This is a genomic window from Micromonospora endolithica (assembly GCF_003626595.1).
In the GTDB taxonomy this organism is placed as follows: domain Bacteria; phylum Actinomycetota; class Actinomycetes; order Mycobacteriales; family Micromonosporaceae; genus Micromonospora; species Micromonospora endolithica.
Window position 1 is genome coordinate 916,346 of sequence record NZ_RBAK01000001.1, and the last position, 225,236, is coordinate 1,141,581.

The 225,236-nt window shown below is 72.9% G+C and carries 217 protein-coding genes, 3 tRNA genes, 1 other RNA gene, 3 pseudogenes and 1 riboswitch (2 of these 225 running past the window's edge); of the genes and pseudogenes, 92 read left to right on the top strand and 132 right to left on the bottom strand.

Annotation, left to right across the window (positions count from 1 at the left end; translation table 11 throughout):
- Positions 1-244: the 5' portion of a VOC family protein gene (locus tag D7223_RS04045; RefSeq protein ID WP_120724888.1), read on the bottom strand. The gene continues 137 nt to the left of window position 1, outside the view; the window shows 244 of its 381 coding nt (coding positions 1-244); its start codon is at positions 242-244; the stop codon falls past the left edge of the window.
- A 150-nt stretch (positions 245-394) separates the two neighbouring features.
- A complete protein-coding gene (locus D7223_RS04050; RefSeq protein WP_120724889.1) occupies positions 395-1,354 on the bottom strand; it encodes a quinone oxidoreductase family protein in 960 nt (319 codons plus the stop codon).
- A gap of 141 nt (positions 1,355-1,495) precedes the next feature.
- On the opposite strand from D7223_RS04050, the gene D7223_RS04055 reads away from it, so the two are divergent.
- Positions 1,496-1,918 (top strand): MarR family winged helix-turn-helix transcriptional regulator, encoded by a 423-nt coding sequence (locus tag D7223_RS04055; protein WP_120724891.1) that lies wholly within the window; start codon positions 1,496-1,498, stop codon positions 1,916-1,918.
- A gap of 84 nt (positions 1,919-2,002) precedes the next feature.
- On the opposite strand, the gene D7223_RS04060 is transcribed toward D7223_RS04055, so the two are convergent.
- From D7223_RS04060 to glnA, 3 genes are all read right to left on the bottom strand, one after another.
- Positions 2,003-2,698: a helix-turn-helix transcriptional regulator gene (locus tag D7223_RS04060; RefSeq protein ID WP_120724893.1), complete on the bottom strand. Its 696-nt coding sequence runs from the start codon at positions 2,696-2,698 to the stop codon at positions 2,003-2,005.
- A gap of 53 nt (positions 2,699-2,751) precedes the next feature.
- On the bottom strand, positions 2,752-3,177 hold the full coding sequence (locus D7223_RS04065) for a DUF350 domain-containing protein (RefSeq protein ID WP_120724895.1): 426 nt from the start codon (positions 3,175-3,177) through the stop codon (positions 2,752-2,754).
- A gap of 81 nt (positions 3,178-3,258) precedes the next feature.
- Entirely contained in the window at positions 3,259-4,608 is a 1,350-nt protein-coding gene (gene glnA / locus D7223_RS04070; protein WP_120724897.1) for a type I glutamate--ammonia ligase, read from the bottom strand.
- 230 nt (positions 4,609-4,838) lie between these two features.
- On the opposite strand from glnA, the gene D7223_RS04075 reads away from it, so the two are divergent.
- Together D7223_RS04075 and panB are read left to right on the top strand one after the other, a co-directional pair.
- Complete coding sequence (locus tag D7223_RS04075; protein ID WP_120724899.1) at positions 4,839-6,596, top strand: NAD+ synthase; 1,758 nt, start codon at positions 4,839-4,841, stop codon at positions 6,594-6,596.
- A 125-nt stretch (positions 6,597-6,721) separates the two neighbouring features.
- A complete protein-coding gene (panB, locus tag D7223_RS04080; protein ID WP_120724901.1) occupies positions 6,722-7,567 on the top strand; it encodes a 3-methyl-2-oxobutanoate hydroxymethyltransferase in 846 nt (281 codons plus the stop codon).
- A 126-nt stretch (positions 7,568-7,693) separates the two neighbouring features.
- Here the strand turns inward: panB and npdG are convergent, their stop codons facing one another.
- Together npdG and D7223_RS04090 are read right to left on the bottom strand one after the other, a co-directional pair.
- Entirely contained in the window at positions 7,694-8,392 is a 699-nt protein-coding gene (gene npdG, locus D7223_RS04085; protein ID WP_120724903.1) for an NADPH-dependent F420 reductase, read from the bottom strand.
- 63 nt (positions 8,393-8,455) lie between these two features.
- Positions 8,456-9,889: an RNB domain-containing ribonuclease gene (locus tag D7223_RS04090; protein WP_120725740.1), complete on the bottom strand. Its 1,434-nt coding sequence runs from the start codon at positions 9,887-9,889 to the stop codon at positions 8,456-8,458.
- An 18-nt stretch (positions 9,890-9,907) separates the two neighbouring features.
- Here D7223_RS04090 and D7223_RS32975 point away from each other — a divergent pair, with 18 nt between their 5' ends.
- The 3 genes from D7223_RS32975 (at position 9,908) to D7223_RS04110 (ending at position 12,337) form a co-directional block, all read left to right on the top strand.
- The gene (locus D7223_RS32975) at positions 9,908-11,035 is read left to right on the top strand and encodes a hypothetical protein (protein WP_186832177.1); all 1,128 of its coding nucleotides are present in this window, start codon (positions 9,908-9,910) and stop codon (positions 11,033-11,035) included.
- A 251-nt stretch (positions 11,036-11,286) separates the two neighbouring features.
- Entirely contained in the window at positions 11,287-11,565 is a 279-nt protein-coding gene (locus tag D7223_RS32980; protein ID WP_186832176.1) for an NUDIX hydrolase, read from the top strand.
- A gap of 1 nt (position 11,566) precedes the next feature.
- Positions 11,567-12,337: a nucleotidyltransferase domain-containing protein gene (locus D7223_RS04110; protein WP_120724907.1), complete on the top strand. Its 771-nt coding sequence runs from the start codon at positions 11,567-11,569 to the stop codon at positions 12,335-12,337.
- A gap of 16 nt (positions 12,338-12,353) precedes the next feature.
- On the opposite strand, the gene D7223_RS04115 is transcribed toward D7223_RS04110, so the two are convergent.
- From D7223_RS04115 to D7223_RS04140, 6 genes are all read right to left on the bottom strand, one after another.
- Positions 12,354-13,346, bottom strand: coding sequence for a hypothetical protein (locus D7223_RS04115; protein ID WP_186832175.1), 993 nt, complete (start codon positions 13,344-13,346; stop codon positions 12,354-12,356).
- Entirely contained in the window at positions 13,340-13,672 is a 333-nt protein-coding gene (locus D7223_RS04120; RefSeq protein ID WP_120724909.1) for a PadR family transcriptional regulator, read from the bottom strand. Before D7223_RS04120 ends, D7223_RS04115 begins: the two co-directional genes overlap by 7 nt.
- An 88-nt stretch (positions 13,673-13,760) precedes the next feature.
- On the bottom strand, positions 13,761-14,627 hold the full coding sequence (locus D7223_RS04125; protein ID WP_120724911.1) for an AraC family transcriptional regulator: 867 nt from the start codon (positions 14,625-14,627) through the stop codon (positions 13,761-13,763).
- A 109-nt stretch (positions 14,628-14,736) separates the two neighbouring features.
- Positions 14,737-15,117, bottom strand: coding sequence for a VOC family protein (locus D7223_RS04130; RefSeq protein ID WP_120724913.1), 381 nt, complete (start codon positions 15,115-15,117; stop codon positions 14,737-14,739).
- A gap of 57 nt (positions 15,118-15,174) precedes the next feature.
- Positions 15,175-15,672, bottom strand: coding sequence for an SLATT domain-containing protein (locus tag D7223_RS04135; RefSeq protein WP_202864575.1), 498 nt, complete (start codon positions 15,670-15,672; stop codon positions 15,175-15,177).
- A 106-nt stretch (positions 15,673-15,778) separates the two neighbouring features.
- Positions 15,779-16,312, bottom strand: a complete 534-nt coding sequence (locus D7223_RS04140) for a DUF1062 domain-containing protein (protein ID WP_238161652.1) — start codon at positions 16,310-16,312, stop codon at positions 15,779-15,781.
- Positions 16,313-16,576: 264 nt separating this feature from the next.
- Here D7223_RS04140 and D7223_RS04145 point away from each other — a divergent pair, with 264 nt between their 5' ends.
- The gene (locus D7223_RS04145) at positions 16,577-17,302 is read left to right on the top strand and encodes an MOSC domain-containing protein (protein WP_120724917.1); all 726 of its coding nucleotides are present in this window, start codon (positions 16,577-16,579) and stop codon (positions 17,300-17,302) included.
- Positions 17,303-17,496: 194 nt separating this feature from the next.
- Here D7223_RS04145 and D7223_RS04150 read toward each other — a convergent pair whose 3' ends face one another.
- The gene (locus D7223_RS04150; RefSeq protein WP_120724919.1) at positions 17,497-17,754 is read right to left on the bottom strand and encodes a hypothetical protein; all 258 of its coding nucleotides are present in this window, start codon (positions 17,752-17,754) and stop codon (positions 17,497-17,499) included.
- Positions 17,755-18,057: 303 nt separating this feature from the next.
- Here D7223_RS04150 and D7223_RS04155 point away from each other — a divergent pair, with 303 nt between their 5' ends.
- Positions 18,058-19,293, top strand: coding sequence for an MFS transporter (locus D7223_RS04155; RefSeq protein ID WP_120724922.1), 1,236 nt, complete (start codon positions 18,058-18,060; stop codon positions 19,291-19,293).
- A 72-nt stretch (positions 19,294-19,365) separates the two neighbouring features.
- On the opposite strand, the gene D7223_RS04160 is transcribed toward D7223_RS04155, so the two are convergent.
- Complete coding sequence (locus D7223_RS04160; protein WP_120724924.1) at positions 19,366-19,557, bottom strand: DUF397 domain-containing protein; 192 nt, start codon at positions 19,555-19,557, stop codon at positions 19,366-19,368.
- Positions 19,548-20,345 (bottom strand): helix-turn-helix domain-containing protein, encoded by a 798-nt coding sequence (locus tag D7223_RS04165; RefSeq protein ID WP_120724926.1) that lies wholly within the window; start codon positions 20,343-20,345, stop codon positions 19,548-19,550. The genes D7223_RS04160 and D7223_RS04165 overlap by 10 nt, the downstream gene beginning before the upstream one ends.
- Positions 20,346-20,687: 342 nt before the next feature.
- Between D7223_RS04165 and D7223_RS04170 the strand changes: the two genes are divergently transcribed.
- From D7223_RS04170 to D7223_RS04190, 4 genes are all read left to right on the top strand, one after another.
- A complete protein-coding gene (locus D7223_RS04170; protein ID WP_186832174.1) occupies positions 20,688-20,981 on the top strand; it encodes a hypothetical protein in 294 nt (97 codons plus the stop codon).
- Positions 20,978-22,039, top strand: a complete 1,062-nt coding sequence (locus D7223_RS04180; RefSeq protein ID WP_202864576.1) for a GntR family transcriptional regulator — start codon at positions 20,978-20,980, stop codon at positions 22,037-22,039. The genes D7223_RS04170 and D7223_RS04180 overlap by 4 nt, the downstream gene beginning before the upstream one ends.
- A gap of 108 nt (positions 22,040-22,147) precedes the next feature.
- Positions 22,148-22,456, top strand: a complete 309-nt coding sequence (locus D7223_RS04185; protein ID WP_120724928.1) for a hypothetical protein — start codon at positions 22,148-22,150, stop codon at positions 22,454-22,456.
- A gap of 41 nt (positions 22,457-22,497) precedes the next feature.
- Complete coding sequence (locus D7223_RS04190; RefSeq protein ID WP_147252432.1) at positions 22,498-23,088, top strand: hypothetical protein; 591 nt, start codon at positions 22,498-22,500, stop codon at positions 23,086-23,088.
- Between the two features lie 93 nt (positions 23,089-23,181).
- Here the strand turns inward: D7223_RS04190 and D7223_RS04195 are convergent, their stop codons facing one another.
- The 4 genes from D7223_RS04195 to D7223_RS04210 all read right to left on the bottom strand — a co-directional run bounded on the left by D7223_RS04195 (position 23,182) and on the right by D7223_RS04210 (position 25,163).
- The gene (locus tag D7223_RS04195; protein WP_238161541.1) at positions 23,182-23,481 is read right to left on the bottom strand and encodes a DUF6036 family nucleotidyltransferase; all 300 of its coding nucleotides are present in this window, start codon (positions 23,479-23,481) and stop codon (positions 23,182-23,184) included.
- Positions 23,482-23,731: 250 nt separating this feature from the next.
- The gene (locus D7223_RS04200) at positions 23,732-24,301 is read right to left on the bottom strand and encodes a helix-turn-helix domain-containing protein (RefSeq protein ID WP_238161542.1); all 570 of its coding nucleotides are present in this window, start codon (positions 24,299-24,301) and stop codon (positions 23,732-23,734) included.
- 86 nt (positions 24,302-24,387) lie between these two features.
- Positions 24,388-24,804, bottom strand: an RNA gene (gene rnpB, locus D7223_RS04205) — RNase P RNA component class A.
- Positions 24,805-24,821: 17 nt separating this feature from the next.
- Positions 24,822-25,163: a hypothetical protein gene (locus D7223_RS04210; RefSeq protein WP_147252431.1), complete on the bottom strand. Its 342-nt coding sequence runs from the start codon at positions 25,161-25,163 to the stop codon at positions 24,822-24,824.
- Between the two features lie 156 nt (positions 25,164-25,319).
- Here D7223_RS04210 and D7223_RS04215 point away from each other — a divergent pair, with 156 nt between their 5' ends.
- Both D7223_RS04215 and D7223_RS04220 read left to right on the top strand, forming a co-directional pair.
- Positions 25,320-25,940, top strand: coding sequence for a GNAT family N-acetyltransferase (locus D7223_RS04215; protein WP_238161543.1), 621 nt, complete (start codon positions 25,320-25,322; stop codon positions 25,938-25,940).
- A 22-nt stretch (positions 25,941-25,962) separates the two neighbouring features.
- On the top strand, positions 25,963-26,724 hold the full coding sequence (locus D7223_RS04220) for a sulfite exporter TauE/SafE family protein (protein ID WP_120724934.1): 762 nt from the start codon (positions 25,963-25,965) through the stop codon (positions 26,722-26,724).
- A 100-nt stretch (positions 26,725-26,824) separates the two neighbouring features.
- Here the strand turns inward: D7223_RS04220 and mctP are convergent, their stop codons facing one another.
- From mctP to D7223_RS04255, 7 genes are all read right to left on the bottom strand, one after another.
- Complete coding sequence (mctP, locus tag D7223_RS04225) at positions 26,825-28,474, bottom strand: monocarboxylate uptake permease MctP (protein ID WP_120724936.1); 1,650 nt, start codon at positions 28,472-28,474, stop codon at positions 26,825-26,827.
- Between the two features lie 6 nt (positions 28,475-28,480).
- Positions 28,481-28,732 carry a DUF3311 domain-containing protein gene (locus D7223_RS04230; protein ID WP_120724938.1) on the bottom strand — a complete coding sequence of 84 codons (252 nt, stop codon included), beginning with the start codon at positions 28,730-28,732 and terminating at the stop codon, positions 28,481-28,483.
- A gap of 201 nt (positions 28,733-28,933) precedes the next feature.
- The gene (locus tag D7223_RS04235; RefSeq protein WP_120724940.1) at positions 28,934-30,175 is read right to left on the bottom strand and encodes a bifunctional RNase H/acid phosphatase; all 1,242 of its coding nucleotides are present in this window, start codon (positions 30,173-30,175) and stop codon (positions 28,934-28,936) included.
- Positions 30,176-30,178: 3 nt separating this feature from the next.
- On the bottom strand, positions 30,179-30,916 hold the full coding sequence (locus D7223_RS04240; protein ID WP_120724942.1) for a zinc ribbon domain-containing protein: 738 nt from the start codon (positions 30,914-30,916) through the stop codon (positions 30,179-30,181).
- Positions 30,913-31,743 (bottom strand): Nif3-like dinuclear metal center hexameric protein, encoded by an 831-nt coding sequence (locus D7223_RS04245; RefSeq protein ID WP_186832364.1) that lies wholly within the window; start codon positions 31,741-31,743, stop codon positions 30,913-30,915. Before D7223_RS04245 ends, D7223_RS04240 begins: the two co-directional genes overlap by 4 nt.
- Before the next feature lie 112 nt (positions 31,744-31,855).
- Positions 31,856-32,431 (bottom strand): flavoprotein, encoded by a 576-nt coding sequence (locus D7223_RS04250; RefSeq protein ID WP_120724946.1) that lies wholly within the window; start codon positions 32,429-32,431, stop codon positions 31,856-31,858.
- A gap of 16 nt (positions 32,432-32,447) precedes the next feature.
- The gene (locus D7223_RS04255) at positions 32,448-33,677 is read right to left on the bottom strand and encodes a helix-turn-helix domain-containing protein (protein WP_120724948.1); all 1,230 of its coding nucleotides are present in this window, start codon (positions 33,675-33,677) and stop codon (positions 32,448-32,450) included.
- Between the two features lie 240 nt (positions 33,678-33,917).
- Between D7223_RS04255 and D7223_RS04260 the strand changes: the two genes are divergently transcribed.
- Positions 33,918-34,589, top strand: a complete 672-nt coding sequence (locus D7223_RS04260) for a bifunctional DNA primase/polymerase (protein ID WP_120724951.1) — start codon at positions 33,918-33,920, stop codon at positions 34,587-34,589.
- A 327-nt stretch (positions 34,590-34,916) separates the two neighbouring features.
- On the opposite strand, the gene D7223_RS04270 is transcribed toward D7223_RS04260, so the two are convergent.
- The 5 genes from D7223_RS04270 to D7223_RS04290 are packed head-to-tail and all read right to left on the bottom strand — an operon-like array spanning position 34,917 to position 41,212.
- Positions 34,917-35,639 (bottom strand): FAD:protein FMN transferase, encoded by a 723-nt coding sequence (locus tag D7223_RS04270; protein ID WP_120725759.1) that lies wholly within the window; start codon positions 35,637-35,639, stop codon positions 34,917-34,919.
- 46 nt (positions 35,640-35,685) lie between these two features.
- On the bottom strand, positions 35,686-36,297 hold the full coding sequence (locus D7223_RS04275) for an FMN-binding protein (protein ID WP_120724955.1): 612 nt from the start codon (positions 36,295-36,297) through the stop codon (positions 35,686-35,688).
- A gap of 15 nt (positions 36,298-36,312) precedes the next feature.
- On the bottom strand, positions 36,313-37,731 hold the full coding sequence (locus D7223_RS04280) for a ferredoxin reductase family protein (RefSeq protein ID WP_120724957.1): 1,419 nt from the start codon (positions 37,729-37,731) through the stop codon (positions 36,313-36,315).
- A complete protein-coding gene (locus D7223_RS04285) occupies positions 37,728-39,095 on the bottom strand; it encodes a DUF1501 domain-containing protein (protein WP_238161546.1) in 1,368 nt (455 codons plus the stop codon). The genes D7223_RS04280 and D7223_RS04285 overlap by 4 nt, the downstream gene beginning before the upstream one ends.
- A gap of 20 nt (positions 39,096-39,115) precedes the next feature.
- Entirely contained in the window at positions 39,116-41,212 is a 2,097-nt protein-coding gene (locus D7223_RS04290; RefSeq protein ID WP_120724961.1) for a DUF1800 domain-containing protein, read from the bottom strand.
- Between the two features lie 454 nt (positions 41,213-41,666).
- Between D7223_RS04290 and D7223_RS04295 the strand changes: the two genes are divergently transcribed.
- Positions 41,667-41,924 (top strand): DUF3040 domain-containing protein, encoded by a 258-nt coding sequence (locus D7223_RS04295; RefSeq protein WP_120724963.1) that lies wholly within the window; start codon positions 41,667-41,669, stop codon positions 41,922-41,924.
- Positions 41,925-41,944: 20 nt separating this feature from the next.
- Here D7223_RS04295 and D7223_RS04300 read toward each other — a convergent pair whose 3' ends face one another.
- From D7223_RS04300 to D7223_RS34225, 3 genes and pseudogenes are all read right to left on the bottom strand, one after another.
- Positions 41,945-42,859 (bottom strand): SWIM zinc finger family protein, encoded by a 915-nt coding sequence (locus D7223_RS04300; protein WP_120724965.1) that lies wholly within the window; start codon positions 42,857-42,859, stop codon positions 41,945-41,947.
- A pseudogene (locus D7223_RS04305) lies at positions 42,856-45,345 on the bottom strand (SNF2-related protein); the annotation flags it as partial. The gene D7223_RS04300 and the pseudogene D7223_RS04305, both read right to left, overlap by 4 nt.
- A 29-nt stretch (positions 45,346-45,374) precedes the next feature.
- Positions 45,375-46,065 (bottom strand): annotated as a pseudogene (locus D7223_RS34225) (ATP-dependent helicase); the annotation flags it as partial.
- A 63-nt stretch (positions 46,066-46,128) separates the two neighbouring features.
- Here D7223_RS34225 and D7223_RS04310 point away from each other — a divergent pair.
- A complete protein-coding gene (locus D7223_RS04310) occupies positions 46,129-47,001 on the top strand; it encodes a carbohydrate kinase family protein (RefSeq protein WP_120724970.1) in 873 nt (290 codons plus the stop codon).
- Between the two features lie 129 nt (positions 47,002-47,130).
- Here D7223_RS04310 and D7223_RS04315 read toward each other — a convergent pair whose 3' ends face one another.
- Positions 47,131-47,652 (bottom strand): DinB family protein, encoded by a 522-nt coding sequence (locus D7223_RS04315; RefSeq protein ID WP_120724972.1) that lies wholly within the window; start codon positions 47,650-47,652, stop codon positions 47,131-47,133.
- Positions 47,653-47,802: 150 nt separating this feature from the next.
- Between D7223_RS04315 and D7223_RS04320 the strand changes: the two genes are divergently transcribed.
- Positions 47,803-48,009 carry a hypothetical protein gene (locus D7223_RS04320; RefSeq protein ID WP_120724974.1) on the top strand — a complete coding sequence of 69 codons (207 nt, stop codon included), beginning with the start codon at positions 47,803-47,805 and terminating at the stop codon, positions 48,007-48,009.
- 82 nt (positions 48,010-48,091) lie between these two features.
- On the opposite strand, the gene D7223_RS04325 is transcribed toward D7223_RS04320, so the two are convergent.
- A complete protein-coding gene (locus tag D7223_RS04325) occupies positions 48,092-49,240 on the bottom strand; it encodes a polysaccharide pyruvyl transferase family protein (protein ID WP_120724976.1) in 1,149 nt (382 codons plus the stop codon).
- A 65-nt stretch (positions 49,241-49,305) separates the two neighbouring features.
- The gene (locus tag D7223_RS04330) at positions 49,306-49,887 is read right to left on the bottom strand and encodes a TetR/AcrR family transcriptional regulator (RefSeq protein WP_120724978.1); all 582 of its coding nucleotides are present in this window, start codon (positions 49,885-49,887) and stop codon (positions 49,306-49,308) included.
- 76 nt (positions 49,888-49,963) lie between these two features.
- On the opposite strand from D7223_RS04330, the gene D7223_RS04335 reads away from it, so the two are divergent.
- Positions 49,964-50,545, top strand: coding sequence for a dihydrofolate reductase family protein (locus D7223_RS04335; RefSeq protein WP_120724980.1), 582 nt, complete (start codon positions 49,964-49,966; stop codon positions 50,543-50,545).
- Positions 50,546-50,586: 41 nt separating this feature from the next.
- Positions 50,587-51,510 carry an aminoglycoside phosphotransferase family protein gene (locus tag D7223_RS04340; RefSeq protein WP_120724982.1) on the top strand — a complete coding sequence of 308 codons (924 nt, stop codon included), beginning with the start codon at positions 50,587-50,589 and terminating at the stop codon, positions 51,508-51,510.
- Positions 51,511-51,580: 70 nt separating this feature from the next.
- Here D7223_RS04340 and D7223_RS04345 read toward each other — a convergent pair whose 3' ends face one another.
- The 5 genes from D7223_RS04345 to D7223_RS04365 form a co-directional block, all read right to left on the bottom strand.
- Entirely contained in the window at positions 51,581-52,378 is a 798-nt protein-coding gene (locus D7223_RS04345; protein WP_120724984.1) for an alpha/beta fold hydrolase, read from the bottom strand.
- A 40-nt stretch (positions 52,379-52,418) separates the two neighbouring features.
- Complete coding sequence (locus D7223_RS04350) at positions 52,419-53,033, bottom strand: phosphoesterase PA-phosphatase (RefSeq protein WP_120724987.1); 615 nt, start codon at positions 53,031-53,033, stop codon at positions 52,419-52,421.
- Positions 53,030-53,683, bottom strand: coding sequence for an alpha/beta hydrolase fold domain-containing protein (locus D7223_RS04355; RefSeq protein WP_120724989.1), 654 nt, complete (start codon positions 53,681-53,683; stop codon positions 53,030-53,032). The genes D7223_RS04350 and D7223_RS04355 overlap by 4 nt, the downstream gene beginning before the upstream one ends.
- A gap of 61 nt (positions 53,684-53,744) precedes the next feature.
- On the bottom strand, positions 53,745-54,359 hold the full coding sequence (locus D7223_RS04360; RefSeq protein ID WP_120724991.1) for a dihydrofolate reductase family protein: 615 nt from the start codon (positions 54,357-54,359) through the stop codon (positions 53,745-53,747).
- Between the two features lie 103 nt (positions 54,360-54,462).
- Positions 54,463-55,737 carry an MFS transporter gene (locus D7223_RS04365; RefSeq protein WP_120724993.1) on the bottom strand — a complete coding sequence of 425 codons (1,275 nt, stop codon included), beginning with the start codon at positions 55,735-55,737 and terminating at the stop codon, positions 54,463-54,465.
- Between the two features lie 357 nt (positions 55,738-56,094).
- On the opposite strand from D7223_RS04365, the pseudogene D7223_RS33370 reads away from it, so the two are divergent.
- Positions 56,095-56,622: pseudogene (locus tag D7223_RS33370) on the top strand (ice-binding family protein); the annotation flags it as partial.
- Between the two features lie 55 nt (positions 56,623-56,677).
- On the opposite strand, the gene D7223_RS33375 reads toward D7223_RS33370, so the two are convergent.
- Positions 56,678-57,073: a hypothetical protein gene (locus D7223_RS33375; protein WP_238161667.1), complete on the bottom strand. Its 396-nt coding sequence runs from the start codon at positions 57,071-57,073 to the stop codon at positions 56,678-56,680.
- A 713-nt stretch (positions 57,074-57,786) separates the two neighbouring features.
- Here D7223_RS33375 and D7223_RS04375 point away from each other — a divergent pair.
- Positions 57,787-58,374, top strand: a complete 588-nt coding sequence (locus D7223_RS04375) for a DinB family protein (protein ID WP_120724995.1) — start codon at positions 57,787-57,789, stop codon at positions 58,372-58,374.
- A 294-nt stretch (positions 58,375-58,668) separates the two neighbouring features.
- Here the strand turns inward: D7223_RS04375 and D7223_RS04380 are convergent.
- The 5 genes from D7223_RS04380 to D7223_RS04400 form a co-directional block, all read right to left on the bottom strand.
- Positions 58,669-58,743, bottom strand: a tRNA-Val gene (locus D7223_RS04380).
- 67 nt (positions 58,744-58,810) lie between these two features.
- Positions 58,811-59,278: a peroxiredoxin gene (locus D7223_RS04385; protein ID WP_120724997.1), complete on the bottom strand. Its 468-nt coding sequence runs from the start codon at positions 59,276-59,278 to the stop codon at positions 58,811-58,813.
- 76 nt (positions 59,279-59,354) lie between these two features.
- Entirely contained in the window at positions 59,355-59,792 is a 438-nt protein-coding gene (locus D7223_RS04390; RefSeq protein WP_120724999.1) for a DUF3052 domain-containing protein, read from the bottom strand.
- A gap of 111 nt (positions 59,793-59,903) precedes the next feature.
- On the bottom strand, positions 59,904-62,414 hold the full coding sequence (locus tag D7223_RS04395; RefSeq protein WP_120725001.1) for a transketolase C-terminal domain-containing protein: 2,511 nt from the start codon (positions 62,412-62,414) through the stop codon (positions 59,904-59,906).
- 43 nt (positions 62,415-62,457) lie between these two features.
- Positions 62,458-62,937, bottom strand: a complete 480-nt coding sequence (locus D7223_RS04400; protein WP_120725004.1) for a MarR family winged helix-turn-helix transcriptional regulator — start codon at positions 62,935-62,937, stop codon at positions 62,458-62,460.
- A 93-nt stretch (positions 62,938-63,030) separates the two neighbouring features.
- Here D7223_RS04400 and D7223_RS04405 point away from each other — a divergent pair, with 93 nt between their 5' ends.
- The 5 genes from D7223_RS04405 to D7223_RS04425 all read left to right on the top strand — a co-directional run bounded on the left by D7223_RS04405 (position 63,031) and on the right by D7223_RS04425 (position 67,760).
- A complete protein-coding gene (locus tag D7223_RS04405) occupies positions 63,031-63,615 on the top strand; it encodes an NADPH-dependent FMN reductase (protein WP_120725006.1) in 585 nt (194 codons plus the stop codon).
- 197 nt (positions 63,616-63,812) lie between these two features.
- On the top strand, positions 63,813-64,292 hold the full coding sequence (locus D7223_RS04410) for a GbsR/MarR family transcriptional regulator (protein ID WP_120725007.1): 480 nt from the start codon (positions 63,813-63,815) through the stop codon (positions 64,290-64,292).
- Positions 64,285-65,196 carry an ABC transporter ATP-binding protein gene (locus D7223_RS04415; protein WP_120725009.1) on the top strand — a complete coding sequence of 304 codons (912 nt, stop codon included), beginning with the start codon at positions 64,285-64,287 and terminating at the stop codon, positions 65,194-65,196. The genes D7223_RS04410 and D7223_RS04415 overlap by 8 nt, the downstream gene beginning before the upstream one ends.
- Positions 65,183-65,980, top strand: a complete 798-nt coding sequence (locus D7223_RS04420; protein ID WP_238161548.1) for an ABC transporter permease subunit — start codon at positions 65,183-65,185, stop codon at positions 65,978-65,980. Before D7223_RS04415 ends, D7223_RS04420 begins: the two co-directional genes overlap by 14 nt.
- A 121-nt stretch (positions 65,981-66,101) precedes the next feature.
- Positions 66,102-67,760, top strand: a complete 1,659-nt coding sequence (locus tag D7223_RS04425) for an alkaline phosphatase D family protein (protein WP_120725011.1) — start codon at positions 66,102-66,104, stop codon at positions 67,758-67,760.
- A 68-nt stretch (positions 67,761-67,828) separates the two neighbouring features.
- On the opposite strand, the gene D7223_RS04430 is transcribed toward D7223_RS04425, so the two are convergent.
- Both D7223_RS04430 and D7223_RS32985 read right to left on the bottom strand, forming a co-directional pair.
- Positions 67,829-68,233 (bottom strand): YjbQ family protein, encoded by a 405-nt coding sequence (locus tag D7223_RS04430; protein ID WP_120725013.1) that lies wholly within the window; start codon positions 68,231-68,233, stop codon positions 67,829-67,831.
- A gap of 53 nt (positions 68,234-68,286) precedes the next feature.
- On the bottom strand, positions 68,287-68,679 hold the full coding sequence (locus D7223_RS32985) for a hypothetical protein (protein WP_186832173.1): 393 nt from the start codon (positions 68,677-68,679) through the stop codon (positions 68,287-68,289).
- Between the two features lie 192 nt (positions 68,680-68,871).
- Between D7223_RS32985 and aceE the strand changes: the two genes are divergently transcribed.
- The 3 genes from aceE to D7223_RS04450 all read left to right on the top strand — a co-directional run bounded on the left by aceE (position 68,872) and on the right by D7223_RS04450 (position 74,121).
- A complete protein-coding gene (aceE, locus tag D7223_RS04440; protein WP_120725015.1) occupies positions 68,872-71,616 on the top strand; it encodes a pyruvate dehydrogenase (acetyl-transferring), homodimeric type in 2,745 nt (914 codons plus the stop codon).
- Positions 71,617-71,884: 268 nt separating this feature from the next.
- Entirely contained in the window at positions 71,885-73,174 is a 1,290-nt protein-coding gene (locus tag D7223_RS04445) for a choice-of-anchor B family protein (protein WP_120725018.1), read from the top strand.
- A complete protein-coding gene (locus D7223_RS04450; protein ID WP_120725020.1) occupies positions 73,171-74,121 on the top strand; it encodes a hypothetical protein in 951 nt (316 codons plus the stop codon). Before D7223_RS04445 ends, D7223_RS04450 begins: the two co-directional genes overlap by 4 nt.
- 141 nt (positions 74,122-74,262) lie before the next feature.
- Here the strand turns inward: D7223_RS04450 and D7223_RS04455 are convergent, their stop codons facing one another.
- Positions 74,263-74,709: an SRPBCC family protein gene (locus D7223_RS04455; RefSeq protein ID WP_120725022.1), complete on the bottom strand. Its 447-nt coding sequence runs from the start codon at positions 74,707-74,709 to the stop codon at positions 74,263-74,265.
- A gap of 187 nt (positions 74,710-74,896) precedes the next feature.
- Between D7223_RS04455 and D7223_RS04460 the strand changes: the two genes are divergently transcribed.
- The 3 genes from D7223_RS04460 (at position 74,897) to gltX (ending at position 79,032) form a co-directional block, all read left to right on the top strand.
- A complete protein-coding gene (locus tag D7223_RS04460; RefSeq protein ID WP_120725024.1) occupies positions 74,897-76,228 on the top strand; it encodes a GH1 family beta-glucosidase in 1,332 nt (443 codons plus the stop codon).
- Positions 76,225-77,496 (top strand): MFS transporter, encoded by a 1,272-nt coding sequence (locus tag D7223_RS04465; RefSeq protein WP_120725026.1) that lies wholly within the window; start codon positions 76,225-76,227, stop codon positions 77,494-77,496. The genes D7223_RS04460 and D7223_RS04465 overlap by 4 nt, the downstream gene beginning before the upstream one ends.
- Before the next feature lie 126 nt (positions 77,497-77,622).
- Entirely contained in the window at positions 77,623-79,032 is a 1,410-nt protein-coding gene (gene gltX, locus D7223_RS04470) for a glutamate--tRNA ligase (RefSeq protein WP_120725028.1), read from the top strand.
- 39 nt (positions 79,033-79,071) lie between these two features.
- Here the strand turns inward: gltX and D7223_RS04475 are convergent, their stop codons facing one another.
- Positions 79,072-79,746: a copper resistance CopC family protein gene (locus D7223_RS04475; RefSeq protein ID WP_120725030.1), complete on the bottom strand. Its 675-nt coding sequence runs from the start codon at positions 79,744-79,746 to the stop codon at positions 79,072-79,074.
- A 226-nt stretch (positions 79,747-79,972) separates the two neighbouring features.
- On the opposite strand from D7223_RS04475, the gene D7223_RS04480 reads away from it, so the two are divergent.
- A complete protein-coding gene (locus D7223_RS04480; RefSeq protein WP_120725032.1) occupies positions 79,973-80,620 on the top strand; it encodes a hypothetical protein in 648 nt (215 codons plus the stop codon).
- A 12-nt stretch (positions 80,621-80,632) separates the two neighbouring features.
- Here the strand turns inward: D7223_RS04480 and D7223_RS04485 are convergent, their stop codons facing one another.
- The 3 genes from D7223_RS04485 to pyrE form a co-directional block, all read right to left on the bottom strand.
- Positions 80,633-81,559, bottom strand: coding sequence for an NADP-dependent oxidoreductase (locus tag D7223_RS04485; RefSeq protein ID WP_120725764.1), 927 nt, complete (start codon positions 81,557-81,559; stop codon positions 80,633-80,635).
- A gap of 36 nt (positions 81,560-81,595) precedes the next feature.
- Positions 81,596-81,931: a hypothetical protein gene (locus tag D7223_RS04490; protein ID WP_120725034.1), complete on the bottom strand. Its 336-nt coding sequence runs from the start codon at positions 81,929-81,931 to the stop codon at positions 81,596-81,598.
- Between the two features lie 122 nt (positions 81,932-82,053).
- Positions 82,054-82,590 carry an orotate phosphoribosyltransferase gene (pyrE, locus tag D7223_RS04495; RefSeq protein WP_120725036.1) on the bottom strand — a complete coding sequence of 179 codons (537 nt, stop codon included), beginning with the start codon at positions 82,588-82,590 and terminating at the stop codon, positions 82,054-82,056.
- A gap of 111 nt (positions 82,591-82,701) precedes the next feature.
- Between pyrE and D7223_RS04500 the strand changes: the two genes are divergently transcribed.
- The 10 genes from D7223_RS04500 (at position 82,702) to D7223_RS04545 (ending at position 92,539) form a co-directional block, all read left to right on the top strand.
- Positions 82,702-83,892 (top strand): sensor histidine kinase, encoded by a 1,191-nt coding sequence (locus D7223_RS04500; RefSeq protein ID WP_120725038.1) that lies wholly within the window; start codon positions 82,702-82,704, stop codon positions 83,890-83,892.
- Positions 83,889-84,557, top strand: a complete 669-nt coding sequence (locus D7223_RS04505) for a response regulator (protein WP_120725040.1) — start codon at positions 83,889-83,891, stop codon at positions 84,555-84,557. Before D7223_RS04500 ends, D7223_RS04505 begins: the two co-directional genes overlap by 4 nt.
- A gap of 145 nt (positions 84,558-84,702) precedes the next feature.
- A complete protein-coding gene (locus D7223_RS04510; RefSeq protein ID WP_120725042.1) occupies positions 84,703-85,959 on the top strand; it encodes a PucR family transcriptional regulator in 1,257 nt (418 codons plus the stop codon).
- A gap of 78 nt (positions 85,960-86,037) precedes the next feature.
- Complete coding sequence (locus D7223_RS04515) at positions 86,038-87,207, top strand: acyltransferase domain-containing protein (protein WP_120725766.1); 1,170 nt, start codon at positions 86,038-86,040, stop codon at positions 87,205-87,207.
- On the top strand, positions 87,204-88,148 hold the full coding sequence (locus tag D7223_RS04520; RefSeq protein ID WP_120725044.1) for a beta-ketoacyl-ACP synthase III: 945 nt from the start codon (positions 87,204-87,206) through the stop codon (positions 88,146-88,148). Before D7223_RS04515 ends, D7223_RS04520 begins: the two co-directional genes overlap by 4 nt.
- 69 nt (positions 88,149-88,217) lie before the next feature.
- Entirely contained in the window at positions 88,218-88,457 is a 240-nt protein-coding gene (locus D7223_RS04525) for an acyl carrier protein (protein ID WP_088972559.1), read from the top strand.
- Between the two features lie 2 nt (positions 88,458-88,459).
- Positions 88,460-89,686, top strand: a complete 1,227-nt coding sequence (fabF, locus tag D7223_RS04530) for a beta-ketoacyl-ACP synthase II (protein WP_120725047.1) — start codon at positions 88,460-88,462, stop codon at positions 89,684-89,686.
- A 22-nt stretch (positions 89,687-89,708) separates the two neighbouring features.
- Entirely contained in the window at positions 89,709-91,133 is a 1,425-nt protein-coding gene (locus D7223_RS04535; RefSeq protein ID WP_120725768.1) for an acyl-CoA carboxylase subunit beta, read from the top strand.
- 128 nt (positions 91,134-91,261) lie between these two features.
- On the top strand, positions 91,262-91,924 hold the full coding sequence (locus D7223_RS04540; protein WP_120725050.1) for a lipoprotein: 663 nt from the start codon (positions 91,262-91,264) through the stop codon (positions 91,922-91,924).
- Positions 91,925-91,981: 57 nt separating this feature from the next.
- Positions 91,982-92,539 (top strand): hypothetical protein, encoded by a 558-nt coding sequence (locus tag D7223_RS04545; protein ID WP_238161549.1) that lies wholly within the window; start codon positions 91,982-91,984, stop codon positions 92,537-92,539.
- Positions 92,540-92,543: 4 nt separating this feature from the next.
- Here D7223_RS04545 and D7223_RS04550 read toward each other — a convergent pair whose 3' ends face one another.
- Positions 92,544-94,292 carry a glycoside hydrolase family 3 protein gene (locus D7223_RS04550; protein WP_120725054.1) on the bottom strand — a complete coding sequence of 583 codons (1,749 nt, stop codon included), beginning with the start codon at positions 94,290-94,292 and terminating at the stop codon, positions 92,544-92,546.
- A gap of 99 nt (positions 94,293-94,391) precedes the next feature.
- On the bottom strand, positions 94,392-94,883 hold the full coding sequence (locus D7223_RS04555; RefSeq protein ID WP_120725056.1) for a DUF3145 domain-containing protein: 492 nt from the start codon (positions 94,881-94,883) through the stop codon (positions 94,392-94,394).
- A gap of 307 nt (positions 94,884-95,190) precedes the next feature.
- Here D7223_RS04555 and D7223_RS04560 point away from each other — a divergent pair, with 307 nt between their 5' ends.
- A complete protein-coding gene (locus D7223_RS04560) occupies positions 95,191-95,520 on the top strand; it encodes a hypothetical protein (protein WP_120725059.1) in 330 nt (109 codons plus the stop codon).
- A 130-nt stretch (positions 95,521-95,650) separates the two neighbouring features.
- Here the strand turns inward: D7223_RS04560 and D7223_RS04565 are convergent, their stop codons facing one another.
- Positions 95,651-96,235, bottom strand: coding sequence for a carbonic anhydrase (locus tag D7223_RS04565; RefSeq protein WP_120725061.1), 585 nt, complete (start codon positions 96,233-96,235; stop codon positions 95,651-95,653).
- A gap of 144 nt (positions 96,236-96,379) precedes the next feature.
- On the opposite strand from D7223_RS04565, the gene D7223_RS04570 reads away from it, so the two are divergent.
- The 4 genes from D7223_RS04570 (at position 96,380) to D7223_RS04585 (ending at position 101,952) form a co-directional block, all read left to right on the top strand.
- Entirely contained in the window at positions 96,380-97,345 is a 966-nt protein-coding gene (locus D7223_RS04570) for an alpha/beta fold hydrolase (protein ID WP_120725770.1), read from the top strand.
- A 126-nt stretch (positions 97,346-97,471) separates the two neighbouring features.
- The gene (locus D7223_RS04575) at positions 97,472-99,589 is read left to right on the top strand and encodes a HelD family protein (RefSeq protein WP_120725063.1); all 2,118 of its coding nucleotides are present in this window, start codon (positions 97,472-97,474) and stop codon (positions 99,587-99,589) included.
- 90 nt (positions 99,590-99,679) lie between these two features.
- Complete coding sequence (locus D7223_RS04580; RefSeq protein WP_120725065.1) at positions 99,680-100,603, top strand: cation diffusion facilitator family transporter; 924 nt, start codon at positions 99,680-99,682, stop codon at positions 100,601-100,603.
- Positions 100,604-100,752: 149 nt separating this feature from the next.
- A riboswitch (cyclic di-AMP (ydaO/yuaA leader) is annotated at positions 100,753-100,886 on the top strand.
- Between the two features lie 4 nt (positions 100,887-100,890).
- A complete protein-coding gene (locus tag D7223_RS04585) occupies positions 100,891-101,952 on the top strand; it encodes a coiled-coil domain-containing protein (RefSeq protein ID WP_120725067.1) in 1,062 nt (353 codons plus the stop codon).
- Positions 101,953-102,034: 82 nt separating this feature from the next.
- Here D7223_RS04585 and D7223_RS04590 read toward each other — a convergent pair whose 3' ends face one another.
- Positions 102,035-102,493, bottom strand: coding sequence for an SRPBCC family protein (locus tag D7223_RS04590; RefSeq protein WP_120725772.1), 459 nt, complete (start codon positions 102,491-102,493; stop codon positions 102,035-102,037).
- A gap of 181 nt (positions 102,494-102,674) precedes the next feature.
- Here D7223_RS04590 and D7223_RS04595 point away from each other — a divergent pair, with 181 nt between their 5' ends.
- Together D7223_RS04595 and surE are read left to right on the top strand one after the other, a co-directional pair.
- Entirely contained in the window at positions 102,675-103,652 is a 978-nt protein-coding gene (locus tag D7223_RS04595; protein ID WP_238161552.1) for a 1-phosphofructokinase family hexose kinase, read from the top strand.
- Positions 103,649-104,467 carry a 5'/3'-nucleotidase SurE gene (gene surE / locus D7223_RS04600; protein ID WP_120725069.1) on the top strand — a complete coding sequence of 273 codons (819 nt, stop codon included), beginning with the start codon at positions 103,649-103,651 and terminating at the stop codon, positions 104,465-104,467. Before D7223_RS04595 ends, surE begins: the two co-directional genes overlap by 4 nt.
- Before the next feature lie 54 nt (positions 104,468-104,521).
- Here surE and D7223_RS04605 read toward each other — a convergent pair whose 3' ends face one another.
- On the bottom strand, positions 104,522-104,884 hold the full coding sequence (locus D7223_RS04605) for an STAS domain-containing protein (protein WP_120725071.1): 363 nt from the start codon (positions 104,882-104,884) through the stop codon (positions 104,522-104,524).
- A 380-nt stretch (positions 104,885-105,264) separates the two neighbouring features.
- Here D7223_RS04605 and D7223_RS32680 point away from each other — a divergent pair, with 380 nt between their 5' ends.
- The 5 genes from D7223_RS32680 (at position 105,265) to D7223_RS04625 (ending at position 108,508) form a co-directional block, all read left to right on the top strand.
- The gene (locus D7223_RS32680; protein WP_158610816.1) at positions 105,265-105,414 is read left to right on the top strand and encodes a hypothetical protein; all 150 of its coding nucleotides are present in this window, start codon (positions 105,265-105,267) and stop codon (positions 105,412-105,414) included.
- A 123-nt stretch (positions 105,415-105,537) separates the two neighbouring features.
- On the top strand, positions 105,538-105,942 hold the full coding sequence (locus D7223_RS04610; RefSeq protein WP_120725073.1) for a hypothetical protein: 405 nt from the start codon (positions 105,538-105,540) through the stop codon (positions 105,940-105,942).
- A 761-nt stretch (positions 105,943-106,703) separates the two neighbouring features.
- Positions 106,704-107,429 (top strand): BON domain-containing protein, encoded by a 726-nt coding sequence (locus D7223_RS04615; protein ID WP_120725076.1) that lies wholly within the window; start codon positions 106,704-106,706, stop codon positions 107,427-107,429.
- A gap of 36 nt (positions 107,430-107,465) precedes the next feature.
- Positions 107,466-107,963 carry a redoxin domain-containing protein gene (locus D7223_RS04620; RefSeq protein WP_120725078.1) on the top strand — a complete coding sequence of 166 codons (498 nt, stop codon included), beginning with the start codon at positions 107,466-107,468 and terminating at the stop codon, positions 107,961-107,963.
- On the top strand, positions 107,960-108,508 hold the full coding sequence (locus D7223_RS04625; protein ID WP_120725080.1) for a DsbA family protein: 549 nt from the start codon (positions 107,960-107,962) through the stop codon (positions 108,506-108,508). The genes D7223_RS04620 and D7223_RS04625 overlap by 4 nt, the downstream gene beginning before the upstream one ends.
- A 16-nt stretch (positions 108,509-108,524) precedes the next feature.
- Here D7223_RS04625 and D7223_RS04630 read toward each other — a convergent pair whose 3' ends face one another.
- Positions 108,525-111,386, bottom strand: a complete 2,862-nt coding sequence (locus D7223_RS04630; protein ID WP_120725082.1) for a winged helix-turn-helix domain-containing protein — start codon at positions 111,384-111,386, stop codon at positions 108,525-108,527.
- A gap of 141 nt (positions 111,387-111,527) precedes the next feature.
- On the opposite strand from D7223_RS04630, the gene D7223_RS04635 reads away from it, so the two are divergent.
- The 5 genes from D7223_RS04635 (at position 111,528) to serS (ending at position 116,856) form a co-directional block, all read left to right on the top strand.
- Positions 111,528-111,953 carry a hypothetical protein gene (locus tag D7223_RS04635; protein ID WP_238161556.1) on the top strand — a complete coding sequence of 142 codons (426 nt, stop codon included), beginning with the start codon at positions 111,528-111,530 and terminating at the stop codon, positions 111,951-111,953.
- Positions 111,950-113,107: a zinc-dependent alcohol dehydrogenase gene (locus tag D7223_RS04640; protein WP_120725084.1), complete on the top strand. Its 1,158-nt coding sequence runs from the start codon at positions 111,950-111,952 to the stop codon at positions 113,105-113,107. Before D7223_RS04635 ends, D7223_RS04640 begins: the two co-directional genes overlap by 4 nt.
- A 64-nt stretch (positions 113,108-113,171) precedes the next feature.
- Positions 113,172-114,353 carry a saccharopine dehydrogenase family protein gene (locus D7223_RS04645; protein ID WP_120725086.1) on the top strand — a complete coding sequence of 394 codons (1,182 nt, stop codon included), beginning with the start codon at positions 113,172-113,174 and terminating at the stop codon, positions 114,351-114,353.
- A gap of 47 nt (positions 114,354-114,400) precedes the next feature.
- A complete protein-coding gene (locus tag D7223_RS04650) occupies positions 114,401-115,468 on the top strand; it encodes a DNA polymerase III subunit beta family protein (RefSeq protein ID WP_120725776.1) in 1,068 nt (355 codons plus the stop codon).
- A 104-nt stretch (positions 115,469-115,572) separates the two neighbouring features.
- Entirely contained in the window at positions 115,573-116,856 is a 1,284-nt protein-coding gene (gene serS, locus D7223_RS04655) for a serine--tRNA ligase (protein WP_120725088.1), read from the top strand.
- A gap of 87 nt (positions 116,857-116,943) precedes the next feature.
- Here the strand turns inward: serS and D7223_RS04660 are convergent, their stop codons facing one another.
- The 3 genes from D7223_RS04660 to D7223_RS04670 are packed head-to-tail and all read right to left on the bottom strand — an operon-like array spanning position 116,944 to position 120,785.
- The gene (locus tag D7223_RS04660) at positions 116,944-117,588 is read right to left on the bottom strand and encodes a TlpA family protein disulfide reductase (protein WP_120725090.1); all 645 of its coding nucleotides are present in this window, start codon (positions 117,586-117,588) and stop codon (positions 116,944-116,946) included.
- A gap of 48 nt (positions 117,589-117,636) precedes the next feature.
- Positions 117,637-119,103 (bottom strand): NADH-quinone oxidoreductase subunit NuoF family protein, encoded by a 1,467-nt coding sequence (locus tag D7223_RS04665; RefSeq protein ID WP_120725092.1) that lies wholly within the window; start codon positions 119,101-119,103, stop codon positions 117,637-117,639.
- On the bottom strand, positions 119,100-120,785 hold the full coding sequence (locus D7223_RS04670; RefSeq protein WP_238161557.1) for a ferric reductase-like transmembrane domain-containing protein: 1,686 nt from the start codon (positions 120,783-120,785) through the stop codon (positions 119,100-119,102). Before D7223_RS04670 ends, D7223_RS04665 begins: the two co-directional genes overlap by 4 nt.
- 318 nt (positions 120,786-121,103) lie before the next feature.
- On the opposite strand from D7223_RS04670, the gene D7223_RS04675 reads away from it, so the two are divergent.
- The 3 genes from D7223_RS04675 (at position 121,104) to D7223_RS04685 (ending at position 124,441) form a co-directional block, all read left to right on the top strand.
- Complete coding sequence (locus D7223_RS04675; protein ID WP_120725094.1) at positions 121,104-122,549, top strand: alpha-amylase; 1,446 nt, start codon at positions 121,104-121,106, stop codon at positions 122,547-122,549.
- Positions 122,550-122,628: 79 nt separating this feature from the next.
- Positions 122,629-123,537, top strand: coding sequence for a L,D-transpeptidase (locus tag D7223_RS04680; RefSeq protein WP_120725096.1), 909 nt, complete (start codon positions 122,629-122,631; stop codon positions 123,535-123,537).
- Between the two features lie 61 nt (positions 123,538-123,598).
- Entirely contained in the window at positions 123,599-124,441 is an 843-nt protein-coding gene (locus D7223_RS04685; RefSeq protein ID WP_120725098.1) for an alpha/beta hydrolase, read from the top strand.
- 24 nt (positions 124,442-124,465) lie between these two features.
- Here the strand turns inward: D7223_RS04685 and D7223_RS04690 are convergent, their stop codons facing one another.
- Entirely contained in the window at positions 124,466-124,876 is a 411-nt protein-coding gene (locus tag D7223_RS04690) for a PIN domain-containing protein (protein WP_120725100.1), read from the bottom strand.
- On the bottom strand, positions 124,873-125,151 hold the full coding sequence (locus D7223_RS04695) for a hypothetical protein (RefSeq protein WP_120725102.1): 279 nt from the start codon (positions 125,149-125,151) through the stop codon (positions 124,873-124,875). The genes D7223_RS04690 and D7223_RS04695 overlap by 4 nt, the downstream gene beginning before the upstream one ends.
- Positions 125,152-125,235: 84 nt before the next feature.
- Between D7223_RS04695 and D7223_RS04700 the strand changes: the two genes are divergently transcribed.
- Positions 125,236-126,375, top strand: coding sequence for a site-2 protease family protein (locus tag D7223_RS04700; RefSeq protein ID WP_120725104.1), 1,140 nt, complete (start codon positions 125,236-125,238; stop codon positions 126,373-126,375).
- Positions 126,376-126,407: 32 nt separating this feature from the next.
- On the opposite strand, the gene D7223_RS04705 is transcribed toward D7223_RS04700, so the two are convergent.
- The 3 genes from D7223_RS04705 to D7223_RS04715 form a co-directional block, all read right to left on the bottom strand.
- Positions 126,408-127,109 (bottom strand): NUDIX hydrolase, encoded by a 702-nt coding sequence (locus D7223_RS04705; protein ID WP_120725106.1) that lies wholly within the window; start codon positions 127,107-127,109, stop codon positions 126,408-126,410.
- Positions 127,106-128,599 carry a hypothetical protein gene (locus tag D7223_RS04710; RefSeq protein ID WP_120725108.1) on the bottom strand — a complete coding sequence of 498 codons (1,494 nt, stop codon included), beginning with the start codon at positions 128,597-128,599 and terminating at the stop codon, positions 127,106-127,108. Before D7223_RS04710 ends, D7223_RS04705 begins: the two co-directional genes overlap by 4 nt.
- Before the next feature lie 87 nt (positions 128,600-128,686).
- Positions 128,687-129,931 carry an FAD-binding protein gene (locus D7223_RS04715; RefSeq protein ID WP_120725110.1) on the bottom strand — a complete coding sequence of 415 codons (1,245 nt, stop codon included), beginning with the start codon at positions 129,929-129,931 and terminating at the stop codon, positions 128,687-128,689.
- A 137-nt stretch (positions 129,932-130,068) separates the two neighbouring features.
- Here D7223_RS04715 and D7223_RS04720 point away from each other — a divergent pair, with 137 nt between their 5' ends.
- The gene (locus D7223_RS04720; RefSeq protein ID WP_120725112.1) at positions 130,069-130,464 is read left to right on the top strand and encodes a hypothetical protein; all 396 of its coding nucleotides are present in this window, start codon (positions 130,069-130,071) and stop codon (positions 130,462-130,464) included.
- 45 nt (positions 130,465-130,509) lie between these two features.
- Here the strand turns inward: D7223_RS04720 and D7223_RS04725 are convergent, their stop codons facing one another.
- Positions 130,510-131,439: an LLM class F420-dependent oxidoreductase gene (locus tag D7223_RS04725; protein ID WP_120725114.1), complete on the bottom strand. Its 930-nt coding sequence runs from the start codon at positions 131,437-131,439 to the stop codon at positions 130,510-130,512.
- A gap of 102 nt (positions 131,440-131,541) precedes the next feature.
- On the opposite strand from D7223_RS04725, the gene D7223_RS04730 reads away from it, so the two are divergent.
- Together D7223_RS04730 and D7223_RS04735 are read left to right on the top strand one after the other, a co-directional pair.
- Positions 131,542-132,177, top strand: coding sequence for an ABC transporter ATP-binding protein (locus D7223_RS04730; protein WP_120725116.1), 636 nt, complete (start codon positions 131,542-131,544; stop codon positions 132,175-132,177).
- Positions 132,174-133,691 (top strand): DUF6297 family protein, encoded by a 1,518-nt coding sequence (locus tag D7223_RS04735; protein WP_120725118.1) that lies wholly within the window; start codon positions 132,174-132,176, stop codon positions 133,689-133,691. Before D7223_RS04730 ends, D7223_RS04735 begins: the two co-directional genes overlap by 4 nt.
- Before the next feature lie 12 nt (positions 133,692-133,703).
- On the opposite strand, the gene D7223_RS04740 is transcribed toward D7223_RS04735, so the two are convergent.
- Entirely contained in the window at positions 133,704-134,741 is a 1,038-nt protein-coding gene (locus D7223_RS04740; RefSeq protein WP_120725120.1) for a hypothetical protein, read from the bottom strand.
- Complete coding sequence (locus tag D7223_RS04745) at positions 134,741-135,010, bottom strand: hypothetical protein (RefSeq protein WP_120725122.1); 270 nt, start codon at positions 135,008-135,010, stop codon at positions 134,741-134,743. The genes D7223_RS04740 and D7223_RS04745 overlap by 1 nt, the downstream gene beginning before the upstream one ends.
- 229 nt (positions 135,011-135,239) lie before the next feature.
- Here D7223_RS04745 and D7223_RS04750 point away from each other — a divergent pair, with 229 nt between their 5' ends.
- The 4 genes from D7223_RS04750 to D7223_RS04765 all read left to right on the top strand — a co-directional run bounded on the left by D7223_RS04750 (position 135,240) and on the right by D7223_RS04765 (position 140,151).
- Complete coding sequence (locus D7223_RS04750; protein ID WP_120725780.1) at positions 135,240-135,608, top strand: YciI family protein; 369 nt, start codon at positions 135,240-135,242, stop codon at positions 135,606-135,608.
- A complete protein-coding gene (locus D7223_RS04755) occupies positions 135,575-136,837 on the top strand; it encodes an RNA polymerase sigma factor (RefSeq protein ID WP_238161559.1) in 1,263 nt (420 codons plus the stop codon). Before D7223_RS04750 ends, D7223_RS04755 begins: the two co-directional genes overlap by 34 nt.
- 101 nt (positions 136,838-136,938) lie before the next feature.
- Entirely contained in the window at positions 136,939-137,640 is a 702-nt protein-coding gene (locus tag D7223_RS04760) for a dihydrofolate reductase family protein (RefSeq protein WP_120725124.1), read from the top strand.
- A gap of 150 nt (positions 137,641-137,790) precedes the next feature.
- Positions 137,791-140,151: a DUF4153 domain-containing protein gene (locus D7223_RS04765; RefSeq protein WP_238161561.1), complete on the top strand. Its 2,361-nt coding sequence runs from the start codon at positions 137,791-137,793 to the stop codon at positions 140,149-140,151.
- Between the two features lie 63 nt (positions 140,152-140,214).
- Here D7223_RS04765 and D7223_RS04770 read toward each other — a convergent pair whose 3' ends face one another.
- The 6 genes from D7223_RS04770 to D7223_RS04795 all read right to left on the bottom strand — a co-directional run bounded on the left by D7223_RS04770 (position 140,215) and on the right by D7223_RS04795 (position 146,985).
- Positions 140,215-141,027: a hypothetical protein gene (locus D7223_RS04770; RefSeq protein WP_120725128.1), complete on the bottom strand. Its 813-nt coding sequence runs from the start codon at positions 141,025-141,027 to the stop codon at positions 140,215-140,217.
- A gap of 74 nt (positions 141,028-141,101) precedes the next feature.
- On the bottom strand, positions 141,102-144,332 hold the full coding sequence (locus D7223_RS04775) for an ATP-binding protein (protein WP_120725130.1): 3,231 nt from the start codon (positions 144,330-144,332) through the stop codon (positions 141,102-141,104).
- Positions 144,329-144,979 (bottom strand): hypothetical protein, encoded by a 651-nt coding sequence (locus tag D7223_RS04780; RefSeq protein ID WP_120725132.1) that lies wholly within the window; start codon positions 144,977-144,979, stop codon positions 144,329-144,331. Before D7223_RS04780 ends, D7223_RS04775 begins: the two co-directional genes overlap by 4 nt.
- The gene (locus D7223_RS04785; RefSeq protein ID WP_120725134.1) at positions 144,976-146,100 is read right to left on the bottom strand and encodes an endonuclease domain-containing protein; all 1,125 of its coding nucleotides are present in this window, start codon (positions 146,098-146,100) and stop codon (positions 144,976-144,978) included. Before D7223_RS04785 ends, D7223_RS04780 begins: the two co-directional genes overlap by 4 nt.
- Complete coding sequence (locus D7223_RS04790) at positions 146,097-146,336, bottom strand: class I SAM-dependent methyltransferase (protein WP_202864577.1); 240 nt, start codon at positions 146,334-146,336, stop codon at positions 146,097-146,099. The genes D7223_RS04785 and D7223_RS04790 overlap by 4 nt, the downstream gene beginning before the upstream one ends.
- 49 nt (positions 146,337-146,385) lie before the next feature.
- On the bottom strand, positions 146,386-146,985 hold the full coding sequence (locus D7223_RS04795) for a TetR/AcrR family transcriptional regulator (protein WP_120725136.1): 600 nt from the start codon (positions 146,983-146,985) through the stop codon (positions 146,386-146,388).
- Positions 146,986-147,091: 106 nt separating this feature from the next.
- Between D7223_RS04795 and D7223_RS04800 the strand changes: the two genes are divergently transcribed.
- Both D7223_RS04800 and D7223_RS04805 read left to right on the top strand, forming a co-directional pair.
- Positions 147,092-147,916 (top strand): SDR family NAD(P)-dependent oxidoreductase, encoded by an 825-nt coding sequence (locus D7223_RS04800; RefSeq protein ID WP_120725785.1) that lies wholly within the window; start codon positions 147,092-147,094, stop codon positions 147,914-147,916.
- Positions 147,917-148,017: 101 nt separating this feature from the next.
- Positions 148,018-148,377 (top strand): hypothetical protein, encoded by a 360-nt coding sequence (locus D7223_RS04805; RefSeq protein ID WP_147252430.1) that lies wholly within the window; start codon positions 148,018-148,020, stop codon positions 148,375-148,377.
- A 105-nt stretch (positions 148,378-148,482) separates the two neighbouring features.
- Here D7223_RS04805 and D7223_RS04810 read toward each other — a convergent pair whose 3' ends face one another.
- Both D7223_RS04810 and D7223_RS04815 read right to left on the bottom strand, forming a co-directional pair.
- Positions 148,483-148,680, bottom strand: a complete 198-nt coding sequence (locus D7223_RS04810; RefSeq protein ID WP_120725140.1) for a DUF397 domain-containing protein — start codon at positions 148,678-148,680, stop codon at positions 148,483-148,485.
- Positions 148,677-149,534, bottom strand: coding sequence for a helix-turn-helix domain-containing protein (locus D7223_RS04815; RefSeq protein WP_337589436.1), 858 nt, complete (start codon positions 149,532-149,534; stop codon positions 148,677-148,679). The genes D7223_RS04810 and D7223_RS04815 overlap by 4 nt, the downstream gene beginning before the upstream one ends.
- Before the next feature lie 274 nt (positions 149,535-149,808).
- On the opposite strand from D7223_RS04815, the gene D7223_RS04820 reads away from it, so the two are divergent.
- Together D7223_RS04820 and D7223_RS04825 are read left to right on the top strand one after the other, a co-directional pair.
- The gene (locus D7223_RS04820; protein WP_120725145.1) at positions 149,809-149,988 is read left to right on the top strand and encodes a hypothetical protein; all 180 of its coding nucleotides are present in this window, start codon (positions 149,809-149,811) and stop codon (positions 149,986-149,988) included.
- Complete coding sequence (locus D7223_RS04825) at positions 149,985-150,209, top strand: hypothetical protein (RefSeq protein WP_337589437.1); 225 nt, start codon at positions 149,985-149,987, stop codon at positions 150,207-150,209. The genes D7223_RS04820 and D7223_RS04825 overlap by 4 nt, the downstream gene beginning before the upstream one ends.
- Here the strand turns inward: D7223_RS04825 and D7223_RS04830 are convergent.
- The gene (locus tag D7223_RS04830; protein ID WP_120725147.1) at positions 150,198-150,647 is read right to left on the bottom strand and encodes a MarR family winged helix-turn-helix transcriptional regulator; all 450 of its coding nucleotides are present in this window, start codon (positions 150,645-150,647) and stop codon (positions 150,198-150,200) included. The two genes, D7223_RS04825 and D7223_RS04830, sit on opposite strands and share 12 nt — an antisense overlap.
- A gap of 55 nt (positions 150,648-150,702) precedes the next feature.
- On the opposite strand from D7223_RS04830, the gene D7223_RS04835 reads away from it, so the two are divergent.
- A complete protein-coding gene (locus tag D7223_RS04835; protein ID WP_120725149.1) occupies positions 150,703-151,779 on the top strand; it encodes a bifunctional NAD(P)H-dependent oxidoreductase/GNAT family N-acetyltransferase in 1,077 nt (358 codons plus the stop codon).
- A 62-nt stretch (positions 151,780-151,841) separates the two neighbouring features.
- Here the strand turns inward: D7223_RS04835 and D7223_RS04840 are convergent, their stop codons facing one another.
- Both D7223_RS04840 and D7223_RS04845 read right to left on the bottom strand, forming a co-directional pair.
- Positions 151,842-153,350, bottom strand: a complete 1,509-nt coding sequence (locus tag D7223_RS04840; RefSeq protein ID WP_238161563.1) for a S1 family peptidase — start codon at positions 153,348-153,350, stop codon at positions 151,842-151,844.
- Positions 153,351-153,478: 128 nt separating this feature from the next.
- Positions 153,479-154,033 carry a TetR/AcrR family transcriptional regulator gene (locus tag D7223_RS04845; RefSeq protein ID WP_120725151.1) on the bottom strand — a complete coding sequence of 185 codons (555 nt, stop codon included), beginning with the start codon at positions 154,031-154,033 and terminating at the stop codon, positions 153,479-153,481.
- Positions 154,034-154,093: 60 nt separating this feature from the next.
- On the opposite strand from D7223_RS04845, the gene D7223_RS04850 reads away from it, so the two are divergent.
- Genes D7223_RS04850 through D7223_RS04860 form a run of 3 tightly spaced genes read left to right on the top strand, consistent with a single transcriptional unit; the run spans position 154,094 to position 158,657 of the window.
- Complete coding sequence (locus tag D7223_RS04850; RefSeq protein ID WP_120725153.1) at positions 154,094-155,077, top strand: alpha/beta hydrolase; 984 nt, start codon at positions 154,094-154,096, stop codon at positions 155,075-155,077.
- A complete protein-coding gene (locus tag D7223_RS04855) occupies positions 155,074-156,870 on the top strand; it encodes an ABC transporter ATP-binding protein (RefSeq protein ID WP_202864578.1) in 1,797 nt (598 codons plus the stop codon). Before D7223_RS04850 ends, D7223_RS04855 begins: the two co-directional genes overlap by 4 nt.
- On the top strand, positions 156,867-158,657 hold the full coding sequence (locus D7223_RS04860) for an ABC transporter ATP-binding protein (protein ID WP_120725155.1): 1,791 nt from the start codon (positions 156,867-156,869) through the stop codon (positions 158,655-158,657). The genes D7223_RS04855 and D7223_RS04860 overlap by 4 nt, the downstream gene beginning before the upstream one ends.
- Here D7223_RS04860 and D7223_RS04865 read toward each other — a convergent pair.
- The 4 genes from D7223_RS04865 to D7223_RS04880 are packed head-to-tail and all read right to left on the bottom strand — an operon-like array spanning position 158,584 to position 161,545.
- On the bottom strand, positions 158,584-159,360 hold the full coding sequence (locus D7223_RS04865; RefSeq protein WP_120725157.1) for a MerR family transcriptional regulator: 777 nt from the start codon (positions 159,358-159,360) through the stop codon (positions 158,584-158,586). The genes D7223_RS04860 and D7223_RS04865 overlap by 74 nt on opposite strands.
- Positions 159,361-159,403: 43 nt before the next feature.
- On the bottom strand, positions 159,404-160,165 hold the full coding sequence (locus D7223_RS04870; protein ID WP_120725159.1) for an ABC transporter permease: 762 nt from the start codon (positions 160,163-160,165) through the stop codon (positions 159,404-159,406).
- On the bottom strand, positions 160,162-160,956 hold the full coding sequence (locus D7223_RS04875) for an ABC transporter ATP-binding protein (RefSeq protein ID WP_120725794.1): 795 nt from the start codon (positions 160,954-160,956) through the stop codon (positions 160,162-160,164). Before D7223_RS04875 ends, D7223_RS04870 begins: the two co-directional genes overlap by 4 nt.
- 58 nt (positions 160,957-161,014) lie before the next feature.
- Positions 161,015-161,545, bottom strand: a complete 531-nt coding sequence (locus tag D7223_RS04880) for a GNAT family N-acetyltransferase (protein ID WP_120725161.1) — start codon at positions 161,543-161,545, stop codon at positions 161,015-161,017.
- Positions 161,546-161,649: 104 nt separating this feature from the next.
- Here D7223_RS04880 and D7223_RS04885 point away from each other — a divergent pair, with 104 nt between their 5' ends.
- Complete coding sequence (locus D7223_RS04885; protein WP_147252429.1) at positions 161,650-162,141, top strand: hypothetical protein; 492 nt, start codon at positions 161,650-161,652, stop codon at positions 162,139-162,141.
- A 15-nt stretch (positions 162,142-162,156) separates the two neighbouring features.
- Positions 162,157-164,583, top strand: a complete 2,427-nt coding sequence (locus D7223_RS04890; RefSeq protein ID WP_158610817.1) for a M48 family metalloprotease — start codon at positions 162,157-162,159, stop codon at positions 164,581-164,583.
- Between the two features lie 86 nt (positions 164,584-164,669).
- Here the strand turns inward: D7223_RS04890 and D7223_RS04895 are convergent, their stop codons facing one another.
- The 5 genes from D7223_RS04895 to D7223_RS04915 all read right to left on the bottom strand — a co-directional run bounded on the left by D7223_RS04895 (position 164,670) and on the right by D7223_RS04915 (position 168,092).
- A complete protein-coding gene (locus tag D7223_RS04895) occupies positions 164,670-165,434 on the bottom strand; it encodes an ABC transporter permease (RefSeq protein ID WP_120725167.1) in 765 nt (254 codons plus the stop codon).
- On the bottom strand, positions 165,431-166,234 hold the full coding sequence (locus D7223_RS04900) for an ABC transporter ATP-binding protein (RefSeq protein WP_120725169.1): 804 nt from the start codon (positions 166,232-166,234) through the stop codon (positions 165,431-165,433). Before D7223_RS04900 ends, D7223_RS04895 begins: the two co-directional genes overlap by 4 nt.
- Complete coding sequence (locus D7223_RS04905) at positions 166,231-166,611, bottom strand: DUF1048 domain-containing protein (RefSeq protein ID WP_120725171.1); 381 nt, start codon at positions 166,609-166,611, stop codon at positions 166,231-166,233. Before D7223_RS04905 ends, D7223_RS04900 begins: the two co-directional genes overlap by 4 nt.
- A 2-nt stretch (positions 166,612-166,613) precedes the next feature.
- Positions 166,614-166,973 carry a PadR family transcriptional regulator gene (locus D7223_RS04910; RefSeq protein ID WP_120725173.1) on the bottom strand — a complete coding sequence of 120 codons (360 nt, stop codon included), beginning with the start codon at positions 166,971-166,973 and terminating at the stop codon, positions 166,614-166,616.
- Positions 166,974-167,285: 312 nt separating this feature from the next.
- The gene (locus D7223_RS04915; RefSeq protein WP_158610818.1) at positions 167,286-168,092 is read right to left on the bottom strand and encodes a helix-turn-helix domain-containing protein; all 807 of its coding nucleotides are present in this window, start codon (positions 168,090-168,092) and stop codon (positions 167,286-167,288) included.
- Between the two features lie 309 nt (positions 168,093-168,401).
- Here D7223_RS04915 and D7223_RS04920 point away from each other — a divergent pair, with 309 nt between their 5' ends.
- Entirely contained in the window at positions 168,402-169,427 is a 1,026-nt protein-coding gene (locus tag D7223_RS04920; protein WP_120725178.1) for a glycoside hydrolase family protein, read from the top strand.
- An 86-nt stretch (positions 169,428-169,513) separates the two neighbouring features.
- On the opposite strand, the gene D7223_RS04925 is transcribed toward D7223_RS04920, so the two are convergent.
- The gene (locus tag D7223_RS04925) at positions 169,514-170,395 is read right to left on the bottom strand and encodes an alpha/beta fold hydrolase (protein ID WP_238161568.1); all 882 of its coding nucleotides are present in this window, start codon (positions 170,393-170,395) and stop codon (positions 169,514-169,516) included.
- Between the two features lie 665 nt (positions 170,396-171,060).
- On the opposite strand from D7223_RS04925, the gene D7223_RS04935 reads away from it, so the two are divergent.
- The 3 genes from D7223_RS04935 to D7223_RS04950 all read left to right on the top strand — a co-directional run bounded on the left by D7223_RS04935 (position 171,061) and on the right by D7223_RS04950 (position 172,964).
- Positions 171,061-171,333 carry a hypothetical protein gene (locus tag D7223_RS04935; RefSeq protein WP_120725180.1) on the top strand — a complete coding sequence of 91 codons (273 nt, stop codon included), beginning with the start codon at positions 171,061-171,063 and terminating at the stop codon, positions 171,331-171,333.
- Between the two features lie 25 nt (positions 171,334-171,358).
- On the top strand, positions 171,359-171,700 hold the full coding sequence (locus D7223_RS04940; protein WP_120725183.1) for a cupin domain-containing protein: 342 nt from the start codon (positions 171,359-171,361) through the stop codon (positions 171,698-171,700).
- Between the two features lie 727 nt (positions 171,701-172,427).
- Positions 172,428-172,964 (top strand): hypothetical protein, encoded by a 537-nt coding sequence (locus tag D7223_RS04950; protein ID WP_120725185.1) that lies wholly within the window; start codon positions 172,428-172,430, stop codon positions 172,962-172,964.
- 75 nt (positions 172,965-173,039) lie between these two features.
- Here D7223_RS04950 and D7223_RS04955 read toward each other — a convergent pair whose 3' ends face one another.
- From D7223_RS04955 to D7223_RS04980, 6 genes are all read right to left on the bottom strand, one after another.
- Positions 173,040-173,570 carry a hypothetical protein gene (locus D7223_RS04955; protein WP_120725188.1) on the bottom strand — a complete coding sequence of 177 codons (531 nt, stop codon included), beginning with the start codon at positions 173,568-173,570 and terminating at the stop codon, positions 173,040-173,042.
- Between the two features lie 180 nt (positions 173,571-173,750).
- Positions 173,751-173,827, bottom strand: a tRNA-Ile gene (locus D7223_RS04960).
- 63 nt (positions 173,828-173,890) lie between these two features.
- Complete coding sequence (locus D7223_RS04965) at positions 173,891-175,606, bottom strand: M16 family metallopeptidase (protein WP_120725190.1); 1,716 nt, start codon at positions 175,604-175,606, stop codon at positions 173,891-173,893.
- On the bottom strand, positions 175,603-176,556 hold the full coding sequence (locus tag D7223_RS04970; protein ID WP_147252428.1) for a hypothetical protein: 954 nt from the start codon (positions 176,554-176,556) through the stop codon (positions 175,603-175,605). Before D7223_RS04970 ends, D7223_RS04965 begins: the two co-directional genes overlap by 4 nt.
- A 44-nt stretch (positions 176,557-176,600) precedes the next feature.
- Positions 176,601-177,839 carry an NAD(P)/FAD-dependent oxidoreductase gene (locus D7223_RS04975; protein WP_120725194.1) on the bottom strand — a complete coding sequence of 413 codons (1,239 nt, stop codon included), beginning with the start codon at positions 177,837-177,839 and terminating at the stop codon, positions 176,601-176,603.
- 232 nt (positions 177,840-178,071) lie between these two features.
- Positions 178,072-178,144: transfer RNA gene (locus D7223_RS04980), tRNA-Asn, on the bottom strand.
- Positions 178,145-178,413: 269 nt separating this feature from the next.
- On the opposite strand from D7223_RS04980, the gene D7223_RS04985 reads away from it, so the two are divergent.
- Both D7223_RS04985 and D7223_RS04990 read left to right on the top strand, forming a co-directional pair.
- Complete coding sequence (locus D7223_RS04985; RefSeq protein WP_120725196.1) at positions 178,414-178,809, top strand: hypothetical protein; 396 nt, start codon at positions 178,414-178,416, stop codon at positions 178,807-178,809.
- A gap of 139 nt (positions 178,810-178,948) precedes the next feature.
- The gene (locus D7223_RS04990) at positions 178,949-180,133 is read left to right on the top strand and encodes an ROK family transcriptional regulator (RefSeq protein ID WP_120725798.1); all 1,185 of its coding nucleotides are present in this window, start codon (positions 178,949-178,951) and stop codon (positions 180,131-180,133) included.
- Between the two features lie 47 nt (positions 180,134-180,180).
- On the opposite strand, the gene D7223_RS04995 is transcribed toward D7223_RS04990, so the two are convergent.
- The 28 genes from D7223_RS04995 to D7223_RS05130 all read right to left on the bottom strand — a co-directional run bounded on the left by D7223_RS04995 (position 180,181) and on the right by D7223_RS05130 (position 215,554).
- Positions 180,181-181,188 (bottom strand): sugar phosphate isomerase/epimerase family protein, encoded by a 1,008-nt coding sequence (locus D7223_RS04995; protein WP_120725198.1) that lies wholly within the window; start codon positions 181,186-181,188, stop codon positions 180,181-180,183.
- 292 nt (positions 181,189-181,480) lie between these two features.
- Complete coding sequence (locus D7223_RS05000) at positions 181,481-182,314, bottom strand: ABC transporter permease (protein ID WP_120725200.1); 834 nt, start codon at positions 182,312-182,314, stop codon at positions 181,481-181,483.
- Positions 182,311-183,240, bottom strand: coding sequence for an ABC transporter ATP-binding protein (locus tag D7223_RS05005; RefSeq protein WP_120725202.1), 930 nt, complete (start codon positions 183,238-183,240; stop codon positions 182,311-182,313). Before D7223_RS05005 ends, D7223_RS05000 begins: the two co-directional genes overlap by 4 nt.
- A 91-nt stretch (positions 183,241-183,331) precedes the next feature.
- Positions 183,332-183,997, bottom strand: coding sequence for a response regulator transcription factor (locus D7223_RS05010; protein ID WP_120725204.1), 666 nt, complete (start codon positions 183,995-183,997; stop codon positions 183,332-183,334).
- The gene (locus D7223_RS05015; RefSeq protein WP_120725206.1) at positions 183,994-185,184 is read right to left on the bottom strand and encodes a sensor histidine kinase; all 1,191 of its coding nucleotides are present in this window, start codon (positions 185,182-185,184) and stop codon (positions 183,994-183,996) included. The genes D7223_RS05010 and D7223_RS05015 overlap by 4 nt, the downstream gene beginning before the upstream one ends.
- A gap of 719 nt (positions 185,185-185,903) precedes the next feature.
- Positions 185,904-188,024 (bottom strand): ThuA domain-containing protein, encoded by a 2,121-nt coding sequence (locus D7223_RS05020; protein ID WP_120725208.1) that lies wholly within the window; start codon positions 188,022-188,024, stop codon positions 185,904-185,906.
- A complete protein-coding gene (locus D7223_RS05025) occupies positions 188,021-190,891 on the bottom strand; it encodes a PQQ-dependent sugar dehydrogenase (protein WP_120725210.1) in 2,871 nt (956 codons plus the stop codon). The genes D7223_RS05020 and D7223_RS05025 overlap by 4 nt, the downstream gene beginning before the upstream one ends.
- 223 nt (positions 190,892-191,114) lie before the next feature.
- On the bottom strand, positions 191,115-192,182 hold the full coding sequence (locus tag D7223_RS05030; RefSeq protein ID WP_120725212.1) for a polyprenyl synthetase family protein: 1,068 nt from the start codon (positions 192,180-192,182) through the stop codon (positions 191,115-191,117).
- Positions 192,179-193,648: an alkaline phosphatase family protein gene (locus D7223_RS05035; protein WP_238161569.1), complete on the bottom strand. Its 1,470-nt coding sequence runs from the start codon at positions 193,646-193,648 to the stop codon at positions 192,179-192,181. Before D7223_RS05035 ends, D7223_RS05030 begins: the two co-directional genes overlap by 4 nt.
- The gene (eboE, locus tag D7223_RS05040; protein ID WP_120725214.1) at positions 193,645-194,826 is read right to left on the bottom strand and encodes a metabolite traffic protein EboE; all 1,182 of its coding nucleotides are present in this window, start codon (positions 194,824-194,826) and stop codon (positions 193,645-193,647) included. The genes D7223_RS05035 and eboE overlap by 4 nt, the downstream gene beginning before the upstream one ends.
- Positions 194,826-195,680: a TatD family hydrolase gene (locus D7223_RS05045; RefSeq protein ID WP_120725216.1), complete on the bottom strand. Its 855-nt coding sequence runs from the start codon at positions 195,678-195,680 to the stop codon at positions 194,826-194,828. The genes eboE and D7223_RS05045 overlap by 1 nt, the downstream gene beginning before the upstream one ends.
- A gap of 1 nt (position 195,681) precedes the next feature.
- The gene (locus tag D7223_RS05050; RefSeq protein ID WP_120725218.1) at positions 195,682-196,302 is read right to left on the bottom strand and encodes an EboA domain-containing protein; all 621 of its coding nucleotides are present in this window, start codon (positions 196,300-196,302) and stop codon (positions 195,682-195,684) included.
- Positions 196,303-196,364: 62 nt separating this feature from the next.
- The gene (locus tag D7223_RS05055; RefSeq protein ID WP_120725220.1) at positions 196,365-197,387 is read right to left on the bottom strand and encodes a sugar phosphate isomerase/epimerase family protein; all 1,023 of its coding nucleotides are present in this window, start codon (positions 197,385-197,387) and stop codon (positions 196,365-196,367) included.
- Positions 197,384-198,304, bottom strand: coding sequence for an SCO3242 family prenyltransferase (locus tag D7223_RS05060; protein WP_120725222.1), 921 nt, complete (start codon positions 198,302-198,304; stop codon positions 197,384-197,386). The genes D7223_RS05055 and D7223_RS05060 overlap by 4 nt, the downstream gene beginning before the upstream one ends.
- The gene (locus D7223_RS05065) at positions 198,288-199,448 is read right to left on the bottom strand and encodes an inositol-3-phosphate synthase (RefSeq protein ID WP_120725224.1); all 1,161 of its coding nucleotides are present in this window, start codon (positions 199,446-199,448) and stop codon (positions 198,288-198,290) included. The genes D7223_RS05060 and D7223_RS05065 overlap by 17 nt, the downstream gene beginning before the upstream one ends.
- Positions 199,449-200,082: 634 nt before the next feature.
- Entirely contained in the window at positions 200,083-201,282 is a 1,200-nt protein-coding gene (locus D7223_RS05070; protein WP_420330293.1) for a Gfo/Idh/MocA family protein, read from the bottom strand.
- A 53-nt stretch (positions 201,283-201,335) separates the two neighbouring features.
- Entirely contained in the window at positions 201,336-202,388 is a 1,053-nt protein-coding gene (locus D7223_RS05075; protein ID WP_120725229.1) for a substrate-binding domain-containing protein, read from the bottom strand.
- Between the two features lie 116 nt (positions 202,389-202,504).
- On the bottom strand, positions 202,505-203,635 hold the full coding sequence (locus D7223_RS05080; protein WP_120725231.1) for an ABC transporter permease: 1,131 nt from the start codon (positions 203,633-203,635) through the stop codon (positions 202,505-202,507).
- Complete coding sequence (locus tag D7223_RS05085) at positions 203,632-205,194, bottom strand: sugar ABC transporter ATP-binding protein (RefSeq protein WP_120725233.1); 1,563 nt, start codon at positions 205,192-205,194, stop codon at positions 203,632-203,634. The genes D7223_RS05080 and D7223_RS05085 overlap by 4 nt, the downstream gene beginning before the upstream one ends.
- Positions 205,195-205,285: 91 nt before the next feature.
- Entirely contained in the window at positions 205,286-206,464 is a 1,179-nt protein-coding gene (locus D7223_RS05090; protein ID WP_120725235.1) for an ROK family protein, read from the bottom strand.
- Positions 206,465-206,764: 300 nt separating this feature from the next.
- Entirely contained in the window at positions 206,765-207,904 is a 1,140-nt protein-coding gene (locus D7223_RS05095) for a YihY/virulence factor BrkB family protein (protein WP_120725237.1), read from the bottom strand.
- A gap of 64 nt (positions 207,905-207,968) precedes the next feature.
- Positions 207,969-208,778: an ABC transporter permease gene (locus D7223_RS05100; RefSeq protein WP_120725239.1), complete on the bottom strand. Its 810-nt coding sequence runs from the start codon at positions 208,776-208,778 to the stop codon at positions 207,969-207,971.
- A 13-nt stretch (positions 208,779-208,791) separates the two neighbouring features.
- Positions 208,792-209,592 (bottom strand): ABC transporter permease, encoded by an 801-nt coding sequence (locus tag D7223_RS05105; RefSeq protein WP_120725241.1) that lies wholly within the window; start codon positions 209,590-209,592, stop codon positions 208,792-208,794.
- A 174-nt stretch (positions 209,593-209,766) separates the two neighbouring features.
- Positions 209,767-210,315, bottom strand: a complete 549-nt coding sequence (locus tag D7223_RS05110; RefSeq protein ID WP_147252427.1) for a hypothetical protein — start codon at positions 210,313-210,315, stop codon at positions 209,767-209,769.
- A gap of 89 nt (positions 210,316-210,404) precedes the next feature.
- Positions 210,405-211,337, bottom strand: coding sequence for an ABC transporter ATP-binding protein (locus D7223_RS05115; protein WP_120725800.1), 933 nt, complete (start codon positions 211,335-211,337; stop codon positions 210,405-210,407).
- Between the two features lie 72 nt (positions 211,338-211,409).
- Positions 211,410-211,952, bottom strand: coding sequence for a hypothetical protein (locus D7223_RS05120; protein ID WP_120725246.1), 543 nt, complete (start codon positions 211,950-211,952; stop codon positions 211,410-211,412).
- Position 211,953: 1 nt separating this feature from the next.
- A complete protein-coding gene (gene dnaG / locus D7223_RS05125; protein ID WP_120725248.1) occupies positions 211,954-213,849 on the bottom strand; it encodes a DNA primase in 1,896 nt (631 codons plus the stop codon).
- Between the two features lie 70 nt (positions 213,850-213,919).
- Entirely contained in the window at positions 213,920-215,554 is a 1,635-nt protein-coding gene (locus D7223_RS05130; protein WP_120725250.1) for a BCCT family transporter, read from the bottom strand.
- Between the two features lie 182 nt (positions 215,555-215,736).
- Between D7223_RS05130 and D7223_RS32685 the strand changes: the two genes are divergently transcribed.
- Positions 215,737-216,423, top strand: coding sequence for a hypothetical protein (locus D7223_RS32685; RefSeq protein ID WP_158610819.1), 687 nt, complete (start codon positions 215,737-215,739; stop codon positions 216,421-216,423).
- A gap of 21 nt (positions 216,424-216,444) precedes the next feature.
- On the opposite strand, the gene D7223_RS05140 is transcribed toward D7223_RS32685, so the two are convergent.
- The 3 genes from D7223_RS05140 to D7223_RS05150 are packed head-to-tail and all read right to left on the bottom strand — an operon-like array spanning position 216,445 to position 218,930.
- On the bottom strand, positions 216,445-217,281 hold the full coding sequence (locus tag D7223_RS05140) for a siderophore-interacting protein (RefSeq protein ID WP_120725252.1): 837 nt from the start codon (positions 217,279-217,281) through the stop codon (positions 216,445-216,447).
- Positions 217,282-217,290: 9 nt separating this feature from the next.
- On the bottom strand, positions 217,291-218,580 hold the full coding sequence (locus D7223_RS05145; RefSeq protein WP_120725254.1) for a deoxyguanosinetriphosphate triphosphohydrolase: 1,290 nt from the start codon (positions 218,578-218,580) through the stop codon (positions 217,291-217,293).
- Positions 218,577-218,930 carry a VOC family protein gene (locus D7223_RS05150; RefSeq protein WP_120725256.1) on the bottom strand — a complete coding sequence of 118 codons (354 nt, stop codon included), beginning with the start codon at positions 218,928-218,930 and terminating at the stop codon, positions 218,577-218,579. Before D7223_RS05150 ends, D7223_RS05145 begins: the two co-directional genes overlap by 4 nt.
- Before the next feature lie 225 nt (positions 218,931-219,155).
- Here D7223_RS05150 and D7223_RS33915 point away from each other — a divergent pair, with 225 nt between their 5' ends.
- Positions 219,156-219,629: a roadblock/LC7 domain-containing protein gene (locus tag D7223_RS33915; RefSeq protein ID WP_272948672.1), complete on the top strand. Its 474-nt coding sequence runs from the start codon at positions 219,156-219,158 to the stop codon at positions 219,627-219,629.
- 59 nt (positions 219,630-219,688) lie between these two features.
- On the opposite strand, the gene ppdK is transcribed toward D7223_RS33915, so the two are convergent.
- On the bottom strand, positions 219,689-222,397 hold the full coding sequence (gene ppdK / locus D7223_RS05160; protein WP_120725261.1) for a pyruvate, phosphate dikinase: 2,709 nt from the start codon (positions 222,395-222,397) through the stop codon (positions 219,689-219,691).
- Between the two features lie 315 nt (positions 222,398-222,712).
- On the opposite strand from ppdK, the gene D7223_RS05165 reads away from it, so the two are divergent.
- Together D7223_RS05165 and D7223_RS05170 are read left to right on the top strand one after the other, a co-directional pair.
- Positions 222,713-224,416 (top strand): beta-N-acetylhexosaminidase, encoded by a 1,704-nt coding sequence (locus tag D7223_RS05165; protein ID WP_120725263.1) that lies wholly within the window; start codon positions 222,713-222,715, stop codon positions 224,414-224,416.
- Between the two features lie 486 nt (positions 224,417-224,902).
- Positions 224,903-225,236, top strand: the 5' portion of a protein-coding gene (locus D7223_RS05170) for a C39 family peptidase (RefSeq protein WP_120725265.1). Its footprint extends 320 nt past the window's final position; the window shows 334 of its 654 coding nt (coding positions 1-334); it begins with the start codon at positions 224,903-224,905; its stop codon lies beyond the right edge, outside the window.

The following is a 225,236-nucleotide window of genomic DNA, read 5'->3' on the forward strand; positions in this document are numbered from 1 at the left end:
ACGCCTGCGCCACGTCGGGCACCTGCACGTAGAACACCGCGTAGTTCGGACCCACCCCACCGGTCGCCCGCACCGCACCCTGGATCGAGCCGTCCGGCCCCGGCGGCACCACCCGGTACGACGCCTCCGGCGTGCCCTCCTCGGCGAACGACCAGCCGAACACGTCGGCGTAGAAGCGCTCGGTCTCCACCGGCCGGTCCGTGCCGACCTCGAACCAGGTGACCGCGTTGCTGATCGTGGACATGTGTCGCCTCCCGTCGCGCGCCGGCCCGGTCGGCCGGCGTCGTTCAGGAGTCAGCCTCGACGGCGTCCGCGACACCGTCCTGTCGGTGTTTTCCGCACCTCCGCCGCGTCAGGTCGCGGCACGGCCCGGCGTCCACCTCGCGGGGAAACATCATGGCGCCTCCGGACCGACCCTGAGGGCCATCTTCCCGACATAGTGATCTTCGAGGGCACGGTGGGCGTCGACGGCTCGCGCCAACGGAAAGGTCCGGGCGACGTGGACCGCCAAGGAACCCGCCTCGATGATCGCGTTCAGCCGATCGGTGGCGGTCCGGCTTCGATCCCCGTCGTAGTGCGACACCGTCGCGCCCGGCGACGTCACAGGCACCGGCAGGACACCGTTCGGCCAGGCGATCCGCCCCGAGTTCCTGATCGCGCGAAGAGACCGTTCGGCGGTCTCGCCTCCCGCGGTGACCAGAGCCGCGTCGAGCCCGCCCGGTGCGAACTTGAACGCCGCCGCCAACACGTCCTCCCTGCGACCGTCGATCGCCTCGTCGGCGCCCAGCCGCCGGGCCAGGGCGACACCGTCGTCACCGGAGGCCACGGCCAACACTCGGATGCCGCGGTGCCGCGCCAACTGCACGGCCAGGTGACCGATACCTCCGCTGGCCCCGAAGACCATGAGGGTCTCGTCCGGCCGCAGGCCGAGCAGTTCGAGTCCGCTCAGTGCGGTCAGGGCGTCCCACGCCAGCAGGCCGGCCTGCTCGGTCGGCATCCGGTCGGGCACGCGCGCCACGAACTCCGCCTCGACGACGCCGTACTCGGCGTAGAAGCCGCCCCGCGACACCGGCATCGTCGCAGCGTAGACACGGTCCCCCACGTTGAACCGGGTGACGTTGCGCCCGACTGCGGCCACCGTGCCCGCCGCGTCCCAGCCGAGGACGTAAGGGAAGGTCGACGCGACGCCGAAAGCGCCGTCGAACTCCCCCCGCCGCTCCTCCGCGTCCCAGGACCCGACTCCCGCGAACTCCACCCGGATGAGGACGTCGTCGTCGCCGAACCCGGGGAGCGGTATCCGGCGCGACGAGAGTTGATCGACTCCGCCGAACCGGTCCAGGACGACGGCGGTCATCCGTGGCTCCGTGACCACGCCGCCCGTTGTGCGCTCGCCCCTGTTGGCCATCGGTCCTCCTCGTTTGCTTGATTGAGTCAAGGATCATTGGATCACAGGTACTTGATTGAATCAAGTAGTACAGCCTCTAGGCTGGGAACCATGGCGCTACCGAGCAAACCCGTGGCCACCTCGTCCGAGGCCGAAGCCGCCCTGTTCGACCTGGTCGACGTGTACGACCGCGCCTACGAGGCAGCTGCGGCCGAGCTGTCGCTCAGCCCGGCGCAGGCGTGCCTGCTCGGGCGACTCGACGAGCGACGCGGCATGGGCGCCCTGGCGGCGGAGCTCGGCTGCGACGCCTCGAACATCACCCAGATCGTCGTGCGGCTCGAAGTGCTCGGCCTGGTGACCCGCGAACCACATCCCCAGGATCGCCGCGCACGACTCGTCGCACGGACCCCCCGAGGAGACGAGATCAGCCGCCGGTTCGCCGCAGCCTTCACCTTCGCCCGCACGGCGGTCGGACGACTCTCACCCGAGGAGCAGGACCAACTCGCGGCGCTGCTGCGCAAAGCACTGGGCTGACGCGCACCCGCCCGGACGACCAGGGCGCGCCGCCGTCTCCACCCCGGGCAACGACCCGCCCGAACGTCCGGGGGACAAGACCGCTCAGACCAGGCTGAGCGGGCGGATGTTGCGCTCCCGCGGGATGTCCAGGTCCTCCATGCGCAGTTCCCGCCCCACCCGCTCGGCCAGCGGCACCACGCCGATGATCCGGTCGGTGCGGAAGCAGCGCAGCTCGTCGCGCAGCCGGCACCACGCCAACAGATACCAGTGTCGGGGGTTGCCGAGGTAGCCCAACGGCTCGACCTCCCGCTGCGACGGCGAGCCGTCGCGGTCGGCGTACGACAGGCGGAGCACCCGGCGCGCGGACACCGCGTCGGCGACGACGGCCGGGACGGGTGCCACCGGCCCGTCGTCGATCAGGTGCACCCGGCCGGCGAGGCGATGCGCCTCGGCGGCGTCCGCCGCCGGCATCACCGCGAGGAGCTTGCGCAACGCGGTGCCGGCCGCGGCGGCGAACGGGGTGCCCCGCATCCGGTGCAGTGCCGTCGCCATGGCGACGGCCTCGGCGGCGGTGAAGTTGACCGGCGGCAGGGTGCGGGCCCGGTCCACCGCGTAGCCGCCGGTGCGCCCCGGCTCGGCCCAGATCGGCACCCCGGACTGCTGGAGGGCCCCGATGTCACGCTCGATGGTGCGGGTGCTCACCTCGAAGTGCCCGGCCAGCCAGCGGGCGCTGCGCGGCCGTGGGGACACCGCGCGCAGCTCCTCCACCATGGCGTAGAGACGATCGGTGCGGTTCACCCCCGGACGCTAACCCGGGGGTAGGACAGGACCACCGCCCGTGCCGGCCGCGCTCAGGCGATGCAGGCGCAGACGATCAGCGCGGCCCCGAAGTGGGTGGCGGCGCTGACCCGGGCCGCCGGGTGCGGCTCCGTCGAGCAGATGACCTCGCCGAGCTTGCCGGGGGTCAGCATGTCCAGCACGAAGAAGGCCAGCGCCATGATGGCCAGGCCGACCAGTCCGAAGATCAGCGTGGAGGCGAGCCCCTTGCCGAAGTCGTCGTAGCTGGTCAGGATCGCGGTGAAGACGATCCCGGCGATGCCGAGCTGGTTGGCGGCCAGCAGCAACCCGGCGTTGCCGTTGCGCTGCACCCAGATCAGTTCCCGCAGCTTCCCGGGCGTGAGCAGGTCGACCAGCAGGAACCCGGCCGCCATCAGGCCCACCCCGACGACGCCGAACACGACGCTCTGCCATGCTCCGCTGAACAGGTCCTCCAGCACCGATCGCCTCCCGGGCTCCACCGCCCGGCGGGGGTCGCCGAGCGGGTGATCGAGACGATAGCGGTCCGGCGCGGCCCCCGACTAGAGCGACAGGTAGCGCTGCCGCTCGTACGGGGTGACCTCGCGCCGGTACTGCTCCCACTCGGCGCGCTTGTTGCGCAGGAAGAAGTCGAAGACGTGCTCCCCGAGCACCTCGGCGACCAGCTCCGAGCCGGCCATCACGTCGATCGCCTCGGCCAGGTTCTCCGGCAGCGGCTCGTACCCCATCGCCCGGCGCTCGGCGCTGGTCAGCGACCACACGTCGTCCTCGGCGCCCGGCGGCAGCTCGTAACCCTCCTCGATGCCCTTCAGGCCGGCGCCGAGCAGCACCGCGAAGGCCAGGTAGGGGTTGGCCGCCGAGTCCGGCGAGCGGACCTCGACCCGGGCCGAGTTCGGCTTGCCGTACGCGGGGACCCGCACCAGCGCCGACCGGTTCAGGTGACCCCAGCAGACGTACGCCGGGCTCTCGGTGACCCGGTCCGGCAGGGCCTGCGGGAACAGGCGCTTGTAGGAGTTGACCCACTGGTTGGTGACCGCGGTGTATTCCCGGGCGTGCACCAGCAGGCCGGCGATGAACGCCCGGGCCACCTTCGACAGCTTCATCGGGTCGCCCGCGTCGTGGAACGCGTTGCGCTCCCCCTCGAAGAGCGACAGGTGGGTGTGCATGCCGCTGCCCGGCTGGTCGGTGAAGGGCTTCGGCATGAAGCTGGCCTGCACGCCGGTGGAGAGCGACACCTCCTTGACCACGTGCCGGAAGGTCATGATGTTGTCGGCGGTGGTCAACGCGTCGGCGTAGCGCAGGTCGATCTCCTGCTGGCCGGGGGCGACCTCGTGGTGGCTGAACTCCACCGAGATGCCGATCCGTTCCAGCGCGAGCACGGCCTGGCGGCGGAAGTCGCGGGCCACCGCGTGGGTGGTGTGCTCGAAGTAGCCGCCGGTGTCCACCGGGGTCGGCACCGAGCCGTCCTGCGGGCCGTTCTCCAGCAGGAAGAACTCGATCTCCGGGTGGGTGTAGAAGGTGAAGCCCTTCTCGGCGGCCTTGGACAGCGCCCGGCGCAGCACGTGCCGGGGGTCGGCCCAGGACGGGCCGCCGTCGGGGAGCAGGATGTCGCAGAACATCCGGGCGCTCTCGCCGCTGACCCCACCCTCGAACGGGAAGACCTGGAAGGTGGTCGGGTCCGGCATGGCCACCATGTCCGACTCGAAGACCCGGGCGAAGCCCTCGATGGCCGAGCCGTCGAAGCCGATGCCCTCCTCGAAGGCCGCCTCCAACTCGGCGGGGGCCACCGAGACGCTCTTGAGCGTGCCCAGCACATCGGTGAACCAGAGCCGGACGAACCGGATGTCCCGCTCTTCCAGCGTACGGAGGACGAACTCCTGCTGACGGTCCACTTCCACTCCTCGCGACACCTTGCCGACCTTGGTCCGGTTCTCCCGGCCTGACCGACCAGTTTCCACCGGGCCGGTTACGCCGACGTTACGCGACCGCCCGGCGCGCGTCCTGTCGTGTCCCGGGCTACGGGCCACCGCCGCCCGGGTGGTCCGGGCGGCGGGTTGACCGGTGGCGACCGTCTCCCGCCGGCCGCCGTGTCGACGATCGAGGGCTGGGGCAAGATGAGGACATGCCCACCCTGCGTCTCGCCCTGTGCCAGGTGAATCCGACGGTCGGCGACCTGACCGGCAACGCCGGACTGGTCCGGTCCTGGACCCGCCGCGCCGCCGACGCCGGTGCCCAGCTCGTCGCGTTCCCGGAGATGATGCTGACCGGCTACCCGGTCGAGGACCTGGTCTTCCGACGCTCCTTCGTGGCGGCGTCGAAGGCCGCGCTGACCCGGCTCGCCGCCGACCTGGCCGCGGACGGGCTGGGCGCGGTGCCGGTCCTGGTGGGTTACCTGGACGCCGACGGCCCGCCGCAGGTCAGCGGCGACGCCGAGCCCGGCCGGGGGGCCCGGAACGCGGCGGCCCTGCTGCACGGCGGCACCGTCGTGGCCACCTACTTCAAGCACCACCTGCCCAACTACGGGGTGTTCGACGAGGACCGCTACTTCGTGCCCGGGGACATGCTCACCGTGGTCCGCCTCGGCGGGGTGGACGTGGCGCTGACCATCTGCGAGGACCTGTGGCAGGCCGGCGGCCCGTTCGCCGCCGCCCGGCAGGCGGGGGTCGGCCTGGTGCTCAACATCAACGGCTCGCCGTACGAGCTGAACAAGGACGACATCCGGCTCCCGCTGGTCCGCCGCCGGGCCGCCGAGGCCGGGGCCGCCATCGCCTACGTCAACATGACCGGCGGTCAGGACGAGCTGGTCTTCGAGGGCGACTCGATGATCGTCGGGGCGGACGGTGAGCTGCTCGCCCGGGCCCCGCAGTTCGTCGAGCACCTGCTGGTGCACGACGTGGACCTGCCCGCCGCGTCGGCCGCCGGCGACACCGTCGACCTGGCCGACGGGCTGCGGGTGGTCCGCTCGGCGGTGCCGGGCGACCTGCCCGTCCCGGTCGGCCCGCCGGCCACCGGCGACGTGATGGAGCCGGTCGCCGACGAGGCCGAGGTGTGGCACGCGCTGGTGCTCGGGCTGCGCGACTACGTGGACAAGAACCGCTTTCCCTCGGTCGTGCTCGGCCTCTCCGGCGGCATCGACTCGGCCGTGGTGGCCGCCCTCGCCGTGGACGCGCTCGGCCCGCAGCGGGTGGTCGGCGTCTCGCTGCCCAGCCAGCATTCCTCGGAGCACTCCCGGGAGGATGCGGCCGACCTGGCCAAGCGCACCGGCCTGGACTACCGGGTCGAGCCGATCCAGCCGATGGTGGACACCTTCCTGGCCAACATGTCGCTCTCCGGGGTGGCGGTGGAGAACCTCCAGGCCCGGGTCCGCGGCGTCATCCTGATGGCCCTGTCGAACCAGGAGGGTCACCTGGTGCTGACCACCGGCAACAAGAGCGAGCTGGCGGTCGGCTACTCCACCCTCTACGGCGACTCGGTCGGCGGCTTCAACCCGGTGAAGGACGTCTGGAAGACGTTGATCTGGCGGCTGGCGAAGTGGCGCAACACCGACGCCGCCCGGCGCGGCGAGCTGCCGCCGATCCCGGAGAACTCGATCGGCAAGCCCCCGTCGGCCGAGCTGAGCCCCGGCCAGCTGGACAGCGACAGCCTGCCCGACTACGACGTGCTGGACCCGATCCTGATCGGTTACGTCGACGGCGACCTGGGCCGCGACGGCCTCGTCGAGTCCGGCCACGACCCAGCGGTGGTCGACCGGGTGCTGCGGATGGTGGATACCGCCGAGTACAAGCGCCGGCAGTCCGCGCCGGGCACGAAGATCTCCATGAAGGCGTTCGGGCGGGACCGGCGACTACCGATCACCAACCGCTGGCGCGAGGACGGCTGACCGGCCGGCCCCGCGCCGCCGGGAGTGAAATCCTCCACTCCGCCCTGCCGTCACCGGGTCGACCGGTGCGACGATCGCGGCGGAACCCGGGGACCGCGTACGCGGCCTCGAGGAAGGAGAGAACCATGGTGGAGTCCACCCCGTCCGAGGTGACCGCCCTCTACGGCGGCCCGGCCACCCGACGGGTACGCACCCGCGACCTGATCGCCGCCAAGGAGCGCGGCGAGAGGTGGTCGATGCTCACCTCGTACGACCAGTACACGGCGACCATCTTCGACCAGGCCGGCATTCCGGTGCTGCTGGTCGGCGACTCGGCCGCGAACAACGTCTTCGGCTACGAGACGACCCTGCCGGTCACCGTGGACGAGCTGCTTCCCCTGGTCCGGGCCGTGGTACGGGCCACGAAGCACTCGCTGGTCGTCGGCGACATGCCGTTCGGCTCGTACGAGGAGGGCCGGACGCAGGCGCTGCGCACCGCGGTGCGGTTCATGAAGGAGGGTGGCTGCCACGCGGTGAAGCTGGAGGGCGGCCGGCGTTGCGCCGACCAGATCGCCGCGATCGTCGGCGCCGGCATCCCGGTGATGGCGCACATCGGCTTCACCCCGCAGAGCGAGCACACCCTGGGCGGCTACCGGGTGCAGGGGCGCGGCGACTCCGCCGAGGACGTGCTCGCCGACGCGCGGGCGGTGGCCGAGGCGGGCGCCTTCGCGGTGGTGCTGGAGATGGTGCCCGGCGAGGTCGCCAAGCGGATCACGCACGAGTTGGCGATCCCCACGGTGGGCATCGGCGCGGGACCGGACACCGACGCGCAGGTGCTGGTCTGGCAGGACATGGCCGGTCTACGCACCGGGAAGGCGCCGCGCTTCGTGAAGCGGTACGCCGACCTGGCCGGCGCGTTGACCGACGCGACCCGCCGCTTCGCCGACGAGGTCCGCGGCGGTGACTTCCCCACCGCCGACCACACCTTCTGAGGGGTAAGGAAGGGCCCCTTCCCAACGCCTGGCGTAGCGGAGGGGCCCCTTCTTCACACCGCGGCACCGCACGCGAGCGGCCCGCGGACACCGCACCGCGACGTGGCGCGGGGGTGGTGGGGCGGGTCAGAGGTCGGTGACGCGGATGCCGGCGTGGGCCTTGTAGCGCTTGTTGATGGCGATCAGGTTGGCGGTGAACGCCTCGATCTGGTGGGCGTTGCGCAGCCGCCCGGCGTAGATGCCACGCATGCCGGGGATGCGGGCGGCCAGCGCGCCGACCACGTCGACCAGTTCCCGGTCCTCGGTGCAGATCAGCACGTCCAGGTCGATCCGCTCGATCTCCGGGTCGGCCAGCAGCGGGGCACTGACGTGGTTGAACGCGGCGCACACCCGCGAGTCGGGCAGCAGCGCGGCGGCCTGCTGGACGGCGCTGCCCTCCTCGACGCGCAGCGCGTACGGGCCCTGCTTGTCGAAGCCGAGCGGGTTCACGCAGTCGACCACGATCTTGCCGGCCAGCGGCGCGGCGAGGGCGGCCACGGTCGCGGCGTGACCGTCCCACGGAACGGCGATGACGACCACGTCGCTGCGCCGGGCCACCTCGTCGTTGCCGGCACCGGTGACGCTGGCGCCGGTGGGTACCCCGGGCAGGGCGGCGATCTCCCGCGCCGACTCGGCGGCACGCTCGGCGGACCGGGATCCGATCAGCACCGTCTGGCCGGCCCGGGCGAACCGGTAGGCGAGACCCCGCCCCTGGTCACCGGTGCCACCGATGATGCCGACGGTGAGCCCGGAAACGTCGGGCAGCGTGCTCGCGTCGTATGCCATGGGCTCATCCTCGCAAATCCGCCGCGCGCGCAGCAGCGACGGGCGCTGTGAGAAACCCCGCCGTCAGGCGCGTTCGAAGGCGACCGCCCGGGTGGTCGGGTCGGCGGTGACCAGGCGGACCCGGATCCGTTCGCCGAGCGGCAGGTCGCCGGAGCAGCGGGCCCGCACCGGGGGCTCGTCCAGCGCCACGGTGCCGCCGGGCTGCCGGCCCGGCCGGGCGCGCGGGGACGGCGGCGCGTCCACGTCCAGCACCGCCGCGTCGAAGACCTCACCGACGCGCTGTGCCAGCAGGACCGCCTCGGCCAGCTCGATCGCGCCCCGGGTGGCCGCCGACGCGGTCCGGTCGGTCGCGGCCATCGCCTCCGGCAGTTTCGGCAGCGCCGTGCGGGCCCAGTCGGGAACCTCCCGGCCGTCGTGCAGGGCCAGGCAGACCTCGGTCGCGTACCGGTCGGCCAGACGCCGCAACGGCGCCGTGACATGGGCGTACGCGGCCGCGACCCCGCCGTGCTCCGGCTGCTCCGGCACGGTGCCGTCGAAGGCGGTGTACGCGGCGCCGCGCATCAGTTCCGCCGCCTGGTCGACGAAGGCCGCCGCCCGGGGCTGCGACGGGTCCAGCCCGGCGAGGACGACACCGGGGCCGGCCCCGTCCGGCCAGTGCACGCCCAACGGGGCGGCGGCGGCGCGCAGCCGCTGCACCGCCTCCGGCCTGGGCGCGGGCATCGTGCGCAGCAGCCCGACCCGGCCGGCGAGCATGAGGTCGGCGGCGGCCATCCCGGTGAGCAGGGAGATCTGCGCGTTGTGCTCCTCCATCGGCACCGGCCCGCGCAGGACCAGCCGCCAGCCGTCGCCGACCGGTTCGACGTCCTGTTCGGGTAGCGGCAGGTTGATCGCGCCGCGACGCAGCCCCCGGGCGGTGAGCAGCGCACCGACCTCCGGCAGCAGGGCGATCGGCTCGGGCAGCCGGCCGGCGTCGGCGTCGGACTGGACCCCGACGTAGTCGAGTTGGGCGCGGCTGCGGACCAGCGCGCGCTCGACGTGCACGGCCACGGTCCCGCCGTCGGCGTCCAGGTCGATCGTCCACACCACCGCGGCCCGGTCGACGTCGGGCAGCAGGCTGGCCGCGCCCTCGCTGAGGTTCTCCGGGTGCAGCGGGACGTTCCCGTCGGGCAGGTAGACGGTCTGGCCGCGCCGCCAGGTCTCCTCCTCCAGCGCGCCACCGGGGCGGACGTGCGCGGCGACGTCGGCGATCGCGTACGTCACCCGGAAACCGCCGCCGGGACGGCGCGCGAGGTGCATCGCCTGGTCGAGGTCCCGCGAGCCGGCGGGGTCGACCGTGACGAACGGGACGTCGGTGCGGTCGGCCGCCGGCCGGGGCGGGGCGGCCGCCGCCTCGTCGGCCTCGCGGCGCGCGGCGGGCGGGAACGTCTCGGGCAGGTCCAGCTCGCGGCGGACCGCGCCGAAGTCGATGCGGGGGGCGAGGACGCGTCGGATCACCACGCCGCCCATCCTGACAGCGTGTCGGGTGATCCGCTCCCCGGCGACGCGCCGAACGGTGTACGCCGGCGCGTCGCGCGGGAGCGGTCGGGTCAGCCGGTGGCTCTGCGGGCGGTGGCCCGTACGCCCCGGGGTGCGGTGGCCCGGGCGGCGGCGACCGGCCGGGCCGCGGTCGCGCGGGAGGTGATCTTCTTCGCCGGGGCCTTCGCGGCGCTGGTCTTCGCGGGTGCCTTCTTGGCGGTGGCCTTGCGGGCCGTGGCGGTGGCGGTGGCCTTCCTCGCCGTCGCCTTCCTCGCCGGCGCCTTCTTCGCGGCGGCCGTGCCGCTGGGGCCGGTCGAGGCGGCCTTGCGGGCCGACGCCTTCGCGGGCGCCTTCTTCGCGGTCGTCTTCTTCGCCGCCGTGGTCTTCTTCGCCGCCGTGGTCTTCTTCGCGGCGGCGGCCTTCTGCGCCTCGGCCGTCTTCTTCGCGGCGTTCATGGCCTTCTCGGCCGCGGCGGTGGCCTTCTTCGCCGCGCTGTTGGCCGTCTTGGCCGCGGTCGAGGCCTGCCGGGCCGCGATGGTGGCCGTCGCCGCCGCCTTCTTCGCGGGTTCCGTCGCCGCGGTGGTCCTCTTCGCCGCCGACGCCTTCCGGCCGGCCGGCGCCTTCCTGGCCGTCGTCGTCCTCTTCGCGGCGGTGGTCTTCTTCGCCCCGGTCGTCTTCTTCGCCGGGGCGGTCTTCTTCGCCGTGGTGGTCTTCTTCGCGGGGGCGCGGCCCGCGCCGCCGGCCGCCTTGGCGGCCGGCGCCCGCTTGGCGGCCGTGGTGGAGGCGGTCGTCCGGGTGGCGCCCGCGGTCCGCGCCGCCGCGGCGGTCTTCGTCGCGGCGTTGCGTCGGGCGGCCGGGCGGGTGGTGGCCCGCTGTGCTTCGGCCATGTCGTTCCCTCCTTGGGGACGTGCTCTCGCGTGCCTCCTCGCGGAGCACGGAGTACCTCGACGCGGGCCGTCCCGCGCCGCCTATCTGCCCTCCCCGGTCCAGCGGGCGTCCTCGGCGTCCCACGCCTCGTTCCGCTCCTGCACCTGCTGCAACGCGTTCTCCGCGTCCGCCGCCGAGGCGTACGGGCCGAGCACGTGCCGGGCTGGGCACACGTCGGCGTCGGTCTCGACCCGGTGGTGACGGGTGCACCAGTAGTAGTGGCCACCGCTTCCGCTGTCACTCATGCGCTCACTGTGCACCGGGACACGCCCGACCGCCACCGGAACACCGCAAGTCGCCGTCGCTCTCCACAGTAGATGTGCTGCCGGTCGCGGGGGCGGGAACGGTGAAAACAGGATGCATCCGCGGACAGGTGGACGCAGCGGAAACGGCAGCGGGTGACCGGATGGGAGTAGGCGGGCCGCTCCGGTGGCCCCGCATAGGATCGCCGGATGGCGACTCCGGAGTACGTCCAACGGATGCGCCGGCACATCGGCACCGACCTGCGCTGGCTGCCCAGGGTCAGCGCCGTCGTCGGCAACGACGCGGGCGAACCGCGGCTCGGGTTGCGGGCCGACGACGGGCGCTGGTCGGTGGTCAGCGGCATCGCGTCCGCCCTCGGGGTCACCCAGCGGACGCTGGAGACCGGCCGGCCGTTGCCGGCCACGGCGGCCGGACCGGCCTGGTTCCCGCCGGCCGGCGCCGCCTGGTCCGAGTCGCCGGGAAACTGACGTGGACCCGGCGGTACGCGACTACCTCTCCGCGCTGGTGGCCACGGCCCGCGCGGTGCTCGGCGACGACCTCGTCGGGGCGTACGCGGCGGGGTCGGTGGCGCTGGACGCGTACCGGCCGGGGCGCAGCGACGTCGACGCGGCCCTGGTCTGCGCGGCGGCCCTCGACGACGGGTCCAAGCGGGCGCTGGTGGCCGGGCTGCGGCACGAGGCGCTGCCGTGTCCCGCGCGGGGCCTGGAACTGGTGGTCTACCGCCGGGAGGTGGCCCGCTCGGGCACCCCGGAGCCCGGCTTCGAGGTCGAGCTGAACACCGGGGCGCGGATGGCGTTCCGGGTCACCTGGTCGCCCGGGGAGCGGCCCGCCGGGGACGGACGCTTCTGGTACGGGCTGGACCGCAGCATCCTGCACCAGGGCGGGTACCGGCTGCTCGGCCCACCGGCGGCGGAGGCGTTCGCCGACCTGTCCCCCGCCGACCTGCGGACCCTGCTGGTCGACGCGCTGCGCTGGTGGCTGGACCGGCCCACGCCCGCCGGCGACGCGCCGGCCCCCGGCGCGGAGGACGCGGTGCTCGGCGCGGCCCGCGCGCTGGTCCGCCTCCGGCACGGTGTCTGGCTGCCGAAGGACGCCGCCGGGCGCCGGCTGGTGGCCGACGGCTGGCCCGCCGACCTGGTCGACCGGTCGATCGCGGCCCGGGCGGGCGGACCGCCGCCGAGCGGTCCGGCCGCCCGCGCCTTCCAGCGGCGCGTGCTGGCCGAGGTCGCCGCCGGCTGACCGCGCCCCGACCGGTTCAGCGGACCGGCAGGGCGGGGACCCCGACGACGCCGGTCCGCCGGCACCGGGCCGCGCGGAGCACCCAGGCCAGCGTGTACGGCGTGACGGCCAGGAGGAACAGCGGCAGGACCAGCACCGAGTCGGTGAGCAGGAACAGCTCCCAGTCGGTGGGGCGGGGAAATCCGAGCGACGAGTTGGTCCAGACGGCGAACAGCCACAGCGGCGCCGAGACGGGGTCGACGGGGTCGCCGTGCGGCATGAGCGTGTGCCGGCCGGTCGACACGTCACCGAGCACGGCGAGCACCACGGTCAGGTCGGCCACCACCAGCGCGCCGAGGACACCCGCCGCCCAGGCGGCACGGATCCGCCCCCGCGCGGCGAGGGCCGCCGCGCCCCGCAGCACCACGGTCAGGGCAGCCAGCCAGAACACCAGCACCGGCATCCCGGTCTCGAACTCGCCGTCGAGGCGCAGCGCGTAGACGATCAGCAGGACGGTGGCCGCGAGCGGCGCCATGACCGCGACGACCGCGGCCCACCCACCCGGCGGGCCGAGGCGGGCGAGCCGGTCGGCGAGGATCGCCAGCCCGACCGCGACGGCGAGCACGAGCCCGCTGGCCAGCGGGAGCTGCACGTCGTACGCCCACTCGACCCGCCAGGGCATGGTCTGCACGATCCGGTCCGTCACCACGAACCCGGCCAGGACGACCGCGGCGCAGACGGTCGGGGCGAGCAGCAGTGGAAGGGCGGTGCGCAGCAGCCACCGGCCGAGCGGGGCGCGGTCGGCGGCGGGCACACCGGAGCGGCGGGCCGCCAGGCTGGCCGCGAACAGCAGCATCGCGACGCGCTGCCGGCGGTCGGCCAGCACGTGCAGCTCGGCGGTCCACTCCCGGTGCAGGTCGTCGCGCAGGTCGACGGGCCAGCGACGCCGGGCGAGCGCCAGCAACAGCGTCGCGACCCGCCGGGTCAGCACCTCGTCGCCCCGGTCGGCGTGGTTCCGCCGGCTCACCACGCCGGCGCTCCGGTCGGCTCGGCCCCGCCGAGGCCCGGACGCGGGTCCGGCGCGAGGGCCCGCAGTTCGGCCAGCGCCTGCCGGGCTGCGGCGACCCCCTCCGGCGTCAGCCGGTAGTAGCGGCGAGCCGGTCGACCCACCGTGGACGGGTCGACCGGCTCCCACTCGGCGGCCAGCCAGCCGGCCGCCCGCAGCCGGTGCAGCACCGGGTAGAGGGTGCCGCTGGGCAGGTCGGTCATCGCCATCAGGTCGAGCCCATAGCGCTCGGCATCCGGCTCGGCCAGCAACGCGGCGAGGACCCGCGCGACCGGGATCGTGATCCGCATGAGCCGGACTATATCGGAACTCTACATAGGGGGTGGCTCCGGTCCGACCACCGCGTCGTCCGCGCCGACCTCCGGGTGACCGCTGAGGTCAGGCCGGCACCCGCTCGACCGGGATCCACAGCTCAGCGTCCGCGTGCGCGCCGTCGGCCGAGATCCGGGTACGCGAGATCTCCGGGCCGGGGCGGCTGCGGTACGGATTCGACGGGAACCACTGGGTGAACACGTCCCGCCACAGGTGCTGCACCGCCTGCGGGAACGCCCCGGACGCCTCGAACACCGCCCAACTGCCCGCCGCCACCGGCAGGGCGTCCAGATCCTCCGGTACGTCCGCGCCGGTCACCACCCCGTACCAGTAGTCCAGTTCGGTGCCCTCCGACCGGTCGCCGGCCAGGCCGTCGCTGACGTTGACCACGCCCCGCGGCTCCTGGTCGGACAACGCCTCGATCCGGCCCTTCGTCTCCGCGTCGAGCCCCTTGACGAAGCTGACGATCGCCGGGTTCATCCCCTCGTGCACGAGCGGAACCCGCGCCTTGCGGCCTACCAGCCGGAACCCGTCCTTCTCCACGATCCGGTATCGCATACTGCTGCTCCCTTCCACGATGAGCCGGAAGGACATCCGGGGCTGGGAGCGCAACGCCGCCCCCGTACGCCTCGCCTCGCCGGGGCCGACGCCATGCACGGCGTGGAACGCCCGCGCGAACGCCTCGGCGGAGCCGTAGCCGTGCCGGACCGCGACGTCCAACAGCGTCCGCTCCCCCGCCAGCACCTCCGCACAAGCGATGGTGAGCCGCCGCCGCCGGATGTACTCGGACAGGCCGATGCCGGCCAGCGCGGAGAAGAGTCGCCGCAGGTGGTACTCCGACGTCGCGGCGATCCGCGCCAGCTCGGCCACCTCGACCGGCTCGTCGAGGTGCCGCTCGATGTGGTCCATGACCTGGTTGAGCCGCTCCAGCACCCGGGTCTCCTTCCCTGTCGACCACCACGCTAGGTCGACGGAAGGCCCCGGCACCCGACATGCCGTGCCCGTTCCGGTCGGGTGGACCGGCCTACCCTGGGTGTCGGGGTCAGGGCCAGGTGCGGGCCTGGGCGTCGAACACCTCGGCCGGGGTCTCCTGGGGCAGGACGCAGAGCAGGTGCCCGCCGGGGGCCCGCAGGATCCGGCACTCCTGCCACCGCGCCTCCTGGGTCGCGCCGAGGGCGATCAGCCGGGCCGTCTCCGCCTCGACGTCGTCGGTCTCGATGTCCAGGTGGAACCTCGGTGCGTCGTCGACCGCCTGGACCGCGGTCACCAGGCCCGGCATTGCGTCGTGCAGGCTGGTGAACTGCGGCTCCGGCGCGTACGTCTCCGGGCGGGCGCCGAGGGCGGCCGACCAGAAGGCGGTCGCCTGGTCGGCCTCGTCGGCGGGGGTGTCGATGATGAGGGCGAACACGCGGCTGCGATGCATGCCGGCGACATTATCGAGGGACGCGACCGCCCGCATGCCCGCCTCGGGCCGATGTGCTCACTGACCCACGGAAACCGAGCGCCGATACTCCTGCCAACGGGCGCCAAGGTCGTCCCAGATGCTTTGGTACTGGTCGAACATCACCCGGATGCGCGCCGTATCGAGTTCTTCCGGCCTATTCGATGCGATGTAGTAGGTGACGTCGTCCCGAAGCCGGTAGAACCTGTATTGGCATTCCTCCATCAAAACCCAGCGTGAGCGCCAGGCGAAGAACGGCTCGACCGTGTTGACAACCGTCGCCACCGCCACGAGCGCGAAGCCGAGCCCGGTCCAGAAGTCGAGGTCCTGCAAACCGAGGATGATCGTGGATGCGACCGATAATGCCAGCGCGGCGAGGCGCGCAACGGTCGCTCGCCGGGTGAAGACCCGCTTCCGCGCCCTGGCGTACTGATTCGCACGCTCAAGCCGGCCGACCAGGTCGAGCGCAAGCTCGAGTGGTGCAAGACCGGGCTGTGGAATCTCCGACTGTATGGGCTCCTGCGGCTCCCGCGTCACACGAACATCGTAGAAGCCGCCATCAATGCGTCGGCCCCGTCGCACCGCGCCTGTGGGCCCGCCCGGCAAGACCCGCCGGACAGGCCCACCGGCACCCCAGGCCGGCTCAGTGTTTGAGCGTGAAGGTGAAGTCGCCGGAGAGCCGGCTGCCCAGCCGGACCGCCGAGACGATTTTTCCGTCCAGGATCAGTCTCTCGACCTCGGCCCGGGACAGACCGCATCCTTCGGCGATCAGGCGGACCGGCCGGACCGGGATCCGCGCCGCGAAGCGGACCGAGATCTCGACCGCCTCGCCGTCCAACGGGTCCGATCCGTCAGTCACGAGGCGCCAGGCGTCGTCCCAGTCGAGGGCGATGCGGTTGCGGCGCTGCACGAACGGATCCTGGAGCAGCTCCGCTGCCAGGCCAGGGTCGTTGTCGTGCAGCCGGTCCAGCAGCTCGGGTCGGATGGAGCGGACGGTCACCCGTTCCAGGACCGTGAGCTTCGCCGTTTCCCCGCAGGCGGTGCAGAGCACGAGGAGCCAGACGTCGATGAGCTTGTGGTTGGCGTTGACGCGAAATTTGCCGCCTGCCCGGAACCGCTCGGAGCCGCACGCGTGGCAACGACGGCGGACGAGCGGAAGGCGGGTGGGCACGACCATCCAGTTTTTGAGCACAGAAGTACACCGGTTTCAGTGAGAAGTCCGCAGCAAGAAGGAGCGCGGCGCACAGGCGCGACGCGCGACAGATCAGCGCTCGGGAGGTCTCACAGGGTGTACAACGGCACGTCCTCGACCAGACGACTTGGTGCGCAGCACGGTAGGGCGCTTGGTGGCGCCGCACCACCGGTTTTCCGCCACTCGCCGCCTTCGCCGGTCGGGCTCGGCGCCCCGCCTCGCGGCCCGGACGGCCGGTAGGGTGCCGCGATGAAGCTGGTGGAGATCCGCAGGTACCCGATCAAGTCCCTGCTCGGCGAGCAGCTCACCACCGCCGACGTCGACCGGCGCGGACTTGTCGGTGACCGTTCGTGGGCCGTGCGGGACGCCGACGGGAAGCTGGGCAGCGGCAAGAACACCCGTCGCTTCCACCGGATGCCGGGCCTGTTCACCCTCCGCGGGCACGCAGGCGAACCGGTGCCGGTCGTCGAACTGCCCGACGGACGCCGCTTCGCCGCCGACGAACCAGCCGGGCACGACGCCGTCTCCGACCTGCTCGCCCGACGCGTCACGATCGAACGCGAGGCGGAGGTCATGCACCACGACGAGGGGCCGGTGAGCCTGATCAGCACCGCCGCCCTGAGCCGGCTTCACGACCTTCTGGGCGAGCCCGTCGAGCCCGTACGGTTCCGGGCCAACCTGCTCGTCGACGTGGCCGGTAGCGACTTCCCGGAGGAGCGCTGGCTCGGGCGCGCCGTTCGCATCGGTGCAGAGGTCGTCCTGCGACCGCGCCGCCGGCTCACCCGATGCGCGATGGTCGACCTCGCCCAGGAGGACGCACCGGAGCACGGGCATCTGCTGAAGACGCTCGCCGAGCACCACGACATGACCTTCGGGGTGTGGGCAACCGTCGAACGGCCCGGCCGCGTCGCGCTTCAGGATGTCGTCACACTCGCGCCCCGCGACGACGCGGCGGGCGGCGGACGTACGCCCTGAATCGCACCGGCCCCCACCGGCGCTCGACCCTGATCGCCGAAAGGCCCCGGCCGCCCCTGCGGCCTGCGAGGCCGGCCGTCCCTGCGCCTGGCTGCCCGGCCACTCCGCGGCTTGCGAGCCCCGCTGCCGCGGCCTTTCCCACTGGCCCCCGCAGCCTGCCTGGCCGGCCGACTCGCGGTCTGGCGGCCCCGGCCTCAGCGCCTGCCGCGGGTCCGCGGCCGGGCCAGCAGGGCGAGTACGCCGACGCCGAAGACGAGGCCGATGAGGGCGAAGACGACGGTCTGCACCAGCCAGTGCGCGCCGTCCAGGAGGGAGGTCGCCAGCCAGGCGCAGAGGAGGCCGACGAGCGGGGCGACGACGAGGGCCACCACATGGGCGGTGACCCGCTGCCCGCCGGAGGCCTCGGGATAGGTGTTGAGGCTACGGCTCCCGACTTTGTCCTGTTGCGACATGCCGATCTGACTATCCGGGGCCGCGAGCCGGCAAACCTGCCCGGGCACGCTCGGATGCCTTCACTGGTCGGCATCGGGCGGAACTGCGTTGCCGGCGGTCACGTCGACCCGTAGCGTCCGGCTCATGTTCACGCCCCGTGACGTCTAGCGGTCACGCTTCGACACGTGGGTGGAGTCTGTCCGCTTTCGGCGGCTTCTGCTGCTCCTCGCCCTTCACCGTGACGCCCTGCGTCGCGGTGCCCGCGTGTCCGTCAAGCCCGTGACGGCGCGCCGGAGAGGCGCATCCTTCGACCGGAGTTCGCCATGGCCGACCCCACCTCGACGCTGCCCGTACCCCTGTGGTGCCGGCCCGACTTCCGACTGCTGCTCGGCGGACGGCTGGTGTCCCAGCTCGGTGACTCGCTCCAGTTCCTCGCGCTGCCGCTGCTGGTCATCGCCCTGACCGGGTCCTCGACACAGGCCGGTCTCCTGCTCGGCCTGCAAACGGTGGTCCACCTCGTCTTCGGACTGCTCGCGGGCGCTCTGGTCGACCGGTGGGATCGCCGGACCACGATGATCTGGTGCGAGATCGGCCGTGGCTCGCTCACCGCCACCATCCCCGTCGCGGCGGCGTTCGGAGCGCTGGGGATGCCGCAGCTCTATGCCGTCGCGGTGCTCAACGGGGTGCTCGGCACCCTGTTCGGGGCGGCGAACAGTTCGGCGCTGCCGAACATCGTCCCCAGCAGCGACCTTCCCGCCGCGCTGGGGGCGGTCGGGGCGATGTCCAACGCACTCCGCCTCGTCGGGGCCGCGATGGCGGGCGTGGCCTACGCCGTGAGCCGGATGTTCCCGTTCGTGTTCAACGCCGTCTCGTTCCTGGTGTCGGCGGCATTCCTGCGGGCCATCCGTACCGACTTCCAGCAGGTACGGACCACCACGCCCGGTTCGCCACGGGTCCTGCTCACCGAGATCGGGCACGGTCTGGCCTGGCTGTGGCGAAAACCGGTGATCCGTACGCTGGCGCTGCTCGACGCGGCCGACAGCCTGCGGTACGGCGCGGGCTATCTGCTGATCATCATGCTCGCCCAGGACCTACACGCGAACCCCGCCCAGGTCGGCATGGTGTTCGCCGGCGCCGGCGTCGGCGCCCTGCTCGGCAGCCTCCTGGCGCCCGCGCTCACTCGCCGGTTCCCGCTCGGGGCACTCTCGATCACGATGTTGTGGGCGGAGGCGTTGGCCTTCCCGTTCTATGCCGTCGCGCCGACCTGGTGGCTGCTCCTGGTGGTGGCCTTCACCGAGTCGGTGCTCTCGCCGGTCTACAACGTCGCCCTCGACTCGTACCGGCTCGCCGTCACCCCCGATGCGCTGCGCGGCCGGGTCACCAGCGCGGTCGACACCCTGACCACCGGAGGCGCGGCGATCGGGACCATCGCCAGCGGCGCCTTGATCGCCCTGCTCGGGCCGACAACGCTGACCCTCGTCCTGGCCGGTTGGCTCACGCTCCTCGCCCTCGCCGCGACCCTGAGCCGGACCGTCCGCACGGCCCGGGTGACAGCCTGACGTGGTGATCCCCGTGGGTCGATCCGGCCGAGCGGCACTCCGCGCGAGTCATCGCGCCGGATTCAAGGCGGGTTACGTCCGTTGGGCGACCTGAGTGACGAAGGCGCACCAGGCTGCAGACCCGAAGGTCAGGGTTCCGCCGTCGCGGTCCTTGGTATCGCGGACCAGCACGACGCCGGGCAGGTTGTAGGCGACCTCCACGCAGTTACCGCCGTTAGTCCCGGACTTCGTCGACTTTCGCCAGCGCGGGTCGGTCACGTCCATGTCTTCGCCGCTTCCTTGATCAAGTCCAGAGAAGGCCTGCGGGGAAGCGCGTCCCGGAGGACTGCCTCCCACGTCTTCCGGAGGGTAGCAATCTCGCCCGAGGAGCTGATGGTCTGCGATCTCACCTGGTAGTCGGTGTGGCCGACGATCGTGTCATCCGGCAGCGTGGCGAGAATGAATCCGCCTTGCAGGCCAGGGTAAAGCCCGGCGTCATCCGGTACGACATGAATATGTACGTGTGACAGTTCGACGATCGACGCGAGGTGGTCGAGTTGTTCCCGCATCAGCGTGCGGTCATCGTTCACGGTCCGCCGCAACACCGCCGCGTCGAGCACGATCACCACGTCTGGCGGGTCATCGCGAGCAAGGATCGCTTGCCGCTCCATCCGCGACCTGACCCGTTGCGTGATCTGGTCAGCAGTAAGCAACCCGCCGGCCCGCAGTGTCGCGTATGCGTACGCCTCGGTCTGGAGAAGGCCCGGCACGAAGGCCGGCTCGTACCACCTCAGGGCGATTGCCTGCTTCTCGAAGGTGATCCACTCCCGCAGCCAAACCGGTGCCATGTCGAGCGCGACGAGCCGGTCGAGCAACCGAACGAAAATCCCGCCTGATTTCAGGGCCTTGTCGATGGCCGCCACGTAGTCACTGGTCGGCGGGCGGGTGCCGGTCTCTACAGCGCTGACGTGAGTGCCGGAATAGCTGATCAACCTCCCGAACTCGTCCTGGTTCAACCCTCGTGCCGTCCGCGCGTAACGCAACTCATCGAACAGGATCTCAGCCGCCGTCATCCTCACGTTCCCCAGCCCTCCCCCATATGCCGCCGCCGTTCCCTCACCACTCCTCAAGAACGGCCACGCGCTTCTCCGGCAACGCTCCACCATGGCCGAATACCTACCGAGGTTAGGCGGTCACCGAGAAGAGTTCCATCAACGCGATCGCCTGCGGAGAACTCAACGGGGCGGGCGCACCAGACCGACCGACAGGGGGAGATCGTGCCCGCCGAGAAACCAGAGCCGCCAATGCGCACGCCACTCGCGTCGAACCCCCGTTACGATCCGTCTCCGTCGGGTGCCACTATTCCGTCCTCTCGGCGTTCCGGTCTGAACCGCGTTCCTCAACACCGTTGGGGGGTGAGCGGGGTCACGCGGAAGGTGAAGGCGGGCGACGTCCTGCACCTGACCCGCGCCGCCAGCGTCCAGTTCATCCGGCCGATTGTCGTTCGCGTGATCCGGGTTCCCGGCTGGACGACCTACCACGGCTGGCTATGGATTGACGCGTACCAGCTCGGCCCGCAGGGCGATGCGGTTGAGCGTCGCTCATTGTTCGTCATGGTTGACGGCCTTATCTGGCAGGACTCCCCGGCACCGGCCGCCCAGCCGCCTGCCCGCCGGCCCGTCCGCCGTGGCCCGCTGCGGATCCGATGATCATCCGACGTCCGCACCGACCGATGCGGCCCGCGTGGCTGTGCCGCAACTGCGCCGCGCCCTGGCCGTGCGGCTCGGCTCAGCTCGACCTCCTGGCCGAGTTCCACGGCCATTCGATCGCCCTCGCGTTCTACCTCGCCGCGTCGATGCAGGAGGCGGTCCACGACGCGTACAGCCTGGGTGGCCGCCCGGAGCTGGACCAGCTGCACGCTCGCTTCGTGGGTTGGTTGTCGCGGTCCCGTCAACCGTGCCCGTCAGCGAACCGGCAGTACGGTGACGAAGTGCCTACCCCGCACTTAGAAGTGGCCCGATACCGGCAGGTTGCCGACGCGCTGCGTCGCCGAATCCTGGCGGGCGTGATCCCACCTGGCGCGTTGCTGCCCAGCGAATCGAGCTTGATGGCCGAGTTCTCCGTCGCTCGGGGGACGGTCCGTGAAGCTCTGGGGCTACTCCGTACCGAAGGGCTTGTGGTCTCCGAGAAAGGCAGAGGCACGTACGCCCGCCCGGTGATGCCTGTCCGCCGCCTCGGTTCCGAGCGGTACCAGGTTGAGCTTGAACAGGTCCGGAAAGGCGAGTTGGGGACGTCGTTCACGGCGGATCACCAGGTGGCCTGGTCGGCGTACACCCTGGACCGGGACTTCCGGGAGACGCCGGCAGCGGCGGCGGTAGCCGAGCTGTTCGATGTTTCCGCAGGGACGATGCTGCTGGAACGACGCTTCGTCTTCCGCACGCACGGAGTGCCGCAACAGATGTCGACCTCGTACCTCCTGCTGGAGATGGTCGCCGGTACGTCCGTGGCCGATCCCGCCAACGAGCCCTGGCCCGGCGGAAACACGTCGCAGCTCCACAGCCTGGGCCACGCCATCACGGGCATCAGGGAACAGGTCCGCGCACGGATGCCGGCGACCGACGAGGTCGAGACGCTTCGCATCCCCGGTGGCGTCCCGGTCATCGTCATCACCCGACAGACGTACGCCGCCGAGCGAGTTGTCGAGGTGGCCGACATCGTGATTCCCGCCGACCGGGTCAGCCTCGACTACTCGATCGACTTGACCTGAGCCGCCGGCAACGTCGGGCGTCGCCGGCATCCGGTGCGCTCGCATTGACAGTCCGATGGAACATCGGGATTCGGGCGCTCGTTGGAGTGACGCTGGAGGTCGGCGGTTGTGGGTACGGACGAGTTCTCGGTGCGCGGCGGCATCCGTGTCGTCCCCAAGCTCGGGGGCGGTGTTCGCGCCGAAGCGGGCTGGCCGATGGCGAGGCTGCGGGCCGACCGGCAGTCCATCAGGCTCCGGGAGTTGTGGGCCGGGACTCTGGTGATCAGCGCCGACAACCTGATCGCGATCCGGCTCAGGCGGAGCACCGGGTTGGAGTTCGAGGTCACCGACTACGACGAGTTGTGGATCTTCCGATCACTCAGTGTCGACCGTGTGATCGGCCGCCTCGCGGCGCTCGGGTGGTATGCGGAACTGTGAGCGGCTCGAAGGTGACAGCGCAAACCGGCAGGTCACTTGGAGTGCGCCTCGGGGTGCGCCGTCATCGTCCGGACGGTGATATCGATGAGCTTGCGGGTAGCCTGCTGCGCATGAGGTGGGTTCGGCGGCTTGCGCTGGCCGGGATCGTCTGGTGTGCCGGCTTACTGGCAACATTGACGCCGCTGGAAGGAATCCCGCTGCCCACGCCCATCGCATTGTCGGGAGTGCTGCTGGCGCTGCCGATCTTCGCCATCACGACCTTCGCGATCAGACGTACAGAGATCAGGGAGACCGGCAGGGCGCGCCGCTCGCTGTACTGGGTGTGGCGTCTGTTGCGCGACACGATGCCAGGGTGGTTGCTCATCGCGAGCTGGCTGCTGTTTGCCGGCTTCTTGGTGGTCGGAGGGGACCCCGGCCCGCCTGTGCAGGAGTTGGGCGCCGAAACGTACGCGGCGCAGATCGATGGCCGGTGGACGGCTATCAGCAAGTCTGAGTACCTGCCCATGAAGGCGCAGAACCAGCGGATACACCTCTCGGTACCGGGCGGCTTCTGCGTGTTCACTGCCGTCCTGTCCACCGCGCTGCTTCGCCGAGAAGCCCAGCAGCGCGAAGCGGTCCGTTCGGACTCGTAGGTTGGCCTGAGCGAGCGTCACGCATTCGGAAGAAGCTCAGCGCCGGCCATTGGCCAGGGACAGAGAGCTGGCGGGTGACGGACGCGAGCCGCCCTAGCCGACGTCAGGCTTCGGGTGATACACGGCGATCCAGTCCCTCAGGCGCTTCATCACGAGGGGATGCACATCGACCAGGAGTTCGATCCGCTCGGCGACCACGTCCGGTCTCACCAGACCCGCCCGAAGCAACGCGTCGGCGAACATCGTGTCCTTTTCCCTGCCGGCCACCAACTTGGACACCACGCAGTCGTGCGGGTCGAGCGCATAGCCGCGTCCCGGCTGGGTGTTGTCGGACTCCACCAGCACCAACCGATCGCGCCAGCCGCCGGGCAACACCGCAGTCGACACACTCACGCCCTGGGCGTAGTAGCCGTACGTCTCGTGGAACGGCGAGAATTCGCCGAGGAACGCGCCAATCTAATCGACCTTCTGATCGTCCGGATCGTCAAAGAAGGCCACATCCACCTCGATTGAGGCAGTGGCTTCCAATGGAAGATCACTTTGCGGGATCTTCCCCAGCACCGACTGGCTGCCGATGATGAGGGCGTTCCGGTCTTCGACAATCCGACCCGTCGACCTCAAGACATGCTCAGTTCGGCGCGCTTCATGCCGCCCGGTCCCAGCCGCTGCGCTTGAAGGACTCCAGAACCTTCCGACGCTGCGGCTGCGAGAGCACGCCAGCGAAGGGCGAATTCTGTCGTAGCTCGACCGCCTCCGGACCTTCCGAGGTCAGCGCCCGAAGGACGGACCCCACCCCTTCGTCGATCTTGTCCTGCCAGCGCCTCAGCCAGACCTCGGCCATGGTCCCCCGATGCTGCCGGAGCAGCCGATCAAGATTCTCCCGTGCCCTGGCCAGTACCTCGTCCGGATCGACGACCAGGCTGCCCGCCACGGCTTGGTGCAGCCACAGTGACTTGAGCTGATCACGGGTCAACGCCTGCTTGGGGCGCAACAACGCCTCGACGTGCTCTCGCCTCACCTTGCGGTGCGCACCCACCCGCACGAACGGCAGATCCCCACGCTCGCACAGGTTCACCACCTGCTGACGCGAAGAACCCAGCAGCTTGGCCGCCTGACCGGTGGTCAGGAGTTCCCCACTCACGGTCGCCATATTTGCCAGCATGTGCCGTAACCGCCAAAAACGCAACTCGACGGCGGCGTCTGTGCTGCTCAAGCCGCATCACCCGAGAGGAACAGACCATCAAGCGCGTTGCGGGAACGAGCACAGCGGCTGGATCCAGGCTCAGAGCTGGTGGGCGACGGACGAGTCGACCTGTACGCCGGATTCTGTGCGCGACGCGTACCCCGAGGGGGCCCGCGTCGGCGGCGGTCATCCATCTCGGCCTGCCGTTGCCGACAGGCTCTTGCGGCCTACCCGCAGACATCGGGCGGGCCACCCTCGAACGTCTGCGCCGGGTCGTCATCTTGCGGTGACGTCCCTTGCTTGGCCTTGCTCCGGGTGGGGTTTACCGAGCCACCCCGGTCACCCGGGGTGCTGGTGGGCTCTTACCCCACCGTTTCACCCTTACCGTCCCCGTTGGGGCCGGCGGTCTGTTTTCTGTGGCACTGTCCCGCGGGTCACCCCGGGTTGCCGTTAGCAACCACCCTGCCCTGTGGAGTCCGGACGTTCCTCGGCGGCGGGCCGGAGCCCGCCGACGCGACCGCCCGGTCGACTCGTCCGTCGCGCCCCCATCCTAACGACGCCGGTGCCGCCGATATTGCCGCCCCGGGCCGCCGTCAGGTGACCCGCGTCGGCACGACGCCAGAGCCCGCGCGGGCGGCGCCTCCGGAGCCGCACACGCCTCCATCGCGGTCCAGGTGTCCGCTGCCAACGCGGGATCGGACTCTGCCAGCTCGGGTGCGAGGTGCTGCTGGACGTACTCCTCGGCTCGGCGGGCCCGCTCACGGAGTTCGTCAACGGTCGGGGTCGCACCGGCGAGTTCCGCGACCAACTCCCGCATCATCAGCCCGCGCTCCCGAGCCAGCACCGCCAACCGACCGCGTACCAGGCCACCAGCCTTGATCGTCGTACCCATCCAGATACTCCCGAAGGCCCCATCCAGGGACGCCCGCCATCCTCACTTCCATCGATCATGGAGTTAGCAGACGAGATGATCTCCAATCCACCCGTCAATCCCATGATCACGGGGAGCGCGCACGGGGCGGGCGGGAGCGGGGGGCGGAAAAGGGCGGTGATCGTCCGCGGCCTCCGGGCGTACCCCGCGCTGGTGTTGACGCCGTCGCTTCCGCTGCGTACCGAACGGTTGGATCTTCGTCCTTTCACCGCCTCGGACCTGGCGGCGCTCCACGCCTACTTCTCCCTGCCGGAGCTGCACCGTTACGTCGAGATCGGTGGGCCGCCGGCCGACCTGGACGTCACCCGCGCCGTGCTGGAGCGGCGGCGCAGGCGTACCGCGCTGGCGGAGGTCGGGGACGTGGTCCAGCTCGCGGTCGTGCTGCGGGAGACCGGCCAGCTCGTCGGTGACGTGGTGCTTATCTGGCGGAGCGCCGAGCACCGGCAGGGTGAGGTCGGCTACGTGCTGCACCCCGACCACCAGGGGCACGGGTACGTCGGTGAGGCCGCCGCCGCGATGTTGGCCCTCGGATTCGACACGTTCGACCTGCACCGGATCGTCGGGCGGATCGACGCCCGCAACACCGCGTCGGCCCGGGTGCTGGAACGGCTGGGCATGCGGCGCGAGGCACACCTGCGGGAGAACGAGATGATCCGGGGCGAGTGGACCGACGAGGTGGTCTACGCGATGCTGGCCCGGGAGTGGCACGCGGCGACCGGGGCGACCCGGCCGGACTGAGGTCGTACTAGCCTCGCAGATCATGGACCTCTCCGACGCCGCGCTGCTGCTCGTCGCCGGGCTCTCCGCGGGCACGGTCAACGCGGTCGCCGGCGGGGGTTCGCTCATCACGTTCCCGGCGATGATCGCCGTGGGCCTGCCCCCGGTGCCGGCCAACGTGAGCAATTCGGTCGCGGTCTTCCCCGGGTACGTGGCCAGCGTCGCGGGCAGCCGCCAGGACCTGCCGCGCCGACGGGCGGTGGCCACGCTGCTGCCGGCCACCGTCATCGGTACGGTCGGCGGGGCGTTGCTGCTGCTGAACACCCCGGCGCGGGCGTTCGAGCTGGTCGTACCCTTCCTGGTGCTCGGCGCGACCGCGGTGCTGGCCTTCCAGGATCCGCTGCGCCGGCTGGTCGGGCATCCGCGCGACCTGGCGCCGCGCCGCCGTACCGTCACCGTGCAGGCCATGGTCGCGGTCGCCGCGGTGTACGGCGGCTATTTCGGCGCGGCCCTCGGGGTGATGCTGGTCGCCGGCCTGGCCCTGGTCCTCGACGCGACCCTGACCCGGGTGACCGCGATCAAGAACCTGCTCTCCGCGGTGGTGGGTCTCACCACGCTGGTGGTCTTCGCACTGGCCGGCCCGGTCAACTGGGCGGCGGTCGCGGTGGTCGCGCCGGCCACCCTGGTCGGCGGGTACGCGGGCGCCCGGCTGGTCCGCCGGCTCCCGCCGGTGATCCTGAAGACCCTGATCGTCGCGTTCGGCACGGTCATCGGCCTGTACCTGCTCTGGCGCGCCCTCCGCTGACCCGCTCGCCGCCGCTCCGCGTCGAGTGTGAGGAAGGGGCCCTTGTACAACGCCAGGCGTTAACAAGGGCCCCTTCCTCACACCCTTCCTCACACACCTCTCAGGCGACGGGTTCGGGGGCGGCGTCGGCGTCCCGGGTGCGGCCGGGGGTGACCCGCGGGTCGCCCTCGTCGGCGAAGTAGTCGTCCGGCGTGGTGCCGTCGCCGTCGTCGTGCACCTTCGCCGCCCGCAGCATCAGCGTGAGCAACACCGCGACGGCGAGGTTCACCAGCACCGCGATAATGCCCACGTAGATCGTCTTCGGGGTGTCGAAGCCGAACTTCTCCAGCGGGAACGCCGACCCGCCGAAGTGCTTCCGGGTCGGGCTGGACACCTGGTAGAGCATCCACATGCCCAGCCCCATGCCGGCCGCCCAGCCGGCGATCAGCGCGCCCTTGTGGAACCAGCGGGTGTAGAGGCCGAGTGCCACCGCCGGCAGCGTCTGGAGGATGATCACGCCGCCGATGAGCTGGAGGTCGATGGAGAACTGCGGGTCGAGGAAGACGATGCAGGCCACCGCGCCGAGCTTGACCACCAGCGAGGTGATCTTCGAGACGTTGGCCTCCTGGGCCGCCGTGGCGTCCCGCCGCAGGTACTCCTTGTAGATGTTGCGGGTGAACAGGTTCGCCGCCGCGATCGACATGATCGCCGCCGGCACCAGCGCGCCGATGCCGATCGCCGCGTACGCGACCCCGGCGAACCAGTCGGGGAACTGCTGGTCGAACAGGACCGGCACGACGGTGTTGCTGTCCACGCTGCCCGGCGAGTTGCCCGGCAGCGGCGTCACCCCCGCCGCGATGGCCATGAAGCCGAGCAGCGCGATCAACCCCAACAGCAGGCTGTACGCGGGCAGCGCCGACATGTTCCGCTTGATCACGTCACGGTTCCGGCTGGCCAGTACGCCGGTGATGCTGTGCGGGTAGAGGAACAGCGCCAACGCCGAGCCGAACGCCAGGGTGATGTACTGGAGCTGGTTGTTGGCGTTGAGGGTGATGCCGTCGTTCGGATTCGGCGACGCCTGGAACTTCGCGTCGGCGGCGTCGAAGATCGCGCCCCAACCGCCGAGCTTCTGCGGCAGCCACAGCACCGCCACCAGGATCACGATGTAGATCAGCGTGTCCTTGACGAAGGCGATGAGCGCCGGCGCCCGCAGCCCGGACTGGTAGGTGTACGCGGCCAGGATGGCGAACGCCACGATGATCGGCAGGTGCCGGGCCAGGGCGCTCTCCCCGGTCACTCCCATGGTCTTGAGCACCGCCTCGATGCCGACCAGTTGCAGCGCGATGTACGGCATCGTGGCCACGATGCCGGTGATGGCGATCAGCAGCGCCAGCACCGGCGAGTCGAACCGGTTGCGGACGAAGTCCGCCGGGGTGACGAAGCCGTGCCGGTGCGAGACCGACCAGAGCCGGCACAGCACCAGGAAGACCAGCGGGTAGATGACGATCGTGTAGGGCACCGCGAAGAACCCGGCCGCGCCGGCGCCGAACATCAGCGCCGGCACCGCGACGAAGGTGTACGCGGTGTAGAGGTCACCGCCGACCAGGAACCAGGTGATCCAGCCGCCGAAGTTCCGGCCGCCCAGCCCCCACTCGTCGAGGTGGGCCATGTCCTTCGGGGCGCGCCAGCGGGCCGCCACGAAGCCCATGCCGCTGACCAGGAGGAACAGCAGGGTGAAGACGATGATCTCGGTGAGGTGGTCCCGCCACATGAGCGATCAACCCCGCTTCTTGGTCATCTGGTACACCAGCGTGGTGGTCGCCACCCCGAGCAGGATGTAGGTCAGCTGGAGCCAGTAGAAGCGGGGGAAGCCGAACACCCGGGGCGAGTCGCCGTTGAAGAACAGCGGGATCAGCGGCACCACGATGGGGATGAGGAGCAGCCAGTTCCAGGGGCTCTTGTCCTTCGCCCGGGACGACGCCGTCAGGCGGGTCTCCGGATCGGGCGCGTCCGGTTCGGATAGGGCCATGCGACACACCTCCGCGTTGTCGGATCGACCTGTGCCGGCCCGGAGGTTACGACTCGGTGAGGCAGGTCACATCCGAACGACGGACGCCGATGCGCCGAACGGCCGCCCGGCTGCGCCGAACGGCCGCCCCGGACCGTTAGGAAGGGCCCCTTTTACTACACCAGGCGTTAACAGGGGGCCCTTCCTTACACGGGCCCTTCCTTACGGCAGGTGGGCGGTGTCGTTGACCGAGCGGACCGCGATGCCGCCGTCGGGCCACATGTCCAGCACCGAGATGCCGGCCGCGTCGAGGAAGAGCCGGTGCAGGAACGCGTCGTCGGCCGCGAGCGCGTCGCGCAGCACCAGCTTGATCGGCGAGACGTGCGAGACCACCACCACGGTCTCTCCCCGGTACGCGTCGAGCAGCCCGGCGACCGCCCGGCGGCACCGCTCGGCGACCTCGGTGAACGACTCGCCGTCCGGCGGGGCGACCCGGGTGGAGGCGAGCCAGGCGTCCATCTCCCCCGCCCAGCGCTCCCGTACCTCGGCGAACGTGCGCCCCTCCCAGGCGCCGAAGTCGCACTCGATCAGGTCGTCCTCGCGGCGTACCGGAATCCCACCGAGCGCCCCCGCGATCGCCTCCGCGGTGGTCGTACACCGGGACAACGGGGAACTGACCACGGCCGCGACGGACGGTGCGAGCGCGGCCACCCGCGCGGCGGTGGCCTGGATCTGGGCCCGGCCGCGCGCGGAGAGCGGGACGTCGCCGCGGCCGGAGTAGCGGCGCTGCTCGGTGTACTCGGTCTCGCCGTGCCGGACCAGGATCAGCCGGGTGGCGGTGAAGGTGGGGCGGGGCTCCCAGGAGGCCGGCGCGGTGGCCGGGTCGGTCCCGGTGGTACGGGCGATGGCCGCCCGGGTGGCCGACTCGGCCCCGGCGGCCGTCGCCCGGGCCGCCGCCTCGCGGGCCGCGGCGCGGGCCGGCGAGTCCGCCGCGGCCACCTGCCGCGCGGGCTCGGCGGCCGGGGTGGCCGCCGGTCGGACCGGAGCGCCCCCGGCGGCGGCGTCCATCGCCGCGTTGGCGAGCGCGTCGGCGTGCCGGTTGCGTTCCCGGGGGATCCAGCTGAACCGGACCGCGGCGAAGCGGGCGACCAGCCCGGCCGCCTGCGCGGCGAGCGGTCGCAGGCCGGGGTGCTTGATCTGCCAGCGGCCGCACATCTGCTCGACCACCAGCTTGGAGTCCATCCGGGCCTCCACCTCGACGGCGCCCAGCTCGGCGGCGGCCTCCAGGCCGGCGATCAGTCCCCGGTACTCGGCCACGTTGTTGGTGGCCCGGCCGATCGACTCGGAGCGCTCGGCCAGCACCTCGCCGGTGTCCGGGTCCTTGACGACCGCACCGAAGCCGGCCGGCCCCGGGTTGCCCCGGCTCCCGCCGTCGGCCTCGACGACGACCACGCGCGGCGCCATCGGTTACAGACCGGACTCGTTGGTGCGGACCATGATCCGCCGGCACTCCTCGCAGCGGACCACGTCGTCCGGGTCCGCCTTGCGGATCCGGGCCAGGTCCGCGCCGTAGAGTTCCAGCCGGCAACCGCCGCAGCGGCCACCGGTGAGCAGGGCCGCGCCGAGGCCGCTGTCGGTGCGGATCCGGTCGTAGAGGGTGACCAGGTCGTCCGGGAGGTCGGCGGCGAGCGGCCCCCGGGCGCCCCGCTTGAACTCCTCGTCCCGGGCGATCTCGGCCAGGCTGTCGTCGCGGCGCTGCTCGACCGCGGCGCGCTTCTCCCGGGCGGCGGCGATCCGCTGCTCCACCCCGTCGAGCACCGACTGGGCGGTCTCCCGCTGCTCCATCAGCTCCAGCTCGGCGTCCTCCAGGTCGCTCTGGCGGCGGTTGAGCGACACCAGTTCGTGCTGGAGCGCCTCCAGCTCGCGGGCCGGGCCGGTGCCGGCGGCCAACCGGGCCTCGTCCTTGTTCTTGCGGGCCCGGACCTGGTCGACGTCCTTCTCCAACCGGGCGATGTCCCGGTCCAGGTCGTCGACGGCGACCTGGGCGCGGACCCGCTCGTCCTCCAGCGCCGACAGCTCCCGGGCGAGGGCTTCCAGCTCGGCCCGCTCAGGCAGCGAGCGCCGGCGGTGGGCGAGCTGGGCGAGGGCGGTGTCGATCGCCGCCAGGTCGAGCAGGCGACGCTGGACCTTCGGGTCAGCCTTCACGGGCGGGGCTCCTTCTCGTCCGCCGCGGGTGGGGCGGCGTGTACGGTCCACGGGTCGGTGTCCAGGTCGGACACCACCGTCTCGACGCCCGGCGACTCCCGCAGAAGCGCGGCCAGGTCGTCCAACCACGGTCGTTCGGTCGCCCAGTGTGCGGCGTCGAGCAGGGCGGGGCCACCGGCGGCGAGGTGTTCGCCCGCCGGATGGTGGCGCAGGTCGGCGGTGAGGTACGCGTCCACCCCGGCGGCGGTCGCGTCGGCGAGGAAGCCGTCCCCCGAGCCGCCGCTGACAGCGAGGGTACGAACCATACGCCGGGGATCGCCGGCGGCGCGAACTCCCCAGGCGGTGACGGGCAGCACCGCGGCGGCGTGCCGGGTCAGGTCGGCCAGGGTCATCGGCTCGGGCAGTTCGCCGATCCGGCCGATGCCCCGCCCGGCGCCGTGGGCCGGCGAGCCGGCCGCCGGCCGGTGCAGCGGGCGCAGCCCGGTCAGCCGGAACCGCGCGGCGAGCGCGTCGGAGACCCCTGGATCGGCGACGTCGGCGTTGGTGTGGGCCACGTAGAGCGCCACGTCAGCCTTGATCAACCGGTGGACGATCCGCCCCTTGAACGTGGTGGGCGCGACCGAGGAGACCCCGCGCAACAGCAGCGGGTGGTGCGCGACGATCATGTCGACCCCGGCCTCGACCGCCTCGGCCACGGTCTCCGGCACCACGTCGACCACGCAGAGGACCCGGCGTACCGGGGCGCCGGGCTCGCCGAGCACCAGCCCCACCCGGTCCCACTCCTCGGCCCAGGACGGCGGATAGCGCCGCTCCAGCTCGGCCACCACGTCGGCGACGGTGGGCGGAACCGCGGGTGTGCTCACGGCGGGCCAGCTTACCGTCGCCGGGACCCGTCCGGGACCGCGACGCCCCCGGCGACCGCGGTCCCGCGCCGGGTGGTCAGACGACGGCCGGGCAGAGCCGTTGCCGTACGGCGGCCAGTGGTCGATCCCACGGGAACTCGTGCTGGCGCCGCTCCCCGGTACCCGGTGGGTGCAGCGCGAAGAACTCCTCGCCGAAGAGCACGGTCACCCCCCACTCCGCCAGCCGGGCCACCCCGGCCCGGAAGGCCGGATGGGTGGCCATCGCCGCGTTCGTGTAGGGCACCGCCACCAGCGGGGTGCCCAGGCCCTGCGCCTCGACCAGCAGGCCGAGCGCCAGGGTGTCGGTGATGCCCGCCGCCCACTTGTTCACCGTGTTGACCGTGGCCGGGCAGACGATCATCGCGTCGGCCGGTGGCAGCACGTCCGGGTCACCCGGGTTCTTGTAGTGGGTGCGTACCGGATGCCCGGTCTGCCGGGCCAGCGCGGCCCGGTCGACGAACTTGGCGCCGTCCGGCGTGGTGACCACGCAGACGTCCCAGCCCTCCTCCTGGGCCAGCTCCACGAGCCGCCCGACGTGGCGTGCCAGCGGCGACCCGCAGGCGATGACGTAGAGCACCTCGCGGTGCCCGCTGTGGCGACCCGGCCCGGTCATCAGGCCGACTCCGCGCTCATACCCCAACTCCCATGTGCTCAGCCAACTCCGCGATCGGAGAAGGCGGCGCACCACGTGTGCGACGCAGGATGTCGGACATGACCTCGTGGGCGATCGGGCGGCAACGGATCTCCGACGGTGCCAGCCGGTCACCGCGCAGCAGCATCTCGCCCGCGTTGGCCACGTCGCCGATCTGTGCGAAGCCCCGGGCGATGTCCAGCAGGTGGTGGGCGCGGCGCTCGGGCAGCAGCGCGTTGAACGCCGGCTCCGGGATCCGCTGCTGGTGGATCTCCACCGCCCGGCCGCCGTCGCCCAGTTCGACCGCCGCCGCGGCCCGGTGCAGTTCCACGTTGGTGGGGCCGAACGAGGTCCAGTAGTGGTTCTCGTCGGCGCCCAGCAGGGTCGCCGCCTCCCCGGCGCCGTTGAGCAGGTCGTCGACGGTGGCCGAGTCACCGATCCGGGAGGCGGCCATCGCGCCCTGCAACAGCAGCATGCCGTAGACGGACAGGCGCTGCGGGGACGCGTCGTTGCCGCCGCCGGGGGTGAGCCGGTTGGCGATGGTGACGTTCAGCTCCAGGGCGGGGCGGGCCCGGCCCATCGCCACCAGCGCGTTGCAGACCCGGGTGGTGGCGATGCCGGCCAGCAGCTGGTCGTCGGCGCGCTGGGCGACCGCCATCGAACGGTCGGCGGCGAGCCAGGCCAGGTCGCACTCCCCCAGCTTGCGCAGCACCGACGAGGCGATCTGGTAGACCTGCCCGAGCAGGTGCGCCGCCTCCCGCGAGTCGTCCCGGCCGGAGCCGGCGTCCGCCGCCTGGGCGTCCCGCAGCAGCTTCGGCAGCGCCCGGGTGAGCATCCCGTACCGGCCGTACTGGTAGGTGAGCCAGGCGTGCGTCACGGCCTTGCGCATGTCCGACAGCGGCGGCGGGTACGGCGCCGCGTCGAAGTAGGCGCTCATCGAGTCGTACCGCTCCAGGGCCGCCCGGATCTCCTGCACCTCGATCTGGTCGATGCAGTTCAACGCGTCGGTACGCCGCTCCGGGTCCTTGCCCAGCAGCAGCTGGACGTCCACCCGGAGGATGTCGGCGATCTCGTAGAGGACGGAGAACTTGTCCAGCCGGCGCACCCCGCGCTCGACCTTGTCCACCCAGCTCTTCGACTTGCCCAGCCGGTCGGCGAAGACCTGCTGGGACATCTTGCGCCGCCCCCGCCAGTAGGCGACCCGCCGCCCTATGGGTAGTTCGTCCATCTCCCCATCCCTCCCTGGCGTCCACCGGGCTGGCACGCCGGAGGATCCCGCCGCGGCGCTCTTTCAGGTTTTGCCTGGTCGCACAGCCTGTACGTCGGCCGTCCAGCCAGTACTCATAGCTTTCGTGCAAGTTGCACATCAGCCGTTTCGTCAACTCAACGATCGCGGGTTACGGCAGTGACGGCGCTCGACGTCCGACCTGTGGCGTCGGCCGGATCTGCCGAGGGGAGATGGACACACATGTGGGGGAACGTCGGACCGCGCGTGGCACACCTGTCGTCGTTGGAGCGGGTACGCCTGCGCCGGGTGGCCGTCCGCTACGCGATGCACGGGTGGGAGGTGACCCCCGGGGCGTGCCTGGCCCGCAGTCGCTTCGTCTGTGGCCGGCCCGGCTGCCCCACGGTCGGCTGCCACCCGGCACTGGAACAGTGGGAACGCGGGGCCAGCGCCGACCCGGCACGGGTGGCCACCTGGTGGCGGGACCGGCCGCACGGCGTACTCCTGCCCACCGGCCGTACCTTCGACGTGCTGGAGGTCCCCGCGCACCTGGGGCGGCACGTCCTGGACGCGGTCCGCAGCCACCCCGCCGGGGTGGGTGTCCGCGGCCCGGCGCTGGCCACCCCCACCGGGCGGTGGATGTTCCTGGTCCGGCCGGGTGACCCGCTCCGCCCCGAGCTGGACCACTGCTTCCACGTGGTCCGGCACGGTCCCGGCTCGTGGATTCCCGCGCCGCCGACCCGGCTGCCCGAGGGGCCGGTCCGCTGGGTGGTCGCGCCGGAGCAGGCCCGCTGGCAGCTACCCGACTCGTACCTGGTGCAGAACGCGCTGATCGAGGCGTTACGCGCCGCCGGGGTGACGCTCATGTCGGAACTGCTCCCCGGCCACCTGCCGCTGCCCCGGCGTGGCGCCTGAGACGGACCCAGAGTCGTCGGCGGGTCCCCGGTCGTTTAACCCACAACGGCGCGGACGCGCCAGGAGCGGGGGTTGCCATGTCCACCGACGACACCACGCGTCATCCGGGCGGCGCCGAGCCGCCGCGCCACCATCGTCCCCGGCACCGCTGGGCCGGTACCCGACCGGCGGGCTCCCGGCCCGGTCGTCCCCGGCCCGCCGGATCCCGCCCCGCCGGCACCCACCGCCCCGCCCGCTGATCCGCGCGCGGCGCGCCGCCCCGCCCCGCCCCAGCGGTGTTAAGAAGGGGCCCTTCCTCTACCGCAGGCGTTAAGAAGGGGCCCTTCCTTACTCCCCCAGCGGGAGGTGGGCGGAGTGCAGGCAGCGGCCGTCCTCGGTGATCACCGCGTGCCGGTAACCGGGAAGCCGGTCCAGCCAGCCGATTCCGGCCACGCCCATCGCGACCGCCGCGGTGGCGTACGCGTCGGCGACCCCGAGGTCCGGGCCGACCACGGTGACCGAGCGCAGCCCCCGGGCCGGCGCGCCCCGGCGCGGATCGCGCACGTGGTGCCCGCGCTCGTACACGCCGGAGGTGGCGACGGCCAGGTCGGTGCCGGTGACCACCAGGCAGGTGGCGTGCGGGTCCCACGGGTGCCGCACGCCGACCCGCCACGGCCGGCCGGACGAGGAAAGCCCGCGTACCCGCACGTCGCCGCCGGCGTTCAGACAGTGGTTGCCCGCCCCGGCGGCGAGCAGCCGGTCGGAGGCCACCTGCGCGGCCCAGCCCTTGACGTAGCCGGACGGGTCCAGGCCACCGGTGGCGTACGCGTCGAAGAACCCGTCGGTGCTCCCCCACAGGTCGGCGCACCGCTCCAGGACCAGCCGCAGGTCCGCCGACGCCTCGGAGAGCAGCAGTTCACCCCGGTCGAAACGGCGGACCTCGCTGTCCTCCCGGTAGGTGCTGAACCGCGCGTCCACCTCGCGCAGCCAGCCGAAGACGTCCTCGGCCAGCTCGTGCGACCGTTCGGCGGGCAGGTCGTCGGCGAGGTCGAGGCTGATCGGCGTACCCATGATCTGCTCGACCCGGCGCAGCCCGGGGCGGGTCATCGCCGGCACGTCAGTTCGCCCGGTCGATCGCCGCCTGCAGGGACTGCTTGTACGAGGTGCTGGTGGCGGTCGCCCCGGAGACGGTGTCCACGTCGGCGCTCTGCCGCTCGACCACCTGGCCACCGCTGCCGCTGTACCGGCCGTTGACCTGCTCGCTGCGCTGGTCGGACTGGGCGGTCTCCTGCGGCAGTTCCAACGCCCGCACGTCGACGATCCGGCTGCCGGACACCACGATCTGGACCTGGACGTTGCCGTACTCGTTCTCCACCACCGGGCCGGTCACCGTGCGGGTGGTCGGCTGGGCGGGCGGCTTGGTGGTGGTCCGCGGCGCGGACGGTTTGCGGGTCTGGCCGCCGCCGTCGGACCCGGAGCCGCTGCTGGGCCGGGCCGAGGGCGCCCGGCTGGGGCTGCGGCTCGGTCGGGGGCCGGTGGTGGCGGCCGCCGACGCCTCGGCGGCGACCTCGCCCTCGGCCGGTGCCGGATCGGCGGAGCCGGGTGCCACCGGCGTCGGCGTGCGGGGCAGGTCCTGGGCGACCTGGGTGGCGCCGGGCGAGCCCTTCAGCACCACCAGGACGGAGGTGCTGGCCGCCAGGCCGGTGATCGCGAGCAGGGCGCGGCGCATGGGGAGGTTGCCTTCCTACAGCTCGAACGTGGCGAGGTGGATCTGCCGGCGGGGCACGCCGGCCCGGCGCAGCACGGTCAGCGACTGCTCGACCAGGCCGGGTGGCCCGCAGAGGTAGACGTCCCGCCGGACCAGGTCCGGAACCAGCCGGCGCAGGCCGTCCGGGCTCAGCACCTCGCGGGGGCCGGGATCGTGCCGGGAGCCGACGACGTACCAGATGCGCACGTCCCGGGCCTGGGCGAGCCAGTCCAGTTCGCGGTGCAGCAGCACGTCGGCGGGGGTGCTCGCGCGGTAGATGAGCGCCGCGCCCGGCGGCAGCTCCTCCAGCATCGCGCGGATCGGGGTGATGCCGCTGCCGCCGGCGATCAGCAACGCCCGCTCGCGGACCCGGTGGGCGGCGGTGAACGTGCCGGACGGGCCCTCGGCCCACACCCGGGTGCCCGGGTCGAGGTCCCGCAGGTCCCGGGTGTGCGCGCCGACCACCTTGACGGTGAGGCGCACCCAGCGCCCGTTGGCGGCGGCGGAGACGGAGAACGGGTGGGACTGCCACCACATGCCGGGGGTCAGGAAGCGCCAGCGGAAGTACTGGCCGCCGAGCAGTTCCAGCCGGTCGAGCCGGTCGCCGGTCAGGTACACCGAGATGGTGTCCGGGCTCTCGGCGACCACGTCGGCCACCCGCAGCCGGTGGCGCAGGTTCAGTCGCAGCGGCGCGAGCACCCGACCCCAGAGCAGGGCGACCACCACGAGCACGTACATCGCGATCCACATGGTCCGCACCGGGCCGGGCCGGAACAGTTGGGCGCCGTTGCTGAACTGGTGGGCGAACCCGAGCAGCAGCACCAGATAGCTGGACAGGTGCAGGACGTGCCAGACCTCGTACGGCAGGGCGGTGCGGACGGCCCGCACGCTGGTGAAGCCGATCACCACCAGCAGGCCGGCCGCCGCGAACGCGGACACCATGTACTCGTAGTCGCGCAGCAGCACGCCGGCCTCGGTGAGGACCGAGTTGTTCTCCAGGTCGGCGTACCCGACGAGGATCAGCGACGCGTGCGCGAGGACCGCGACCAGCAGGGTGGCGCCGACGTCGCGGTGCCAGCGGGCGATGTTCTCCCCGCCGATCCAGCGCTCCAGGACCGGCAGGCGGCTCATCATCAACACCTGCACGAGCAGCAGGTATCCGGCGATCAGTCCGGTGATCCGGCCGGCCGCGGTGACCGTGGCGGCCGAGGTCTTCAACGAGCCGGCCGGGGTGTCCAGCCACCAGGGCAGGACGCTGGCGAGCAGGCCGACCACGAGCAGCGCGGCCAGCACCCGCCGGCCACCGGGTCCGCGCCGCGGCGGCACCTGGGGTCGTACGTCCACAGCCTGCCGGCCGCCGTGCCGGGACGAGGTCCCGGTACGGCGGCCGGAGGCGTGCGTGGGTGGGTAGGTCACGCGTACAGCTTCATCGGGGTGTACTTCATCCGGGGGAAGATCTTGTCCACCTCCGCGTTGGTGAGCCCGAAGCGGCCCTGCGCCACCGAACCGTAGACGTTGAACATGTTGTTGTACTCGGGCACGTCGCCCGAGTCCAGGTCGCTCAGCCCGTTCCAGGTGCCGAGCAGCGACCCGGCGAGCTTGCGGCCGGACAGCACGGTGATGACGCCGCCGTGGCCGTGGTCGGTGCCGCCGCCGTTGGAGGCGACCCGCCGGCCGAACTCGCTGGACACCATGATCGTCACGTTCTCGGCGGCGTCGCCGAGGTCGGTGAAGAACGCCGCCATCGCCGAGGCCAGCTCGTTGAGCCGCCGCCACAGCTGGCCACCCTCGCGGGTGCCCTGGTTCTCGTGGGTGTCGTAGCCGCCCATGCCGACGGTGGCGACCCGGACGTTCGCCCCGCCCTTGATGAGCTGGGCGAGCTGCTGGAACGCGTAGCCGACACCCTGGTACTCGACGCCCTCGGCCGGCTGGTACGGCTTCGCGGCGAGCCGCTGCGCGGTGGCCAGCGCGCCCAGGCCGTCCTGGACGGACTCCTCGACCGGGTGGTTGATGCCGGTGAAGAGGCCCTTGATGGCCTTCTCGGTGGCGGCCCGGTACTTGTCGTCGCCGTTGAGCCGCAGCGAGCCGACGCTGTTCAGCGACAGCGCGCCGTTGGTGCCGACCAGCGACCGGGGCAGGGTGCTGCCGATGCCGACGCTGCGGAAGGCGGTTCCCTTGCCCAGGGCGTCCACCAGGCTGTCCAGCCAGCCCCGGCCGCCGGTCTCGCCGGGCAGGCCACCCAGGTTGCAGGCGTCCGCGGCCTGGAAGTGGCTGCGGGACAGCCGCTCGTCGGAGACCGCCGGGACGAAGCCGAGCTGGTTGGACTTCAGCCACGGTTCGAGCGGCTTGAAGGCGCTGGTCAGCTTGAAGTTGCGGCCCAGCGCGAGGGAGTCCTCGGCCAGGGTCAGGTCCGGGCGGGCCTTGGCCAGCACCGGGTCGTTCGACGGGGCGATCAGGCTCAGCCCGTCCAGCCCGCCGTAGAGGAAGACGTGGATCAGGGTGCCGGTCTTGGTCGCCGCGAACGACGCCGAGGTGGTGACGAACTGGGCGGTGGCCAGCGCGGTGGCGGTGGCGGCGGCACCGGCGACGAACGTCCGCCGGGTCACCCCGCGACCGTCCTGCTGGGCCTCCTCCAGGTCCTCCAACCGGCGGTATCGGTCCCGCTCGGCGGCGTTCTCGGCGGCGACGATGTCGGCCTCGGCGCGCAGCAGCGCCTCGGCCGGGTTGTCCGCCAGCCGCCGCACGTCGGGGCATTCGGGGTGCAGGGGGAACGTGTGCACAGTCTTCTCCATCGGAGGCCTCACCGGAGGTGGTGCTGGGGGGAAGCGAGGATCGCCCGCGCGACAGCGGCGACGGCCCCGTTGAACGTCGCGTCGACCCGGGCGCCGGAGGCGACCCCGGCCACACCGAGGATCAGCGCCTTCTCCTTGGCGCTGAGCTTCTGCCCGACCAGGCGCAGGGAGAGCGCGTCGACGTACGCCCCGGCCGTGGCCGGCGGCTTGGCCACCAGCTTCTCCGCCTTGGTGTGCGTGAAGTGGGTCCGGTAACCGGCGATGATCTCACCGGCCTCGTTCCAACCGTTGACCATCGTGCCGGCCGAGGTCCACGCGACGTACACGTCGGGGTAGCCGTCCGGGGTGGGCTGGCCCATCGGGAACTGGCCCAGCTCCCGCATCTTGTCGTGGATCTGCCGCAGGCCACGGGCGTACGGCGTGCGCTTGTCGTCACGGTTGTCGTGGCCCGGCGCGGCGTCCGGGGAGACGCCCAGGGAGCGGTACGAGGCGACCAGGTACTCCATCGGCCGGCGCACCTTCTGCCCGACGGCGGCCCAGAACTCCGAGGAGCTGAACAGCGTCATCAGCAGCGGCTTCACCATGCCCTTGTTGACCGTGTAGGCCTTCGCCAACCGGTCCACCAGGGACTTCGGCGGGGTGTCCGACACGAAGCGGGTGGCCAGGCTCTGCGCCACGTACTTCGCCGTCGACGGGTGCAGCGCGATGTAGTTGATGTACGCGTCGATCGCCGCCTCGGCCTTCTTCGGGTCCGAGGAGTTGTTGGCGTGGGTGAAACCGAGGATCTTCACCTTGCCGACGTAGTGCCGCTCGGGGCGGAAGACGTACTTGCCGTCCTGCACGCCACGGCCGGTCTGCAGCATGGCGGCCTGCCGGACGTCCTTCTCGGTGTACCCGCCGTCGACGCCGACCGAGTAAAGCTCCAGGTTCTCCCGGGCGAGGTTCTCGTTGACCGCGTCGGCGCGGGAGTCGTTCTGGTTCAGGTAGAGCAGCAGCGCCGGGTGCTTGTTCGCGGCGAGCAGCATCTGCGGGTAGCTGCCCAGCGCGTTGGCCCGCACCACGTCCCGGTCGAACGAGTTGCGGTACACCTCACCGCCGTCGAAGTCGGCGGCCACGTGCAGGAAGTCGTTCCAGAAGTCGACCATCACCTCGAAGAGCTGACGCTCGGACCAGATCTGCCGGGCGATGGTGGCCTCGACCATCTCCCGCTCCGGCTGCGCGCCGCGCTCGTTGAGCTGGTCGCGCTGCGCGCGTACCTGCTCGGAGCTGAGCTTGAGGGTCGGCAGCTCGGCGAGCTTCAGCTCGCCCTTGGTCGGGGCGATCTTGTCGGGGTCGAGCTGCCAGCGCAGCCACCCGTCGATGCCCCGCTCCTTGATCTCGGCGACGACCTTCGGGGTGGCCCCGAAGGTGGCGCGCCGGGCCAGGTGCAGGATCGGGTCCTTGGCCAGCACCGTCTTGACGGTCACCTTGGTCTCGGCGGCGGCCGCGGCCGGGCCGGAGAAGGTACGACCACCGCTCGGGGTGTTCTTCTTCAGCGCCTCGCCGGCGCGGGAGCCCATGTAGCTCTCGTTCTGCTCGGTGTAGGTACGCACCGTGCTGGGCTGCTGGCCGCTGGGGCGGGCCGCGGTGCCGTCGGTGACGGTGGTGCCGGTGGCGTCACCGGCCACCGCGTCGTCGCCGAAGAGGCCACGGATCTGCGGGGTCATCGCCAGGGCCGCGCCACCGGCGACCACCGCGGCGGTGCCGCCGATCGCGGCCAGCGCCTTGCGCCGGCCGACCTTGCGGCCCGGGTCACCGTCGTCGTCCAGGTTGGGCAGTTCCGCGCGGGACGCGGGGGCCTGGGCGGGGTAACCGAAGCCCTGCGGTCCGACCCACTGCGGACCCGGCGGGCTCTGCGGGGTCGGCGGGGCGTACGGGTTGCCGTACCCGGGGTGGCCGTACTGCCCGTGCGGGTCGTTCGGGGCCGGGTAACCACCCTGCGGTGGGGTGTCGTAGCCGTACGGCGCGGACGCGTGACCGTCGTACGCCGGGGAGCTGGGGTGCTGGGGTCCGTCCCACCCGCGGTCGTCCCGCGGTCGACGTGGTGGCACATTCTGGTCGGCCATGTACCAATCCTGTTTTCTCTTGCGCCGCAACGACCGAGACCGGGGGAGCGTCCGGGTGCGGCGGCTGATGCCTGAGGAGGTTGCTACGGGAAGGTAGCCAAGCCCTCGGGTGCCTTCAAGCAGCGCCGAAACCCCCCACGGCGGGACTTAAGGCGGCCCTGCGCGCCCGGAGGAGGCCCGCGACCGCCGACCGCCTGGCGACAGACCTCCCGAGCAGGGCGTACGCGGCACACCGGTGAGCGGGCGTGACGTTCTCCGCACACGCGTCGCCCGGGACGCCGTTCACCGGCACAGACAAACTTAAGGAATCGCTAAGTCGGAGCTGAACAACCGCACGGGACACCGGGTCGTTGCCGGGAGGGCTGCCGTCGGCAAAGTAGCAGTAGGAGGGGAGCGTGAGCCACCTTCGCAGCGGGTATGCCGCCGAACCGCTGAACGCGTGAGGGGAAGGCACATGCTCAGCAAAGAGGATCAGCGCAGGTTCGAGCAGATCACCCGGCACCTTCGAGAGAGCGACCCGGCGTTCTTCGCCCGGGTGGACGATCGGGCACGGGCCCGGCGAGGCCGCTGTCTGATGTTGTTGACCATCGTGCTCTGGGCCGCGCTTCCGGCGCTGACGGTGGTGGCCGGACGCCTGGCCGGCGCCATCTGCGCGGTGGTGCTGCTGGCCAACGCCGGAATCATGTGGCGCTACCGCCGCCGCTGGTTGTGAGGCGTCCGGACCGGCCGTCGTCACCGCCCCAGCCGCTGGTACGCCCGGCGCAGCCGTTCCAGCAGGCCGGGCCCGCCGATCGCGGGTGCCGGCGCGCCGAGCTGACGCAGCAGCAGGTCCGGCCCGGTGGCCAGGGTGGGCGGCCGGTCGGGCAACGGGACCGGCGGAACCCAGAACCGGTCCACCGTCGCGGCCAGCGGCGCCGGGGCGAGACCGGCGAGCACCCGGGCGGCCCCGGCCGGCGCCGGCTCCACGGTGGACCCGGTGACCACAGCCGGCGCTCCGACCACCGTGGACGACGAGTCGGCGGTGTCGCCGCGCGGCTCGACGGTGCCGCCGCGCAGCTCCCGCAGGCGATCCAGCAGCTCGGCGCGGTCGCGACCCCGCCAGTGCAGCAGCGCGAACGGGTCGGCGTCGAACGCCTCGGCGAGCAGGTAGAAGGTGGCCGCCAGGTGTTTGCAGGGCACCGCGAAGTCGGGGCAGCTGCACCGCTGGCTCAGCTCGGCCACGCCGGTCGGGAACAGCGGCGCCCCGGCGGCGGCGAACAGTTCCTCCAGCTCCTCGGGCAGGTCCCCGGCGAGCAGCCGGGCGCTGAAGAACGCCTGCCCGGCCACCTGCCGCTCGACGGAGGACCAGAGGTCGGGCGGGAACGGCGGCAACCCGATCCGCACCCGGTACGGCTCCGCCCGTGAGCCCTGCACCAGGGCGGTGACCTCGCCGGGTGCCACGTCGAGGCGGAGCACCTGGCCGGCTCGCGCGTACGACCGCCCCCGGGTGAGCCGGGTGCCCAGCGCGAACGACTCCAGCACCTCCAGGAACCGCCGCGACCACCACGACCGGCCGATGGCGCCCCGGGTGCTGCGCGCCCGCAGACCCCCGTCGACCCGTCGCGGCCGGCCGTAGTCGGCGAACCGGCCACCCTCCCGTTCGGTCACGCCACCGCCCCGTCCTCCAGGACGAACAACTCCCGCAGCTGGGCGGTGGACAGCTCGGTGACCCACTGCTCGCCGGTGCCCACCACCCGGGAGGCCAGGTTCCGCTTGTCGGCGATCAGCGCGGCCACCTTCTCCTCGACGGTGCCGGCGCAGACGAACTTGCGGACCTGCACCCGCCGCCGCTGGCCGATCCGGAACGCCCGGTCGGTGGCCTGGTCCTCCACGGCCGGGTTCCACCACCGGTCCACGTGCACGACGTGGTTGGCGGCGGTCAGGGTCAGGCCGGTGCCGCCGGCCTTGAGCGACAGGACGAACAGCGCCGGTGAGTCCACTGACTGGAACCGGGTGACCATGGTGTCCCGGTCGGCCTTGCCCACCCCGCCGTGCAGGAACAGCACCTCCCGGCCGAAGCGGGCCGACAGGTGCCCGCGCAGCATGCCGCCGAACTCGGCGTACTGGGTGAACAGCAGCGCCTTCTCCCCCGCCGCGAGCACCTCGTCCAGGATCTCCTCCAGCCGGGCCAGCTTGCCGGAGCGGCCGTCCAGCGCCGAGCCGTCGCGCAGCAGTTGCGCCGGATGGTTGCAGACCTGCTTGAGCCGGGTCATCGTGGCCAGGACCAGGCCGCGCCGCTCGATGCCGTCGCTGGCCTCGATCTTCGCCAGCATGTCGTCGACGACCACCCGGTAGAGCGCCGCCTGCTCGGCGGTGAGGTTGCAGACCACCTCCATCTCCAGCTTCTCCGGCAGGTCGGAGATGATCGAGGAGTCGGTCTTGAGCCGGCGCAGCACGAACGGGCCGGTGATCCGGCGCAGCCGCTCCGCCGCGTCGGCGTCGCCGTGCCGCTCGATCGGCTCGGCGTACCGCTTCTTGAACGTCGCCGCCGGACCGAGCAGGCCGGGGTTGGCGAACTGCATGATCGACCACAGGTCGGCCAGCCGGTTCTCCACCGGCGTGCCGGTGACCGCGATCCGGTGTCGCGCGGGCAGCGCCCGCACCGCCTCGGCCTGCCGGGTCGAGGCGTTCTTGATCGCCTGGGCCTCGTCCACCACGACCCGGTGCCAGTCGACGCCGGCCAGGTCCACCGCGTCCCGCGCCGCCACCGAGTAGGTGGTGAGGACCAGGTCCGCGTCGTGCACGGCGGTGGTGAAAGCCGCCGCCCGCGCCCGTTCCGCGCCGTGGTGCACGTGTACGCGCAACGCCGGCGCGAACTTCGCCGCCTCCCGCTGCCAGTTGCCGACAAGTGACATCGGGCAGACCAGCAGGGTCGGGCCGGCGTCCGGCGGGTCCCCGGCGAGCAGGGCGAGCAACTGCACGGTCTTGCCCAGCCCCATGTCGTCGGCGAGCACTCCGCCGAGACCGAGCGACTGGAGGAAGGCCAGCCAGGCCAGCCCCCGCCGCTGGTACGGCCGCAGCGTCCCGACGAACGACGGCGGCGGGTCGAGCGGGGTGAGCCGCCGCTCCACCGCACCGGCCAGCAGGTCGCCCAGGGGGCCGTCCGCGGCGACCTCCAGCACCGGCAGGGCGTCCGGCTGCCCCCCGTCGCCCAGCCCGAGCCGGAGCAGTTCGCCGACGGTCAGCTCCCCGGACGACCGGAGCAGCCGCAGGCCGGCGGCGAGCCGTCGGGGATCCAGCTCGACCCACCGGCCCCGCATCCGTACCAGCGGGGTCTTCAACGCCGCCAGCGCGGCCAGCTCGTCGGCCGTCATCGGCTGGTCGCCGAGGGCGACCTCCCAGCGGTAGTCGACCAGGGCGTCCATGCCGACCCCCGCGCCGGTGGCGACCGTACCGGGCGCGGTACGGCTGCGCGCCTGCAACCGGGCGCCGATCCGGGCGGACGGCCGCTGCCACCAGGACGGCAGCAGCACCGCGAAGCCGGCCGCGTGCAGCACCGGCGCGCCCTCGCGCAGGAACCGGTGCGCGCCTTCGGCGTCCAGGTCCAACCCCTCCGGGGCGGCGGTACGCAGCGCGTCGTCCAGCTCCGGCCAGAGCCGGCTGGCCCGCCCCAGCTCGGCCAGGAGTGTCTCCTGTGGAGCATCCAGGTGGGTCACCGACCCGGGGGCCGCCCAGACCGTGCCGGCGTCGGTGTGCAGGCCCGGCTCGGCGGCGACCTGGAGGCCGAACTCCACCCGCCAACGACCGCCCGCCGCCTCGACCGGGGTGGCCGGGTCGGCCGGCACCACCACCAGCGGTGCGTCGATCTCGTCATCCGGCGGCTCGACCAGCCGGAAGCTCGCCCGTACCGCGCCACCGGCCGCGTCCCGCTGCCAGCCGTCCAGCTCGGCGCGGAGGGTCTCCAGGGCCGCCCGGTCGGCGGTGAAGTCGCGGCGCGTCCCGGTGAGCGCGGCCAGCCAGTCGGGCACCGCACCGAGCCGCCGGGCCCCCCGACCCAGCGCGGCGTCGGCGAGGCCGTCCCGCACGGCGGCGTCGGTGAGCGCGTCGAGAACCTCGGCGACCAGCGCACCGGGTTCCTGGTCGGCCCCACCACCCGGCGCGGGGTGCGGCAGGCGCAGGTCGGTGGCCGCGCGGGCGGCCGGGGGCAGCGCCAGCGCCAACGACCGGGCCCAGGCCGCGTCGGTGCCGGTGAGCAGCGGCCGCCACACCGCCCGTGCGGAGACCACGGTCGACGCGTCGACGGCGGCCCCGCCGCCGGGCTGGGACGCCACCGCCGCACCACCGCCGGGCCGGGGCGGTGCCGCATCGTCGGATCGGGAGGCCGTCGCGTCCTCGGAGGACGGCTCCGGATCGGTCACGCCGGGCAGTACCCGGCCCCGCGTGGTCAGGTCGTCGGCGAAGGCGGCCACCTCGGCGAGGTGGCGAAGGGTCGCGCCGGGTACCGCGGCCAGCTCGCCGAGGCGGCGGAGCAGGGCGAGGGCGGCGTCCGGGGCGTACACCAGGACCGGGACCCGCCACCCGGCCAGGGTGACCGGCCCGCGGACCGGTTCCGCGACGGCGGTCCGGACCAGCTCCGGTGAGTCCAGCGGCGAGCCGGCCCGGGTGGGGAGGGCGACCAGCGCGGTGCCGGGGTGCGTCGGCTCGACGGTCGCGGCGGTCGCCGCGACCAGGTCGGGGTGGTCGGCGGCGAACGGGTGCGGGCGCTCCCGGGGCGCACGGCCGGGACGTCGCGGCGCGTGCGGCGGCCGGGTGCTGTCCTCCGCCCAGAGCACCAGCCCGGCGCCGGGCCACCAGAGGCCGTGGATGACCAGCACGCACTCCCCCTCGTCGACGACCCGGCCCAGGATAGGCCGCGCCGCCCGACTACCGTCGACGCCATGTCCGACCTACTCGTGATCGGTGGTCTCGGCGTGGACATCCGGGTCCGCGTGCCCGCCCTGCCGCTGCCCGCCGCCGACTCCGCCACCGTCGACCCGATCGACCTGCGCATCGGCAACACCGGTTCCGGCGTCGCTCTCGCCGCACACGCGCTGGGGCTGCGGGTCACCGTGGTGGACGTGCTCGGCGCGGACCCGGCCGGCGACGTGGTCCGGACGGCGCTGGCCGGCACGTCGGTCCGTGCGGTGCTGGCGGACGCTCCCGGTGGCACCCGCCGCTCGGTGAACCTGGTGGACCCGACCGGCCGGCGCAGTTCGCTCTACGACCCGCGTCCGTGGCACGGGCCGGCCCCGTTCACCGCCACCGAGCTGGGCGAGCTGGTCGCGGAGGCCGCGCACGTGCACGTCTCGATCATGGACTGGACGGTCGGTCTGCTGCCCGCCGTCCGGGCTGCCGTCGGCGACGGCGTGCCGCTCTCCACCGACCTGCACGACTGGGACGGCGACAATCCGTACCACCGGCCGTTCGCCGACGCCGCCGACCTGGTCTTCGTCAGCGGCGTCCGGCTGGACGACCGGGCCGGCGCGCTCGCCATGGCGCTCGCGCCGCGCACGGTCGTGGTGACCAGGGGCGCCGACGGCGCCGACCTGTATCCGGCCGGGGGCGACCCGGTCCGGGTGCCCGCCGCCGAGCCGCCCGGCCCGGTGGTCGACACGAACGGCGCCGGGGACGCCTTCGTGGCGGGCGTGGTCGCCGCCCGACGGCACGGCGCGTCGCTCACGGAAGCCGCCCGGTACGCCGCCCGGGTGGCAGCGGCGGCCTGCACCCAGGACGGCATGCAGTACCCCCCGACGCTCCTCCCCCGCCCCTGAGTCACCCCCCGGCCGGGGTCGCGCGGGGTCGCGCGGGGTCGCGCGGGGTCGCGCGGGGTCAGCGCTGCGTCGCGCGTGCCTGAGGCCGCATCTTCCCCGAAGTTGCTCGGGAGTCGGGCGCGGGGGTGGTCACACGGCGCCGGTCTCGCCGTCGGTCAGCTCGCGGAGGATGTCGGCGTGGCCGACGTGCCGGGCGGTCTCCTCGATCATGTGCACGAGGATCCAGCGCAGCGAGACCTCCCCCAACTGGGGGTGCGGCACCACGTGGTCGAGGTCGAAGCGGGCGGCCAGCTCGCGGGACCGTTCGCAGGCGGCCTCGTACGCCCCGGCCAGCTCCTCGACGGTGTCCGCGCCGGTCAGCGCGAAGCTCTCCGCGGCGTCCTCCTCCGAGGTCGGGAAGACCTCGCCGGGGCCGGGGGCGAGCAGATAGGGGAACCAGTTCCGCTCGATGAGGGTCAGATGCCGGACCAGGCCGGCGAGGGTGGTCGCCGAGGGCACCAGTCGGCGGGTGGCGTCGGCGTCGGCGAGCCCGCGCGCCTTGCGCAGGACCATCGCCCGGTGGAAGTCGAGGAAGCTGTCCAGCACGTCCCGTTCGCCGCCGGTGCGCGCCCGTACCGGACCGAGGGTCGGGTCGATCGAGATCTCCGTCATCGTCGGACCCTAGTCACCCCCGACCCGCGCCCACCGCCCCTTATGCCACCGGCGAAACGCGCTTGCGTCGCCCCCGAACAGCGCCCTCACGCCGTATGCCGCCCGCGGCTATCCGCTGCGCGCCGGCGTCGGCCGGGGCAGGATGGGCGCATGGCATCAACGGTGGAGATCCCCTTGGTCGGCGGCGCGGCCGACGGACAGAGCGTCACGGTCGAGCTGGACCCGAACGGTCGGCCGCCGCTGACCCACCACCACATCGGCGCCGAAGGGCTGGCGGGGGCGGAGATCTACGAGCTGGAGTCGGTCGACGCCGGCACCGGCACGTGGCGTTACTGCTGGCGCGGTCCGGCGGTCTGACCCGGCGCAGGCACCCAGCCGGCCCGTGACCCGGCGCAGGCACCCAGCCGGCCCCAGGCCCGGCGCAGGCACCCCGGCCCGCTCAGGCGCCCAGTCGGCTCAGTGCCTGGTTGCGAATGCTGTCCAGCACCGAGCGGGTGACCTGGGAGGTGGCGCGGGCGTCGTCGCAGACCTCGGCCACCCGGCGCGCGGTGGCCTCGGCACGTTGCTCCCGCTCGTCCCAGAGCCGGTCGACCTCGGCCAGCAACGGGCCCTCGACCTCCCGTTCCACGCCCCGCAGGGCCGGTACGCCGAGGCGTTGGGCCAGGTCGAAGACCTTCCCCGCGTACGGCAGGGGGAGGAACGGGGTGCCCACCATCGCGGCGAAGATCAGGAAGTGCAGCCGCATGCCGACCGCCAGGTCGAAGTGACGCATCAGCCCGAGAATCTGTTGCGGCGAGTACGTGCCGTGCAGGATCCGGCCGTGGTCGGCGGCGGTCATGTGCGACAGCACGCCGTGCGAGTGCCGGATGTCGTCGCGCTCCATCGGGACGAACAGCACGTGCGCGTCGATCCGGTGCACCAGGAAGTCACCGATCTGGGCGAGCAGTCGGTGGTAGCCGTCGACGTCGAGCCGTTCGGCGGCCCGGCCCGGTTCCCGGACACTCATCCCGACCAGCCGCTTGCCGGCCGGCACCCCCTCCTCGCGGAGCAGGTGGGCGGGGAAGTCCTCGGGTTCGAGCAGGAACGCCGGGTCGGCGGTGACGGTGATCGGGTTGAGCAGGCCGGCCTCCTCCAGCACCATCCGGGACTCCTGGTCCCGCACGGTGACCTGGGTGGCGCCGGCCAGCGTCTCGCGCACCATCCCGGTGTCCACGCCGTCGCTGAGCGGACCCACGCCGACCGCGTACGTCAGCAGCGGCAGTCCGCGCTCCTGGGCGACCCGGACCACCCGCAGGTAGCGGCGCGCCTCACGGTCGTAGAGGATCCCGCCGCCGCCGAGGATCAGCAGGTCGAGCTGGGCCAGCACGAGCGCGGAGTCGGTGCGGCTCACGCCCTCCCAGGGCACCGCCTCGACCTGGGGGTGGGCGATGCGGGTGTGGGCGGGGTTGCGGGAGAAGACGATGATCCGCGCGTTCGGTTCCTGCTCCCGCAGGTCGGCCAGCAATCCGGTGAGAATCGCCTCGTCACCGAGGTTGCGACCGCCGTACGAGCCGAGAATCCCGATGGTCAGACCGGCGCCATGCGTCATCCGTCGCCCCTCCTCGGAGTGCGTCCGGGGAGGTCTTCCCGGTGCGCCGGGGAACAGTCCTCGGCTCAGCCCGCGCCGGTGGTCCCGACCAGGCGGGACACCAGCGCCGCCACCACCGCGTCCGGGTCGAAACCGGCGTCGATCGAGGTGGTGAGCAGGTCCAGCAGCAGCCCGTCGACCGCGTAGTGCAGCAGGGCCACCTCGAACCCTCCGCCGGGCAGCCCGGCGGCCAGGTGGAAGGCGACGTCCTCGCGGTAGCCCCGGCGCAGCGTGTCGCCGAGGATCCGGGCCAGGTCGGGGCGGCGGGCGGCCTCCAGCCGCAGCTCGATCAGGGCCCGGGTGAGGTCGGGCTGGCGGGTGGTGCGTTCGACGATGTAGCGGACGTAGTCGGTCAGCAGCGCCGGCGAGGGCTGCCGGGCGCCCAACTCGGCCAGCACGGCCTGGTCCGGGGCGAACCGCTCCATGATCCGTTCCCCGAGCGCGCCGAGCAGGGCGTCGCGGGACCGGAAGTAGTTGGAGGCGGTGCCGAGCGGCACCCCGGCCTCGGCGTCGACCGCCCGGTGGGTGAGCCCGCGCGCGCCGGTGGCGGCCAGGACCCGCAACCCCGCGTCGGCCAGGGCCGCCCGCCGCTCCGTGTTCCGTGCCACGAAAAGACCCTAGCAACAACCACGACACCTGTCGTACGCTGACAACCACAACATCCGTAGTGATCAGGGAGTCCGCTTGCGCAAGCTCGTCTACTACGTCGCCAGCACGCTCGACGGCTTCATCGCCGCTCCGGACGGGTCCCCCGACTTCTTCGGCCTGGCACCGGACCTGGCCGCGCACATCGCGGCGCACTGGCCGCAGACCCTGCCCACCTTCACCCACCCCGAATTCGGCATCGACGGTCCGCCGCGAGGTCGTTTCGACGCGGTGCTGATGGGCCGCGCCACGTACGACCCGGCCCTGAAGATCGGAATCACCAGCCCGTACGCCCACCTGCGGCAGTACGTCTTCTCCCGCTCGCTGCCCCCGGCCACCGACCCGGAGGTGGAAATCGTCGCCGGCGACCCGGTCGAGTTCGTCCGGGCGCTCAAGCGGGAGCCCGGCCGCGACATCTGGCTCTGCGGCGGTGGTGACCTCGCCGGGCAACTCCTGCCCGAGGTCGACGAGCTGGTGCTGAAGCTCAACCCGGTGGTGGTCGGCAGCGGCGTTCCGCTGGCCACGCGCGGATTCGACCCGCACCGGTTCAACCTGACCGACGCCCGCCCGCTGGAGTCCGGCGTGGCGGTGCTGCGCTACATCCGCCGGGAAGCGGCGTAACCGGATTGCCGGGCTCCGCCTCGCAGGGCCACAGTGGAGCGATGCGTACCCGGATGAGCTGGGCCGACCTGCCCGCCGACGTGCGGGCTGCCGTCGAGAGCCTGCTCGGCGACCGGGTGGTCGAGGCGGTGTCGCAGCCAGGGGGCTGGTCCCCCGGCACCGCCGACCGGGTCCGCACCGCCGGTGGCCGGCGCGCGTTCGTCAAGACAGCGTGCGCGGCGACGAACGCGCACAGCGTCCACCTGCACCGCGCGGAGGCCCGAATCACGGCGGCGCTCCCGGCGTACGCTCCGACGCCCCGCCTGCTCGGCGTCCACGACGACGGCGAGTGGGTGGCGCTGGTCCTGAGTGACGTGGACGGGCGGCACCCGGCGACGCCGTGGCGCGCCGACGAGCTCGACGCCGTGCTCGACGCGCTGGCGGCGATGGCGGCCGCCCTCACCCCCAACCCGGTCGCCCACGCGCCGACCGCGGCGGCGCAGCTCGCCCCGGACTTCGCCGGCTGGCACCGGATCGCCGCCGATCCGCCGGCCGACCTGGATCCGTGGGTCCGCGCCCACCTCGACGAGCTGCGCGACGCCGCCGACCACGGCCTCGCCGCACTGCGCGGCGACACCCTCTGCCACATCGACCTGCGCGCTGACAACCTGCTCGTCGACGCCGCCGGCCGGGTGACCGTGGTGGACTGGCCACACGCCGGCCGGGGTCCGGCCTGGCTGGACACCGCGATCATGCTGGTCAACGTGGAGCTGCACGGCGGGCACGACGTGGCCGCCCTGTTCCGTCGGTCCCCGCTCACCTCGGACGTCGCGCCGGAAACCCTGACCGGCGTGTACGCGGGACTGGCCGGCTTCTTCACCGACGGCGCCCGGCAGCCACCGCCGCCCGGTCTGCCCACCGTCCGCGCCTTCCAGCGGGACCAGGCGCGGGCCCTGCTCCGCTGGCTGGCCCGCCGCATCACGTGACGCCCGCCCCGCCGGCCCAGCCGGCCCCGCGACCGCCCCCGTCGGACCCCGCGAGCGGTCGCGGGTCGGCTCAGCCCGGGGCGATGGTCGGATGAGCGAGGAACGGCAGCACTGCCCGGGGCAGCGCGGGCGAGCCGACGACGTCGCGATGGGTCAACCCCGGCAGCACCGCCAGCCGGGCCGCCGGACGGGCGGTGCCGTCCCCGCCCGGATCCCGGTGGCCGCCGCCGAGCAGCCCGAAGAACTCCACCATGTGCGCGGTGGACACCGAGTCGGCGTCGGCGAAGACCAGCAGGGTGGGCAGCGTCAACGTGGACACCGCGGCGGACCAGTCGTAGTCGCGACGCAGCAGCTCGCCGGACTTCGCCCACAGCCGGGGCCAGTCCTGCGGCCGGGGCGCGACGCGGTCGTAGAGCCGGTGCGCCGGGGTGCCCCGCATCCGCTCGCCGGACGCCTCGTCCTGCCCCGCCATCGCGGCGAGCACCTCCGGGTACCACCCGCCGTGGCGGCAGGGCGCCGAGACGACGACCAGCCGGCGGACCAGCGCCCGGTGCTGGATCGCGGTACGCAGGGCCACTCCGCCGCCGAGCGAATAGCCCAGCACGTCCGCCCCGGTCAACCCGAGGTGGCCGATCAGCGCGGCGACGTCGTCGGCCATCGACTCGTACCGCAGCGGACGCCCGACATCGGCGGTGCGTCCGTGTCCCTGGAGGTCCACCGCGATCACCCGGTGGTGCGCGGCCAGCGCCGGGAGGATCGGCGCGAACGTCCCCGTCGCGCCGTACCCGCCGTGCAGCAGCACCAACGGTCGACCGCTGCCGTGCTCCTCGTACCACAGGCGCAGCCCGCCGACCTCCGCGTAGCTCATCCCCCCATCCAAGCCGGACCCGCGCCGCGGGGGGCCGGGATCAGGTCAGGCCGAGGAAGGCGGATACCGCGACGAGCGCCCCGGCCACCGCCCCGGCGACCACCTGGCCGGGCGTGTGGTCGGCCAGTCGCACCCGCGACCAGCCCACCAGCCCCACCAGCGCCACCGCCGGGACCAGCGCCGGCCCGAACAGCACGACCAGCACGGCCACCGAGCCGGCCGCGACGGCGGCGTGGACGCTCAACTTCCAGACCTGGTTGACCAGGGTGACCATGAGCCCGACGCCGAACATCACCACGACCATCGCGACCAGCGGCCGGGGCGCGCCCAGCAGGACCAGCACGGCCAGGCCGACGAGCACCGACAGGAGGCCCAGCACCAGCGGCGTCCGGCGCTGCTCGCGTACGCCGATGTGGTGGTCGGTGAGCCGGCCCCGCCGCACGCCCCACCAGATGACGAAGTACGGCACGACGGCGCAGAAGAGGACCGCGACCGCCGCCCAGCCGAGGCCGACGCCCACGGCGGGGGCGGTGTCGTGCACGGCGACGACCACCGGCATCACCGCGGCGAGGACGGCCGGCGCGAACACCTCGGTGACCGCCCGCGCCACCCGATCCGCCGCGGAGCCGGCAGGTGCGTCGATGGTCTCGCTCACCCGGGCGCCGCGACCGCACCGCGCCGGGCCAGGAAGTGCCGGATCGACGCCGCGACGTCCGGCCGGCGGAGATCCAACCCGCCGTGCGCGCCGTCGGCGACGGTGACGTGCACCGGGTGGCCGGCGGCGACCAGCGCGGCAGCGAGGGCGAGCGTCTGGGTCGGGGGTACGGCGACGTCGTCCAGGCCGTGTGCGAGCAGCACCGGCGTGCCGGAACCGGCGTGCGGTGCGACGGCGACGTCCAGGGTGGCGGCGTCGTCGGAGCTGGGCAGGTGCCCCAGCAGCCGGTGCCACGGATTCCCCTCGGCACGGGCGCGGGGCCAGTCGGCGGCCAGCGGGTCGGTGGGCGCGGCGAGAGCCAGCACCGCCGCGACGTCCCCGGGCCGGTCCACGCCACGCAACCCCAGGTGCAGAGCGAGATGCCCCCCGGCGGAGGTACCCGCGACGAGGAGCGGCCGGCCCGGTACGCGGGCGGCACGGGCCTCGGCACGCAGGTCGTCGAGCTGCGCCGGCCAGGTCGCCTCGCCGCTGAGCCGGTAGCGGGCGTGCACCACCCGCAACCCCAGATCCTCGAAGAGCGATACGTCGGTGGTTTCCCGCGTGTACCACCCACCGCCGTGCACCCACAGCAAGACAGGTCGGTCCCCCATGGCCGGCGATCCTACGAGGACCGGAGGGCGTCCGCTGTCCCCTCCGGTCCCCGTCCGGGGGTCACCCGTCGACGGAGCCGAATTCCGGCGCACCGGCGGCGTCGTAGGTGGCCATCAGCACACCGCTGCCGGAGGTCCGGCTGTCGGTGAGGCGCAGGCCCGTCGGGGGCACGCCGTCGGCGAAGAGTCGCCGGCCGCGTCCGAGGACGACCGGGAAGACCAGCAGCCGGTACGTGTCGACCAGCCCCTCCCGCATCAGGGACTGGACGAGGGTGGCGCTGCCGTGCACCTGGAGTTCGCGACCGGGCTGGTCCTTCAGCTCGGTCACCGCCTTGCCGAGATCCCCGTCCAGCGCCTGGGCGCCGTTCCAGGGGGCCAGGTCGTCGGGGTGGCCGGTGGCGACGTGCTTGGGCAGCCGGTTGAGTGCGAGCCCGACCTCGTCGCCGGGCTCCTCCGCGTTCGGCCAGTAGCCGGCGAAGATGTCGTACGTCCGCCGGCCGAGCAGGAACGCGTCCGCCTCCTTGAAGATCTCGGTCATGTACCCGCCGACCGCGTCGTCGAAGTGCGGCGGCAGCCAGCCGCCGAGGTCGAAGCCGCCGCTGCGGTCCTCGTCGGGTCCTCCGGGGGCCTGGTGGACGCCGTCCAGGGTCAGGAAGCTGGTGACCGTGAGTCGCATGATTGTCCTCCTGGTGTGTCGGTGTCGTGTCCGTCTCTCACCCTGTCGACGGTCGGGCCGCCGCCGGTTCGACACTCCATCGAGGCCGACAATGTGACCTGGGTCACAGGAACGCGTCGCGCTCGGCGGCGTCGATGGCGGCGTCGCTGATCCAGACCATGCCGACCAGCAGGGCCAGCGCCAGCCCGCCCATGATCGCGAAGACCGCGCGGAGACCGAACGCCTCGGCCAGCAGACCGCCGGCCGCCGCCCCGAGGGGCAGGCTGCCCCAGGAGACCAGCCGGTAGCCGCTGTTGACCCGACCGAGCAGCCGGTCCGGAACGATCCGCTGGCGCAGCGACACCGTGATCACGTTCCACGCGGCGAGCAGGATCCCGCCACCGAAGAAGACCGCGCCGATCACGAACGGGTCGGTGCTCAGCGCCGGCACGCCGACGATCGCGGCAGCGGCCCCCATCGACACGCCGAGCGCCAGGGCGCGGCCGAGCCGGCGTTCGAGCCACGGGGCGGCCAGCGACCCGAGCACGACGCCGGCGGCGATGGCGGTCATCAGGAGCCCGTATCCGGGCGCGGTGAGCCCGACCGCGGAGTCGGGACCCACCGCGTAGAGCACCAGCACGCCGAACACCGCGTTCGAGGTGAAGTTGCTGCCACCCACCATGACCGCCAAGGTGCGCAGCACCCGGTGCCGCCAGAGGAAGCGCAACCCTTCGGCGATGTCCGCGCGCAGGGTGGTGTCGCCCACCCGCTCCACCCGGAACCGGCCACCGGTCACCAGCAGCGCCGCGACCGCGACCGCCCACAGCCCGGCCGGCCCGGCCACCGCGACGGCCGCGCCGCCGACCACCAGGAAGCCGGCCAGCGGCGGACCGACGAACTGGTTCGCGGCCAGCTCGACGGCGTGCAGCCGGCCGTTGGCCCGGGGCAACAGGTGGCGCGGAACGAGCTGCGGCAGGATCGACTGACCGGCGGTGTCATGGAGGGTCTCGGCGGTGCCCGCGGCGAACGCCACCACATAGAGCAGCCAGATCGAGTCGGCGTCGAGGGCCACCGCCAGGGCCAGCCCGCCGGCCAGGGCAGCGCGCAGCGAATTGGCGACGATCATGACCCGACGCCGGTCGAGCCGGTCGACGACGGCTCCCGCCGGCAGCGCGAACAGCAGCCACGGCAGGCTGAACGCGACCGCCACCCCGGCCACCAACGCCGGCGAACCGGTGTAACCGACGGCGACCAGCGGCAGCCCGACCTTCACGATCCCGTCGGCGAGGTTGGAGACCGCCGACGCGGACCAGAACCGCCAGTACCGGCCACCCAGCCGCTCCGGCTGCGGGCGGGCCGCCACCGGCGTACGCGTCCCCGCCCGCTCCCCCGCCGTCACCCGGTCGATGGTGGCAGACAGCCACCCCGCCCCGCCGTCCCATCAGCAACCCGCCCACCACCGAAACCACGGGACACTCCGGTCAGCGGGGCAATTAGCCCAATTGAGCAGTCAAGACGCAAGAAAAGTGTTGTGGTGGTCAACGCACCATATGCACTGTATATACCGCTTCGGGCGAGTCGCGACCAGCGAGACGCTCCTGCGAGCAGTACCCACGGAGGGTGTTCTGTGAAGGTTAAAAGCATTCATCGTCTTCGGCGGGCAGGTCTGCCAGCGCTCGCCGTTTCCGCGGCCGTCGCGGTGGCCGCCTCCCTGCTGGCTCTCAGCGGGACCGCCGCCAACGCCCAGGACGCGCCGGTGGGCCTCGGGACGGCCGGCAACTTCTCCGTCCTCGCCGGGGCCGAGCCCACCAACACCGGGCCGAGCTTCCTGGCCCAGAACCTCGGACGGTTCCCGGGGAACACCGCGTCCGGCTTCGGGACGGCGACGATCGGCGGCGAGGTCCATCTCGGCGACGCGGTGGCTCTACAGGCCCAGAGCGACCTGACCACGGCCTTCAACGACGCCGCCGGTCGGACGCCGTTCACCAACCTCCCCGCCGAACTGGGCGGCAACACCCTCAACCCCGGGGTCTACCGGATCGGCGCGGCGCAGCTGACCGGCGCGTTGACGCTCAACGCCCAGGGCGACCCCCAGGCCGTGTTCATCTTCCAGGTCGACTCCGCGCTGACCACCGCGTCGGACAGCAGCGTCGTCCTCATCAACGGCGCTTCGCCCTGCAACGTCTTCTGGAAGATCGGCAGCTCGGCGACGATCGGCACGGGAACCACGTTCGTGGGCACCATCATGGCGCAGGCGTCGATCACGATGGCCACGGGCGCGACTCTCCAGGGCCGGGCACTCGCCCGGACGGCCGCCGTAACCCTCGACACCAACGTCATCACCGCTCCCCTGTGCGCGGGTCCCACCGGTCCGCCCGGCCCCACCGGCCCACCCGGCCCCACCGGCGCACCCGGCCCCACCGGCGCACCCGGTCCCAGCGGGCCGCCTGGTAGTCCTGGCGCCCCGGGCAGCCCTGGCGCTCCCGGCAGTCCCGGCGCTCCCGGCAGCCCCGGCGCCCCAGGTGCACCCGGCAGTCCCGGCGCTCCCGGCGCTCCCGGCAGTCCTGGCGCTCCTGGCGCCCCCGGCGCTCCCGGCAGTCCTGGCGCTCCTGGCGCTCCCGGTGCACCCGGCGCTCCCGGTGCACCCGGCGCTCCCGGTGCACCCGGCGCTCCCGGTGCTCCCGGCAGTCCTGGCGCCCCCGGCGCCCCCGGCGCACCCGGTCTACCCGGTGCACCCGGCGCTCCCGGTGGCCCCGGCGCTCCCGGTGGCCCCGGCGGCCCAGGTGCCCCCGGCGGCCCAGGTGCCCCCGGCGGCCCGCACGGCAAGCCCGACATGCTGCCGGTGACCAGCGGTGACCCGGTCCCGACCATGGCTGGCGTGGGAAGCGTCATGGTCGCCCTGGGCGGGCTCATGTTCTTCCTCTCCCGGCGTCATCGGACACGCCAGTCCTGATCAGCACCCCCGAGGGGGCGCGACAGGAGGTTGGGCGACGCAGGGCGAAAGGCGATCGGGGCGCTGGGCGCACCACGGGATCGGCAACCTGACGCCCTGCCTACCGTCCACCCGTGCGCCTGGAGAGTGGATCATCCCCGGCCCGCCACGTCGAACGGACCTTGACACAGGTTCGGACGTCGGCGGGTCGGGGCGGTCCGGGCGGCCTCCACGCCGGACGCTGGACTCCGGGCCTTCCGCTTCAGCCGCATAGCGTCAGGCGTTACGGCTTCAGGACGCCGACGGCAACGGTCGTCGCACGCTCAGCCGGCGGCGTGAGCAACCCGATCCGTCAGCGGTCGACGGTGGTCGTCGGATCGGTGGTGGGCGCGGCAGGTTTCGAACCTGCGACCCTGCGCCCGCTGGCGGCCACGGCCGTCGGATATCGAACGCGGGCTGCCGGCGGCGCGTCCGCGAGGGTCGCAGCCGGGTCCCCATTGTTTGTAGTGTGCCGAAATGACAAGAAGCCAGCGACTCGCGGACCAGTTGGACCGGCACTGGCACAAGAACCTGTGGCCGCGGCTGCACGGTCTTACCGACGAGGAGTACTTCTGGGAGCCGGTACGCGGCTGCTGGAGCATCCGCCCACGTGGCACGTCGGCCGCACCGATGTCGGCGGGTTCGGGGGAATGGACGATGGACTCCGCGTCCCCTGACCCGGCGCCGGCGCCGGCGCCGGCGCCGGTGACCACGATCGCCTGGCGGCTGGCGCACATCATCGTCTCCTGCCTGGGCTATCGGGTCGGCTGGCACTTCGGCGGCCAGGACGTCGACTCCCAGACATTCGCCTACGCGGGGACCGCTGACGAGGCGCTGAAACAGCTCGATGAAATGTATGGGAGATGGAACGCGGGGGTCCGCGAGCTCTCGGACGCTGACCTGGAAAATCCACCCACGGTGGGTCCCGAGCGGTTTCCCATGGAGGGCATCGTCCTGCACGTCAACAGGGAGCTGATCCATCACGGCGCCGAGATTTCCCTGCTGCGCGACCTCTACCGCTGGCAGGACGGAGCCGTACCGCGCCAGAATATGACTTTCCGGTAACCGACGATCGAGCTTGGAAACCTACGTCGTCGCCGCGACGCCCGGGCTCCGGCGTGGTGAACTACTGGCCTGCGCTGGTCGGACCTCGATCTCGACAACGGCATGGCGGCCATCGGTCAGACCGTTCAGCGGGCTGGCGGGAAGCTGCAGCACGATCTTCGGCACACGGTGGTGTCGCTGCTGATGGAGCTGGGCGTCCCGCCGCACGTCGCCCAGGCCATCGCCCGGCACGCCGACGTTGCTGTCACCGCCCCGGGAAGTGATCTTCTCGGGGCGGTTTCCGCTGATGACACCTGGTGGGCGCGGCAGGTTTCGAACCTGCGACCCCTCGCTTGTAAGGCGAGTGCTCTCCCACTGAGCTACGCGCCCGGAACGCCCGTACGGCGGCCGGTGGCTGGCAAGCTTACCCTGCCCACCACCGGCCCCGGGATCCGGATCAGCCGGCGACGGCCTCGGTCAGCGCCTTGCGCCAGCCCTGCTGGTCGCGTGCCTCGCCCGGCATGTTCATCTCGGCGAAGCGGACCACGCCGGCCTTGTCGATCACGAAGGTGCCCCGGTTGGCGATGCCGGCGACCTCGTTGAAGACCCCGTACGCCTGGGCGACCGCGCCGTGCGGCCAGAAGTCGGCCAGCAGCGGGAACTGGTAGCCCTCCCGGTCGGCCCAGATCTTGTGGGCGTAGACCGAGTCGACGCTGACGGTGAGGATCTGGACGTCGTCGTTGACGTAGTCGTTCAGGTTGTCCCGCACCTCGCACAGCTCGCCCTGGCAGATGCCGGTGAAGGCGAGCGGGTAGAAGACCAGCAGCACGGTACGCGTGCCCCGGAAGTCGGCGAGCCGGACCTCCTGGTTGTTTTGGTCCTTGAGCACGAAGTCGGGCGCCTCGGCGCCAACCTCGATGGGCATGCGAACTCCTCGGAAGTCGGGGTCTGCGCGGCACCAGCCTGTCACGGGCCCGAGCCGCGGTGCGGGAGGCGGTGGGCTACTTCTTGGCCTTGGCCCCGCGGCGGAGCACCAGGCGGGCGCCGCTCCAGTCCCGGCCGGCGTTGACCGTCGAGGTCTGCTGGAGGCCGGCGGTGGGCGCGGACTCGGCGATCTCGCTCGGCTCGACGTGCCCCTCGCGGCCCGCCTTGGGCGTGAGGAGCCACACGACTCCGTTGTCGGCCAGCGGGCCGAGGGCGTCGACGAGGAGTTCGAAGAGATCACCGTCGCCGTCGCGGTACCACACCAGCACCGCGTCGACCACCTCGTCGGTGTCCTCGTCGACCAGTTCTCCACAGCGGTCGGTAAGGGCGTCCCGGAGATCCTGGTCGACGTCGTCGTCGTACCCCATCTCCATGACGACCATCCCCGGTTCCATTCCGAACCGGTCCGCCAGGCTGCGTACCCCGTCGGCGGCCTGACCAGCGGTCGCGCTCACTGTCGCGTGCCTCCTCATCTCGTCCCTGCTCGCGACGTCGTGCGACGCCGTCAGGCAAAGTCCACACAGTTGTGGGCCCTCGCGCAAGTGGCGCACCGGGTGGAACGGAATTTACCGTGCCAGCAGCGTGCGGGCACCCTGGGTAATGGCATCCTCGGAAACCAGAACCTGACGCGCGGCCGGGCCTAATGGTACAAACGAGTCGACTCCGGCAACTCGCCGCGCCGCCCCGACGTACCCACCGTCGACCAGCGCGGCGATCACCCCCTCGCCGACCCCACCGGACCGGCGCGTCTCGTCGACCACCAGCACCCGGCCGGTCGCCGCCGCCTCCCGGACCAGATCCGCGACCGGCAGCGGGGCGAGCCACCGCAGGTCCACGACGCGGGTGCCGACCCCCTCCTCGGCCAGCGTGGCCGCCGCCCGCAGCGACATCCGCACCCCGTTACCGAACGTCACGATGGTCAGATCCTCGGCGGAGCCGACGCCGTAGACCCGGGCCCGGCCCACCGGCACGTGCCCGCCGGTCCACGCGCCCGGCTCCGGGTACTCCGCCAGCCACTGGTTGTCGCCCTCGGCGTACAGGTCGCGGGTGTGGTAGAGCGCGATCGGCTCCAGGAAGACGCAGACGCTGCCGTCGACCGCCGCGCTGGCCAGGCAGGTTCGCAGCATGGCCGCCGCGTCGTCCGGCCGCGCCGGCACCGCGATCAACAGGCCCGGCACATCCCGGAGTACGGCCACCGAGTTGTCGTTGTGGAAGTGCCCGCCGAAGCCCTCCTGGTACGCGAGCCCGGCCACCCGCACCACCATCGGGTTGCGGAACGCCCCGGAGGAGAAGAACTGCATGCTGGCCGCCTCGCCGCGCAGCTGGTCCTCGGCGTTGTGCAGGTACGCGAGGTACTGGATCTCCGGCACCGGCAGCATCCCGGCCAGCCCGGCGCCGAGGCCCAGGCCGAGGATGGAGGTCTCGTCGAGCAGGGTGTCGAAGACCCGGGCCGGGCCGAACCGGTCCCGCAGGCCCTTGGTGACCCCGTACACCCCGCCCTTGGCGGCGACGTCCTCGCCGAAGACGGCCATCCGTGGGTGGTCGAGCATCGCGTCGGCGAGCGCGGCGTTGATGCTCTGCGCGAGGGTGAGCGGCCCGGACAGCTCCGGTGGCTTGCCGCCGAACGCCTCGGTCCGGGCGGCGGCGCCGGGGCCGCTGGCCCGGGACGCCGCGTCGGCGACCGCCCGCGCCACCCGCGCCGGCCGGCGGGGGGCCAGCGGGGTGACCACCTCGGCCGGGGTGGTGAGTTTCGGCTCGTCGAGCACCTCCTCGGCGACGCGGCGCACCTCCCAGCCGATCCGGTCGTACCGGGCCAGCAGGTCCGCGCCGGAGGCGACACCGGCCCGGACCAGCGTCGCGGCGGTGGCGGCGACCGGATCCCGGTCCAGGTCGGCCTCGATCTCGGCGGTGCCGCGGTACGCGGTTTCGGCGTCCGCTCCGGCGTGTCCCATCAGCCGCACCGTCGACAGGTGCAGCACCGCCGGGCGCCGGTGCCGGCGCACCCAGGCCGCCGCCTCGGCCGCCACCGCGTACGTCCCGACGACGTCGCCGCCGTCGGCGGCGAAGTAGCGGATCCCCGGCCGGGAGCGCAGCATGGTCTGCACCCAGCCCTTCGGGGAGCGGACGCTGATGCCGAGCCCGTTGTCCTCGCAGACGAACAGCACCGGGATGCGCAGGCCGGTGTGGTCGTACCAGCCGGCGGTGTTGAACGCCGCGGTCGCGCTGGCGTGGTTGACCGAGGCGTCGCCGAACGAGCAGACCACGATCGCGTCCGCCGGCCAGGGCGCGGGCGACGCTCCTCCGCCGCCCGGGAGCTGGCCGTCACCGGTGCGGCGGCCCGACGTGTCCAGCCGGCGCAGCCGCTCCACGGCCAGGCCCATGCCGACCGCGCGGGGCAGGTGCGAGGCGATGGTGGAGGTGGTCGGCACGACGGCCAGGTCGGCCCGGCCGAACACCTTGTGCCGGCCACCGGCGATCGGCTCCCGGCTGGAGGCGACCATGCCGCGCAGCACGTCGCGGGCCGCGTCGGCGTACCCGGGGGCGAGCGCGGACGCAACGGGCCCGGCGGTGTCGTTGTCCTCGCCGGCCGGCGGGTCCGGGGGCGTCTCGGCGTCGCCGGTGGCGGCCGGGTCGCGCGGCTCGGGGGCGGCCTCGGCGACGGAGGCGGCGGCCGGATCGCGCGGCTCGGGAGCGGCCTCGGCGGCGGTGGCGGGGGAATCGGCGCCGGACGCGGTGGCCTGGGCGGCGCGGACGCAGTAGAAGGCGCCGGAGCGGTAGTGCAGCAGCGCCGGGTCGGTGGGGCGCAGCGCGGCGGCGACCGCCGCGTTGCCCTCGTGGCCGGCGGAACCGATCGTGTAGAAGCCCTCCCCGAAGCTGCGCAGCCAGCGGGCGGCCAGGTCCAGTTGGCGGCTGACGGCCTGGGCGTCGAAGAGGTCGAGCACCTGCGCGCCGGTCAGGGCCGCGTCGTCGGTCACCGGCTCGCCCGGGTCACGCCGCTCGTCGGCGGCGCCCAGCGCGGTCAGCCTGTCGCGGAACCGGTCGTCGAGATCTTGCGGGGAGGTCACGTCCGACAGCATTACCGACGAGCGCCATCGTCGCCCACTGGGACACGAACCGTGTCTAGCTGCCGCAGTCCTCCGGGCAGCCGCCGTCGGAGACCTTCCACACCAGCTCACGGAGGGTGGACAGCTCGGCGGTGCTCAGCGCGGCCAGCAGCCGGGAGTCGGACATCACCTGGTGCACCCGGGCCCGCGTCCGGCACCCGGCCTCGGTGACCACGAGGGTCTTCTGCCGCCGGTCGGCGGGGTCGACGCGGCGCTCCACCAGGCCCGCCTGCTCCAGCTTGTCGACCAGGGCGGTCACGTTGGACCGGTCGCAGCGCAGCTGCTCGGCGAGGTCGCGGGCCGGCAGCGGGCGGTCCGGGTCGAGTTCGTGCAGCGCCCGGGCGGCGGCCGGGGTGAGGCCCAGCTCGGCGATCTCGACGTCCTGGTAGTGCCGGATCGCCGAGGCGATGTGCATGATGCGGCGCACGGTGTCGCCGGCCAGGTCGGCCCGGTCGCCCACCTCGGGTCCGGCCGGGGAAACGGTGCTCTGCGCCATGCCTCACATCCTACTTGCCATTCAATAGTTGAGCACATCTACTATGTAGCAGCTCACGCATTTGCCGGTGGGCAACGACAAGAGGAGACTGCCATGTCCGACTTTTCGGTCCTCGCCATCTCGGGGAGCCTGCGCGACGCGTCGTTCAACACCGCGCTGATCCGGGCCGCGCAGCGGTTCGCCCCCGAGGGCATGACCATCGAGCGGTACCGGAACCTGGCCGCGATCCCGGCCTTCAACGAGGACATCGAGCCCGAGCCGCCCGCCCCCGTGGTGGACCTGCGCGAGCGGATCGCCGCCGCCGACGCGCTGCTGATCGCCACCCCGGAGTACAACTACGGTGTGCCGGGCGTGCTCAAGAACGCCCTGGACTGGGCCTCCCGACCGAGCTTCCCGGTCACCTCCTGGGTGTCGCCGTTGGCGCACAAGCCGGTGGCGATCATGGGTGCGGCACCGACCGGCATGGGCACCGTGCGGGCCCAGCTCCAGCTGCGGCAGCTCTTCCTGTGGACGGACTCCGCCGTGCTCAGCAAGCCGGAGATCATCGTCACCAACGCCCACGAGAAGCTGACCGTCGACGGGGACGTCAAGGACGAGACGACCGAGGCGCTGCTGCGCGGCCTGCTCGACGCCCTGGGCACCCGCATCGGCATCGCCCGGCTCGCCGCCACCGCCTGAGGTGTAAGGAAGGGCCCCCGCTTAACGCCCGCGGTAGAGGAAGGGCCCCCTGTTAACACAGCCCGTCCGGCCGAACGGACGTGGTGGTCCCGGACCACCACGTCCGTTTCCGCATGCAGCGGCCCCTTGCCTTGGCGGCCGGGCGCATCGCGCGTATCGTGTGTTCAGAACTTACTGAACATTCGAAATGGGGGATCATGCCGGAACTCTCCGACCAGCGCCGGTACGCCGAGGACGCCGCCGTCGTCCTGAGCGGGCTGGGCCTGCCGCCCGCGTACGGCAAGCTGCTCGGCTGGCTGCTGATCTGCGATCCGCCCGGCCAGACCAGCGCACAGTTGTCCGCCGCGCTCGGGCTCTCCAAGGGCTCGGTCAGCACCGGCATGCGAATGCTGGAGAGCAGCGGGCTGGCCCGCCGGGTGCCGGTGCCGGGTCACCGCGGCCACGCGTACGAGGTCCGGCCGGACGCGGTCATCCGGATCGCCGCCGACGCCAGCAAGTTCCGGGTGTTCCGGGAGCTGATGGAGCGCGGACTGAAGGTGGTCGGCGGCGACGACGCCCCGGGCACCGAGCGGCTGCGGATGATGCGCGACTTCTACGCCTTCATCGAGGACGAGATGCCGCGCCTGGTGGAACGTTTCGAGGCCGAGTACGGGGCGAAGGGAGACCACGATGGCTGAGCCCGCCATCCACACCGAGGGACTGGTCAAGACGTACGGCCGCAACCGCGGCCTGACCGGTCTGGACCTGCGGGTCGAGCCCGGGGAGGTGTACGGCTTCCTCGGCCCGAACGGCGCCGGCAAGTCCACCACCATCCGGCTGCTGCTGGACCTGATCCGGCCCACCGCCGGCCGGGTCCGGGTGCTCGGCGCCGACCCGCGACGCGACGGCGTGGCGCTGCGGCGGCGGATCGGCTACCTGGCCGGCGACTTCGTCGTCGACGGCCGGCAGACCGCCCGGGAGCTGCTCACCTACCTCGGCAACCTGCGGGGTGGGGTGCCGCGCGCCCGGGTCGACGCGCTGGCCGCCCGGCTGGACCTGGACCTGGGCCGGCCGATCAGGGGCCTCAGCAAGGGCAACCGGCAGAAGGTCGGCGTGGTGCAGGCGTTCATGCACTCCCCCGAACTGCTGATCCTCGACGAACCCACCAGCGGACTCGACCCGTTCCTGCAACACGAGTTCCTGGCCATGGTCCGCGAGGCGCGCGCCGAGGGCCGCACCGTCTTCATGTCGTCGCACGTGATGAGCGAGGTGCAGCAGACCGCCGACCGGGTCGGCATCGTCCGCGACGGGCGGATGGTCACCGTCGCCCGGGTCGAGGAGCTGCGCGAGCGGGCCGTACGCAAGGTCGAGGTGACCTTCGCCGAGCCGGTCGACGCGGCGGAGTTCGCCGCCCTGCCCGGCGTCAGTGAGGTCACCGTCGCCGGCACGGTCCTGCGCTGCCGGCTCGACGGTCGCGCCGACGCGCTGGTCAAGGCCGCCGCCGCGCACACCGCCGTCGGGCTGCTCTGCGAGGAGCCCGACCTGGAGGAACTCTTCTTCGGCTACTACTCCCGTGAGGAGGCCACCCGTGCTGTTGCGTGACCCGTTCACCAAGGCGCTGCACGACGCGCGCCGGTCGCTGGCCGGCTGGGCCGTCGCGATCGTCGCCGTGGGCAGCATGTACGCCGCGTTCTGGCCGACCATGCGGACCCCGGAGATGGCCGACGCCCTGGCGGCGTACCCCGAGGGGTTGCTGGAGGCGTTCAACTACAGCGACCTGACCAGCGCGGCCGGCTATCTGGGCAGCGCGGTCTACGGCCTGCTGGTCCCCCTCCTGGTCGCGGTCTTCGCGATCGCCGCCGGCACCCGGGCGGTGGCCGGTGACGAGGAGGCCGGCACCCTCGACCTGGTCCTCGCGCACCCGGTGGGTCGGGCCCGGCTGGCCCTGCTCCGCTTCGCGGCGGTCGCGGTCGGCGTGGTGCTGGTGACCGCGCTGCTCGGTCTCGCCCTGGTCGCCCTGCGCGGGCCGGCGCAGCTCGGCGACATCGACGTCGGCGGCTTCGCCGCGATGACCCTGCACCTGGCGCTGTTCGGGCTGGCGTTCGCCGCCGGAGCGTACGCCGCCGGCGCGGCGACCGGCCGCCGGGCCGTCGCCCTGGGCACCGGCGCCGGCGTCGCCGTGCTGGGATTCCTGGCGAACTCGGTCTTCCCCCAGGTGGAGGGGCTCGCCTGGGCGCAGCGGCTGTCGCCGTTCCACTGGTACCTGGGCGGCTCCCCGCTGGTCGACGGCGTACAGCCGGTCGGCGTGCTGCTGCTGCTCGGCAGCACCGTCCTGCTCGTCGCGGCGGGCACCGCCGCCTTCGCCCGCCGCGACGTCGCCGTCTGAGGTGTGCGGTAGGGCCCCTGTTCGGCGCGATGTGGCGACCAGGGGCCCTGGTGGTCACCTGGGTGTCACCCTCGGTCGCGACGCTCCCGGAGTCGAACCAAACGGACTCCCGGGAGGATTCATGACACTGTCCCGACGTACCATCCTGCTCTCCGGCGCGGCCGTCGGCGCCGCCGGCGCGGTCGCCGCCGCCCTGCCCGCCGCGGCCTCCGCCGGGCCGCTGCGCCAGGACCCGTTCACCCTCGGGGTGGCCTCCGGTGACCCCGACCACGACGGCTTCGTGCTGTGGACCCGGCTGGCCCCGCAGCCGCTCGCCGAGGACGGCCTCGGTGGGATGCCGTCCCGGGCGGTGCCGGTGCGCTGGGAGGTCGCGGCGGACGCGCGGTTCCGGCACGTCGTGCGGCGCGGGGTGAGAATCGCCCGCCCCGAGTCGGCACACAGCGTGCACGTCGAGCTGGACGGCCTGCTGCCGGGCCGGGAGTACTTCTACCGGTTCCGGGCCGAACGGTACGTCTCACCGGTCGGGCGCACCCGGACGGCGCCCGCGCCGTGGGCGATGCCGAGCGCGCTGGCGATGGCCTTCGCCTCCTGTTCGCAGTACGAGCACGGGTACTTCACCGCCTACCGGCGGCTCGCCGAGACCGAGCCGGAGCTGATCCTGCATCTCGGTGACTACCAGTACGAATACGCCGCGGACGTCTACACGATTCCGGGTGGCAACCCCCGGGACCACGCCGGGCCGGAGACGGTCACCCTGGCCAACTACCGACAGCGGCACGCCCAGTACAAGACCGATCCGGATCTCCAGGCGGCGCACGCCGTGGCACCCTGGCTCGTGGTGTGGGACGACCACGAGGTCGACAACAACTGGGCCGACGAGGCGTACGAGAAGCCCGAGATTCCGCAGCCGGACTTCCTGGCCCGGCGGGCGGCGGCGTTCCGGGCCTACTACGAGAACATGCCCCTGCGACGCACGTCGATCCCGCGCGGCATCGACATGCGCCTCTTCCGGCGGGTGCGCTGGGGACGGCTCGCGACCTTCCACCTGCTCGACACCCGGCAGTACCGCGACGACCAGGCGTGCGGCGACGGATACGACGCCTGCCCGGCCGCGTACGACCCGGCCCGGTCTATCACCGGCGCCGAGCAGGAGTCCTGGCTGCTCGACGGCTTCCGCCGGTCCGAGGCGCGCTGGGACATCCTGGGCCAGCAGGTGTTCTTCGCCCAGCGGGACAACAACGCCGGTCCGCTCACCGTCACCAGCATGGATGCCTGGGACGGGTACGTCGCCTCGCGGGACCGGATCACCCGCGGCTGGATGGCCGCCGGGGTGCGCAACCCGGTCGTGCTCACCGGTGACGTGCACGCCCACTGGGCCAGCGATCTGAAGGTCGACTACGCGGACCCGACCTCCCGCACGGTCGGCAGCGAGCTGGTCTGCTCGTCGATCACCTCGGGCGGTGACGGCGCCGACTCGGCCTCCGGCTCGCACCCCTGGCTGGCGATCAACCCCCACCTGCGCTTCCAGAACAACCTGCGCGGGTACGTCCGCACGACGATCACCCCGGACCACCTCGCAGCCGACTTCGCGGTGCTGCCCTACGTGACCCGGCCGGACGCGCCGGCGTACACCCGGGCCTCGTTCGTGATCGAGGACCGGGTACCCGGCCTGCACCAGACGTACGACCGGCCGCCCGCCGCCTCGGCTCGCGCCACGGAGACGGAGACCGGACCGGAGCTGGGCGAGTCGACCGTCGAACGGGAGACCGTCCGCCCCTGACCCGTACCGGGATCGGCGTCCCCCGGAAGCGAGCTGCCGGCCGTTCCCCACGGGGGACGGCCGGCGGCTCAGGCCGGCAGGAAGGACAGGCGGACCTGGCGGGTGGGGTTGTCGCCGTTCGGGTCGACCAGGCAGACCGACTGCCAGGTGCCGAGGGCGAGGTGCCCGTCGATCACCGGCAGGGTCGCGTACGGGGGGACGAACGCCGGGAGCACGTGGTCCCGGCCGTGGCCGGGTGACCCGTGCCGGTGCCGCCACCGGTCGTCGGTGGGCAGCAGCTCGTCCAGGGCGGTCAGCAGGTCGGCGTCCGACCCGGCGCCGGTCTCGATGATCGCCAGGCCGGCGGTGGCGTGCGGGACGAAGACGTGCAGCAGCCCGTCGCCCTGGCCGGCGACGAACCGCTCGGCCTCGGCCGTGATGTCCCGGACGGTCGGGCGGGAGCCGGTCTGGACGGTGAGCACCTCGGTACGCATACGGGGCATTCTGCCGGAGCTGGTCGGTTCCCCGCCCGGCTCACCGGCCTCCGTCATAAACCGCCGCCGCCTCCGCCGGAGTCCCCGCCCGAGAACCCACCGCCGGAGTCGCCGCCGGACCAGCCGCCACCGGAGTCGCCGCCGGACCACCAGGAACCGCCGCGGGCCCGGTCGGCGTCGAACGCGTCGCCGACGCCCACGTCCGACGCCGGCGGGTAGCCGTAGCCGTAGCCGCCCTGGTGCTGACGGCGGGACACCGGGCGGGACACCCGGGCCCGGGCTCCGGCCCGCGCCAGCAGCAGCCCGACCGCGACCAGCCCGCCGCCGAGAACAAGGACCGGCAGCGCCCCCAGGTCACCGGCGACCAGTGCCGACCCGCCGACGAGCAGCAGAAGCGACCCGCCTCCCGCCAGGAGTACGCCCACACCCACCTGTCGTCCATTCATGACCCGCACGGTAGGGGGACCCGACAAGGCGTCGCCGAACGTGACGAGCGGATGAGCCGGAGATCAGCGGAAAGTTACCGACGGGTACCTGTGTCGAGCGTCGCCTCTACCGGCGGTGGACGTGACGACGGGTACCGGCACGAGGCAGGATGGCGCTAGAGACCTATCCCACACACAACCGAGGGACCGCCTGTGGCTACGGAACGCAAGCGCCCGGTCATCACCGCCGGCCTGCCGAGCCAGCTTCCGGACATCGACCCCGAAGAAACCAGCGAATGGGTCGAGTCGCTCGACGGGGTCATCGACGACCGCGGGACCAAGCGCGCCCGCTACGTCATGCTGCGCCTGCTCGAGCGGGCCCGCGAGCGCCAGGTCGGGGTGCCGTCCCTGACCACCACGGACTACATCAACACCATCCCGCCCGAGCGTGAGCCGTGGTTCCCGGGCGACGAGCACGTCGAGCGACGGATCCGGGCGTACGTCCGGTGGAACGCGGCGATGCTGGTGCACCGCGCGCAGCGGCCGGAGATCGGCGTCGGCGGGCACATCTCCACCTTCGCCAGCTCGGCCTCGCTCTACGAGGTGGGCTTCAACCACTTCTTCCGGGGCAAGAACCACCCGGGTGGCGGGGACCAGATCTTCTACCAGGGCCACGCCTCCCCCGGCATGTACGCGCGGGCGTTCCTGGAGGGACGGCTCAGCTCCGACCAGCTCGACGGGTTCCGGCAGGAGCTGTCGCACCCCGGCGGCGGGCTGCCGTCGTACCCGCACCCGCGGCTGATGCCGGACTTCTGGGAGTTCCCCACCGTCTCCATGGGTCTCGGTGGCCTGAACGCCATCTACCAGGCGCGGTTCAACCGCTACCTGCACCACCGCGGCATCAAGGACACCTCCGACCAGCACGTCTGGGCCTACCTGGGCGACGGCGAGATGGACGAGCCGGAGACGCTGGGCGCGATCGGGGTGGCCGCCCGCGAGGAGCTGGACAACCTCACCTTCGTGATCAACTGCAACCTCCAGCGGCTGGACGGTCCGGTCCGCGGCAACGGCAAGGTCATGCAGGAACTGGAGGCGTTCTTCCGGGGCGCCGGCTGGAACGTCATCAAGGTCGTCTGGGGCCGGGAGTGGGACCCGCTGCTCGCCGCGGACACCGACGGCGCGCTGGTGAACCTGATGAACACCACGCCCGACGGCGACTACCAGACCTACAAGGCAGAGTCCGGGGCGTACGTCCGGGAGCACTTCTTCGGCCGCGACCAGCGGACCCGCAAGATGGTCGAGGACCTCAGCGACGACGAGATCTGGAACCTCAAGCGGGGTGGCCACGACTACCGCAAGCTGTACGCGGCCTACAAGGCGGCCACCGAGCACACCGGCCAGCCGACGGTCATCCTGGCCAAGACCATCAAGGGCTGGACGCTCGGCTCGCACTTCGAGGGTCGCAACGCCACCCACCAGATGAAGAAGCTCACGCTGGAGGACCTGAAGACCTTCCGCGACCGGCTCTACCTGGACATCCCGGACAAGGCGCTGGAGGAGAACCCCTACCTGCCGCCTTACTACAGCCCGGGTGAGTCCTCCGACGAGATCGCGTACCTGAAGGAGCGGCGCCAGCAACTCGGCGGCTACCTGCCGTCCCGGCGGACCAGCACCAAGCGGCTGGCCATCCCCGGTCCGGAGCGGTTCGCCGACGTCAAGCGCGGCTCGGGCAAGCAGAAGGTGGCCACCACGATGGCCTTCGTCCGCCTGCTCAAGGACATCATGAAGGACAAGGAGTTCGGCAAGCGCTGGGTGCCGATCATCCCGGACGAGGCCCGCACCTTCGGCCTCGACTCGATCTTCCCGACCGCGAAGATCTACTCGCCGCACGGCCAGCGCTACACCTCGGTCGACCGGGAGCTGTTCCTTTCTTACAAGGAGTCCACCACCGGGCAGATCCTGCACGAGGGGATCAACGAGGCCGGCTCGGTCGCCTCGTTCACCGCGGCCGGTTCGGCGTACGCCACACACGACGAGCCGATGATCCCGATGTACATCTTCTACTCGATGTTCGGGTTCCAGCGCACCGCCGACGGGCTCTGGGCGGCGGCCGACCAGATGGCCCGGGGCTTCCTGCTCGGCGCCACCGCCGGCCGGACCACGCTCAACGGTGAGGGCCTCCAGCACGAGGACGGCCACTCGCTGCTGCTCGCCGCCACCAACCCGGCGGTGGTCGCGTACGACCCGGCGTTCTCCTTCGAGATCGCGCACATCATGGAGAGCGGCCTGCACCGCATGTACGGCGACGCGCAGGAGAACGTCTTCTACTACCTGACCGTCTACAACGAGCCGATCCTCCAGCCGGCCGAGCCGGAGGGGGTGGACGTCGAGGGCATCGTCAAGGGCATCCACCGGTACTCCCCGGCGCCGCAGGTCGGCGGCGACGCCCCGCGGGCCAACGTGCTGGCCTCCGGCACCGGCATGCAGTGGGCGCTCAAGGCGCAGCAGCTGCTCGCGCAGGACTGGGGGGTGGCCGCCGACGTCTGGTCGGTGACCTCCTGGACCGAGCTGCGCCGCGACGCGGTGGAGTGCGAGGAGCACAACCTGCTCCACCCGGGCGGTGAGCAGCGGATCCCGTACGTCCAGCAGAAGCTGGCCGACGCCGACGGGCCCAAGGTCGCGGTCAGCGACTGGATGCGCGCGGTACCGGACCTGATCTCCCGCTGGGTGCCCGGCGACTGGACGTCGCTCGGCACGGACGGGTTCGGCATGTCCGACACCCGGCACGCGCTGCGCCGGCACTTCCACGTCGACGCCGAGTCGATCGTGGTGGCGACGCTGCGGCAGCTCGCCCTGCGCGGCACGGTGCCGGCCGACGTCCCGGCCGAGGCGGCCAAGAAGTACGCGATCGACGACGTCAACGCGGCCCCGGTCGGCGAGACCGGCGGCGACAGCTAGGGCGTACGCACGGCAGCAGGGCCCGGCGCGGTGACACCGCGCCGGGCCCTCGTCGTCGCACCGGGCGGAGATATGACACGTCCGGTATTGCGACCACGCCTTGTCGCCGGCCCGGACCGAGCCGCACACTGTTCGACAGGGATCGATGCGTTCAGGGTTCGGCGCGGTGCGCTGTAATCCGGACCGGACCGGTGGACCCTCTGTCGCGCCCGTCCACCGACCGATCGGGACGCCGACGCCGGGCCGGCGCGACGGTAAGGGAGCCGCTATGCGAGTTGTCCGGATCGTCACCGCCCTGGCAGCCGGCACACTGGCCGTCACCATGCTCGGGTCGGTCGCACCCTCGGTGGCGCACGCGCCCGACACACCCGCCGGGCGGGCCTCGGCGCAGGAGTTCATGGCCCAGCGCGAACCCACCCAGCGGTTGGCCGCCGCAGCCGCCGCCACCTGCACCAACGGTCAGGCCGCCGGATACCCGTGTCGCAACGTCGACCTGATGTCGTTCCTGCCGCTGGCCAACATGGGCGGCAGTCAGGCCAACGACATCTGGGGCTGGACCGACAGCACCACCGGCAAGGAGTACGCGCTGGTCGGTCGCCGCAACGGCACCTCCTTCGTCGACGTGTCCAACCCGACCGCACCGGTCTACCTGGGCAACCTGCCGGCCTACCAGAACCGCAGCGCCGTCTGGCGGGACATCAAGGTCTACCGGAACCACGCCTACGTGGTGGCCGACGTGTCCGGCCACGGCATGCAGGTGTTCGACCTGACCCGGCTGCGTGGCGTCACCTCGCCGCAGACGTGGACGGCGAACGTGCACTACAACCGGTTCGGCAACTCCCACAACATCGCCATCAACGAGCAGACCGGCTACGCGTACGCGGTGGGCACGAACACGTGCAGCGGCGGACTTCACATGATCGACATCCGCACCCCCAGGTCGCCGGTCTACGCCGGCTGCGTCAGCAACGACGGCTACACGCACGACACCCAGTGCGTGGTCTACCAGGGACCGGACACGGCGTACACCGGCCGGGAGATCTGCGTCAGCTCCAACGAGGACACGGTCACCGTCGTCGACGTGACCAGCAAGTCGTCGCCCCGACAGCTGTCGCGCATCGGTTACACCGGACGGGCGTACACCCACCAGGGGTGGTTCACCGAGAACCAGCGGTACTTCCTGCTCGACGACGAGCTGGACGAGTCCCGGCGCGGAGTGAACACCCAGACGTACATCTGGGACCTGACCGACCTGGACGCGCCCCGGCACATCGGCACCTACAGCGCGCCCTCCGGCGTGAAGGCCACCGACCACAACCAGTACGTCAAGGGCAACTACAGCTACCAGGCCAACTACCGGGCCGGTCTGCGCATCCTGGACGTGCGCAACGTGGCCGGCGGCCAGGCCACCGAGGCCGGCTACTTCGACGTGTACCCGTCGAGCAACAGCGCCTCGATGAACGGGGCCTGGAGCACGTACCCGTACTTCCCGAGCGGGATCGTGGTGGTCAGCGGCATCGAGCAGGGACTCTTCGTACTCCAGCCCCGGTTGTCGTGACCGCGACCAGCGACCACCGGGTGTCGACCGACAGCGTCGAGGGGGCGTCCCGCACGGGGCGTCCCCACCCCGACGACGTGGCCGGTGCCCCGCCGCCGGTCCCACCCACCGGCCGGGCCTACCGCTGGGCCGCCGCCGCCCTGGTCCTCGGCCTGGTCCTGGCGGTCGGCTTCGCGGCCGGCCGGGTCGGCGGCCGGTCGGCCGGTCCGGTCCGCGCGGCGGTACCGGGCAGCGCCGCGCACCTCGGCCACGGCCCGGGCGGGTTGGAGGTGTCCCGGGACGGCTGGACCCTCGCCCTGGACACCGCGAGCCTGGTCGTCGGACGGCCGGGCGAGTTGGTGTTCCGGATCGTCGACTCGACCGGTGCCGCGCTGACCACCTTCCAGGAGAACCACGAGCGGCTGATGCACCTGGTGCTCGTCGGCCGGGATCTGGCCGGCTACCAACACGTGCACCCGGAGATGGCAGCCGACGGCACCTGGCGGGTCCAGGTCACCCCGGCCGCGCCCGGGCCACTGCGGGTCATCGCCGACTTCTGGCCGCGGGGCGCCCCGGCGGGAGTCACCCTGGGCGTGGACGTGCCGGTCCCCGGCCGGTACGCCGCACGACCACTCGACCTGCCGGAGGAGACCGTCCTCGTCGACGGGTACACGGTCACGCTCGACGGTGGTCTGCGCGCGGGCGAGTCCAACCAGGTGCTCGTCTGGCTCGGCCGCGACGGCCAGCCGGTGCACGACCTGCAACCGCACCTGGGCGCGTACGGGCACCTGGTGGCGCTGCGCCAGGGCGACCTGGCGTACCTGCACGTCCACCCGGCGGCCGCGAGCCGACCCAGTTCGGTGGTGGCGTTCGGCGTGACAGTGCCCTCGGCGGGCACCTACCGGCTGTTCTTCGAGTTCCGGCACCTCGACCGGGTGCACGTGGCCGCCTTCACCGTGACCGTGTGAACGCCGACCGCTGGTCGGTGCGTACCGGCGGGTCCGCGCGTACCGGCGCGGGTCGGACGGCCGGGGGCGGCCCGGGGAGTCCCTGGCGGGGACCACCGGGCCACCACCCGTCGCGCGGGTGACGCCAGGACGGGACCCGGCTCAGCCGACGGCGGCCAGGTCGGTCAGCCGGGCGAGCGAGTCCTCCAGATCGGCGCCGACCCGACGCAGACCGAGGCGGAGCAGGGCGGCCTTGACCGGACCGGCCGGCCAGCGGACGACGATGAGCCGCACGATCGTCCCGCCCTCCTCCTCGTCGGAGGTGAGCTGGACGTAGATCTCGGTGCGCGCCTCCGCCCGGGCACCGGCGCCCTTGGCGCGCTCCCGCCAGCCGATCAGGGTCGGCTCCTGGAAGGCGATCACCTCGGCCTCGTGCGCGGAACCGCGCCCGGCCTGGACGAGTTGCCGCCGTCCGAAGCCCTCCCCCGAGAGCACCTCGGCCGCGCGGACGCCCGCCAGCCAGGCCGGCAGCTGCTCGGCCCGCTGCACGACGTCCCAGACCACTTCCACCGGCGCCATCACGTGCGCACTACGTTCCACGAGGATCATTTCCGTCTTTCCTCCGGTGAGGACATCCCACGATATCGGCACTCTATGCGTCAAATCGGACTTACTTGGACGGGTTCGGAAAAGACACGCCGAAACTGGTTGCATCGGCACCCCGGCAGTGCCTATGGCGTTTCGCCGGAGCGCGTCCTAGAGTCCGAGCACATCTCACGTATCGACGGGAGGGCTCATGCCGACCGGACCGCTGCCCCGCTTCCCGGACGGGTTCCGCTGGGGCGTGTCGACCTCCGCGTACCAGATCGAGGGGGCGGCCGACGCCGACGGGCGCGGACCGTCCATCTGGGACACCTTCGCCCACTCCCCCGGACGGATCGTCGACGGCAGCACCGGCGACGTGGCCTGCGACCACTACCACCGGCACGCCGAGGACGTGGCGCTGCTGGCCGGGCTGGGCGTCTCGGCGTACCGGTTCTCCATCGCCTGGCCCCGGGTCGTACCCACCGGCACGGGCGCGGTCAACCCGGCCGGGCTGGACTTCTACGACCGGCTGGTGGACGACCTGCTGGCGCACGGCGTCGACCCGGTGGCCACCCTCTTCCACTGGGACCTGCCGCAGCCCCTCGAAGACGCCGGCGGCTGGCTAGACCGGGACACCGCGCACCGCTTCGCGGAGTACGCCGACGCGACCGCAGCCCGGCTCGGCGACCGGGTGAAGCTCTGGATCACCCTCAACGAGCCGTTCATCCACATGAGCCTCGGGCACGGCATGGGCGTACACGCCCCGGGGAAGATGCTGCTGTTCGACGCCTTCCCGGTCGCCCACCACCAGCTGCTCGGGCACGGCCTCGCCGTCGCCGCGCTGCGTGCCCGCACCGCCAGCCCGGTGGCCATCGCCAACAACTACTCGCCGGTGCGGGTGCTCGGCGACACCGACGCCGACCGGGCCGCCGGGACCGCGTACGAGGCGCTGCACAACCGGCTCTTCACCGACCCGCTGCTCGGCCGGGGCTACCCGGACTCCGCCGCCGTCGACACCGGTGTCGTGCGCGCCGCAGACCTCGACGTCATCGCCGCGCCGCTGGACGTGCTGGGGGTCAACTACTACAACCCCACCGGCGTACGCGCACCCGAGGACGGCTCGCCGCTGCCGTTCGAGCTGGTGCCGCTGGAGGGCTACCCGCGGACCGCCTTCGACTGGCCGGTCGCCCCGGACGGGCTGCGCGAGCTGCTCGGCTGGCTGCACCGCACGTACGGCGCCGACCTGCCGCCGATCCAGGTCACCGAGAGCGGCTGCGCGTACGACGACGCGCCGGACGCCGAGGGGCGGGTGCACGACCCGGACCGGATCGCCTACCTCGACGGGCACCTGCGCGCGGTGCGGGCCGCGATCGACGACGGGGTGGACGTGACCGGGTACTTCGTCTGGTCGCTGCTGGACAACTGGGAGTGGGCCGAGGGGTTCACCAAGCGGTTCGGGCTGGTGCACGTCGACTTCGACACCCAGCTCCGTACGCCCAAGTCGTCGTACACCTGGCTCCGCGACCTGATCCGCGCGCGGTGACCACCGTCGACCCGACGCCGGCGTCGCTGCCGGCGGCCCTCGCCGAACCCACCGCCGCCGTCGGACGGCGCTGGATCGCGCTGCTGGTCACCGCCAACCTCGGCGTCTGGATGGCGTTCTTCACCCCGATCCAGGTGCTGCTGCCGCAGCAGCTGGAGGCGATCGCGCCGGACGACAAGGAGACCATGCTCGCCGTGGTCACCGGCCTCGGCGCGCTGGCCGCGGTGCTGGCCAACCCGCTGGCCGGCGCGCTGTCCGACCGGACCTGCCTGCGGATCGCCGGCCGCGAGTTCGGCCGCCGGCACGTGTGGACCGCCGGTGGCGCGGTCCTCGGCGCGCTCGCCCTGGTGCTGCTGTCCCAGCAGCGGACCGTGCTCGGGGTGGCGCTGGGCTGGGTCGCCGCGCAGGTCTGCTTCAACGCGATGCTGGCCAGCCTGACCGCCGCCGTGCCGGACCGGGTCCCGGTCGCCCAGCGCGGCGGGGTGTCCGGCTGGGTGGGCATCCCCCAGGCGGTCGGCCTGGTGCTCGGCGTGGTGCTGGTGACCGCGCTGGTCACCGGCACCGCCGCCGGGTACGTCGCGATGGCGGCGGTGGTCCTGCTGCTCGCGCTGCCGTTCACTCTGGCCACCACCGACGACCCGCTGCCCCGGACGCACCGCCCGCCGCTGCGCGCCGTGCTGAGCTCGATGTGGGTGTCGCCGCGCCGGTACCCCGACTTCGGCTGGGCCTGGATCACCCGCTTCCTGGTGCAGCTCGGCAACGCCCTGGGCACCCTCTACCTGCTCTACTTCCTCACCGACGAGGTGAAGGTGGCCGACCCGGAGGGCGGGCTGCTCGTCCTGATCCTGCTCTACACCGCCGGGCTGGCCGCGACCGCCGTGGTGGCCGGGCGGCTGTCCGACCGCTCCGGGCGGCGGAAGGTCTTCGTGATCACCGCCGGCGGGGTCATCGCGGTGGCCGCGCTGCTGCTCGCCGTCGCGCCGGTCTGGCCGGTCGCGATGGCCGCCGCGCTGCTGCTCGGCGCCGGGTACGGGGTCTACCTGTCGGTCGACGCGGCGCTGATCACGCAGGTGCTGCCCCGGGCCGCCGACCGGGCCAAGGACCTCGGCGTGATCAACATCGCGAACTCGGCGCCGCAGGTGCTCGGCCCGGCGATCTCCGCGCCGATCGTGGTCCACCTGGGCGGCTACCCCACCCTGTACGCGGTCACCGCCGCGGTCACCGTGCTCGGCAGCGTCCTGGTGCTCAACATCCGCTCCGTTCCGTGACGGCGTCCTCGGGGCGGCGCTCGCCGTCGCGCCGGTCCCGGCGTTAGGAAGGGACCCTTGTACAACGCCAGGCGATAACAAGGGGCCCTTCCTTATCGGCTCGCGTGCGGCCGTAGGCTGGGGGACGTGACGGTACGTGTGCGCTTCGCCCCCTCCCCGACCGGTATGTTCCACGTCGGCGGTGCCCGCTCGGCCCTGCAGAACTGGATCTACGCCAAGCAGCAGGGCGGGGTGTTCGTGCTCCGCATCGAGGACACCGACGCGGCCCGCAACAAGCCGGAGTGGACCGAGGGCATCCTGTCCGCGCTGGAGTGGATCGGCATCGCCCGGGACACCTACGAGGGCCCCTACTTCCAGTCGTCGTACGCGGGCGAGCACCGGGCCGCCGCGCGACGCCTGTACGAGGGTGGCCGGGCGTACTACTGCGACTGCACCCGGGAGGCGGTGCAGGCCCGCACCGGTCCGCAGCAGCGGGGCTACGACGGCTTCTGCCGGGACCGGGGCCTGGAGCCGGGCGAGGGACGGGCACTGCGCTTCCGTACGCCGGACCAGGGCGAGACCGTGGTAGTGGACCTGATCCGCGGCGAGCCCACGTTCGAGAACAAGCTGATCGAGGACTTCGTCATCGCCCGCGGCGACGGATCCCCGGTGTTCCTGCTGGCCAACGTCGTGGACGACATGACGATGGGGATCACCCACGTGATCCGGGCCGAGGAGCACCTGCCCAACACTCCCAAGCAGCAGCTGCTCTGGGACGCCCTCGGGGTGAAGCCGCCGGTCTGGGCGCACGTCCCGGTGGTGGTCAACGAGAAGCGGCAGAAGCTGTCCAAGCGCCGCGACAAGGTGGCCCTGGAGGCCTACCGGGACGAGGGCTACCTCGCCGACGCGATGCGCAACTACCTGATGCTGCTGGGCTGGGCGCCGTCCAACGACCGGGAGATCGTGCCCTGGTCGGTCATCGAGGAGGAGTTCCGGCTGGAGGAGGTCAACCCCTCCCCCGCGTTCTTCGACGAGCGGAAGCTGCGCGCGTTCAACGGCGAGTACATCCGGGCGCTGCCGGTGGCCGACTTCGTCGACGCCTGCCGACCGTGGCTGACCGGCACCGACACCATCGCGCCGCCGCCGTGGCAGCCGGAGGAGTTCGACGCGGACGCGTTCGCGGCGGTCGCCCCGCTGGCGCAGACCCGGATCGCGGTGCTCAGCGAGATCGTGCCGAACGTCGACTTCCTCTTCCTCGACAGCCCACTGATCGACGAGGCGGCCTGGGCGAAGGCGATGAAGGAGGGCGCGGGCGAGCTGCTCGACGCCGCGATCTCCGGATACGAGGCGCTGGAGTCATGGGACGCCGAGTCGCTGAAGTCGACGCTGGAGGCGGTCGGTGCCGAGCGTGGTCTCAAGCTGGGCAAGGCGCAGGCCCCGGTACGGGTCGCGGTGACCGGTCGCACGGTCGGCCTGCCGCTGTTCGAGTCCCTCGAAGTGCTGGGCCGCGACCGCACCCTCACCCGCCTCCGCGCCGCCCGCCTCCGCCTGTTCTGACCGTCACCCGCACGCCGCGTCGATGGGCGGTCGGCCCTGTCAGGGGCGGGGGTGGCGGCGGCGCAGGATGAGGGTGGCGGCCGTCGCGGCGGCCAGGGCCAGCACGGCGCCCAGCGCCCAGAGCCAGCCGCGTCCGTCGGAGTCCGCGCTCTCCCGCGCGGCGGGTACGACCGCCGTCGGGCTTCCGGCCGGCGCGCCGCCGGTGGCCGAGGTCCCGACCGGCGACGGTACGGCCGGCGCGGACCCACCCGGTGACGCCTCCGCCGAGGACGGCGCACCCGGGGCGGCGCTGGCCGCCCCGGTCGGCGGTGCGACCGACTCGGCCGGGGTGCCGGTGGTCAGGGTGAAGCGGATCTCCCCGTCGATCGGGTGGCCGTCGCTGGACGCCACCCGGTAGCCGACGATGTAGAGGCCCGCCGCTCCCGGCCGGAAGGGCACCGACACCCTGCTGCCGGAGAACGTGGGCGCGCCGCCCGCCGCCGCGACGTTATCCGGGCCGGTCACCGTGACCTTCGTCGTGGCCGCGTCGAGCTTGGCCAGGAAGCGGAGTTCGATCCGGGCCGGCGCCGCCGCCAACCGCGCACCGTTTCGCGGGTCGCTGCCGGTGAGCGAGTTGTGCGCGGCCGCCGGTGTCGCCGGCAGCAACGACACACCGAGCGCCACGCCGAACACGACTGGCCAGATCCGTACGAAACGTGGGACCCTGCCCCCCATGAACCCCTCCGTAAAGGTACGATCCGCCCGCTGATCAACGGCTGCTGCTCATTAGTCTGGCCCGGATCACAGATAGTTCCAATAACTGTTCCACGAGCTGCAACCGATCGACGTTCTGCGGAGTCTTGATGGTGGACACCCGACCTGCGGGTCCGGTCGCCGCTCCGCGACCGACCACACGTGACCTGCAGCGAAGCCATCCATCGAACGGGGCGAGGAGGCGGCGATGGTCGGACGGATGAGGCGGCTGGCAGGGGTGCTGGTGGGTGTTCTGGCGGCGGTTCTGCTCCCGCTGGGCCTGCCCGACCCGGCACGGGCGGCGCCCAAGCCGCCGCCCGGGGTGGAGATCACCGGGGTGGGGCTCACCGAGCCGCTACGGCTCACAGCGGACGCCCACGCGGCGCACGTGGCCGCGGTGATCGACCAGGTGAACTTCCTCGGGCGCACCGGCCGGGCCGCCGGCCCGAAGGCGGACGACCTCGGTCCGAAGTACACCATCGTGGTGTTCGCCGGCGACAAGGCGAAGCAGACCTACGACCTCTACCCGAGGGCGGCCGGCGGGCCACGGGTCTTCCGGCCGGCCAAGCAGCCGGACGCCCGCAAGACCACCGCCGGATGGTTCCTCGGGCGGCTGAGCATGTCCGAGACGCTGCGTAACGCCGGTGTGCCGCTGGAGAAGCAGCTCGACACGGTCAGCGGAGGCGTGGGCGGCGGCGAACGGGTCATCCCGGAGGACTCGCTGAACCCGGCGAAGGGCATCGACGAGGCCCTCGGCGAGCTGCAACGCCTGTTGCTGCTCAACGTCGCGGTGATGCTGTCGATCACTGTCGGGCTCGCCGGGATCGCGCTGCTGATCCGCCGCCGCACCCGCTGATCCCCGCGACGCTCAGACCTCCAGGACGACCTTGCCCCGGACGTGTCCCGCCTCGACCAGGCGGTGCGCGTCGGCGGCCTCGGCCAGCGGGAACGAACGTCGTACCTGGACGGCCAGCCGGCCGGCGTCGACCAACCCGGCGAGGACGCCGAGGTCCGCGGTCGACGGCTTGACGAACAGGTAGCTGCCGCCGACCCGGGCCACGTGCTCCGGGTCGGCCGTCGAGATCAGCCGGGCCGGGCGGGCGAGCAGTTCCGCCGACGCGTCGATGTCCTCGCCCCCGAACAGGTCCAGCGCCACGTCCACCCCGTCGGGCGAGAGCGCGCGGACCCGGTCGACCAGGCCCGCGCCGTACGCGACGGGCTCCGCGCCCAGCGACCGTACGTGGTCGTGGTTGGCCGGGCTCGCGGTGCCGATCACCCGGTCGGCACCGAGTGCCCGGGCGATCTGGACGGCGAGGTGACCGACACCGCCGGCCGCGCCGTGCACCAGCACCGTGTCGCCGGCACCGGTCCGGGCCAGTTGCAGTGCCTGGTACGCGGTGAGACCGGCCAGCGGCAGGGCGGCGGCCTCGGTCCAGGACGCCTGGACCGGCTTGTCGGCCAGCGCGCGCTCCGGCGCGGGGACGAGCTCGGCGTACGTGCCGTGCTGGATGTCGTCCCGCCGGCAGTAGCCGACGACCTCGTCGCCGACCGCGAACCCGGTCACCGCGGGGCCGGCGGCGGCCACCACGCCGGCCACGTCCCAGCCCGGCACCAGCGGGAAGTGGGTCGGGAAGGCGTCGGCGAGCAGCCCCTGGCGGACCTTGCAGTCGACCGGGTTCACGCCGGCGGCGCGGACCCGCACCAGGACCGTGTCCGGACCGACCGGCGGATCCGGCAGCTCCCGGAGCTTGAGCAGGTCGGGCGGGCCGTACTCGTCGATCGCGATCGCCTTCACACCGACCACGCTAGCGGCCGGCCGGGCCCGGCAGGGTCAGCACCAGCGGCGTGGCGGCCGTTCCCGGCGGGCGGCGCGGTGGCGGGGACGGACCGGTCCGTGCCGGTGCGCCCCGGCCCAGCCGGGCAACCCGCTCAGGCAGCTCGTGGGCAGGTCGGCGGCCGGTTCGGCGGGCACGGTCGGATCGCCGGCCCGGGGCCGGGGCACCGGGCAGTCGTCGTCCGTGCGCTCGGGGACCCGACCACCGGCCGGCTCGGCCGGACCGCCGCCGCTCAGCCGTCGCTGGTGCTTCGCGCCCGCCGGCTGGTCGTGATGGCCCGGCCGGCAGGGCTCGCCCTGGGCGCAGCCGTGCTCGGCCTCCCCGTGCGCCATCCCCGCTCTCCTCACGCTCGCCGTGCCCTCGGGAATCGCCCCGCAGTGCCCTGTCACCGTACTGGCCGGCACCGACGAGTCGTGCAGCGCGTACCCCGGGTCGGGGAGGCCCCCGGCAGCCGTCACCCGCGCTGGGCGTCGAGGTCGGCGCGGGTGAACAGAGCGGTCAGCCGGATGCCCTGGGCGGCGAGCGCCTCGGTGCCGCCCTCGGACCGGTCGATGACGCAGAGCGCCTGGTCGATCCGGGCGCCCAGCTCCCGCAACTGGCCGGTGGAGATCACCACCTGCCCGCCGGAGGTGACCACGTCCTCGACGACCAGCACCCGCCGGCCGGCCACGTCGGCACCCTCGGCGAGCCGCGCCGTCCCGTACGCCTTGGCGGTCTTGCGGACGAAGGCGCACGGCAGGCCGGTGTGCCGGCCCAGCGCGGTGACCACCGGGATGCCGCCCATCTCCAACCCGGCCAGCACCTCGGTGCCGGGCGGCACCAGGGCGGCCAGCCGCGCGGCCACCCGGTCCAGCAGGCGGGGATCGGCCTCGAAGCGGTACTTGTCGAAGTACTCGTCGGCCACTCTTCCGGACCGGAGGGTGAACGTGCCGGTCAGCCGGCACGTGGTGGCGATCTCCCCGGCGAGGGCGGTGCTGTCTGCGTCCGTCACGGCTGGTCATTCTGGCAGGGCGACGGCGTACGCCCTTCGGTGGACACCGGCCGGCGCAGATCGTTCCCGGGGCGGAGCCGGGCCGCCGGCGGCTGTGATGGGATCGGGACCATGCGACCACCGCCACGGTTCGGTTCCGGCACGCCGGGACGGGACCTCGTGCTGGCCGTCGGCTCGCTCGCCGGCGGCCTGGTCCTGTACGGCCTGGGCACCCAGCCGCAGCTGGACAACGCGGTCGACGTGCCGGAGACGGTGTTCCTGCCACCGCTGGTGGCGGCGTGCGTGGCGGTCGGCCTGCGCCGGGTGGCGAGCCGGGCCAGCCTCGCCCTGGGCACCGTCGCGGTGGTGGTGGACGTGCTGCTGGGCGGCTCGTTGGCGACGATCCTGGTCTACACCCAGGTGCTCTACGACGCCTGCGTGTACGGGTCGCCGCGCACCTGGCGCTGGCTGTTGCGGATCACCGTGGCGCTCAGTGTGCTGGGCGCGGTGCTCGGCGTCGTGCTGCTGGGCCGCTGGGAAGGTGTCGGGTTCGGTACGCCGATGGCGGTGGCCGGGGTGCTGCCGGTACTCACCGGGATCAGCGTGCGCCAGTACCGGGACCAGGCCGCCGCCGAGCGGGCCCGCGCCGACCAGACGGCCCGGTTGGTGGAGCTGGACCGGCGGCAGGCGGTGGCCGCCGAGCGGGCCCGGATGGCCCGCGAACTGCACGACGTGGTCGCCAACCATCTCAGCGCGGTGGCCATCCACGCCACCGCGGTGCTCTCCGTGCCCAGCCTGGACCGGGCCCAGGTCACCACGGCGCTCCAGGTCATCAGGGAGAACAGCGTGCAGGGGCTGACCGAGATGCGGCAGATGATCGGACTGCTCCGGGAGCCCGCCGAGGGCGCGGCCGGCGACACCTCCGACGAGCCGACCCTGGCCCGGCTCGCCGAGGTCGGCGGTCTCGTCGACCGGGCCACCGCCGCCGGGCTGGCGGTACGCACCCGGTACGCGGGCGAACCCCGGCCGGTGCCGGTCGGCGTCGACCTTGCCGCGTACCGGATCGTGCAGGAGTCCCTGACCAACGCGCTCAAGCACGGTGGCGGCGAGGCCGAGCTGGTGATCGCGTACGAACCGACGGGGTTGGTGGTGACCGTGGACAACGCGCTGCGCGCGGGCGACGCGGCGGTGAGCGGCGCGGGCGCCGGCCTGATCGGGATGCGCGAGCGTGCGGTGCTGCTCGGCGGGAGCTTCACGGCCGGGCCGCACGACCGGCGCTGGCGGGTCCGCGCGGAGCTGCCGACGTCGGACCCGACCCCGTGACCGCCCCGGTGCGGGTGCTGCTCGCCGACGACCAGCCGGCGGTCCGGGCCGGGCTGGCGCTGATCCTGACCGGCGCGCCCGACGTGGAGGTGGTGGCCGAGGCGGCCGACGGCGTCGAGGCGGTCCGGCTGTGCCGGTCGCTGCGCCCGGACGTGGCCGTGCTCGACGTCCGGATGCCCCGGCTGGACGGGATCTCCGCGACCCGGGAGATCGTCACCGCGGGTCTCGCCGACGTGCTGGTGCTGACCACGTTCGACCTGGACGAGTACGTCTTCGGCGCGCTGCGGGCCGGGGCGGCCGGCTTCCTGCTCAAGGACACCGACGCCGAGGGGCTGGTGGCCGCGGTGCGGACCGTCGCCCGGGGCGAGGGCTTCATCGCGCCGGCGGTGACCCGGCGGCTGATCACCGCGTTCGCGGCCACCGCTCCGGGCGCCGACGCCGCCACCCGTAACGCCGTCGACGCGCTCACCCCCCGCGAGCGGGACGTGCTCGCCTGCCTGGGACTGGGGCTGTCCAACCAGCAGATCGCCGACCGGTTGGCGATGGCCGAGAGCACCACCAAGACCCACGTCAGCCGGATCCTGCACAAGCTGGGCCTGCGCAGCCGGGTCCAGGCCGCCATCCTGGCCCAGGAACTGGCCCTCCCCACCCCACCCGCCCCCTGACCCACCCGCACCCGCCCCGCGCCCGCACCGCGATCTTGCACTTTGTGTCGGTGCGAACGACGCGTTTCGCCCGTAACGATGACCAAAAGTGCAAGATCGCGGGCACGGGCACGGGCGCGGGACGGGGCGTGTCAGGCTGGGGTCTGTGAGCGAGCCGGGCGGGACCGAACTGGCGGCCACGCTGCGCCGGATCGAGCGGGCCGCGGGGGCGCTGTCGACGGCCAGCGTGGCCCGGATGGACGAGACCCTGCCCTGGTTCCGGTCGCTCCCGGCCGACCAGCGTGCCTGGGTCATGCTGGTGGCCCAGGCCGGCGCCCGCTCGTTGGTGCAGTGGCTGCGCTCCGGCGGGGGTACGGCGGAGGGCACCCAGGAGGTGTCCGACGAGGTCTTCGCGACCGCGCCGGAGGCCCTCGCCCGGTCGATCAGCCTTCAGCAGACCGTCGCGCTGATCAAGGTGACCATCGACGTGGTCGAGGAGCAGGTGCCGCGGCTGGCCGCGCCCGGTGAGGAACTCGCGCTGCGCGAGGCGGTGCTCCGGTTCTCCCGGGAGATCGCGTTCGCCGCCGCCCGGGTGTACGCCCGCGCCGCCGAGTCGCGCAGTTCCTGGGACGCGCGGTTGCAGGCGCTGCTGGTGGACGCGCTGCTGCGCGGGGACTCGGCCGACGTGCTGGCCAGCCGGGCGGCGGCGCTCGGCTGGGCGGACGAGCCGCCGGTGGCGGTGGCGGTGGGGCGTTCCCCCGGCGGGGAGGTGTCCGCCGTGCTGCACACCGTCTACCGGCTGGCCCGGCGGATCGGCGCGGAGGTGATCGGCGGTGTGCACGGCGACCGGCTGGTGGTGGTGCTCGGTGGGGTCGCCGATCCGGTCGCGGCGACCGGGAAGTTGCTGGCCGCGTTCGGGGAGGGACCGGTGGTGGTCGGTCCGGCCGTGCCGAGCCTCGACGAGGCGACCGAGTCCGCGCGGGCGGCGCTGACCGGATACCGCGCCGCCCCGGCGTGGCCGACCGCGCCCCGGCCGGTGCCCGCCGCCGACCTGCTGCCGGAGCGCGCCCTGGCCGGGGACGCCGAGGCCCGCCGGCGGTTGCGCCACGACGTGTACGCCGCGCTGGTCCGCGCCGGCGGTGAGCTGCTGGAGACGCTGGACGCCTTCTTCGCCGCCGGTGGGACGCTGGAGAGCGCGGCCCGGGCGCTGTTCGTCCACCCCAACACGGTGCGCTACCGACTGCGGCGGATCGCCGAGGTGACCGGGTTCTCCCCACTCACGCCGCGTGAGGCGTACGCCCTCCAGGTGGCGTTGACCGTCGGCCGGCTCGACCCGGTGGTCCCGGTGGTCCCGACCCAGACATTGCCCCCACCGCCGAGGAAAACGTCACAGACGGGCGACGATCCCCACCGATCTTTGTAGGATTTCGACAAAGGTTCTAGTGCGGTTTGGTCGAAGGCGGTACAGCGCTACCCACGCGTATCCGGGAGAGTCATGAACGTGCTCGCCGTACTCTCCCCCGGCCAGGGTTCCCAGAAACCCGGCTTCCTGACTCCCTGGCTCGACCTGCCTGGCGCCGAGGCGCGCCTGCGGTGGTGGTCCGCGCTCGCCGGGGTCGACCTGGTGCACCTCGGCACGGTCGCCGACGCCGACGAGATCAAGGACACCGCTCGCACCCAGCCGCTGCTGGTCGCGGCGGCGCTGCTCGCCGCCGAACACCTCCCCGTGTACGACGTGCCGCTGGTCGCCGGCCACAGCGTCGGTGAACTGGGCGCGGCCGCACTCGCCGGGGTGCTGCCGGCCGAGGCGGCGATCACCCTGGCCGGCGTACGCGGCCGGGAGATGGCCGCCGCCTGCGCGCTGGAGCCGACCGGGATGGCCGCCGTGCTCGGCGGCGACCCGGACGAGGTGCTCGCCGCGATCGAAGCGCACGGACTGCACGCGGCCAACCGCAACGGCGCCGGCCAGATCGTCGCCGCCGGCGCCCTCGACGCCCTGGACAAGCTGGCCGCCGAGCCGCCGTCCCGGGCCCGGATCACCCGGCTGAAGGTGGCCGGCGCGTTCCACACCCCCTACATGGCCCCGGCCGAGGCGGCACTCGCCGGCGTCGCCGCCGGCATCACCCCGACCGACCCGCGGCGGGTGCTGCTGTCCAACCTGGACGGCGCGGCGGTCAACCACGGCCGGGAGATGGTGCAGCGGCTGGTCCGCCAGGTCACCGCCCCGGTCCGCTGGGACCTGTGCATGCGCACGCTGGCCGACCTCGGCGTCACCGCGGTGCTCGAACTGCCCCCGGCGGGCACGCTGGCCGGCCTGGTCAAGCGGGAGCTGAAGAGCACCGGGGTGCCGGAGATCGTCACCCTCAACACCCCGGACGACCTGCCCGCGGCCCGGGAGCTGATCGCCCGGCACAGCGGCCTGCGCGGCCACGAGCCGGTGATCCAGTTCCGGGTGGTGGTCGCCCCCGCCGCCGGCACCTTCGAGCCCGCCGCCGACCTCGCCGAGGGCGCCGACCTGCGTACCGGCCAGGTGATCGGGCACGTCGCCACCCGGCAGGGCCCGGTGGAGGTCACCGCGCACGACAGCGGGCTGCTCACCGAGTGGCTCGCCCACCACGACGACCCGGTCGCGCCGGGCCAGCCGCTCGCCCGCATCGGAGGTCAGGTATGACCGGCAGCCGGATCGTCTCCCTGGGGCACTACCAGCCCTCCCGGGTGGTCACCAACGACGACCTCGCCCAACTGGTGGACACCAACGACGAGTGGATCCGTGACCGGGTGGGCATCGTGACCCGGCGGATCGCCGACGGCGAGACGGTCGCCGACATGGCCACGGCCGCCGCCGGGAAGGCGCTGGCCAACTCCGGCCTGAACGCCGCCGACATCGACCTCGTCGTGGTGGCCACCTGCACCTCCGTGGACCGCAGCCCGAACGTCGCCTGCCGGGTCGCCGCGCGGCTGGGCATCCCCGCCCCGGCCGCGTACGACATCAACACCGCGTGCTCCGGTTTCGCGTACGCGCTGGGCACCGTCGACCACGCCATCTCCGCCGGCGCGGCGCGCAACGCGATCGTCATCGGCGCCGAGAAGCTCTCCGAGTTCACCGACTGGACCGACCGTTCGACCTGCATCATCTTCGCCGACGGCGCCGGCGCCGCGGTGGTCACCGCGACCGCCGACGGCGAGCCGTCCGGCGTCGGCCCGGTGGTGTGGGGCTCGGTGCCGGACAAGGGCGACGCGGTACGCATCGAGGGCTGGCGCCCCTACATCCAGCAGGAGGGCCAGTCGGTGTTCCGCTGGGCCACCACGGCGCTGGCCCCGCTGGCCCTGCGGGCCTGCGAGCGGGCCGGGGTGGCGCCGTCGGAGCTGGCCGCGTTCGTGCCGCACCAGGCCAACGCCCGGATCATCGACGGCATCGCCAAGCGGCTCGGCATCCCCGACGCGATCATCGCGAAGGACATCGTCGAGTCCGGCAACACCTCGGCGGCGAGCGTGCCGCTGGCCCTGTCCAAGCTGGTCGAGCGGCGGGAGGTGCCCTCGGGCGCACCGGTGCTGCTCTTCGGCTTCGGCGGCGGCCTGACCTACGCGGGTCAGGTCGTCCGCTGTCCCTGAACCCGGCACGGTCCGACCGTGCCGCCGCCATCCGGCGGAGAACAATCCCGATGAGAGGAACCAACCGCAATGACCCGTGACGAGATCACCGCCGGCCTCGCCGAGATCCTCGAAGAGGTTGCCGGGGTGAACCCGGACGACGTGGCCGAGGGGAAGTCCTTCACCGACGACCTGGACGTCGACTCGCTCTCCATGGTGGAGGTCGTGGTCGCCGCCGAGGAGAAGTTCGGCGTCAAGATCCCCGACAACGAGGTGCAGAACCTGAAGACCGTCGGGGACGCCGTCAGCTACATCGCGGCGCAGTCCTGACCATGGCTCGCACCGACGTCGTCGTCACCGGGATCGGCGCGACCACCCCGCTGGGCGGGGACGTCGCGTCGACCTGGGACGCCATGCTCAACGGCCGCTCCGGGGTGAGTGCGCTCACCCAGGAGTGGGCCGAACAGCTGCCGGTCCGGATCGCCGCCCCGCTCGCGGTCGATCCGGCCGGCCTGCTGGACCGGGTGAAGCTGCGCCGGCTGGACCGGTCCGAGGCGATCGCGATCATCGCCGCGCAGCAGGCCTGGGCGGACTCCGGTCTGGGCGACTCCGGGCTGGACCCGGAGCGGCTCGGGGTGAGTGTCGGCTCGGGCATCGGCGGGGCGCTGACCCTGCTGGCCCAGGACGACATCCTGGAGGCGTCCGGGCCGCGGCGGGTCTCCCCGCACACCATCCCGATGCTGATGCCGAACGGTCCCGCCGCCTGGGTGGGGCTGGAGCTGGGTGCCCAGGCGGGCGTCCACTCGGTGGCCAGCGCGTGCGCGACCGGCGCGGAGGCGATCGCGCTCGGCCTGGACATGATCCGTGCCGGCCGGGCCGACGTGGTCGTGGCCGGTGGCACCGAGGCGGTCATCCACGCGCTGCCGATCGCCGGTTTCTCGTCGATGCGGGCGATGTCGACCCGCAACGACGAACCGGAGCGGGCCTCCCGTCCCTGGGACAAGGGCCGGGACGGCTTCGTACTCGGCGAGGGCGCCGGCATCCTGGTGCTGGAGCGCGCCGAGCACGCCGCCGCGCGCGGTGCCCGGGTCTACGCCCGGCTGGCCGGGGCCGGCCTCACCTCCGACGGCTACGACATCGTGCAGCCGCACCCGGAGGGCGCCGGGGCGGTCCGGGCGATCGCCCGGGCCATCGCCGACGCGGACGTGGCGAAGTCCGACATCACGCACGTCAACGCGCACGCCACGTCGACCCCGGTCGGCGACATCGCGGAGATCAAGGCGCTGCACCGGGCGCTCGGCGACCACCCGGTGCTGACCGCCACCAAGTCGATGTCCGGGCACCTGCTCGGCGCGGCCGGCGCGCTGGAGTCGATCGCCACCATCCTGGCCATCCGCGACAGCGTGGTGCCGCCGACGATCAACCTGGACGAACCGGATGACGGCCTCGACCTGGAGGTGGCCGCCAACAAGGCGCGCCACATGGACATCCCCGCCGCGCTGAACAACTCGTTCGGCTTCGGCGGCCACAACGTGGCTCTCGTCTTCACGCGGGCCTGAGACCACTGCCTTGGAGGCGCTCGTGACCACCACCGCCGTCGGCGCGGACACATCCACCGTGGACTACCGAGATCCGGAGCTTCGGCTCCGGGCCCTGTTCGACGCGGGCTCGCTGCGCCTGCTCGCGCCCCGGGACACCTCCGGCGTGCTGTGGGCGCGCGGCGAGATCGAGGGCGCGCCGGCCATCGCGTACGCCACCGACGCGACCAGGATGGGCGGCGCGATGGGCACCGAGGGGTGCCGGCACATCGTGGACGCCATCGACACCGCGGTCCGGGAGCGGGTGCCGGTACTCGGGCTCTGGCACTCCGGCGGGGCCCGGCTGGCCGAGGGCGTGGTCGCCCTGGACGCGGTCGGCCAGGTCTTCGGCGCCATGGTCCGGGCCTCCGGCCGGGTGCCGCAGATCTCCGTGGTGCTCGGCCCGGCGGCCGGCGGCGCCGCGTACGGACCGGCGCTGACCGACATCGTGGTGATGAGCGGGGCCGGCCGGATCTTCGTCACCGGTCCCGAGGTGGTCCGCTCGGTCACCGGCGAGCAGGTCGACATGGAGCGCCTCGGCGGCCCCGAGCCGCACGGCCGGCGCTCTGGCGTGGTGCACGTGACCTGCGCCGACGACGCCACCGCGATGGCCGAGTCGCGCAAGCTCGCCGCGCTGCTCGGACGCCAGGGCCGGCTCTCACCGGCCGACGTGCCGGCCGAGGCGGTGCCGGGTCACGACCTGGCCGCGAAGATGCCGGCCGAGACCAACCGGGCGTACGACGTGAAGCCGGTGGTCAAGGCGCTGCTCGACGCCCCGGGGGTGGAACTGCACGCGAAGTGGGCCCCGAACGTCGTCACCACGCTCGGCCGGTTCGCCGGCCGCACGGTCGGCGTGATCGCCAACAACCCGCTGCGCCTCGGCGGCTGCCTGGACGCGTCCAGCGCCGAGAAGGCAGCCCGGTTCGTGCGGATGTGCGACTCGCTCGGCGTCCCGCTGATCGTGCTGGTCGACGTCCCCGGCTACCTGCCCGGTCTGGGCCAGGAGTGGGACGGCGTGGTGCGGCGCGGGGCGAAGCTGCTGCACGCCTTCGCCGAGGCGGTGGTGCCGCGGGTGACGCTGGTGACCCGCAAGGCGTACGGCGGCGCGTACATCGCGATGAACTCCCGGTCGCTGGGCGCGACCGCGGTGTTCGCCTGGCCGAACGCCGAGGTCGCGGTGATGGGTGCCAGCGCCGCGGTGAACATCCTGCACCGCAAGAAGCTCGCCGCCGCACCGGCGGAGGAGCGGGAGGCGCTGCGGGCGCGGCTCATCGAGGAGCAGACCCGGGTGGCCGGCGGCGTCAACCGGGCACTGGAGATCGGCGTGGTGGACGACGTGATCACGCCGGAGGAGACCCGGCGCCGGATCGCCGAGGCCCTCGCCGCCGCGCCGGCCGCCCGCGGCGCGCACGGCAACATCCCGCTGTAGCGGTGTAAGGAAGGGCCCCTTCTTAACGCCTCGTGCATAGGAAGGGGCCCTTCCTCACGCCACTTGACGATGACCTCCCCGACCGGTTGGCTGTACCGGCCTAGATCCACAACGGGGAGTGACACACCATGGCACGTCGTACCCGCGCCGCCCTCACGGCCGCGCTCGCCATCGCCCTGCTCGCCGGCTGCGGCGACGACGGTGGTGCGGCCCCCGGGAGGGCCGGCACGCCGACGCCGGCCGCCACCGGCGAGCCCTGGTTCGACGAGATCGCCGCCGCCGAGAGCGCCGTGCGGGTCGGCGGGGCCGGCACGCCCTGCCCGCTGCCGGTCACCTTCCCGGTGCCGAAGGGCTGGAAGCCCAAGGGGATCGACGCTCCGACGGACGAGACCGGGGCGGAGATCTTCGCGGCGCTCGCCCGGCGCGGCGGGACCACCGCGCGGTGCGAGGTGGACGGACGCCGCGCCGGGGGTGGCTTCCTGCGGGTGTGGACGGCCGACCAGCCGACGGCGCAGCCGCGGGCCGCGCTGGAGGCGTACGTCGCCGGCACCAGGGACGCGGTCGGCGACACCCGCTACCGCGAGGTGCGGGTGGGTGGCCTCGACGGCGTCGAGGCGACCTGGGTGGAGACCAGCGAACTCCTGGACGAGGACGAGCGGGCGTGGGCGGTGGCCGTCCGCGCCGGTGACCGTACGGTCCTGCTCACCGCCAAGGAGAGCCTGTTGGCGGAGCCGGCAGATCTGCTGCCCGCGTACCGGCTGGCGGTGTCGGGCCTGGGCGTCACCGCCTGAGCGCCACGGCGGAAAACCCGGTGTCGCGGCATCGGCTCGTGACCCATGCTTGACCACGTGGCTGACCCCGTCCCGGCCTGGCGGAGCACCTCCCTGGCCCGCACCGTCGGTGCCATCGAGGCAGAACTCGACCTGGCCTGGGCGCGCCAGCTCGGCGAGTGGGACGTGGTCGGGGGTTCCCCGGGCGAGACGGCGCTCGGCTGGCTCGTGGTCGACAGTCCCGAAGAGCATGACTGGCGCACCGTCGACGCCGCCCTCGACCGGCTGACGTGCACGGCGTGCGGATCCACGCTGACCAGGGGTCCGGCCACCTGCCGGCGGTGCGCCTACTACCACGAGGTGCGCTTCGCGGCCCGGGAGGTGGACCGCCCGGACGTGCCCGCCGGCAACGAGCACGCCCTCCGCGTCTCGTTCGCCGTCGCCCGCGCTCGCACCCGGTACGGCGCGCGGGCGCGGGCCGGCTACGAACTGGTCCTGCCCGCTCTCCTCGCCGGTGACCTGCCCACCACGGCACAGGCCCAGTCGGCCAGAGCGATGATCAACAAGCTGACGCCCGAGGAGTGCGACCAGGTCACGACCCTCGCGGAGGTCGAAGAGATCGCGCGTACCCGCTGACGGGTCAGGTGCCGCAGGTGGTGACGGGCAGGCCGGGCACCGGCACCGGTGAACGACCGGCCGGGCGTAGTTTGCCGGCCAGCACGCGGGCGAGGGCGGTCATCGACGGCCGGCTGGAGGAGTACGTGGCCAGCAGTGTCGGCGACGCCGCCCCGGCCAGCAGGTACGGGGTGTCCATGGCCACCGTGACGGCGGCGTCGGGGCGCAGGTCCTTGGCGCCGTCGCCGTACCCGACCAGGTGCACCACGGTCCCGCCGCTCGGCGTGGTCTTCACCCCGGCCGCGGTCAGCGCCTCGGTCAACGCCTTGCGGGTGTGGTCCCGGCCACCGGAGGAGGTCACCGTGACCGGCCCGCTGACCGGTCGGCCGCAGTCGCCGCGCAGCACGGTCACCGCCGCGGCGGCCAGCCGGTCGACGGCCTGGCGGTGCGCCGGGGCGTTGAGCGTGGACAGCGCGGGAGCGGGGGCGCCGGCGAGGCGGAACTTCATGGTCAACACCCGGGTGGCCGCGTCGACCAGTCGGGGCCGGGGCAGCGAGCCGTCGCGCAGGGCGGCGAGCAGACCGTCGTACGCCTGGCCGACGTGCGGCGGCATGAGGATCAGGTCGTTGCCGGCGTTGAGCGCGCGGACCGCCGCCTCGCCGGGCGACCAGCGCTTCGCCGGGGGCATGTTCATGCCGTCGGTGATCACCACGCCCTGGAAGCCGAGCTGCCCGCGGAGCACCCCGGTCAGCAACTTGTGCGAGAAGGTGGCCGCCGTGCCCGGGTCGACCGATCGGGCGTCCAGGTGGGCGGACATGACCGCCATGGCGCCGGCGTCGATGCCGGCGGTGAACGGGGGCCAGGCCCCGCGCTCCAGCACGGTTTGGGACTGGGCGAGCACCGGCAGTCCCTCGTGCGAATCTGCGGCGCTGTGCCCGTGCCCCGGGAAGTGCTTCACGGTGGCCGCGACACCGGCCGACTGGAGCCCCCGGACCGCGCCCGCGACCTGTGCCGCCGAGCGGTTCGGGTCGGCGCCGTACGACCGGGAGCCGATCACCGTGCTCCGGGTCGCCAGCACGTCGGCGACCGGGGCGAAGTCGAGGTTGATCCCCATCGCGGCCAGTTCCGCGCCAGCGGCCTTCCAGGCGGCCTCGGTCAGATCCGGGCGGCCGGCCGCGCCGGCGGCGAGGGCGCTGGGCAGCAGCGTCACCCCGTCGGTGATCCGGGTGACCACGCCGTGCTCCTGGTCGGTGCCGATCAGGAAGGGCGCGGCCCCGGCCGGCAGCCGACCGGCCGCCTCGCGCAGACCGCCGGTCAGGGCGTGTACCTGCTTCGGGTTGTCGACGTTGGTGGTCTCCTGGTTGCCCTTGGTGGGGTCGTCGGCGCTGAAGCCCACCAGGATCAGTCCACCCAGCCGGTACTTCGCGATCATCTCGGCCGGCGTGTCGACGCCGGCGAGCTTCTGGTTGCCGGCGGCGGAGCCGGGCGAGACCCGGGTGGCGGCGTCGCCGTACGCGTACGGCATCAGCACCTGGCCGACCAGGTCCTCGTCGGTGAGGGACGCGACCAGCGCGGCGGCGCGGGTGGCCGGCTCGCCGGGCGGGACGCTCGGCACGGAGGTTGGCGCGGGTGTCGGCGCGGCGGCGGACGGCGCGCCGGTGGACGGGGCGGGCCGGGGACGGTCCGCCGGACCGGAACAGCCGGCCGCCAGCAGTGCGCTCAGGGCGACCAGCGCGACGCCGGCCCGTCGCGGAGAAATCGACACGCGAGTCATCCCACCAGTTCGACGCTAATCGGGGCAACCCGACCCTACGCGCGCCGGCCGACCGCCGCCCCCTGCCCGCCAGGTGGGGCACCCGGTCGGGCGCGGGGCTCAACCCACTCGGGTGAGCAGTGTCACCGGAGCGCCGTCGCCGGCGTACCGGTAGGGCTCCAGCTCCGCGTCCCAGGCGGTGCCGAGCGCCTTGTCCAGGGCGTGCGCCAGCGCCTCCGGGGCGCGGGCGGCGGCCATCAGGCTGCGCAGCCGATCCTCGCCGAGCTGGATGTCGCCGGCCGCGCCGACGGTGGCCCGGAACAGGCCACGGCCGGGTACGTACATGAAACGCTCGCCGTCGGCCCCCGGACTGGGCTCCTCGGTCACCTCGAAACGGATCATGGGCCACTGCCGGAGGGCAGCAGCCAGTTCGGCGCCCGTTCCCGGACGGCCGGTCCACCCGCACTCGGCCCGGCGGGCGCCGGGCTCGACGGGTTGAGCCGTCCACTCGAGGTTGACCGGCGCGACGAGTACGCGCGCGATCGCCCACTCGACATGCGAGCACACGGCGAGCGGGGTCGAGTGGACGTATACGACGCCACGCGTTGGCACGGTGACCTCCCGGAGAGCGAGGTGCGTCTTCCCCTACGACCTCGTCCGTCCGAGCGGTTGCTGGAACACATGATGACTCCTGTGACGGATGGTGCGCCAGGGAATCGGAAAATTCGCCGCCGGAATAGCCGGACGGGTGACCGCGGTTGACCCCTCACGACGCGATGACCAGCCAGGCATCGGGCTCGTGTACAGTTCCATCGGCGGCCTGTGCCGCGCACATCTTCGCGGACCCATCCACCGGGTGGTGTCCGCACCCAGCCCCCGGACGTTCCGCGTCCTCCCGTACGTCTCAAGGAGTACCTCCGTGGCGAGCAACACCTCAAAGACCGCGCGCGCGTCAGTCCGGGCCGGCCAGGCAGGCCAGGGTGGCGCCCTCAGCGTGCTGGGCGAGTTCAAGTACGTGATCCCGCTCAACGGCGGCAAGCACGCCTACGTGCGGAACCTGACCAACGGCAAGACCGCGCACCTGCGCACCGACTCCGAGGCCTTCGTCGAGGAGATCCGGGTGCTGGCCGCGGCCGGTCACGCCGCCAAGATCCGGGCCGAGCTCAACGCCCTCAACACCACCCACCCGGGTGACGGCTGGGACGCCACCGAGAAGCGCCTGGTCGAGGCCGGCGTCTTCGAGGGCTGAGCCCTCCCCCACGCGACACCACGAACGCCCGTCGGGACCCCGTCCCGGCGGGTGTTTTCGTGTCCGCAGCCGCCGCCGTTGTTAACAGGGGGCCCTTCCTCTACCGCAGGCGTTAAGCGGGGGCCCTTCCTTACCCCAGGGTGACCTCGCCGGTGGCGAGGTCGTACAGGGCGCCGACGACGTCGACCCGGCCGGCCGCGACCGGCGCCGCCAGCAGGGGGTCGGCGCGCAGCGCGGCCACCGTGCGGGACACGTGCCGCCGGATCGCCACCGGCAGGACCCGCGGGTCGTCGGGGCCGGCCTCGACGACCGCCGGGGTGATCTCGTCGACCAGCCAGGCCAGGTCCGGGCCCGGACGGGGCCCGCCGCGCAGCGCGTCCACCGCCGCGGTGACCGCGCCGCACCGCTCGTGGCCCAGCACCATCACCAGGGGTACGCCGAGCTGCCCCACCACGTACTCGATGGAGCCCCGGACCACCCGGTCCAGGACATGTCCACCGGTACGGATCACACAGATCGAACCGAACGTCTGGTCGAAGATCGCCTCCAGCGGCACCCGGCTGTCGATGCAGCCCAGCAGTACGGCGTACGGCTGCTGGTCGCCGGAGGCGGACGCGGCGGCGGCGGTGACGTCGTGCCCGTGGATCGGCTGCCCGCTGACGAACCGCCGGTTCCCGGTCAGCAGGTCGGCCAGCGCGGCGCGGGGCGTACGCATGTGTCCCAGCCTGGCCGGTGCCGTCCGCCCGGCGGGCCGGGTTGCGAATCTTCTCACCGACACGGTTGGCGTGGTGTCATGTCGGGTAGCCGGTGTGTTACCGCCGGGTATCCCCGGTCGATGCCGGCCCTGGGGGAGGTGGCGATGCCGGAGATCCACGAGGTACGTCTTCCCGACGATGTCCGCCTGCACGTCGAGGTGTCCGGCCCGGCCGACGCCGAGGTCACCGCCGTCCTGCTGCACGGCTGGACGCTGGACGGTCGGGCGTGGCACCGGCAGCTCGCCGCGCTGCGGGAGCGCTTCGGCGACGCGGTGCGGGTGGTCACGTACGACGCGCGCGGGCACGGCCGGTCCAGCTGCATGGCGCTGCCCACGGCCACACTGGCCCAGCTGGGCGACGACCTGGCCGCGGTGCTCGACGCGGTGGCCGGGAGCGGGCCGGTGGTGCTGGTGGGGCACTCCATGGGCGGCATGACGATCATGGAGTACGCGCACCGGCACCCCGCGCACTTCGCCGACCGGACCGCCGGGCTGGTCTTCGTGTCCACCACCGCCGAGGGGCACACGCACACCGTCTACGGTCTCTCGCCGCGGATCGCCCGGTTGATCCGGCTCGCCGAGACCACCGGCGCCGGCGTCCTGGCCCGCTGCGGCGCGTGGCGCCCGCCCCGGCCGCTGCTGCGGGCGCTGCAACCGAGCATCCGGTGGATGCTCTTCGGCGACCGCTGCGATCCCACCGACATCCGGTTGGTCACCTCCGCGGTGGCCCGCGCGACGCTCCGCTCGATCGGCGGGTTCCGCGCGTCGATCGGCACCCAGCACCGCCTGGCGACCCTCGCCCGGCTGGCCCACCTGCCGGCGGCGGCTCTGGTGGGCGACCGGGACCGGCTGACCCCGCCGCCCTGCGCGGAGTCGATCGCCGCGGCGCTGCCGGCGACCGAGCTGACGGTCTGCCCCGGGGCGGGGCACATGCTGATGATGGAACGCCCCGACGAGGTTTCCGGCGCGGTGACCGGCGTACTGCGCCAGGTGCTGGACCGGCCGGTGCCGGCCCGCACGGCACGGGCGGCCCGGCCGGTCGACGCGGCCCGGCCGGTCGGCGCGGAGTAGCGACCCGGCACGTCGGCGCACCTCAGGCACGGCGCGTTGCCGTGGGGCCGTACCCTCGTGCGGTTGGCGTGGCGCGCGGCGGTGGTCGCACGGGCCGCCGTACGCCGGCGTCAGGAGGAGCGAGCGTTGACCGACCAGACCGCGCTGGAGCAGGAGATCGCCGCCGAGCAGCGGCACCTCGACCGGGTCTACGCCCGGCTGGCGGAGCTGCGTCGGTCCGCGGTCCGCGCCGAGCGGGAGGGGTACCGGCTGGCCCGGGTCGGCAACTTCGGCGCGCTGGTGGAGCGGGACGCGATGGTGTTCCACGCGGCGCAGCGGCGGCACGTGCTGGACGCCGAGTACGAGGGCCTGGTCTTCGGCCGCCTCGACCTGCACGACCGGCAGGTGCTGCACGTCGGGCGGCTGGGCATCCGGGACCAGGACGCGGCGACGCTGGTGGTCGACTGGCGGGCCCCGGCCGCCGCCGCCTTCTACCAGGCCACGCCGGCCGAGCCGCTGGGTGTGGTCCGGCGGCGCACCATCCAGTCGTCGCGCGAGCGGGTCACCCGGATCGAGGACGACCTGCTGGATCCGGTCGCCGCCCCGGACGACATGACGGTGGTCGGTGACGGGGCGCTGCTGGCCACCCTCTCCAAGGCGACCGGACGCGGAATGCGCGACATCGTGGCGACCATCCAGCGCGAGCAGGACGAGGCGATCCGCTCCCCCGGCTCCGGCGTCACGATCGTCTCGGGCGGTCCCGGAACCGGCAAGACGGCGGTCGCCCTGCACCGGGCCGCGTACCTGCTCTACTCCGACCGCCGCCGGTACGCCGGCGGCGGCATCCTGGTGGTCGGCCCGTCCACGGTGTTCGTGGAGTACATCGCCTCGGTGCTGCCCTCGCTGGGTGAGGACACCGCCACCCTGCACTCGCTGGGCACGTTGTTCCCCGGGATGCGGGCCACCCGCACCGACCCGCCGGAGGTGGCGGCGGTGAAGGGCTCGTTGCGGATGCGCCGGGTCCTGGAGCGGGCGGCCCGGGACGCGGTGCCGGGCGGCCCGACCGAGTTGCGGCTGCTGTACCGGGGGGAACTGCTCCGGCTGGACCGGCGGGAGCTGGACGCCATCCGGGAGCGGGCGCTGCACCGGGGTGCCCGCCGCAACGAGGTGCGTCGGGTCGGCTTCGACGGCGTCTTCGCGGCGCTGTGGGCGCAGGCCCGCCGGTTGGGCGTGCCCCGGCTGCCGGAGCAGCGCGCCTTCGAGGCTGAGATCGCCGAGCGGCCGGAGTTCCGCGAGTTCCTCAAGGCGTGGTGGCCGCGCCTGCACCCCCGGCACGTGCTCGGCTGGCTGGCCGAGGCGGACCGGTTGCGGCGGCACGCCGAGGGGATCCTCTCCGGCCGGGAGATCCGGTTGCTGGCCGAGGCGTACCGGTCGCTGGACACCGAGGGCCTGACGATCGCCGACATCGCGCTGCTGGACGAGCTGGACGAACTGCTCGGCAAGCCGATGAAGCCGGCCCGGGCCAGGCGGGACCCGTACCAGTTGGCCGGTGGGGTGCGCGAGCTGAGCACCCTCGGCGACCGGCAGCGTGCCGCCCGGGAGGCCGCCCGGCAGCGGCCGGAGGACTACCGGGAGTACGCGCACGTGGTGGTCGACGAGTCGCAGGACGTCTCGCCGATGCAGTGGCGCATGATCGGCCGCCGGGGTCGGCTGGCGTCCTGGACGGTGGTCGGTGACCCGGCGCAGACGGCCTGGACCGGGGATCCGCAGGAGCTGACCCGGGCCCGGGACCAGGCGCTGGGTCGTCGTCGCCGGCACCAGTTCACGTTGACCACCAACTACCGGAACTCGGCGGAGATCTTCGCGGTCGCGGCGGCCGAGATCCGCCGGCTCTATCCGGACCTCCCGCTGCCCACCGCGGTCCGGTCGACCGGCGTGCACCCGGTGGAGCTGGCGGTTCCGGCGACGGAGCTTCGGACCACGGTCGCCGAGGCGGCCGGCGCCCTGCTCGCCGAGGTGGAGGGCACGGTCGGCGTGATCACGCCGGTGCCGCGCCGGGACGAGGTCGCAGGCTGGTTGGGCGGCCTGGGTGGACCGCGCCTCCAGGTGGTGACCAGCCTGGAGGCCAAGGGCATGGAGTACGACGGTGTCGTGCTGGTCGCGCCGGGCGAGATCCGAGCCGATCCGGGGTCGGGGGTACGGACTCTCTACGTCGCCCTGTCCCGGGCCACCCAGCGGCTGACCACCGTCGAGCCGACGGGCTGATCGGGGCGCCGGCCCGACGACATTACTTGCACACATTGCGATGTGAGCATACATTTGACGCGGGTCCGGAGTGGGACGGAGGGTGTCCGCGTGGGCGCAGGTCATGACCACCACCACGGGTCGATCACGGACGCCGCGCACCGCCGGACCGGGCGACTCTGGGCGGCCTTCGCGCTGCTCGGCGCACTGATGGTGGTGGAGGCGGTGACCGCTCTGCGGACCGGCTCGCTGGCCCTGCTCAGCGACGCCGGCCACATGTTCACCGACGTGCTCGGCATCGGCATGGCCCTGGCCGCGATCACCGCCACCCGGCGGCGCAGCACCGATCCGCAGCGCACCTTCGGGCTCTACCGGCTGGAGGTGCTGGCCGCCCTGGCCAACGCCGTGCTGCTCTCCGGGGTCGCGGTCTACGTGCTGGTGGAGGCGTTACGCCGGTTCGGCGACCCCCCGGAGGTGTCCACCGGCCCGATGGTGGTGGTGGTGGCCACCCTCGGCCTGCTGGCGAACCTGGTCGCGTTCGGCCTGCTGCGCTCCGGGGCGAAGGAGAACATCAACCTCCAGGGGGCCTACCTGGAGGTCCTCGGTGACCTGCTCGGCTCACTCGGGGTGATCGGGGCCGCCCTGCTGATCTCGGTCACCGACTGGTGGTGGGTCGATCCGCTCGTCGCGGTGGCGATCGGGGTGTTCATCCTGCCCCGCACCTGGCGGCTGGGCCGGGCCGCGTTGCGGATCCTGGTGCAGGCCGCCCCGGAGCACCTCCAGGTCACCGCCGTGCGCGACCGGCTGGCCGCCGTCCCCGGCGTCGCCGAGGTGCACGACCTGCACGTGTGGACGCTCACCTCGGGCATGGAGGTGGCCTCGGCGCACCTCACCACGACCCCGGACGCCGAGGTGGGTGCGGTCCTGACGGCCGCCCGGACCGCGCTGCGGGACGACTTCGACATCGCGCACGCCACGTTGCAGATCGAACCCGGAGCGACCCCTGGGGCCTGTGGGCCGGTCGAGTGGTGTTGAGCACATCCTTAAATCAGAGTGTGTAAAGTGCCGTATGCCGGAATTGTCGGTAAGTACGCGAGCACCATGCGTCACCTTGGCTGCACGTGTCACACCGGCACCGGTAGGCTCTGATCCGGTCACCGCCAGGCGGCACCCAACGGTGCCGGTGGTGACCGCCGCCTAATCGCCCGTGTGGGCGAGCCGGGGAACCACGTTCCTGGGGTGCATCCGCGTACGCGCGGTAGGGATCTTCCGTCCCGAACCCGTCAGCTAACCCGGTCGGCGGCTGACGGAAGGACACGTGCATGCCAGAAGTACGACACCGCGCCACCCGGACAGCGGCCCTGCTCGTCGCGACGCTCGCCGTGGCGCTCGGCGGGGCGCCGGTCACCGCGACCGCCGCACCGGCGCCGGCCACCGCGCTCGCCGCCCCCGGGCAGGACGAGGAGGGCGGCACCCCGGCGCTGCGCGACGCGCTGGAGGCGGCCAGCAAGGGCTACCTCGACGCCAAGCGGGCGCTGGACACCTCCGTCCAGCGGCAGAAGCAACTCGCCGCCGAGGTGCAGGCGACCGACGCCCAACTCGCCGAACGGACCCAACAGGTCGGCGAGATCGCCGGCCTGGCGTACCGCACCGGACGACTCAGCGCCGCCTCCGCCCTGCTCAACAGCGGCTCCCCGGACGGCTTCATGGACCGCGCCGCCGCCCTGGACACGATCGCCGCCAACGAGGACCGGGCGCTGCGCGAGCTTCAGCAGGCCCGCGAGACGGCCAACCGGGCCAAGCTGGCCGTGGAGATCGAGATCCGCGAACAGACGAAGCAGAAGGCGGTGATGGCCAAGCGCAAGCAGCAGGCCGAACGCGCGCTGACCGTCGCCAACCAGCGGGCGGCCGCCGCCGACAGCGGCGACTCGGTCCGGGGCACCTCCAGCAAGACGGCCAGGCCCGCGCCGCGCAACTCCGACGGCTCCTACCCCTCCGAGTCGTGCAGCGTCAACGACCCGACCCCGGCCAACGGCTGCATCACACCCCGCACCCTGCACGCGCTCAACCAGGCCAAGGCCGCCGGCTTCACCCGGTACGTCTCCTGCTACCGCCCCGGCGGCTCGGGCGAGCACCCGAAGGGGCGCGCGTGCGACTTCGCCGCCCAGAAGGGCGGGTTCGGCGGCGACGCCACCGGCGGGGACCGGACGTACGGCAACAACCTCGCCGCGTACTTCGTGAACAACTCCGACCGACTGGCCGTGCTCTACGTGATCTGGTACCGGCAGATCTGGCTGCCCAGCAGCGGGTGGAAGTCGTACAGCGGGGCCAACGGCGACCCGTCCAGCGACCACACCAACCACGTGCACCTGTCGGTCTACTGACCTCCTCCGACGGTCCCCGGCACTCCCCCGCGCGGGGAGCACCGGGGGCCGTCGGCGTGTCCGGGTCGGTCGGCCCGGCCGGTCAGCTCTCCGGCGCGGGCCGGTCCAGGGCCGCGCCCAGCCGGCTGGCCAGGGTCAGGTGGGCGGCGCGTGCCTGGCCGAAGGCGTACCGGAACAGCGGGGCGGGCGCGGTCAGGGTGATCTCCACGTCGATCCGCAGCACGCCGTCCGGCTCGGACCGCAGCCGGGTGTGGTTGCGTACCGTCGTCGCCGGCCACTGCCGCGCCACCGTCACCACCTCGTCGGGTTCGGCGACCAGGACGTCGGCGTGGTAGCTGGTGGGCAGGCGCAACGGGCCGACCGGGAGCCGGTCGGTGATCGTGTAGCTGCTCAGGGCGCCCGGTCGGGACGGGACCCGGCGGACCCGGACGATCAACGGGTGCAGGTCCGCCTGCCGGCGTGGATCGGCGAGCAGTGCCAGCGCCTCGGCGGGCGTGCAGCGCGCCTGGACGGTGTAGGTGAACGAATCACGTTTCGGCACGCCGTCTCCCACCGTGGTCACGTCGCACGATCGTCGCCTACGACCGACGCGCTGGCAACGCCCGACCGGACACGCGCCGGACGACCGGCGTTCACCCCCCGCCTTGACTACGGTCAGCTGATCGGTCATCACGATCGGCAACCTACGGTGCGGAGGGTACGACGATGGCAAGGTACGACCGGTGAGCGGGCACGTGATGGTCTTCGCGCCGACACCTCGGCTGACGGTGACCGTCGACCAGCCCAGTGACACCCCGGAGTTGCACCTGCACCCCGGCGGCCAGGGCGTGTGGCAGGCCCGGATGGTGTTGTCCCTCGGCGTGGACGTGGTCCTCTGCACCGCTCTCGGCGGCGAGATCGGCCAGGTGCTGGAACCCCTGCTGGTCAGCGAGGGCGTCGACCTCAAGGTGGTGGTCCGCGACTCGGGCAGCGGCGGCTACGTGCACGACCGGCGGGACGGGTCCCGGCAGGAGATCGTGGACGTGCCCGGCCAGCCGTTGAGCCGGCACGAACTCGACGAGTTGTACAACCTGGCGCTCGGCGAGGGGCTGCGCGCGCCGGTCAGCGTGCTCAGCGGGCCGAACGAGCCGTCCCTGGTCCCCGCCGAGTTGTACCGGCGGTTCGCCGCCGACCTCGGCGCCAACGGCGGCCGGGTGGTGGTCGACCTGTGCGGCGAGCACCTGAACGCCGTCCTGGACAGCGGGGTGTTCTTCCTCAAGGTCAGCCACGAGGAGCTGATCGCCGACGGCCGGGCCACCGGCGGGGGCGAGGACGAACTCGCCCGTGCGATGTACGAACTGCACGACACCGGCGCGGAGAACGTCGTGGTGAGCCGCGCCGACAAACCCGCCCTGGCACTGGTCGACGGCGAGGTCTTCGAGGTGCACATGCCCCGGTTGGAGGCCGCCGACCCGCGCGGCGCGGGCGACTCGATGACCGCCGGGGTGGCCGCCGTCATGGCCCGCGGTGGCGACGTGCGTACCGCCGTCCGGACCGGCGCGGCGGCCGGCGCGCTCAACGTGAGCCGGCACGGCCTCGGCACCGGGCGGCTCGACTCGATCACCGGCCTGGTCGACCGGGTGAGCCTGGTCCCGGCGGGCAGCCGCCCGCAGGAGCGCACCACCCCCGACGAACTCGCCGAACGGGTGGCCGAGCGATGACGCTGCGGGTGCTGATCACCAACGACGACGGGATCGCCGCGCCCGGCATCCACGCCCTCGCCCGCGCCGCCGTGGACCGGGGACTGGACGTGGTGGTTGCCGCCCCGCTGGAGGAGGCCAGCGGCACCAGCGCGGCGCTGACCGCGGTGGAGAGCGACGGGCATGTGGTGGTCCGCGAGCACCCACTGCCCGGACTGGACGGTGTCCCCGCGTACGGCGTCGGCGCCTCCCCCGCCTTCATCACGCTGATCGCGACGCACGGGGCCTTCGGACCACCGCCGACCGTCGTGCTCTCCGGCATCAACCGGGGCGCCAACGCCGGCCGCGCGGTGCTGCACTCCGGCACCGTCGGCGCCGCGTTCACCGCCGCCGCCAACGGGTGCCGCGCCATGGCCGTCTCCCTGGACGTGCTCACCCCCGGCGAGGCCACCGCCGCCAGCGGCGGTGCCGCGGTGGCCGCCGCGGCCCGGGTACGCGACGCCGAACGGCACTGGACCACCGCCGCCCGGGTCGCCCTGGACCTGCTGCCACGGCTGACCGCCGCGCCCGCGCTCAGCGTGCTGAACGTGAACGCCCCCGACCTGCCGGCGGGTCGCCTGCGCGGTGTCCGACGAGGGACCCTGGCCAGCTTCGGCCAGGTGCAGATGACGGTGGCGGAGTCCGGGCACGGCTTCGTGCGTACGTCCCTGGAGGAGCCCGGCGAGGCCGCCCAGGAGGGCACCGACGTGGCCCTGCTCGCCTCCGGGTACGCCTCGGTGACGGCTCTTCGCGCGGTCACCGAGGTGGCCGACGTCGACCTGTCCGGCCTCGACTGACTCCGTCGGCGGCCGACCATGGCCGGGTCCCGGCGGGTGGCCCGCCGGCGGCGGTCAGGCGCCGGGGAGGACCTCGGGGGTCGGGGTCCCGGCGTAGTAGGGCTCGGGGGCGCCGAACAGCCCCAGCAGGCCGGTCACCCAGAGCTGCCGGTGCACGAACCGGCTCGGCTCGGTGACCGCGAGCTTGACGCCACTGACCTCGGCGGTCTGGAAGCCGGCGACCATCGCGCTGATGCCGACGGAGTCGATGAAGGTGACCAGCCGCATGTTGAGCTCGATGCGGGCCGGCCGGCCCTTGGCCAGAACCTCGGCCACGGCCTCGCGCACCTCGTACGCGGTGTCGACGTCGATCTCGCCGCGGGGAGCGATCTCGATGACACCACCTGGCAGGACCGACTTCACGATCGACAGGCTCACGCGAGCACCTCCACTCGCCCGTCCCCCGGGCGCCTCATCAGTACGCGGGCCGCGACCGAGAGTATTCCTCCGACGGCCTCGGTCGCCACCCCTCGGGATGAGCAATTCTGCTGTTCGGGTGCAGAAAATCGCCCTTATCCGGACTTTTCATATGTTGTTTACCTGGCGCACGTCGCGGCGGACGGCGTCGCCGGACCAGGGTAACGGTCGTTCGCCCGGACGCCCGCACCTGAGCGCCCCGGGCGCGCCCCACCCTCGGCGTCGAGATCGACCCGACGTCACCGGCCCCGTCGGCGGGCGTGGCTCACGGGATGGTTTGCCGAGCGTGCCTAGCATCGGCCGGAGGACGGCGACTGCGAATGCGACGGAGAGGAAGATCGATGATCAGGAGACTTGCCGCGCTGGCCGGGGCCAGCGCGCTACTCGCCCTCGTGCTGGCGTGCGGCTTCGGCGGTGGCGGCGATGACGACGACGATGACGGTGACGACGACTTCGCGCGGCGCGCGCCGGCGGTCGTCACGCTGCACTGAACCCGCGGCCGGTTTGCCCGGGCACTCCGCTGGGCATCAGCGGAACAGGCGAACCGTAACGCGCCGGAGACGCCGGAGTCCGAAGTGGCCGCGGGGCTTCGGCACCCCGAGGAGGTAACCCCGATGTTCGGAACCAACCTGCTGGACCACCGCAGCAAGCCCGAGCGGATCGCGGACCAGGCGTGGCAACACCTGCTCTCGGCGGTCGGATCGGCGGGGGAGAGCGTGCGGGACACCGCCCGCTCGGCCCGCCGCGGCGGCTCCGGTCTCGCTGACGAGGCCGGTGACCTGGTCGGCTCCGCCGCCGACGAGGCGCGCCGGAGGGCCACGCTGGCCTTCGACGCACTCGCCGGTCGCCGGCCGGCACTGCCCTGGACCCTGCTGATCGGCGCCGCCCTGGTCGGTGCCGCCGTCGGCTGGGCCGCGGGCACCGCCGCCCGAGCCGCCGGAAGCCACGACCGCACGGTGGACGACATCGAGTTCGTCGACGTCGACCGGCCGAACTCCCCCGCCAATCTCGACAACTGACCGATCCACCTCGACGGGCCCCGGACGATTCCTCAGGTCGTCCGGGGCCCGTCGCCATGCCACCCCGCCCTGATCGGCGGTCGCCGCCCCGGACGAATGGTGCTGATCATGAGGTTGGCGGGCCCGAAACGGACATCTTGCTCCGCTAACCTCATGATCGGCCACCGGTAGGGCCCGTGGCGACACTGTTGGACGGCCGGGCCGGCGGGCGCGGGGCGAACGTGGGTGCGGGGGCGGGCGGGGCGGGGTGGGGTCGCGACCCCCGGGGGACGGGGTTCCGGGGGTCGCGACCCCGGCGGGTGGGTGGACGGCTCGTGGGCCACGGCTGGAGGGCCGGGGCCCGACTGACGGGGCCTGATCGAGGGTCGGCTTGTCGGGGGCCATTGCCCCTCGGGTCACCCGGGGCCACCACCACGCCGGCGACACTCATCCGCATCCCGCGGTTCCTCTCGGGGGGGCCCGGACACGAGGGGGGACCTGGTGTCCGGGGCAGGGCGAGGTGCGGCACTGCGCGGAGCTGCCCTGGCTCCCGACGGTCGGTGCGACGGCTCCCGCACCCGAGGATCGGCCCACCTTAACGCATCCATGGCACTGCATGGAAGCGCTCCCAAGAATTTCTCATCCCGCCGGGGTGAGGGACCGTCACCCGTACCGACGGCAGCATCGACCCGGGCGAACCCCGGTGTCCCGTCCGTCCGCGGCCACGGCCACCCCGACGGGCCCGCAGCGCCCGCACGTCCGCCCACAGGAGGGAGCCACCGATGGCCGTCACGCCGATCAGCCGCATCGACCAGGAGATCCAGTCCGCCGTTCTCGACGAGCTGACCTGGGAGCCACGGGTCCAGCCGCACGAGATCGGCGTGACCGTCGCCGAGGGGGTGGTCACCCTGACCGGTCGGGTGGACAGCTACGCCAAGAAGTGGGCCGCCGAGCGCGCGGCGCACCGGGTCGCCCGGGTCCGCGCGGTCGCCGTCGACCTGGCCGTGCGTCTCGACGGCGGCGCCGAGCACGCCGACGAGGACATCGCCGCGGCAGCCGGCCACGCGCTGGAGTGGGACGCGTTCGTGCCGGTCGGCCAGGTCGAGGTCACCGTCTCCGGCGGCTGGGTGACGCTGCACGGCGACGTGGAGTGGGAGTACCAGCGGCAGGCCGCCGAGCGCGCGGTGGGCCGGCTGAACGGCGTACGCGGGGTCGGCAACGGCATCGCGGTGCGCCCCGACGTCCGGGCCGACGCGCACACCCTCGCCGAACGGATCGTCGACGCCCTGGCCCGCAACCGGGCCACCGAGGCGGAACGGATCGACGTCCGGGTGCACGGCGACACGGTGGTCCTCGGCGGGCTCGTGCACTCGATGCCGGAGCGCGCCGAGGTGGAGCGGACCGTGTGGTCCGCGCCGGGCGTGCGGGAGGTGCGGAACAACGTCGCCGTCGCGCCGGTGCTCACCCCCGGGGTTCCCGGTGACCCCGGAACCACCCCGGCCGGGTGAGCCGTCCTCACCCGGCCGGCGACGAGGGTGGGAGTCATGACTGATCCGAGCGGGCTGATCCGACCCGGGAGCACGGCGCCCGGGTTCACCCTCCCGGCGACCCCGGACGGGCGGCAGACCGGACCCGACGACTTCCGCGGCCGGCCCGTCGTGCTCGCGTTCTACCCGGCCGACTGGAGCCCGGTGTGCGGGGACCAGATGTCGCTGTACCAGGCGGCCATGTCCGAGTTCGACCGGCACCAGGCGGCACTGCTCGGCGTCTCGGTGGACAACCTCTGGTCGCATCGGGCGTTCGCCGAGGACCGCGGCATCGACTTCCCGCTGCTGGCCGACTTCGAGCCCAAGGGTGAGGTGTCCCGCCGGTACGGCGCGTACACCGACCGCGGCGAATCCGCCCGCGCGCTGGTGGTGATCGACCCGGACGGCACGGTGGCGTGGAGCCACCTGTCACCGCCGGACGTCAATCCGGGCGCCGACGGCATCCTGGACGCGCTGGAGCGGATGGACGACGAGCGGCGGGTGACGACGCGATGACCACGCCACTTCAGGTGTCCGCCCGGCTCCGGACCCCGGTGACCGACGCCGACCACGTACGCGGTCCGCGGGACGCACCGGTCACGGTCGTCGAGTACGGCGACTTCCAGTGCCGGTTCTGCGGTGCCGCGTACCCGAACCTGGTCGAGCTGCTGCGCCAGCGGGCCGACACCGTCCGGCTGGTCTTCCGGCACTTCCCGATCGCCAACGTCCACCCGTACGCGGAGAGCGCCGCCGAGGCGGCCGAGGCCGCCGGGCAGCGCGGGCGGTTCTGGGAGATGCACGACTGGCTGTACGAGCACCAGGACCAGCTCGACCCGGTGCACCTGTCCCTCGGTGTCGAGCAGCTCGGCCTGCCCGCCGACGAGATCGGCGCGGAGGTGGCGCGGCAGGCGCACGGCGACCGGGTACGCCACGACTTCGTCGGCGGGATCCGCAGCGGCGTCAACGCCACCCCGACGTTGTTCATCAACGACGTCCGTCACGACGGCGACCACGACCTGCCCAGCCTGCTGGCCGCCGTGGACAACGCCGCGAACCCGTGAACCCGGCGGGGGCCGCTCAGAGCAGGTGGAGGGCGCGGGCGCGGCGGACCGCGTCGCGGCGGCGGGTGGCGTCGAGCTTGCGGTAGATGTTGCGGACGTGGGTCTTCACCGTGTTGACCGACAGGGACAGCTCGGCGGCGATCTCCACGTTGGACAGGATGCTCTGCAGGTACCGCAGGATGGTCAGCTCCCGCTCGGTCAGCGGCTCGTCCAGCGTCGCCGGGCCGGGGGCGGTTGGCGGGCGGGACGGCGGCTCGTCGGTGCCGCGGACCAGGTCGCTGACCGTCGGCCAGTGCGCGGTGCCGGCGTCGAGGTGCGCGGCGAGCAGGTCCCGTACCCCCGGCTCGGCGTGGGTGAAGGGCCGCCGGTAGCCCTCGGCGGCGGCCAGGTCCAGGGCCTGTTCCAGGATCCGCCCGGCCCGCCGGTCGTCGCCCGCGCGGCGGGCCAGCACCGCGTCCAGCAGGGCGGCGTCGAGGCGTACCGGCAACGGCCAGTCCGCCGCCTCCGGGGCCTGCCAGTCCGGCAACACCTGTGCGGCGGCCCGGGCGTCTCCGGCACGCAGCTCGACCCGGGCCCGTGCCACGGCCAGCGGTGCGACCGGTGGATCACCCGCGTCCGCCGGGTCGGCGAGCAGGTGACGGGCGGTCTCCAGGTCGCCCCGGAGGCCGCGCAGATCCGCCTCGGCGGCGATCAGCGAGTGGGTCAGCTCCCCCGCCGTGGGCAGGTCGGCGAGGCGTTCGCGTGCCTCCTCCAGCGTCCGGCACGCTCCGGCGAGGTCCCCGGCGTCGCGCAGCAGGTGCGACCGGCACAGGGCCGCCACCGCCCCGGCCGCCGGCTCGCCGGTCGCCGGGGCGGCCAGGGACAGGCTCGCCTCGGCCTCCTCCGGCTGGTCACGGTGCAGGGCCACCACGGCCAGCGCCAGGTAGCCGTACCCGCAGTCCTTCCGGCACGCCCACCCCTGGCAGGGCGGCATGGCCAGCGCCTCCCGGGCCCGGTCCTCGGCCGCCCGCAACTCGCCCCGGACCGCGTGCAGGAGCGCCGCCCGGCTCGCACCGACGAGTTCGGTCCGCGGCCGGCCGGCGGCGCGGGCGGTGGGCAACGCCCGGGCGAAGGCCACGGCGGCGGCGCGCAGGTCCCCGTCGGCCAGGTCGGCGAGACCGATGGCGGTGTCCGCGACCGCCCACGCGTCGGCGTCCCCGGCCGCGTCCCCCCGGGGCTCGACCGGCGCCGGCCCGGCGACCACCGGAACAGCCGGCCCGGAGGGCACGGGCCCCGCCGGCCCGGAGGGCACGGACCCGACCGGCGGCGCCCCGGAGGGCACCGGGCCGGCCGGGTGGACGGCGTGCAGCCGCTCGGCGGCGGCGCGTACCCCGGTCGGGTCGCCGGACAACCGGGCCAGCGCCAGCTCCACCGCGGCGGCCAGCGACCGGAACCGGTCCCGGCGCGGGACGGGCAGCGAGCCGGCGGCCCGCATCGCCGCCCGCAGGTGACCGGTCGCGGCGCCGGCGTCGCCGGCGTGGGCCCGCTCGGCCGCACAGGCGAGGGCCAGCTCCGGGTCGCGGCGCACCGCCTCCTCCGGCGGGGGCGCGGGCGCCGGCCCGGTCGGGCTCTCCTGGTCGTACGGGGCCAGCTCCGGCCACCGGGTGACGAACAGGTCGCTGGCGGTCGCCCAGTCCCCGGCGCGCAGCGCGTGCCGCAGGGCGTCGGCGGGCCGGCCGTTGTCGGCGTACCAGCCGGTCGCCCGCAGGTGCAGCTCGCGCAGTTCCTCGGCGGGCAACCCGCGCAGCTCGGCGTGCAGCAGGTCGGCCAGCAGGGGGTGGCAGCGGTACCAGGGCGGACGGCTGTCGTCGCGGCGCAACAGGCCGCCGTCGGCGGCCAGCCCGGCCAGCGCGGTCCCGGTGTCCGCCCGGCCGGTCAGCGCGTCGGCGAGACCGGCGCAGACGGCGTCGGCGACGGCGGTCCGGCGCAGGACGTCCCGGGTGTCCGCGTCCAGGCCGGCCAGCACCTCCTCGTGCAGGTAGCCGGCGACGTCGGGCTGGTCACCACCGAACTGTTCCACCCAGCGGGCCGGATCGGGTCGCCCGCGCAGGGCGAGCGCGGCGAACCGGAGCGCGGCGGGCCAACCGTCGGTGCGTTCCCGCAGCCGGCGTACGCCGGCGACCGGCAGCGGCACCCCGTGTGCGGTGAGCAGGTCGGCGATCTCGTCACCGCTGAACGCCAGCTCGTCCGGTCCGATCTCGGTCAGCTCGCCGGCCAGGCGCAGCCGGTGCACCGCCAGGGGCAGCCCGGCCCGCGCGCCGGCCAGCAGTCGCAGCCGGCCCGCGGAGTGCCGGAGCAGGAACTCCAGGCCGGTCAGCGCGGTCGGGTCGGTGATCCGGTGCAGGTCGTCGAGCACCAGCAGGACGGGGCGCTCCCGGGCGGCCAACGCGGCGGCCAGCAGTTCCAGCTGGTCCGGGCGCGGCGACCGGTCGGGCAGCGGCGGGCCGTCCGCACCGTCCGCCGCCGCGGTGGCCGCGCGCAGCGCCCCGGCGAGGTACGACCAGAGCCGGTCGGCGTCGTCGCCGGCCTCCACCGACACCCAGCCGGGCACCGGTGACCCGGCGGTGGTCGGTCCGTCCCCGCCGGCCTGGTCCCGGCCCGTCCCGGCGGCGGCCCGGGCCCAGGACGCGAGCACCGTCGTCTTGCCCCAGCCGGCGGGCGCGGCGACCAGGGTGACCGGTCCGGCGGCGCCCTGGTCGAGCAGCCGCAGCAGGCGGGGCCGGAGGAGCACCGGCTCGGGCAGCGGTGGCGGACCCAGCCGGGACGCCAGCAGCGTGCCGGCCGTGGTCGCGCCGACCCCCGTCGCCCGTCCGTCCTCCGGCACCCGGCCACCCCCCAACGGACTCGTGCCGCTCCCCCAGGTCCTGCGGGCGGCGGTTACCCGGCCCGGCCCGGTTCACCCCTTCCGGAGGAACCGGCTTCACCCCGGCCCGCCGCACCCTGGTCGGGAGGGTCAGCCGGACAGGCGGTGGGAGGAACGGTGGGACGGATCGCACGGATGGCCGGCGGCACCGTCGCGTCGGCGGTCGACGCGCTGGCCGCACGAGCCCGCCGGGCAGGTCGCGGCACCACCGGCAACGATCCGGGCGGCGGGCGGTGGCAGGTGGTGACGGTGGACCGTACACCCGACGAGGTGCGGCCGGACGGGCGGTGGCCGGAGCCGTTGCGCCGGCTCGGCGACGCCGTGCAGGTGCGGGTGCGGCCGGCGCCGGGCTGCCGGGGCACCGAGCTGGCCGCCCGCCCCCGCCCCGGCCGGGTGCCGCCGGGGCTCGCCGCCCACCTGGTCGGCGACGACCCCGGCGCACCGGTCCGGGCGGCGTTGCGGCAGGCCAAGCAGCTCGCCGAGACCGGCGAGGTGCTGCGCGCGGACCGCCCGGCCATGGACCGCGCCGGGCCGCCGGGATGAGGGCGCTGTGCTGGGTGGGCGCCGACACCCTGGAGGTACGCCAGGTGCCCGACCCGGAGCTGCGCAACGGCCACGACGCCGTGGTGCGGGTACGGCGCAGCGCCACCTGCGGGGGCGATCTGCCGTTGCTGGCCGGGCGGGTGCCGGACCTGTCCGTGGGCGACGTGCTGGGCCACGAGTTCCTCGGCGAGGTGGTCGAGGTGGGCCCCGAGGTGCGGGGGCACCGGGTGGGTGACCGGGTGGTGGTGTGCGCCGGGGTGGCCTGCGGCGCCTGCTGGTACTGCCGGCGGGACCTGCCCGCCTGCTGCGACAACGGCAGCCTGGATCCGGAGGCGGCCGAGACGGCGTGGGGTCACCCGGTCGGCGGGTCGTTCGGCCGGCCGAGGGCGTCGGGCGGTTTCGCCGGCAGCCACGCCGAGTACGTCCGCGTCCCGTACGCCGACGTCGGGGCGTTCACCGTGCCGGAGGCGGTCGGCGACGACCGGGCGCTGTTCGCCTCGGACGCCGCGCCGGCCGGGTGGATGGGTGCGGACCTCGGCGGCGTACGCCCGGGTGACGTGGTGGCGGTGTGGGGGGCCGGGGCGGTCGGGCAGCTCACCGCGCGGGCGGCGACCCTGCTCGGCGCGGAGCGGGTGATCGTGGTCGACCGGTACCCCGACCGGCTGCGGATGGCCGAGCGGCACGCGGGCGCGGAGACGATCGACTACCGGCACGTCGACGTGCCCGCCGAGCTGCGGGAACGCACCGGCGGGCGGGGGCCGGACGTCTGCGTGGAGGCGGTCGGCGTGGGGTGCGACGGGGGGTCGCCCCGGTCGCTGGCGGACCGGTTCACCGGCCGCGCCGAGCGACCCACCGCGGTCCGCGAGGCGGTGCACGCCTGCCGCAAGGGCGGCACCGTGTTCGTACTCGGTGAGTTCACCGGCTTCGTGGACGCCTTTCCGCTCGGCGCGGTCACCGCCAAGGGGTTGACCGTGCGGGGCGCACGCCAGCATGGGCAGCGCTACATCCCGATGCTGCTGGAGCGGATGGCCTCGGGCGAGTTGCGCACCGAGCACCTGGCGACCCACGAACTGCCGCTGGAGCAGGGCGCCCGGGGGTACGCGCTGTTCCGGGACCGCGCCGACGGCTGCGTACGCAGCGTGCTGGTGCCGTAGGCCGTTCCGGTCTCGCGGGGCCGCGACTGCGGCGGGCCGCCGGGGCGGGTGGCAGACTCGGCGGATGCCTGACGACCGTCCGTACGATCTCGTCCTGTTCGGCGCGACCGGCTTCACCGGGGCGCTCACCGCCGAATACCTGGCCCGGCACGCCCCGCCCGGGCTGCGCTGGGCGCTCGCCGGGCGCAACCCGGAGAAGCTGGCGGCGGTCCGGGGGCGGCTGGCCGCGATCGACCCGGAGCTGGCCGGGCTGCCGCTGCTCACCGCCGACGTCACCGACGCGGAGTCGCTGCGCGCGGTGGCGGAGAGCGCCCGCGTCGTGGCCACCACCGTCGGTCCGTACGTGCACCACGGCGAGCCGCTGGTCGCCGCCTGCGCCCGGGCGGGAACCGACTACCTGGACATCACCGGCGAGCCGGAGTTCGTCGACACGATGTACGTACGGCACCACGCCGAGGCGGTGCGCACCGGCGCCCGGCTGGTGCACACCTGCGGCTTCGACTCGATCCCGCACGACCTGGGCGTCTGGTTCACGCTCAAGCACCTGCCCACCGACGGGCCGGTGACCGTCGACGGCTACGTGCGGGCCGGCGGGAAGTTCTCCGCCGGCACCTACCACTCGGCGCTGACCGCGTTCTCCCGTACCGGCGAGGCGAGCCGGGCCGCGAAGCAGCGCCGGGCGGTCGAGCCCCGGCCGGAGGGCCGGCGGGTGCGGGCGGTACCGGGCAGGGTCGGCCGGTCGACGGACGTCGGCAGGTGGGCGGTGCCGTTGCCCACCATCGACCCGCAGGTGGTGCGCCGCTCCGCCGCGGCCCGACCGGAGTACGGCCCGGACTTCCGCTACCGGCACTTCGCCGCGGTCAAGCGGCTGCCGACGATCGTGGCCGCCGGCGCCGGGATGGCCGGCCTGATCGGTCTGGTGAAGTTGCCGCCGACCCGGCGCTGGCTGCTGGGTCGGCTCGCCTCCGGGCAGGGGCCCACGCCGGAGCAGCGGGCGAAGTCGTGGTTCCGGGTGCGGTTCGTGGGCACCGGCGGTGGCCGGCGGGTGGTGACCGAGGTCGCCGGTGGCGACCCCGGCTACGACGAGACGGCCAAGATGCTCGCCGAGTCGGCGCTGTGCCTGGCCACGGACGACGACCTGCCGGCGACCTCGGGTCAGGTCACGCCGGTGACCGCGATGGGTGACGCGCTGCTGGAGCGGCTGGTCAAGGCGGGCATGACCTTCCGGGTGGTGGACCAGGGTTGACCCTCGACCAGGTCGAGGGGACAGGATCGACGGTCGTGGAGAGCGACCTGCGCAGCATCGGCGAGCTGGCCCGGGCCAGCGGCCTGACGGTCAGCGCGCTGCGGTTCTACGACTCCGCCGGCGTGCTGGTGCCGGCCACCGTAGACCCGGTCACCGGCTACCGGTGGTACACCGACGACCAGGTGCGACCGGCCCGGCTGGTGGCCGGCCTGCGCCGGGTCGGCATGCCGGTGGCCGAGATCGCCGCCGCGGTACGCGCCGAGCCGGCCGCCGCGCACCGCCTGCTCGACGCGCACCTGCGCCGGCTGGAGGACGGTCTCGCCGACGCTCGTCGGGAACTCTCCCGGATCCGCGTTCTGGTCGATCCCGAGGAGCACCCCGTGACCACCCGTGTCGTGCTGTCCCCCGCCCACCTGGCCGCCGCCGTGGACGCCGTCCGCTTCGCCGTCGGCACCGACCCGGAACTGCCGGCCGCGACCGGCGTGCTGGTCGACGTCGACGCCGACGGCCTCCGGTTGGTGGCCACCGACCGTTACCGGCTCGCCGTCGGGCACGCCCCCGGTCCGGTCGAGGGCCCGGCCGTGACGGCGCTCGTCCCGGTCGGGTTCGTCGACCGGATGCGGACCCTGCTCGGCACCGGGGCCGGCGAGGTGCGGCTGACCGTCGCCGCCGGCACCGTCGAGGTCACCGTCGGCGCCGCCGCGGTGGCCACCGCCGGGCTGGCGTACGACTTCCCGGACTGGCGCCGCCTGGTGCGGACCGCGCCGGCCGTCGCGCCGGCGCACCGGGCGACCGTCGACGTGGCGGCGCTGCGCACGGCGCTGACCGGCGCGGACGCCCCCACCGTCCGGCGCGAGCACGACGGCGTGGAGCTGGCCGTCACGGTGCTCGGCCCGGACGAGCGGGGTGGGGTACGGCTGCTGGACGCCGACGAGGTGGCCGGCGCGTCCGCCGGGTTCCGGGTCGGGGTGAACGGGGCGTACCTGCTCCAGGCCCTCGACGCCGCCGACGCCGGTCAGCTGGTGCTGGAGCTGGACGGGCCGATCGCGCCGCTGGCCGTACGCCGGACCGACGGCGCCGGGTCCTTCTCGGTGCTGATGCCGATCCGGCTCTGACCGCGGGCCGCCGGGCGTCCCCGCCCCGACACCGGGCCCGGGCGGATCGGGGCGCGACGGTAGCATCGGAAGGTCCACCACCAGACAAAGGCGTACGGAGCAGCATGCTCGACATGGAGTTGATCCGGAAGGATCGCGAGGCGGTGGCGACCGCGCTGGCCAAGCGACTGGACCCGGCGGAGGTGGCCGGCGCGCTGGACGAGATCCAGCAGCTGGACCAGCAGCGGCGCAGCCTGATCAGCGAGATCGACGGGGAGCGCCAGCGCCGCAAGGCGGAGTCCCGGGCGTACGCGGAGGCCAAGCGGGCCGGCCGGGAGCCCGAGCCGGTTGCCCCGGACGCGGGCCGCCGGCAGCTTCCCGAGCTGGAGGCGGCGCTGGACGAGGTGCAGGGTCGGCTGCGCAACCGGATGGCCGAGCTGCCCAACCTGCCCGCCGACGACGTGGTGTCCGGCGGCAAGGAGGCCAACCGGGTCGTCAAGACCTTCGGCGAGCCGCCCGCGATCGAGAAGGTCCGCGACCATGTCGAGCTGAGCCGGATGCTGGGCCTGGTCGACCACGAGCGGGGCGTCAAGCTCGGCGGCTCCGGCTTCTGGATGTACACCGGCATGGGCGCCCGGCTGGAGTGGGCGCTGCTCAACTACCTGATCGAGCGCAACGTCGAGGCCGGCTACGAGTTCCTGCTCCCGCCGCACCTGCTGCTGGACACCGCCGGGTTCGCCGCCGGGCAGTTCCCCAAGTTCTACGACGACGTCTACCACCTGGACCGGCAGTCCGCCCCGCGCGGGCAGTTCCTGCTGCCCACGTCGGAGACGGCGATCCTCGGCGCCTACCAGGACGAGATCCTGGAGACGGCGAAGCTGCCGCTGAAGGCCTTCGCCTACACGCCCTGCTACCGCCGGGAGGCGGCCGGCTCGCACTCCGACGAGCGCGGCACGGTACGCGGCCACCAGTTCAACAAGGTGGAGATCTTCCAGTTCACCCTGCCCGAGCAGGCCGACGCCGCGCTGGAGGAGATGGTCACCCACGCGGAGAGCCTGGTCGAGGGCCTCGGCCTGCACTACCAGCGGAGCCTGCTGGCGGCCGGCGACTCCAGCGCGGCGATGCGCAAGACCCTCGACATCGAGGTCTGGATGCCCAGCACCGGCAAGTACAAGGAGGTCTCGTCGGTCTCCTGGGGCGGTGACTACCAGGCCCGGCGGGCGGCGATCCGCTACCGCGAGCCGGGTGGCAAGCAGACCCGTTTCGTGCACACGCTCAACGGCTCCGCGCTGGCCACCAGCCGGCTCTTCCCGGCGATCCTGGAGCAGTTCCAGCAGCCCGACGGCTCGGTCGTCGTTCCCGAGGTCCTCCGCGACCGCCTGGGCACCGATCTCCTGAGCCCTCGATGACCTGACGGCATCCTCGGCCGGGCTTGGCCTCAAGCCCGGCCGATACCGTCTCCCACCCGCGCCGTCGCCACGAACTCGGAAGGATGCTCAGGCGGCGAGGGCTTTCAGCCGGCGGGTCAGGTCTTCGCCGTCGAGGAAGCCCCGGTGGATGATCGTGCCGGTGCGGTCGAGGATGACGAAGGTGCTCTGCTCGACGACCTCGAAGCGCCGCCACAGGGCCCCGCGCCGGTCCTCGATCTGGGGCACCCCGGCCAGCTCGAACTCGGTGACGAAGTCCTTCATCGCGCGCTGCTCGCCGAGGCCGGCGACGCCGATCACCGGCACGGTGTCCCGGTAGGCCGGCGCCACCTCGGCGATCGTCCAGGCCTGGGAGGCGCAGGTGGCGCACCAGGGCGCCCAGAACCACAGCACCACCGGCTTGCCGGCCAGCGCGGCGGTGTCGAAGGGTGTCCCGTCGAGGTTCTTCGCCGCGAAGCGCAGGCTCTCCGGCAGGACGGCGGGAGCGGTGGGCGTACCGGCGGGAGCGGCGGGCGTACCGGTTGGGGACGCGTCGACACCGCCGGGAGCGGGCGCGGACGCGGCGCCGGCCGGCGGGGCCGGCTCGGCGGTCCCGCAGGCCGCGCCGGCCAGCAGCGTGCCAGCCAGCACCGCCGCCGTACCGGCCCGCCGGGCCCGTGTCGTCCCGCCGGACCGGCCGTCCGGTCGCGTGGTACGTGTCGCGGCACCGAGCATCCGCGTCTCCCTTCCTGCCGGCCGGCGCGACGACGCGCGCACGGTGCGCTACTCGACCTTGGACAGCCGCAGCGCGAGTTCGGGGCAGACCTTGACCGCCTTGAGCGCTCCCTCGCGCAGCCACGTCGGCACCGGGGTGGGCGGGAAGGCGGGGAATCCGTTGCCGTCGAGCCGGATGAAGTCCGGTACCACGTGTGCGCAGAGACCGTGCCCGTCGCAGCGGGACCAGTCCAGGGTGAGCCTCTGCGGGTTGTCGTCCGGTGCGCCGGGCAGCCCCATCACCCCCTTGACCCGCCGGCCGCAGCCGTCGCCGGTGCTGTGCAGGCGCAGGTCGTCGACGAACACCTCCATCGCGGAGAGCGCGAACCGGGCCGTACCGTCGGGGTGGCTGCACGCCCCGCGGCCCTTGACGTCGCCGGCGGCGGCCCGGACGACCTCCACCGGCGCGCTTCCGGCGACCGCGAGGTCGACGGAGCGGGCCAGGTCCGGCAGGCCCATCTTGCACGGGCCGCACTGGCCGGCGGACTCCCCGGCCAGATAGCGCACCACCTGCGCGGTCTCGCCCAGCGGGCAGGTGTCCATGCCGAGCGGGATGATGATGCCGGCGCCGAGGGTGCCGCCGACCGAGGCGAGGCCCTTGCGGGAGATCTCGGCTTCGTCCGCCGCCTCCTGCGTGATCCACTTGCCGTGGTAGCCGCCCATCAGGATGCCCGACGAGTCCGGCACCTCGCACAGGTCGAGGATCTCCCGCAGCGGGGTCCCGGCGGCGCACTCCACGACCGCCGGTCGCATCGCCGCGCCGGTCACGGTGAGCAGGACGGTGCCGGGTTCGTCGTCGGTGCCCAGCGCCGCGTACTCGTACGGTCCGAGCCGGGCGGCGATCGCGAGCTGGGCGTACGTCTCGGCGTTGGACAGCAGGGTGGGCAGCCCACCGACACCGGAGTCGCTGGAGCGCTTCTTGGTGCCGGGCGGGATGTGCGGCAGGCCGTTGATCCCGTTGACCAGCGCACCGCCCTCGCCGGAGATGAACCGGTGCGGCACGGTGACGATGGTGGTCTCCGCCGGCATCCGGCGCTCGGAGAGCGCCTCGGTCAACGAGTCGCGACCCACCCCGTCGTCGGCGATCCCGATGACGATCTCCTCGGCGTCCAGCGCGTACGCGGCCAGCGCCGCCCCGTCCAGGATCAGGTGCGGGGCGCGGGTGAGCAGTACCTTGTCCTTCCAGCTGGCCGGCTCGCCCTCGGTGGCGTTGACCACCACGACGGCGGCCAGGTCCTGCCGCTCGCAGGACTCCAGCACCGCGCGGAGCTTCCTGGCGAACGGGAAACCGGCGCCGCCCTTGCCCGTGAGCTGGATGCCCTCGGCGAGGCGGAGCAGGTGGGACGGCTCCATCGGTCCGATCGGCCCGTGCACCTCCTCGTGGGCGAGCAGGTCGAGGCGGCCGAACTCGGCGAAGCCGGCGGTGAGCCGGGGCTCGCCGACGCATGCCACCGGCGGGACGGTCGTCCGCATCACTTCGCCTCACCGCGCAGCCCGGCCCAGTAGGCGCTGTCCACCTCGGCGGCGTTGGCCTTGCGCCGGCGGCTGGACCGGCTGTCCCCGGCGGCGCGGCGGGCCCGGCGGGAGGCGAGATCGACCAGGGTGGGGGTGTCGTCGACCGGCGGCGGCGCCTCGTCCGGGACGTACCGGGCCGGCGGGCGCCAGTAGTCCGGCTCCACCTCGGGCAGGTCGTCCTCGGCGCTGTGCCGGCCGGCGCCGCTGCGCGGAGCGGCCGAGATCGGACCGGCGGAGATCGGACCGGCCGAGATCGGGCCCGCCGAGATGGGGTCGACGGAGACCGGCGCGGTGGACTCCCAGCGGCGCGGGCTGTCCCACGGCTCCTCGGGCTCGTCGAGGCCGATCGGCGGCGACACCGGGTACCGGCTCTCCGCGTCGGCGCGGGACCGGCGGCCGGAGCGCACCGTCTGGTCGTCGTCGCGGTAGCGCCGGCCGGTCGAGGTGGTCTCCACGTCGGCGTCGCGGCGGGACGTCCGCTCCTCGTCGGACCGCCGGGCGGCCACCTGCTCGCGCTCGGCGTCCCGGCGGCGGGTGGACCGCGACTCGGAGGGCTCCGCCGTCCGTCGGCGGGAGGACCGCTCGGCCGGCGCGGACTCCCGCGCGGACTCCCGGCGGCGGCTGGACCGGGCGGCCGGCTCCAGCTCCTCCTCGACGTCCCGGCGACGGCTCGGTTCGCGCAGCGTGCCCGGCTCGGGCACCACCGGCACGGTGAAGCGCTCCGGGTCGCGGCGCCGGCTGCCCGGCGCGGTCCAGGTGCCGGTCACGGTGGTCTCGGCCCACGTCGCGGTCCGCTCGGGGGTCTTCTTCTCCTTGTCCCGCCGGCTGAGGTTCTTCAGCAGCAGGCGTCCGTTGGTGTCGTCGGGCAGCCGGGCGGCCATCGCCCTGTTCCGCGCGGCGGCCTGCTGCTGCTCGCGGCTGCGCCGGCCCAGGCTGACCGACAGTCGGACCAGCAGCGCGACGACCACCAGCAGAACGCAGGCCAGGTAGCTCAGCGTCACCCAGGCCGCCGCGGGCCGGCCGGCGTTGAGGCCGTGGAAGATGGCGAAGGGCCAGGCGAGGTACGCCGCGGAGTGCAGCACCCGCCAGAGCCACTTCGGACCGACGCCGGCGAACCGGGCCCGGATGAGGCCGGTCCATAGCACGCTCACCATCAGCAGGGCCGCCACCGTGCCGAGGCCGACGTAGACGCCCCGTCCGCCGACGAAGGGCACCACCGCGTCGGTGGCCGAGGCCCGGCCGGTGAGCACCTTGGTCACCACGTGGAAGAGCAGTCCGGCCACGCCGAGGATGCCGGTGGCCCGGTGCGCCGACTGCAACAGCACCCGGTGCCGGATCAGCAGCACCAACCGGTCGGTGGCGAGCAGCCCCATCATCACGGTGAGGCTGAGGGCGACCAGGGCGATCACCCCGGCGAAGAACTCGGTGAAGAAGAAGCCGTACGCGTACGCGGTCGAGCCCACCCCGGTGAGCATGGTGACCGCCCAGGTCGCGGCGAGCGCGGACACCCCGAAAACGGCTACCGCCCCGGTGGACCGGGTCCGCACCCCGCGACTGCTGGTGGCGGTCCGGACCGTCGTGGCCTTCTGGTTCTGCTGTGCCCGGGCCATCTGCTCCTCGATCGTCTCGCGGCGGCGCGCCACCGGCCGACCCTGGTTCCTCCCACCTGTACGGACCGGCCGGGCCGGCGGATCAGCCGGACGGGAAAAATTTCTCGGCGGACCGTCGAACCACCGGCCCACCCGGCGCGTGTACGCCCCGGACGTCCGCCCGCCCGCGCACGCCCCGGTCAGCGGGCGTGGACGGACGGTAGTGACAGATGTCCATGCGTTGACAGTTCCTGCAATACGCTTGTAATCTTTCGGAAAATTTCAGTCCGGTCTGCAAGACACCGGCAACTGGAGTTTCCTTCCCCTGGCGCCACCACCACCCCCGTCCCCACCCCCCGTCTGGAGTCACAGATGCATCGACGTCGATGTCTGTCAGCGGTCGTCGCCCTCGGCGTGATCGCGGGTCTGCTCCTGCCGACCGTCGTGACGGCACCCCCGGCCGCCGCGGCCCCCGCCGGCACCAAGAAGGTCATCGCCAACCTGTTCGAGTGGAACTGGCCGTCGGTGGCGAGCGAGTGCCAGAGCACGCTCGGCCCCAAGGGCTACGGCTACGTGCAGGTGTCCCCGCCGCAGGAGCACGTCAGGCGCTCCGAGTGGTGGGTGGCCTACCAGCCGGTCAGCTACCGGATCGAGTCCCGCAAGGGCACCCGCGCGCAGTTCAAGTCCATGGTCGACACCTGCCACGCGGCCGGTGTGAAGGTCATCGTGGACGCGGTCATCAACCACATGTCCGGCCAGGACAACGGCGGCACCGGCTGGGCCGGCTCGTCCTACGGCCACTACAACTACCCGGGCATCTACTCCGCGTCGGACTTCCACTACTGCGGGACCTCCGGCAACGAGATCACCAGCTACGGCGACCGCTACCAGGTGCAGAACTGCGAGCTGGTGAACCTCTCCGACCTGAAGACCGAGTCGGACTACGTCCGGACCCGGATCGCCGGGTACATGAACGACCTGCTCTCACTCGGGGTGGACGGCTTCCGGCTGGACGCCAGCAAGCACATGCCGGCCGGCGACATCGCCGCGATCAAGAGCAAGCTCTCCCGCTCGGCGTACATCGTGCAGGAGGTCATCTACGGCGCCGGTGAGCCGATCACGCCGAACGAGTACACCGGCAACGGCGACGTGCACGAGTTCCGCTACGGCAAGGACCTGGCCCGGGTGTTCCGCTCGGAGAAGCTGGCCTACCTGCGCAACTTCGGCGAGGGGTGGGGTCACCTGCCCGGCTCGGTCTCCTCGGTCTTCGTGGACAACCACGACACCCAGCGCGACTTCGGCGGGGTGCTGACCTACAAGGACCGGGGCATCTACGCCCTGGCCAACGTCTTCATGCTGGCCTGGCCGTACGGCTCGCCGTCGGTGATGTCCAGCTACACCTTCAGCCAGCGTGACCAGGGCCCGCCGCAGGACGGCAGCGGCAAGACCGTGAACACCACCTGCTACTCCGGCTGGGAGTGCGAGCACCGGTGGGGCGCCATCGCCAACATGGTCGGCTTCCGCAACGCCACCGAGGGCGCCGGCGTCGTCAACTGGTACGACAACGGCAACAACCACATCGCCTTCGGCCGCAGCGGCAAGGGATTCGTCACCGTCAACGACGAGGACTACGCGATCAACGGCCGGTCCTACTACGCCGGGCTCCCGGCCGGCCGGTACTGCGACGTCGTGCACGGCACCTTCTCCGGCGGCTCGTGCAGCGGCCCGGTGATCACGGTGGACGGCAACGGCTGGTTCGCGGCCAACATCCCCGCCCACGACGCGGTCGCCATCCACGTAGGCGCCCGCCTGAGCTGACCACAAGGAAGGGCCCCTTGTTATCGCCAAATGCATAGCAAGGGGCCCTTCTTAACGCCTGGGGCATTACAGTGTTTTAGTGCTCTTTGACCGGATCAGTCCATCCCGTCGGTACCGCTGGATCGCCGCGGCGGTGGGCGTACCCCTGCTGATGCTGGCGGCCGGCGCGACCGGCTGGGCCCTCACTCCACGGCCGGCGCCTGCGCCGCCGGCCCGGCCGGCGGCGCAGGCGCCGGTGCCGCCCACGGCGACGCCGACCCCCGCGGAGAGCGTGCCGCCCGCCGCGCCCGCGCCGGACCACCTGCCGGTGGTCGACTACGGCCCGGCGCCGACCGGCTTCCCGGCCGACCCGGAGCCCTTGGACACGACCCCGCTCACCGAGGGGGCGCACCCGACGCGGCGGGTCGCCGCCTACACCGCGCCCGGCGGCCGGCCGCTGGCTTTCCTCGACCCCACCATCAGCGGCGTCGAGGTCACCATGCCGATCGTCGACCGGCGCGCCGGCTGGACCGCGGTCCTGCTGCCCTCGGCGAACCGCACGCTGGCCTGGCTGCCGCCCGGCGGCTTCGCCACCGTGGCGCTGCGCGACCAGATCGTGGTCGAGCGCAAGCCGCACCGGCTCACCTGGTACCGCGCCGGCCGGGCCGTCCGCTCCTGGGAGGTCAGCCTCGGGCAACGCGGTCAGGAGACCCCGCTGGGCCGCACCTTCGTCCTCGGCCGCACCCCGCCGCCGGAGGCCGTGTACGGCGGGGTGGACATCTTCGCCCTCGGCTCGGTCCCGGACGACCCGGAGGCGGTCCCGCCCGGCCTGCGCGGCGCGCACATCGGCATCCACACCTGGCAGGATGATGACGAACTGGGGCAGAACACCACCAACGGCTGCATCCGGCTGACCAAGAGCGGTCAGCGGGAACTGCTGGCCGAGCTACGCCCCGGCACCAGCGTGGTGGTGGTGGACGAGCTGCCTACCCCGCCACCGACGGCCTGACGGTTTCCGGCACGCGGAACGGGTAACCGGCCGGCGCCCGCCGAGCGGAAGGGGAGCCCGCATGGCCCTCGCACCCGACACCGTCGTCCTGATCCACGGCCTGTGGATGACGCCGCGCAGCTGGGAGCGGTGGGCCGACCGCTACACCGCTCGTGGCCTGCGGGTGCTGGCCCCCGCCTGGCCCGGCCTGGAGGGCGAGGTCGAACGGTTGCGGGCGGATCCCACCCCGATCGCCGGGCAGAGCATCGCCGGGATCGCCGACCACTACGACCGGCTCGTCCGCGACCTGCCGAGACCACCGCTGATCATGGGCCACTCGTTCGGCGGGTTGATCGCCCAGCTCCTGGTCGACCGGGGGCTCGGCGCGGCAGCCGTCGGCGTGCACCCGGCCGCCCCCAAGGGCGTGGTGAAGGTGCCGCTGAGCACCCTGCGGTCCGGCTTCTCGATCCTGCGCAACCCGGCAAACCGGCACCGCGCCGTACCGTTCACCGCCGACGACTTCCACTACGCCTTCGGCAACACCCTCGACCGGGAGGCGTCCGACCGGGCCTGGGAGCGGTACGCGGTGCCCGGCGCCGGCCGGGTGCTCTTCGAGGGCGCCTTCGCCAACCTGGACCCGAACTCGCCGGCCCGGGTCGAGGTCGGCCGGCACGATCGCGCCCCGCTGCTGCTGCTCGCCGGCACCGAGGACCACGTGGTGCCCCCGTCCGTGGTACGCGGCACCGCGGCGCTCTACCAGCGGTCCCGGGCGCTGACCGCCTATCACGAGTTCGCCGGGCGGTCGCACTTCACCGTCGGTGAGCCCGGCTGGGAGCGGGTCGCCGACTACGCCCTGGACTGGGCCGTACGCGCGGCGGCCCTGCCCCGCGAGGCGACCGTCGCCCGCGAGGCCCCACGATACTGAGCGCGGACCCGAGACCCGGAGCGGTCAATCCCAGGTCTGGGTGATGTCCAGGATCTCCAGACCAGGAGGCGCCGCCGCCGACACCACCTTGGCGTCGCGGGTCACGAGGTAGCAGCGGTAGAGAACCGCTGTGGCCACCGCGTGCGCGACGTCCAACGTCACGCCGTGCCGGGCGGCGAGCCTCGCCACCGGACGGCTGGTCGGCGCGTCGTAGACCGCCACCTCGATGTCGCGGTCCCCGGCGAGCAGCACGTCGAGGAGATCAGCGGCGGCGGTGCCGGCCACCTCGAGCTGCGCCTGGCCGAGGCACAGCGCCGGGATCCAGATCCGCTGGTCCGGGTCCTCCTGGGCAAGGGTGATCATGGCACCGGGCTCGACGCTGGTGCCGGAGGCGTAACCGAGAAGTGCGGAGGTGTCCAGGACGAGACCGTTCACGCCGCAGCCGACCCCTCGTCGAACTGTGCGAGCCACTTCATGTTGCGGGCGTGCTGCTCGTCGCTGATCGGGGCCTTCGCGGCGAGCCTGGCCCTCGTCCGCTCGACGTCCTCGTCGGTTACCACGTAGCCGAGTTCAGCCCACCGGGTTCGTAGTCCGTCGGCCCGCATCTTCCGGCGGAGAACCTCGGCGATGAAACCCGAGGTGTTGTTCCGCGACCGCTCGACGTACGCGGCGACATCGTCGGGCAGGCTGATCGTGATCCGTCGCGTCATACTCACAGCCTATACGCTGCATACTCCGGTGCCTGGTAGCGACACCACTGGCATGGTGAGGGTGGGTGCGGGTACCACTGAGACATGAGGGCGAGTTTCCGGCTTGGCCGGATCGCGGGTGTTCCGGTCGGGGTCAACTGGAGCGTCCTGGTCATCTTCCTGCTGATCGCGTGGGGGTTGGCCGCGAACCAGTTCCCCCGGTCGTACCCGGACCGGCCGGTGATCGCGTACGTCCTGGCGGGTCTCGCGGCGGCCGTGGTGTTCTTCCTCGGCCTGCTCGCCCACGAGGTCTCGCACGCGATCGTGGCCAGGCGCAACGGCCTGGAGGTCGGCGGCATCACGCTCTGGCTCTTCGGCGGTGTCGCCGAGCTGAAGGGCGAGGCGCCGAGCCCCGGTGCGGAGCTGCGCATCGCCGGCGTCGGTCCGCTGGTCAGTCTGGTCATCGGGCTGTTCTTCGGCGGCATCGCGGTGGCCCTGGCCCTGACCGGCTACGAGGGGCTGCTGCTCGGGATGCTGGCCTGGCTGGCCGGCATCAACGTGCTGCTCGCCGTCTTCAATGTGCTCCCGGCCGCCCCGCTGGACGGGGGCCGGCTGCTGCGCGCGGCGGTCTGGAAGGCCACCGGCGACCGGACCCGGGCCTCGGTGGTGGCGGCGCGGGCCGGCCGGATCCTCGGTGTGGTCCTGATCGGCCTGGGGTTCTGGCAGTTCTTCGTCGGTGCCGGCTTCGGCGGGCTGTGGCTGGCCCTGATCGGCTGGTTCCTCATCGGGGCGGCCGGCATGGAGGAGCGGCAGGCCCGGCTGGGCGACGCGCTGCGCGGGGTCCGGGTCGCCGACGTGATGACGCCGCAGCCGCAGACCGCCTCGGGCGACCTGACGGTGGCCGACTTCGTGGACAACTACCTCTTCGCGTACCGGCACTCGGCGCTGCCGCTGACCGAGGAGGGCCGCCCGGTCGGTCTGGTGACCCTGGACCGGGTCCGGGGCGTGCCGCCGGACCGGCGGGCCGGCACCACCCTGTCCGAGGTCTCCTGCCGGGCCGACGAGCTGGTGCTCGCCTCCCCCGACGAGCCGCTCAACGACCTGCTCCCCCGGCTCAGCGACTGCGCCGACGGGCGGGCGCTGGTGGTCACCGACGGCCGGCTGGTCGGCATCGTCTCGCCCAGCGACATCAGCCGCGCGGTCCAGCGCGGCAGCCTCCGCGAGCAGATGACCGGCGGGCGCTGAGCCGACCGCGGGCCGCGTCCGGCGTGGGGGGCTCAGGCCGGCCCAGGCGTCAGGAGCCCGCGCAGCCAGGCGCGGGTCCACGCGGCGATGGTGAACGAGTCGGTGACCAGGCCGTCCCGGATCAGCTCACCGACCCGCTCCGGCGGGTACGCGACCGTCGACCGGATGCCCTCCGCCGCCTCGACCGCCCCCACCTCGGGGATCTCGGCCAGGAACAGCCGTACCGCGTCGGTGGCGGTGCCGGTGTCCACGTGCATCTCGCCGAGGTCGACCAGCCGGGTGGGCGCCACCCCGATCTCCTCGCGCAACTCCCGGGCGGCCTTCTCCTCGGCCGGCACGCCGGCCTCGCCGAAGCCGCGCGGCGCCTCCAGGTGCCAGCGCCGGGTGGCGTGCCGGAAGTGCTCCACCAGGATCACGGCGCCGTCGAGCACCGGCAGCAGGACGACACCGTCGGCGCCGCTGGCGGGCATCGAGCGGACGTACGTCCCGAGCCGGCCGCCGGTGAAGCGGACCGGATCACGGACCAGGATGCCGTACTCGTCCTGGTGGACGACCCCGGTTGCGCTCCACTCGGTGGGCAGGCCGTTGGACCGCAGCAGGTCGGCCTTGGCCTGTTCCGCCGCGCGCACCTCCGCCGGGTCGGTCAGGATCTCCACCGCCGCGTCCGGCGGGTTGGCGAAGTGCTCGGGATGCTTGCGGCGCAGCTCGGCGTACTCGCTCCAGCGGTCGGTCACACTTCCTCCTGGGGACGGTCGATGTTCGGTTCCTCGTCCCGGTCACCGTCGCCCTCGGTCAACGGGAAGCCCGCCTCCCGGACACGGCGTACGAGTTCCCGCCAGTCCTCGCCGGCGCGTTCCAGGTGGACCCGCATCACGTCGATGCCGGTGCCGAGTTCCCGTCCGGCTCGGCGCCGGTCCCGGCCCACCACGGCGAAGCGGACCACCGCGGTGGCACCCCGGGCGGCGACCTCGGTGGCCACCTCGCCGACCAGCTCGGCGCGCGGGTCACCGTCGAACACCACCGACATGGTGCTGCCGAGCACCTCGACGCTCACCCGGATCGCCGGTTCCCAGGCGGCCATCAGGTCGGCCCGGCGCTCCCCGACGATCACCGCGAGCCGGCCGGCCAGGGCGACGTACCGGTCGTAGACCTGCTGCCCGCGGACGGCGAAGTCGCGCGGCTCGTCGAGCAGGTCCCGCAGGCTGGTGACGTACGCCTGCCACTCGTCGGTCCGGCGCGCCTGGCGCACGTGGTGCAGCTCCAGGCCGGTCAGGTCGATCCGCAGCGGCAGTTGGACCAGGTCGAACACCTGCGGTCGCAGCGTCCGGAGCAGGGCGAGCAGGTCGTCCATGTCCCGCTCGGGTGGCTGCTCCCGCCGGTACTCCTGCATCGCGGTCCGGCGCAGCGAGTCGGCGGGGATCATAGCGTACCCGTCGACGGCGTCCGGCAGGGTGGTGTTGTAGCGCAGGTCCACCAACTGCTTCAGCTCGGCGACCAGCGGCTGCGCGCGGAACCGCCCGTCCGCCGGGTTGGTGTCCGGCTCGACCAGGAACTCCCGGTAGAAGGTGTCCCGGGTGGCCCGCTCGGCGCCCACCGCCCAGACCGTGGCGTCGCGCAGCCGCTGCCGCAGCACCGGCCGGCTCTCCTCGTCCAGCCCGAGGTCGCGGCGCAGCTCGTCGACGTCGAACGCGGTGAGCTGGAGCAGGAACCGGCGGAACTCGGCGAACAGGCAGCGCTCGGTGAGCCGGTCGTTCTCGGTGTCGTCCCAGGACAGGCGCAGGCACCGGACGGAGTCGACCTCGTCGAGCACCCGCAGCCAGCCGGCCCACCCGGTCGGGTCGACACCGAACGGCAGCTCGGCGCGGGGCGTGCGCTCCCGGACCAGGTACGGGACCAGGACGCCCTCGCCGAGTAGAGCCCGGAACGCCTCCCGGGCCGGGCCGTCGACGGTGAAGTCCTGGTGGACTACGGGATTGTTGACGAAGTACGCGCGGTTCACCACCACCTGCTCGGCGTTGAGGATCGCGCGCAGGTACTCGGCGCGGGCGTCCGAGCGGCGGCGGCGGTCCACGTCGGCGTACGACTGCCGCCGGTCGAGCATCCGCGCCAGGACGTCCTGCCGCACCCACTGGTTGTCCAGGCACTGGGCCACCACGGTGATCGGTGCGAGATCCCGGTTGTCGATCGGCGTCAGTCCCTCGGCGGCGCCGGGCAGGTCCGTCATGTCACTCCTCAGTGGACGGAGCAGGAGGGTCCAAGACCATCATGCCGCCACCGGGCAGCGCGGCGGCGGTCGCACATCCGACAGCGCTCAGTCCCGCGGCAGGTACCGGTCCAGCAGGTCGGTGCGGAAGACACCCGCCGGGTCCAGCCGCGCGGCCAGGGCGCGGAAGTCCGCGTACCGGGGATAGGTGGCGGCGACCGCGGCCGGCACGATGTCGAAGACCTTGCCCCAGTGCGGACGCGGCGCGAACGGCGCCAGCCGTTGCTCCACCGCGGCCAGCACCGGCCGGACCCGGTCCGCGTCGGCGATCCAGGTGAAGTGCACGGCCAGGCTGTCCCGGTCGTACGCGGGGCTCAGCCAGAGCCGGTCGGCGGCGACCGTGCGCAGCTCGCACACCTGGAGCACCGGGGCGATCAGGTGCGCCACCGGGTCCAGCGCGGCCAGCACGTCCGCCGCCGCGGACCGGGGCACCAGGTACTCCGACTGCAACTCCTCGCCGCTGCTCGGGGTGAAGCCGAGCCGGAAGTGCGGCAGCCGCTCGTGCCAGGGCCCCGGCTCGCCGAGCTGCGGCGTGCAGTGCTCCGGAGGCATCCCGGCGACCGGGTGGCGGGGGTGGTCGGCCGCCGTCGTGCCAAGCCAGTCCGCCGCCGGCGGCGGCTCCTCCGCCCGCTGCTTGCGCCACACCTCGCGCAGCGTCGGCGTCCGCCAGTCGGTGAAGACACTGACGCTGTACGCCGAGGAGAGCGCCGCGTCCAGCGACTCCCGGGGCAGGCCGAGGTGAACGTACTGGCGCAGCGCGAAGGTGGGCACCACGTCCAGCGTGACCCGGGTGACCACGCCCAGCGCGCCGAGGGAGACCACCGCCCCGGCCAGCGTCTCCGGTTCGGTGCGCCGATCGAGGGTGAGCAGGTCGCCGTCGGCGGTGACCAGCTCCAGGCCGGCGACGGCGGCACCGAGGTTGCCGAGCCGTTCCCCGGAGCCGTGGGTACCGGTGGCGACCGCCCCGGCGACCGAGATGTGCGGCAGCGAGGCGAGGTTGGCCAGCGCGTACCCCCGCTCGTGCAGGTGGGTCGCCAGGTCGCCGTAGCGCAGCGCGCCCGGCACGGTGACGGTCGCGGCGTCCCGGTCCAGCGCGATCGCGGTTGGCAGCCCGGCGAGCGACACCAGATCGCCGGTGGTGTCGCCGAGGCGGTTGAAGGAGTGCCCGCTGCCGACCACCCGCAGCCGGTCGCTGCCGGCCACCAGGCGGCGCAGCTCGTCGAACGACGCCGGCTGGTGGAAGCGCCGGGCGGCGTAGTGGACGTTGCCCGCCCAGTTGCGGCGCGGTGTCATCGGCGTCCCCCGTCCGTCGTGCCGCCTCCCCGGCGGGCGCCCGCGACCCGTGCCGCCCACCCGACGGCCCCCGCGCGTGCGTGCCCGACGGTACGCCCCGACGGTTACTGGCGCCGAAGGCGGGGAACCCTGTGCCGATGAGCAGCTACCGCGATCCCGCCCTGCGGGGCGACGTCTTCCCCTCCGAGGAGGAGATCGACCCGACCGGTGCCGGGCTGGAGCCGGCGAGCGCCCCGCCGGTGGCGGCCGGCACCACGCCGGGCCCGCAACCGACGCCCGCGCCGCCGCCGGCACCCACGCCGGTGCCGCACCCGGGACCCCCGCCCCGCGGCCCGGAGGGGCGGTCGATCGTCACCCACCACCTGGACGGCTCGGTGGAGGTGGTCACCGACCTGGACGGCGACGGGGTCGCCGACGTGGTGCAGTTCGACCTGAACGGCGACGGGATACCCGACGTCACCTACGTCGACAGCGACCGGGACGGCCGCCTCGACACCGTCCTGCGTCAGCCGGGCGCCCACCCCGCCGGTTAGGAAGGGACCCTTTACCCGCACCAGGCGTTAAGCGGGGGCCCTTCCTTACAACTGGGGCAGCACCTCGGCGGCGACCAGGTCGAGGTGGTCCAGGTCGCTCAGGTCGAGCGCCTGGAGATAGAGCCGGCTGCTGCCGGTGGCCGCGTACGCGCCGATCCGGTCGACGACCTCGGCCGGCGTACCGGCCAGCCCGTTGGCCCGCAACTCCTCCGGGTCCCGGCCGATGGCGGCGGCCCGGCGGGCCACCTCGGCGTCGTCGCGCCCGCAGCACAGCACCAGGGCGTTCGACCACACCAGGTCGCCCGGGTCCCGGCCGATCTCGGCGCAGGCCGCGCGGACCCGGTCGAACTGGGTGACCGAGTCGGCGACGGAGGCGAACGGCAGGTTGAACTCGTCGGCGTACCGGGCCGCGAGGCGGGGCGTGCGCTTCGGCCCCATGCCGCCCAACAGGATCGGCGGCCGGGGGTTCTGCACCGGCTTGGGCAGCGCGGGCGAGTCGCTGACCTGGTAGTAGCGGCCGGCGAAGTCGAAGGTGCCGCCGACCGGCGTCCGCCACAGCCCGGTGATGACCGCGAGCTGCTCCTCCAGCCGGTCGAACCGCTCACCCAGGGCGGGGAACGGGATCCCGTACGCGGTGTGCTCCTCGGCGTACCAACCGGTGCCGATGCCCAGCTCCACCCGGCCGCCGCTCATCTGGTCCACCTGCGCCACGGTGATCGCCAGCGGGCCGGGCAGCCGGAAGGTGGCGGCGGTCATCAGCGTGCCCAGCCGGATGCTCCGGGTGTCCCGGGCCAGGCCGGCGAGGGTGCTCCACGCGTCGGTCGGGCCGGGGTCGCCGCTCACCGCGCCCATCTTGAGGTAGTGGTCGGAGCGGAAGAACGCCCCGAAGCCGGTCTCCTCGGCGCGGCGCGCCACGGCGAGCAGGTCGTCGTAGGTGGCGCCCTGCTGGGGTTCGGTGAAGATCCGCAGTTCCATGCTCCGAGCATAGGAGCCGGCCGGGACGCGGGTGCCGGTGGCGCGCTTCCCGGCGCACCGGCGGACCGCGGCGGGCAGCGCCGAGCCGTTAGGGTGGGCCGCGTGCCCACACCCGTCGTGTCCGCGCGGGGGCTCGGCGTCTCCTTCGGCTCGGTCGCCGTGCTGGTGGATGTCGACCTCGACCTGCCGCCCGGTGCGGCCCTCTGCCTGACCGGCGCGAACGGCGCCGGCAAGTCGACCCTGCTGCGCTGCGTCACCGGGCTGCTCACGCCGCAGGCCGGCACGGTCAGCGTCTTCGGCGCGACACCGGACGGCTCGGCGACGTTCTGGCGACGGGTGGCCACGACGGTGGAGCAGCCCACCTGGTACCTGGGCCTGACCGTGCGCGAGCACGTCGAGCTGGTCCGGCTGGCCGGGGGCGGCGATCCGGCGGACGGTCACGTCGACGAGCTGTTCGCCGTGCTCGGGCTCGCCGCGCTGGCCGACGCGACCCCGGACGTGCTCTCCTCCGGGCAGCGACAACGGATGCTGCTGGCCGCCGTCCTGGCCCGCCCGAGCGACCTGCTGGTCCTCGACGAACCGGAGCAACGGCTGGACACCGAGATCCGCCCGGTGGTGGCCGGCCTGCTGCGGGACCACCTGGCCGGCGGCGGCAGCCTGCTGCTGGCCAGTCACGACCCGTCGTTCGTGGCGGCCCTGGGTTGCCCGACCCTGCGACTCGGTGCCGACGCGTCGTGAGCCAGCTCCGCGAGTCGCCGGTGGCGGTGGCCGGTCCACCGCCGCGCGCCCGGGAACTGCGCCGCTGGGTCCGTCGCCGGCGGGCCGCCGCGGGCGCGTCACTCTCCCTGGAGACGGTGTACGTGCTGGCGCTGACGGTGGTGATCACCGTCGCCATGGTCGGCCCGTCCTGGGGCCGGCTGCTCTGGCCCGACCGACCGGCGCCGGAATCGGCGCGCTGGACGGTGGTCGCGCTGCTCGCCGCGGCGGCCGTCGGCCTGCTACTCCTGCTGCGTCGGCTGGGACCCCTGCTGCTGCGCCGGGACGACCTGGCGTGGCTGCTGCCCACCCCGGTGCCGCGCCGTGGCCTGCTGCTGCCCGCGCTGGCCCGGGTGCTCGTCGGCGCCGCCGCGGCGGGCGCGCTGGTGGCGCTGGGCGGTGTCGCCCAGCTCGCCGAGCGGCCCACACCCCCGTCGACCTTCGGCTGGTGGGTGGCCACCGGCGCGGCCGGCGGCGTACTGCTGGCGCTGCTCGCCGTGGCCGCGCAGCGCCGGCCCGGACGGGCCCGACCGCTCGACGTGATCCCGGTGGTCGCCCTGCCCCCGCTCGGCGCGCTGGCGCTGGTCGAGCCGGCCGGCGCGGTGCCGGGCGTGCCGGTGGTGGCGCTCGGGCCACTGGCGTCGGCGGTGCTCGCCGCCGCCGCGGTGGCGACCGCGGTCACCGTCCGGGCGCTGGCGAGCTTCCCCGGCGCACCGCTGCACGACCCGTCGCGGCTGCTCGGCTCCCACCTGGACGCCGCGTACGCCGCCGAGCCGTCGTTCCTGCCGGACCTGTGGGAGCGCCGGTACTGGCGGGGGCGCGCGCTGCGGTCGCGTCCGCTGCGCCGCGGGCGGCTACCCGGTCCGGTGCGACACGACCTGCTGATCCTGGCACGCAAGCGGCGCCGCCTCGGCTGGCTCGCGCTGGCCGCCGCGGTGCCGGCCGTGCTGGTGCAGGCCCCGGGCGGCACCCTCGCCCTGCTGGTGGTGCTCGGCGGGTCACTGGCGGCCGGCACCACCCTCGACGCGACCCGGCGGGACGCCGCCGCACCGGCGCTGCTGCGGCTGCTCGGGCTGACCGGCCGCCGGGTGCTCGTCGCCCGTACCGTCGCACCGGCCCTGCTCGCCTCGGTCTGGTGCGCGCTCGCCGCGGCGGTGCTCGCCGCGACCGGCGACCTGCCGCCCGGCCCGTGGTGGGCGCTCGGGCTGGCGCTGGGGCCGACGGTCGCGGTGATGGCGCTGCGCCGGGCCCGGTCCGGGCTGGTCGACAACTCGCTGCCGTTGGTCGACACCCCGGCCGGCAGCTTCGCCCCCGGTCCGCTGATCTGGCTCCTCGCCGGGGTCGACCAGCTGATGTTCGCGGTGCCGGCGCTCGCCGCCCTCGGTGGTCTGCTCGCGCCCACCTGGGCCTGGGTGCTGGTCCAGGTGGGCCTCTCCGCCGCCGGTCTCGCCGCGTGGTTGCTGCTGGGCACCGACCGCCGCCGCCCCGTTCTCTGAGCCCGGTGGTGCTCAGACGTACGGGCGGACGGCGTACGCCGCCTTCAGCGCGGCCAGGCCGACCGACTTCGGTGAGAGGGTGCCCCACCCGGAGTTGAAGTAGTTCGTCCGGGCGATCCGCGGGCCCCGCTCCGCGTTGAGCGCGGCGACCGCCGCCGGGACGGTGGCGATCCAGCCGGCCTGGTTCGGCACCTCGGCGACCCGCACCCCCCACTCGGCGATGAGTACCGGGCGGGACAGCGCCACCGGACCGAGGTCGGCCACCGCCCAGTCCTTGGTCCGGCGGAACCGGGCCAACGCCGTGTGGGTGGCGCTGGTGGCATAGACGTTCCACTGGAGGAAGTCCAGCTTCGCCATCAGCGCCTCCGGGTGGGTCCGCTGGTAGCAGGCCCGGTCGAAGCCGCCGACACCGACCGAGAAGGTGGTGCCGGCCGGCAGGGAGCGGGCCTTGAACCAGTTCACGATGTACGTCATCGCCTGCACCGCGCGGGCGTCCGAGCTGGCCCAGGAGTAGGACACCCCGGCCTCGGTGGTGCCGAACTCGTGGTCGGTGTCCAGTTCGGAGGCGAGCTGGATGTTCACCCCGAAGCCCAGCGTGCGGTACTGGGACAGGGCCCGGGCGAACAGGCCGTCGCACTGGCCGGCCAGGACCTGGCTGTACCCGTACGCCCTCGGCCAGGTCGTCCCCGGTCGCTGCTGGATGGTCATGGCCGGCGCCGGGACGGTGTAGGTGACCCCGTCGACCGTGAACGTCTGCGGCCCGGTGTTCGGCGCGCCGTAGTGCTTCAGCTCCAGCACCATGTTCATCTTGATGCCGGCCCGTCCGAGCGTGACCAGCCAGGGCCGGTTGTAGCCGGGGAAGATGTAGCCGTCGGCGAAGCTGCGGTACTGCGTCAGGGAGCGGAAGTTGCCGCCCGCCATGTCGGCGGTCGGGTCGGCCCCGCCGGAGAGGTAGTAGCCGCCCAGCACCGGCTGGCCGACGGTGTAGTCGACGGTCGCCGTGGCGGTCCGCCCTCCGTTGTCCCGCACGGTCACGGTCACCCGGGGCATCACGCCACCGCCCGGTACGCCGCCACGGCCCCGTTGTCCGACACCTTGCTCCAGGTGCGGCCGGAGTCGTCGGAGACGGTGAGGGTCAGGGGGTCGATCACCGCGACGACGTCGACCGGGGCGCTGCGGTTGCCCTGCGCGTCGGTGACCACGATCGTGACGGTCACCGGTCTGGTGTCGGGGTCACCGTAGGTGACCATGAGGGTCATGGTTTCGCCGGGATTGAAGACCGTCGCGTTGAGGGCTGCGGTCACGGTCGGAGCGGCCATTTCGGCTCCTAGCGCTACGTGGAGCGTACCGACGGCGACACCGCCGTCGGCGGGACTGGATCGGGGGAGATGGATGTGGCCCGCATCCGAAGCGCCTCTCACCTGCGCCAACAGTGCTCCGACGAACAGCCCGGCGTCTTGTCGGTTATCCGACTTACACCGCGATGAGAGTTTTTTTCACTAAATGGCCGGCTGCTGCGGCGGACCGGTCAACTGCTACAACGGAGCGGTGAAATACCTGATGCTGATCTACGGCAACGAGGAGATCTGGAACAGCCTCCCCGCCGACGAGATGTCCACCCTGATCGGCGAGGTGGACGCGTTCAACAGGGCGCTGCGCGCCTCCGGCGAGCTGGTGGACAGCCGGGGCCTGGTGACGCGGCCACGGTCGGTGCGGATGTCCGGGGCCGTGCCGGTGGTGACCGACGGGCCCTACCTGGAGGCCAAGGAGTACGTCGGCTCGTACTTCGTGGTCGACGTGGACGACGAGGAGCGGGCGCTGGAGATCGCCCGGTCCTACCCGGCCCTGCGGTTCGGCGACACCGCCGGGGGCGGCCTGGAGGTGTGGCCGCTGATGGATTCCGGCGGCGGGTCCTGAGCCACCACGCCGGCGTGGGTGACCTGCTGCGCGACCTCGCGCCGCAGGTGCTCGGGGCGTTGGTACGCCGGTACGGCGACTTCAGCCGCGCCGAGGACGCGGTCCAGGACGCCCTGCTCGACGCCGTACGGGTGTGGACCCGCGACGGCGTACCGGAGCATCCGGCCGGCTGGCTGCGCACCGTCGCGGCCCGCCGGTACGTCGACCAGGTCCGGGCCGACGCCGCGCGGCGACGCCGGGAGGTCGCCCTGCTCGACGCCACCCCCCGCGACGCGCTGGTCGCGGCGCCCCCGGACGTCGAGCCGGCCCGCGACGACCTGCTGGAACTGTTCTTCCTCTGCTGCCATCCGGCGCTCGGGCCGTCCGCCCAGCTCGCCCTGACCCTGCGGGCGGTCGGCGGCCTGAGCACCGCCGAGATCGCCACCGCGTTCCTGGTACCGGAGGCGACGATGGGCCAGCGCATCGTCCGGGCCAAGCAGCGCCTGCGGGAGGCCGGGGCCCGGTTCGACCTGCCACCGGAGCCCGAACGAGGACCCCGGCTGGCGGTCGTCCTGCACGTGCTCTACCTGGTCTTCAACGAGGGCTACAGCGCCAGCAGCGGCCCGGAGCTGCGCCGGGTCGAGCTGACCGGGCAGGCGATCCGACTGGCCCGCCGGCTGCGCGAACGGCTGCCCGACTCCGGCGAGGTGGCCGGCCTGCTCGCGCTGATGCTGCTCACCGAGGCACGCGGTGCCGCCCGCACCGGGCCGGACGGCGACCTGGTCCCCCTGGCCGAGCAGGACCGCAGCCGTTGGGACGCCGACGCCATCGCCGAGGGGACGGCGCTGGTGACCCGGAGCCTGACCACCGGGCCGCTCGGCCCGTACCAGGTGCAGGCCGCCATCGCCGCGGTGCACGCCGAGGCCCCGTCGACGGAACAGACCGACTGGCCGCAGATCCTCGCCCTGTACGAGCTGCTGGAACGGTTGGCGCCCGGTCCCGCCGTCACGCTCAACCGGGCGGTGGCCGTGGGCATGGTGCGCGGTCCCCGGGCCGGGCTGGACCTGCTGGACACCCTGGAGTCGGGGCCGCTCGCCGGACACCACCGGCTGCTGGCCGTCCGGGCGCACCTGCTGGAGCAGGCCGGGGACGTCCCGTCCGCCGCCACCGCCTGGCGGGAGGCGGCCCGACTGGCCGGCAGCCTCCCGGAGCGGCGACACCTCATCCGGCGGGCCGCCCGGCTGATGTGACCGGCGTCACCTGTCGGTCCGGTCGAAGTCGGCCGGCGGGTTCCGATCACCCGGCGAGCGGCACCACGGTGGTGCCGCCCGAGGTGAGGGGAACCATCACGATGACCAAGGTGACCGCGCAGTTGTCCGTGTCGCTGGACGGGTTCTACGCCGGGCCGCGGCACACCGGCGACGGCGCCTGGATGGCGTCCGCCGAGGCCGCCGGTTTCTTCCGGGTCACCCGCTGGGCGACCGACGCGCTGGCGTGGCGGGAGCGGCAGGGCTTCGCCGGCGGCGTACGGGACGAGAACTCGGAGATCGTGGCCGAGTCGTTCGGCGCGGCCGGCGCGTACGTCATGGGGCGCCGGATGGCCGACGGCGGTGAGGTGCCGTGGGGCGACGACCCGCCGTTCCGCGCGCCGGTCTTCGTGGTCACCCACCGGTCGCGGGAGACGCTGGTGCGGCAGGGCGGCACCAGCTTCACCTACGTCACCGACGGGGTGGCCGCCGCCGTCGCGCGGGCCCGGGAGGCCGCCGGCGGGAAGGACGTGGCGGTGGCCGGGGGCGGGAGCCTGGTCCGTCAGGTGCTCCGGGCCGGCCTCCTCGACGAGCTGGAGTTGCACGTCGTGCCGGTGGTGCTGGGCACCGGGCTGCGGCTGCTCGACGCCGACCTGGACCTCGGCGAGAAGGAGGCGATCGAGCTGACCCCGGTCCGGGTCGTGCCCACCGGTGAGGTGACCCACATCCGCTACCGGGTCGAGGGCCGCGCTCCGCTCGTGCTCGACGACCGGGGCAGCGGCGGCGGTCCGACGACCACGCGGTGAGATCCACTCGGCCTCAGTGAGGTCGGGGTGTCCACATCGCCCGGACACCCCGACCTCACGAAAGTCGCGTACCGACGGCCGGTCGGGGCAACGGGATGCGGGCGGATGGCCCTACAGTGTCGGCACCCGGAAGCGACCAAGGAGAGCAACGTGCCCGATCCGACCCCGGAGACCCCCGCGTCGTCCGAGTCCCGGGGCGCCGTCGACCCGCCGGCCGCCGCACCGCCGCACCTGCTGGTGATGCCGGAGACCACCGGCCTCCCCGCGATCGAGTGGCCCGGCCCCGCCGGCCAGCCGGCGTGGGCGATCCCGGTGACGATCCCGTCCGGCACCCGGGGCTACGCCGTCTTCCTCCCGCTGCTCCCGACCTCGGCGGAGCCGAGCGGCACGGTGCAGCCGACCAGCACGGCGGGTCCGACCAGCACGGCGGAGCCGAGCGGCACGGTGCAGCCGACCAGCACGGCGGGTCCGACCAGCACGGCGGAGCCGAGCGGCACGGTGCAGCCGGCCGGCACGGCGGGTCCGACGACCGGGACCGGCGTGACGGCGGCATCCGACGTGACCGACGGCGGCCCCACGGACGCGGCGGCACCGCCCTCCGACGACGCCCCCGGGGGCCCGGTCGTCCCCGGCACGCCCGTCCCGGCTCAGCGGTCCGCCACACCGTCCGCGGTGGCCATCGCCCCGACGGAAGCCGCTCCGGGCGACGCCGGCGCCCCGGTCACCGAGGCAACCTCCGCCGCCGTCGCCGGGACGACCGCGACCACTCCGGCACCGGCCACCCCGGAGCCGGGCATCGACGCGGCCACTCCGGCGCGCACGGACGACGTCCCACCACGGCCCGCACCGGAGCCGACGGAACCGCGGTCCGCGACATCGGAGCCGGCCACTCCCCCGCCGACGGCGGCACCGCCGCCCGGCTGGCCGACGTACCCGGGCGGCCCGCGCCCCCCGCACGGGGTGCCGTACGCGGTCGCGCCGACGTACGACTTCCGGTCGCGACCCGCGCCACCGTCGTTCCTGCAGACGATCTGGCCCGGGCCGGAGGCCGCCAGGGGCTGGCGCACTCCCGCCGCGGTCCTGGCCGGGGCGCTCGGGGTGGCGGTGTTCGTGCCGCTGAACCGCACCGGCATCGGCTGGTTCCTCGGGTGGCTGGTGCTGACCGTCGCGGTCGTCGTCGCGGTACGCCGGCGCGTCGCCGACCTGCCCCGCGCGGAGCGGCTGGTCCGCGCCGGCTGGGCGGCGGCGGCCCTCGCCCTGCTCGCCGTGCCGGCGTTCCGCAACGCCTGGTGGCTGGTGACGTTCTGCGTGCTCGGGGCGCTCGGCTGCGCCGCGCTGGCCATCATCGGTGGACGCCTGATCCGGTCGATCCTGTTCAGCGTGGTCGCCGCGCCACTCGGCGCGGTCCGGGGGCTGCCCTGGGTACGGCGACACGTCGAGGCGCCGGCCGACACCGGCGCCGTCCGGCGGGTCGTGGGATCGGTGGTCGCCACCGCGGTGGTACTGGTGGTCTTCGGCGCGCTGCTCTCCTCCGCCGACGCGGCGTTCTCGCTGGTGCTGGGTCAGATCATCCCGGAGATCAGCATTCCGGCGACGTTCCGCGGGCTGTTCCTGCTCATCATCGGCGGGTTGATCGCGGTCGCCGCCGTCTACACGATCACCGCCCCGCCGGACCTGTCCCGGGTGGACCGCCCCACCTCACGCCGGCTCGGCGTCGTCGAGTGGGCGCCGCCGATCGGCGCGTTGACCGCCCTCTTCGTCGGTTTCGTCGCGGTGCAGTTCACCGTGCTGTTCGGCGGGGAGCAGCACGTCCTGCGCACCGCCGGCCTGAGCTACGCCGAGTACGCGCGCAGCGGTTTCTGGCAGTTGGTCACGGTGACGCTGCTGACGCTGGCCGTCCTCGGCGGGGTGACCCGCTGGGCCCGGCGCGAGCGCCGGGCGGACCGGATCCTGCTGCGGGTCCTGCTCGGCCTGCTCAGCGCGCTCAGCGTCGTCATCGTGGTGTCCGCGCTGTCCCGGATGTACACCTACCAGAAGGTGTACAGCTTCACCGGCGAGCGGATCTTCGTGATGGCCTTCGAGGTGCTGCTCGGCGCGGTGTTCCTGATGGTCCTCGCGGCCGGGATCCGCTGGCGCGGCCAGTGGATCCCGCGGCTGACCGTGGCGCTCGCGGTGGCCATGCTGCTGAGCCTCGCGGTGCTCAATCCGGAGGACTACGCGGCCCGCCGCAACGTCGCCCGGTACGAACAGACCGGGAAGATCGACGCCTGGTACCTGCGGGCGCTGTCCGCCGACGCCACGCCCGCCCTGACCACCCTGCCCGACCCGGTACGCCGGTGCACCCTGAGCTGGATCGCCGACGACCTGGCCGAGCCCGATCCCTGGTACGCCTGGAACCTGGGGCGTACCCGGGCCCGGGCGGCGTTGGAGCGGGTCGGCCCCGACGCCGTCGGCGGGGCCCGCGACTGCCGTGCCGCCGACCAGTACGACCTGCCGAAGACCCGCCGCTGAGCGGGGACACCCACCGGCCGCCGGTGGCCTTCCGGTCCCGGCGGCCGGCGTGCGGTCAGCTCGTCACCAGGGCTCGGGGATCACCAGCGCGAGGCAGCGGCGGGTGCCCGGGGACGGCTGGTAGCAGGCGGAGGCCTCCAGGTTGTTCGTGTGGTCGAACCGGGTGAACGACGTGCTGCCACCGTTGACGCAGGTGCCGCCGCTGGCGGCCGTTCCGCCGGTGACCGTCGCGGTGGCGCAGCCGACGTTGGTGGCGGTCTTCTGCACGGTGCTCAGCGACGAGCGCTCGTCGAACGAGTTGCCCGTGCCGTAGCCGGTCAGCTTCACGCCGGGCCGGGTGACGGTGTACTGGAACGAGCTGGAGGTGTAATACGACCAGCTGCCGCCGGTGCCGACGGTACGCAGCTCGGGGTCGGCGGCCGACGGGGGGATGTAGATGTAGAAGCCCTTGTCGTTGGTGGTGGTGCCGGAGATCATCCGGTAGACGATGACCAGGAGTCCCTGGCTGTAGGTGCCGGTGGAGTAGGTCAGGTAGGTGCCGCTGCCGCAGGTGGTGCGATCGGCCACGTAGCCCACCCCGTACGCGTAGAGCAGCACCCGGGCGCAGCGGCCGTCGTTCGCGGTGTCCTCGATGGTGCCGACCGTGTTGGCGGTGCCGGCACTGTCGTTGGCGTAGCCGGTCAGGCGCACCCCGGGCAGGGTGCCCGCGTACTGGTAGGCGCTGGGGTGGTAGTAGCTCCAGGACGCCGACCAGCCCGACCCGGACGGCAACGTCGCCATCGCGGGTGCGGCGGGCAGCAGGGCGGCGACCAGGGCGGTCACCAGGGCGGCGGTGAGGGTGGCGGCGGTCTGCCGGTATCGACGGCGGATGGTCAACGGGTCCTCCGATCTCGTGGCACGCGGGGTGCGGCGGGATCAGGGTGACCGGGTGCGGCCCGGTGGTGGGTGGGTCAGTCCCGTTGCGGACATGATGACAAGTCGACAGTGGACACCTGGCCGTCGGTACGGGCGCGGGCGACGACCTCCTCCGGGGTCAGCGGCGCCTTCGGGTGGTGGGTGAGGCACAGCGGGGTGCGTACCTTCACGAAGGAGAACCCCTCCCCCGCGGCGTAGAACTCACCGCTGCTCAGCAGGCCGATGTCGGGCAGCCGTCCGCCCTTGGCCTCGGCGAGCTGCCGGGCCGCGTCGATCTGCGCGGGGGCGTTGAGCAGGCCGAAGAACTGGGTGGTCGCGTTGCCGGAGATCTGGTTGTGCAGACCCTTCGGGGCCTGGGTGGCGAAGACCAGCCCGAGCCCGTACTTGCGGGCCTGCGAGGCGAGCGCGATCGAGCTGGCGGTGCACGCCGTGTTCCCGGTCGACGGGGCGAGGGTCTGCGCCTCGTCCATCACGAAGAGCCCACCCAGCGGACGGTCACCGGCGGGATGCCGCTTGATCCAGGCGAAGAGGGCCATCTGCAACTGGTTGACGAAGCTCTGCCGTTCCTGGTCGGACGTGAGGCCGACGAAGCTGATCACGGACACCCGGGCCCGGCGGCCGGGCGACGGGGTCAGCAGCAGGCCCGGGTCGGCCGGTGCGCCGGATCCGCCGAAGAGGGGGTCGGTGACCATCGCCGCCTTGAGGGTCTCGGCGAGTTCCTGGGCGAGCTTCTCGGCGCGGGCCAGCCGGCTGACCCCGTCGGGCAGGTCGGTGAGGAACTCGGTGAAGCCGGCCAGACCCACCATGCCGGTCTTCGCGTACGCCTGGAGGGCCTCGGTGAGGACGGCCTTGCCCTGCTGGGCGAGGCGGGTCGCGCGGTCCACCCCGGCGCGCGGCGCGAGCGCCTCGACGGCGGAGCGGATCGCCTGGTCGAACTCGTCCGGCCAGTCGTGCAGCGAGGTGAAGTCGGGCAGCGGCTGGAAACTCAGCGGACGTCCGGCGTTGACCCGGGGTGTCCACACCACCACCTCGGTGTGGGCGAGGTAGTCCGCGGCCCGCTCGGCGTCGCCGGGACCCCACCCGTTCGGCGGTTCCGGCCACGGGTCGCCGAGCCGGGCGAGGTCGTTGTTGGGGTCGAGGACGATCGCGGAGACCCCCTGCCGCGCGCACTCCTCGACGAGCCGGCGGATGAGCACCGTCTTGCCGGAGCCGGATCCGGCGAACACCACCGCGTGCCGGCGCAGCGATTCCAGGTCCACGGCGAACGGACGGTCCCCGTCCACGGTCCGGCCCAGCCCGACCGACCGCCGGTCGGTCGCGGCCGGGACCGGTGCGGGGGTCCGTGCGTCGGCACCGACCACCAGGTCGACCGCGTCGACCGACACCGGCGGCGCGGGAGGCGTCGCGACGGCCGGCGCCGGATCCGGGTCGGCGAGCACCCTGCGGAACAGGTCGGTGCCGCTGGCCGGGCGGCGGTCGACCAGCCACTCCTGCACCACCGCCGACGGCTCGCCGGCCAGCACCCGGAGCGCCGCGAAGACCCGCAGGTCCGCCTCGGTCACCGCGCACCGCAGGCCGCCGGCCGCGTCGAACGCGTCCAACACCTCGGTCGTACGCTTCCCGGTCGGCCACGGGCTGTTGCGCAGCAGCACCAGCCGGCGTTGCGGCAGGTCCCGATCCAGTCCGGCCATCGTGCAGGCGGCCCTGACCCGGGCGGTGACCGCGATCGCGTTCGGGTGCGCGACGCCCCGGAAGCACCAGTGCGCCTCGTTCTCGGTGGCCTCGTCGAGCACCTCGATCAGCCGGCCGTGCAGCGCGGGTTTCCGCCCCGGCGGCGGGTCGTACTTGTAGGTGGCGCCGGTCGGGGCCCGCTCGGCGATCCACGCGGCGAGGCCGGCGGCGAGCAGCCGTGGCATGTGCTCGTCCTCGGTGCGGGGGTCGAGGGCGGGTGCCACGTCCGCGCCCGCGACCAGCTCGGCGAAGCGGGCGTCCAACTCGTCCAGCCGCCCCTCGCCCGTGGGCATCTCGGCGGCCCCGGTGCCGCGGCCGGTCGTCTCCGCCGGCACCGTGTCGGCGCCCTCGATGAGCCGGTCGAGTTCCACCACCTCGTCGTGGTCCCGGCACCAGGCGACGTGGCGGTCCACCCGCCGCAGCAGGGCGCGCGGCGTCAGGGTGGGCGCGTCGGCGAAGGCGGCCGGGGCGATCGGCCAGGTCGGGTACGGCGGTACGAAGTGCGCGCCGGCGAACGCCGCGCCGAGGCGCTTCGCCACGATGACCCGGCCGATCTCCGGGGTGGGGATGCGGTCCGGCAGGACGCCCTGGCGGAACCGGTCGCCGACCGGGGTGGGCGCGCTGCGGGTCAGCAGCTCCCAGGTGTCCGGGAGGCAGGAGACGACGACGAGCGTACGGCGGGTGACGTCGCGCAGCTTGAGCAGCCCGTCGGCGATCGGGCCGATCACCTTGGCCTGGCCGTCCTCCAGCCCGGCGTGCTGGTCCCACAGCGACGTGCTGGTCTGGGCGAAGAGCGTGTCGAGCTGGTCGACGGCGATGACGGTGGGATCCAGGGTCAGGGCCATCAGCCGGGAGATGTCCTGGACGATCTGCTGGGGGGTGCGGACGGCGCCGCTGAGCCCCCAGGCCGCCCGCCCGGCCGGGTCGCCCGCCTCGGAGATCAGGTGGGCGTATCCGACGTCCTGCGCCTCGAAGTCGACGGCGCCGTGCAGGACCAGCGCCCGGGCGGTGTCCTGGCAGTCCCGCCCGACCTCCCGGTCACGGGTGCGCAGCGCCCGGATGAACGCGTCCAGTTGCTCCCGGTCCACCGGTCGGGTGCCGGCGATCGCGTCCCGGACGTCGACCGGCAGCCCGAGCTGCGGGGTGAGCCGGCGCAGGAAGGTCCGCAACTGGGTGCCCCAGCCGATGTGGTCGCGGCCCATCCCCTCCACCAGGGCCAGCGCGACGCTCTCCCAGAACGTCTTGCCGCTGACCATGTCCACCAGGAAGAAGTAGCCGCCGTCCTGTTGGATGCGTTCGCGTACCGCGCCGAGCAGGTGCGTCTTGCCGGCGCCCGCCCGGCCCTGCATGGCCACGCCGAGCGGCACGCTGGTGTCGTCGGTGCGCGCCCGCGCCACCCCGCGGAGGATCTCCGCGACCACCTTCTCGTGCAGCTCCGGCACGTTGTGCCGGCTGGGTCGCCAGACGTCGTCCGGGGTGACCGCCGGATTGAGGCTGACCGCCTCCAGCGCGGCCCGCTGGTCGTCGGAGATCATGCGCCGATCGCCAGGGCGTGGTTGTCCTCGTTGCCGATCCGTACCGCGGCTTCCCGGTCGCGCGGGGTGAGCGACTTGGTGTTCGCCGCCGGGATGACGCGGACGTCCTCCCGGCCGGCCATCGCCCGCAGCGCGGCGTCCACGGACGCCCGGTCGGTGCCGGCGAGACGGTCCCGGACGTCGGCGAGGCCGACCCAGGCGCCGGGTGCCTTCGCCAGGTCCCGGTAGGCCGCGCGGACCAGCGCCTCCACGTCCAGCGGCGCGGTCGCGGCGGGCGTCACCTCGCCGGTCTGCGTGAAGAAGTCGCCGTGGCTGACCCGCAGCCGGTCCAGCGAGCGGTGCAGGTTGGCCAGGACGGTGAGCAGCGACCGGGTGGCGGACCCACCCGACTTCGGCGGTGGCGCGGTGTGCAGGTGGCGCATCACCCGCCAGCCCTCGTCGGTCAGCTCGTGGGCGAAGGGCCGACTGGTCCGGTCGGTTTCGACCAGGCCCAGATCGAGGAGCCTTTTGTTGTCCTTGCCGGTCAGGGTGAAGCCGGCCAGGTCACGCAGCTCGCCGTTGGTGAGGCGGCGGGCCTCGACCATCAGCACCACGAGGGCGTTGATCTGGTTCGGCGTCAGGCTCGGGACGTCCGCCGGGCTGGTCATGGTGTCTCATCTCCGTGGGGGTGCGTGCCGCCCGCGCGCCGCAGGGCCAGCAGCCGACGGATCCCGTCGACCACCGTCGGCACGTCGGACAGCACCTGCTCGTTGGTGAAGCGGAGCACGTCCAGCCCGCGAAGTTGCAGCCGCACGTCCCTCCGCCGGTCGTTGGCGAAAGCGATTCGCCCCCGATGCTCCGGGCCGTCCACCTCGACCGCAAGCCCCTCGGCGGGCCAAAAGAGATCCAGCCGGTACGCCTCGCCGAGCGGGTGCCACTCGTACGTCTGGTTCCAGCGCCGGCCGCGCGCCCACGGGTGCGGGGCGAGGGCGCGTTCCAGTGCCTGCTCGGCCGCGCTGTCGCCACGCGGCACACCGGCGATCGGTGGCCAGGCCAGCAGCACCGGCCCCACCCGGCCGACGTTGTCGGGAATGCGACCCCCCGGATCGTCCAGCGCGGCGAGGCCGGCCGGCACCGCCACCGGCACCGGCCGGACCCGGTCGGCGTGGCGCAGCGGCGCGCCGGCCAGCCACACCGTGAAGTGGCCGTGCCGGACCAGCCACTCGGCGGCGGCCACGACCGTCCGCTCCGCCTCCGGTCCCAGGTCGGGCAGGGTGACCAGGAGTACGCACCCGTCCCGGCCGTACGCCTGGGCGATCACCCGGGCCAGGCCGGCGGCGCGTACCTCCGCCGGGAAGCGGGACCGGAACACCCGCGGAGGCGGGTCGGCGGGCCGGTGGGCCGCCGGAACTGCCGGGCCGACCACGATGTGCGGCCGGCGCAGCGCCCGCTCGGCGAGGTCGGCGAGGAACGGGCCGAAGTGCCGGGAGCGGGCGGCGACGCGGGCCGCCAGCGCGCGCACCGCCGCGACACTCAGCGCCCCTCCCCCGTCCAGGTGCTCGGCCCCCGGCAGCCAGCGCGGGAAGAGCGCGAGCGCGACCGCGTCCAGTTCGTCGAGGAGGGCGGCCATCAGGTCGCCGATCCTGCCCACCTCGGCGGGCCGGTAGTGGACCACCGCCGGCGCCGTCGGTGGCAGCGGGTCGAGCGCCACCCGGAGCAGTTCGGGGTCGACGTCGGGCAGGTGGCTGACCTGCCCCTGCGGCAGCCCGGCCCACCAGTCCGACGTCACCGGGGCCGGGTGCCGCTGACCGCCCAGGCCCGCGCGGTGAGCCGGATCGTGACCTGGGCCGGCGCCGTCCGGGCGGGCACCGTCGCGGTCAACGCGCCGGTGCCGCAGCCCACGTCCAGCCAGTGCAGGCCGGGCGGCTGGTCCAGCCAGCCGAGGAACTCTTCGGCGACCCGGCGGCTCCACCGCCCCACGTAAGCCTCGTAAGCCTCACCGTCGGCCCATACCGGCTGTGCCATGCCGGGCACTGTATGACACGTTGTCGTCCCCGGTGAACGCCGCCGGCACTCACTCGACGTCGCCGACGGGCGCGAAGGCGCGCAGTGTGGCCTCGACCAGGGCGTCGGCGAACGCCGCGTCGAGCGGGCCGGTGCGCAGCAGCCAGCGCTGGACGAACGGGGCGTAGAGGAGGTCGAGGCAGAGCGCGAGGTCGGCCTCGGGGTGCAGCTGGCCGGCTCGCTGGCCGGCGCGCAGCCGGGCGAGCTTGGCCTCGGTCACCGGACGGTCGACCTGCTCCCGGTAGAGCATGGCCAGCTCGGGATCGACGGCGATCTCGGCATAGAGGCCACGCAGCAGCGCGGAGAGCGCCGGATCACCGAACTCCACGGCGGTGGCCCGCAGCACCGTCTTCAGGTCGGCCTCCAGGTCACCCGTGTCGGGCAGGGTGATGCCGCCGGTCTCGTCCTCGCTCAGCGCGCGGACCGCGTCGAGCACCACCGCGCCCTTCGACGGCCACCAGCGGTAGATCGTCTGCTTGCCCACACCGGCGTGCCGAGCGACCGCCTCGATCGACAGGCGGGGATAGCCGACCTCGACGACGAGGTCGCGGGCGGCGGCCAGGACGGCACGGCGGGACCGGTCGCTGCGGCGGGTGGTGTCGGGTGACATGGGTGCAGCATAGCCGAGACGAGACGGTCCGTCTCGGCCTGTGCTAGACTCACCGAGACGAAACGGTCCGTCTCGTCAGTCGGTTCTCGTCGAGAGGCAGTTGATCATGCGAACCTGGTTCATCACCGGTGCCTCCCGTGGCCTCGGTCGCGCCTTCACCGAGGCCGCCCTCGCCGCCGGGGACCGGGTGGTCGGCGTCGCCCGCGACGTGCGTCCGCTCGACGACCTGGTCGACGCGTCCGGCGGACGCCTGGTCGCGTACCCCCTCGACGTGGCCGACCGGGCCGCGGTGTTCGCCGGCGTGCGACGGGCGACCGACCAACTCGGTCGCCTCGACGTCGTGGTCAACAACGCCGGCGGCGCGCTGCTCGGCATGGTCGAGGAGGTCACCGAGGAGCAGGCCCGCGCCCACTTCGACGTCAACTTCTTCGGCGCGCTCTGGGTCAGCCAGGCCGTGCTGCCGATCATGCGTGAGCAGGGCGGCGGGCACCTGTTGCAGGTGTCGTCGATCGGCTCCTTCGGGGGATTCGCCTCGACCGGCCTCTACAGCGCGGGCAAGTCCGCACTCGACACGGTCAGCGAGGCCCTGGCCATGGAGGCCGAACCCTTCGGTGTCCGGGTGACCATTCTCCACCTCGGCGGATACCAGACCGAGCTGTTCACCACCGGCCTCACCCAGACCGAAGCCCACCCGGCGTACGAGTCGCTGCGCGCCAAGCTGGCCGCACTGTGGAGCGAGGCCGAGGATTTCGATCCGACGCTCGCCGCGGAGGTCCTGCTGCGGGCGGTGGCGCTGTCCGATCCGCCGAAGCGGTTGGTGCTGGGCGGGACGGCGTTCGACCTGGTCCGTGGCCTGGATGCGGCCCGCACCGCCGAGTACACGCGCTGGGAGGACCTGAGCCGGCTCGGTGACCGCCCCGCCATTTCCTGACATTCGGATAGGGCGAGAGTCGGGTATTCCTCCATTCGTTGACACGGCTTCGCGGCGGATCCCACGATGGCCGCACGAAACTCCCTCGAATGGAGACCCGCATGTCGTATACCGCTAATCCGCCCCCGTACCTTCGCGACCTCGGCACCATTCTCGACAGAATGGTCACCGACCCGGCATTCACCGAGGCGTTCTGGGCCGACCCGGCGGCGGCCGTGAGCGCTGCCGGCCTCACGGTGGACCCGAAGGTGCTGGAGCTGCCGTCCATGGTCGACCGGGCCGTGCTCGATCGCGGGCTGCTCGACGTCCGGGCCGACCTGGCACCGTTCCTGGCCCTGGAGAATCCGCTGGCCATCGGTGGTGCGCTGGCGCTGGGTATGGCGCTCGGCTGGGCCGCCAGCGAGTACTACCACCACCACCACGCCGACCCGCATCCCGCCCCGGCGGAGCCGCACCACTGAGAACCCGCCCGCCCCGTGCCGCGGGCCGCTCAGTCCGGTGGACCGGCCCGTCGGCGTACCCCCAGGGGGCCGCCCGCCCGCCTGGCGGGCGGCCCCGATCGCAGGTCAGCGCAGGCCGTGCCGCACCTGTCCGACGAAGGCGGACCAGGCGGTCGGGGGGAATCGCAGCGCCGGGCCGGCCTGGTCCTTGCTGTCGCGGACGGCCACCACGCCGGGCAGGTTGTCGGCCACCTCGACGCAGTTGCCGCCGCTCCCGCCGCTGCGGGTGCTCTTGCGCCAGACGGCACCGGCAAGGTCAGTCATGCTCGCTCCTCGATGATCGCTTTGATCATTTTCTCGGACTCCACCTCATCCGACGCGAGCGTCTCCAGATCGGACCAGACGTGGTCGTAGGCAGCGACTTCGGCTGGCTTGTCCAGGTAGAGCGCGCCGGTGATGTTCTCAAGGTAGACGGTAGTCGGCTCGGTCGATGCCCGGCCGAGCGGCTGCGGGAAGTCCAGCACCACGAAGGTGCCCGTCTCACTGGCCAGCGGCGGGCCGGCGGCCAGCGGCAGGATGCGCAGGCTCACGTTGGGCAGCGCGGCCACGTCGAGCAGGTGCCGCAACTGCGCGGTCATCGCGGCCCGGTCCGGGATGGTGCGGCGCAGCACGGCCTCGCTCAGCACCACCTTCAGCACCGGCGCGGCAGGCAACCGCCGGACCAGGATGTGTTGTCGCTGTAGGCGCACCTCGACGAGCTTCTCCCGCTCCGCGCCACTCATTGTGGGATTCTTGCGGCGGAACAGTTCCATGGCGTATTCCCGGGTCTGGAACAGCCCGGGAATCAGTTCCGCGTCGTAATGGCGCATCAGGACGGCGGACGATTCCAGCCCGACGTAGAGCGAGAACCACGACGGGACGACATCGCCGTACGAGTGCCACCAGCCACGGGCCCGCGTTTCCTTTGCCAGCCCGGCGACGATCGTGCGCATCTCCGCCGGCACGTCGTAGATCTCGCACATCGCTCGGGCATCGACCACCCGGACCGGCACCAGCCCCTTTTCGATGCGCCACACCTTCTGTCGCGAACAGTCCAGCCCGTCAGCGACGGCGTCCAGCGAGACCGAGGCGTCCTCGCGTAGCTGCGTGAGCAGGCGGCCGAGCTGCCGCCGGGGCACGGTGGACCCGCTTGTTTCATCCGTCATGCAACATCACCGCACCCCTCCTGCAACAGCAGATGTTTCTCCTCGCGCATTTATCCCTCCCGTTCCTCGCGGGTCAATTCGAGCCCGAGGTTAGGGCGCCTCCGGTGATTGCGCAAGGCGCTCGACGTGTCACATCCTGTCACCAATCCGAACGGCCCCAAAGAGCGCCGGAAATGGCACCAGCGAGCGTCCGTCGTTCGCTGACCGCAGAATTGGCCGGCGCTGTTCTTCCTCCGGAGGACACCCGATGCGCGTGACGTACGAGGAATATCTGATCGCCACCGCGCTGACCCTGGCCCGCCGGCACCGGCCGGTGTGGAGTTGGACGCACTGGCGCAGGAGGTGCCGGTGCGGCGCGGAGCTGCCCTGCCACGCCCGGCACCGGATCCCGATCAGCCGGGTCCACTGGCCGACGGAGGACCAGTGACCACGCTGAAGGCGGGTGACCTGGTGCACCTGACCCGCGCGGCGAGCGTGCAGTTCGGCACGCCGATCACCTTCCGGGTGATCCGGGTGCTCGACTGGATCACGTACGACGGCTGGGTCTGGCTGAACGGCTACGAGTTGAACGCGAAGGGCGACGCGGTGGCCCGTCGGTCGGTCTTCGTGCAGCGGGCCGGGCTACCGGGAAGCGCGTCAGCTCGGTAGGTCGGCGATCCGGGTCGACAGCGCGCGCAGGACCGCGAGTTCGTCCGGGCTCAGGTGATCCAGGAAGCGCGAGCGTACGGAGACGAGGTGGTGCCGGGCGGCCTCCTCCAGCACCCGGAACCCCTCGTCGGTCAGGTGCAGGATGCAGCCCCGCGCGTCCTGCGGATCGGGCTCCCGGTCGACGAGTCCCCGCCCCTGCATGCGACTCGTGTGGTGCGACAGCCGGCTGCGCGACCACTCCATCTTGGCGGCGAGGTCCTTGAGCGCCCACCGCCGGTTCGGCTTCTCCGACAGGGTGCTGAGCACCTCGTAGTCCGCCGGGGACAGCCCGGAGTCGCGGGCCAGGTCCCGACCGAGCCGCGCCGGCAGCGCGGTCAACAGGCGGCGGAAGGCCCGCCACGCGTCTTCCTCGTCCTCGCTCAACCAGGGGGTCGCCACCCGGTCAGCCTACAGTTTGTTGACACATCATCGAAGCATGGCTAGCTTCGTTGACATGTCATCGACTTCCTCGCTCCGCGTCCTGGTCATCGTCGCCAGCACCCGCCCCGGTCGACTCGGCCCGGCCGTCGCCGACTGGTTCGTCGCCGCCACCCGCCCGGCGGCGACCGAAGGCGGGATCACCGTCGAGGTCGCCGATCTGGCCGAGATAGGACTACCGCTGTTCGACGAGCCCGCGCACCCCGCCAGCGGCAGCTACGCCCACGAACACACCCGCGCCTGGAGCCGGCGGGTGGCCGCCGCCGACGCCTTCGTGGTGGTCACCCCCGAATACAACTTCGGCATGCCGGCGGCGCTGAAGAACGCCCTCGACTTCCTCTACCACGAGTGGTCGTGGAAGCCGGTGGGCTTCGTCAGCTACGGCAACACCTCGGCGGGCACCCGGGCGGTGCAGATGACCAAGCAGGTCGTCACCACCCTGCGGATGATGCCGATCGGCGCCACCGTCGCCCTCCGCCTCGCCGACGACACCCGCGACGGGCGGATCAGCCCGTCCGTGAAGCTCGACGACGCCGCCCGCGCGGTGCTGCGTGAAGTGGACCGGGTCGCCCGGGTGATGCGGCCGCTACGCGACAGTGGGGACACCGACCCGGCCGGGCCGGTCGACGGGCTGCGGCTGGCTCCCGCCCGCGGCGACGACCTGGCCGAGCTGCTCGTACTCCAGCGGTGTTGTTGGGTGCAGGAGGCCCTGGCCAACGACACCCTCGACCTGCCGCCGCTGCGGGAGACCCTCGACGACCTGCGCGCGTCGCTGTCGACCTGGCGGCTCTGGTGCGTACGCCGGCACGGTCGCCTCGTCGCGGCGGTCCGCGCCCGCGCGGACGGCGACACGTGGCTGATCGGTCGGCTCATGGTGGCCCCCGACCAGGCCGGGCACGGCATCGGGTCCTGGCTGCTCGGCTACGTCGAGGCGCAGGCCCCGGCGGAGACCACCCGCTGCGCGCTGTTCACCGGCGCCCGCAGCGCCGGCAACATCGCGCGGTACGAGCGCGCCGGCTATGCCCGCGGCACCGCCGGGGACGCCCCGGACGGCAGCGTCCGGCTCACCAAGTCACGGCAGTCGGTCGGCTGAAGGGTCGGGCGTACGGGAACGCCCGCCTCGCGTGGTGCGAGGCGGGCGTCCGGTCGAACCGATCAGGGGTTGCTGTAGCCGAGGACGTAGCTGCCGGAGCCGCTGTAGGCGTGCACCCGCCAGCGGTAGTAGCCGGCCGTGCCGTTGTAGCTGACGTTCTCGTCCGCCGCCGCCGAGGCGCCCTGCGCCACCACGCTCCACCCGCTGCCGTTCCACTTCTGCAGGTAGAGGTCGAAGTCGGTGCCGGTCGGGCCGTCCAGGCAGCCCCGGTGGGTGCCGGAGGCCGAGGAGTAGTAGTAGCTGCCGTTCGGCTGGTAGGCGCTGCCGCCGCTGGACAGCGACCCGTTCACGGTGAACTCGTAGCCGGTGCAGCCGGTCGGCGGGTTGGTCGGGGGCGGGGTGCCACCGCCACTGGTCACCAGGGTCCGGCCGTACGCGGAGAGGATCTCGTTGACCGGCTGGAAGTAGGTGGTGCCGCCGGAGCTGCAGTTGCCGGAGCCGCCGGAGGTGACGCCCTGCGCCTGCTGGCCGCTGAGCCAGGAACCGCCGGAGTCACCCGGCTCGGCGCAGGCGTTGGTGCGGGTCAGGCCGGAGACGGAGCCCTCCGCGTAGTTGACGGTCTGGTTGTAGGCCTGCACCGTGCCGCAGCGCCAGCCGGTGGTCGAGCCGGAGCGGCAGATGGCCGACCCGATCGGGGCCACCGTGGAGCCGGCCACCGTCACGTTGCCGCCGGCGTAGTTGTTGACCCACGGCTGCGGGGTCCAGTTGGAGTTGACCGCCACCCAGGCGTAGTCGTTGCCGGGGAACGAGGAGCCCTGGAAGGTGCCCTGGCTGACGCGGTTGAAGCCGGTCGTGGCGTTGCCGGTGTTGCCGCAGTGCCCGGCGGTGACGAAGCCGCCGTTGACGGAGAAGCCGACCGAGCAGCGGCCGCCGCCGATGTAGTAGGCGTCGCCCCCGCGTACGTCGTAGAGCAACCGGGGCTTCTCGGTGGTGCGGACCACCCGTACCGTGGCGGCGTCGACGCCGCTGGCCTTGACGAAGGCGCTGGCGGCGGCGGTGCCGCCGCGCGCCTGCACCACGACGGTGTTGGTCTTGACGTCGACGTACCAGCCGGGCACCGAGGCCGGCGGCGCCTTGGCGGCCGCGGCGTCCAGGCCGTCCTTGACCGCGTCGAGCTTGGCGACGCTGCGGTCCACCAGCTTCGGGGTGGCGCCGGCGGCGGTCACCTCGGCGGCCTTGGCGCTGTCCGTGACGGCCACGACCAGCGACTTCGCGTCCGGTGCCAGCCAGGCGCCGGCGAAGGTGGAGCCGAGCCGCTTACGCAGCACCAGTTCGGTGCGGCTGGCGGCGTCGTCGGAGGCGATCCGGGCACGAGCCGCGGTGGCGGTCAGGCCCAGGTCGCGTTGCATCGCGGCGAGCATCTCGGGCGAGGCGGCCTCCCCGGCCGCAGCGGCGGGTGCGGCCGGTGTCGGCCCGGTGGGACTCGCGCCGGCGGGCCCGGCGATGACGATGGCAGCCAGCCCGGCCGGCAACAGGATCGCTGCTGCCGTGCCAGCAAGGACTCGGTTCATCCGGAAACTCCTTCGGTTCGGCGGAGCTGCCGGTCCGGCCTGGTCGCTCCGGCACCGACAGGTGGCCGTAACCTAGAACACGTTCTATCGATGTCGGTAGATAGCCTTTGGCTCATACCGCGGCGGCGTCAGCCGAAGGTGCGCAGGACCATGTCGATCATCGCCTCGACATCGGCGTCGGCCATCGGCTCGCCGGTCATTCCCATCCGGTGGAGCAACGTTCCGGTGACGACGTCGATGAGGAGCAGAACCCGGTCGTCCGGCTCGCCCAGCGCGTCCTGGACCGCGACCCGGTACGGCTCCTGGAACCGCTTGGACAGGATCTCGCGCAGCGACGGATCGTTGATGGCGTCGCTGAACACGCCCGCGAACGCCGCCCCGGCCCCTGGCGCACTGATCTTCGCGGCTATCCAGCGGATCGCCGACGCGACGACCTCACCCCGATCGGCGCCGGTCAGCGGCACCGGGCCGAACGCGTCGAGCAGGCAGTCCGCGATCAACGCGCCCTTCGACGGCCAGCGCCGGTAGAGCGTCGTCTTCGCGACCCCCGCCGCCGTGGCGATGCGGTCCATCGTCGCGCCCGCGTAGCCCAGTTCCCGCACCGAACGCAGGGTGGCCGCGAAGACGGTCGCGTTCAGGTCCGAGCGGGGACGCCCAGCCGTCGGGGGGGTAGTGGCCTGCACCGGTTCAGGCTAACCTCACCATTACGCTACTGCGAGTAGCGCAATTAACCGGGAGGTCTCATGACAGCCAACGGCCCACTGGGCGCCCGCCTCGTTCTCCGGGACGGCCTGGACTGGGAGGCTCTCACCGACGAGCAGGTGATCGCGGCACGCGAGAAGACCAACCGCCTGCGGGCGGCGCGCGTGGCCCGGGTCTTCACCGGCCTGCCCGACCGTCGCGCCCGCATCGAGGAACACACCCTTCAGCTCCCGGGCCGCCGCCTGACACTGCGGGTGCACCGCCCGAAGAGCGCCGGCCCGAGGCTGCCGTTGATCCTCTCGTTCCACGGCGGCAGTTTCGTCATGGGAACCGCCGCGCAGAACGACTGGATCAACAGCCACCTCGCGGCCCGCTGCCCGGCGGTGGTCGTGTCGGTGGAGTACCGCCTCGCCCCCGAGCACCCGCTGCCGGCACCGGTCGACGACGGCTACGACACACTCGTCCGGCTTCTCGACGACTCCGGCGACTGGGGCCTGGACCCCACGGCCGTCGCGGTCCTCGGCGAGAGCGCCGGGGGCACGCTGGCCGCGCTCCTCACCCTGCGCGCCCGCGAGGACGGTCCGCCGGTACGCGCCCAGGTGCTGACCTACCCGGCCACGGACTGGTCCGAGACCATGGCGGACTACCCCTCGATCGCCGCGAACGCCGGCAACCCCGGGCTCTCGCTGTCCCAGTTACGCGCGGCCGCCAGGTGGAGCGTGCCGGCCGGCCTCGACCCGCGCACCGTGTCTCCGGTGCGGCTCGACGACCTCGCCGGTCTGCCACCCGCGCTGGTCGTCACCGGCGCGCTGGACATCCTGGACGACCAGGGAGCCCGATACGTCGACCGGCTTCGCGCCGGCGGCACCGACGTCCGGCTGGTCCGGTACCCGAAGGCCCTGCACGGCTTCGTCAGCATGCCCGGCCTGGTCCCGGCCGCCCGTCTCGCGCGCCGCGAGATCCTCGCCTTCCTGCGCGGCCACCTGCACCCCGCGGCGAGCCCGGCGAGGACGGAACAGCGATGACCGCCACCGTCCAGGTCGGGACGCGGTCCGCACCGGCACCGGACGACGCCGCCGCGGCGCGGCGGGCCATGTCCCGGCTGCTGCGTCCACACCTGTGGCGCTTCGCGCTCGTGATCGTCCTGCAGGTCATCGGTGCGCTCGCGGGTCTGGCGCCGCTGCTGGCGGTCGTCGAGCTGGGTCGTACCCTCCTGTCGCCCGGCGTGGTCGACCACGGCCATGTCCGGACCGTCGTGGTCGCGGGCGCGGTCGGCCTGTTCGTCCGGCTGCTGTTCACCGCCGCGTCGTCCGGCGTCGGGCACCTCCTCGACGGTCAGGTGCAACTGTCGTTCCGGCGAGCGCTGGCCGCGCGGCTGGGACGCGTACCGATCGGCTGGTTCTCCGGGCGCCGGACCGGCGAGCTGGCGAAGGTGGTGGGCGAGGACGTGAGCGCGGTGCACCCGTTCATCGCCCACGCCCCCGGCGAACTCGTCTCCGCGTTCGTGGTGCCGCTGGTGTCGCTGGTCTACCTGCTCACCATCGACTGGCGACTCACGCTGATCACGTTGATCCCGGTGGTGCTGGCAGTGGCGCTGATCCCGGCGCTGATGACCCCGAACCGGCTCCGCGAGCAGCAGGAATTCGACGCGGCCATGGGACGGATCGCGAGTTCGGTCGTCGAGTTCGTCCAGGGCATCTCGGTGGTCAAGGCATTCGGCGGCGCCGACCGTGCCCACCGCGCGTTCATCACGGCGGCGGACGACTTCGTCAGCATCTTCACCAGGTGGGTTCGGGGGGTCTCCGCGGTGGCCGCCGGCATGCAGCTGGCGCTGTCACCGCCGTTCGTGCTTCTGGTCGTGCTGACCGGCGGTACGGCGCTGATCACGACCGGCGGCATGGCCCCGGCTGACCTGCTGCCCTTCCTGCTGCTCGGACTGGGCCTGACCGCTCCGGTGGCGGCCCTCGGCCACGGTTTCGATGACGCGCAGGCCGCCCGGCGCGCACTTGGCCGGATCCGGGACGTGTTCGAGGTGCCGCCGCTGCCGGAGCCCGCGCACCCCGTCGCACCACGGCACCACCGGGTGGAACTGCGTGGTGTCCGATTCGGCTACCACGATGACCACGAGGTGCTGCGCGGCATCGACCTGGTGCTCGAACCGGGGACGGTCACCGCGCTCGTCGGGCCGTCGGGAAGCGGAAAGTCCACGCTGGTCCAGCTGCTACCACGGTTCTTCGACCCGACCCACGGCGCGATCCTGCTGGGCGGTGTCGACCTGAGAGAGATCAGCAGCCGGGAGCTGCACCGCATGGTCTCCTTCGTCTTCCAGGACGTGCGCCTGCTCCGCGCGTCACTGGCGGACAACATCGCGCTGGCGGTACCGCACGCCGACCTGGACGACGTGGTCCGCGCCGCCAAGCTGGCGAACATCCACCACCGGATCCTCGAACTGCCCCGGGGCTACGACACCGTGGTCGGTGCGGAGATCAACCTGTCCGGTGGCGAGACGCAGCGCATCGCGATCGCCCGCGCACTGCTGGCCGACCCACCCGTCCTGGTGCTCGACGAGGCGACCGCCTTCGCCGACCCGCAGACCGAACAGGCCGTCCGCCGCTCCCTGGCGATCCGGGCCCACGACCGGACGACTCTGGTCATCGCCCACCGACTGGAGACCGTCGCCGACGCCGACACCGTCGTGATGCTGGAGAACGGCACCATCACCGAGCGTGGCAGGCCCGGCGAGTTGTTGGCACAACGCGGACGCTTCGCCGAGTTCTGGCGATCCCACCGACCGGCGACGGCCGGGGGTTCCCGGTGATCGGGTTGCTGCTGCGGGTGTTGGGGCACGAGTACGCCCAGCCGATGCGTCGGACCGTGGCTCTGATGGTGACGACCGCGATAGCCGAAGGTCTGTCGTACGCACTGCTGGTGCCGGTCCTGCGGGCACTGCTCGGCGGCACCCCCGAGGCTGCCGTGCCCTGGCTGGTCGCGTTCGGGTTCGCGGTCGCGGTCTACGCGGCGCTGCGCTATCGCAGTGACCTGTCCGGTTTCCGGGTCGGCACCACGCTGTTGCGGGGCATGTATCACCGGCTCGGTGGCCAGCTGGCCCGACTGCCCATCGGCTGGTACGACGCCAGCCGGATCGGGGAGCTGTCCGTCCTGGCCAGCCGGGGTCTCCTGCAGGCGATGAGCGTCCTGGCGCATCTGCTGGCACCGCTCGTCTCCGCCTTCGTGACTCCCCTGACGATCGTCGTGGTGGTGCTCGCCTTCAACTGGCAGCTGGGGCTGGCCGCGTTGATCGCCGCACCGGTCGTGACGGCGATCCACATCTGGACCGGACGGTCGATGGCCGCCACCGACGTCGAGCACGCCGAACGCGACCGGGAGGCCAGCGGGCGGGTCATCGAATATCTCCAGGCCCAGCCGGTGCTGCGGGCCGGCGGCCGGACCACCGAACGCTTCCGGCTGCTCGACGACTCGCTGCGTGAGATGCAACGCACGTCCCGCCGTGGCGTGCTGTCGATGCTGCCCGGCGCACTGGGCCTGGCCCTCACGGTGCAGGCGATGTTCACGCTCCTGCTGTTCCTGGGCGCCTACCTCGCGCTGCGCGGAGACATCGGTGCGCCGGAGGTGCTGGCGATCCTGGTGCTGGCCACCCGCTGCGCCGATCCACTGCTGTCGCTGTCGAACATCGGCGGCCAACTCCGCGGTGCCCGCAACGAGCTGGTGAGACTCGACGAGGTGTTGCGCACCCAGCCGCTGCCGGAGCCTCGTCAACCGATCCGGCCGGCCGGGCATGACCTGGAGTTCGACTCCGTCACCTTCCGGCACGGCGACCGTACGGTGATCGACGACCTGTCGCTGTCCGTGCCGGCGAGGCAGCGGCTCGCCGTCGTCGGACCGTCCGGCGCGGGAAAGACCACCCTGCTGCGGCTGCTCGCGCGCTTCTACGACGTGGACGCGGGCGCGGTACGCGTCGGCGGCGCAGACGTACGCGCCATCGCCAGTGAGGTGTTGACGGCGCAGATCGCCGTCGTCTTCCAGGACGTCTATCTCTTCGACGGCACCATCGAGGACAACGTCCGTCTCGGCCGCCCCGACGCACCGGCGGCCGAGGTACGGGCGGTGGCCACCGCCGCGCAGCTGGACGAGGTGATCGAGCGACTGCCCCTCGGATGGGCGACCAATGTCGGCGAGGGTGGGACCCGACTGTCCGGCGGTGAACGCCAGCGCGTCTCGATCGCCCGAGCACTGCTGAAGAACGCGCCCATCGTGCTGCTGGACGAGGTCACCTCCGCACTCGACCCGGTGAACGAGGCGGCCGTCCACGAGGGCGTCGCGCGTCTGATGGCGGGCCGGACGGTGGTGATGGTGGCGCATCGGATGCGGACCGTCCAACGGGCCGACCGCGTCGTCTTCGTCGACGGCGGCCGGATCGTGGAGGACGGCAGCCACGACGAGCTGCTACGCCGGCGCGGCCGGTACGCCGAATTCTGGAACATCTCCGTCACCCCGGCAGCAGGCGAGCAGCTCACCCCGGTGGCTCTGCCAGCCGCTCCATCCGGTTCCAACCGCTCCAGCCCCGCTCCCTCATCAGGTCCTTGAGCCGCTGCACCCGCGGGTCGTACTCGACGGCGAGGGCGTCCAGCAGGTCGTGGGGTAGATCGTCGTACTCCTCGGCGACGTTCATCTCACCGGCTTCGTGTACCTGCTCGGCCAGGCAGGCCATGATGTCGGCGGCCTCCGCCAGCCGCGAGTCGTCGAGCAGGTCGCTGTCGAAGATCTCCGAAAGGAGTTGGTAGAGCCGAACGGTCTGCGGGTCCTCCAGTTCGGCGAGCTTGCCCGGTATCCATTCGCGGACCTGATCGGGCCAGCGCGCCGCGAGCAGGATCCACCCGTCCCGCTCGCCCTGCACCATCCGCTCCGACGCCCCGATCTCCCGAAGACGATCGAGGTAGCAGGTCACCTCCGGCGGGAGCGCCAGACTGTCCCCGGCGGCGAGCTGCGCGATCTGCCTGCGGTTGGTCTCCAGCCGTTCGATCTCGTCGCGCAGCCGGCTGTCGATCCTGCGGACCGCTTCGGCGAAGGTCGTCGCGTCGGCGTCGAGCATCTCACCGATCTGGGACAGCGGCACGCCGGCGTCGGCCAGGGTACGGATCTTGATGAGGGACACGACCGCGGACGGGCCGTACCGGCGGTAACCCGAGGCGTCCCGCTCCGGCTCGGGCAACAGCCCGATCTGGTGATAGTGCCGCACCGCCCGCACGGTGACGCCGGCGTACGCCGCCAGTTGGCCGATCGTCAGCATGCGGTGGATCCTGCCCGACTCACCCGCAACCTGTCGGCGCCGCTCAGGAGATCCGCCGACGGTAGGAGATGCCGGCGAAGACGTAGGCCACGACGAGGATGCCGACACACCAGGCGAGAGCGGTCCAGATGCCGGTGCCGACCGGCTGCTGGGTGAACAGGTCCCGGATCGCGTTGACGATCGAGGTCACCGGCTGGTGCTCGGCGAAGGCGCGCACCGGGCCGGGCATGGTCTCGGTCGGTACGAAGGCCGAGCTGACGAACGGCAGGAGGATGAGCGGGTAGGAGAACACGCTCGCACCCTCCACGGACGTCGCGGTCAGGCCGGGGATCACCGCGATCCAGGTCAGCGCCAGGGTGAAGAGGGCCAGGATGCCGGCGACCGCGAGCCACGCCAGCACGCCCGCGCCGGTGCGGAAGCCCATCAGAAGGGCTACGCCGATGACGACCACGAGCGAGATCAGGTTGGCGACCAGCGAGGTCAGGACGTGCGCCCACAGCACCGAGGAGCGCGCGATCGGCATGGATTGGAACCGTTCGAAGATGCCCCCCTTCAGGTCCAGGAAGAGCCGGTAGGCGGTGTAGGAGATGCCCGAGACGATGGTGATGAGCAGGATGCCGGGCAGCAGGTAGTCGACGTACGAGTCGGAACCGGTCTCGATCGCACCGCCGAAGACATAGACGAAGAGCAGCATGAAGGCGATCGGCATGATCGCGGTGGTGATGATGGTGTCCGGGCTACGGCTGATGTGCCGCAGCGAACGTCCCAGGAGAACGGCGGTGTCGCCGAGGAAGTGCTTGTTCATCGCTGTTCCTTGTCCGTTCCGGCGCCGACCAGGGCGAGGAAGACGTCTTCGAGGGTGGGCTGCTTCTCCACGTACACGACCTCGCCGGGCGGAAGGAGACGCCTGAGCTCGTCCAGGGTCCCGTTGACGATGATCCGGCCCTCGTGGAGGATCGCGATCCGGTCGGCGAGTTGTTCCGCCTCGTCGAGGTGCTGGGTGGTGAGCAGCACGGTCGTACCGCCGTCGGCGAGTTCCTTCACCGCGTGCCACACCTCGATCCGCGCCTCCGGGTCCAGCCCGGTCGTCGGCTCGTCGAGGAAGACGACCGGTGGATTCCCGATGAGACTCATCGCGATGTCCAGCCGTCGGCGCATGCCACCGGAGTACGTCGCCACCCTCCGGGCGCCCGCATCGGTCAGCGAGAAGCGCCTCAGGAGGTCGTCCGCGATCACACCCGGATCCGGGAGGTGCCTCAGTCGGGCGACCAGGACGAGGTTCTCCCGCCCGCTGAGGATCTCGTCGACCGCCGCGAACTGCCCGGTCAGACTGATCGACTCGCGTACGTCGACCGGGTGCGTGGCGACGTCGAAGCCGTTGACCCGGGCCTCCCCCCGGTCGGCCTTGAGCAGCGTGGCCAGGATCCTCACCACCGTCGTCTTGCCCGCCCCGTTCGAGCCGAGCAGGGCGAAGATGCTCCCCCGCGCCACGTCGACGTCCACGCCGCGCAGCACCTTCAGTTGCTTGAACGACTTCTCCAGGCCCCGCACGTGGATCGCGGGTGCGAGGTGATCGGTTGGTGCCGGGATGCTCATGAGGGCCAGCATGGAGGGTTGACGCAGCGTCAGGGTCAAGCCGTGCGGGCCCTGCCGGTCAGCCGGCCAGTTTCTCGAAGAGTTCGTTCGGCGTGTCGTAATACCTCGTCGTCCGGCCGACGTGCGTCATGCCGAGCCGCCGGCAGACGGCCTGGGAGGCACGGTTGTCCGGGTCCGTGACCGCGACGACCCTCGCCAGACCCCGGCTGAACGCGTCGTCCAGGACCGCCGCCGCCGCTTCGGTGGCGTAGCCGCGCCCCCAGGCGTCCGGATGCAGGTGCCAGCCGATCTCGACATCGGCCGGCTCGCCGGCCCGCTCCCCCGCCGACAGGCGAATCGGCTTGAGCAGGAGGTTTCCCACCAGCCGGCCGTCCGTCGCGGTGGTGACGGCCCAGATCCCGTGGACCGGGTCGTCGACGGCACGTCGGCGTGCGATCGAGGCGAGGGCATCCTCGCGGTTGTTCATGATCGTGGGGTGCGCGCCCAGGAACCGCACGACCTCCCCGCGCGACTCGAGATCCAGCAGGAAGTCGGCGTCCGTGTCGCGCCAGGGGCGCAGCAGGAGGCGGTTACTCGCGATGGTGCGCATGCCTGCAATCTAGCCAGCGCCGGGCGACGCGCCTTCCTCTCGGTCGGGGCGGCCTCTACAGTGGGCCGTGCATCGAGCGGATGCGGGCGGTGACGGAGGGTGGCATGCGGCCGGAGTTGGACCGATCCCTGCTGGTCGACCTTGCCAGGCCGGTGGTCGCCCGGATCTCGCCGGGCGAGGACGAGCTGTTTCCGCTGCTGACCGAGGCTTACTTCGCCGATCCCGGCGCGTTCGCGGAGCCGGCTCGGCGCGGCGGGCCGCTGGCGTTCGGACTGCCGGAGGTGCTGGTGCTGCTGACCCCGGTGGCGCTGGCGGCGATGACCGAGGCGGTGCGGTACGTCGTGGAACTGGCAATGCGCAAGGGGCATCGGGTCACCTCGGCTGCGCTCCGCCGCGCCTTCCGGGCTGCGCCACCGCAGTCGGTGGGATCGGCATCGGATGCGCAGGCATCGCTGGAGTTGACCGTCCAGGAGTGGTCCGAGGTACGCCGGATCGTCGAGCAGGTCGCGGTGCGCGGGGGTGTCGACCCCGACCAGGCGGCGCTCATCGCCGACGCCGTCGTCGGGCAGGGCCGGCTCAGCGGCGAGGTTCGCTGACCGATGGTGCGCCCGGTGGACCCACGAGCCGCCCCGGGCAAGCCGACCGCGTACTTCGTCCTTCTCATCGGTGCGGTCCTGGCCACGAGCGTGATCGTTTTCTTCGCCCTCGGCCTCTTCCCGCCGGATCGGCTCGCCGCCTACGAGGCCCGCGGGGCCGAGTGCGATTCCGCGTTCGACGCGGGGGTGGCCGGGCTGGCGGCGGACGGCCTCCTGGACGACGTGCTGCGACGTGAGGCGTTGCAGGCCGAATTCCGGTCCTGCCTGCGACCGGCCTTCGCCGAACCGTTCGCCGTGGTCGCCGTCGGGGTCGGCGTTCTCGCCGCGGTGGCGATCGCCCTGTACCTCGCCCATCCGTGGTGGATCGTGCGGCGAAACCGGTCGCGACAGCTTCCGCCGGGCCTCGTCGGTGGCGTGGCCGAGGACCTCGACGATCTGCGCCGGACCATGGGTCTGGCCCGGGCACCGCAGTGGTGGCTCGTGCCGCACCGGGGCACGCCGAGTGGTCAGGCGTTCGGCCTGCCGGGTCGGCGACGGATCCAGCTCGACGCCGGGGCGCTGGTCCTCCGGGCCACCGACCGGCCGGCATTCCGGGCCGTGGTGGCCCACGAGTTGGCACACCTGCGCAACCGTGACGTCGATCTGACCTACCTGACGATCGCCGTGTGGCGGGCTTTCCTGCTGGTGGCCGTGCTGCCGCCGCTGCTCCTGATCGTGCATCCGGGACTGGTCACCACGCCCAGCGAGTGGACGTGGCGGACGAGCACCCTGTCGTACGCGCCAGGATTCAGCGCCCGTTTCCTCGGCGTGCTGGTCGCCCTCGGGTGTCTGGTCTACCTGTTGCGCAACGCGGTGCTGCGCGCCCGCGAGACGTACGCGGACCGGGTGGCCGTCGATGTGGGCGGGACGGGTGCGGCCATGGCCGCCATCGTGGAACGGCTCCCGGTGCCGCGTCGGTGGCTCGACCGGTGGGGCACCCACCCGGTACCCGCCGAACGTCTTCGGGCGATCCGGGACCCCGTGGCGGCGTGGCGGCCGACGCACTGGGACCTGGTCGCCGCCGGCCTTCCGGCCGGCGTGCTGACCACGAACCTGACGTTGGTGACTGGCCCGGCTCTCGGACTGGACGCCCTTCTCGGTGCCGCCCTGCTCGGCCTGACGGTCGGGCCGTGGCTGGGTGCCCTGCTCGCGCTGGCGGTCTGGCGAGCAGCGCAGGCAGCCGTGCAGTCAGCGGCGCCGGCTCGCCGGATTCCGTTCTGGCTCACCAGTGGTCCGGTCCTGGTGGGAGCCTTCCTGCTGGGGATGCTGCTGTCGCCAGGGACGACCAGCGGCAGATCCTGGTTCGTCACCTCCGGTCCGGCATCCACCCTGGTCGCGGGCCTGGTGCTCACGGTCGCCGCGGTGGCGTTGGCCGGGTGGGCCGACTCGACGGCCCGTGCGGCTCTGACCGGGCCGAGGCCTCGCGACGCCCGGGTCGATGCGCGGGACACCCCGTCGCCCACCGGTGCGACGGCCGTGTTCGTCGCCCCGGCGCGCTGGGCGCTACCGGCGACCCTGGGGGCCGCCGGTCTGGCCGGCGCGGCGGCCCTGGCGGTCTGGCTGCCGTTCGCCTCGATCCGGTACGGCTTCGCGCTGAGCTGGGGCCCTGTGCCGGCGGACGGTGCCGGTTGGTACGCGGCGGTCGGCATGGTGAGCACGGCGGAGCTGGGACCGGCGGACCGCTTCGTGCACAATCCGTTCACGCTGACCGCCCTGACCGTCCTCTGGCTGGTACCGGCGCTGCTGGCCTGGAACGCGGCCGGCCGGCGGGCGTTGCGGAGTGCGGCACTCCTGGGTCTGGCCAGCGGTGCCGTGGCGGCGGTGATCGGCGCCCTGTTACCCGTGGCCGCCGGGATGGTGCTCCCGATCGACGTACGCCAGGCCATTCCGGAGGCGCACGAGATGGCGTTCGGCGCCGTGGTCGAGAATGCCACCCTCGCCGTCGGCTCGGTGCTGCTGGCGGTCACGATGGCGGTGGTGCTGCTCCGAGGCGGCTCGCGCCGGCCAGCCCGGGCACTACTTGCCGCGACGGTCACCACGATCGTCACCACCGTGGCCATCTCCTGGGTGGCCCGGCCGGTGAGCTGCCTGACCGGCAACGGGGTGTGCCGCACCGCGACAGACCTCGATCTCGTCTCCCGGACCGCGCACTGGATCCTCGTGCAGGGGCTCATCGTGGCGATTCCGCTGGTGCTGGTGGCGGCAGTGGTCAGGGGGATCGTCGACCCCACCGGGACACCCGCACGGATCACCACCGCTGGTGACACGTCACCGAGGACGGCTCCCTGGACCCGGACGGCCACCGTGGTCGGTATCGGCCTGCTGCTCGCGGTCACCACGATCCTGGTGGTCGGAATTCGGACGTCGGCGTACGACCTGTGGCTGCGGGGCTCCTTCGGCTGACCGGCAGCCGATGCCGGTGCCGGACCACTCGCCTTCGTCGACAGCGCCGCATCCATCCGGACGCGGCGCTGTCTCCTCGTGATCGGCTAGCTGATCTTCTTGCGGTAGATCGCCGTCGCGGCGGCGTAGGCGGCCACCAGCAGGCCGGCGCACCAGGCGAGGGCGATCCAGATGTCGTGGCCGACGGGTTGCTGCGCGAACAGCGCGCGGAGCGTGTTCACGATGGACGTCACCGGCTGGTTCTCGGCGAACCACGCGACCGGGCCGGGCATCGAGTCGGTGGGGACGAACGCCGAGCTGATGAAGGGCAGAAAGATCAGCGGGTAGCTGAAGGCGCTCGCGCCGTCGACGGTCTTGGCGGACAGTCCCGCTATCACCGCGACCCAGGTGAGGGCGAGGGTGAACAGGATCAGGATGCCGGCGGCGGCGAACCAGTCGGTCACGGACGCGCCGGTGCGGAACCCCATGATCAGTGCGACGCCGGTGACGATCACGATCGAGGCCAGGTTGGCGACGAGCGCGGTCAGGACATGCGCCCAGAGTACGGCGGGTCGTGCGATCGGCATCGACTGGAAGCGCTCGAAGATGCCGCCCTTCATGTCGAGGAACAGCCGGTACGCCGTGTAGGCGATGCCGGAGGCGATCGTGATGAGCAGGATGCCCGGGAGCATGTAGTTGATGTACGACTCGTCGGATCCGGTGTTGATGGCGCCGCCGAGCACGTACACGAAGAGCAGCATCAGCGCGACCGGGGTGATCGCCGTGGTGATGATGGTGTCCGGGCTGCGCAGGATGTGACGCAGCGAGCGGCCGGTGAGGGTTCCGGTGTCGCTGAGGACGTGGGCGGTCATCGGGATTCCCCTCCTGCGGGCATGGCGGCCCCGTCAGCGGTGTCGCCGACGAGGGCGAGGAAGACGTCCTCGAGGGTCGGCTGCTTCGCGACGTACTCGACCTCGGCGGACGGGAGGAGCTGCTTCAGCTCGGCGAGGGTGCCGTTCTGGATGATCACGCCCTGGTGCAGGATCGCGATCCGGTCGGCGAGTTGCTCGGCCTCGTCGAGGTACTGGGTGGTCAGCAGGATGGTCGTGCCGTCCTTGGCGAGCCGCTTCACGGTCTGCCAGACCTCGATCCGGGCCTGCGGGTCGAGGCCGGTGGTCGGCTCGTCGAGGAAGACGACCGGCGGGTTGCCGACCAGGCTCATCGCGATGTCCAGCCGGCGGCGCATGCCGCCCGAGTACGTCCCGGCCCGCCGGTTTCCGGCGTCGGTGAGCGAGAAACGGGCGAGCATGTCGTCGGCGACCGCGCCCGGGTTCCTCAGGTGGCGGAGCTTCGCGACCAGGACCAGATTTTCCCGGCCGGTGAGCACCTCGTCGACCGCGGCGAACTGGCCGGTCAGGCTGATCGATCTGCGTACGTCGCCCGGAGCCGAGGCGACGTCGAAGCCGTGGACGGTCGCGGTGCCGGTGTTCGCCCTGAGCAACGTCGACAGGATCCGCACCAGCGTGGTCTTGCCGGCGCCGTTCGAGCCGAGCAGAGCGAAGATGCTCCCAGGTGCCACGTCGAAGTCGACGCCCCGCAGCACGTGCAGGTCCTGGTAGGACTTCGTGACGGCCCGCACCCTGATCGCGGGTTCGCGCGTCGTGGTGGTCATGACCCGCTCTCCTCACCGTTGTCGCCGGCGGCGGCGTCGACCGCCCTGCGGAGGCGCTCGCGTTCCTTGTCGATCCACTGCCGGCCGGAGTACGCCTGCAGGAACGTCTCGGCGAACTCGACCGGGTCGTCGCCGACGATCGCCCGGACCGGCGTTCCGTCGGCGACCGCCCGCTCCCAGAGGTCGGCGAAGTCGCCGAGCATCGTGATGAGCGTGTCGCCGTCGAGGATTCCGCCGTGGTACATGAAGTACCGCTGAAGTGCCTTGGCCGTGCTGCGATAGGGCTCCGGTAGTGCCTCGATCCGGGCCGTGTGGTGCTTGTACTGCTTCTTCTGATCAAGTGACCCGACGAGCGTCTCGATCCACTTCGCGGCCATGCTCATGCTCCTTCGTCGTGCCGGTTGTCGTGCTGGTTGTCGTCCTGGTGGAGTTGCTCGATGCGTTCGGCGAGGACGCTCCACGTCCTCCAGAACTCGGCGAGCTGGTCCCGCCCCTTAGCGTTGAGCGAGTAGACCTTCCGCGGCGGCCCCTTCTCGGAGGGAACCTTCTCCACGTTCACGAACCCGCGCTGCTCGACACGGACGAGCAGCGCGTAGATCGTGCCTTCCGCGATGTCCGAGAATCCGCGGTCGCGCAGCCACGCGGTGATCTCGTAGCCGTAGGCGGATCTGCGGGCCAGGATCGCCAGCACGATGCCTTCGAGAGTGCCCTTCAGCATCTCGGTCATCTGGTTGCCCATGCCGTCTTCCCCCTCGCTACCAAGCGACGCTGACTACTGGTAGACGGTAACACTAGGTACCGGTAGATAGCAACACTGAATAGCAGCTCGGTGCAGGGGTCCACGTCACGGTCATCCGGCGGGTGGAGCAGGTACCACCATGCGAGCCACGCCGTCACGATCGTCGGCGCGCCGCTTCCCCTCGTCGGCGGGCCCAAGGGGTTGGGCCGATGATCCTCGGGCGGCCCGTCAGGAAGCCACGCGCAGTCGGATCCCGCAGCAGTGCGACGGGCACCTCAGGAGCCGGTCAGGCGCTTGCCGATGCGATCGGGGTCAGGTCAGTTCGCTCCAGAGCGGGTCACCCTGGAAGGACTTCGGGGTGGTAAGGGTGAACTCGCGGAATTCGCGGTGCATGTGGGACTGGTCTGTGTAGCCGGAAGCCGCCGCGACGGCTGCGAGTTCCTCGCCCCGGCTGATGCGACGCAGCGCACCGTGGAATCGGGCAATGCGTGCGGCGTGTTTCGGGCTGATGCCGAGCTGACTGGTGAAGCGCCGCCACAGGCGGGTACGGGACCAGCCGTAGCGCTCAGTCAACGCGGTGATTGACACCTGACCGCCGCTGCGGATGATCCGTCGCCACGCATCAACGATCTCGCCATCGGGGCGGGCGCGTGCGTTGTAGCGACGGACGAGGACGTTGTCCAGCTCCGCGAAGCGCCGCTCCCAGCTCTGCACCTGGTGCAGCTGGTTCGTCAACCTTTCGGCGTCCCGCCCCCAGAGTTCGTCGAGAGCGACGACCGCGTGGCCGAGATCGCGAGGATCGACGTCGAACAGGGCAGGCACGAGCAGCGGCGACAGCTCGACCTCAAGGCAGTCGATGTAAGAACCGTGGACTCGCTCATTGGCGGGTGCCACCCCGCTGACGAGGGCGGCCGAACCGACCGACGTGGCGCTCAGCGATCCTCCTGCACAGTCGATCACGATGCTGACGGTCGGGCTGGGGAGCAAGAGTTCGCTGAATGGCAGGCCGGTGCGTTCCAGGAATCCCACGAGCCGTACGCCAGGGACGGATGGCTGCTGCGCCGGCAGCGCGACGGTCCATTCGCCCCGGGAGCGGCCGACGGGGGCGGCACCGGTCATGTCTGCCGAGTTTAACGCCGGGTTCGCAGACCTGCGATGGACGCCGTCAGCCGGGTGAGCATTTGTCCAAGATCCCGTTGGCTGCGCTGCGGAAACTTGAGCCGCAAGTGGTTCCGCTACGCGCGCACCCACTGCCCGCCGAGCTGTATCGCAAGCAGAGAAAAGGAGGGCTTGATGGAGCACCACGGCGACGACAGGGCGCATCAGGTTGGTCGGTCAGCGCAGCCCGTACCACCACTTCCGGCAGGCGACCGGTTCGACTCCAAGTCGTCGAACTGGGTCCTTACCGAAACGCGTCGGCTGTTCGACATGCTGGGCGACCCACGACCGGGGCACGGGCTGCTGGGGGTCAGTGATCCCGACGTGCACCGCCGCGGTCAAGGCTGGTCGATGTTCGTCGGAGCGGTCACCACGAGGTTCGCCGTACGGATCTTCGAGGCTCGCCTGCCGCCGTCGGCGGACATCACCGACGACCGTTGGCAGTTCGTCGTCGACGGTCGCGGCCGTGCGGTTCCGCTCGGCCCGCCCCGGCGCGGCGACTGGGACGCCGCCGGCATGCACACCCCGAGCTACGTCCGAGGTGAGGTGGATGGTGAGCCGGTCGAGCGGATCTACTACGCCGGGCAGCGCTCGCGGAGAATGAGCGGACCGCGCAGCCGGTATGCGATCGGCTGCCTCGAACGCGAGGACGGGCAGTGGCGTCGACGTCCCGAGCCGGTGCTCTGCGGGGACGCTGGACGGCCGAGCGCCATGGAACCCTTCGTCCTGTGGACCAGCGGCCGGTGGCGGATGTGGTACCTGGCCTGCGTCGGCGAGGTCGGTCGAGGCGAGCAGCCGGACTACGAGCTGCGCTACACCGAGAGCGACGACGGGTTGCGCTGGCAGGCACCCGAACGGTTCGCCACCAGCGCCGAGGGCTTCTTCGACAACACCATTGCCGACGGCTCGCCGGGGTGGCGAATGATCCTCGCTCGTGGCACCAACCTGCACGGGACCACGCCGTTTCCGTCCCAGGGCTTGTGGATCACCGAGAGCGAGGGCCCACCGGCCGGACGGGCCGGCTGGTCCCGGCCGCAACGACTTCTCGACACCGATACCCACGCCGAGCCGTGGTACGCGGCCGGCGTCTGCGGGCCGGCGTGTGTTCTCGACGGCGACGACACCATGCACGTCTTCGCCACCGGCACCCATGCGCCGATCTCCTGGCCCCGTGAGGTGTTCCACCGGTTGCGGGTCCGACAGCTCCCACCGGTGCCCGCGCCGTTCTACCTGGCGACCGGCCGGATCACCTTCCGCCGGCAGCCGCGGGAGTGTACCGACGCCGGTCGTTCTTGAGCTGACGGTCTCGTTGCCGCCCCGGGGCCGACCGGCAGTCCAGCTCGCTGATCGGACAGGGCAGGCAGATGCGCTCCGCCAGGTCGCTACTGACCGTTGAGCACGGAACCGGTGAAGGTGAGGAGAAGTGCGGCGGTCTGCGCCGGATCCTCGATCATGGGTGAGTGTCCAACGCCCGGCAGCAACTCGACTCTCGAGCCCGCAACGGTGCCGTACAGTGCGGCGGTCGAGGAGTGCCACCGCTGGTCCTGCTCGCCGAAGATCACCAGCAGCGGTTTGCCGAGCGCCGTGAGCCGGTCTGGAACCGGACGCGCTTTCAGATAGTCGTCGGACGCTCGTGATGTCGCGGTCAACGCACGGTAGGTCATGCCGCGAGCGTCGTCGACGAGTTGCTGCGGTGTCTCGGATCCCGGGGCGAACGCGGTGCTCAACCCTTGGCGGATCATCCCGTCGGTCCTGAGCCGCCACAGCAGTTGCCCCATCACGGGAAGAAAGATGAGCTGGCCGACAGGCCCGCTCGAGATGAAGGCGTCGATGCGGGGTCCGGTGTCGATGAGCGTCAGTGCGGTCACCAGGTCACCCCGTTGCTCGGCGAGGGCGGTGGCGACATAGCCGCCGGTGGAATGACCGACCGCGATGGCCTGCTTGACGCCGAGCAGGTCCAGTGCCTGGCCGACCCGGCGTGCCTGTTGTGGGATCGCGTAGCCGCCGCCGGCCGGTTTGTCCGACTGGCCGTGGCCGAGCAGGTCGATCCGGATGACGCGATGGGGCGTCGCCAACAGCGGAACCACCCGATCCCACCAGCGGATCGAGCCGCCCAACCCGTGGATCAGCACGAGTGCGGGGGCGTCGTGGGGTCCGTCCTGGCGCACCTGGATGTCCCCACCGTCAAGGGACAGGGTCGAGTTCCCGGTGGCCTCGGCCTCCTGCCACCGGACCGTCGCCGCGTTTCCCAGGAGCAGTCCCACGATTGTGAGAACAGTTGTTGCGGCGATGACACGTCGCCGTCGGCGGCGAGTGCGCCCCACGTGCCGCTCCCGGTCAGGGGACCACTGATCGGCGTCGTCCAACGGGTTGTTGTGGAAAGGTCGCGGAGCAGTCATGTGCCCACTGTCGTCAAGCATGGGTACCGCGGGCTTGAACAAATGTTTCGATCAGCCGTTCGCTCGGCACGCATCGCTCACCGAACACGGTCCGCTGCGGCAGGAGTAGCCGCTCGATTCAGCTACGCCGCAAGCGTTGGTCGGAGTGCCGGCCGCCGTCAAGTGCTGACCAACGAGTCCGGCACGGCACTCACCGCCTTCGTCACCTACGACCGGCGGCTGCTCGAACGCGCCAAGGAAGCAGGACTACCCGTAGCGAGCCCCGGCCAGAACTGACCCGCGGATCCACCACCCTGGTGCGGAGTCCGGCTGCCGTACGGCAGCCGGCGACCCGACCGGGGCCGTTTGCGGCAAGTCGAAACCCGCTCACCGAGAGTCGTCCACCGCGTCGACCCGCCGACCTGCTCCTCCGTTCCCCACCCCGTATCCGACCGGCGGCACGCCGCCCGGACCTTGACCTCAACCAGGCTCGAAGTCCTACGGTTCACCTTCAAGCTCGAGCGTCGCCCCCGGAGTTGAGGAGCAGCCAAGTGATCGTCACCATCATCAGGATCACCGACCGTGCCCGATTCCTCGAGGTTTTCACCACGATCGGAGCGGCGAAGCGGCGTGAGCACGGCTGCCGACGCGCCCAGGTCTTCTTCGATCCCAACGACGCACACCGGGCGTGGTCCATCTTCGACTGGGACGCGAAGGACTATGAAGGGTTCCTCGCGGACCCGGAGATCCCGGCGCTCGCACGACAGCTCGGGCTCCAATCCCCGCCCGTTCACGTCGTCGCCGCGACGGACCTCGACGCCTGACCCGCTCCCTCAGAAGGGATTCGACATGCCTGACCCGTCCGCACGGGCCCGCCGCTTCAGCTCGACAATCGGCGACGACGCGGTCCGCTTCGGCGACGGGATTCTTGTTGCGCCGGGCTTCCGCGATGAGATCGACCGTTCGATGAGCGCCTACCCGGCGTTCTTCGCCGCCGGGGCGCGAGCCGACCTGCCGGCCGCCTATGCGGAAGTCTGGGTGGTAATCAGCGGAGCATTACGGGTGGGTGCCGGAGGCGACGCCGTGACTGTCCGTTCGGGCGACTTCGTGCACGTCCCGGCGCAGGCAGCGGGGATCGTCGAGGCGCTGGAGGACACCACCATGGTGTGTGTCTCGGTACCCGCTCACTAACGCGGCGACGGATGGCAACACCACCCACCAGGCGCCCTTGACCTGCGGGATTGCGGCCGGAGGGCAGCCATGCGAACCACACCGTCACGACCGTCGGTGATCCGCTGCCGCTGAAGTCGAAGATAGTGCACATCCGAGCACCCAGCGCTCGTGCGTATCGGCTGAGAGTCGCCACCTCATTGGCGTCCAGATCACGTCGACCTCTTCCCCGACGTGCGGTTCGTCCCGGAAAGAATGGCTGGCCCAGGTGATTACCTTCTCCCCGCTGCGGGTGGCGCTCCACCATCTGGTTCCGCTGCTGCAGGTTCCCCAGACCGCAATAGACGACGACCAGAACCAGCAATGCGCCAGTGGGAACGCCAAGGGCCGGGTGCCGGAGCCAGTAGCCGGGACGCCATCGGCTGCGGGGTTCTTGCTGGGCCGGGCCAACCGACTGCCCGGTGGTCCATGATTGCTTCCCTCGTGCGGGGCAAAGCCTTCGCCTGATCCACGGGCTGGTCCCTGAGGATCTCCTCGTCGGGCAGCCGTGGACCGTCCCTGGCTCACTCGTTATCGGTGGGCCGGAGGTACCACCATGCGAACCAACCGGCGACCATCGCCGGTGACCCGTTGCCGCTGACTTCACCTAGTACGGCAGCCGCCGTTTGAGATCTGGGGTCCAGATTTACCCGCCGATCCGGGGTCCGATTTCACGCGTCGCCGACAGATTGCCGTATGGTTGGCCGCGATGGAGACGGTGAGTTCAGCGATGGCAGTCCTGCTGCGTGGGATGACGGAGGCCGCCTGGACCATTGAGCGCCACTTCACCGAACTCTGCCTGAACTACCACCTTTTCGTGCCAGATGGCGACCGCGGGCGCAGCCGGTTCGAGGGCACGGATGACGAGGCGCTGATCTGGGGAAGTCGGCTGTCGTTCGACCCGTACGACGGGGTAGGCCAGCCATCGCTCGGCGGACATCTGACGTTCAATGCCATGACGATCAGGCTGCCGCATCTCCCGGTGGAAGTCACGGACTATCCGTCCGAGATCCGCCTCTACCTGCGGCTGACGCTACGCGAGGACGGCTTCACGCTAACCGCCGCGATCGACGTCGACCTCCTCCAGCCACTGTTCAAGTATCCAGCCGGCGAACACACTGTCATGCGCGTCATCGAGGAACTCACCACCTTGGACGATACCGTAGCCGCAGCCCAGCGCGCCGTCACGGCCTTCGCCGAGCACTACTCACTCTTCGACGACATCGGCTTCCCGCGCCGGCAGTAGACATGGAACGCGCGCCTGTTCGACACGACAGTCCACCCACTATGCAAGCAGGCCCGCTATCGGACGAACCAGTAGTCAGGGTCGATCGTCAACAATCACCGCCATTTCCCACTGGTACTGGTCCAGGTTGAGGACGCCCCACTGCTCACCGCTTCGGATTCGATGGAATCGGAAGACGCCGTTCGTGTCGTTGGCGCTGATGATGCAGCGGATCGGCGTCCTTGAGGCGTGGGCGCGAACCCGGTTGCGTACAGCGTCGGCGACGGCCAGCCCGAGCCGCAGCAGGGTGACCTGATCAGCGTCGCTGATCTGCGGCTGCCCATCCTCGAGCAGAGCTACCTCGACAGGCGCGTAGTCCTCCAGATGGAAACTGTTGACCTGGCATTCGTAGTGGGTCAGATCCGGCCAACCCATGCGGGCAAGCGCCGCAGTCGGTGAATCAGACCCGTGGTGTGCGGCGAAGACCAGCGCGCCCTCAGACTCGACTACGCCTCGCGAGACCTTATCGCGTAACTCGTCGTGCATCTCTGCGGCGGGGAGAGCGGCCGTCGAGCCCAGCGGTTGGAGCGCTGCTGCCGCCGACTCGTTCATTCTGATGGTCAACACCTCAGCAGCGTAGGCCGACCATCGGGCGCTCCGCGATCCAGATGACGGCCGACACCTACGGGCACGTCCTGCCGGCGAGGGCTCGTCACGCTGCCTCGGCCATCGACCGAGTGCTCCGGCGAGGAGGAGACGGCGTGACCGCTTGACTGTACTCGGACCCGAGATCACCCGGGACAGTGCTGGTGGGGCGGGCGGGACTCGAACCCGCGACCGAGGGATTATGAGTCCCCTGCTCTAACCGGCTGAGCTACCGCCCCGGCACCGCGCCGGATCTTATCCCGCCCGGTCGATCACCGGCCAGCACGAAGCGACGCCCTCGCTCATCGGCGGCGTCGGCGGAGCAGCACGATGGGCAACGCGAGGATAACAGTGAGCAGCCAGCCGACCACGACGACGCCCCACAGCCACTGCTCGTCCTGGCCGGTCGGGGTGATGAACATGCCGAGGGTCAGCAGGAAGGTCGGCCCGCCGATCGCCAGCGCGACCAGGCCGCTGACGACCATCAGCGGAATCTCCCACCAGGACCGTTTCGCCGGCGTCGCGCCCGACCGCTGACCGCGTGCGGGAGAGCGGTCGGGTCGTCCGGCGCTACGGGGTTGCGGGATGTGCTCCGGGTCGCGCGCCGGCATCAGGACCCGCCGGTCGGCGGGCACCTGGGCGTCGATCATCCGGAGCGCGTCGGGGTGCAGGTGGAACATGGTGGGTTCGATCCGCATGGAGATCGCGTCGGTGCCGATCAGCTGGCGGGCGCCGTCCGGCCAGGCGAGCAGGACGGCGCAGTCGGCGTACCGCACGGTGAGCGGGCCGCCGGGGCCGAGGTAGCTCACCCCCTCACCGCCGACGCGCAGCTCGCCGTCGTCCTCCTTCTCGCGGTACGCGGTGCCGGCGACGGCGTGGGTGGAGCGGGTGGGTGCCGCGGTGAAACCGGCCCAGTCGGCGCGGTGGCCGTCGGGCACCATCAGCAGCGCGGTGGACGTCACCTCCCGCGCCACCTCGTGCAGGTCGGCGACGGTGACCGCCTTCAGCTCCGCCTGGTGTTCCTCGACGGTCAGGGTGCGTTCCCCGGTGAGCACGTTGAAGGCGTACGACGGCAGCCGCGCGGCGTCCACCTCGGCGGTGCCGAGGACGTCCTGCCGCTTGCCGACGGCCGCGTCGAGGTCGGCCTGTTCGATCCGGCCGACCCGCAGCTTGGCGAGGGTGTCGACGAAGCCGCCGAGCACCGCGTCCTGCTTCTGCGGCAGCGCGTCGGCGAGGGCGCGCAGCGTCGCGTACCCGTCGCCGCGCGGGTCGTAGCCGGCGGTGGTCTGGTAGGACAGTCCGGCCTCCTGGCGCAGGGAACGGAACAGCTCGCGCTCCAGCACCTCGGCGAAGAGGCTGGCGGCGGTCGAGCGCCGCACGACCGAGTCCAGCACGACGGCCCGCGAGCCGTTGGCGAAGTACGCGGGCGTGCTCGGCAGCGCCGACGAGGCCGCCGGCACCGGCTGGCGTACGCCGGCGGGCAGCGCCAGCCGCAGGCCGGCCGGAATCCGGTCACCGGCGATCCACAGCACCGCGTTCTCCCGGGTGAACCAGCGGGCGGCCCACTGCCGCAGGTCGTCCGCGGTGAGCGCGGACAGCCCCCACTCGGGGTAGCTGGCCAGGCCGTGGTCGCGGGCGCCGTGCCGCCACAGCGGGATGCTGTCGACGATCGAGTTGCCCCGGCCGCTCCACTCGGTGCGCAGGATCTCCTTCTCCACCTCCAGCCGGTCGGTGGGCAGCGCGGTGAGGTTGGCGCACACGGCGGTGAGGAAGGTGGCGATGTCCTGTTCGGAGCCCTGCATGTGGAACGTGGTCAGGACCGGCGCGGTGGCGCCGTTGAAGTGGTAGTCGGCCACGCCGAGCGGGGCCAGGGCGAGGTGTTCGAGCAGGTGGGTGATGCCGCTGCGGGCCAGCGTCTCGTCGGCGGTGCCGACCCGGAAGGCCAACCCGGCGCGCATCGGACCGCCGGTGGGTGCGAGCAGCGTGGGTACGCCGTCGACGTCGAGGTGTTGGATCATGGCCGGCCGCCCTTCGCGTACGCCTTCTCGCGGTACCGCAGGAACTGCTTCTCGCCGTCGCCCCGCAGGTAGTCGAAGAACGAGGTGTGTCCGATCGCGCCCAGGGCCGCGAACTGTCGCGCCGCCGCCGTCCAGTCCTCCATCAGGCAGTACGCGAAGGCGAAGGTGCTGCGGACCATCGGCCAGCCCCAGGTGTGCCGGAAGGCGGGGTGCCCGACCGAGCGCTGCGCCGCCTCGGCGATCTCGGCGCGGACCCGCGGTGCGGTGAGGTAGGTGCGGGCCGCGTTCAGGCCGCCGTCGTCGAGGGCCTGTTCCAGGTGCGCCTCGACGATCAGGACCGCGTGCGGGCCACCGGCCGGCGCGGCGGCGACGCACTCCCGGGCGAAGCCGTGCGCCCGCTCCCAGTCGCCGCTCCACTTCGGGCAGAACTGTTGCAGCAGTGAGCGCTGCGCCGGGAGGTGGTGCGGCTGGTGCGCGGCGAGCCGGTCGTACCGTCGGCGGGCCTCGGCCTGGCCGAGCTGCAACCCGCGGGCGCTGGTGATCCGCTGGGTCCACGCGGCGGACTCGTCGGGGTGCCGGGCGGTCACGTCGATGAGCACCTGTTCGGCGCGGCGCAGGTGGTCGAAGAACTGGTCGAACTGGTCCCGGCTGACGTGCTGGGCCCGGTGGTCGGTGCGGATCCGCCAGCCGGCGTCGATGAGGTGCGCGCCGAGCATGGTGCCGGGCAGCGGGTCGTCCGGCCGTTCGGCCGCCGTCGCGCGGAGGAAGTCCTCGACGTCGGAGGCGTCGCCGACCTCGTCCACGAGGACGGTCCGCCCGTAGGCGTCCTGGGCGTCGACGACCGCCCGCAGCGCCGGCCAGTCGCGGGCGGCGAGCGCCGCGCGAGCCTCACCGACCTGGGGGTACGCGGCCGCGGCGTCGAAGGTCGGCGGCGTGGGGGGTGCGGTCACGGCGAGGATCATAGGTGATCATCAACCGGCCCGCGGTCCCCCTTTCAGCCGGCGCGCAGGTCGTCCAGGACGGCTCCGGCGGTACGCCAGCCGCTGGCCAGCGCGCCCTGGATGGACGGGCTGTCCCGGTGGTCGCCGGCCACGTACAGCCCGTCGCCGAGGGACACCGGTTTGCGCAGCCGGCCCTGCGGGGGCGGCGCGGCGGGCAACGCGTCGGGGATCACCACGGTGGTGAGGTGGGTCCAGTCGGCGGTGGACCGTCCGTAGAGCCGGGTCAGCTCGGCGCGGACGGCCGGCTCGGGCGGCGCGGACGGGCCGACCACGGACGTGGCCACCAGGTGCCTGCCGTCCGGCGCGTAGCTGGGCGCGGCCCGGCTGATCACCACGGTGTTGGCGACGATCTCCCGGCGGTCGCCGTCGAGCAGCAGGATCGGCTCGTCCAGGGGCGCGGTGTCGGTGCTGTGGTAGTAGGTCGTGTAGCTGTGCGTGCGTACCCGGGGAAGTCGCGGCAGCAGCGTGGTCGCCGCCGGCGGGTCCGTGGCGACCACGACGGCGCGGCAGCCGATGTCGCCGGCCTGGGTGCGCACCCGGCCCGGCGCGACCTCCGCGACCGGGGTGTCCAGGTCGATGAGGTCGGCCGGCAGCGGGTCGGCGATGGCGCGGGGCAGCGCGGCCATTCCCTCGGCGGGCAGCCCGATCCGGCCCCGGGCGAAGGAGCGCAGCACCATGGCGAGGACGTGGCTGGAGGTCTCCAATTCGCGGTCGATGAAGACGCCGGAGAGGAACGGGCGCAGCAGTTCCTCGATGATCGCGTCGGAGAGCCCGGCCCGGCGCAGCGCGGCCTCGCTGGTGGTCTCCGGCGCGGCCAGCAGCCGCTCGGTGGGCAGGGTGGCGGCACCGGCGGCGAGCGCGGCGAAGCGCAGCCGGTCGGACAGGGAGCCGACGCCGGCGAGCGCGGTGCGGGGGGCCGCGGTGGGCTCGCGCAGCGGGTTGACCAGCCGCTTCAGCTCGTCGCCCCGGCGGACGAGCACGCCGGAGGTGAAGTAGCCCAGGTCCAGCCGGTCGACGTCGAGGAGCGTGCCGAGCCGGGGGTAGGCGGTGTTGAGCACCTGGAATCCCCGGTCGAGGAGGTACCCGTCGACCGCGTCGGTGGCCACCCGGCCGCCGAGCCGGCCGCTGGCCTCCAGCAGCCGCCACGGCACCCCGGCGCGGTGCAGCCGCCGGGCCGCGGCCAGGCCGGCCAGCCCTCCGCCCACGATCACCACGTCGGTCTCCGCCAGCATCGCGCTTCCCCCTCGCCCTGGGACCGGTACCGCCGGCTCGGCCACCACACCTCAGTACCCCGATCGCGACCGCCACACCCGGTGCGCCCATCCTGCCCCGGATGTGATGGGAGGGGCCCCTTCCGCTCCGAAAAGCGCGGGGAAGGGACCCCTCCTCACGCCTGCCGGGGCGCGGGAGGGCCGCGTACGACGAACGCCCGTCGGCGCTGCCGACGGGCGTCTGGTGGAGAAGCTCCCCCGATTGGACTCGAACCAATAACCTGCCGGTTAACAGCCGGCTGCTCTGCCAATTGAGCTACAGGGGATCGTGCCGTCACCCGGCGGAAGGATCCCCTTCGCCGTGCGACGGGACAAGAGTACAGGACTCACCCGGGTATCGGTCCAGGGGGTTACTCATCCGATCCGCCGAATCAGTAGGCCAACAAAGCAGACAAATTGCCATCGGGGCACAGGGAGGCATGAGCGGAGAGCAGGATGGGTAGTTAGCTGCCGACAGAGGACGCAGGCGCGAACCGATCGGTCCCGACAGGTTGTACGGCGGACCGACGGAGCGTCAGGTACGAGAGGAGCCGCCATGCGCGGAAAGATCATGTTTCTTGGCGGGCTGGCTGCGGGATTCGTCCTGGGCGCCCGTGCCGGTCGGGAGAAGTACGAGGAGCTGGTGGTCCGGGGTCGCAAGGTGCTCGACCACCCGACCGTCCAGGAGGCGGCCGGTGTCGCGCAGGCCCAGGCCAACCGGCTCTACAGCGAGGGCAAGGACAAGATCGGCCAGTCGAAGCTGGGCGAGAAGCTGAGCACCGGCAACGGTCAGAAGCAGGAGCTGACCGCCGCCGACGACGCGTTCGCCGGCACGCCGGCCTCGGTCGGCGCGAAGTCGGGCACCAGCTCGACGTCGAGCACGTCCTCGGCGACCACCACGCCCCGCAACAGCAAGCCGTCCAGCCCGGGCACCAGCGGCAGCAGCCTCTGACCCACGCACCAACTGAGCGGGCCGGTCACCTGAGGTGACCGGCCCGCTGGCGTGCGTCCGGACCGCCGGCCACGGCGGCAGCGTTCGCCACGCGGTGGAAACACCACCGTGGCAGACTCCGCTGCGGGAGGTGACGGCGATGGTGTCGGTCCGTCCGGAGAACGCCGACCAGGCGCGCCTGGTCACCCTGCTGCGCGACGACGGCCCCCGGTCCCGGGTGGAACTGGGTGACGCGCTGGGCCTGCCCCGCGCGCGACTCACCAGCGAGGTGGAGCGGCTGGTCGCGGCCGGCCTGGTGGAGACCGCCGGCCCCGCCGCGTCCCGCGGCGGCCGGCGCTCGTCGTTGCTGCGCCTCGCCGGGGGCGTGCGCTTCGCCGGTGTCGTCATCGGTACGCGGGAACTGGTCGTCACGGTCACCGACGGGGAACTGACCCCGCTCGCCGAGCTGCGCGAGCCGGTGGACGTGCGGCAGGGGCCGGAGCGGGTGGTCGGTCGGGCCGTCGAGCTGATCGGCAAGCTCCGCGCCGAGCTGGGGCTCGGCCGGCTCACCGGCGTCGGCGTCGCCCTGCCCGGGCCGGTGGACATCCGCGAGGGCGTGCCGGTCTCCCCGCCCCTGCTGCCCGGCTGGCACCGGTTCCCGGTGCGCGACACCATCGCCGCCGAGCTGGGCAGTCCGACGCTGGTCGACGACGACGCCAACGTCGGCGCGCTGGGTGAACGGCACGCCGGCGTCGGACGCACCTTCGACGACTTCCTCTACCTGCGGCTCGGCGCCGGTGTCGGCTGCGGGCTGGTGATCGGCGGCCGGCTGCACCGGGGCGCCACCGGCAGCGCCGGGGACATCGGCCACCTGCGGACGACCGAGGACGGCCCGACGTGCGCGTGCGGCGAGGTCGGCTGCCTCCAGGCGTACTGCGGGGACGCCGGCCTGGTCGACGCGGCGCTGGCGGCGGCGCGCGGCGGCCGCTCCCCCGCGCTGGCCGCCCGACTCGCCGAGGCCGGCGGCCTCACCGTGGCCGACGTGGTGGCGGCGGTGGGCACCGGCGACCCGGCGGCACACGGGGTGGTCCGGGAGGCGGGACGGCGGCTGGGCCAGGCGCTGGTCGGGATGGTCAGCTTCGTCAACCCGGCCATCGTGATCATCGGCGGTACGCCGGCGGGCCTGGGGCACACGCTGCTCGCGGAGATCCGCGCCGTGGTCTACCGCCGGTCGGCGCCGCTGGCCACCGGCACGATGCCGATCGTGCTGTCCGATCTCGACCAGCGGGCCACCGTGATCGGCGCCGCCCGGCTGATCAGCGACCAGGCGTTCGCGCCCGGCTGACCGGTGGCGGCCGGCCGGGGACAGCTCCCCGGCCGGCCACCGAGCGGTCAGTCCTTGCTGCTGAACGCGGCGTCGAAGGCCGCCGAGGGGGCGTCGAAGGCGAGCCGCCGGACGAACTGCAACGCCTCCGGCGCGCCGACCAGGCGGTCCATCCCGGCGTCCTCCCACTCGATGGAGATGGGACCGTCGTAACCGATCGCGTTCAACGCCCGGAAGCAGTCCTCCCAGGGCACGTCGCCGTGGCCGGTGGAGACGAAGTCCCAACCCCGGCGCAGGTCGGCCCAGGGCAGGTGGGAGGCGAGCCGGCCGCGCCGGCCGTCCCCGGTGCGTACCTTCGCGTCCTTGCAGTCGACGTGGTAGATCCGGTCGGCGAAGTCGAAGATGAAGTTCACCGGGTCCAGCTCCTGCCAGACGAAGTGCGACGGGTCCCAGTTGAGCCCGAACGCGGGCCGGTTGCCGATCGCCTCCAGGGTGCGCTTGGTCGTCCAGTAGTCGTAGGCGATCTCGCTCGGGTGCACCTCGTGCGCGAAGCGCACGCCCACCTCGTCGAAGACGTCCAGGATCGGGTTCCACCGGTCGGCGAAGTCCTGGTAGCCGCGCTCGATCATCGATGGCGGCACCGGCGGGAACATCGCCAGGGTGTGCCAGATCGACGAGCCGGTGAAGCCGACGACGGTGTTCACCCCGAGCTTCGCCGCCGCCCGCGCGGTGTTCTTGATCTCCTCGGCGGCCCGCTGACGGACGCCCTCGGGCTCCCCGTCGCCCCAGATTCGCGCGGGCAGGATGTCCTGGTGCCGTTCGTCGATCGGGTGGTCGCAGACCGCCTGGCCGACGAGGTGGTTGGAGATCGTGAACACCTGGAGGTTGTGCTTGGCGAGGGTCTCCCGCTTGCGGTCGACGTACGAGTCGTCGGCCAACGCCTTGTCGACCTCGAAGTGGTCGCCCCAGCAGGCGATCTCCAGGCCGTCGTAGCCCCACTCGGAGGCGAGCCGGCAGACCTCGTCGAACGGCAGGTCTGCCCACTGGCCGGTGAAGAGCGTGATGGGTCGCGCCATTGTCCTTCTCCCCTGATGTGATGGGGATTCCACTGCGTGCGTGACCGGGGCGAGGGGTGACCGGCCAGGCCGTCGTCACGGCGGGCCGGGCACGGACCGGTGGGCACGCGGAGCGCACCTGGGCCCGACGGGTTGCGCCTCCCGCCGGGTCACCGGCCACCTGCACGGTCGCCGCCCCCACTCTATGTGCGCCGGGGCGCGACGCGGAAGACCCGCGCGTTCACCTGGAGCGCGCGTTAACAAGGGCCCCCGGTACAACGCCAGGCGTTAACCGGGGGCCCTTCCTTGCACCTCAGGCGTCGCGGCGCTTCAGGCGTACGACGGCGGCGCCGACCACGGCGACCAGCCAGCCCACGAAGACCGCCAGTCCGGCTCCGGGGGAGAGCAGGTCCGGGTTGGACGAGATGGACATGAACGCCTCGCCCGCGTTGGACGGCAGGTAGGGCGAGACCGCGTCGGAGACGCGCTCCGGCAGCAGCGAGACCACCCCGGGTACGACCAGCAGCAGCGCCACCACGGTGGTGATCGCCCCGGCGGTGTTGCGCAGCAGCGCGCCCACGGCCATGCCGAGCACGCCGACGCCGGCCAGGTAGAACGCCGCGCCGAGCACCGCCCGCAGCACCCCGTCGTCGCCGAGGGAGATGCCCTCGTCGCCGAGGACGCCCTGCGCGCCGAGGAAGGTCAGCAGGGCGGTCGGCACCAGCACGGCGAGCGAGACCCCGGCGAGTACGACGATCTTCCCGACGAGCACCGGCCAGCGCCTCGGCACGGCGGCCAGCGAGGAGCGGATCATGCCGGTGGCGTACTCCCCCGCGACCAGCAGCACGCCGAGCGTGCCGATCAGCAGTTGGGCGAGGTTGACGCCGCCGAGGCTCGCGCCCAGCGGGTCGAGCGAGGAGGGTCCGCCGGGCGGTGCCGGTGTGCCGGCCTCGGGCGGGTTGTCCGCCAGCACGGCGGAGAATGCCAGGCCGAGCCCGGCGAGGAGCACGACGGTGGCGATCACCATGATCACCGAGGAGCGCAGCGAACGGAACTTGATCCACTCGGCGCGGACCACGCGCGCGAAGGTGACCTTCGCGTCGGCGGGCACGGTGGCGGTCGGTCGGCGCAGGGTGTCGGTGCTCATCGGGCGGTCCTTCCGGCAGCGGTGGGCTCGGCGGTGTACTCGACCGCGTCGCGGGTCAACGTCATGAACGCCTCCTCCAGCGAGGTCTGCTGGGTGGACAGCTCGTGCAGGGTGAGGCCGGCCGTGGCGGCCCGGTCGCCGATCTGCTCCCGGGTCAACCCGGTCACCTCCAGCAGGCCGGGCTCGCCGCCGGTCACCGTCACGTCCGGGCCGACCAGCAGGTCACGCAGCCGGGTCGCCTGCGGCGAGCGGACGCGTACGGTGTCGTGCGCGGCCCGCGCGACGAACTCGGCGACGGAGACGTCGGCGATCAGCCGCCCCTTCCCGACCACGATCAGGTGCTCGGCGGTCTGCGCCATCTCGCTCATCAGGTGCGAGGACACGAAGACCGTGCGGCCCTCGGCGGCGAGGCCCTTGAGCAGGTCCCGGATCCAGCGGATGCCGTCCGGGTCGAGGCCGTTGACCGGCTCGTCGAGCATGACCACCTTCGGGTCGCCGAGCAGGGCCGCGGCGATGCCGAGCCGCTGGCCCATGCCGAGGGAGAACCCACCGGCCCGCTTGCCGGCCACCTCGCGCAGCCCGACCAGGTCGATCACCTCGTCGACCCGCCGCCGCCCGATGCCGTGCGTCGCCGCCATGGCGAGCAGGTGGTCGCGGGCCGTGCGGCCGGTGTGCACGGCCTTCGCCTCCAGCAGCGCGCCGACCTCGCGCAGCGGAGCGGGGTGGTCGGCGTACCGGCGACCGCCGACGGTGACGCTGCCGGAGGTCGGCGTATCCAGGCCCAGGACCATCCGCATGGTGGTGGACTTGCCGGCGCCGTTCGGCCCGAGGAACCCGGTGACGACGCCGGGCTTGACCTGGAAGGTCAGGTCGTCGACGGCGACCTTGTCGCCGTAGCGCTTGCTGAGGTTGGTCACGTCAATCATGCGACCAACCGTCGCCCGCGTACCCGACCTCCGGCGTCGGCCGACGGCGGACACCTGCGCGTACCGCGGGTGCGGTACCCGGCCACCGCGCCTACCGCACGCGGACCAACCCGCTCTGGTACGCGATCACGACCAGTTGCGCCCGGTCCCGCGCGCCGAGCTTCGCCATCGCCCGGTTCACGTGGGTCTTGGCGGTCAGCGGGGAGACCACCAGCCGCTCGGCGATCCGCTCGTTGGACAGGCCGGCGGCGACCAGCGTGACGACCTCCCGCTCCCGCTCGGTGAGCACCCGTAGCTGGTCGGGGGTGGCCTGCGGGTCCGGCTCCGGCTGGGCCAGGAACCGGGCGATCAGCCCACGGGTGGCCTTCGGGGACAGCAGCGCGTCGCCCGCGGCGACGGTGCGGATGGCGTCCAGCAGCTCGGCCGGCTCGACGCCCTTGCCGAGGAAGCCGCTGGCGCCGGCCCGCAGCGCCTCGAACACGTACTCGTCCACCTCGAACGTGGTGAGCACCAGCACCCGTACCCCGGCGAGCGCCGGGTCGGCGGTGATCCGGCGGGTGGCCGCCAGGCCGTCCAGCTCGGGCATCCGGATGTCCATCAGCACCACGTCGACCCCGGTGTCGCGGAGCCGGTCGAGCACCTCCCGCCCGGTGGCCGCCTCGGCGACCACGGTCAGGTCCGGTGCGGACTCGACCAGCACCCGGAACCCGGCGCGGAGCAGCTTCTGGTCGTCGGCCAGCAGCACCCGGATCGTCATTCGAGCACCTCCTCGGGCGCGGGCAGTTGCGCGCGGACCAGGAAACCACCACCGGGATGCGGGCCGGCGGTGAGCGTCCCACCGGCCGACTCGGCCCGCTCCCGCATGCCGAGCAGACCCATTCCCGCGCCCGGCGTACCCCCGGGGCCGTCCGGCGCGGAGCCGACGCCGTCGTCGCGTACCTCGATGGTGATGCCGGCGGCGTCGTAGCGCAGCCGGACCGCGACGGCCGCACCGCGCGCGTGCCGGTGGGCGTTGGTCAGGGACTCCTGGATGATCCGGTACGCGGCGACGTCCACCGCCGTGGGCAGCGGGCGGGGCTGCCCGGCCACGGTCCACCGCACCGGCTGCCCGGTGGCGAAGCCCTCCACCAGGGCGTCCAGCCGGTTCAGGCTCGGCGCGGGTTCCACCGGCGCGTCGGTCTCCTCGTCCCGGCGCAGCACCCCGAGCACGGTGCCGAGTTCGTCGAGCACGGTCCGGCTGGCCGCGCGCACGTGCCCGAGCGCTTCCTCGGCCGCGTCCGGCTGCTCGCGCAGGAGGTGCCCGGCCACCCCGGCCTGCACGTTGATCAGCGCGATGTGGTGGGCGACGACATCGTGCAACTCGCGGGCGATGCGCAGCCGTTCCTCGGCGACCCGACGCCGGGCCTCCTGCTCGCGGGTCTGCTCCGCCCGCCGGGCCCGTTCCTCCAGCACCGCGACGTAGGCCCGCCGGCTGCGGACCGCGTCGCCGGCGGCCACCGCGACACCGAACCACAGCACCAGCACCACCGCCGCCGGGTCCCACCAGGAGATGCCGAGGGTGGCCACCGCGGCCGCACCGGTCACCAGCGCGCTGGCCGCGCCGGCCACGACGGCGGTCCGCCGGTCGGTCCGGGTCGCCACGGTGTACGCGGCCAGCGCCACCGTCAGCACGAACGGCCCGCGGGCCTGCTCGGCCAGGATCGACCCGGCCGCCGTGCCGGTGACCACCGCGAGGACCGGCAACGGGTATCGGCGGCGCAGCACCAGGGCTGCGCATCCGGCCAGCGCGATGAGCACCGCGCCCACGCTCAGCGGGTCGCGCGGCGGACCGCCGGGCGGGTCCACCGGCAGCAGACTGACCACGAACAGCAACGCGGCCAGCGCCGTGTCACCGCCGGTCGGGTGCGCCCGGGCCACCCGACGCCACTGCCCGAGGCGTCCCATGCGGCTCAAGGTACGGCAGCCGCCGCCCGATCCCGCGCCTTGCCCGCCACTCCGGGCCACCCGATCCGGTCGCCCACCGCCACCCCAGCCCTGCCCGGCTCGGCCCAGCCCTCCGGCTCGGCCCTTCCCCGGCCCAACCCATCCCCCGGCACAGCGCCCGACCCCACAACCGGCCGCCCTGGCCCGGTCGGCCGGCCGGCCCGACGGTCCAACCCCGCGCCCGACCCAGCGGCGCGATGCAGCCGGCCCGACCCAGCCGGCCCGACCGTGCTGGCGCTGCCGGCTGGGCCCGTCAACCCGACCGCCTCGCCCACCACCCGGGCTCTGCGGGCCCGGCCCTTTCTCCGTGACCGAACCCACCTGGCAGGGTCCGCACCGCCCGGCCCGCACCGCCCGCACCGACTGGTCCCTATTCCCGGCGGCACGATTCGCCGACTCAACATTTCCCTGGGACATAACTATTTCTAGGTGACATAAAGCGTTGGCATGTGGTCGGGTCCCGAAAGGCGGCGCGCCGGACGGGCGCACACCTGACACGTGCGAGGCACAGGGGGCGCGGGGGCCCACGGGACGGACGGGCCGGACGGGGCGCACGGGCGCCGGATGGGTCCGGCACGGGCCTGTGGGCGGGACATGGCACGGGCCCCTGCCGTGGCAGGGGCCCGTGGTGGGGCGGTCGGGAGCGGCCGGCGCGCGGTCGACCCCTCGGTCAGGTCATGTCAGGGCAGGATCCACTTCTGGTTGGCGGCGCCGAGGCAGGTCCACAGGTGCACGACCGTGCTGTCGGCGGAGTTGTTGCCCGAGACGTCCAGGCACTTGCCCGACGCCGGGTTACGCAGGGTCCCGTCGGCCTGCGCCGACCAGTTCTGCGCGCCGGTCCCGTTGCAGGTCCACAGCTGGATCTTGGTGCCGTTGGCCGACCCGCCGCCGCTGACGTCAAGGCACTTGCCCAACGCCTTGACCGTCGAGTTCGGCGTCACCGTCCACGTCTGCGCGGCACTGCCGTTGCAGGTGTAGATCTGGATCTGCGTACCGTCGGCGGTGCCGCTGCTGCGGACGTCCAGGCACTTGCCGGCCAGGCCCTTGATCGGCCCGGTGCCGGGGGTGCCGGGGTTACCGGTGCCCCCCTTCACCAGGGTGAAGTCGTCCACGTCGAAGAGGCCGGAACCCGAGCCGGCGAAGGTCAGGTAGAGGTTCTGGGTGCCCGACGGGACGTTCGACAGGTTGGCGGTGACGGTGGCGAAGGTGGTCCAACTGCCGGTGTTCGGCACCGCCACCGAGCCGAGCACGGTGCCGGTGGCCGAGCCGGTACGCACCTGCAACGTGCCACCCGGCCCGCCGGAGACCACCCGCGCCCGCAGCGACGTCACGCCGGTCAGGGAGACCCCGTTGTACGCCGCCCAGTCGCCCGGATCGATGTATCCGATCGTCTGGCCGCCGTTCGCGCCGGCCTTGGTGAACGGGGTGACCCCGTTGGCCGAGCTGAACGCCTCGGCCTGGATCGTGGTGTCGCCGGTCGGCGGCGGGGTGCCGCCCAGCTCCTTGATCCTGATGTTGCGGAAGGACGCGTCGTCACCCGTACCGTGGTTCTGGATGCCGATGTGCCCGGCCAGCGAACGCGCCGGGTTGGTGTTGGTGAAGTCGTTGATCTTCACCCCGTTGAGGAAGAGCTGGAGCCGCTCGCCCTCGACCAGCAGTTCGTAGGTGTTCCACTCCCCCGGTGGGTTGAGCGCGGCGTCCCGGGCGGCGATGTCGGCGGACTTGAAGGTGTAGACCGCGCCGGTGGTGCGGTCGGCCGCGTCGGTGGCGTCGATCTGGATCTCGTAGCCGTTGTTCACCGCGGACCAGGGGTCGGACGACGGCGGGAAGCCGATGAAGACGCCCGAGTTGTCGTCCCCGGCGAGCCGCCAGTCCAGCTTGAGCGAGTAGTTGGTGAACTCCTTCGCGCTGTACCAGAGCATGCCCAGCCCGCCGACCGAGGTCAGCGTGGCGTCGGAGTTGGTGAAGCTGCCCGGCCCGGCCTGCGACCAGCCGGTGGTCGAGCCGTTGTAGAGGGTGCTGTAGCCGGTCTCCGCCCGGCAGTCGGCCTTCGTGCGGCCGGCCGCGTACCGGATGCCGCCGAGCAGGTGGGCACGGAACGCCGGCTCGGCGTACGACGCCTGGGTGTGGCCGCCGCCGGTGTAGAAGGACCGGCCGCCGTTGTAGGTCTTGCACCAGGAGTGCGGGTGGTCCGCACCCATCCCACCACCGGAGTACGACGATTCGTCGAGGGTGGCCAGCACCCGCGCGGTGGAGCGGGCGTTGGTCGTGTAGTTGTACCACTCGTCGGTGCGGGTCCAGGTCTGCGGCAGGTGGGCGGTGGCGGCGTGCGCCCGGTTCTCCACCTTCACGTTGGCCTGCTGGATGGCCGGGTGCGAGGCGAAGTACGCCCCGACCAGGTTGCCGTAGAAGGACCAGCCGTACTCGGTGTCGGCGGCGGAGTGCACCCCGACGTAGCCCCGCCCGGAGGCGATGTACGACTCGAAGGCGGTCTGCTGGGTGGCGTTGAGCACGTCACCGGTGGTGTTCAGGAAGACCACCGCCTCGTACTGGGCCAGGTTGCCGGTGGTGAAGGCGTTGGCGTCCTCGGTGGCGGTGACGGTGAAGTTGTTCGCCGCGCCCAGGTCCCGGATGGCCTGGGTGCCCACCGCGATCGAGTCGTGGCGGAAGCCGGCGGTCTTGGAGAAGACCAGCACGTCGTACGCGGCGTCGGCGGCGCTCACCGGACTGGCCGGCGCGGTACAGGCGAGGACGGCGAGGGCGGCGGTGGCCACGCCGAGTACGGGTCGGAGGATTCTCATGGCAGGATCCACTTCTGGTTGGCGGCGCCGAGGCAGGTCCACAGGTGCACGACCGTGCTGTCGGCGGAGTTGTTGCCCGAGACGTCCAGGCACTTGCCCGACGCCGGGTTACGCAGGGTCCCGTCGGCCTGCGCCGACCAGTTCTGCGCGCCGGTCCCGTTGCAGGTCCACAGCTGGATCTTGGTGCCGTTGGCGGTGCCCGCACCGGAGACGTCCAGGCACTTGCCCAACGCCTTGACCGTCGAGTTCGGCGTCACCGTCCACGTCTGCGCGGCACTGCCGTTGCAGGTGTAGATCTGGATCTGCGTACCGTCGGCGGTCGCCGCGTTGCGGACGTCCAGGCACTTGCCGGCCAGCCCCTTGATCGGACCCGTGCCACCGCCGGAGGAACCGGTGGTGAAGCTGAACGAGTCCACGTCGTAGAGGGCGCCGGTGCCCGATCCGGCGAAGGTCAGATAGAGCGTGGTGGTGCCGGCCGGCGGTCCGGAGATGGCGCCGGTGACCGTGGTGAAGATGTCCCAGCCGCCGGTCACCGGGACGGTGGCCTGGCCGAGCACCGTGCCGGTGGCCGAGCCGGCCCGCACCTGGATGGTGCCGCCCGCGCCGGCCGAGGAGACCCGGGCGCTGAACGAGGTGACGTTGGCGAGCCGGTACGGCTCGAACGCGATCCAGTCCCCGTTGTTGATGTTGCCGACGGTCTTGCCGCCCTCGGCGGTGGTCTTGTCGAAGGTGGCGATGCCGGCCGAGGTCTTGTAGTGCTCGGCCTGCCGCTTGCGCGGCTGGAGCGTGTGCTGCTTGTGCGTGGTCAGCCCACCCGCGTCGGTGTACTCGGCGTCGAAGATGCCGAAGATGTTCGCCGCGTCGTCGTGCTCACCGTCGACCGGGATGGTGATCGACCCGGTGCAGCCGTTCTTCGAGGTGATCTGGTGGCCGTGGCTGTCGTGGCCCAGCACGTAGGTCATCTTGACCTTGGTGCAGTCGATGGCGCCGTCCTCCGGGTCGGTCACCGTGATGCTGAACGGCACGGTGTCACCGTAGGAGAACAACTGGCCGTTGGCGGGGCTGGTGATGGTCACCGTCGGCGCGGTGTTCCCGACACCGACCTGCACGTTCGCCGTACCGGTGGCGCCCTGCGGGTCGCGGACGGTGAGCGTGACGGTGTAGCTGCCGTTGGCGGTGTACGTCTTGCTCGGGTTCGCCGCCGTCGAGCTGGTGCCGTCACCGAAGTTCCACGAGTAGGTCAGCGCCCCGCCCTCCGGGTCCGACGACCCGGCCGAGGAGAAGTTCACCGTCAACGGGGCGGCGCCGGAGGTCTTGTCCGCCGCCGCGACCGCGGTCGGCGCGCGGTTGCCGCCGGCGATGTAGTCGTACCGGTAGAGGGCCGAGTTGGCGTCGCCGTTGAAGTAGCCGGTGCCGTAGTCCAGCACGTAGAGCGCGCCGTCCGGGCCGAAGGCCATGTCCATGACCTGCTTGCCGTTCCACGGGAACGTCTCGATGGCGCCCGGGGAGCCGTCGGCGTTGACGTGGATCGGCTTGATCCAGCCGCGGCCCAGCTCGCCGGCGAAGAACTGGCCGTCGAAGCCCTGCGGGAACTTCGTGGTGGACGGGTTCGTCGCGCTGTAGCGGTAGACCGGGCCACCCATCGGCGACTCGGAGCCGCCGCCGAACTCCGGCGGGGTGCCGGCGTCGCCGGCGTACCGGATCCAGGACGCCTTCGCCCCGGGCAGAGTGGTGAGGCCGGTGTTGCGGAACGAGTTGTTGGTCGCACCGCCGGTGCAGTTGTACTTCGCGCCGGCGGTGCCGGTGGCGAAGTTCCACTCGGCGTACGTCTCGGTCGCGGTGTTGGTGCCGGTGCAGTACGGCCAGCCGTAGAAGCCGGGACCGGTGACCCGGTTGAACTCGACCTGGCCGCTGGGGCCGCGGGTACTGGTGGTGCCGGCGTCCGGCCCGTAGTCACCGACGTAGACGATGCCGGTGGCCTTGTCCACGCTCATCCGGAACGGGTTGCGGAAGCCCATCGCGTAGATCTCGGGCCGGGTCTTGGGGTCCGAGTCGACGAACATGTTGCCGGTCGGGATCGAGTACGTGCCGTTGGCGTTGACCTTGATCCGCAGGATCTTGCCGCGCAGGTCGTTGGTGTTGGCGGAGCTGCGCTGGGCGTCGTACGCCGGGTTGCGGTTGGTCCGCTCGTCGATCGGGGAGTATCCGGCGGAGTCGAACGGGTTGGTGTCGTCGCCGGTGGACAGGTAGAGGTTGCCGGCGGCGTCGAAGTCGATGTCACCGCCGACGTGGCAGCAGATGCCCCGGCTGGCCGGGACGTCCAGGACGTCGACCTTGCTGCCGGTGTTGATGGTGAAGTCGGCGTTCAGCGTGAACCGGGACAGCCGGTTGACGCCGTCCCAGGCGGAGAAGTCGGTGCCGGTCGCGGGCGCGTCACCCGACGGGGTGGACAGCGGCGGCGCGTAGTAGAGGTAGATGTGCCGGTTGCTGGCGAAGTTGGGGTCGACTCCGACGCCCTGCAGGCCCTCCTCGTCGTGGGTGTAGACGGCGAGGGTGCCGATCACGGAGGTGTTGCCGGCGGCGTCGGTGCGGCGCACCGTGCCGTTGCGGGCGGTGTGCAGCACCGAGCGGTCCGGCAGTACCGCGATCGTCATCGGCTCGCCGACCTCGGCCGCCCCCTTGGCGAGGGTGACCTGCTGGAAGTCGGTGCCGACGATGGGGTGGGCGGAGGCCGCCGTGGCGCCGCCCAGGGCGGCGGGCCCGGCGCCCAGGGCGACCGTTCCGGCGGCGACGGCCAGGACCAGCGCCGAGCCGGCGGAGAGCCATCGTCGTACGCGGTGGGGGGTGGTTCTGTCCTGAGCGGACATATCGGGGGTCCCTTCCTGACGAGTGACTGCCAGGCGGGCGCGCGCCGTCGCGCCGGATGCCGTAGCGGGGGATGTGTCGTGGGGGTTCCGCGCCGCCGGTTCACCTCGACGAAACACCGTGTTGATGGCCATGACATTAAGTCGCCTCTGTCAATGTGTCCATACCTTCCGACCGTCCAACATGAACTTTTGTCGTGGCGGTCAAAAGTTCGGGTGGACACCGTCAAACGGGACGGTCGACGGCCTGTGCGGCCAGGGTGGTGAGGGCGGTCCGGGTCACCTCGTCCAGCGCCGCGTCGTTCAGCACCGTCAGCGCCGCGTCCGCCCGTACCCGGATCATCTGCTCGATCTTCTTGCGCGCGCCGGTGGTCTCGATGATGTCGCGCAGCTCCGCCGCGCCCTCGGCGTCCAGCGTGGGGTTGCCGAACAACTCCCGCAGCCGGGCCGTCTGCACCCGGTCGGCCGCGTCCCGGGCCAGGGCCATCATCACCGTGGGCTTGCCCTCGCGCAGGTCGTCCAGGACCGACTTGCCGGTGACCGCCGGGTCACCGAAGACACCGAGCACGTCATCGCGGAGCTGGAACGCGTCACCGAGCGGATCGCCGAACTCGCCCAGCGCGGCGACCAGCTCCGGCGCCGCACCGGCCAGCGTGGCTCCGATCTGCAACGGCCGGGTCACCGTGTAGCGGGCGGCCTTCATCCGGATCACGGTCAGCGCGCTGGCCACCGAGCCGTCGCCGACGCCGGACACCAGGTCCAGGTACTCCCCCGCGATCACCTCGGTCCGCATCAGGGCGAACACCGCGTACCCCCGGTGCACCACGTCGGTGCCCAGGCCACACTCGTGGAACATCTGGTCGGACCAGGCGGCGCAGAGGTCACCGCAGAGCAGCGCGGTGTTCCGCCCGTACGCCTCGGGGTCGCCGCGCCACGACGACCGGGCGTGCAGGTCCGCGAAGAGCCGGTGTACCGACGGTTCACCCCGGCGGCGGTCGCTGCCGTCGAGGATGTCGTCGTGGATCAGCGCGAACGCGTGGAACAGTTCCAGCGCGGCGGCCGCGACCACGATCGGGGTGCCGTCCGCGCCACCGGCACCCCGCCAGCCCCAGTAGCAGAACAGCGGCCGTAACCGCTTCCCGCCGGCCAGCACGAACCGGTGCAGGGCGGTGAACACCCCCCGGGGCGCCCCGTCCGGCCACTGCAGGCCCTGTCGGTCGAGGAACGCGGCCAGCTCCGCGTCGAACCGGGCCCGCAGGCCGCTCACGTCGGTCGGCGCGGCGGTGACCGTCACGACCCCTCCCCGGCCGCCTCCTGGACCGACCGGGCCACCGGCGACGGTCCGTCCGGTGCGGCGGACGGCGGGCCGGCGGAGGGCACGGTCAACCCGGCCAGTTCCAGCAGCAGGGCCTTGACCTCGGTGGCGGCGACCCGCTGCCGGGCGGCGGACTTCTCGGAGCAGAGCAGCACCGGACCGTCGGCCGGGTCGGCCGGCAGCCGGCCGTGCGACCCCTTGACCGCGCGGGCCCCGGCGTCCAGACCGACCGCGCTCATCAGGTACCGCATGCCGAGCTTCTTGCGCGCCAGCGCGGTGGCCGCCCGACGCTTCGCCGCCCCCGGCGCGGCCGGATCGAAGAACAGCTCCGCCGGGTCGTACCCCGGCTTGCGGTGGATCTCGACCAGTCGGGCGAAGTCCGGCGCGCGGGCGTCGTCCAGCCAGTAGTAGTAGGTGAACCACGCCTCCGGCTCGGCCACCAGCACCAGCTCACCGGCCCGCTCGTGGTCCAGGCCGTGCGCGGCCTTGCCGGCGGAGTCCAGCACCTCGGCCACCCCGGGGAGCCCGGCGCAGAGCTTCGCCACCGCCGGCAGGTCGGCCGGGTCCCTGACGTAGACGTGCGCGATCTGGTGGTCGGCCACCGCGAAGGCCCGCGACGTCCAGGGGTCCAGGTATTCCATCCCGGCCTGGGTGTGCACCCGCAGCAGCCCCTCGGCGCGCAGCAGCCGATTGACGTCGACCGGCCGGGACACGTCGGTGATGCCGTACTCGGACAGCACCACCACCGTGACGTCCCGGTCCCGGGCGGCGTCCAGCAGCGGGGCGAGCACCCCGTCCAGCTCGGCGGCCGCGGCGGCGGCGCGGGGCGACGAGGGCCCGAAACGTTGCAGGTCGTAGTCCAGGTGCGGGACGTAGACCAGGGTCAGGTCCGGCGACTGCTCGGTGAGGATCTGCTCGGCCGCCCGGCAGATCCACCGCGACGACGGCAGGCCGGCGGTCGGCCCCCAGTAGGTGAACAGCGGGAACGTGCCGAGCGTGCCGGTCAGCGCGTCGTGCAGCTCCGGCGGATCGGTGTAGCAGTCCGGCTCCTTGCGCCCGTCGGCGTGGTAGACCGGTCGCGGAGTGACCGTCCAGTCGACGTCGGCGCCCATCGCGTACCACCAGCAGACGTTGGCCACCGTGTAGTCCGGCCGTGCCCGCCGGGCCGCCTGCCACAGCTTCTCCCCGCCCACCAGCGCGTGGTGCTGCCGCCAGAGCAGCACCTCGCCGAGGTCCCGGAAGTACCACCCGTTGCCGACGATCCCGTGCTCGGCGGGGAGCGCCCCGGTGAGGAAGGTCGACTGCACCGAGCAGGTCACCGCCGGCAGCACGGTGCCCAGCTCCGCCCGGAACCCCCCGTCGGCCACCGCCCGCAGGCGCGGCATGTGCGCCAGCAGCCGTGGCGTCAGCCCCACCACGTCCAACACCATGAGTTTCCTGCTCATGCCGGTACCTCCCGTCGCTCGGTGAGACCCAGGGCGACCAGTTCGTCGCGGGTGAAGGCCAGCTCCGCGGCGATGCCCGCGGCCAGTTCCGCGTCGGTGCCCGGCCGCCGTGCCGCCGGCAGCACCCCCCAGGTGTACGTCTCGACGTCGAGGTGGTCGCAGCCGGCGACCGGGCCGGCGAAGAGCGCGGCCAGGGCGGCCCGCAGCACCGGCAGGGTCGAGTCGAGTGGTGGTTCGGGGGGCGCGTGCAGCGGCACGTGGTAGTGCACCCGCCACCGGCCCGGCAACCGCGCGTCCAGCGCCGCGTCCAGGTCGTCGGCGGCGTACGCCGGGTCGGCCGGGTCGGCCGCCGCGCCGCACCCGGCGGACCGGGTCTGGTGCAGGAAGCGCGGCTCGACCCAGCGGCGCAGCGCCTCCGCCGTGCCGGCCGGCGCCTCGATGGCCGCCGACACCTGCACCTTCACCACCGGCAGTCCGGCATCGGCGAGCCGGCGCAGCGCCGCCGCCGGTTCCTCCCAGGCGCACGCCAGGTGGGCCAGGTCCAGGCAGACGCCGAGCCGGTCGGTGTCCATGCCGGCCAGCAGCGCGCCGGCCTGGCCGGTGGTCTCCACCACGCAGCCCGGCTCCGGCTCGAACCCGACCCGGACCGGGCGGCCGGTGTCCCGCTCGACGGCGGCCAGTCCGGCGGCGAGCCGGTCCAGCCGGTGCCGGGCGGCATCCGCGCGGGTCGGGTCCCAGGGCGCTCGCCAGGCCAGCGGCAGGGTGGACACCGAGCCGCGGGCGGCGTCCTCGGGCAGCAGGTCGGCCAGCACCCGGGCCAGGTCCAGCGTGTACGCCAGCCGCGCGTCGGTGGTCCAGTCCGGGTGGTAGACGGCGCCCTTGACCACCGGGGCCTGGAAGGCCGCGTACGGGAAACCGTTGAGCGTGACCACCTCCAGACCCCGCGCGGTCAGCTCGCTGCGCAACCGGCGGCGCAGCGCCGGGTCGCCGGCCAGCTCGGCGGCGACCGGGGCGGCCAGCCACAGCCCGAGGCCGAGCAGGTCGACGCCGAGGGCCTCGCGGACCGGCCGGGCGTGACTGTCCAGTTGGGCGAGGATGCCGGCGAGGTCCTCGGCGGGGTGCACGTTGGTGCAGTAGCCGAGGTGGACGGTGCTGCCGCCGGCGTGCCGCAGCCGCATCAGCTGCCGCCGCGCAGGATCGAGTTGCCGGTGTGCGGGTCCACGGCGGCGAGGTCCTCGTCGCGCAGGTCGAGCCGCCCCGACTGGCCGTAGAACTCCACCGGGTTGCGCCACAGCACCCGGTCCACGTCGTCGGCGGTGAACCCGGCCAGCAGCATCGCCTCGCCGGTCTCCCGGGTGAGCAGCGGGTCGGACCGTCCCCAGTCGGCGGCCGAGTTGACCAGCATCCGCTCGGTCCCGTACGCCCGCAGCAGCTCGACCATCCGGGGCGGCGACATCTTGGTGTCCGGGTAGATCGAGAAGCCCAGCCAGCACCCGGTGTCCCGGACCAGCTTCACGGTCACCTCGTTGAGGTGGTCGACCACCACCCGGCCGGGGTCGATGCCGGACTCGGCGACCACGGCCAGGGTGCGCTCGACGCCGCGCGCCTTGTCCCGGTGCGGGGTGTGCACCAGCGCCGGCAGGTCGTGCGCGACGGCCAGCGCGAGCTGTGCTGCGAAGACCTCGTCCTCCTCCGGGGTCATCGAGTCGTACCCGATCTCGCCGACCGCGACCACGCCGTCCTTCTCCAGGTAGCGGGGCAGCACGTCGAGCACCGCCCGGCAGCGCGGGTCGTTGGCCTCCTTCGGGTTGAGCGCCACCGTGGCGTGGTGCCGGACGCCGAACTGGCCGGCCCGGAAGGGTTCCCAGCCGATCAGCGAGTCGAAGTAGTCGGTGAACGAGCCGACGCTGGTGCGCGGCTGTCCCAGCCAGAACGCCGGCTCCACCACCGCCCTGACCCCGGCGGCGGCCATCCGCTCGTAGTCGTCGGTGGTCCGCGACGTCATGTGGATGTGCGGGTCGAAGATGCGCATGTCACGCCTCCCTGGGGTGCGGTTGGCCGGCGCGGGCGGCGAGCCGGTCGAGCAGGTCGGTGGCGTCGGCGGGCATGCTCCGGCCGGCGGCGGCCCGCTCGGCGCCGAGCGCGGCGAGCATTCCGGCCAGTTCCGGGTCGGCCCGCGCGTCGAGGTCGGCCACCACGGCCAACGGCACGCCCACGAACACGCACTTGAGCACCGCCTGCCGCCAGGCGGGCGGGTCCAGGTGCCGGGCGTACGGGCCGAGGGCGGCGGCGACGAGACGGGTGTCGTTGGTCCGGATCGCGTCGTGCAGCAGCGGGACCCCGGCGGTGCCGACCGGCAGCAGCGGCAGGGCGCGCAGCACCGCCCGTTTCTCGGCGGCGTCACCGTGCCGGTAGAGGCTGTCCGCGATCGTGGCGTGTTCGCCGGGCAGGGCGGTCAGCAGCAGCACCCGCGCCGCGTCGTCGGCGGTCCAGCCCGGCAGGTCGGGCAGCTCGCCCCGGCCGCAGCGGCGGCCGGCGGCGGCGAACGCGCCGGTGATCGTCGCGGGCTCGGCCGCCACCCGGCGCAGGGCGGTGGCCAGCCAGTCGGGATCGGGTACGCCCCGCAGGGCCTCCCGCAGTCGATCCGGTGTCATCGGATACTCCTCCCTCGTCTGCTGCCGCCGGAGTGGTGTCAGCTGACCCCCTTTGCTCTGCTTCAGTCCACGCGGCGGTCGGTGTCCGCTACGTCAGGGGTGGCCGGTGCGTCCGTTGAAGCAGAGCAAAGGAGGCGTGGTGGTGTCTGGTGGGGAGCTACCGCCGCCGAGGTGCGCTCGTGGGGAGCGGCAACCGCCGCGGCGCGCAGGAAGTCCAGCGACCGGGCGGCCACCGTGGGGGCGGCGTGCGAGTGCCGGGGCAGCTCCACCGCCACCAGCCCGCGGTAGCCGACGTCGCGCAGCGCGCCCAGCACCGGCGGGAAGTCGATCTCGCCGGTGCCGAACTCCAGGTGTTCGTGCACGCCCCGGCGCATGTCGTCGATCTGCACGTTCACCAGGTGCGCGGCCACCTCGTGGACGCAGTCGGGCACCGGCCACGGCTCCAGGCAGCGGCAGTGTCCGATGTCGAGGGTCACGCCGAAGCACGCGGGCGCGCCGAGCGCGGAGTGCAGGCGACGCCAACCGGCGATGTCCTCGACGAGCATTCCCGGTTCCGGTTCGAAGCCGATCCGCACGCCGGCCGCGTCGGCGGCGTCGACGACCGTCGCGCACCCGGCGATCAGGCGCTCCCAGGCGAGCGCGGGCGCGACGGCCGCCGGGCGTACCCCGGCCCAGAAGGAGACCGCCTCCGCGCCGAGGTCGGCGCCGACGCGGACCGCCCGGCGCAGGAACTCGATCCGCCGGGCCGGGTCGTCGTGCAGCAGCGTCGGTGCGTGCTTGTGCCAGGGATCGAGCAGGTACCGGGCGCCGGTCTCCACCACCACGCCGAGACCGAGCTGGTCCAGCCGGCGGGCCACCGCGGCGACCCGCCCGGCCAGCCCGGGGGCGAACGGGTCGAGGTGGTCGTGGTCGAGGGTGAGCGCCACACCGGCGTATCCCAGCTCGGCGACGACCGCGAGCGCGTCGTCCAGGCGGTGGTTGGCGAAACCGTTGGTGCCGTACCCGAACCGCAGCCCGTCCTCGCCGGTCCCGCCGGCGGCCGGGGTGGGCGCGGCGTGGGCACCGCGGCCCTCGGGCGCGGTCATGTCGGGGAGACCTTCCGGGCCAGCCGGCGGCCCAGCGGCGCCGCCGCCGCGACCAGTACGCCGACGACTCCGGCGCCGGCCCGCGCGGTCAGCGCGCCCTGGAGGGCGGGCAGCCCGGTGATCCCGGCGCCCACCGCGGCGCGGACCCGGCCGGCGGAGGGATCGGTGAGCACCCGGGCCTGCGCCGCGCCGTAGCGGGCGGCGTACCCGGCGGCCAGCACCGCCGGGAGCGCCGCACGGACCGCCGGGAGCGGGTTGCCGCCGGGCGACCGGACGGCAGGCCCGGCGGTAACCGGCCGGTGGACGGCGCTCGGCGGACGGGCCGCGCCGGCGGCGACCAGGGCGGTCCCGGCCAGGGTGCCGAGCGGCAACGCGGAACCGAGGGCACCGTCCACCTCGCGGCGGGACAGCGCGGTGACGGTCCAGGTGTGCGCGGCTACGGTGGCCGCCGCCGGGAGCGCCCGGGACAGCCGGCCGTCGGTCGCGCCGAGCAACACGTCCAGCCCCCGGCAGGCGGCCATCACGGCCGGACCGGCGGCGGTGTTCTTGGCGCGCAGGTCGTACCCCCAGATGGCGGCGGCGAGTCCGACCGCGACCCCCGCCGCCCGCCGGCCCCCGACGGCGGCGGCGAGGCCGACCCCGGCGGCGGTGAACCCGACCGCCAGGCCCAGCGCGGCGCCCGGGGCCACCCGGCCACTGGGGATCGGCCGTTCCGGACGCTCGACGGCGTCCAGTCGCCGGTCGGCCCAGTCGTTGCCGGCCATGCCGGCCCAGTAGAGCAACACCGAGGCGGTGGCCAGCGCCGGCGTCCGGCGGCCCAGCGACCCGGCCGCGGCGGCACCGGCGACCACGTCGCCGGGCACCGAGAGCGCCGCCGGGGCCCGCACCAGCTCGGCCAGGTCAGCGAGGGTCGGCACCGGGGATCCCCTCGTGCAACCCACGGGTGTACGCGCACAGCCGGTGCCACTGGTCGCCGAGCGAGTGGGTGGTCTCCCCGAGCGGGTCCTTGAAGAAGAACGCCAGCTCCTCCAGCGGGCCGCGATGACCGGCGGCGTGCGCGGCGGCGGTGAGCCGGGCCAGGTCCAGCACCAGCGGCGCGGCCAGCGCCGAGTCGCAGCCGTGCCAGGTGAACTCCAGCCGCATCCCGGTGCCGAGGAAACCCGCGAAGGTGATCAGGTCCCAGGCGGTCTTGAAGTCGCCCAGCTCCTCGACGTAGTCGATGCGGGTGCCGCCCTGCGGCAGGTAGCCGAGGATCTCGGCGAGCACCCGCTGCTTGCTGGCCACCTTGGCGGCGTTCGCGGCCGGGTCGGCGAGGGTGGCACCGTCGCCGCCGCCGAGCAGGTTGGTCCCCGACCACGAGCGCACCGCCAGGTGCCGCATCGCGAACATCGGCGCCAGCACCGACTTCACCAGGGTCTCCCCGGTCTTTCCGTCGTGCCCGGCGTACGGCAGCCCCCGCTCGTCGGCCAGCGCGGCCAGAGCCGGCAGCCGCAGGCCGGTGGACGGGGTGAAGTCCACGTACGGGCAGCCCGCCTCGATCGCCGCGTACGCGTAGAGCGAGCTGGTCGGCAGCACCTCGTCGGCACCGGTCAACGCGGCCCGCAGCGCGGCCGGGTCGGCGTGCGCCGGGTACGGCACGGCCGTCGGTTCGGTCGCCGAGACGTTGACCACCACCACCCGGGCTAGGTCGTGCCGCTGCCGGAACGCGGTCAGGTCGGCGACCGTGGCGGCAGCCCGTTCGGCCTGGGTGCCACCGGTCGGCGCGGGACGCAGCTCCCCCTCGACGGCGGCCAGCTCGGCACCGAGGGCGTCGACCAGCCGGGCGGGCACCACCCCGGCGGCGGCCAACGCCTCGGCCCGCTTGGCCAGCGGCGTGGTGACCACGTCGTGTCCGCCGAGGACCAGGTCACCGAAGGCCGGCAGCGCGGGGCCGCGCAGGTCGGGAAGCTCGGTCACGCAGCCGGTCGGGCCGGTGAGACCGGACCGCAGGGCCAGCGCCCCGACGATGCTGGTGGTCGCGACGGAACCGCGCGCCCCCACCAGCCAGACACCCGTACGCATGGTGCTCCTTCCCGGTCGGGAGGACCGGCCTTACATCGAAGTAAATAGATATCAGATCGTTGATCCGAAAGATACCCATCTGTGCGGATGGGCCCCGTCCGCCGTCCGCCCCGGATGGAACTCGCCAGGCCGGCGTCGAAGTCGGCGGCGACGACGCCGGACCGGCTCCCGGTGCGGGTGCGGACGGACGGGGCTGGCAGGCAGGGGCGGTCGGCGTCTCGACCCTGCCTCCCCCGCATCCGACCGGTCGGCACGGCAGGCCGCCCGACCGGACGTCATCAGGAAACGCGGGCCGCCATCCGGCGGTCGGGTCGGTCGTCGTGGGCGGCGGTAGAGGCTGGTCGGGGCACGATGTCCTCCGGATAGCCGGGTCGCGGCGGCCCTGCGGCGCGCGGGACGGGGTGGGGTGGCGGTGGGGTGGTGGGGGTGGCGGTGTCGTGGGATGTGGTGGTGGTGGGGTGCCGGTCCTCCGGTGCGACCGGGGAATCCCGGTCCGGCCGCACCGGACGACCGTCCTGCTCACGCCGCCCGAGCCACGGGGCCCGGATGACGCGGGTTCCTCCGGCACCGACCTCGTCCCGGCCGCGGGGCGCAACCGCGGCCGGTCCCTCGCCGGTCGGTGCCGGAGGGTGACTCAGGCGGCGACCGTGGCCAACGCCGGCTCCACCTCGGTCCACGAGGAACCGAGGTCCGCCGATCGGGTCACCGCCTCAAGCACGAGCTGGACCTGCAACGCGTCGGCGAACGAGGGAGCCGGGTCGGCGCCGGTGGCGACCGCCTCGATGAAGTCCCGCATCTGGTGGGTGAAGGAGTGCTCGTACCCGATGATGTGCCCCGGTGGCCACCAGGCCGACATGTACGGGTGGTCGCCCTCGGTCACCAGGATGCGGGTGAAGCCCTGCTCGGTGGTCGGTCGGGTGGCGTCGTAGAACTCCAGCTCGTTGAGCCGTTCCAGGTCGAAGACCACCGACCCGAGCGAGCCGTTGATCTCCACCCGCAGGGCGTTCTTCCGGCCGGTCGCGAAGCGGGTCGCCTCGTACGTCGCCAGGGCACCGCCGCCGAGCCGGGCCACGAAGACCGCGGCGTCGTCGACGGTGACCGGGCCGGTCGCCGGCGCGGAGCCGTTGCCGTCGGCCGATCCGGCACCGTCCACCGTGGCGGCCAGCCCACTCGATCCGGCGGGCAGCGGCCGCTCCTTGACGAACGTCTCGGTGACGGCGCTGACCCCGGTGATCAGCTGACCGGTGACGAACTGGGTCAGGTCGATGATGTGCGCCCCGATGTCGCCGAGCGCACCGGAGCCCGCCCTGTCCCGCTGCAAACGCCAGACCAGGGGGAACTGCGGATCCACGATCCAGTCCTGCAGGTAGGTGGCCCGGACGTGCCGGATCACCCCGAGCCGCCCCTCGGCGACCAGCTGCCGCATCATCGTGACCGCGGGAACCCGACGGTAGTTGAACCCGCACATCGACCGCACACCGGCGGCCTGGGCGGTGGCCGCGGCGGCGGCCATCGCCCGGGCCTCGGCCACCGTGTTGGCCAGCGGCTTCTCGCACAGGACGTGCTTGCCGGCGGCCAACGCGGCCAACGCGATCTCGGCGTGGCTGTCCCCCGGCGTGCAGACGTCGACCACGTCGATGTCGTCCCGGGAGATCAGGTCCCGCCAGTCGGTCGTGTACGCCTCCCAGCCGAGCCGGTCGGCGGCGTCGGCCACCTTTCCGGTGTCCCGGCCGCAGATCAACGCCATCCGGGCCCGCGCCGGCAGGTCGTACACGCGGTTCACGGTGCGCCACGCCTGCGAGTGGGCGGCGCCCATGAACGCGTAGCCGACCATGCCGACCCGCAGTTGCTTGTCTGTGGTGGACAAGGTGGGTCTCCCCCCGTGTATCAGAACCCGAGCTTGAGGTACTCGGCCGCGTTGTCCTTGGTGATCGTCTCGGAGGCGAGGATGATCTCCTTCGGCACCTGCAGCTCCACCAGGTCGGACATGCCCTTCTTCTGTCCGATCAGGCGGGCCAGCGAGATGGCCGACGAGGCCATCGACGGGCTGTAGGTGACCGTCGCCTTCAGGACGGTGTTGTCGGCCTGGATGTCCTCCATGGCCTTCTTCGAGCCGGCGCCGCCGACCATGAAGAACTCCTTGCGGTTGGTCTGGTTGACCGCGGCCAGCACACCGATGCCCTGGTCGTCGTCGTGGTTCCAGACCGCGTCCAGCTTCGGCACGGCCTGGAACAGACCGGTCGCCTCCTGCTGGCCCGAGTCGGCGGTGAACTGCGCCGCGCGCCGGTTCTCGACCTTGAAACCGGCCTGGGCGAGCGTGTCGGCGAAGCCCTTCGAGCGCTCCTGGGTCAGCTCCAGGGCGTCGATGCCGGCGATCTCGCCGATCACCGGGTTGCTGATGCCCTTGGCCTTGAACTGCTCGATCATGTAGGTGGCCGCGGCCACGCCCATGCCGTAGTTGTCACCCTTGATCTGGAGCCGGTACGCCTTGGGGTCGGGGAAGGCCCGGTCCAGGTTGACCACCGGGATGCCGGCCTTCATCGCCTCCAGGCCGAAGGCGTTGAGTTCCTTGCCGTCGTGCGGCAGCAGCACGATCACGTTGGGCTTCTGGGAGATCAGGGTGGACAGCGCCGCCCGCTGGGCCGCCGCGTCCGCGCCGGCCTCGACCGTCTTGAACTCCACGTCGGAGAACGCGCCGGCCTGGGCCTTGGCGTTGTTGGTGATGGCGGCGATCCAACCGTGGTCGGCGGCCGGGGCGGAGAAGCCGATGACGACGCGCTCGCCGGGCTCGGCGTTGCCGCCCGGCGCCGCCGCCTTCGTCTGCGCCTCGGTCGGCGTCTCCTCGTTGCTGGTGCAGCCGGCGAGCAGAACGCCGGCGCCGACGGCGGCACCGCCGAAGAGCAGCCGGCGGCGCGACAAGTCGCGACTGTGCTGGGTCATGACGACCTCCTGGTCAGGCGTGGTGGAGGGGAAAAGGGTGTGCGGTGTCCGGCCACCGTCGTCTCGGTCGGGTGGCCCGGGTGCGTTGGTGCGGATCCTCGGGTGGTGCGGGGTGGTCAGGTGGTGAGCCGGTTGCGGCCCAGGAACTGGGTGAAGCTGCGGAACTGGACCTGCTGGACCAGGACGGCGGCGACGATGATGCCGCCCTTGACCATGTTCTGGGCCTCGGTGGAGAGGCCGTTGATGGCGAACAGGTTGGTGATCGTGGAGAAGATGATCACGCCGAGCAGGGAGCCGATGATCGTCCCCCGCCCGCCGCTGAGCAGCGTGCCGCCGATGATCGCGGCGGCGATCGCGTCCAGCTCGTAGAGATTGGCCATCGCCGCCTGCGCGGAGTTCGCCTGGGCGGTGAGCATCACGGCGGCGATGCCGCAGCACAGGCCGGAGAGCCCGTAGAGCATCAGCGTGTGCCGCTTGACGTTGATGCCGGCCAGCCGGGCCGCCTCCGGGTTGCCACCGACGGCGACCGTACGCCGGCCGAACGTGGTGCGGTTGAGCAGCACCCAGCCGGCCGCGACGACCGCGGCGAGGATGTAGACCAGCAGCGGGATGCCGAGCAGGCTGTTGCTGGCGATGCCGTTGATGAACTGGTTGTCCGAGATCTGGGTCTGCTTGTCGGAGATCTCCGCCGCCAGGCCCCGGGCCGCCACCAGCATGGCCAGCGTCGCGATGAACGGCACCAGCCGGCCGTACGAGATCAGCACCCCGTTGACGATGCCGACGGCCAGGCCGACGGTGAGCGCGGTGAAGATCATGCCGCCGGCGCCGAAGTTCTGGGTCGCCACCGTCGTGCACCAGACCCCGGCCAGGGCGACGATCGCGCCGACCGAGAGGTCGATGCCACCGCCGATGATCACGAAGGTCATGCCGACGGTGACCACGCCCACCACCGAGGCGAGCTTCAGGATGGTGAGGGTGTTGTCCCACACCCAGTCCGGGTTGGAGTACAGGTCGGACCGGGTGATCGCGCCGATCACGACCAGCACCAGCAGGACGCCGATCAGGCCGAGGTTGCGCCGGGCGCCCTCGCCGTTGTCGCCGCTCCACCAGGAGAGCCGACGGCCGGTCGCGCCGCCGTGCGCCACCTTCTCGCCCGCCGCGGCGGTCTCCGCCGGGTCCACCGGCGGCGACTGGGCCGGAAGGTCCGCCGCGCGATCGGGCGCGGCGGTCGGGAGGGTCTCGCTCATGCCGGTGCGCCTTCCATCAGGGACCCCGCCATGACGAGGTCGAGCACGGTGTTTTCGTCGAGTTCGTCGGCCGGGGCCTCGCGGACGACCCGGCCCTCCCGCATGACCAGCACCCGGTCGGCCAGGCCGAGCACCTCGGGGACCTCGCTGGAGACCAGCAGCACCCCGACTCCCCGGGCGGCGAGAGCGCGGACGACCTGGTACAACTCGGCCCGGGCGCCCACGTCCACACCCCGGGTGGGCTCGTCGAGCAGCAGCAGCTTGGTGTCGCCGAGCAGCCAGCGCCCGACCACCACCTTCTGCTGGTTACCGCCGGAGAGGGTCCGCACCGGCCGGCGTACGTCGCGGGGACGCAGGTCCAGGCTGTCGGCGATCCGGTCCGCCTCGGCGCGTTCCTTGCCGGTGTCGGTGAAGCCGAACCGGGCGTACCGGCCGAAGGTGGCCAGCGTGACGTTGCGGTAGATGGGCTCGCCCAGCAACAGCGCCTGGCTCTTGCGTTCCTCCGGAGCCATGCCCATGCCCGCGCCGACGGCGGCGCCGACGCTGCCCGGACGCAACGCCCGACCGCCCATCCGGACCGTGCCGGACTCGGCCCTGCGGGCACCGTAGATGGTCTCCAGCAGCTCCGACCGGCCCGACCCGACCAGCCCGGCGATGCCCACGATCTCGCCGGCCCGCACGGTCAGCGAGACGTCGGAGAACTCGCCCGCCCGGGTCAGGCTCCGCACCTGGAGCAGTTCGTCGCCGGTGGTGTCGGTGGCGGGACGGTCGGGGAAGACGTACTCGATGGTGCGACCGGTCATCCGGGACACCAGGTCACGGGTGGGGGTGTCGCGGGCCGGCAGGTTCGCCGCGGTCGTGCGGCCGTCCTTCAGCACGGTGACCCGGTCGCCGATCTCGCGGATCTCCTCCAGCCGGTGCGAGATGTAGATGACCGCGATGCCCTGCGCGGTCAGCTCCCGGATGATCCGGAAGAGGTTGCCCACCTCGTCGTGCGCGAGGACGGCGCTCGGCTCGTCCATGATGATCAGCCGGGCCTCGTGCGACAGCGCGCGGGCCATGCTGACGACCTGCTTGCCGGCGGCCGGCAGCGACCGCACCATCCGCGACGGCGGGATCTCGGCGTGGCCGAGCCGGCCGAGGATCTGCCGGGTACGCCGGGCCATGTGCCCGCGCCGGATGAAGCCGGCCCGGCGCGGCTCGTGGCCGAGGAAGGCGTTCTCCGCGACGGAGAGGTCGTCCACCAGGTCGAGTTCCTGGTAGATGGTGGCGATGCCGGCGCGCATCGCGGCCTGCGGGTTGGCGAACGTCACCGGCTCCCCGCGCCACTCGACCGTGCCCGAGTCCGGCCGGTGCACGCCGGCGAGCACCTTGATCAGTGTCGACTTGCCGGCGCCGTTCTGCCCGAGCAGGCAGTGCACCTCGCCCGCCCGGACCTCCAACTGCACGCCGTCCAGGGCGCGTACGCCGGGGAAGGTCTTGACCACGTCGGTGAGGCGCAGGACCACCTCGCCCGCGACGGCGTCGGCGGGGGCTTCGACCAACGGAGCATCTGTCACGAGAGTCTCCTCGTCTCGTTCGGTCCTGCCGGTGATCCGCCGCGTCGCGTGCCGCTGCGGATGGCACCGGGGCGACGGCTCAACCGCCCGGTCATGACGCCTCCGCGAAGGCCACGTCGCTGGCCAGGACGGCGGCACCGGCGACGCCGGCCCGCGATCCCAGTTCGGACAGGACGACCGGGAGGTTGCCGGTGGCCAGCGGGAGCGACCGGCGGTAGACCACACTGCGGATCTCGGCGAGCAGGATGTGACCGAGGTGGGCCAGCCCGCCGCCGATCACGATCATCGAGGGGTTGGTGAAGCTGACCAGGCCGGCCAGCACGCCACCCACCCGTCGGCCTCCGTCGCGGATCAGCTGGATGCAGGTGACGTCGCCCTCGACGGCCCCCTCGGCCACGTCCACCGCGTTGACCGCGCCCCGGAGCGACAGCCGGTCGGCCAGCGCCGGGGACAGCCCGCTGCGGGCGGCGGCCAGCGCGTCCTTGGCCAGCGCCGCGCCGCTGAACAGCGCCTCCAGGCAACCGACGTTGCCGCACGAACACATCGGACCGTGCGAGTCGACCTGGATGTGCCCGATGTCCCCGGCGCAGCCGTCGGTGCCCCGGTAGACCTCGCCGGCGAGGTAGATCCCGCAGCCGATACCGGTCCCGATCTTGACGAAGAGGAAGTCGTCGACCGAGTGGGCCACCCCGCCGTGCCGCTCGCCGATGGCCATGATGTTGACATCGTTGTCGACCACCGCCGGGCAGCCGTGCTCGCGGGTGAGCAGCTCGCGCACCGGGAAACGGTCCCAGCCCGGCATGATCGGCGGGCTGACCGGGACGCCGTCGCGGAAGCTGACCGGCCCCGGCACGCCGACGCCGACCGCGTCGAGCCGTTCGTACGCCCCGTCCACCCGGGCCTTGTGCAGCAACTCGTTGACCCGGTGGAGGGTCACCTTGGGCCCGTTGCGGATGTCGGCCGGCTCGGCGTACGCGGCGACCGTCTCCAGCCGGCCGTTGACCACCTCGACGTCGATCGAGCTGGCGCCCAGGTCGACGGCGGCGAAGCGCAGTCGCGGGTTCAGCTCGACCAGGGTGGAGCGACGACCGCCACGGGAGGCGGCGAGCCCGGCCTCGGCCACGTAACCGAGCCCGACCAGACGGTCCAGCTCGGCCAGCAGCCGCGGGCGCGGCATCTGGAGCCGGTCACCGAGCTCCGCTCGGGAGACCGCGCCCTCGTCGCGGAGCAGCCGCAACAGCCTGACGTGCAGCGGCTCGACGGTCCGCACCGGGACTCACCTCTTCACGGGCTCGTTCACATCGACGCAACGCCGAGGTGTTGTGTCCGACACAGTAAGAGCCTTCCGTGGCCTCTGTCCAGAGCTTCGGCCGTTCTGCTCCCAACTTTTGTCCGACCGAACAAAAGCTTCGAGTGGATCAAGAAAAGAGTTCCGGGTGGTGGTGGGCCGGACACGCACGATCGCGCTCGATCCTGGAAGTAGTGGTCTCCCGCGCGGGGCGAGGGCACTACTTCCGGGTTCGAGCGCGATCGTGGTGCGGGTGGCACGCGGCCCCGGGGGCCGAACGACTCAGCGGGTGCCGGCGGCGTTGCGCTTCTTGCGCAGCTTGCGGTCGTCGCGCAGCTCGACGTACGGCTCGTCGTCGGGCGAGTGCCCGGCCTGGATGGCGCGACCGCGCTCCAGCTCCGCGTCGAACTCCGCGCCCAGCAGGATCGCGATGTTGCTCAACCAGAGCCAGACCAGGAAGATGATCACGCCGGCCAGCGCGCCGTAGGTCTTGTTGTACGAGCCGAAGTTGCTGACGTACAGCGCGAAGAGGCCGGAGATGACCAACCAGATCACCACGGCCAGGACGCCACCCGGGCTGACCCAGCGGAAACCGCCGTGCTTCGCGTTCGGCGAGGCCCAGTAGAGGATGGCGAACATCAGGCTGACCAGGAGCAGCAGCACCGGCCACTTGGCGATGTTCCACACCGTGACGGCCGCCGCGCCGACGCCGATCGCCTCGCCGGCCTGCTCGGCGAAGCGTCCGGTGAAGACCACGATCACCGCGCTGAGCAGCAGCAGCACCCCGACCACCGCGGTCACCCCGACCCGGATCGGCAGGGTCTTCCAGATCGGCCGGCCCTCCGGCACGTCGTAGATGGTGTTCGACGCGCGCATGAACGCGGCGATGTAGCCGGACGCCGACCAGAACGCGGCCAGCAGACCGATGACCGCGGCCACGCTCGCCAGCCCGCCGGACGCACCGGCCTGGTCGATCGCCGTCTGGATGATGGTGCGGATGTTGTCCTCGGGGACCGCCTGGCCGACGGTGTCGCGGACGCCCTGCTTCGCCTCGTCGCCGAGGAGTCCGAGGATCGACACCAGCACCAACATGCCGGGAAAGATCGACAGCACCCCGTAGTAGGTCAGCGCCGCAGCCCAGTCGGTCAGGCTGTCGTCGGAGAACTCCCGGACGGTCCGCCGCAGGGCTGCCACCCAGCCGGTGCCGGGCAGGTCGGTCGGGCTGTCCGGTCCCTCGTCCGGGCCGACCGGCCGGGCTCCCGCACCCACGCCACCGGCCGTCTCACCGTCGCGTCCGGTGACCTCGCGATCGCGCTCGGTGTGCTCACGGTCACGTCCGGTCGTCTCGCGGTCGCGCCCGGCTGCCTCGCGACCGGACCCGCTCGCCCCGCGCCCGCGCACGGAAGACTCGTCGGAGGCCATCGCCCCTCCCTCAAGGTTGACGCTGTCGGAGAGGACATGCCCCGACCAGGGCGGCGGTAACCAGCTACTTGTAGAGCAACCCGCCCATCCGCCGGGAGGCGATCAGCAGGCCGAGGCCGAGCGCCGCGAGCAGGTAGAGCACGTCGAGCACCCACGCCCAGCCGTCGACCCCGACCGAGATCCCCCGGATCAGGTGCACCGCCCGGTAGAGCGGGGTCACCTCGACCAGCCACCGCAGCACCGTCGGGTACGACTCCGCCGGCACGAAGGTGCCGGAGAACAGGAAGAGGGTGAACTGCGCGGATCCCATCAGGTCGAAGTCCTGCCAGCTGCGCATGAAGGTGGCGGTGGCCATGCCCAGGGCACCGAAGGCGAACCCGACCAGCACGGCGGCGGGGAAGGCGACCAGCGCCCGGGCCGTCGTCGTCAGGTCCATCAGCACCATCACCGCCAGGAACGCGGCCGAGTAGGTGCTGCCCCGCAGCATCGCCCAGGCCAGCTCGCCGAGGGCGATCTCGAACGGCCGTACCGGGGTGGCGATCACCCCGTCGTACAGCTTCATGTATTTGATCTTGCCGAAGAAGTTGAAGGTGGTCTCGGAGAGCGCGCCGGACATCGCCGACGAGGCGAGCATGGCCGGGGCGACGAACGCCGCGTAGGTGACCACCTCGCCACCGGGCACCGGGATGTCGCCGATCAGCGCGCCCACACCGACACCGATGGAGAGCAGGTAGAGCAGCGGCTCCACGAAGCCGGAGACGAGCAGCAGCCAGTAGACCGACCTCAGGGCGGCGACGTTGCGCTCGGTCACCGAGGCCGACCGCCGGGACGCCGCGGAGACGTCGACCAGCCGGGGCAGGACGAGACTGACCACGGACATCCTTCCCCTAGAGAACGAGCCGGCGGCGGAACGCACGGCGGGCCAGCAGCCAGCCACCCAGCGCCCACGCCCCGAGGTAGAGCAGGTGCCCGGCGACCGACCACTGGGCCGCGATACCCAGCGTGGCCGCCCGGCAGAGGTCCACCGCGTGCCACAGCGGCGTCACGTACGCCAACCACCGCAGCGCCACCGGCAGTGACTCCACCGGGAAGAACACACCGGCGAACAGGGTCATCGGGATCACCGCGAAGCGGAACAGCATCGCCAGCCAGCTGTCGCTGTCCACCACCGCCGCGTACGCGAAGGTCGGCGCGGCCACGGCCAGCCCGAGCAGCACCACCACCAGCGGGAGGGTCAACGCCCACGGCGAACGCACCGCTCCGAACAGGACCACCACCAGGAGGAACGCGACGCTGGAGGTGAGCACCCGGAACAGCACGAAGGCCAGGTGGCCACCGAGCACGTCCGGCACCCGCAGCGGTGCGGCGCTCTGCGCGAAGTAGGTCTTGATCCACCGGAAGTTGCTGAACACCGGCCAGGTCGACTCGGCGATGGCCACCTGCAACGCCGTCGAGGCGAGCAGGCCGCCGACGATCCAGTCGAAGTAGCGCACCCCGCCGACGCCCTGGTCGATGTAGGCCCCGACGCCCAGCCCGAACCCGAGCACCGTCAACGTCGGCAGCAGGAACGAGGAGAACACCCCCGCCCGCCAGGTCCGCCGGTAACCCACCAGGTGGTAGGCGAACACCGCCGCCGCCGGCACGCGCGGCAGCGCCGGCCGGGCCCGCTCCCGCGCCTGCTGCGTCACGCTCACCAGACCACCCCCGCCTCGCCCGCCGTCCACCACGGCCTTCCTACCCCAGCGGTACGACAGACCGCGGCCACCCTACGACCCCGCGGCCTCCGATGTCGCCGCGATTCCGCGCCGGCGGACCGAGCGCACCGACGCTTGATCGACTCGACGCCGGCCCGGCCCGACGGGTCAGCGCGGGCCGGTCGCTCGGAACAGGGCGGTCAGCGCGTACGCCAACAGCAGAAGGCCCGCACCGGTGCCGACCACCAGACCGGCGGACACCGTCGACACCAGCGCGGTGACCAGGCCGGCCAGCGCGACGCCGAGCAGGGCCGACCCGAGCCACCGCAGCCACGGGTCGCGCAGCACCGGGACCAGCGGGAAGAAGTGCAGCCCGACTACGGCGCACACCAGCACCGGGACGAGTTCGGACGCGTCGGCGAGGGTGAGCACGACGGCACCGAGACCGGCGGCGGCGAACTCCACGGCGACGATGACGAGGTAGCGACGGTCCGCCGACCGGTCCCGCGCGTTGCCGGCGGCTCCCCGACCCCGCGCCGCGACAACCGCGCCGACGACCGCGGTGAGCAGCGCCACGACGCTGCCGACCACCAGCAGGGCCCGCAGCGGCTGGCCGGCCGCCGGCACGCTGAACCAGAGGGTGGCGAAGACGCCCAGATAGAGCGCGGTCAGGCCGGCCTGACGCCGGGACGGTACGGGCACGAGGGATGATCGCATCCGTTCAGCATGCCGGCGGGCCGGTCGGCGTTAAGAGGGGGCCCTTTCTCTACCGCAGGCGTTAACAAGGGGCCCTTCCTTACACCTCGTCAGTCGACCAGGGTGCGGCCGGTGAGGTGGAGGAAGACGTCCTCCAGGCTGCTGCGCCGGACCAGCACGTTGGCCGGCGTCAGGCCGAGCGCGCCGACCTCGGCGACCGCCGCGTCGCCGTCGTGCACGTAGAGCAGGATGCGGTCGGGCAGGACCTCGACCCGCTCCCCCAGCCCGTCGAGCTTGCCGGCGAACGGCTCCTGCGACTCCGCCGCGAAGCGCAACTCCACCACCTCACGGGTGGAGTGGCGCTGGATCAGGGCGCGGGGCGAACCCTCGGCCACGATCCGCCCGCCGTCCATCACCACCAGCCGGTCGCAGAGCTGTTCGGCCTCGTCCATGTAGTGGGTGGTGAGCACCAGCGTCACGCCCTGCTGCTTGAGCCGGAACAACCGCTCCCACACCAGGTGCCGGGCCTGCGGGTCGAGGCCGGTGGTCGGCTCGTCGAGCAGCACGATCTCCGGTTCGTTGACCAGCGCGCGGGCGATGGTCAACCGCCGCTTCATGCCGCCGGAGAGCGGGTCGACCCTGCTGTCGGCGCGCTCGGTGAGCTGCACGAAGTCGAGCAGCTCGGCGGCGCGGGCCCGGGCCACCCGGCGCGGGATGCCGAAGTAGCGCGCATAGGTCGTCAGGTTTTCCCGGACGGTCAGCTCCGGGTCGAGGTTGTCGAGCTGGGGGCAGACCCCGAGCCGGGCCCGGATGGCCGGGCCGTCCCGGACCGGGTCCATCCCGAGGATGCGCAGCTCGCCGGCGGTGGGCGGGGAGATGCAGCCGACCATCCGCATGGTGGAGGACTTGCCGGCGCCGTTGGGCCCGAGGAAGCCGAACGCCTCGCCGGAGCGCACCTCGACGTCGATGCCGTCGACGGCGGTGAAGTCGCCGAACCGCTTCACCAGCCCCCGCGCCTGGATGAGTGGTTGAGCCGTGGTCACCACACGACCCTAGCCACCACCCCCGACACTCCCCCACCGAGTTACCGCCGGCGCGGGACGCCGGGAACCGACTCAGACGTCGGCGGGCGTGGTGGCGGAGCGGGCGGCGGCGACCAGGCGGTCGGTCTCCGCGCGCACCTCCGGGTCGTCAACGGACGTCCCGGGCTCGTAGCGCACCGTCCAGGTCAGACCGTCCACCCCGGGCACCTTGCGGGCGGCGACACGGCCGGCGCCGCCGGGCACCGGATGCTGCTGGGTGTACGCCACCGACCGGGTCACCCGGGCCCGCACCTGGTGCGGCAGCTCACCGGGGTCGAGCAGTAGGTAGGTCTCGGCGGGGCAGTCGGCCACCACCAGGTAGCCGTCCCGGTCGGCGACCCGCTCGGCCGGGGTGACGGTCAGCTCCCGCCCGGACCAGACGGCCTTGAGGATGTCGTGCCAGCCCAGCCGGTGGCCCCGGCCGGGCAGCCACAGCCCGAGGTTGGTGGCCACCACCACCCCGTCGCCCGCGCCCTCGCCGTTGCCGGCGGCGGCCCAGGCGAGCACCCGCTCGTCGGCCGCCAGGGGCGGCCGGTCGGCGGGCGGCAGCTTGGGCTTCCGGCTGAACAGTCCCATGTCACAGCCCTCCCGCGGCCTGCTCCCGCAACGCCCGGGCGTGCTGCTCCAGCGACAGCAGCTCACCGAAGGCGGCGAAGTACTCGTCCTTGTTGTTGACCGGGTTGATCCGCTGGATCCGGGACTTGAGATCCCTGATCCGGCTGGTCACCGAGCCCCACTGGAGGCGGGCCATGGTCACCGACACGTACCGCGGGTCGGGCTCGCCGTCGATCCGCAGCGGCTCCACCGCCAGCTCGCCGACGAGCGCCTGGGCGGCCAGATCGGCGCAGGCGTCACGGACCGACTCGATCCAGACCGCGCCGCCGCTCGCCGCCGCCGCGCCGCCGGCCGCCGCGACCGCCTCCCGGACCGCGGCGTGCACGGGGTGCCGGTATTCGCTCGCCTCGACGGCGTCGAACATCGGCCCGGCCAGCACCGGCTCCTGCAACGCGAGCTTCAGCGCCTCCCGTTCCACCATCGACCGGGGGCTGTCCACCGCCGGCTCGGCCGGGGCGGGTCGCGCCGGGGCGTCGGTGCCGCGCCCGGTGGGCGGGGCGTTGCCGGCGGCGAGCACGGCACGCTGCACCGGCTCGATCTCCATGCCGAGGTCGCCGGCGAGCTTGCGGACGTACTCCGGACGCTTCTCCCGGTCCTTGATCTTGGCGACCAGCGGCGCGGCCCGGCGCATCGCCTCCACCCGGCCGTCGACGGTGTCCAGGTCGTAGCGGCCGATGACGTGCCGCAGCGCGAAGTCGACGAGCGGCTCGCGGCGGGCGACCAGGTCACGGACGGCCAGGTCGCCCTTGGCCAGGCGCAGGTCGCACGGGTCCATGTTGTCGGGGCTGACCGCGATGAAGGTACGACCGACGAAGCGCTGGTCGTCGTCGAAGGCGCGCAGTGCCGCCTTCTGCCCGGCGGCGTCCCCGTCGAAGGTGAAGATGATCTCCCCGGCCACCGCGTCGGTGTCCATCAGCAGGCGGCGCAGCACGCCGATGTGGTCGGCACCGAAGGCGGTGCCGCAGGTGGCCACGGCGGTCGGCACCCCGGCCAGGTGGCAGGCCATCACGTCGGTGTAGCCCTCGACGACCACGACCTTGCCCTGCTTGGCGATCTCCCGCTTGGCCTGGTCGACCCCGTAGAGGACGTGCGACTTCTTGTAGATCGGCGTCTCGGGGGTGTTCAGGTATTTCGGGCCGTCGTCGTCGTCGAACAGCTTGCGGGCGCCGAAGCCGATCACGTCGCCGGTGAGGTCGCGGATCGGCCAGAGCAACCGGCGGCGGAACCGGTCGATGAGGCTGCCGGACCGGGCCGGCCGGGACAGCCCGGCGGTGACCAGCTCGTCGTGGCTGAAGCCCTGCTGGCGCAGGTGCTTGGTGAGCAGGTCCCACCCGTCGGGGGCGAAACCGCAGCCGTAACGCTCGGCGGCGGCCCGGTCGAAGCCGCGCCGGGCCAGGAACTCCCGCGCCGGACGGGCACCGGCGGTGGTGAGCTGCGCCCGGTAGAACTCCACGGCGGCGGCGTGCGCGGCGACCAGGCGCTGACGCTGCCCCTGCTGCGGGCGGGCGCGCGGCGTGGTGTGGTCGGACTCCAGGTAGCGCAGCTGGATGCCGGCGCGGGCGGCGAGACGCTCGACCGACTCGACGAAGCTGAGGTGGTCGGCGTCCATCAGGAACTTGATCGCGTCGCCGCCCGCCCCGCAGCCGAAGCAGTACCAGACGTTGCGGGCCGGCGACACGTTGAACGACGGGCTCTTCTCGTCGTGGAACGGGCACAGGCCCTTGAGGTTGCCGCCGCCGGCCGACTTCAGGGTCACCGTGTCGGAGATGACCTCCGCGATCGAGGTGCGCTCACGGACCAGCGCGATGTCCTCGTCCCGGATCCGCCCCGCCATGGTCGCCACCCCCTCGGCGTACATCCTGCCCTGCCGGACCGACGTCGTGCCGCCGGGGGACGCCGCGTGTGGCGGCCACCGCTGCCCGGCCGGGTCACCGGGGCCGGCGGCGCAGGTAACGGCGGACCGGTGGCGGTTCCTCCTCCTGGTACGACCGTGCGGCGCGGACGGCCGCCGCCAGGCCGTGCCGACGGGCCGGCGGCGGCGGGTGGGCCGCCGGATCCCGGGACATGTCCCGGACCAGCGCGACGGCCAGGCCGAGCATGACCACGACGAACGGCAACGCCACCAGAATGGTGGCCTGTTGCAGCGCGTCCAGGCCGCCGACCAGGAGCAGCACGGCGGCGACCGCACCGATCAGGACGCCCCAGAGGACCACCAGCAGCCGGTGCGGGCGCAGCGCGCCGCGGGAGGTGAGCGAGCCGAGCACCAACGACGCGGAGTCGGCGCTGGTGACGAAGTAGAGCGCGATCAGCACCATGGCCAGGACGCTGGTCAGGCCGGCCAGCGGCAGGGCGTTCAGCAGCCCGAACAGCGCCTGCTCGGCGCCCGTCCCCGCGTCCGCGACCAGGTCCCGGCCCCCGGTCGCCTGGACCCGCAGCGCGCTGCCGCCGAGCACGGCGAACCAGATCGCGCTGGCGCCGCTGGGCACCAGCAGGACCCCGATCAGAAACTGCCGGACGGTCCGGCCCCGGGAGATACGGGCGATGAACGTGCCGACGAAGGGTGCCCAGGAGATCCACCAGGCCCAGTAGAAGATCGTCCAGGAGCCGAGCCAGGCCGGGTCGGAGAAAGCGCCGGTACGGGTCGACATGAAGATCAGGCTGCTCAGGTAGTCGCCGACGGCCGCGGGCAGCACCTCCAGGACGTAGATGGTGGGTCCGACCACGAATACGAAGATCATCAACGCAACGGCGAGCACCACGTTGGTGGTGGACAGCCACTTGATGCCCCGGTGCAGCCCCGAGAACGCGGAGATCACGAAGGCAAGGGTGAGGGCGCCGATCACGACCAGTTCCACGGCGGTGCTGTCCGGTACGCCGGCCACCAGGTCCAGCCCGGCGGCGACCTGGAGGGCGCCGAGGCCGAGGCTGGTCGCCGACCCGAACACGGTGGCGAAGACCGCCAGCAGGTCCACCACCCGGCCGGCCCCGCCGTCGGCCCGGTCGCCGAGCAGCGGCCGGAACGCGGCCGAGATGCGGTTCTGCCGCCCCTTGCGGAAGGTCGAGTACGCCAGCGCGAGGGCCACCACCGCGTAGATCGCCCACGGATGCAGGGTCCAGTGGAAGAGGGTGTACTGCATCGCGGCGGCGCCCGCCGCGCCAGTCTGTGGCTCCACGTTCACCACCGGCGGTGGTGTGGCGTAGTGCCGGATCGGCTCGGCGACGGCGAAGAACACCAAGCCGATGCCCATTCCGGCGCTGAACATCATGGCGATCCAGGCCAGGTTGCCGAACTCCGGCTGGTCGTCGTCGGCACCAAGCCGGATCCGGCCGAACCGGCTCGCCGCGATGACTACGGCCAGCACCAGGAAGGCGTCGGCAGCCACCACGAAGAACCAGCCGAACGTATCGATCGTCCAGGCCAGCCCGGACGTGCCGAAACCGGCGAGGGACCGGCGGGCCGACACCCCCCAGAGCACCACGGCCAGCACACCGCCAACGCCGAGCGTCAACACCAGCCGGTCGACGCGTCCGTCCGGCGAACGCTCCCGTACCCGCTCGCTCATCGTCACCCCCGGCCCATCGTGGGCCGTGGCGGGGAGGCCAGGGAGCGGTTCGCCGGAAGGCCACCCGCTTGCGGTGCTCCGCTAGCCTCGTGCCGCGCGGCGGTCCGCCGGTGGGTCGCCGGCGGGCAGGCCCACGCCCCGCTCTACGGGAGGCCGCCCGCGAGCGAGCGAGAGGAGAGCGGATGGCCGACGAGCCGGACGTGCCACTGACCATCGCCCTGGCCGAGTATGAGCATCTCCGCGAAATGAGCAAGGCGGTGCACGACCAGTCGACCTCCCGCTTCACATTCTTCCTGGCCGTCTCCTCGGCCTCGGCCGCTGCGGCAGCCGGTCTGGTGACCGCCGGCGGCGCACTGCCTCGGGTGCCACTCATGGGCGGGCTGGGTGCGTTGGTGCTGCTGCTCGGGATCGCCGTGTTCGCCCGCCAGGTGCAGCTCAACGACCGGGGCCGGCGGTACGCGGTCGCGGCGACCACGCTGCGCACGTACCTGACCCGGCGGGCGCCGGACCTGTCGCCGTACGTGCTCCTGCCCACCCTGGACGACCCGGGGCCGTTCGCGCCGGAGCCGTTCCGCCGGCACTGGTTCAGCGACCTGGTGGGACAGGCCGGCACGGTAGGTCTGATCAACAGCGTCTTGGTGGCCGTCGCGGCCGGATTCGCCGGCGCGGCGGTCGCCCCCGCCGCCCTGACGGTGCCCGGTGCGGTGGCGGTCTTCTGGCTGTCCGCCGCCGCGCATGTGGCGGTCGTCCGTCGCCGGGTGGCCCGCTCTGCCCGGCACACCGGCGCGGTGCTGGCGGGTCGCCCCGAACTCGCCCGACGGAGACCGGTCACCGAGGTGGCCACGACCGGGGCGTCGGCCGACGTCTGACCTCGCGTCCGACCGCCGGCCTCAGGCGGGTACGACGGCGTTCTCCTCCGCCTCGACCTGCCGGTTCCAGTCCTGCTTGGTGGCGCGCCAGCCCTCGTCGTCGAGGCCGTGCCGCCAGTAACCGGAGATGGACAGCCGCTCGCGCGGCACCTCCCACCCGACGCGCAACAGCCGCCGCAGCTCCTTGACGAAGGTCGCCTCGCCGTGCACGAACGCGTGCCCGGAGCCGGCCGGGACCTCCAGCGCGCGCACGGCCGCGACCAGGGCCTCGCCGACCGGTCGGGTGCCCCGGTGCAGCCAGGTCAGCCGTACCGCGCCGGGACTGGGCAGCGGCTGCTCGTCGGCCGGTCCGTCGACCTCGACCAGCGCCACGGCCGGCGCGCCGACCGGGAGCCGGGCCAGCGCGGCGGCGATGGCCGGCAGGGCGCTCTCGTCGCCGACCAGCAGGTGCCAGTCCGCGTCCGGGTCGGGTGCGTACGCGCCGCCGGGGCCGGTGAAGTGGACCGGGTCGCCGGGACGCAGGGCGGCGGCCCAGGGCCCGGCAACCCCCTGGTCGCCGTGGTGCACCACGTCCACGGTCATCTCCGCGGTCACCGGGTCGAAGGCCCGCACGGTGTACGCGCGCAGCCGGGGCCAGTGCGCGGCCGGAAGGTCACGACGGATCGCCGCCAGGTCCATCGGGTCGGGGTAGACGACCCCGGGCACCGGGAAGACGATCTTGATGTAGTGGTCGGTGTACGCGCCGACCGGCAGGCCGACCAGCTCCGCGCCGCCCAGCACCAACCGGATCACGTGCGGGGTGGGCCGCTCGGTGCGGACGATCCGGGCGGTCGTGATCTTCTTCGGACGCTCCGTCATGCGGTTAGGCTAACCTAAGTTGCCGGTCCCGCCCATCGGCGGATGTCCCACCCCGGCGGCCACCGGGCCGACCAGCCGCGCGTGCCAGGCCACCGCGGCCGGGTCGGTGAGCGAGGCGACCTGGTCGACGACCACCCGTAGCCGGGCGGCGTCGTCGGCGGCCTCCCGCCACAGCGGCGCGAAGACCTCGTCCAGCCCGTCCGGCGCCCGGTCGGCCAGTGCCGTCACCAGGCCGGCCAGGATCTCCCGCTGTCGCTCGTAGCGCCCCCGCGCGCCGGGGCGACGCATCACGTACCGCAGGGCGATGCCCTTGAGCAGCGCGCAGCGCGCCCGGATCTCCCTCGGCACCACCAGGTCGGCGGCGTACCGGCGGTGCGGGCCGGGCCCGAAGGCCTCCTCGGTGGCGGCCACCACGCCGGTGACGAAACGCCCGGTGAGCACGCTGGTGGTGGTCTTCAACGCGGCCTGTGCGCGGTGACTGCCGTCGTAACCGGCCAGCGGCGCCAGCACCGGGTCGGCCAGCAGGTCGAGCAGCACCGACCCGAGGGCGGCCGGTGACTCGCCGGAGTAGGCGGCGGCCACGTCGGCGCAGAGCGCACCCCGCTCGTCCGGGTCGCTGAGCAGGGGGCCCAGGGAGACCCACCCACCGTGGATGCCGTCCTCGACGTCGTGCACCGAGTACGCCACGTCGTCCGCCCAGTCCATCACCTGGGCCTCCAGGCACCGGCGGCCACCCGGCGCGCCGGCCCGCAGCCAGCCGAAGACCGGAAGGTCGTCGGCGTACGCGCCGAACTTGCGCTGCCCCGCGCGGCGCGGCCAGGGGTACTTGCTGACCGCGTCGAGCGAGGCGCGGGTCAGGTTGAGCCCGGCGGAGGCGCCGTCGCGGGTGAGCACCTTGGCCTCCAGCCGGGTGAGCACCCGCAGCGTCTGCGCGTTGCCCTCGAACCCGCCGCACGAGGCGGCCAGCGCGTCCAGCGCGTCCTCGCCGTTGTGCCCGAACGGCGGGTGTCCGAGGTCGTGCGCCAGGCCCGCGGTGTCCACCACGTCCGGGTCACAGCCCAGCCGGGCACCCATCTCCCGGGCGATCTGGGCGACCTCCAGCGAGTGGGTCAGCCGGGTACGCAGGAAGTCGTCGGTGCCGGCGGTGTGCACCTGGGTCTTCGCGGCCAGCCGCCGGAACGCCGCGGAGTGCAGCACCCGCGCCCGGTCCCGCTCGTACTCCGAGCGGCCGTGGCCGGTGTCCTTCGACGGTTCGGCGACCCAGCGGGCGGCGGCCGCCTCGTCCGGCCGCTCGCTCAATCCCCACGCTGCCGCAGGACGCAGAACTCGTTGCCCTCGGGGTCGGCGAGCACCGTCCAGTCCGCGTCGCCCTGACCGATGTCGACGTGCCGCGCGCCCATGTCCACCAGCCGCTCCACCTCGGCCTCCCGGTCGTCGGGGCGCAGGTCGAGGTGGAGGCGGTTCTTCGTCTCCTTGCCGGCGGCCACCGGCACGAAGGTCAGGCTGGGCGTCCGGCCGCGGGCGGGGCTGATCTCGACGCCGTGCGGCTCCTCGTGGACCACCTGGTAGCCGAGCGCCTCGGCCCACCAGCGGGCCAGTCGGGCCGGGTCGCGGGCATCGATCGTCAGGCTCTCCCAGGCGCTGCTCATGCCGTCAGGTTACGCCGGACCGATCCGTACGGCGCGTCGGCGGCGCGCCGCTCCGGCACGTGCGATCGGGGGCACAACCCTCCATTCAGTCGGGAGTTGCCGCCCGATCGCCGAGGGTTACGGGCTCGCGGGGCGAGATGGCCAGGGGTAACGTTCCGGGCGCGCAACGTCACCAACCTGGGAAGCCCGACCGGTGGGAGAGGGACGCTCGTGGACGTGGACGCCATGATGGGCACGGAGTTGCGAGGGCTGCGCCGACGCCGCCCCGAAGTCGCCGGCGGCGTGCTGGCCGGCACCGACGGCATGCTGATCTCCAGCGATCTGCCGGCCACCGACGCGACGCACCTGGCGGCGCTCGCGGCGGCCAGCTTCGGTCTGGGCCACCGGGTGGCCGACACCGTACGGCACGGCGGGTTCCGGGAGTCCGTGGTCCGCACCGAGGCCGGCGCGGTGGTGACCTACCCGGCCGGCCACAACGCCCTGCTGACCCTGGTCACCACACCGGAGACCGACCTGGACGGGCTGCACGACGACGCCCGGGCGGTGGCCCGGCGGGCCGGGACCGCGATCGACCGGGGCACCGGCCGGATCGGGGCGACCCCGGTGCCGGCGGCACACGCCCCGCTGGCCACCCGCACCCCGACCGCGAGCCTGCCCCGCCGCGCCCCCCAGCACACCTGGCGTCGCCCCCCGCTCTGACCCACCCGCCCCGCCGCCGCCCCGCGTTCCGGCCCGGCCGGCGGCAGGGCGGAAGGGGGTCAGCGGCTGTCGGAGCCGTCGGTCTCGATGGCCGCGCGGCCGGCCTCCAACCGGGCCACCGGCACCCGGAACGGGGAGCAGGAGACGTAGTCCAGGCCGACCTCGTGGAAGAAGTGCACCGAGTCGGGGTCGCCACCGTGCTCACCGCAGACGCCGAGCTTCAGTCCGGGTCGCGCCGCCCGGCCCTCCTCGGCGGCGATCCGGACCAGCCGGCCGACGCCGTCGCGGTCGATCGACTCGAACGGTGAGATGCCGAAGATGCCCAACTCCAGGTAGCGCCAGAAGAAGGCGCCCTCGACGTCGTCGCGGGAGAAGCCCCAGCCCATCTGGGTCAGGTCGTTGGTGCCGAAGGAGAAGAACTGCGCCGCCTCGGCGATCTGCCCGGCGGTCAGCGCCGCCCGGGGCACCTCGATCATGGTGCCGATCAGCACCTCGACGGCCTTCTCCCGGGTCACCTCCTCGATGATCTTCTCGGCCTCGGCGCGGACCGTCTCCAGCTCCTGCACCGCGCCGACCAGCGGGACCATGATCTCCGGCCGGGGGTCGCCGCCGCGCTGGGCGCACGCGACCGCCGCCTCGACGATGGCCCGGACCTGCATCGCGAAGAGACCGGGGATGACCAGACCCAGGCGTACGCCGCGCAGGCCCAGCATCGGGTTCTCCTCGTGCATCCGCCGAACGGCGGCGAGCAACGCCTCCTCCTTGGCGACGTCCTCGCCGCGCTCCTGGGCGACGGCGACGTTCACCGCGAGCTGCTCCAGCGGCGGCAGGAACTCGTGCAGCGGCGGGTCGATCAACCGGACGGTCACCGGCAGCCCGTCCATCTCCCGGAAGATCTCCACGAAGTCGGCTCGCTGCAACGGCAGCAGTGCCGCCAGCGCCGCCTCCCGCTCGTCGGCACCACGGGCCAGGATCAGGCGTTCGACCAGTTCCTTGCGGTCGCCGAGGAACATGTGCTCGGTCCGGCACAGCCCGATGCCCTCGGCGCCGAAGCGCCGGGCCCGGGCCGCGTCCGCGCCGGTGTCGGCGTTCGTGCGGACCGCCAGCCGCCGCTTCCCGTCGGCGTGCGTCATGATCCGGTGTACGGCCCGGACCAGCGCGTTGTCGACGTGCTCGGGGTCGAGGCTGCCCTCTGAGTACTGCACCACCTCGGACGGCATGACCGGCACCTCACCGAGGTAGACCTTGCCGGTGGTGCCGTCGATGGAAACCACGTCGCCCTCGCCGACGGTCTGCCCGGCCACGGTGAACCGCTTCGCCGGGACGTTCACCTCGATCTCGTCGGCACCGGAGACGCAGGTCTTGCCCATCCCCCGGGCCACCACGGCGGCGTGGCTGGTCTTGCCACCCCGCGAGGTGAGGATGCCCTGCGCGGCGATCATGCCGTTCAGGTCGTCCGGGTTGGTCTCCCGGCGGACCAGGATCACCGACTCGCCCTCGGCCGCCAGCTCGACCGCCCGCGCGGAGGTGAAGACCACCTTGCCGGAGGCCGCACCGGGCGACGCGCCGATGCCCGTGGCGACCGGCTGGAACTCGTGGTCGAGCTGGAAGCGGGGGAACATCAACTGGGCCAGCTGCGCGCCGTTGACCCGGTGCAGCGCCTCGTCCAGGTCGATCAGGCCCTCGTCGACGAGCTGCCCGGCGATGACGAACGCGGCGGCGGCGGTGCGCTTGCCGACCCGGGTCTGCAACATCCACAACTTGCCGCGCTCGATGGTGAACTCGATGTCGCAGAGGTCCTTGTAGTGCCCCTCCAACCGAGCCATGATCGAGAGCAGCTCGTCGTAGGACTTCTTGTCCAGCCGCTCCAGCTCCTGCAACGGCACGGTGTTGCGGATGCCGGCGACCACGTCCTCGCCCTGGGCGTTGGCCAGGTAGTCGCCGTAGATGCCCTGCGCGCCGCTGGCCGGGTCGCGGGTGAAGGCGACGCCGGTGCCGGAGTCCGGGCCGAGGTTGCCGAACACCATGGCCACCACGTTGACCGCGGTGCCGAGGTCGGCCGGGATCCGCTCCTGCCGGCGGTAGAGGATCGCCCGCTCGGCGTTCCACGACTCGAAGACCGCGTGGATGGCCAGGTCGAGCTGCTCGCGCGGCTCCTGCGGGAACTCCCGCCCGGTGTGCTTGCTGAAGATCTTCTTGTACGCGTCCACCAGGGCACGCAGGTCGTCGGCGTCGAGGTCCAGGTCGTTGGTGACGCCCTTGGCGCTCTTGGCCTCGTCGAGCGCGTGCTCGAACTCCTCGCCGGGCACCTCGCACACGGTCTTGCCGAACATCTGGATCAGTCGCCGGTAGGAGTCCCACGCGAAGCGGTCGTTGCCGCCGGCCTGTGCGGACAGACCCACCACGCTGCGGTCGTTGAGGCCGACGTTGAGGACGGTCTCCATCATGCCGGGCATGGAGAACTTCGCACCGGAGCGGACGGAGACCAGCAGCGGGTCGTCCGGGTCGCCGAGGCGCTTGCCCATCGCGGCCTCCAGGGCGGCGAGGCGGGCGGTGATCTGCTCGGCGAGTCCGGCCGGCTCCCGTCCGGTGTCCAGGTACGCCTTGCAGGCCTCGGTGGTGATGGTGAACCCGGGCGGGACGGGCAGGCCGAGGTTGGTCATCTCGGCCAGGTTGGCCCCCTTGCCGCCGAGCAGGTCCTTCTGGTCCTTGTTGCCCTCGGTGAAGTCGTAGACGTACTTCTGTTCCACCATCTGCTGTGCTGCCACCGTCAGCCTCCCACGCGCGCCGGAATTGACACTTAACGAAGGTTCAGTTCGCACATACCCCGGGGCCGGCCACCGGTAATCCCGGTGTCGTCGGCGGTCGGTGGGCGAAGGTTAAGCGAACAACGCGTGGGCTGGGACCGTTCGGTGACAATCGGCACAACCGTCACCACTATCCGCGTCCGTACCGGTTTTTGGGAACGCTTCCACGCGCACGATCACGCAATTCCGATTCCCCTCGTACTCTTGACGGCGCTGGTTTCGCCGAACCTGACTTTTGCCATATCCCACCCGAATACACCCCCCGGAGCCGTCCCCGTGTCCAGCACCCCCGCCGCCCGTCCCGAGACCGGACCCGACCCGATCGGCCGTGCACCCACCGGAGCGTCGGCGGCCGACCTGGCCCGGACCGCCGTCCGGCGCGCCGACCACCTGCTCGCCGCGCCCGCACCGGCCCGGCTGGGCGACGTGGTGCCCGCCCCGGCACACGTCACCCCGGACCCCACCGCCGACTTCACGCTGCCTCCGGACGCGGCGATCCGGGTCGGCGCCGACCCGGGCGCCCGAGCCGTCGCCGCCCAGCTCGCCGCACTGCTGCGCGCACCGACCGGCTACCCGCTCCCGGTCGCCGCGGCCACCGGGCCCGCCCCGGCCGGGCCACTGACGCTCACCCTGTCCGGCACGCCCGACACCGCGGCGCCGGCCACCGACGACGCCCTCGGCGCCGAGGGCTACCGGCTCGACATCACCGGCGACGGCGTACGGATCACCGCCGGCACGCCCGCCGGCCTCTTCCACGGCGTGCAGACCCTGCGGCAGCTCCTGCCCCCGCAGGTGGAGAGCACCACCCCGGTCGCCGCCCGCTGGGTGGTGCCCGGTGGCACGATCGTCGACCGGCCCCGGTACGCGTACCGGGGCGCGATGCTGGACGTCGCGCGGCACTTCTTCGGCGTCCCGGACGTGCTGCGGGTGATCGACCACCTGGCCCGGTACAAGCTCAACCACCTGCACCTGCACCTCACCGACGACCAGGGCTGGCGGATCGCGGTCGACTCGTGGCCCCGGCTGGCCACCGTCGGCGGGGCCACCGAGGTGGGCGGCGGTCCGGGCGGCCACTACACCCGGGACGACTACCGCCGCATCGTCGGGTACGCCGCCGCCCGGCACGTCACCGTGGTGCCGGAGATCGACCTGCCCGGGCACACCAACGCGGCACTGGTCGCGTACCCCGAACTGGCCCCGGGCGGGAGCGCGCCGCCGCCGTACACCGGCACCGACGTCGGCTTCAGCTACGTCGACCCGGCCAGCGAGCGGACGTACGACTTCGTCGCCGACGTGCTCGGCGAGATCGCCGCGCTGACCCCCGGGCCGTACCTGCACATCGGCGGCGACGAGGCGTTCAAGGTCCCGGCCGACGCGTACGCCGGCTTCGTCGAGCGGGTCCAGCGGATCGTCGCCGGCCTGGGCAGGACGATGGTCGGCTGGCACCAGGTCGCCCCGGTCACCCACCTGCCCGGCCGGGTCCTGCAATGGTGGGGCACCAAGCGCGACGACCCGGTGACCGCCGACGCGGTACGCCGGGGCGCCCGGTTGATCCTCTCCCCCGGCAACCACGCCTACCTCGACATGAAGTACGCCGAGGACACCCCGATCGGGCACGACTGGGCGGGTCTGGTCGACGTGCGGCGGGCGTACGACTGGGATCCCGGCAGCCACCTGGCCGACCTGCCGGCGGACGCCGTGCTGGGCGTCGAGGCGCCGCTGTGGACCGAGTCGGTGACCACCCGGGCGGACATCGAGTTCCTGATGTTCCCGCGCCTGCCCGCCCTCGCCGAGTTGGGCTGGTCACCCCGCGCCACGCACGACTGGGCGGCGTTCCGGGAGCGGTTGGCCGGGCACGGCCCCCGCTGGGAGGCGGCCGGGATCACCTACCACCGCGCACCCGAGGTCCCCTGGCCCACCGCGCCCACCGGCGTACCCACGCCACGCCAATCCCCCGACGAACACACCACGCCGACCTGACCAACGGCCCCCGGTCCGGCCGTTTCGTACCAAGATCTCCCGCAGCGCGGTCACCTCGCAGCACCCTGTCCGGTTCCGGGTCGCCGTCTGGGGCGAATGTCTGGTTTCGGCATGGGTGTGGCGTGGGCGGGGCCACCCCGGCGGTGGAATCCCCGACCCCGGCGGGTCGTTGTACATGGCAGACCGCGCCACCCCGGCGGGCAGGCCGGCGGGAACGATCCGCCACCGTCACACCCCCCGAGCCCGCCACCCCCGGCCGGAATGATCCGCCGGCCGGCACGGTTACATCCCCCGGGCCACGCACCAGGGCCCGCCCCGGGAACCCCGGCGGGGAATGACCCCCCGGCCCCGGTCGTTACATCCCCCCGACCCGCGCAGGACACCACCGCCGCCGGGCCGGATCCCCCGAAACATCGCGGCATGCCACCGCAGAACCCCCCTTCTTGCGTGTGTCGCGCACCCCCGATGTGAAGGAGCACCCCCATCATGGCTACCACCCTGTTCCGCAAGGCCGCCCTCACCGCCGCCAGCGCCGCGTTCGTCGGCGGAGCCCTCGCCGGCCCCGCCACCGCCTTCGCCGCCCCCACCCACACCGCCAAGCCGGCCACCGCCGCGCAGCAGTCCGACCGCAAGGGCGAGCGGGAACTCAACGTCCGCTACGAAGCCCAGCCCAACTTCTACTACTGCGGCCCCGCCGCCGCCCGCAACGCCCTGTCCGTCCAGGGCAAGAACATCGACGTCGACGGCATGGCCAAGCTCATGGGCACCACCGAGGCCGGCACCAACTCCGTCAACGACATCACCCCCGTACTGAACAAGG

What these genes read in the sequence shown, in the direction of transcription:
- D7223_RS04050 (WP_120724889.1), bottom strand. Translation starts at nt 1,354, where the DNA reads ATGACCGCCGTCGTCCTGGACCGGTTCGGCGGAGTCGATCAACTCTCG.
- D7223_RS04055 (WP_120724891.1), top strand. Translation starts at nt 1,496, where the DNA reads ATGGCGCTACCGAGCAAACCCGTGGCCACCTCGTCCGAGGCCGAAGCC.
- D7223_RS04075 (WP_120724899.1), top strand. Translation starts at nt 4,839, where the DNA reads ATGCCCACCCTGCGTCTCGCCCTGTGCCAGGTGAATCCGACGGTCGGC.
- panB (WP_120724901.1), top strand. Translation starts at nt 6,722, where the DNA reads ATGGTGGAGTCCACCCCGTCCGAGGTGACCGCCCTCTACGGCGGCCCG.
- npdG (WP_120724903.1), bottom strand. Translation starts at nt 8,392, where the DNA reads ATGGCATACGACGCGAGCACGCTGCCCGACGTTTCCGGGCTCACCGTC.
- D7223_RS32980 (WP_186832176.1), top strand. Translation starts at nt 11,287, where the DNA reads ATGGCGACTCCGGAGTACGTCCAACGGATGCGCCGGCACATCGGCACC.
- D7223_RS04120 (WP_120724909.1), bottom strand. Translation starts at nt 13,672, where the DNA reads ATGCGGATCACGATCCCGGTCGCGCGGGTCCTCGCCGCGTTGCTGGCC.
- D7223_RS04130 (WP_120724913.1), bottom strand. Translation starts at nt 15,117, where the DNA reads ATGCATCGCAGCCGCGTGTTCGCCCTCATCATCGACACCCCCGCCGAC.
- D7223_RS04140 (WP_238161652.1), bottom strand. Translation starts at nt 16,312, where the DNA reads ATGGTCGTGCCCACCCGCCTTCCGCTCGTCCGCCGTCGTTGCCACGCG.
- D7223_RS04145 (WP_120724917.1), top strand. Translation starts at nt 16,577, where the DNA reads ATGAAGCTGGTGGAGATCCGCAGGTACCCGATCAAGTCCCTGCTCGGC.
- D7223_RS04150 (WP_120724919.1), bottom strand. Translation starts at nt 17,754, where the DNA reads ATGTCGCAACAGGACAAAGTCGGGAGCCGTAGCCTCAACACCTATCCC.
- D7223_RS04155 (WP_120724922.1), top strand. Translation starts at nt 18,058, where the DNA reads ATGGCCGACCCCACCTCGACGCTGCCCGTACCCCTGTGGTGCCGGCCC.
- D7223_RS04160 (WP_120724924.1), bottom strand. Translation starts at nt 19,557, where the DNA reads ATGGACGTGACCGACCCGCGCTGGCGAAAGTCGACGAAGTCCGGGACT.
- D7223_RS04165 (WP_120724926.1), bottom strand. Translation starts at nt 20,345, where the DNA reads ATGACGGCGGCTGAGATCCTGTTCGATGAGTTGCGTTACGCGCGGACG.
- D7223_RS04180 (WP_202864576.1), top strand. Translation starts at nt 20,978, where the DNA reads ATGATCATCCGACGTCCGCACCGACCGATGCGGCCCGCGTGGCTGTGC.
- D7223_RS04210 (WP_147252431.1), bottom strand. Translation starts at nt 25,163, where the DNA reads ATGGGTACGACGATCAAGGCTGGTGGCCTGGTACGCGGTCGGTTGGCG.
- D7223_RS04220 (WP_120724934.1), top strand. Translation starts at nt 25,963, where the DNA reads ATGGACCTCTCCGACGCCGCGCTGCTGCTCGTCGCCGGGCTCTCCGCG.
- mctP (WP_120724936.1), bottom strand. Translation starts at nt 28,474, where the DNA reads ATGTGGCGGGACCACCTCACCGAGATCATCGTCTTCACCCTGCTGTTC.
- D7223_RS04230 (WP_120724938.1), bottom strand. Translation starts at nt 28,732, where the DNA reads ATGGCCCTATCCGAACCGGACGCGCCCGATCCGGAGACCCGCCTGACG.
- D7223_RS04235 (WP_120724940.1), bottom strand. Translation starts at nt 30,175, where the DNA reads ATGGCGCCGCGCGTGGTCGTCGTCGAGGCCGACGGCGGGAGCCGGGGC.
- D7223_RS04250 (WP_120724946.1), bottom strand. Translation starts at nt 32,431, where the DNA reads ATGACCGGGCCGGGTCGCCACAGCGGGCACCGCGAGGTGCTCTACGTC.
- D7223_RS04255 (WP_120724948.1), bottom strand. Translation starts at nt 33,677, where the DNA reads ATGGACGAACTACCCATAGGGCGGCGGGTCGCCTACTGGCGGGGGCGG.
- D7223_RS04260 (WP_120724951.1), top strand. Translation starts at nt 33,918, where the DNA reads ATGTGGGGGAACGTCGGACCGCGCGTGGCACACCTGTCGTCGTTGGAG.
- D7223_RS04270 (WP_120725759.1), bottom strand. Translation starts at nt 35,639, where the DNA reads ATGGGTACGCCGATCAGCCTCGACCTCGCCGACGACCTGCCCGCCGAA.
- D7223_RS04275 (WP_120724955.1), bottom strand. Translation starts at nt 36,297, where the DNA reads ATGCGCCGCGCCCTGCTCGCGATCACCGGCCTGGCGGCCAGCACCTCC.
- D7223_RS04290 (WP_120724961.1), bottom strand. Translation starts at nt 41,212, where the DNA reads ATGGCCGACCAGAATGTGCCACCACGTCGACCGCGGGACGACCGCGGG.
- D7223_RS04295 (WP_120724963.1), top strand. Translation starts at nt 41,667, where the DNA reads ATGCTCAGCAAAGAGGATCAGCGCAGGTTCGAGCAGATCACCCGGCAC.
- D7223_RS04310 (WP_120724970.1), top strand. Translation starts at nt 46,129, where the DNA reads ATGTCCGACCTACTCGTGATCGGTGGTCTCGGCGTGGACATCCGGGTC.
- D7223_RS04315 (WP_120724972.1), bottom strand. Translation starts at nt 47,652, where the DNA reads ATGACGGAGATCTCGATCGACCCGACCCTCGGTCCGGTACGGGCGCGC.
- D7223_RS04320 (WP_120724974.1), top strand. Translation starts at nt 47,803, where the DNA reads ATGGCATCAACGGTGGAGATCCCCTTGGTCGGCGGCGCGGCCGACGGA.
- D7223_RS04325 (WP_120724976.1), bottom strand. Translation starts at nt 49,240, where the DNA reads ATGACGCATGGCGCCGGTCTGACCATCGGGATTCTCGGCTCGTACGGC.
- D7223_RS04340 (WP_120724982.1), top strand. Translation starts at nt 50,587, where the DNA reads ATGCGTACCCGGATGAGCTGGGCCGACCTGCCCGCCGACGTGCGGGCT.
- D7223_RS04345 (WP_120724984.1), bottom strand. Translation starts at nt 52,378, where the DNA reads ATGAGCTACGCGGAGGTCGGCGGGCTGCGCCTGTGGTACGAGGAGCAC.
- D7223_RS04355 (WP_120724989.1), bottom strand. Translation starts at nt 53,683, where the DNA reads ATGGGGGACCGACCTGTCTTGCTGTGGGTGCACGGCGGTGGGTGGTAC.
- D7223_RS04360 (WP_120724991.1), bottom strand. Translation starts at nt 54,359, where the DNA reads ATGCGACTCACGGTCACCAGCTTCCTGACCCTGGACGGCGTCCACCAG.
- D7223_RS04375 (WP_120724995.1), top strand. Translation starts at nt 57,787, where the DNA reads ATGACAAGAAGCCAGCGACTCGCGGACCAGTTGGACCGGCACTGGCAC.
- D7223_RS04385 (WP_120724997.1), bottom strand. Translation starts at nt 59,278, where the DNA reads ATGCCCATCGAGGTTGGCGCCGAGGCGCCCGACTTCGTGCTCAAGGAC.
- D7223_RS04395 (WP_120725001.1), bottom strand. Translation starts at nt 62,414, where the DNA reads ATGCTGTCGGACGTGACCTCCCCGCAAGATCTCGACGACCGGTTCCGC.
- D7223_RS04400 (WP_120725004.1), bottom strand. Translation starts at nt 62,937, where the DNA reads ATGGCGCAGAGCACCGTTTCCCCGGCCGGACCCGAGGTGGGCGACCGG.
- D7223_RS04405 (WP_120725006.1), top strand. Translation starts at nt 63,031, where the DNA reads ATGTCCGACTTTTCGGTCCTCGCCATCTCGGGGAGCCTGCGCGACGCG.
- D7223_RS04410 (WP_120725007.1), top strand. Translation starts at nt 63,813, where the DNA reads ATGCCGGAACTCTCCGACCAGCGCCGGTACGCCGAGGACGCCGCCGTC.
- D7223_RS04415 (WP_120725009.1), top strand. Translation starts at nt 64,285, where the DNA reads ATGGCTGAGCCCGCCATCCACACCGAGGGACTGGTCAAGACGTACGGC.
- D7223_RS04425 (WP_120725011.1), top strand. Translation starts at nt 66,102, where the DNA reads ATGACACTGTCCCGACGTACCATCCTGCTCTCCGGCGCGGCCGTCGGC.
- D7223_RS04430 (WP_120725013.1), bottom strand. Translation starts at nt 68,233, where the DNA reads ATGCGTACCGAGGTGCTCACCGTCCAGACCGGCTCCCGCCCGACCGTC.
- D7223_RS32985 (WP_186832173.1), bottom strand. Translation starts at nt 68,679, where the DNA reads ATGAATGGACGACAGGTGGGTGTGGGCGTACTCCTGGCGGGAGGCGGG.
- D7223_RS04445 (WP_120725018.1), top strand. Translation starts at nt 71,885, where the DNA reads ATGCGAGTTGTCCGGATCGTCACCGCCCTGGCAGCCGGCACACTGGCC.
- D7223_RS04455 (WP_120725022.1), bottom strand. Translation starts at nt 74,709, where the DNA reads ATGATCCTCGTGGAACGTAGTGCGCACGTGATGGCGCCGGTGGAAGTG.
- D7223_RS04460 (WP_120725024.1), top strand. Translation starts at nt 74,897, where the DNA reads ATGCCGACCGGACCGCTGCCCCGCTTCCCGGACGGGTTCCGCTGGGGC.
- D7223_RS04475 (WP_120725030.1), bottom strand. Translation starts at nt 79,746, where the DNA reads ATGGGGGGCAGGGTCCCACGTTTCGTACGGATCTGGCCAGTCGTGTTC.
- D7223_RS04480 (WP_120725032.1), top strand. Translation starts at nt 79,973, where the DNA reads ATGGTCGGACGGATGAGGCGGCTGGCAGGGGTGCTGGTGGGTGTTCTG.
- D7223_RS04490 (WP_120725034.1), bottom strand. Translation starts at nt 81,931, where the DNA reads ATGGCGCACGGGGAGGCCGAGCACGGCTGCGCCCAGGGCGAGCCCTGC.
- D7223_RS04500 (WP_120725038.1), top strand. Translation starts at nt 82,702, where the DNA reads ATGCGACCACCGCCACGGTTCGGTTCCGGCACGCCGGGACGGGACCTC.
- D7223_RS04520 (WP_120725044.1), top strand. Translation starts at nt 87,204, where the DNA reads ATGACCGGCAGCCGGATCGTCTCCCTGGGGCACTACCAGCCCTCCCGG.
- D7223_RS04525 (WP_088972559.1), top strand. Translation starts at nt 88,218, where the DNA reads ATGACCCGTGACGAGATCACCGCCGGCCTCGCCGAGATCCTCGAAGAG.
- fabF (WP_120725047.1), top strand. Translation starts at nt 88,460, where the DNA reads ATGGCTCGCACCGACGTCGTCGTCACCGGGATCGGCGCGACCACCCCG.
- D7223_RS04540 (WP_120725050.1), top strand. Translation starts at nt 91,262, where the DNA reads ATGGCACGTCGTACCCGCGCCGCCCTCACGGCCGCGCTCGCCATCGCC.
- D7223_RS04550 (WP_120725054.1), bottom strand. Translation starts at nt 94,292, where the DNA reads ATGACTCGCGTGTCGATTTCTCCGCGACGGGCCGGCGTCGCGCTGGTC.
- D7223_RS04565 (WP_120725061.1), bottom strand. Translation starts at nt 96,235, where the DNA reads ATGCGTACGCCCCGCGCCGCGCTGGCCGACCTGCTGACCGGGAACCGG.
- D7223_RS04570 (WP_120725770.1), top strand. Translation starts at nt 96,380, where the DNA reads ATGCCGGAGATCCACGAGGTACGTCTTCCCGACGATGTCCGCCTGCAC.
- D7223_RS04585 (WP_120725067.1), top strand. Translation starts at nt 100,891, where the DNA reads ATGCCAGAAGTACGACACCGCGCCACCCGGACAGCGGCCCTGCTCGTC.
- surE (WP_120725069.1), top strand. Translation starts at nt 103,649, where the DNA reads ATGACGCTGCGGGTGCTGATCACCAACGACGACGGGATCGCCGCGCCC.
- D7223_RS32680 (WP_158610816.1), top strand. Translation starts at nt 105,265, where the DNA reads ATGATCAGGAGACTTGCCGCGCTGGCCGGGGCCAGCGCGCTACTCGCC.
- D7223_RS04610 (WP_120725073.1), top strand. Translation starts at nt 105,538, where the DNA reads ATGTTCGGAACCAACCTGCTGGACCACCGCAGCAAGCCCGAGCGGATC.
- D7223_RS04615 (WP_120725076.1), top strand. Translation starts at nt 106,704, where the DNA reads ATGGCCGTCACGCCGATCAGCCGCATCGACCAGGAGATCCAGTCCGCC.
- D7223_RS04620 (WP_120725078.1), top strand. Translation starts at nt 107,466, where the DNA reads ATGACTGATCCGAGCGGGCTGATCCGACCCGGGAGCACGGCGCCCGGG.
- D7223_RS04625 (WP_120725080.1), top strand. Translation starts at nt 107,960, where the DNA reads ATGACCACGCCACTTCAGGTGTCCGCCCGGCTCCGGACCCCGGTGACC.
- D7223_RS04640 (WP_120725084.1), top strand. Translation starts at nt 111,950, where the DNA reads ATGAGGGCGCTGTGCTGGGTGGGCGCCGACACCCTGGAGGTACGCCAG.
- D7223_RS04645 (WP_120725086.1), top strand. Translation starts at nt 113,172, where the DNA reads ATGCCTGACGACCGTCCGTACGATCTCGTCCTGTTCGGCGCGACCGGC.
- serS (WP_120725088.1), top strand. Translation starts at nt 115,573, where the DNA reads ATGCTCGACATGGAGTTGATCCGGAAGGATCGCGAGGCGGTGGCGACC.
- D7223_RS04660 (WP_120725090.1), bottom strand. Translation starts at nt 117,588, where the DNA reads ATGCTCGGTGCCGCGACACGTACCACGCGACCGGACGGCCGGTCCGGC.
- D7223_RS04675 (WP_120725094.1), top strand. Translation starts at nt 121,104, where the DNA reads ATGCATCGACGTCGATGTCTGTCAGCGGTCGTCGCCCTCGGCGTGATC.
- D7223_RS04685 (WP_120725098.1), top strand. Translation starts at nt 123,599, where the DNA reads ATGGCCCTCGCACCCGACACCGTCGTCCTGATCCACGGCCTGTGGATG.
- D7223_RS04695 (WP_120725102.1), bottom strand. Translation starts at nt 125,151, where the DNA reads ATGACGCGACGGATCACGATCAGCCTGCCCGACGATGTCGCCGCGTAC.
- D7223_RS04700 (WP_120725104.1), top strand. Translation starts at nt 125,236, where the DNA reads ATGAGGGCGAGTTTCCGGCTTGGCCGGATCGCGGGTGTTCCGGTCGGG.
- D7223_RS04710 (WP_120725108.1), bottom strand. Translation starts at nt 128,599, where the DNA reads ATGACGGACCTGCCCGGCGCCGCCGAGGGACTGACGCCGATCGACAAC.
- D7223_RS04715 (WP_120725110.1), bottom strand. Translation starts at nt 129,931, where the DNA reads ATGACACCGCGCCGCAACTGGGCGGGCAACGTCCACTACGCCGCCCGG.
- D7223_RS04720 (WP_120725112.1), top strand. Translation starts at nt 130,069, where the DNA reads ATGAGCAGCTACCGCGATCCCGCCCTGCGGGGCGACGTCTTCCCCTCC.
- D7223_RS04725 (WP_120725114.1), bottom strand. Translation starts at nt 131,439, where the DNA reads ATGGAACTGCGGATCTTCACCGAACCCCAGCAGGGCGCCACCTACGAC.
- D7223_RS04740 (WP_120725120.1), bottom strand. Translation starts at nt 134,741, where the DNA reads ATGCCCCGGGTGACCGTGACCGTGCGGGACAACGGAGGGCGGACCGCC.
- D7223_RS04745 (WP_120725122.1), bottom strand. Translation starts at nt 135,010, where the DNA reads ATGGCCGCTCCGACCGTGACCGCAGCCCTCAACGCGACGGTCTTCAAT.
- D7223_RS04760 (WP_120725124.1), top strand. Translation starts at nt 136,939, where the DNA reads ATGACCAAGGTGACCGCGCAGTTGTCCGTGTCGCTGGACGGGTTCTAC.
- D7223_RS04775 (WP_120725130.1), bottom strand. Translation starts at nt 144,332, where the DNA reads ATGATCTCCGACGACCAGCGGGCCGCGCTGGAGGCGGTCAGCCTCAAT.
- D7223_RS04780 (WP_120725132.1), bottom strand. Translation starts at nt 144,979, where the DNA reads ATGACCAGCCCGGCGGACGTCCCGAGCCTGACGCCGAACCAGATCAAC.
- D7223_RS04790 (WP_202864577.1), bottom strand. Translation starts at nt 146,336, where the DNA reads ATGGCACAGCCGGTATGGGCCGACGGTGAGGCTTACGAGGCTTACGTG.
- D7223_RS04795 (WP_120725136.1), bottom strand. Translation starts at nt 146,985, where the DNA reads ATGTCACCCGACACCACCCGCCGCAGCGACCGGTCCCGCCGTGCCGTC.
- D7223_RS04800 (WP_120725785.1), top strand. Translation starts at nt 147,092, where the DNA reads ATGCGAACCTGGTTCATCACCGGTGCCTCCCGTGGCCTCGGTCGCGCC.
- D7223_RS04805 (WP_147252430.1), top strand. Translation starts at nt 148,018, where the DNA reads ATGTCGTATACCGCTAATCCGCCCCCGTACCTTCGCGACCTCGGCACC.
- D7223_RS04810 (WP_120725140.1), bottom strand. Translation starts at nt 148,680, where the DNA reads ATGACTGACCTTGCCGGTGCCGTCTGGCGCAAGAGCACCCGCAGCGGC.
- D7223_RS04820 (WP_120725145.1), top strand. Translation starts at nt 149,809, where the DNA reads ATGCGCGTGACGTACGAGGAATATCTGATCGCCACCGCGCTGACCCTG.
- D7223_RS04835 (WP_120725149.1), top strand. Translation starts at nt 150,703, where the DNA reads ATGTCATCGACTTCCTCGCTCCGCGTCCTGGTCATCGTCGCCAGCACC.
- D7223_RS04840 (WP_238161563.1), bottom strand. Translation starts at nt 153,350, where the DNA reads ATGAACCGAGTCCTTGCTGGCACGGCAGCAGCGATCCTGTTGCCGGCC.
- D7223_RS04850 (WP_120725153.1), top strand. Translation starts at nt 154,094, where the DNA reads ATGACAGCCAACGGCCCACTGGGCGCCCGCCTCGTTCTCCGGGACGGC.
- D7223_RS04855 (WP_202864578.1), top strand. Translation starts at nt 155,074, where the DNA reads ATGACCGCCACCGTCCAGGTCGGGACGCGGTCCGCACCGGCACCGGAC.
- D7223_RS04865 (WP_120725157.1), bottom strand. Translation starts at nt 159,360, where the DNA reads ATGCTGACGATCGGCCAACTGGCGGCGTACGCCGGCGTCACCGTGCGG.
- D7223_RS04870 (WP_120725159.1), bottom strand. Translation starts at nt 160,165, where the DNA reads ATGAACAAGCACTTCCTCGGCGACACCGCCGTTCTCCTGGGACGTTCG.
- D7223_RS04875 (WP_120725794.1), bottom strand. Translation starts at nt 160,956, where the DNA reads ATGAGCATCCCGGCACCAACCGATCACCTCGCACCCGCGATCCACGTG.
- D7223_RS04880 (WP_120725161.1), bottom strand. Translation starts at nt 161,545, where the DNA reads ATGCGCACCATCGCGAGTAACCGCCTCCTGCTGCGCCCCTGGCGCGAC.
- D7223_RS04885 (WP_147252429.1), top strand. Translation starts at nt 161,650, where the DNA reads ATGCGGCCGGAGTTGGACCGATCCCTGCTGGTCGACCTTGCCAGGCCG.
- D7223_RS04895 (WP_120725167.1), bottom strand. Translation starts at nt 165,434, where the DNA reads ATGACCGCCCACGTCCTCAGCGACACCGGAACCCTCACCGGCCGCTCG.
- D7223_RS04900 (WP_120725169.1), bottom strand. Translation starts at nt 166,234, where the DNA reads ATGACCACCACGACGCGCGAACCCGCGATCAGGGTGCGGGCCGTCACG.
- D7223_RS04905 (WP_120725171.1), bottom strand. Translation starts at nt 166,611, where the DNA reads ATGGCCGCGAAGTGGATCGAGACGCTCGTCGGGTCACTTGATCAGAAG.
- D7223_RS04910 (WP_120725173.1), bottom strand. Translation starts at nt 166,973, where the DNA reads ATGGGCAACCAGATGACCGAGATGCTGAAGGGCACTCTCGAAGGCATC.
- D7223_RS04915 (WP_158610818.1), bottom strand. Translation starts at nt 168,092, where the DNA reads ATGACCGGTGCCGCCCCCGTCGGCCGCTCCCGGGGCGAATGGACCGTC.
- D7223_RS04920 (WP_120725178.1), top strand. Translation starts at nt 168,402, where the DNA reads ATGCTGGGCGACCCACGACCGGGGCACGGGCTGCTGGGGGTCAGTGAT.
- D7223_RS04940 (WP_120725183.1), top strand. Translation starts at nt 171,359, where the DNA reads ATGCCTGACCCGTCCGCACGGGCCCGCCGCTTCAGCTCGACAATCGGC.
- D7223_RS04950 (WP_120725185.1), top strand. Translation starts at nt 172,428, where the DNA reads ATGGAGACGGTGAGTTCAGCGATGGCAGTCCTGCTGCGTGGGATGACG.
- D7223_RS04965 (WP_120725190.1), bottom strand. Translation starts at nt 175,606, where the DNA reads ATGATCCAACACCTCGACGTCGACGGCGTACCCACGCTGCTCGCACCC.
- D7223_RS04975 (WP_120725194.1), bottom strand. Translation starts at nt 177,839, where the DNA reads ATGCTGGCGGAGACCGACGTGGTGATCGTGGGCGGAGGGCTGGCCGGC.
- D7223_RS04985 (WP_120725196.1), top strand. Translation starts at nt 178,414, where the DNA reads ATGCGCGGAAAGATCATGTTTCTTGGCGGGCTGGCTGCGGGATTCGTC.
- D7223_RS04990 (WP_120725798.1), top strand. Translation starts at nt 178,949, where the DNA reads ATGGTGTCGGTCCGTCCGGAGAACGCCGACCAGGCGCGCCTGGTCACC.
- D7223_RS04995 (WP_120725198.1), bottom strand. Translation starts at nt 181,188, where the DNA reads ATGGCGCGACCCATCACGCTCTTCACCGGCCAGTGGGCAGACCTGCCG.
- D7223_RS05000 (WP_120725200.1), bottom strand. Translation starts at nt 182,314, where the DNA reads ATGAGCACCGACACCCTGCGCCGACCGACCGCCACCGTGCCCGCCGAC.
- D7223_RS05005 (WP_120725202.1), bottom strand. Translation starts at nt 183,240, where the DNA reads ATGATTGACGTGACCAACCTCAGCAAGCGCTACGGCGACAAGGTCGCC.
- D7223_RS05010 (WP_120725204.1), bottom strand. Translation starts at nt 183,997, where the DNA reads ATGACGATCCGGGTGCTGCTGGCCGACGACCAGAAGCTGCTCCGCGCC.
- D7223_RS05015 (WP_120725206.1), bottom strand. Translation starts at nt 185,184, where the DNA reads ATGGGACGCCTCGGGCAGTGGCGTCGGGTGGCCCGGGCGCACCCGACC.
- D7223_RS05020 (WP_120725208.1), bottom strand. Translation starts at nt 188,024, where the DNA reads ATGAGAATCCTCCGACCCGTACTCGGCGTGGCCACCGCCGCCCTCGCC.
- D7223_RS05025 (WP_120725210.1), bottom strand. Translation starts at nt 190,891, where the DNA reads ATGTCCGCTCAGGACAGAACCACCCCCCACCGCGTACGACGATGGCTC.
- D7223_RS05035 (WP_238161569.1), bottom strand. Translation starts at nt 193,648, where the DNA reads ATGAGCAGGAAACTCATGGTGTTGGACGTGGTGGGGCTGACGCCACGG.
- eboE (WP_120725214.1), bottom strand. Translation starts at nt 194,826, where the DNA reads ATGCGGCTGCGGCACGCCGGCGGCAGCACCGTCCACCTCGGCTACTGC.
- D7223_RS05045 (WP_120725216.1), bottom strand. Translation starts at nt 195,680, where the DNA reads ATGCGCATCTTCGACCCGCACATCCACATGACGTCGCGGACCACCGAC.
- D7223_RS05050 (WP_120725218.1), bottom strand. Translation starts at nt 196,302, where the DNA reads ATGACACCGGATCGACTGCGGGAGGCCCTGCGGGGCGTACCCGATCCC.
- D7223_RS05055 (WP_120725220.1), bottom strand. Translation starts at nt 197,387, where the DNA reads ATGACCGCGCCCGAGGGCCGCGGTGCCCACGCCGCGCCCACCCCGGCC.
- D7223_RS05065 (WP_120725224.1), bottom strand. Translation starts at nt 199,448, where the DNA reads ATGCGTACGGGTGTCTGGCTGGTGGGGGCGCGCGGTTCCGTCGCGACC.
- D7223_RS05070 (WP_420330293.1), bottom strand. Translation starts at nt 201,282, where the DNA reads ATGGTCGGCTACGCGTTCATGGGCGCCGCCCACTCGCAGGCGTGGCGC.
- D7223_RS05075 (WP_120725229.1), bottom strand. Translation starts at nt 202,388, where the DNA reads ATGACCCAGCACAGTCGCGACTTGTCGCGCCGCCGGCTGCTCTTCGGC.
- D7223_RS05080 (WP_120725231.1), bottom strand. Translation starts at nt 203,635, where the DNA reads ATGAGCGAGACCCTCCCGACCGCCGCGCCCGATCGCGCGGCGGACCTT.
- D7223_RS05095 (WP_120725237.1), bottom strand. Translation starts at nt 207,904, where the DNA reads ATGGCCTCCGACGAGTCTTCCGTGCGCGGGCGCGGGGCGAGCGGGTCC.
- D7223_RS05110 (WP_147252427.1), bottom strand. Translation starts at nt 210,315, where the DNA reads ATGCGATCATCCCTCGTGCCCGTACCGTCCCGGCGTCAGGCCGGCCTG.
- D7223_RS05120 (WP_120725246.1), bottom strand. Translation starts at nt 211,952, where the DNA reads ATGGGACTGTTCAGCCGGAAGCCCAAGCTGCCGCCCGCCGACCGGCCG.
- dnaG (WP_120725248.1), bottom strand. Translation starts at nt 213,849, where the DNA reads ATGTACGCCGAGGGGGTGGCGACCATGGCGGGGCGGATCCGGGACGAG.
- D7223_RS05130 (WP_120725250.1), bottom strand. Translation starts at nt 215,554, where the DNA reads ATGAGCGAGCGGGTACGGGAGCGTTCGCCGGACGGACGCGTCGACCGG.
- D7223_RS32685 (WP_158610819.1), top strand. Translation starts at nt 215,737, where the DNA reads ATGGCCGACGAGCCGGACGTGCCACTGACCATCGCCCTGGCCGAGTAT.
- D7223_RS05140 (WP_120725252.1), bottom strand. Translation starts at nt 217,281, where the DNA reads ATGACGGAGCGTCCGAAGAAGATCACGACCGCCCGGATCGTCCGCACC.
- D7223_RS05150 (WP_120725256.1), bottom strand. Translation starts at nt 218,930, where the DNA reads ATGAGCAGCGCCTGGGAGAGCCTGACGATCGATGCCCGCGACCCGGCC.
- D7223_RS33915 (WP_272948672.1), top strand. Translation starts at nt 219,156, where the DNA reads ATGATGGGCACGGAGTTGCGAGGGCTGCGCCGACGCCGCCCCGAAGTC.